Source organism: Streptomyces sp. 549 (genome assembly GCF_030124175.1).
GTDB lineage: Bacteria > Actinomycetota > Actinomycetes > Streptomycetales > Streptomycetaceae > Streptomyces.
In genome coordinates, this window is the sequence record NZ_JASKMT010000004.1 from 170,484 (window position 1) to 357,908 (window position 187,425).

Below are 187,425 nucleotides of genomic sequence, written 5' to 3' on the forward strand. Positions count from 1 at the left end.
TGCGCCTACGACGGACGATGGTTCAGCAAGGAGGTACTCGCGGAGATGTGCAGCGCCCACCCCCGCAGGGTGCTCGCCGGCCTGGGCATCCTCCGCACGGTGTCCTCACCCGGCGCGGTCCGCCTCGCGGGCGAGGCCGACCTCAACACCCGCACGGCGTTCACCGCGGCCCTGCGCGACGGTCTGGCCCAGAGCGCCGGGACCGGCCGCCTGACCGCCGACCTCACGCCGCTGCACTTCCTCAGCATCGGCTGCGCCGCCGACCTGCTGCTGATCGCCTCGACCGCGCCGCACCACCGCATCGAGGTGCGCTGCGCCCCCTTCCAGGCGGCCACCCTGCGCAGACTCGGCGCGGAGACCCTGATGTCACTGAAGCTGGTGGAGGTGGAGGTGGGTTGCGGATGCTAGCCGAACAGAGTTCCCGCCCCAGCAGGCCGGAGCAGCACCTGCTCAAGCGGCGCTTCACCGCCCGCACCCTGCCGCAGCTGCGGTTCGGCGTCGAGGAGTGCGCCGCCTGGTGCGGGCTGGCCGAGCCGCGCCGCGGCGAGTTCGTGCTCGCCGTCGACGAGATCGCCACCAACGCCGTCGAGCACGCCGGTGGTGAGGGGCGGCTGCTGCTGCGGCGCCTCGACGACGAGCTGGAGGCCCGGGTGACCGACGCCGGCCCTGGCTTCTCCGTCGACGTCATCCCCGAACTGCTGCCGGGCCTCGACGGCGGCCCGCGCGGCCGCGGCCTGTGGCTCGCCCGGCTCACCACCGACCGGCTCAGCATCACCGCCGGGCACCCCGGCTCGGTGGTGACCCTGGCCGTGCACCTGGGCTGACGGCCCCGACGGCGTCCACCGTCCGCACCCCCGCTCCCACCCGTGCCTGCTCCCACCCGTGCCTGCTGCCGCGCCCCGGATCACCGCACCCCGGATCACCGTCCACACGAGCCGCTGACCTGGTACGTCCCGTAGGGCCACCCCCTACGGGATGTACCGAACAGGCCACAATGAACCCCCGGATACCCCGTCCACGGCATCCGGCGGTCGCAGAACGCGGTACGTTCGATTACGTGGCTGGATTCAGGATGGGACGCGGCCGGCACCCGCGCAACGCACCGCAACGGCACGGGACGAACCCCCCGCCGGGCGCCGCACCGCAGGCGCCCGGCCCCTACGTGCCGTACGGACAGCAGACGCCGCCCCCGCGGCACACCCCGCACCCGGGCGGACCCGACCCGTGGCAGCAGGGCGGGAACGGCGAGCCGGAGTACTTCGCCGGCCAGCCCGCCCACGACCCGTACGCCAACAACCCGGGTCACACGCAGCAGTTCCGTATCGGCGACGATCACGGCCCGGGGCCCGGCGACGCCCACGGCGGCTACCGCGACGAGTACACCAGCGGCGCCACGTACGCGGCCGGGCACACCACCGCGCCGCCCGCCGGACCCAGGCTGCACTGGAAGCAGCTGCTGAGCGGCATCGTGCTGCGGCCCAACGCGACCTTCTGGCAGATGCGGGACTACGCCGTGTGGGGCCCGGCGATCCTCGTCACCTTCCTGTACGGCCTGCTGGCCGTCTTCGGTCTGGACTCCGCCCGCGAGGACGTGCTCGGCACGACGTTCTCCAACGCCGTGCCGTACGTGCTCATCACGGGCGTGGCGGTCGTGCTGTCCGGGCTGGTGCTGGGCACGGTGACGCACACCCTGGCCCGCCAGTTCGGCGGCGACGGGGCATGGGCGCCGACCGTGGGCCTGTCGATGCTGATCATGTCGATCACCGACGCGCCGCGGCTGCTGTTCGCCCTGTTCCTGGGCGGCACCGCGCCCTTCGTGCAGATCGTCGGATGGATCACCTGGGTGGCGGCGGGCGCGCTGTTCGCGTCGATGGTCAGCCGATCGCACGACCTGCCCTGGCAGAAGGCGCTCGGCGCCGCGTCCATCCAGCTCCTGGCCCTGCTCGTCCTCATCAAGCTCGGCACCCTGTAGAGCCGGGTCCGGTCCGGCGCCTCTCAGCGCCCGGCCCGGCGCTCCCGTACAGCCCTTACGGCCAGCGCGGCCAGCGCGAGCCCGTGCTCCCGGGCGGCGCACGCCGGGGCCCGACCGCCTTCGCGGCCGGGCCCCGACGCCGTCGGGTGCCGCCCGTCAGGCGAACTGCTGCCCCGGCGAGCCGTCGCAGCGCTGCAGGCGCACCGGCTCACGCGCCCCCGCCAGCGTCAGGCACAGGTCCTGCGCCGCCGACGGCTTGATCGCCGAGCCGGACCGGACGAAACGCTGGTTCGCCGTCGCCGAGCAGTTCCACACCACCAGCGCCGCACCGGCCGTGTACCGGCCGCTCGGCACGTCCAGGCAGCGGTCGTGGGTCAACTCGGTGTACAGCTGACTGCTCTGCGCGTCGTGCCACCAGCCCTGGTTGCGGCCACCGTGGCAGTCGTAGCCGCGGACCGCCGTGCCGTTGCGGCTGGTGGCCCGGTCCACGTCCAGGCAGGTGCCCGTGCCGGCGTTGCGCAACGGCGCGAACGCGTCGTCCCACGCGCCCGGGTAGAGCTTCGGCGCGCCGGCGCCCGCCGGATCGGCGCAGGACGCCTCCCTCAGACCCGACGTCTCCAGCTGCGTCAGGCAGGACGCGAACGCCCCGTGCCCGTGGGCGTTGGGGTGGAAGGACTGCCGCAACGAGTTGGAGTCCGGTGGGAACGGATTGCTCAGTTCGATCCACAGGCCGCGCGCCCACGGGGTCTCCATGCACACCTCGTGACCGTGGAACAGCCGCGAGGCGTCCAGGTATACGGCGCCGGTGGCGCGGGCCGCCTGCCGGATGCCCTCCTGGAACATCGGCACCGCCGAGTCGCGGCCCCAGGCCGAGTCGGAGGTGTAGCCGGTGCAGCCGCCGGGGATCTTGCCGGGGAACCGGGGGTTGTCGTTGATGTCCGGGCCGATCGGACCGGGGTAGCTCATCACCACCAGCCGGTAGTCGCCGTCCGCGTACCCCGCGTCGCGCATGACCGTGCGCAGGTCGCCGACGACCGCCGTCACCTTCGGGACGAGCCCGTCGACCCGGCCCTGCCAGCCGGGCCCGTAACCGGGCGCGCACGGCCCCTGCAGCAGGAACCAGCGGGTCACGCAGTCCGTGATCACCGGCCCGAACTGGAGGTCGTCGTTGGCGCCGGCCACGAGCACGATCGTCTTCAGCCGCGTGTTGCGCGCCTTGATGGCCAGACTGTCGCTCTGCACGAGTTCGTCGGCGTACTGCCGCTGCCCGCCGATGCGGATGTTGACCGAGGAAGCCCCCGAACAGGCCACGTTGTAGGTGACGTCGGCGGCGATGCCGGTGCGGTGGATAGCCGCCTCGGGAGAGCGGTGGCACCAGTTCGTCGGACCGTCGGTGCCACGCTCGTAGGTGCCGACGCCTTCACCGCTGATCTCGCTGTCGCCCAGCGAGATCAACGACGTCTTGCGCTGTGCCATCGGACGTTCGGCCGGATCGCCGTAGAGCGCGGTGGCCTCCGCGGCCCGGATGCGTTCCAGTTCCGCCGGCAGCGGCGTGCCGGCGGCGGCCGGAGCGGTCTCCTGGGCCATCGCCGGCGCGCCGACCGCCAGGAGCGCCAGCGCCGTCACCGCGACACCGGCAGCCCTTGTCCACCCGCCGAAACCTGATCGGGTTCTTCCACGTGCCATGGGGATCTCCACTCACGCGAGCAACTTCGGTTACCCACGGTTTTTACTTGCTGGTAACACAACAGGGAAGACCTGTGCACGCTTCAACTGAAGTCCAAAAAAGGTTTGTTGACGCTCAAGGGTTGATATGCCAGGTCCGCGGGCACGCGCTGGACGACGGACGGCTCCCGCAGCCGGCAGCCACGAGTGGCACATTCGCGGCCCGCGGAGGTTTCCCACGCCGAACTCGTGGAATGCCTCCGTCTTACCGGGCCGCCCGGCCCGGCGACCGGCAGCCGCCCGGAGGCCGGGGGGTCCACCGGCGGCCAGCCGCCGCGGACACGCGAGGCAGGCACCGACAGCAGCACGCACCACCGCACAGCCCTCAGGCAGCACCAGGCAGGCAGCGGACGTTTCGGAGCACCGTTCCGGAGCGCCGGCCGCCGGCCCCGTCGGCGGCACCGCCACCGCACCGGCCCCAGGCCCCGCCGGTGCTGCCGCAGTACGCCGCCCGGCGAGCCCGAGCGGTGACCACACGTCAAGAGCGCCCTGGAGAGCACACGATGACCACCAATCAGACGCCGCACCTCGACGGCACCCAACTGGAGAACGCGCTGCGCGACGCGGAGCGGCTCCGCCCGCTCGTGCGGAAGGAGCAGACCAGTTCGGTACTGAGCCGCGCCGCCCAGGCTGCGGCCGTACTGACCGGCGCGGTGGTCTCGCTGCTGCTGCTGACGGCACCGGACCGCCCCTGGACCCACGCCGGCCTGACCTGCCTGGCCGCCGCAACCACCGTCGGCGTCATCCAGATCCTGTGGGCAGTCCCGCTCCAGCGCCGCGCCCGCCACGACGAGGCCCGCATGCTCAACAACCTGGAGACCGTCCGCGAGCAGTACGAGGGCCTGGCCCGGCACGAAGGCTGGGACGACACCCGTCTGGAGGACGTCCGCCGCCGCATCGACGCCTTCCCCGTCGAAGGCCGCCGCTACGGCCGCCCCCACCCCCTCGCCGCCCGCCGGGCGGCGTGAGGGCGGGGCGGGATGCCCGCCGCTCGGATATCGTCAGACATGGCCTACGTGATCACCGCCGCCCACCTGGATGACGCCGCGACGCTGGGGCCCTTGCACCTGCGCAACTGGCTGGAGAACTACCCCAACGCAGACGCGGGGATCGACGAGCTCTGGATCCGTGAGCATCGCGGTTCGTCCGCCGGCACGGAAGGCATCACCCAGTGGCGGGAGTTCATCGAGGTGGCGAGCCAGCACCCCCACCTGCACTTCTGCCGTGTCGTCCGGTCCGAGACGGAGATCGTCGGCTATCTCCGCGGCCACCGGGAGGAGTCGGTCACCCTGGGGCCGATGTACTTGCTGGACCACGCCCAGGGCCACGGACTCGGTGGCCAGCTGATGACCGAGTTCCTCGCCTGGGCAGGACCTGCACACATACGCCTGGGGGTCGCCGACTACAACGCAGGCGCGATCCGGTTCTACCGACGACACGGCTTCGAGATCACGGGCGACCGCTACCTCTGGCGAGGAAGGCTGCCGACCCTGCCCATGACCCGCGAGGCCCCGGCCGGTGCCGACCTGAGCTGAGCCACGCGCCGCGAAGCCGGCATGCCCGGCCCGCCGGAACAAGCGGCAGCTCAGATGGCTTCGTTGTTCTCCCTGGGAGCAGCGCCGGACCTGTGCACCGGAGGCAGGACGCTCCACGGGAAGTTGATCCACTCGTCGGTGCGCTTCCAGACGTACTCGCACTTGACGAGCGACTGCGTCTTCTCGTAGATCACCGCGCTGCGCACGTCGGCGACGTAGCCCTCGCAGAAGTCGTGGATGAGCTTCAACGTCTTCCCGGTGTCCGCCACGTCGTCGGCGATCAGCACCCGCTTGTCGGAGAAGTCGATCGCGTTCGGCACCGGCGCCAGCATCACCGGCATGTCCAGCGTCGTGCCGACGCCGGTGTAGAACTCGACGTTCACCAGGTGCAGGTTCTTGCAGCCCAGCGCGTACGCAAGGCCGCCGGCGACGAACACCCCGCCGCGTGCCACCGACAGGATGATGTCCGGCTCGAAGCCGTCATCGGCGATCGTCTGCGCCAACTCCCGCACGGCACCGCCGAACCGCTCGTACGTCAGCTCCTCGCGCGCCGCGTGCCGCCCGGTGTCCGGTGCTGCGTCCACGGCGTCAGACCTGCGTCCGGTGGAAGCGCAGGAACGAACGCGACTGCGTCGGCCCCCGCTGCCCCTGGTAGCGCGAGCCGTAGCGCTCGGAACCGTACGGGTGCTCGGCGGGTGACGACAGGCGGAACATGCACAGCTGGCCGATCTTCATGCCCGGCCACAGCTTGATGGGAAGCGTCGCCACGTTGCTCAGTTCCAGCGTCACGTGGCCGGAGAAACCCGGGTCGATGAACCCTGCCGTCGAGTGCGTCAGCAGTCCCAGGCGTCCCAGCGAGCTCTTGCCCTCCAGGCGCGACGCCAGGTCGTCCGGCAGCGACACCACCTCGTACGTCGAGGCCAGCACGAACTCGCCCGGGTGCAGGATGAACGGCTCGTCGCCCTCCGGCTCGATGAGCCGCGTCAGGTCGGCCTGCTCCACGGCGGGGTCGATGTGCGGGTAGCGGTGGTTCTCGAAGACCCGGAAGTAGCGGTCCAGACGCACGTCGATACTCGACGGCTGCACCATCGTCGGGTCGTAGGGGTCGATCCTCACCCGGCCGGCGTCGATCTCGGCCCGGATGTCCTTGTCTGAGAGAAGCACGTGCTGAGCGTACGCGCACGGAGCCCGGCCCCTCAGAACCGGGCCCCCTCGCGCGTCCTGCGTCACCCCGCGTCACGCGTCACGGCCTCGAAACGGCCGGCGCCGCGGGTGGTGCGGCCGTCAGCGACGCGCGGCGCTCACCGGCACCGCGTGCCGAAGCCGCGCGCAGCGCGGACACCGCAGCAGCCGTCCCGGCCCGAGCCGGTCGCTGCCGAGCTGCTGCATAGGGAACGTGGCGGTGCTGAAAACATGCCCTTCGGCACAGCGGACGACGGTGGAATCCATCGGTTCCTCTCCCCAGAGTGTGGACGACAAATGCCACGATAGGGGAGGTACCGCACCGAACATCATCCGGCACTCCGAGAGCCCACGGTACGCCTCAACCTCCTCCCCCCGCCGCCCGAACCCACTCCCGTCCAGCCCCGCGTCACGACCCGAACCACGCCCCGGCCGCCACGCCGCACCCCACCTCGCACCGGCTCCGAGCACGCCGAAAGACCCCCGCGCGCTCAGCGGCAGGGGGCCAGGATGGGGTACAGTGAGCCGCGATGAGCAGGCCGCCGGCAGGCCAGGCCGACGCTCGCGCGGGCGTAGTTTAATGGTAGAACATGAGCTTCCCAAGCTCAGAGCGCGGGTTCGATTCCCGTCGCCCGCTCCACCCCGAACCCCCAGGTCAACGGCCTGGGGGTTGTCTGTTGCCCCAGCGGTCACTCTGCCGAACTCATCCCTTGCCGAAGGGCTCTGAGACACCGCGAAGAGCAACTGCTGCATCTCGGGCGGTGGCGGCACCATCGTGGCGAACTGGGCCGTGAACTCGTACATGCCCATGACCTGGGCATCCCTGGCTTCCTGTGCCGCCCGCATGGCAAGATCGCTCCCCTTGGGGAGGTGAGGATGGGGCTCATGGACGCGGACCACACGGGGCTGGTCATCGCGGCGCAGGCCGGTGACGACCGGGCTCGCGAGGAGCTGATCGCCGCGTACCTGCCGTTGGTCTACAACATCGTCGGGCGAGCGCTGAGCGGTCACGCCGACGCCGACGACGTCGTCCAGGAGACCCTGCTGCGCGTGGTGCGCGACCTGCCTGCCCTGCGTGCCCCGGAGAGCTTCCGGTCCTGGCTGGTGTCGATCACGCTGCGCCAGATCAATACCCACTGGCATCGCCAGCGCACCTTCGCCGGCCGGACCACGGTCCTCGACGAGGCACGCCAGATACCGGACATCGGCGCAGAACCCGAAGACGTGACGATCATGCGTCTGCATGCGTCGGACGAGCGCCGTCAGGTTGTCGAAGCCGGCCGGTGGCTCGACCCGGACCATCGGGCGCTGCTGTCACTGTGGTGGCAGGAATGCGCCGGCTCGCTGAGCCGTGCCGACATCGCCGCCGCGACGGGGCTCGGTGTCGCCCACGCCGGAGTACGCCTGCAACGCATGCGCGAGCAGTTGGAACTGAGCCGGACGATTGTCTCTGCGCTGGAGGCCGATCCGCGCTGTCCGCAGCTGAACGAGACCGTCGCCGGCTGGGACGGTCTCCCCGCATCGGTGTGGCGCAAGCGGATAGCGCGGCACACCCGCGGCTGCCCGGTCTGCACGGCGACGACGGCAGAACGGGTTCCGGCGGAACTGCTGTTCCGCAGCCTCGCGACACTGGCCGTCCCAGCCGGCCTCGTCGCCGCGCTGGCCGCCAAGGGCCTGCTGTCGGGTACAGCCGCGAGCGCCGCCGGGCTGGCCACGGCACACGTCGCCGGCACGGCGACGGCGACCGCGGCCGCGACCACGGGAGGCGGTCTCCACAGCGCGCTGATCGGCAAACTCCACGCGGTGACCGCTCACCAGCTGGTGGGCCTCGCCACCGGCGCGGTGCTCATCGCCGGGACCGCCACCTACGTGACTTGGCCCGAACCGGCGCAACGGGAGCCCGGCGTCATCGCCGCGCCCGCGGTCGGCACTCCCACGCCGGTCCCGTCGCGCACCACCACGCCGGCCGAGCCGTCCCCGGTGAGCCCGTCCGCCTCCGCAGGCACCGTTCCGCACGGTGCACAGTCGCTGGAGTCCGTGGACCAGCCCGCCCTGTACCTCACGTATGCCGGCGACTTCGCGACGCTCGGCCGAGTCCCCACGTCCAGCAGCACGCAGACACGACAGCGGGCCACCTTCACAGTCATCGGGGGGCTGGCCGACACACGGTGCGTCACCTTCCGCGCTGCGGACGGCCGGTATCTCCGCCACCATTACCTGCGGCTCCGGCTGAGCAGCAACGACGGCAGCGACCTGTTCCGTGAGGACGCCACTTTCTGCCCGCGCCCCGGAGCGGTCGCCGGGTCGGTGACCCTGCACGCGCACAACTATCCGGGATCGGTCATCCGCCACCGCGACGGTGGCATCTGGCTCGATGGCTCCGACGGCACTCGGGCCTTCGCCGGCCAGGCTTCCTTCATCCTGCGCAGGTCCTGGGCCTGAGAACCGCTCCTTGAGCATGTGATCCAGCTTCGGTCCGTATTCATCGACGGCGGCCGCCATTCCGAAAACCTTCACTGGTGATCGGGGCGGCGCGCCCTTTCCACAGCGACGACCAGACCGCGGGGCTTGGCATAACACTTTCTGCCCGCGAGATGCATCACTGAGCAATCGTCCGGACGGCGCGACTTTTCCGTTACGAGACCGCGAGTGCGGAAGCCTCCCTTGCATGGGGTGCTCTTCCCGCCGCTCACCAAGACGGGCAGGTGTGGCGAGTTCCCCGACATCCCCCCAGGGCAAGTCCCCAACCGCGGGCGGCCCCTACGACCAACTGCCGTACCGGCCGGGTGTCCTCACCCTCCAGCGCTGACCGGCCCGATCCACCGTGAAACACAAGGAGAACGCCTCCCGATGAAGAACCCCACGAACGGCGGGCGCCGCGGGCGTCACCGCCGTCGCTGGAGCGCCACTGCCCTGCTGGCCGCTATCCCCCTGGGCGTCGTGCCGTACGTCCTGTTCACCCAGGAGGACTCGCAGGCCGCGACGGTCGACAGCGACGCCTACTACCGGCTGGTCTCCGTGCGCAGTGGCAAGGTGCTGGACGTCAGCAGCTTCTCCACCGCTGACGGCATACGTATCCAGCAGTACACCGACCAGAACACCGCCAACCAGCAGTGGAAGCTGCGGCCCACGGGGGACGGCTACTACGAGCTGGTGAACCGCAACAGCGGCAAGGTGCTGGGCATCGCGGGTGACTCGACCAAGCAGGCGGCCGCCGCCGAGCAGCAGACCGACAGCTCCTCCACCTCGCAGGAGTGGCGGATCAGCAAGGTGAGCGGTTCCGACGCCGTCACCTTCACCTCCCGCAGGAGCGGCCTGGTCCTGGACGTCCACGGAGCCTCCAAGGCCCAGGGCGCGGCAGTCATCCAGCGCCCCGACCGGGGCACCCCCAACCAGCAGTGGAAGCTGGTGAAGTCGCCCGGGACCCAGTCGCCCGGGACCGGCAACGGCCAGACCAAGCCCGCGGCAGGACCGTATGTGTGGCAGAACGCCCAGGTGGTCGGCGGCGGTTACGTGACCGGCCTGGTGTTCAACCCGAAGGAGAAAGGCCTGCTGTACGCGCGTACCGACATGGGCGGCGCCTACCGCTGGGACACCGGGGCCGAGCAGTGGATCCCGCTGACCGACTGGGTCGGCGAGCAGGACTGGAACCTGCTGGGCATCGACTCGGTGGTGACCGACCCCGTCAACCCCGGCCGGCTCTACCTCTCGACGGGTACCTACACCAACAACTGGGCGGGCAACGGCGCGATCCTGCGCTCCAGCGACCGGGGCCGCACCTTCCAGCGCACCGATCTGCCCTTCAAGGTGGGCGCCAACGAGGACGGCCGCGGGGCGGGTGAACGGCTGGCGATCGACCCCGCGAACCCTGACACCCTCCTGCTGGGCTCCCGCAAGAACGGTCTGTGGCGCAGCACCGACCGTGGTGTGACATGGAGTCAGGTACTCTCGTTCCCCGTCAAGGACGGGGCGAGCAGTGGCGCGGGCATCTCCTTCGTGACGTACGGCCCGGCCGGGAGCAAGACGGTCTACGTCGGAGTCTCCGACAAGTCCACCTCCCTGTACCGCTCCACCGACGGCGGCAGCACCTGGCAGGCCGTCTCCGGGCAACCCACGGGGCAGTTGCCGCAGAACGGTGTGCTCTCCGGTGACGGTTCGCTGTACCTGACGTACACCAACGCCCTCGGCCCCAACGGCGTGACAGCGGGTTCGGTGTGGAAGCACACGCCGGTCGGCGGCGGGTGGAAGGACATCTCCCCGTCCCAGGGCAAATACGGGTTCTCCGGCGTGGCCGTCGACCCGCAGAAGCCGTCCACGGTGATGGTCACCACCCTCGGCCGCTGGTGGCCCGAGGACGAGTTCTACCGGAGCACCGACGGCGGTGCGACCTGGAAGGCACAGGGCGCGAAGTCGAAGCGGGACGCCGCCGCCGCTCCGTACGTCGGTGAGGGCGTCGGGCACTGGATGACCGCCCTGGCCATCGACCCCTTCAACTCCGGGCATGCGATGTACGGCACCGGCAGTGGGATCTGGCGCAGCAAGAACGCCGACGCCGCCGACAGCGGCGGCACCAGCCACTGGCACGTGGGGACCCGAGGGCTGGAGGAGACCGCGCTCCTTGACGCGATCGCCCCGCCCGGCGGCGCCAGTGTCGTCACCGCCATGGGTGACCTGGGCGGCTTCCGCCACGACTCCCTGACCGAGGTGCCCGACGGGCGGCTGAAGAGCCCGATGATGACCAACAGCACCGCCATCGACTTCGCCCAGTCCAAGCCTACGCTGATGGTCCGCGTCGGCCGTGGCGGTGCCCAGGACGGCGCCTTCTCGACCGACGGCGGCAGCAACTGGACCGGCTTCAAGTCAGAGCCGGTGGCCAGCGCCGACAGCGGTCATGTCGCGCTCGCGGCGGACGGCTCCGCGATCGTCTGGACCCAGCGCGGGCAGTCCCCTTACCGCTCGACCGACCGGGGGGCGAGCTGGTCGAAGGTCAGCGGCCTGGGCACCGGCGCCGTGGTCGTCGCCGACCGCTCATCCGCCAGCACCTTCTACTCGCTGAACGGCGGCACGCTGTACGCCAGCACCGACGGCGGCGCGACCTTCACCGCCCGCGCCGCCAACCTGCCCACCGGGCGGCTCACGGCCGTCCCCGGTGTAGCCGGGGACCTGTGGATCTCCGGTGAGGGCAAGGGGCTGCTGCACTCCACCGACGGCGGCCGCACCTTCACCACGCTCACCACGGTGAAGTCCGCCTCCGCCCTCGGCTTCGGCAAGGCAGCGCCGGGCACCTCCTACCAGGCCCTGTACCTGATCGGCACGGTCAAGGACGTCACCGGAGTCTTCCGCTCCACCGACAAGGGCGCGACCTGGCTCCGCATCAACGACGACGCCCACCAGTGGGGCGCCATCGGCAGCCAGGGTGTCATCACCGGCGACCCCGACACCTACGGGCGCGTCTACGTCGGCACCAACGGACGCGGCCTCCAGTACGGCGACCCGTCCTGACCCCGATGCCCGAGCGGGGCCGCAGGCACCACGGCCTGCGGCCCCGCCTGGGCTGAGCTGAGGGAGGGCGCCTGCCCGCCCCTACGGGACGCCGTGCCACAACGTGGCCGGCAGGGGCGGTGAACATCGGTCCGCAAGGGGCCCTGCGAAGCATCCAGGACGAGGTTACCCGCGCACGTTCCCGCAGGTCAGGCGCAATGCACACGAACCCTGGGCGGACTTCGCACACCACCAGGACCGCTGTAGTCGATGCGCTGACCTCCTGTAGTCGATGCGCTGACCTCCGCACATGAACGCGGTGCGCTGGGCGCGGGATACAGTGTCGGCGCTTTCGCGCTCGCTGCGGCCGGCCCGCTCGACGGGCGGCGCGCCACCACCCACTGGCGGTTCACTGGCCTTCTGGCCAACAGCCACCCGGGCATCACCGTCGAACCCGATGCCCTGTACATCGACGAAGGCCGGACCGTCACTGGCGCCGGAGTGGAGGCAACCGCGCAGGAGAGCACACTGCCACGCCCCGTACATGAGCAACCTGGACCGCTTCCCCGTCCTACCGCCCACCCGCCTGACGAGGCCCTCGGATCAGATACGTGCGCGGCGTGCGCCGAACCGGCACCCTGCTGATCCCACCTCCGCCGGGCAACGCCGCCCCCTCCAGGCCGACTTGTCCCGTAACGCCGCTCGGGAGGCCGTGCCACAACGTGCCAGTAGGGGCGGTTCCGCGTGGGGAGTGAAGGTGACGCGGCAGGCACATCATTCCCCCCAGTCCGTTCAGTGGTCGCTGTAGTGGAACCGAGCCTTGATGATCTTCACTGCCTTGTCGTCGAACCGGTAGACGACGCGGTTGGTGTCATCGATCCGCCGGGACCAGTAGCCCGACAGGTTGCCCTTGAGCGGTTCCGGCCTACCGATGCCTTCGGCCGGAGTGCGCTGGATGTCCTCGATGATGCGGACGATCCGGCGCAGAGTCCTGCGGTCCTGGCCCATCCAGTACGTGAGGTCGTCCCAGCCTTCCGGGCCCCAGGTGATGTCCCTCACGCGGTACCCTCGGCCATGTTCCGCAGCTCGTCCATGGCGGTGGTGACCGTGGGCTCCTGGCCCGCCTTGTCGCGGGCTACGGCGGCCAGCAGGCGGGCGGCGTTGGCGGGTGTGGACAGCAGGTACATGGTTTCCTGCCAGGCTTCGTAGTCGTCCTCGGACATGAGCACGGCGTTGCCCTGCTTGGAGCTGATGCGGACGGGGGCGTGGTCCTCGTTGACCTGCTTGATGAGCGGGTAAAGGTTGGCACGCGCTTCGCTGGCGCTGATCGTCATCGGGACCCCTCTATTCTCTCATCCCGACCCTTGCCGGTGCCAAATACAGTACCAGGGTCGTACGAAATAACGTACCGGATGAGTTGAGGATTGACTGTTCCCGCCGTCAGGCCGGGACAACCATCCGGTCGCCTTTCTGACTCCCGCCCCGCCGGGGAGCCACGGTTGGATCGGCCAAACCAGCCCCAGCCTCCGTATGGGCTCTGATGCAGCCGACGGTTCCGAAGACCGGAGCCCGGCCGGCACTCGCCCCAGCCGGTCGTGCCCTTTCCGTGCCCTTCAGAGCGGTCACCACCGGTCACCAGCGACACTCAGAAGTCCTCGGAAGCGGGCCTGATGCAGGCGTCTGCACAGGTCAGGACAGGTCAGGCCGGCTTTCGGCGCAGAAGCGCCGGTGATTCCCAAGCTCAGAGCGCGGGTTCGATTCCCGTCGCCCGCTCCACGACAAACCCCCAGGTCAGCGGCCTGGGGGTTGTTTGTTTTCCAGCATTCCGAGGCACTCCGCACCACCTACGCACCACCTCCCCAACCACTCGGGCACGGAAATCCGGGCTCGTGACGCGTCATGTCGGTCGACCTTCGTTATGGCACGTCAGGTGACAGGAACGCGCACATCGCCTGGCCATCAGCTCGGGCGCCTTCGTCGTGGAGTTGATGCCAGGCAACATGGTGCCGATCGTGCAGGGCTGCAGCCAGGGCCAGCTTCTTGCGGTCGCCCTTGTCGAGTGCGCCATGTCCGTGCCAGTCCGGATCAGGGGTCCCCCGCAGGGAGGCGCACGTCGTCCCTGCCCGATGACCGTGCCGGCAGGCCCGGTCATCACGGCCAAGAACCCGGCGTGCGCGGTAGGGGCGGGGGCTCGACGCGTCGAGCCGGTGGGACATCGAGCAGGACCCTGGTGGCACCGGAAGCACCGGGCTGTCCCAAGGACCCAGGGCCGACCGTGAGTGGTGTCACCGCTCGTGCCAGTCGCGTGCCCGTCGAGCTGGTGAGCGGCGGTCTGCAAGGGGGCTTCGCAGTCGGCAGGCGACAGGGCGGCGAGAGCCGTTTGGCAGGTGGGAGGAGGAGCCAGGGGCTTCGGGTCGGCGAAGGTGGCGGGGTGCTGTTGCCGTCGATGTGAGGTCCTCAGCACCGCGGGGGTCAACGTACCGATTGGTTCACGGCGTTGTCCCTGTCGGGTCCCGGCGTCACCGCGACCGCCCGGCAGCGGCTAACGTTCCCGACCGCGAGGGCCGCGCACCGAAGCGAGAGCGCGGCCCTCTCATCGTGCTGCGTACGCGACTTCACGGGGGACAACATCATGTCGAACAACCAGAGCCCATCGGACGGCAGGCCCAACCGGCGTCGGGTGCTGCGGCTGGCCGGGGGCGGTCTCACGCTGGCGGTGCTGGGGGCCGGAGCCGCTGGCTGCCGTGAGGACGACACGGCCGGCAAGGCGGGCTCCGAGACCTCCGCCGGCCGCACCCCGTCCGAGGGCGCCGCCGCCGAGGACGGACGGGCCCCCAAGCCGCTGTGGACGAAGTCGACCTCGGCGCAGACCTACGGGAACAACGACGAGCTCGTGGCCGCCGCGGGCGTGGTGATCGCGACGGGTGACCCGCTTGCCGCCCTCGAAGCGGCGACCGGCGAGGAGCGGTGGTCGCTGGAGGGCGGCGCGGTGCCCGGTGCGCCGCTCCTGCTCGGCAACAACACCGTGTACCTGGCCAGCGGGAGGTACGACGGCACCGTCGGCGGATATGACCCGGCCTCGGGCAAGGAGACCTGGCGCAGCCGCCTGGGCAAGGAGTACCGGCAACCGAGGCCGATCGCGGTGGACGGGAAGCAGGTGTACGTCATCGCCGAGATACTCGAGGACGACGGCTCGTCCCACACCAACGTGATCGCCGCGCTCAACAGCGTCACGGGCAAGGTGGCGTGGAAGGAGCAGCGGGACCTCGGCACCGAGCAGAACGGCGTCAACGCCGCCGTTCAGGGCCGCTACCTCGTCTACACCGACTTCAAGAAGAACCTCACGGTTCGCGACACCGCCACCGGCAAGCAGGTGTGGACCCGTAGGACGACGAAGACGAACCACGGCTTCTTCGCCATCCACCAGGACCTGGTGATCATCCCGCAGGGACAGAAGCTCCAGGCCTTCAACCTCTCTGACGGCGCCGAGAAGTGGTCCGTGCAGACCGAGAAGTTCGACGCCTTCAGGGAGCCGGCCGTCCTGGACGACGTGCTCTATGTCGCGGACAGCGGTAGAACGCTCTGGGCCATCGAGCCGCAGACCGGCAGGAAGATCTGGCAGTCCAAGGCCCTCGCGGACGCGGCGGCCCAGGTGCCCCGGCAGTTCGTCGAGACGGGCGGCACTCTCTACGCAGCCACCGCCCTCGACAAACAGGGCGGCGTACACGCCTTCGATGCGAAGACCGGTGACCTGCGCTGGACGTTCAACGACGGGTCCGGTGACCATCACGCATGGCTGGTGGCCACCGACGGCAAGCACGTCTTCGCCCTGCACGGCAAGAAGCTGCACGCGCTGCCCGCCTAGCGGTGCCATGACGTGTTGAGTTGACGGGGGTCGCTGACGACGGCAGGCCGTTGAGCGGGACGGCTGCGACGACCGCTCATCGTCCCCCTGTCTGAGGCCCCGGGGCCTCAGACAGGGGGACGTCTCATGGGCCAGTCGGTTTGCCGTGCTCCCCTCCTGCCCTGCCGCAGCCATCCGGCCCGGCCGCCAACGGGCGGCCGGGCCGGATGATCAGAGTGGTGCGGGTCAGGATCAGCGGAAGCTGAACGTGGTGTCGATCGACACGGTGCTCGGGCAGAAGAAGCTGCCCGTGTGCAGCGGCACTTCGGCGGTCGCCGCGTAGTCGCGGGTGTCACCGTCGCGCTCCGCCGCCATGTCCACCGCCTGGTAGCGGCAGGCGATGCCGATCACCGTGACCGAGACGTCCAGCAGATCGACGGTGGCCGTGCCGGCGGCGTCGTCGAACGACACGGTCGGGTCGTTGTTGAGCACTCCGCTGATGCCGGAGCAACTCAGATTGCCGCCAGGGGTGTTGACGGTTGAACGATCCAGCGTGAGGGTGTTGGGCGCGGTGTCGCTGGTGACGCCGTCAGTCCAGCTGCACGTGGAAGTGCCCGTTCCGATGGTGCCGTCGACGCTGCCCTGGGCAGCACTGACCGGGGCGGCGCCGGCCGAGCCGACCGTCAGGGCGGCCACGGTCAGCGCGCTTACCAGCACGGCCGCGGCCTTCGTGGGGGTGGACAGGGAGAAACGAGTGGGACGGGGCATGGGGGAGCCTCCATGGGTCGCCGTTCGCCGCGCCGGTGACTTACCGGCGGTAACCCTTGCGAAGGTAGGCATGAACATGACACGCGTCAAGGTGTCCGGCACTGTCGCAACGAAGTGTGTCCGCTAGCTGACACAACGTCAGGAGATGTCCACACTGCGGCCGAGGCCGGGCCGGGCCGACTACAGCGGGGTGGCTTCCTCCAGGATGAGGAAGAGGCTCACGGCGGCATTGGCGGACGACAGAGCCGAGGCCGTGGTGCCGGCGGCTGCCGCCCATGCGGCCAGGCCCACCGCGGTGAACACCGGTGGCCAGTTCCGCGGTGAGGGCGTCGGGCCCAGGAGCGCGGCCACCCGGCGCGGTACCGGCCCCGGAGCGGCGAACCCCGCCAGGGCGGTTCCCGGTGTGCCGCGGGACACCAGGGCGGCCCTGCCGACCGCCCTCGCCACGAGTCGGCGGTCCCCGATTCGGGCGGCGGCTTCCTCGTCGGCCCACCGCTCGATGGAGTACCCGACGGCGGTGCGCAGCGGACGCAGGAACGGGTTCGCGCGCGCGGCAATCTGCACGGCGAGCACGAAGCGGTGATGACGGCACGCGAGATGGGCGCGCTCGTGGGCGAACAGAGCGCGGCGCTCGGAGCTGGTCAGCTTGTGCAGCATGCCTGTCGTCGCGACGACCCGGTCGGGCTTCCCGGGCAGCGCGTAGGCGTAGGGAACATCGTCCGGAAGGACCGCCACGCGCTTCGGCGACAGGTCCGCGAGGGCCTGCAGCGCCCGGAGCCGTACTCGGCGGTGACGCCAGGCCGTCCAGGCGCAGCAGGCGAGAGCGGCGGCCAGGGCGGGGATGGACGCTTTGCCGGCGACCTCGTCGAAGGGCACCGCCTCACGGACCTCCGCGTGCGACCAGCCGTCCGGCAGGGGATTGCCGGGGAGCTGCGCGGTGCCGACAACCATCACCAGGGCCAGGCACAGGGTGCTGCAGACCGCAAGGACCACGGCGACCACGGTCAGCAGCCAGGTGGCGGCACGGGGGTGCAGGTGCTGCTCGGCCAGCCTGGCTATCGGCCACGCCGACAGCGGCAGGACCAGGGGCAGGAAGACGAAGACGCCCACCTGTCAGCCTTCGGGCTCTTCGGCGTCACGAGCCAGAAGGCCGCGCAGCAGCTGCTCGTCGCCGGGCAGCAGCGCGGTGACGAAGCTGGCGAGGACCGCGTCGCGGTCCGCCTCCGCGTCGAGTAGCCGGCGCATGCGCAGCGCCGCCAGCCCTGCCTCGTCCGCGACCGCCGTCCACTCGAAGGCCCGTCCGGCTCGCCGCCGGGCCACCGCGCCCTTGGCCCACAGCCGGGTCAACGTGGTGATCACCGTCGTGTAGGCGAGACCGCGGCCGAGCCGCGCCTGCACGTATGCGGCGGTGACGGGGCTCTGTGCGTTCCGCAGCGCGGTCAGCACCTCTGTCTCCAGCTCGCCCTGCGCCCGGCGGACGGGCGGACGGCCGGCCCGCCCCTCGTTCCCCTCGGTCATGTTGCCCGCTTCCCGCTCGCAGCTCTCGCAGGTCTGGTGAGGAGAACGATGGTACTGAGTCCGCGCTGCTCAGCTCCCCCGCGCACGGTCCGGCGTCGGCACGCATGCGGTCTCCGGCCCTGTCCTGCGTGCAGGGGTGAACGGTGACGGTGGACGGCGTACGAAGGGCGGAGAACAAGCCCGAACCCGGCCCGTCAACTTCTACGCTGCTGTAGATTCAGCACTTCGGACAACGCCCGGGCCGGTGAGTACGCCCACCCGGCCCGCGTGGATGAGAGGAACTACGCATGGGTGCGACCGGGTCGCCCGAGGCAGCAACGTCTCACTGGGCAAGCAGGCCCCCGGCCCGTCCACCGTCGCCGTCGAGCCCTGCCGGTCAAGACCCGAGCGGGGGGACCGCCGTCAGGGCTCCCTGAGCCGGGGCGAGTTCCGAGGAGATCCGGCGAGTCCCACCGGCACGGCGGTGGGCGAGAGCTCCGCGCGCCCAGCCGGGTCCATGTCGGCGTCCGCATCGCGGCGCCGGGCTGCGCGGCACGCAGGACCCCGCTTTCCACACCCCTTTCACGGCGCCCGGCCCACTCCGGGGACGGGCCGCGTCAATCCGAACAACAGCACAGGGATGAGCATGGACGAGCCCGCACCGCTACGCCCCGAGGACGGGGCCGCGTTCGAGAACGCGCTGCAGAGGGCACTCGACACACCTGACGTCCGGGCAGCGCTCCGCCGCCCCGACGCCCCGTACGCCGTGGACGCACTGCGTGCCCGGGTCCGGACGGCCGCCGACACACTCGCCGCCGAGGCGGCGCCCGAGTACAAGGCGCTGCTGGACGTGCGGTCGAGGACGGCCCGGGCCGCGCCTGCCTCGGGCGAAGGCGAGGGCGTGAAGGCCGTCGTCGCTGCTCTCGCCGTCCTCACGCCGCTCCTGTCCGCCGTGGCGACGGCGATCTTCCTGCTGCTGGGCCACATCCTGCGCGCGATGGGAGTCGCGGCGCAGCTGGCGGAGGCACTCATCGGCGCGGGTTGGACCGCTGCGGCCGTCACCGCCGCCACCGGCTTGGCGGCGGGGGCCGGGCTTGCCCTGACGGTGAAACGCCACCGCGTCGCGGAACGCCACGGCCCTCTTCCGGACGCTGTCGCGCAGGCCCACGCCGCCTGGTTGAACGCCCTCCTGCGGCGTGGCCTGCTTCCGCACCTGCGCCGCGAACTCGGACTCCCCGAGTCCCCGGCTCTCGCCGCGAGCACACCGACGGCACAGCCCGATCGAGCTCCGACGACCCGCGCCCGGCTGGGCTACAGCCGACCGGACTTCGGAAAGCCGGACTACGGGAAGCCGGACTACGCCACCCCCGACTTCGGGAAGCCGGACTTCGCCAGCCCGGACTACGCCAGCCCGGACTTCGGGAAGCCCGTCAGGCCGTTCGAGGAGTGAGGCGGCCGGGACGCCGGCACGGCCCACCGACTGGCACCACCGCAGGCACCAGCACCGTACGCAGGCGCGGGGGCAGACGTGGGCGCAGGGGCAGACGCGGGTGCATCGCCGTGGTACCGCAGGCGCACTCCGCGCTCCGTCCCGCACTCCTGCGCCCCTCGTGCCTCTCCCAGCATCTTCTACAATGTTGTAGATTTTGGCCGCCACCAGCGCCCGCACTTGCCCCGCTTCGTCCCCGTCCTCGTGGTGGCCGGTAGCCGTCATCCGAACCCCGGACCGGCAGGCCACCCGCCGGAGGGCGGGCCACGCCCGCACACAAGGAGCGCAGACAAGAGATGTTCGACAAGCTGAAGGACCTGACGGACCTGCAGAACCTGAAGGAGAAGGTCGAGGACATCGCCGAGAGCCACGGCGACAAGATCACCCAGGGCCTGGAGAAGGCCGGGGAGTTCGTCGACGACAAGACCTCCGGCAAGTACAGCGAGCAGATCGACACCGGCGTCGACAAAGCCCAGGACCTCGTCGAGCGCCTCGGCGAGGGGAAGTCGGCCGGCTGACACGCACACGCAGCGCGCGGGCCCTCCGCCGGCACCTTCCGTGCCGGCGGAGGGCCCGCGCGCTGCCGCGCCTATGCGGCGTGGGTGCCCAGCAGGCGTGCGAGCAGGTCGTCCAGGCTGATCAGGCCGGTGAGGCGACCGTCCGCGTCCCTGATGACGGCGAGGGACGCGCGGTGCCGGCGCAGTTGCTCGACCGCGTGGGAGAGGCTGTCCGTGCCCCTCAGTTCCGGAACCGGCCGGGCCAGCCCGCGAGCAGTGCCGGCCTGCCCTCTGGCCCGTGCCACCAGCGCGTCCCGCGCGTGCACGGAGCCGAGAACGGCCTCGCCGTCCATGACGAGGAGACGCGCGCGGCCGGCGGCGGTGGCGGCCGAGAGGATCGTGTCGAGGTCGGCGCCGGCCGGCACGGTGGCGATCTCACTCGCGGGGACCCCCAGGTCCGCGACGGGCGTCTGCGGTTCAGTGAGAGACCGGGTGATCAGTTCCGATTCGTTCGTGTTGATCAGGCCCAGCCGCTCCGACTCCGTGACCAGGTGGGTGAGCTGCTCCCGGTTGTGCACCGAGGTCAGTTCGTCGCGCGGTTGGACCCGGCACATCCGGACCAGGCCGTTGCTCACGTTGTTGAGGATCCAGATCACCGGCCGCACGGTCTTGACCGTGGCGCGGAAGAGCGGGCTGAGCAGCATCGCGGAACGCTCCGGATGCGCGATCGCCCACGACTTCGGCGCCATCTCGCCGACCACCATGTGCAGGAAGACCACTAGTGCCATGGCGAAGGCGAACGCGATGCCGTAGCTGAGCCCGGCGGGCAGGCCGAGCTTCACCAGCAGCGGATCGACCTGGTGGGAGATGGCGGGTTTGGAGATCGAACCGAGCCCGAGTGTGCAGACGGTGATGCCCAGTTGGGCGCCGGCGAGCATCAGCGACAGCTCGCGCATGCCCGCGAGCGCGGCCTTGGCCCCGCGCTGGCCCTGCTCCGCGGCCTTCTCCATGCGATGGCGCTTGGCCGCGACGAGGGCGAACTCCGCCGCCACGAAGAATCCGCTCCCCGCGAGGAGCAGGACGGTGACGAACAGTGCCATGGGGAAGCTCATGCCTGGGCCTCCTCAGCCACCGAGCGTTCGATGCGGACCCGTTCAGGGACGTGGCGGTCCAGGCTCATCACCTCGATGGTGACGCCCTCCACGGTGAGGCGGTCCCCGATCGCGGGGAACCGCCCGAGCCGGTCGATGACCAGGCCGGCCACGGTGTCGTAGTCCTCGTCGTCGGGGAGCGCGATGGCCGTGGCCTGTTCGACCTCGTCGACGCGGCGTCCGGCGTCCACGACCCAGCCGGCTCCGTCGGCCACGGCGAGCTGGACCACCGTGTCCGTCTCGTCGGCGATGTCACCGACCAGCTCCTCCGCGATGTCCTCGTACGTGACGACGCCGGCGACGCCTCCGTGCTCGTCCAGGACGACGGCGAACTCGTCGTCCCGCTCGCGCATCTGCGCCACCGCGTCCGGCAGCGGAAGCGTGTCGGGCAGCAGCAGCGGGAGCCGGGCGGCGTCGGCGGCGGTCATGCTGTCGAACCGGGACGCCGGCAGCCGCATCAGCTCCCACACCCCGACCACACCCGTGATGTCGTCGGGGTGGTCCCCGAGCACCGGATAGCTGGAGTGGCCGTGCTCGGCGATCAGCGCCGCCGTCTCCGTCAGGGTGGCGTCCTTGTGGACGAAGACGGCGTCGACACGGGGGACCATCACCTCGTCGAGCGTGCGCTCGGAGAACTCCAGCGCGTGGTCGAGCAGCTCGGCGGTGTCCGCGGGCAGCTGGCCGTGCTCGTGGGACTCGCCGATCAGGTGGCTGAGCTCCTCCAGGGTCGCCCCGTGGTGAAGCTCCTCCACCGGTTCGATACCCACCTTGCGGAGAAGCGCGTTGGCGGTGTTGTCGAACACGCGCACGACCGGTCCGACGATCTTCAGGTAGAGCAGCGTGGAGACGGCCAGTGACTTGGCCAGCCGCTCCGGCACGGCGAGCGCCAGGTTCTTCGGGGCCAGCTCGCCGACCACCATCTGGAGGACCGTGGCGAGCGTGAAGGCCACGACGAGGGAGACCGCCGTGGCCGCGCCTCCGGTCAGCCCGATGCCGTCCAGCACGGGCTTCAGCAGTGCCGACACGGACGGTTCGGCGAGGAAGCCGACCACCAGGCCGGTGACCGTGATGCCGAGTTGCGCGCCGGAGAGCATGAACGAGAGCCGTTCCAGCACCTTCAGGGCACGGGCGGCACGCTTGTCACCCGCGGCGGCCTCACGGGCGAGCGCGAGCCGGTCGGCTGCGAGGTACGCGAACTCCTGCGCGACGAAGTATCCGGTACCCACCGTCAGGACGAGGACGGCGATCAGGCCTAGAGCGGCGGTCACCTGACACCGCCCGGCGACGCGTCGCCGTCACGCTCCGCAGCGCCGGGCAATCGAGGACCGGCCCCAGGGGGGTCCGTCGGTCTGGCAGGCAAGATGGCTCCTTCGATCTCTGTCGGGCGGGTGGAGGCGGCGGGCCAGGCTCTGTACGCCGCGCCCTGCGTCTCCAGCCGCACCCGTGTTTCTACACGCATGTAGACCACGGTATGCAGGAAGACGATAAGCCGAACGCCGCACGAAGCGGAGCGGCGGTGCCACGGAACGGGCGGAGCGGTGCCGTTCACGGGAAGCCGACACGGGGGTGCGCGGACGGCCGACGGCGGGCGTGATAGCTTCTCGCTCGAAATTCAGGCTGTAAGCAGGACGGATGCGGAGGGGCGGCCGGGCGTGGCGGAAGCGGGTACGGGGACGCCGCGTCAGCGCTACCGGGCGCAGGTGCGGGCAGAGATCAAGGAGCGGGCCTGGGAGCAGGTCGCCACGGCGGGTGCGTCGGCGCTCTCGCTCAACGCGATCGCCAAGCAGATGGGCATGAGCGGGCCCGCGCTCTACCGGTACTTCGCCAGTCGCGACGAACTGATCACCGAGCTCATCCGGGACGCCTACCGGAGCCTCGCCGACACCTTCCGCGCCGCAGCAGGGCCAGGGACCCCGGACGCGAGCAGGGACGAGGACGCGAGCAGGGGCGGGGACGGTGCCGGGGCGGGAGTCGTCGCACTGGCGCGCGCGATGCGCGGGTGGGCGCTGGACGATCCGCAGCGCTACCTGTTGATCTACGGCACGCCGATTCCCGGCTACCACGCGCCTGACGACGTCACCGAACTGTCCCGGCAGATCATGGCGACGCTGCTCGACGCGTGCGTCGCCCTGCCCCCGGACCACGGTGCCGCGTCACCGTTCGCCGCCCACCTGGAGGACCATCGGCAGTGGGCGGCCCACCACGCCGCCGACCCCGCCGCCCTGCACCGGGCTCTGGCCTTCTGGACGCGGCTGCACGGGGCGCTGTCCCTGGAACTCGCCGGGCACTTCACCGGGATGGGGTTCGACCCCGCGCTGCTGTTCGCCGCCGAGGTGGAGAGCCTGACCGGAGCACTGAGGCCGCCGGGTCGGTGAGTCGGCGCCACCGGCCGACTCACCCCATGACTCCGCCCCCGACCCGTCCCCCGACCCGCCCTCTACCCGTGCCCCCACCCGCCCTCAACCCGGGGCCGGCACAACGGTGTCGCACGGCCCCGGGTCAGGTAGGGCTGGCCTGGCGGTCAGCTGCCGGTGGTCGTCGCTGCGGTGACCCGCGCGTGGCGCGGGGGAAGCGGGCTGGGGCGCGCGGAGCGCGGGAGGGGCGTCCGGGTCCCCGGGTCCGGCGCCGGTTCCGGCGTGTCGCGCAGCAGGTCCGTCAGGGCGGCGCGGGCCCGCGCCACGCGGGAGCGGACCGTGCCTATCGGGCAGCCGAGCGCCGTCGCGGCGTCCGCGTAGGGCAGGCCCAGGAGTTGGGTGAGCACGAACGCCTCGCGCCGGTCGGCCGGGATGGTCGCCAGCAGTTCGGCCAGGGCCACGCCGTCCTCGAAGCCGGGTGTGCGGGGCTGGCGGCGCTCGGCCAGGCTCTGCCAGTCGTCGCGATCGGACAGGCGTGGGCGGGCGGCGGCGTGCCGCAGGCTGTCGACGACGGTGCGCCGGGCGATCGACAGCAGCCACGTCCGTGCGGAGGAGCGCCCTTCGAAGCGGTGCAGGCTTCCCAGCGCGCGGAGGAACGTCTCCTGGGTGAGGTCGTCGGCGGCCTGCGGGTCCGCGCTGAGGTAGGCGACGTAGCGCCAGATGTCGCGCTGCAGCGCACGGACGAAGTCCTCGACGGCGGTCGGGTCGCCGCCGCGGGCGGCCAGCGCGATGCGGGTGACCCTGTCGTCGGGCCGGTCGGCGGACCGGCCGGCGGAGGGACCGGCGGACCGGCCGGCGGAGGGACCGTAGGGCAGGCCGGATGTGGGCCTGGGGGCCTGCGGGCGGTCCTGCGCACGGTGGTTGGCGGGTGTGCGGGCAGGGGTCATCGAGGGTTGTCCTTCGGGGTGGGTTCCGGCACGCGCGGGCGCGGCCGGTGAGCGGTACGGCCCTGCCGGACGGCATGGCCGATGCCCGATGCGCGGCGGTCGGCGGCGCGTCGGGTTGCCGGCTGTCAGATGACAGCGATCCCCGAAGGTGGTCCCCGTGTGTCGCGGGACGCGGCGAGCAGGAGGCGCCGGAGCCGAGCGGCGGTACGCCGGCGGCGGACGCGGCCGGGAGCGGCGGCTGCCGGGGGCGCGAGACGAAGGACGAGGTGGAGGGGCGCGGCCAGCCACCCGGCGATGGCGCGCAGGGCGCGGAAGACGGCACGTTCGCCGTGTGCGAGCCACAGTCCGCACAGCAGGCCGGCGAGCAGGTGGGCGGCGAGCATGCCAGCCGGCGACATGCCGAGCGAGGACATGGCCGTCAGGTCCACCTGTGGCACCGCCGCCGGGTCGAGGCCGCCCGGCACCGCGCCGTGCGGGAGGTGGTCGGCGGCGGTGTGGTGGGCTTGCCCGGTGGCGGCGTGGTGGGCTTGCCCGGTGGCGGACATCGCACCGTCGACGCCGTGGGACGCGGCGCCGGACCCGCCGGGACCGTGCCCGCCGTGCCCTTCCGCGTGGCCCGCGAGGGTGTGCACGGCCGACGCGTGGGAGACGTCTCCGGCGGTGGGCGGTGCGGACGGCGGGCGGCAGAGCAGGTGGTCGGTCCACAGCCGGAGCAGGGAGACGTCCGGGGCCCGGGGCATGGTCACGGCCTGGGTCAACGAGAACGCCGCGTGCAGGCCCGCCTGGACCGCGATCGTCGCCGCCGTCACCGCGCCCAGGGTGCGCTCACGGCCGGTGAGCGACCAGGCGGCGGCACCGGTCACGGCGAACGCGGTGGCGAGGCCCGGCCAGGCGACGGGAGCGCCCGACATGAAGAGGTGGCCGACGGCCGCGAGCAGCACACAGGTGGCCGCGAAGGTCGCGGCCCGCACTGCTCGGCAACTTCGGCCTGACGTCATGGCCGGCTCATCCTTGCACTCCTCGGTCGCGACGGGCACGGGATGGTACGTGAATCCGCCACCGGATACTTCACCCCCGCGAGTGTGGTCCATGCCACAACAGGGCCGGGGAACCAGTGGGTTGGGGCGTACGACTCCTTACCACGGGCCAACGGGCAGGTGCGGGCGGTGAGGAGGCGGGGCGTGGCGGAGCAGACGGCCGGGACGGGCCAGGACGTGCGGGGGCCGGCGCATCCCCCGGGGGGCGGACGGCCCCTGACGGCGCTGCTCACCGCGGCGATGGCGCTGTCCATGCTCCAGTTGTTCCTGCTGGGCGCCTTCGGGCCGCGCCTCACCGTGGAGTTGGGTGTCACCCCGGTGGTGCTGGGGCTGACGACGACGCTCGGCTTCGGTACCGCCGCGGTGCTGTCGCCGCTGAGCGGCCGGCTCGTGGACCGCGTCGGACCGCGCCGGGCGCTGATCGCGTTGGCGCTGGTCACCGCGGTGGCACTGGCCCTGATCGCGTCGGCCCCCGGGGCGGGGCTGCTTCTGGGGGCGGTGGCGCTGGGCGGGCTGCCGCAGGCGCTGGCGAATCCCGCGACGAACAAGGCCGTCATCGCGGCCGTGCCGGCGGCCCGCCGGGGCGCGGTGACGGGCTGGAAGCAGTCGGGGGTGCAGCTGGGCGCGTTCGCGGCCGGTCTGCCGCTGGCCGCGCTGGCGGCTGTGCTGGGCTGGCGGGGCGCGGTGTGGGCGGCCTCGGCGGCGGCCGTCGGTGTCGCGGTGTGGGCGGCGCGGCTGCTGCCCCCTGACGCGGTGCGGCCGTCGGCGGCACGGGTGACGCTGGTCCCGCGCGGGCACGTGGCGTGGCTGGCGGCGTTCTCGGTCTTCCTGGGTGCGGGCATCGCGTCGGTGAACACCTACCTGTCGCTGTTCGGCGACCGGCGGCTGGATCTGGGGCCGACGGCCGCTGCGGCGCTGGTGGCGGTGCTGGGAGCCGCCGGGGTGGCCGGCCGGGTGGGCTGGTCGAAGGCGGCCCGGCCCGGTCGTGCCGAGTGGCTGCCCGCGGTGCTCGCCGCGGGGGCGGTCGGGGCCGCGCTGCTGCTGGTCGCTTCGGGGCGCGTGTCCTGGCTGGTGTGGGTGGCGGCCGTCGCGTTCGGCGTCTTCGCGGTCGCCGCCAACGCGGTGTCGATGGTGCTGGTGGTGCAGCGGGCCGCGCCCGGACGGGCGGGGCGGGCCGGCCAGGATTCAGCACTGGTCGCGGCGGGGTTCTTCGCCGGGTTCGCGGTCGGGCCGCCGCTGTTCGGGCTGCTCGCGCGGTGCGACCGCTACGGGACGGGCTGGCTGCTGGTCGCCGCCGAGTTCGCCGTCGCCGCAGCCGTGGCGAGCGTGTGGGCCGTCCGCGACCGGCGGACCGCGGGGGCGCCGGCGTGAACGCGGCTTCGGCCGCCTGGGCGGACGAGGCGCTGGGCCGGGTGCTGGACCGGGTGGCGGTCACCCGGTCCGAGGTCGGCCCGCGTTTCCCGCTGTACGCAGACCCGGTGACGGGACGGTGGACGTCGACCCGGCGCGGGTCGTGGACCGGCGGCTTCTGGGCGGGGCTGCTGTGTCTGCGGGCCCGCCGCACCGGCCACGCGGACGACCGGGACGCCGCCGCCGCGTGCACCCGCGCCCTGACCGGCTGGGCGGACGCCGACACCGCGACCCGCGGCCTGATCCTCTGGTACGGCACCGCGCTCGCCGGGCGCGGCGACCCGGACGCGGCGGAGTTGCGCGTCCGCGGGGCACGGAGCTGCCTGGCCGCGTTCGACCCGGCGCTGGGGCTGGTCCCGTGGGGCGACGCGTTCGGCGGCGACCGGGCACAGGCCCGCACCGACGGCCTGCCCGGCATGCTGCAACTGCTCTCCGCCGCAGGCGAGAAGGGGCTGACAGCCGCGGCCGCGCACCTGGACCGGCACCTGCGCCTGTGCCTCCCGGCCGACCCGGCCGACCCCGTCCGCCCGGCCTGGCACCAGCACGCCCAGACGCCGGACGCCCACACGTCCACCGCACCGCCCGTGCCCCGGGGCGAAGCCCGGGACGGCGAAGCCCGGGAAGGCGCCGCCCGGGAAGGCGCCGCCCGGGAAGGCGCCGCCGCACGGCATGCCGGGTCGTGGCGGCCGAGCGCGGAACCCGCCCCGGGCTGGAGCCGGGGCGAAGCATGGCTGGTACTCGCCGTCGGCGACGCGCTGACGCATCCCCAGGCCGGGTGCGCGCGAGGGGACGCGGTGGCGCCGGGCGGGCGGTCGCGGCACGAGGAGCTGGCGCGGGCGGCCGGGCGGCTCGCGGACGGGCTGCTCACCGGGCCGCTCGTGCCGCCCGCCCGCGCCGCGCACCCGCCGGGACCGGTGGACACCTCCGCGGCGGCGATCGGCGCCGTCGCCCTGCTGAAGCTGGCCGGGGCGCCCCTGCCGGACGCCGCCCGCTACCGGGAACGGGCCGTCGCCGTCCTGCACCGGCTGACCACCGCGCACCTGACGCCCACCGCCGCTCCCCCGCCACCCGCCGCGTCCCGAGTCCGGCCCGCAGAGCCCGTCGCGGCCGCACAGCCGGTCCCGCCCGTGCCGCCCGCCGGGGGCGGGCGCCCGGCCGGAATGCTGCTGGACGGCTGCTACGACGCGGATCGCGGCCTGGCGACCCGGCACGAGCTGGTCTGGGGCGACTTCTTCCTCGCGCTCGGCCTGGCGGCGCTCACCGGCCTGGTCGACCTGCGGGAGGTCTAGCGGCGGGCCCGTCGGCGCCGGGCCCGTAGCCGCGCAGGACGCGGCGGGCGACGGCGGTGATGTGCAGTTCGTCCGGGCCGTCGAGGATGCGGGCGGCCCGGCCCACCCGGGCCAGCGCGGGCAGCGCGGTGTCCGGGCCGAGCCCAGCGGCCCCGTGCACCTGCACGGCCGCGTCCGTGACCTGCTGGAGTGTGCGTGCGGCGGCGACCTTGGCCAGGCCGACCTCGGTGCGCGCGTCCTGCCCCGCGTCGAGCAGGGCCACCGCCTCGTGCACCAGCGGACGTGTGGTGCGCAGCGCCAGCAGCGCCTCGAAGACGTGCTGCTGGACAAGTTGGTGCGCGGCGAGGCCGCCTCGCGTACCGGTGCGGCCGACGGCCCGCTCGCACAGCAGGTCGAACGCGCGCTGGGCCTGGCCGAGCCACCGCAACGCCCGCAGCGTGCGGCCGAGTTGCAGCCGCTCAGCGGCGACGTCCAGTCCCCGTCCCGGTGTTCCGAGGACGTGCCCGGGCGGGACGGCGACGCCCTCCAGCTCGATCTCGCCCTGCCCGGCCGCGCCCAGCACGGGGATCTCCCGCACGTGGCGGAAGCCCGGCACGGCGGTGGGGACGAGCAGCAGCGTCAGGCCGTCGCGGTCGCCCTCCTCGCCCGCGGTGCGCGCCAGCACGGTGACCAGGTCGGCGTGGGCGGCGCCGGAGACGAACCACTTGCGCCCGGTGACACGCCAGCCGCCGTCCGGTGCCGGCTCGGCGCGGGTGAGGGTGAGCAGCGGTTCGGTGCCGGGCACCTCCGGTTCCGTCATGGCGTAGCTCGCGGACAGGTCGCCTGCGACCAACCGCTTCAGGTAGCGGTCGCGGACGCCGGGGGTCGCGTGTCGGGCCAGCATGCCCGCGTCCAGCAGCGAGGCCGACCCCAGGGCCGCCGGGCCGTGGTCGCTCGCGCCCTCGGCCTCAGCGACGGCCGCGTACTGACGCAGCGTCAGTCCGCCGCCGCCCAGCTCCGCCGGCAGCGGCAGCGCCCACAGGCCCGCGGCCTTCGCCTCGCGGCGCAGCCCGGCCATAGCGCGCCGGGCCTCCGGGCCTCCGGCGTCCAGCACCCGTTCCGCGGGCACCACGCGGGAACGGACGAACTCCCGCACCTGCATGAGTCGTTCGGCCGCCGCTGCCGGCCCGTCACCGTCGTCCGCACGTCCCTCGCCGGTGCCGGGACGGGCGGCTGCCGGATGCGGGCCGGGGGCAGTGCCGCGGGGGTGTGTCATGGCGTCTCTCCGGTCTGCCGGGAACTCCCGGCCACGGCGGTCCGACTGTCTCTTCCGGGAAACGGGTCGGGCGCGGGGCCCGCCCGGTTCCCGCCGTCGACAGGACCGCAGGCGCCGCCACCGCCGCGCCCGGAGAGGAGAGGCATGGCGTCACCAGTCACCACCAGGACGGAACAGCCACTCGCGTCGCTCACCTTCACGCCCTCGGGGCCGCCGCAGATCATGGACGTCGTCACGTCCCAACTGCGGCTCCTCGGGGCGGACATCGCCGACCGGGACGGCCAGGGCGAACAGCCCGCCGCACCCCCGGCGCGGATCGCCGGCGGCGGGTTCGAGCCGGTCGACGTGCGGGCGACGTGGTCCGCGCCGGGCAGCGGCCTCACCGACGAGGCCACCGTGCAGGCGGCGACCGGCGTCATGGCGGTGCACGGCCGCCGCGACGGCACACCGCGCGGCCTCGCCGCCGACTACGCCGCCACGGCCACCGGCCTGCTCACCGTGCAGGGGCTGCTCGCCGCCCTGCTCGGGCAGGCCCGGGGCGGCCCGGGCTGCGCGGTGTCCACCCGGGCCGACCACGCCGGGCTGCTCACCGTCTCCCAGTACCTCGCCGCGGCCGGCGCGGAGGAGGCCGAGGCGAGCGAACCGGCGCCCGGCGGGCCGCCGTTCACCGCGGCCGACGGCACGCTGTTCGAGCTGGAGACGCTGGACCCGGGCGTGTGGGCCCGCTTCTGGCGCGCCCTGGACGCGCCCGCCGAAGCGGTACGGGCCGGGTGGCGGCCGTTCCAGTTCCGCTACGCCACCGCGTGCGCGCCGTTCCCGGACGCCCTGCACGAGACCGCCCGCAGGCATCCGTTCGGCACGGTCGCGCGGGCGGCTTCCGAGGCGGGCGCCGACGTGTGCCGACTGCGCACGTTGCACGAGCGGGCGGCAGAGCACGACGGTGCCGCCCCGCTCTGCCTGTCCCTCCTGCGGCCCGCCGCACCCGCGTCGGGGCTCACGGCACCGGCCACCGGCCCCGGCCGCCCGAGGCGCACGGGGCCGGGCACCGCGCGGCTGCCGCTGGCCGGGCTCACCGTGCTGGAGGCGGGGCGCCGCATCCAGGCACCGCTGGCCGCCCACCTGCTCGGCCTGCTGGGCGCCGACGTGGTGCGTGTCGAGCCGCCGGGCGGCGACCCGCTGCGCGGCATGCCGCCCACCTGCGCCGGCGTCTCCGCGCGCTGGCTCGCACTGAACCGGGGCAAGCAGGCCGTGGAGATCAACATCAAGGACCCCGGGGACCGGGACCGTCTGCGGGAACGGGCCGCCGCGGCGGACGTGTTCCTGCACAACTGGGCGCCGGGCACCGCCGCCCGACTGGGCCTCGACGCGGACGACCTGGCGGCGGTCAACCCGGCGCTCGTCCACGCGTACACCGGCGGCTGGGCCGACCGGATCGGCGACGCCCCGATGGGCACGGACTTCATGGTGCAGGCCCGCTCCGGCGTCGGTGAGGCCGTCCGCCCGGACGGCGAGGTTCCGGCCCCGAGCCTGATGACGCTGCTCGACGTGCTCGGCGGGTTGCTCGGCGCGCAGGCCGTACTCGCCGGACTGCTGCTGCGGCAACGCCGCGGGCACGGCGTGCGTGTGGACTCCTCGCTGCTCGGCGCGGCCGACCTGCTCACCGGCCCGGCCCTGCGCCGCGCGGCGCGGGGCGACAACCCGCGCAGACCCGCGGGGTTCCGCCGCCCGCTGCCCACGGCCGACGGCTGGGTCGCCCCCGCCGACGCCTGCGCCGCCCGCGCCGCGAGCCTCGACCTGGCGTCGCTGCCGACCGGCGACGCGCTGGCGCGGCTGCGCGACCGCGGCCTGGCCGCGACCCCGGTCACCACCGACCTGAACGACCTGCACCACGACCGGCGCTTCCCCGGCTCGATCAGCCGCGACGCGTACGGCGCGCCCGCCGTCCCCGACCCCTGGAGCTTCGCATGACCGTCGCCCTGCACGACCTGCTGCCCGCCGCGCTGCGCCGCTCCTGGGCCGCCGACGGGACCTGCCCCGACCTCGACCTGTACAGCCTCTACCGGGCACGGCGGATCGCCGACCCGCACCGCCCCGCCGTCGTCGACGCCAGGGGCACGCTCTGCTACACCGCGCTGGACCGCAGGGTGCGCGCACTGGCCGCCGGGCTGCGCGACCTCGGCGTCGGGCCGGGCGACGTGGTGGGGGTGCAACTGCCCAACAACCGCCACGCCGTGACGGCCGACCTGGCGCTCGCCGCGCTGGGGGCGATCGCCCTGCCCTTCCCCGTCGGCCGCGGCGTGGCGGAGGCCGAGTGCCTGCTGCGGCGGGCCGAGGCCGTCGCCGTCGTCGCGCCCGTCGAGCACCGCGGCACGCACCCGGCGGCCGGGCTGCGGGCGCTCGCCCCGGCGCTGCCCGCACTGCGCCACGTTGTCGCCGCCGGGCCGGGCGACGCACCAGAGGGAACGATTCCGCTGTCGCGGCTGACCCGTACCGACGCGACCGGTCTCACGCCCGCGCGCCCCGATCCCGACTCCGCGGCCCGCATCCTCGTCTCCTCGGGTTCCGAGGCCGAGCCGAAGATGGTGGCCTACTCGCACAACGCGCTGGCAGGGGGACGCGGCAACTTCCTCGCCTCGCTCATGCCCGACGGCACCCCGCCACGCTGCCTGTTCCTCGTCCCGCTGGCGTCCGCTTTCGGTTCCAACGGCACCGCGGTCACGCTGGCCCGGCACGGCGGCACGCTGGTGCTGCTCGACCACTTCACGCCCGAGGCCGCGCTGGCGGCCGTGCGGGAGCACCAGCCGACCCACGTGCTGGGCGTGCCGACGATGATCCGCATGATGCTGGACCGGCTCGACGACCCGGAGAGCAGCCACGTGGACGGCCGGGGCGAAAGGGCCGGCGGCGGTGAACTCCCCCCGCCCACCGCGCTCGTGCTCGGAGGCGCCCCGCTCGACGAGGCGACCGCGCACGCGGCGGCGAAGGCTTTCGGCTGCCCGGTCGTCAACCTGTACGGGTCCGCCGACGGCGTCAACTGCCACACCGGGCTGGACCACCGCACGCCGCCCACCGACGCGTCCGGTGTCGTCGCCGGGCGTCCCGACCCGCGCGTCGCCGACATCCGCATCACCGACCCCGCGTCGCACGAGCCGCTGCCCGACGGCCGGGTCGGCGAGATCACCGCACGCGGGCCCATGACACCGCTGTGCTACGTCGGCGCACCCGGACTCGACGCCCGCTACCGCACGCCCGACGGCTGGGTCCGCACCGGCGACCTGGGCTACCTCGACGGTGAGCACACCCTGCACGTCGTGGGACGGCTGAAGGACGTCGTGATACGCGGCGGGGCGAACATCAGTCCCGCCGAGGTGGAACGTGAACTGCGTACCCACCCGGACGTGCGGGACGTGGTGTGTGTCGGCGTCCCGGACCGGCTCATGGGCGAACGCCTGGCCGCCTGCGTCGTGGCACGCGGGGCCGGGGCCGGAGCCGGAGCCGGAGCCGGAGCCGGAGGAGCAGCAAGGACCGGGGCCGGGGCCCCGACGCTCGCCTCCCTGAGCACGCACCTGGACGGCCGCGGGCTGGAACGGCACAAGCACCCCGAGCGCCTGCTGATCGTCACCGAACTGCCGCTCACCCCGGCCGGCAAGCCCGACCGCGCCGCGCTGCGCGAACGCCTGGCCCCCGCCACCCCGGGTGACGGCACGACCGGCGGCGACACTCCCGCCGGTGCTCCCCCGCTGGCGCACGCCGGATGACGCAGCCGTGCCGCGCCCCGGCAACTCCGGTACGCGGCACGGCGGTTCCCCGGCCGCCGGGCGGCGACCGACCTGGCCCGCCGCCCGGCGCCCGCCCCTCAGCTCAGGCCGCGTTCATGGCCTTCTTCATCGCCGTCGCTGCGTCGCGGTACACGGACAGCAGGTCGAGGGTGTCGCCCGGGTAGTTGACGATCTGCACCTGCTCGACGCCGGAGTCCGGCAGTACGGCGCCGGTGGACATGTGGGCGTTGTCGAGGACGAATGCGGGCTTCCTCTTCGACAACTCGCCCAGCTGCGCCGGGGTGACGGCCTCCGGCCCGTAGGTGCCGACCGTGGTGGCACCCGCCAGCTCCGCCGCCCAGGTGGTGAAGACCTGGCTGACGATTTTCGGGCTCTTCCCCCCGGGCCAGGCGGACTTGAGGTCCTCACTCAGCGCCGCGTACTCCGTGTCGAACGTGCCGGCCCACTTCTCCGCGCTGTTCCCGGTGCCGAACTTCTCCGCCAGCCGGGCCACTTCGGCCTTGACCTTGTCGGCGTTGTTGTCCAGGCCCACCTCGACCAGCTCGGCGTCCGACCCCGCCGCCTCCTTGATCTTCTCCGCGTACGGCTCGAACGGCGCGTACAGCACGAAGTCCGCCTTGGCGACGGCGGCCAGGTCGGAGGGCTTGGGGTCGTAGTCCGGGGCGTGGTGCACCGACTGCGGGACGATGACGTCGATGTCCTCGGCTCCCGCGGCCTTCGCGAACGCCCCCTCCCAGGTCGTGGTGACCACGACCTTCGGGCCGGCCTCAGCCTTGCCGTCCGCCTTGCCGTCCGACGTGCCGTCCGACGTGCCGCCCTCCTTGCCGTCGGATGTGGTCTCCGGCTGCGCCGCCGGGGACTCGTCGGTGCCGCAGGCGGCTGTGGTCAGGGCGAGTGCGGCGCTCAGTGCGAGGAGGGCAGGGATTCGGACGCGGGTGCGCGCCATGAGCGGATTCTCCGTTCGGGTACGAGGTGGACCGCGAGGACGACGGCCCCCGCGGTCAGGACGAGGACCGGCCCAGGAGGCCAGTCCAACCAGAGCGCGACGAGGAATCCCGTCAGGTTGACGGTGACGCCGATCGTCACCGCCCACACGGTGATCGAGGTGAGCGACGTGCCCAGGCGGCGGGCCGCGAGTGCGGGGAGCAGGGTCAGGGCGTCGACCAGCAGCGCACCGGTCAGCTTGATCGCACCGGCGACGGACACCGCCACCAGGACGAGCAGCACCAGGGTCAGGGCGCGCACCGGCACACCCGAGCACTGGGCCAGTTCCCGGTCGTGGAGCAGCAGCGCCAGGTCGCGTCTGCGCCACAGGAACAGGCCGGGCACGACCACTGCGAGTGCGCCCAGCACCACCAGGTCGGCGGTCCCCACGGACAGGATCGAGCCCCACAGCAGGGCGAACGCGCCCGAGGCGTTGACGCCGGAGACGGCGAGAACGAGCAGCGCCGCCGCGATGGCCAGGCTCATCAGCAGTCCCATCGCGCCGGACAGGCCGCTCGGGGTGCGGGCCAGCGGGGCCACGCCGGCGCCCGCGAGCGCGCACGCCACCAGGGCGCACACCATGGGGTCGAGGCCGGTCAGCAGGCCCACGGCCACCCCGAGCAGCGCGACGTGCATCATCGCGAACCGCACCGGCATGATGTCGAGGCCGACGATCACCACGCCGATGACGGGCAGCCCGACCGCCGCCAGCAGCAGGGCGAGCCCCGCCCGCTGCACGGGGACCAGCTGGAGCAGCGCGCCGACGTCGGCGGTGGCGGTCGTGATCACCGCACCTCCCGCAGCCGTCCGGCGGCCATCTCCAGCACGCGGTCGCAGCGGGCGGCCAGCGCCCGGTCGTGCGTCACCACGACCAGCGTCACCGGCAGCCCGGTCAGCACGTCGGCCGCCTCGTCCTGGCCGTCGAAGTCCAGTGCGGCGGTGGGCTCGTCGGCGAGCAGCACCTGGGCGCCGGCCTCGACGCAGCCGAGTGCGCGGGCCAGGTACATGCGCTGCAACTGGCCGCCGGACAGGGTGTGCAGCGGGCGGTCCAGCATCCCGTCCACGCCCAGCCGGCCGGCCGCCTCGACCGCCCCCGGCAGGGCGCCGCCGCTGGCCAGCAGCTCCCGGCCGAGCAGCGGGAAGCGGCCGGTGGCCGGCTTCTGCGGTATCCACGCGCAGGCCCGCCGCCGCCACGCCCACTCCACGGTGGTCCGGGTGCCGCGCCCGCCGACCAGGACCGTGCCGCTCACCTGCCGGTGCAGCCCGAGCACGGCGCGCAGCAGCGTGGTCTTGCCCGATCCGTTGGTCCCGGTCAGCGCGATCCGCTCGCCCGCGGCGATCTCCAGGTCGACGCCGTCGACCGCCCGCACCCGGCCGTGCCGGCAGGACACGTCCCGCATGCGCACGTCCAGCCCGCCCATCCACGCCCCTCCGTACCGCCCGGCTCCTCCGGACGCCGGAAACCCCGGCCGCCCGCTCACGCGGCAGTAGTCGGCCGAAGGCCGCCGCCGGTTCCCGCGGACCGGCGGTTGTTCGCTCCGGCGCGTCCGCCGCCGGTACGGGTGAGGGGGTTGGGCCGGGCGGCGCCGGGGTGGGCGTGTCCGGCGGGGGCGGGGCGGCGTCGTCGGCACACTGGCGGCCGTGACGTCCCTGAACCGCGCCGCGACCGGCGCCGCCGCCCTGCTGCTCGCGGGCGCCCTGGCGGCGGGCCTCCCCGGCCCGGCCACCGCGGCACCCGCCCACGCCGCCTCCCCGTCCCGCACCGCGCCCCTCGCCGCCACGCCCGCCCGCACCGCCGCGCCCGCCCGCACCGCCGCGGCGCCCGCGGCGGACTGTGCGGAGTCGGTGCCGTTCCGGGCGCGGACCGAGGGCTACCGGGGCTTCCGCATCCCCGCGGTGGTCGAGGCGGACGGTGCTCTGCTGGCGTTCGCGGAGGGACGCAAGGACTCGCTCGCCGACGACGGCGACATCGACGTGGTGGTCCGCCGCTCGGAGGACGGCGGCTGCACCTGGGGGCCGCTGCGGGTGGTGGCGGACGCCGGGCGTGACACCATCGGCAACCCGTCGCCGGTGGTGGACCCGGCCACCGGCCGTGTGGTGCTGCTGACCTGCCGCAACGAGCACGGCGTCATGGCACACCGCCGGGTCTTCGTGCAGCACGGCGACGCCACCGGCACCGGCTTCACGCCGCCCCGGGAGATCACCGCCCAGGTCAAGCCGGACAACTGGAACTGGTACGGCACCGGGCCCGGCCACGCACTGGCACTGCGGCACGGTCCGCACCCGGGCCGGCTGCTCGTGCCCGCCAACCACAGCCACCGGCCGTCACCCGGCGCCGGGTACCGGGCCGGCGCGCACTCGCTGTACAGCGACGACGGCGGACGGACCTGGCAACTCGGCTACGTGGCGCAGCAGTCGGACAGCGGGCTGCGGCTGGACGAGAACACGATGACCGAACTGCCCGACGGCCGCGTATACAGCAACGTACGGCTCCAGAAGGGCGGTTCCCCCGGCACCCGTGCCGACGCCTTCCTGGCGCCGGGAGGCACGCAGCTGCTGGCGCCCTACCGGGCCCGGCCCGAGCTGACCGGCCCGGTGGTGCAGGGCAGCACCCTGTGGGCGGACCCCTACCTGGTGTTCGCGGGCCCGGCCGATCCCGGCGCCCGCGCCGCGCTGACCCTGCGGGTGAGCGACGACCAGGGCCTCGGCTGGCGCGCCGGGCCGCAGTTGACGTCCGGCCCCTCGGCCTACTCCGACCTGGTGCGGGTCGACGCGGACACGTTGGGCGTGCTGTACGAGAAGGGCGCCAGGTCGCCGTACGAGACGCTCACCTTCACCCGGGTCCCGCTGGCGGCGCTCGCCGCCCCCGGGCCCGGCTGAGTCGGGCGTCGAGGAGACGCACCGATGCGGGAATCCCCTACACCCCGCCACGCGAGGTAGACACACCAACGTACGTGCCCACAGGAAACTGCTGGCGACACTCGCCGCCGCGACGGTCGCCGGTGCCGGCTTCACCGCCGTCGGCGTGCAGTCGAACGCGGAAGCAGCGACAGCCGACACCGCCCCGATCACCCTGGAGAACAACTCAGGGACGAACGAGCAGATCTACGTCTGCAACAACCACGAGTCGCTGGTCCACGACGGCGCCCCGGCTCCCCCACCGCGCAGGCCTGGGGGAGCCGGGCCGAGGCGTGCCCGGCCCGTGTCAGGGGCGGCCGGCGGCGGGGATCTGCTCCTCGGGCGGCGGCGGGCCCGGCGGGGTGCCGTCACCGAACGGCCGGCCGCCGAGCTGCTCGCGGTGGTGCGGGGCGAGCCAGCCGGAGAGGTCGGGCCCGGTGGGCACCACCTGGGTGGGGTTGATGCCGGTGTGCACGACGTAGTAGTGCCGCTTGATGTGGTCGAAGTCGACCGTGTCGCCGAAGCCGGGCGTCTGGAAGAGGTCCCGGACGTAGGCCCAGAGCACCGGGTCCTCGGTGAGCTTGTAGCGGTTGCACTTGAAGTGGCCGTGGTAGACGGCGTCGAAGCGGACCAGTGTGGTGAACAGCCGGATGTCGGCCTCGGTGAGGGTGTCCCCCACCAGGTAGCGGCGGTCCGCGAGCCGTTCGGACAGCATGCCCAGGCGGCGGAAGACGTCGGCGTAGGCGCGTTCGTACGCGTCCTGGCCGGTGGCGAAACCGGCCCGGTAGACGCCGTTGTTGACGTCCCGGTAGACACCGTCCATGACGGCGTCCATCTCGTCCCGCAGCGGCTCCGGGTAGAGGTCGGGAGCGCCGGGCCGGTGCAGGGCCGTCCACTCGGTGGCCAGGTCGAGGGTGATCTGCGGGTAGTCGTTGGTGACCAGCAGGCCGGTGGGCACGTCCACGATCGCCGGCACGCTGACACCGCCGGGCGGGTCCGACTCCCGGGCCTCGTACGCCTCACCGAGGTAGCGGATGCCCAGCACCGGGTCCCGGTCGTCCTCGTCGAGGGTGAACCGCCAGCTGCGGTCGTCCTGGACCGGGTCGGCGACGGCCAGGGAGAGCGCGTCCTCCAGGCCCAGCAGCCGCCGGGACACCAGTGCGCGACTGGCCCAGGGGCATGCCCGGCTGGCCACCAGCCGGTAGCGCCCGGCCTCGACCGGCCAGCCGTCCTCGCCCTTGGCGGTGATCCGGTCGGTGAAGTGGCTCCGGGACCGGGAGAAGCTCTTCCTCCCGTACTCGCTGTTGCCGTCGCCCGTCTCGCTCATCCCGCAGTCCTCCCTGCTCGTCCTGTTCGCCTTCCGCGCGGCATGGCCTTCTCCCTCACCAAGGGGGCGGCCGTTCCCCACCGGGGTGCCCGGATCGCCCCGGTTCATGCGTTCCCGGGCCGGAGCCGGCAGGCGTGGGTGCGGTCGCGGGCGGGGTAGGGGAAGGTGGGAGAGCGGGGATCGGACGCACGTCGACACCAGGGGGAACCGCCATGGCACTGTTCGGGAACGCGCACACCGTCGACCCGGTCGCCGCGCAGCAGGACTACGCGCGGCTGCTCGGCCAGGGCGAACGGGTACACGCCGCCTACCTGCTGATACGCGACACCATGCTGTTCACCGACCGTCGGCTGATCATGGTCGACAAGCAGGGCATCACCGGCAAGAAGGTCGAGTACCACTCCGTGCCGTACCGCAGCATCACGCACTTCTCGGTGGAGACCGCGGGCACGTTCGACCTCGACGCGGAGCTGAAGATCTGGCTGTCCGGGTCGGCGACGCCGATCGAGAAGACCTTCACCAAGGGCGTCGACATCTACGAGGTGCAGGCGATCCTGACCCAGTTCGTGTCCGGCTGACCCCCGGGGCCCGAACGTACCGGGCCACGCACGTGCCGGAGCCCGAACGTGCCGCGGCCGGAGCCGCCCTGCCTGCGGCGGAAGGGCGGCTCCTCGGGTGCCCGCAGTCAGGGGCGGACACCCGTGGGGGGGGCGGTCCGGGGGCGGTTGCGGTCAGTTGCCGCTCGCGCTGGAGCGGGCCGGGACGTCGAGCGTGGTGCCGTCGGAGAACGTGACGGTCTGCGGCGCGTCCGTGTGGTTGTGGGCGGCGTAGGTGCGGGTGCCGTCCTTGGCGAACACCGCGGCGGTCGGACTGTCCGCGGTGACGTCGGTGTCGGGGGCGCCGATCTCGGCGAGGGTGTGAATCCAGTGGTAGGTGTGCGCCCTGGACTCGCCCTCCTCGGGGGTGTACGTGCCGCCGTCCGCCTCGTAGGCGGCCTTCGCGGCGGCCGGGTCGGCGAGCGCCTGGAACTCCCACAGCAGGTCGCGCCACTCGACGGGCGGGCCGCCGTTCTGCTGCTCCAGGTAGGCCAGGTTGCGGGTGATGGCGGCCTTGTCACGGGCCAGGTGCAGCGAACCACCCGTCACCGGCAGGACGTTGATGCCGTGGATCTCCTCGGGGTTGGCCGTCCACCAGGTGCTGTACGAGCCGCCGCTGCCCCAGACCATGCCGACCGTCTTGTGGCTGTAGCCCTCGGGGAAGACCTCCTCGTCGGCGTCGAACCAGTACTGCCGGATCGACTCGGACTCGGTGGTCAGCAGGTAGACGCCCAGGTCGCGGAGCGAGGTGTCACCGGTCGCGGAGCCCCACAGGATGAGCCCGGCGCTGAGGTTGACTGACTCCGAGGACGACTCCTGGTTGTTGCCGGCGGCGAATCCCTGGTGGCCGGCGGCCCAGCTGTGGCCCGCGTACACGTCGAAGCCGCGCAGGAAGGGGTACTTGTCGTCGGTGCGGCTGGGGTTGGCGGAGTCGCGGATGAGTTCCTTGACCATGCCGCCCCAGGCGGAGTCCCCGGCCCACTCCGGGTCGTGCTGGGCGACGATCGCGGCGGCCATCACGTAGTAGCCGTAGTGGAAGTGGTGGTCGTTGAGTTCCTTGTCGCTGCCGTAGGACGCGGGGTAGCCGATCAGCGTCCGCCAGTCCTTGTCGTAGGAGAACTCGGCGCCGCCGCCGACGGTGAACCACTGCTCCAGCTTGCCCTTGAGCAGGCCCAGCAGCTTGTCCCGGGCGGCCGTGTCGCCGGCCTGCTCGGCCAGCGGCACCAACTGGGCGATCTTCCCCAGGCCCTTGCCCGTCCAGTAGGTGTCGGAGGCACCGTCGAACGGATCGGCCGCGCCGGACACCTCGGCGATCAGCTCGGCCAACCGGTCCTTGTTGACGGCCGACGTCTCCGGCAGTCCCGGCAGCACCCCGGTGACGGCCTGCGAGGTGGTGAACGACGCGCCCTCGCGGACCTTCATCGTGCCGCGCGGCGACACGTAGGTGTGGGAGGTCAGTTCGTCGGTGGTGTTCAGCCACTGGTGGCGGTACAGCGCCTGGAGCGTGCCCGTCTCGCTGCCCTCGCGGGCCTCGGTCCTCAGCGTGTACGTCGCGTCGACCGCGCCGGCCGCGCTGTCGTACTCCCACTCGACGTCGGAGCCGGTGACGAAGCTGAACGCGTAGGTGCGGTAGTCGGCCAGCGCGTCGGCGTCGGGCAGCACAGCGACGGAGAAGTACTCCTCACCGCCGAGGTCCGCGCTGATGCGCGTGCCGGACACGTCCCAGTCGCTGCCGCTCGGCGCGAACAGGCCGTAGTGGTTGCCGCCGACGGTCACGCCCAGCACGTTGCCGTCGTCGGCGAAGACCTCGGGCGCGGAGGCGGTGGTGACCTGCGCGTCCCCGCCGGTGCCCTCCGCGTACACGAACGGGCTGCCGTGGCCGATGGTGGCGCGCAGCGTGCGGCTGCCGTCCGCCCAGTACGGCGTGACCGTCCAGTCCGACCAGCCGTCGGCCTTGGTGTCGGGGGAGGCGAGGCCGCTGACGCCCAGCGTCAGGTCGGCCCTGTGCGCGTACTCGTACTGGCGGTCGTCGCCGACGATCGTCGGGTTGGTGGGGTAGCCGACCTCCAGGCCGCCGGAGACGGCCTTGTAGGTCAGCGGGTGCCCGTACATCGCCTCCGAGTACGGGTTGCCGGGGTAGCGCTGGAAGACCAGGGACGACCACCAGTCGTTGGTGGGCACGGGTTCGTCCGCGACGGCGTCCGTCACCTTGGGTGTGACGGCGCCGCCCATGTTGTTCTCCGGGCCCGACTCGCCCGCGGGGCGGGTGTCGGAGTAGCTGCCGAGGCCAACCGGCACCTCGGCCGCGGACGCCTGGACGGGGAGCAGTCCGATGCCGGCGACGGCGGTTGCCGCCGCCGTCAGCAGAAGGGGGATGCGCCGATGTGTTCTCACGTGCTGCACCTCGAAACGTGGGGGAGGAAACAGCCTGAGAGCGCTCTCAGATAGGCCCGAATGTAGAGCTGGGTAAATTTTGTGTCAACACTTGTGACAACGCCACCCACCGACCGCCCCCTGTGTTCAGGAGTTGACGGCGGCTGCGGCCAACTCACGTGTCATGAAGGTGAGATGGGCAGGCCGGGGCGGCGACGAGACGGCGGGTGCGGCACCACGACGACCTGGTGGACGTCCGCGTATACGACCCGGCCGGGGTCGCGGGAGAGACGGCGCCGGTGCGGGACGCCGTGCGCGTCGAGCGTGCGCAGGTAGCCGGTCACCCGGGTGATCAGCTCACGCGAGGAGGACCGGAACCAGGCGACCGCGCCCGGGTTCACCGCCGGGTCGTACACACACGGGTCGACGTGGCTGGGATTGGGGTAGGCGGCGTCGTACCAGTCGTTGTTCCGCCGCCGGTGCCGCTCCTGCTCCACGGTGAGCAGCCCCTCCCGCGCCAGGCCGTTGACCAGAACGAAGATGCCCGGCAGCACACCCCTGGCGTTGGGCACCAGCCCCTCGAACCGCACGAAGTGGCCGTCCTCGACCCCGCTGAGCGGTCCGGCCTCCCACTCCGGGTCCCACCCCGGCCCACGTACCGCCGTCCCGGCCACACCGCCTCCCGTCCCGCGACCCGCGTCGTCCGCCGGTCGGACCCCGCCGCACCTCCCGGCACCCTGCCACGGGCAACCGGTACGACCGCCGGGTTTCGGACGCGTCCCGCCCGGTGCCGGTGAGCGGGCCCGCCGGGGGCGTGGGCCGTCCGATCGGCGGGTGGCGACCGGCCGTCCTATGCTGAGAACGACCGCACCTCCCGGATTCCTCCGCATGGAGGCACGATGGACGTTCTGGTGCTCATCGGCCGCATCCTGTTCGTCGGGCTGTTCTTCGGCTCGGCGGTCGGCCACCTCACCCAGACCAAGGCGATGGCCGGGTACGCGGCCTCCAAGGGCGTACCGGCTGCCACCGCCGCGACCTTCGGGAGCGGCGTTCTGCTGCTCGCGGGCGCGTTGAGTGTGCTGCTGGGCGTCTGGGCTGACCTCGGCGCCCTGCTGCTGGCCCTCTTCCTGCTCCCCACCGCGGTGCTGATGCACCCGTTCTGGAAGGAGAGCGATCCGGGCGTCCGGCAGAACGAGATGCTGGCTCTGCAGAAGGACGTGTCCCTGGGCGGTGCCGCGCTGATGCTGTTCGCCTTCTTCGCCCACGTCGGCCACGACCTCGGACTGACGCTCACCGGCCCCCTGTTCCACCTGTCCTGACCCGCCCGGGCCCCGGACGCACCCCGGGCAGGCGGTCAGTCGCCGGTGGGGGCCGACGTGCCGATGGGCGCCCGGCTCTCCGGCTCGGGCTCCTCCGCCGCCTTGCGGCGGGAACGCAGCACCGCGAAGAGCACCGTCAGGGCGGTGCCGACCGCCGCCCAGGCGGCCAGCACCAGCAGCGGACCGGTGACGGCGGCGCCGTCGAAGTAGGCGATCGAGCGGGCCGTCCAGGTTCCGGCACCGGGCGGGAAGGCCGGTCCGATGTCCCGCCAGAACGGGGGCAGCAGCGGACCGGGGTAAGCGCCGCCCGCGCTGGGGTTGCCGAGCACGACGACCAGCAGGATCGCCAGGCCGATGCCCACCACACCCGCCAGCCCCTGCAGGGCGAGCGTGGCCGCGGCGACCGCGAAGACCACCAGCGCGCCCAGCCCCGTCAGGGCGAGCACACTGCCGGGCAGCGCGCCCAGCACCGGGCCGACGATCACCGCCCCGCCCAGCCCGGCCACGACCGAGTACAGGGCCAGCACGCCGAGCCGGATCAGCGCCCGGCTGGTGTTCGCCGGGCGCGCGCCGAAGCTCATGGCGAGGATGGCCGCGCACAGGTAGCCGCCGACGCACCAGCCGACCACCAGGTAGAAGGCCGACAGGCCGCGGCCGTCGCCCGACTCGGCCGGGACGGCGTCGGTGACCTCCAGCTCGCGCTGCTGCTGCTCCTGGACCGAGCGGAAGACCTGCTCCAGCGCCTGGGACAGGGCGGCGCCGCCGCCTCCCGCGACCAGCAGCCGGTCGCTGGTGCCGTCCGGGTCGACGACGAACACGCCGTCGACCGAGCGGTCGCGCAGCCGGCTGACGGCCTGCGACTCGTCCGCCGTCACCGTGTCCACCTTCAGCGGCGTGCCCGGCAGCGTGTCCAGCTGCTCGCGGTAGGTGTCCTGCGCCTGCTCCGGCGCGACCAGCGCGATCGGCACCCGGTCGGGGTCCGGCTGGTGGAACGCGCCGATGTAGGAGGCGATGAAGGCGAGTTGCAGGGCGAGCACGCCGAGCACGAGCAGCGTAGCCCGGCCCGTCACCGCGTCCCGCAGTTCGCGGGCGAATCCGCCGCCGCCCGCGTGCGATCCGCCGGTCCGCCCCTCGGCCCTCGCGGGGCGCGGCGGGCTGCCGTCGGCGCCCGCCCTCGGTCCTCTGTGTCCACCAGCCATGGGCCCAGCGTCGGCGGCCCCGGGCCGGTCCGCATGCGCGGATGCGCCGAACGGCTGACCCGCCTGGGCAGCAGGTCAGCCGTTCGGCATGCACGAGGCGGACGGTACGGACCGGACGGGCGGACAGCCGGTCGGGGCCGGTCCGGCGGGTGCGTCAGCTGCCGATGGCGCGCCCGTCGGCCTTCCAGACGTTGACCACCGACGGCCGGTTGATCTTCCCCGGGCCGTCGGGCCACTGCGAACCAGGACGCTCGGCGGAGGCGCCGTCCACCTCGCCGGGGTGCTGGACGGCGACCAGGACACGCTTCTCCTGGACGATCGGCCCGCACGTCTCGGCGCCGATCGGCACGGTCAGGAACTGCTTCAGCTCGCCCCGGCGCTCACCGGAGGTGGCGACGCCGAAGAGGCCGTCGTTGTTGCCGAGGGCGTTGCCGTCGGTGGAGATCCACAGGTTGCCGTAGGGGTCGAAGGCGACGTTGTCGGGGCAGGAGATCGGGCTGACCTGGTCCTTGGGGAAGCCGCCGAAGTAGGTGTTCGGGTCCTCGGGGTCGCCGCAGACCAGGAAGAGGCGCCAGGCGAACCCGTCGGACGTCGGATCGTCCCAGTTCTCGGCCAGTTCCAGGATCTGCCCGTGCTTGTTGGCGTTGCGCGGGTTGGCCTCGTCGGCGGGCGCGTTGCCCGCGGTGCCGCGGGCGCTGTTGTTGGTCAGCGCCAGGTAGACCCGGCCGGTGCGCGGGCTGGGCTCGATGTCCTCGGGGCGGTCCATCTTCGTCGCACCGACCTTGTCGGCGGCGATCCGGGTGTGGACGTAGACCTCCTCGGCGGTCATCCCGGGCACGAAGGAGGTGCTGCCGGAGGCCAGCCTGATCCACTGGCCGCTGCCGTCGAACTCGCCGTCCGAGGGCAGCTTGCCGGTGCCGTCGATCTCCGACGCCGGGCTGTCGCCGGTGAGCCGGGCTACGTAGAGCGTGCCCTCGTCCAGCAGCGTCAGGTTGTGCTGCCGGGCGGCGCGGCTGCTGCCCTTGTGCATCTTCTTCGCGGAGACGAACTTGTAGAAGTAGTCGAAGCGCTCGTCGTCGCCCATGTAGACCACGGGACGGCCGTCGGCGCTCAGCGTCACCTCGGCGCCCTCGTGCTTGAACCGGCCCAGCGCGGTGCGCTTGCAGGCGGTGGAGTCGGGGTCGAACGGGTCGACCTCGACCACCCAGCCGAAGCGGTTCGGCTCGTTGGGCTCCTTGGTGAGGTCGAAGCGGTCGTCGTACCGCTCCCACTTGCGGGAGGTGGCGCCGCCGGTCATGCCGTAGCGGGCGAGGCGCTGCCTGGTCTCGGCGTCGGTGACGGACGCGGCGTTGGCGAAGTACTGGTTGAAGTTCTCCTCGCCGGACAGCACCGTGCCCCACGGGGTGGTGCCGCCGGCGCAGTTGTTGAGCGTGCCCAGCACCTTCGTGCCGGTCCGGTCGGCCTCGGTGCGCAGCAGCGCGCTGCCCGCGGCGGGGCCGGTGACGCGGAACGGGGTGGCGGTGTGGAAGCGGCGGTTGAGGTGGTGCCGCGGCACCGCGGTCAGCTTGCCGGAGCGGCGGTCCTCCTCGACGACGACCACCGACAGCCCGTGCGCGGCCTGCGAGATGGCGACCTGCTCCCGGGTCGGCGAAGCGCTGTCGTACCCGGCGAACATCAGCTTGTCGTTGGTGTACTCGTGGTTGGCGAAGAGCACGTGCCGGCCGCGCTCGCCGCGCAGCGGCAGCAGGCTGAGGTAGTCGTTGTTGTAGCCGAACTGGCCGGCCTGAGCCTTGGCCGACTGGCGGGCCGGGTCGAAGGCGGGGGCGCCGCGCAGGATCGGGTCGCCCCAGCGGATGACGACGTTCTGGCGGTAGTCGGCGGGCACGGTGACGGCGTCGGCGGTGTTCGGCGGCACCGGGTCGAAGCGCAGCCCCTTGGCCGCCTTCCCCGCCGGTTTACCGGGTTTGTGGGGTTTCGCGGCGGCCCCCGCCGCGTTCTGGGCGACGGCCTCCGTGGCGCCGCCCAGCAGGGCGCCGCCGGCCGCCGCGGCGACCGTGGCGACCGCGCCCGCGCGGAGCATCGAGCGGCGGGAGAGCGCTCCGGCGACGACGTCACCGAAGTAGGCGTTGTCACTGCGGTTGGGTACTTCCTGGAAGCAGGCGTCCCCGCAGCGGTAGTGACACGTCATCGCGGACCGGCCGCCGGGGTGTGAGGCGAGCAGCGGCAGTTGCTTGGGCATGGAGTCCCCTCCGTCGGAGCCGTACGCAGCGTGAAGCTATGGGCCCAGCCCGACTCGGCGGCGACCACTCGGTGAACGCGACGTGAAAGCCACGGTGCGGCCCTCTGGGACTTCCGGGGGTCCGGCCCTCTAGTCTTGCGTCTCCGCCACGCACCACCTCATGAAAGGCCTGTCCCATGGGCATAAAGAGCCTCCTGCGGAACGTGTTCGGACGTCAGCGCGCGGCAGAGCCGGAGACTTCGGCGGAACCGGCGGCCCCCTCGGCCGCCGCGCCGGGAGAGCCGGGAGGCCCGGGGGACAGCACTTCCTCTACTGCCCCTGCCACGCCCGTCGTTCCGGCACCCGCCGCCGAGCCGGCACCCGACACGGTGTCCGTGACGATCCCCGCGCCCGCGTCCGAACCGACCCCCGTCCACTTCGCCGAGCCGGTTCCCTCCGCCCAACTCGCCCCGGAGCCGGCGACCGCACCCGACGCCGAGGCGGCGCCGGAGGCCGTCGTGGTGCCGGAGCGTGCACCCGAACGGACCACCGACCCGGCACCCGAACCCGTGAGCGAGACATCCCCCGGACCGGTGGACGTCACGGAACCGGTGACCGCACCGGCGACCGCACCGGCCGTCGACGCCGAGCCGGAGCCGGTCGCCGACACGGTCACCGAGCCGGCCGTCGCCACCGTGCCGGTGCCGGTGCCCGAGCCCGGACCGGCGCCCGTCCCTGACCCGCAGCCGGTCCCGGTGCCGGAGCCCGAGCCTGCGCCCGTGCCCGTGCCCGTCCCGTCCCCGGTGCCCGACCCCGAGCCGGTCCCGTCCCCGGACCCCGCCCCGGCCCCCGAGCCGGCGCCGGGCCCCGCCTCCAAGGAGGCGTCCGCCGTCGGTGACACCTCGGCGGTGGGCGTCGGGCTGGAGAAGGTGCAGCAGAGCGCACCCGCCCTGGTGAACCTCTACAAGGCCGCTGCCGTGTCGCTGCGCAAGCAGGGGCTCGCCGGGCAGCGGGCGGCCGTCTACCTGGTCCTGGACCGGTCCGGTTCGATGCGCCGCTACTACAAGGACGGCACGGTCCAGCACCTCGCCGACCAGGTGCTCGGCCTGTCCGCGCACCTCGACGACGACGGCACGGTGCCGGTGGTGTTCTTCTCCACCGACGTCGACGGCGTCGCGGAGATCGAGCTGGCCGGGCACGAGGGCCGCATCGCCGCACTGCACGAGGGCCTGGGCCACATGGGCCGGACGAACTACCACAGCGCCGTCCAGGCGGTCATCGAGCACTACGAGGCGTCCGGGTCCACCGACCCGGCGCTGGTGGTCTTCCAGACCGACGGCGCCCCGACCAGCCGGGCCGCCGCCGAGCAGGCGCTGTGCGAGGCGGCGGACAAGCCGCTGTTCTGGCAGTTCGTCGGGTTCGGCGACCCGAAGTCCGCCGGGCTCAACTTCCTGCGCAAGCTGGACGCGGGCCTGCCCGTGCCCGAGCGGCGCAAGGTGGACAACGCCGGCTTCACGCATGCCGGCCTGGAGCCGAAGGAGATCCCCGACGCGGACCTCTACGAGGCGCTCACCGCCGAGTTCCCCCAGTGGCTGGCAGCCGCCCGGGAGGCGGGCGTGCTGAGCTGACCCGGCACTGTGCGAGGTGGCCCGCCCCGCCCGGCGAGCGCGGAAAACGCCGCGCGGGCGGGCCACCCGGCTCGGATACGATATTTGGCGGCTCCGTCATATCTGTCAGAGCACACAGTCACGCACGGTAACAACCTGGGAGCAGCCGCAATGGCTCGACACCTCATCACCAGCGCCCTTCCCTACATCAACGGGATCAAGCACCTGGGCAACATGGTGGGGTCCATGCTCCCGGCCGACGTGCACGCCCGCTACCTGCGGCAGCGCGGCCACGACGTGCTCTACATCTGCGCGACCGACGAGCACGGCACCCCCGCGGAGCTGGCCGCCAAGGAGGCCGGGCTGCCGGTGGCGGACTTCTGCGCCCAGCAGCACGACGCCCAGAAGGCGATCTACGACGGCTTCAGCCTCGCCTTCGACTACTTCGGCCGCAGCTCCTCGCCGCAGAACGTCGAGATCACCCAGCGCATCGCGCGCAGCCTGCACGCCAACGGCTTCATCGAGGAGCGGGCGATCCGCCAGGTGTACTCGCTGGCCGACGAGCGCTTCCTGCCCGACCGCTACATCGTCGGCACCTGCCCGCACTGCGGCTACGACAAGGCCCGCGGCGACCAGTGCGAGAACTGCACCCGGGTGCTCGACCCGACCGACCTGATCGACGCCCGCTCGGCCATCAGCGGCAGCAGCGAGCTGGAGGTCCGCGAGACCAAGCACCTGTTCCTGCTCCAGTCGAAGCTGGCCGGCGAGGTCGAGGCGTGGATCGACGAGGCCGGCCGGGAGTGGCCGACGCTGGCGTCATCCATCGCCCGCAAGTGGCTCACCGAGGGCCTCCAGGACCGCGCCATCACCCGCGACCTGGAGTGGGGCGTGCCCGTCCCTGCCGACACGTGGCCGGAGCTGGCCGCCGACGGCAAGGTCTTCTACGTCTGGTTCGACGCCCCGATCGAGTACATCGGCGCGACGAAGGAGTGGGCGGACCACAACCCGGCCGAGCGGGACTGGCAGTCCTGGTGGTACGGCGCCGACGCCGACGGCGTGCAGTACACGCAGTTCATGGCCAAGGACAACGTCCCGTTCCACACGGTGATGTTCCCCGCCACCCAGCTGGGCACCCGCGAGCCGTGGAAGCGCGTCGACTACGTCAAGGCCTTCAACTGGCTGACGTACTACGGCGGCAAGTTCTCCACCTCGCAGAAGCGCGGCATCTTCACCGACGCCGCCCTGGAGCTGCTGCCCGCCGACTACTGGCGCTACTTCCTCATCGCCAACGCGCCCGAGTCCGACGACACCAGCTTCACCTGGGAGCTGTTCTCCGCGTCGGTCAACAAGGACCTCGCCGACACCCTCGGCAACTTCGTCAACCGCGTGCTGTCCTTCTCCCGCAAGCGGTTCGGCGACGACGTACCGGCCGGTGCCGCCGCGGGTGACGCCGAGCGCAGGCTCGGTGAGGAGGTCGCGGGCCTGCTCGCCGAGTACGAGCAGCAGATGGACGCCCTCCAGTTCCGCAAGGCCGCCCAGGCGCTGCGCGCCCTGTGGAGCGCCGGCAACGTGTACCTGGAGGAGAAGGCCCCCTGGCTGGAGATCAAGACCGACCCGGACGCGGCGGCCCTCACACTGCGCACGGCGATGAACCTGATCCACCTCTACGCGGTGCTCTCCGAGCCGTTCGTCCCCGCCTCGGCGAAGGTGCTGCGTGGCGTCTTCGACCTGCCCGGCGACGACAGGAGCTGGATCACCGCCGAGGAGGCCCGCGCCCTGGACACCGTGCCGGCCGGCACCTCCTTCACCGTGCCGCCGGTGCTCTTCGCGAAGATCACCGAGGAGGACCTGGAGTCCTACCGCGAGCGCTTCGGCGGTTCCGAGGCCTGACCGTCCTGCGGTGCCGTCCCGGCGTTCCGGCCACGGCCGGGCACCCGGTGACGGCGCCAGCCCCCGGGTGCCCGGGAGGCGTGCCGTCCGGCGGTAGGGTCCGTGCCATGATCAGCTCCACCGGCACCACGCCGCCCCAGCCCGGACCCGTCACCGCGGACGACGTCGCGCTGGCGGTGCGGCTCGCGGTGTCGGCGCTGCGCGACGCGCCACCCACGGCCTGGGACAAGCCCGCCGGTTCGCTGGAGTGGACCTGCTGGGAGACCGTCGAGCACCTGGCCGACGACCTGTTCGCCTACGCCGTGCAGCTCGGCCCGGCCGAGCCGCCGCTGGACGGCGAGGTGCCGTTCGTACACGAACGCCGACGGCCCGGCGGCCCCCGCAACACCGTGCACGCGGAGCGCGAGGCGGGCCCGGACGGGCTGCTGTCGGTGCTGGAGGCGTGCGGCGCGCTGCTGGTCGCCATGGTCCGCACCACGGGCCCCGACGTCCGCTCGTACCACTCGCTGGGCGTCTCGGACGCCGAGGGCTTCGCCGCGATGGGCGTCGTGGAGACCGTGGTCCACACCCACGACCTCGCCCGAGGTCTCGGCCTGGACTGGGACCCGCCCGCCGACCTGTGCGCCCGGGTGCTCACCCGCCTGTTCCCGGACGCCCCGCAGCACGCCGCCGACCCCTGGCCGACGCTGCTGTGGGCCACCGGCCGCGCCGCGCTGCCCGGCCGCCCCCGGCAGACCACCTGGCGCTGGGACGGCACCCCGCGCACCTGAGCGCCCGCGCGCCAACAGCAAACGGCCCGCCCTCCCCGTTCGGGGTGAGCGGGCCGTCCGCTGTCGCCTCGGCTGCGGCTACTTCGCCTGCGGCGGCTTGCGCAGCGACAGGTGCAGCTCGCGCAGCCGGGCCTCGTCGACCTCGCTGGGGGCGCCCATCAGCAGGTCCTGGGCGTTGCCGTTCAGCGGGAAGGCGATCGTCTCGCGGATGTTCGGCTCGTCGGCGAGCAGCATGACGATGCGGTCCACACCGGGGGCGATGCCGCCGTGCGGCGGGGCGCCGAAGGTGAACGCGCGCAGCATGCCGCCGAACTCGCGCTCCACGTCCTCCTTGGAGTAGCCGGCGATCTCGAAGGCGCGGAACATGACCTCCGGCTCGTGGTTGCGGATGGCGCCGGAGGACAGCTCGACGCCGTTGCAGACGATGTCGTACTGCCAGGCCAGGACGTCCAGCGGGTCCTGGGTGTCCAGCGCCTCCAGGCCGCCCTGCGGCATGGAGAACGGGTTGTGCGAGAACTCGATCTTCCCGGTGTCCTCGTCCTTCTCGAACATCGGGAAGTCGACGATCCAGCAGAACCGGAAGACGCCCTCCTCGAAGTGCCCGGTGCGCTTGGCGGCCTCGACCCGGACCGCGCCCATGATCTTGGAGACCTCGTCGAACTCGCCGGCGCCGAAGAAGATCGCCGTGCCCGCCTTGGCGTTGAGCGCGCCCAGCAGCTCGGTGACGTTTTCCTCGGTGAGGAACTTGGCGATCGGCCCGGTGAGCTGCGGCTTGCCGCCCTCCTCGCCGACCCGCACCCACGCCAGGCCCTTGGCGCCCTGCTCGACGGCGAACTCGCCCATCTGGTCGAAGAACTTGCGGGACTGGTCGGCGGTGTCCGGTACCGCCAGCGCACGGACGTGCTTGCCGGCGAACGCCTTGAAGTCGGAACCGGCGAACACGCCGGTGACGTCGACCAGCTCCAGGCGGGCCCGCAGGTCGGGCTTGTCCGAGCCGTACCTGAGCATCGACTCGCGGAACGGGATGCGCGGGAACGGCGAGGTGACCTCGCGGCCGTTGCCGAACTCCTGGAAGACCTCGGTCATCACCTTCTCGATGACCTGGAAGACGTCCTCCTGATCGACGAAGCTCATCTCGACGTCGAGCTGGTAGAACTCGCCCGGCGAGCGGTCCGCGCGGGCGTCCTCGTCGCGGAAGCAGGGCGCGATCTGGAAGTAGCGGTCGAAGCCGGCGATCATCAGCAGCTGCTTGAACTGCTGCGGGGCCTGCGGCAGCGCGTAGAAGCGGCCCGCGTGGGTGCGCGAGGGCACCAGGAAGTCGCGGGCGCCCTCGGGCGAGGTGGCCGACAGGATCGGGGTGGCCATCTCGTTGAAGCCCAGCGCGGTCATCTTGTGCCGCAGCGCGGAGATCACCGAGGTGCGCAGCAGGATGTTGCGGTGCATGCGCTCCCGGCGCAGGTCGAGGAAGCGGTACTCCAGGCGCTTCTCCTCGTTGACGCCGTCGTCGGCGTTGATGGTGAACGGGATCTGCTCGGCCGCGCCGAGCACCTCCACCTCCGAGACCTCGATCTCGATCTCACCGGTCGGCAGCTCGGGGTTGACGTTCTCGGCGCCGCGGTTGACGACCCTGCCGTCCACCCGGACGACGGTCTCCTTGGTGAGGTGGCTCAGCGCCTCGTTCGCGGCGGTACCGGGCCGGGCGACGAGCTGGACCAGGCCGTAGTGGTCGCGCAGGTCGATGAAGAGGATGCCGCCCAGGTCACGACGATTGTGCAGCCAGCCGCTCAGCCGGACGTCGCTGTCGACGTCCTGCGATCGGAGCTCGCCGCAGTGGTGGGACCGGTACCGATGCATCATTCATCCAAGTCGTCAGGTCTGGGGGAGGCGCGTTACAGCGTACCGTCCTGGCCTGCCCCTGCCGGGCGCAAGCGGGTTCTTCTCCATAGAGTGGGGCGTATGCCCACCGAGGACGTGCTGGCCGCCACCGGAACCGGGATCTGGTACTGGGACAACGCCTGCGGGGAGTTCAGCCTGGACGCGAGAGCGGCAGCGCTCATCGGGCTGCCCGCCGAGCCGGTACGGGCCACGGAGTCGGTGGTGCGCGCCCGCTTCCACGTCGTCGACTACGTGGAGCTGGGCGGCATCGTCACCCTCGCGGTCGCCGAGGGCCGCATCGCGGAGGCCCGGCTGCGGGTGATCGCCGACGACGGCTCGGTGCTGCGTACCGTGCGGACCCGGCTGCGCGCCTCCGGCGGCGGCGCGTCCAGCCCCGGCACGGCGTTCGTGTTGATGGGCACGCTCAGCGAGGTGCCCGACGCGTCCCCGGTGCAGACCCCGGTGACGGGCGACTGGCGGCGGTCCCGGGAGGCGTTCCTGCTGGACGCCGGGCGGGCGCTGGCCGAGGCGCGCTCCACCGAGGAGGTGCTGCGCGTCGCGGCGAACCTGTCCATGCCGGGCTTCTCACCGGACGGCCTGGCCGTGTTCGGCGTGGACGGCGACCGGCTGTCGGTGATCGGGCACCACGGCCACCAGGGGCGGGACGGCCGGGACGCGCACGACACGGCGCTGGAGGAGCCGTTCCTGGAGATGCCGCTGAACACCTCCTACCCGGCGGCGGACGTGGTCAGGACCGGCCGGGCGGTTTACCTGACCAGCCCGGACGAGTACCGGCGGCGCTTCCCCGCGACCTGGCCGATGGCGGAGCCGTTCGGCCGCCAGTCCTGGGCGTACCTGCCGCTGGTGGTGGCCGGGCGCACCATCGGCGCCTGGATGGCGTCGTTCGCACACCCGGTGTCGTTCACGCCCGACGAGCGGGCGGTGCTGGCGACGGTGGCGCGCATGCTGGCGCAGGCCCTGTCGCGCGCCTACGTGCACGAGTCGGAACGGGAGCTGGCCGACGGCCTCCAGCACACCCTGCGCCCGGCCGGGAAGCCGGACGTCAAGGGCATGGCGGTGGCCGCCCGGTACATCCCCACCGGCGGCGGCCTCCAGGTCGGCGGCGACTGGTACGACGTGATCCCGCTGCCGTCCGGCCGCAGCGCTCTCGTCATCGGCGACGTACAGGGCCACGACGTGCGGGCCGCCGGACTGATGGCGCAGCTGCGCATCGCGCTGCGCGCCTACGCGGCCGAGGGCCACCGGCCGGAGGCGGTGCTGTCGAGGGCGTCGCGCTTCCTGGCGGGCATGGCGGAGTCGTCCCCCGACGACCTGGGCGCCGACCGGCGCGACGACCGGTTCGCCACCTGCCTGTACATCGAGGCCGACCCGGCGCTGGGCACCCTGGACATCGCCCGCGCCGGCCACCCCGACCCGGTGATCCGGCTCGCCGACGGCACGGTCCTGGTCCGGCCCACGGCCGGCGGCCTGCCGCTGGGCATCGAGCCGGACACCGACTACCCGACCACCCGGCTCGTGCTGGAGCCTGGAGAAACGTTGCTGCTGTGCACCGACGGGCTGATCGAGACCGGCGGCCACGACGTGGACACCGGCTGGGCCCGCATCCGCGACGTCTTCGCCGAGAACCCGCAGGCGGACGTCGAGGAACTCGCCGAGGCCCTGGTCCAGGCCGTGCACGGGCTGCCCTCGCACCACACCACCGGCCCCCGCGCCGACCGCCGCGAGGACGACATCGCGCTGCTGCTGATGAGCCGCGAGAACGGCGCGCCGCCGCAGGTGGCGTCCCGCCGCACCATGCTCACCATCGGGCAGGCCGACGCCGAGCGGGTCGGCACCTCCCGACGGCAGCTGCGGGAGCTGCTGTGGGACTGGGGCGTGCCGGACCAGGTGGACGGCGCGGTGCTGATGCTGTCCGAGATGCTCACCAACGTGCTCGTCCACACCGACGGCGACGCCCTGATGGTCGCCGAGGTCACCGGCCGCCGAGGCGCCCGGCGGCTGCGCGTGGAGGTCTCCGACCGCAGCGACGAACTGCCCCACCGCCGCAGCCCCGGCGAGCTGGCCTCCTCCGGCCGCGGCCTGGTCCTGATGGACCTGCTCGCCGACTCCTGGGGCGTCGACCCGCGCGGCGAGGGCAAGGCCATCTGGTTCGAACTCCACGAGGACGCACCCCCACCCGACTGGGGGTGAGGGGCGCGACTCGCGTACGTCCGCTCAGGAGGGTCGGTGCAGCGGCTCCCGCAGCCGTTTCCGGGTTCACCCGTTTCGCAGATCTTCCACAACGCTGACTGGACTGCGTTCAAGGCCTGTTCAGCGCACCCCGCGATTCCAGCCATCGCACCGGCGAATCCTGCCCGCGTGCCTTGGTTCTGATGTAACTTGCCACCGCATCCGCACGTATGCCGACCACATACGCACCGGCGCGGGTGCCGTCATCCAAGGGAACTGACCCGCAACGCCCGCGATGCCGGCCACATCGTCGACTCGGCCACCGCCGTGTGCTCGGCCGACTTCCCGGTTTGCTTCCCCGTGGCCGCCCAGGCCGGTGGAGGGCAAGCGGAACTGCAAGTAGAAGGGAAGCGTCATGGTGTTTGAGGACGCACTGTCCAACGCCGTGTATGCCCTCATCGTCGGGGCCTGGCTGATGTATCTGGGGCCGATGGCATGGCGCCGGTTCGCGTCCGACTCCCACGCGGTCGATCGGGCGGCTCTGCGCCATGCGACCGTGATCGCTGCCGCGCTCGGCGCAGCAGTCGGCGGGATCGTGGCGCTGGCCAGTACGTGGCGCGGTGTCGTGGCGGGCGTCGCGGTGTTCGCCTTCGCGCGGATCGTGATCCCACGCTACGCCCGGTGGCAGCTGGCGGAGCGGAAGGAAGCTCGCCCCTCGTGACGGGTTGAGGGACAAGCAGCTTCCGGCAGCGGCCCATGGGCGCCGAAACAGCACGGCCCCCGGGACGGGTGTGTCTTCCGTCTCGGGGGCTGTCTGCTGCCCCCGAACCGCCCCATGACGCTCCCACAGGGCGGGCGGTTGGTCGCCCTGCGACCAACCGCCCGTCACCGCGGTCCGCAGAGAACCGGATGGTGGGCGTGCCGCCCCTGCGGATACGGGCGTGCGTGCACCCGCAGCAGATCGGACGACGTGCTCGGCCATGTGGCAAGCGCGGGACAGGCTTCTTGCCTGTCCGGCCGGACTCGTCCGCATCGGTGGCTTCAGCGAGCCCCTACGAGCCGCCGCCCTCGGTCATCCCGTGCACGGCCGGGATGCGGCCCAGGCGGCCCTTCTGGAAGTCGTCGAAGGCCTGCTGCAACTCCTCGCGGGTGTTCATCACGAACGGCCCGTAGTGGGCCATCGGCTCGCGGATGGGACGGCCGCCGAGCAGCACGACCTCCAGGGACGGGGTGTGGGCGTCCTGGGTCTCGTCGGCGCGCAGGGTGAGCGAGTCGCCGTCGCCGAACACCGCGGTCTGGCCGAGGTGCAGCGGCCGGCGGTCGGTGCCGACGGTGCCGCGTCCGGCGAGCACGTAGGCCAGCGCGTTCCAGTCGGACCGCCAGGGCAGGCTGATCTCGGCCCCCGGGCTGACCGTCGCGTGGACCATCGTGATCGGGGTGTGGGTGATGCCCGGCCCCTGGTGGCCGTCCAGCTCACCGGCGATGACCCGCAGCAGCGCGCCGCCGTCGGGCGACGTGAGCAGCTTGACCTCACCGCCGTGGATGTCCTGGTAGCGGGGGTTGGTCATCTTCTGCCTGGCGGGCAAATTCACCCAGAGCTGGAGGCCGTGGAAGAGGCCGCCGCTCATCACCATCTCCTCCGGCGGCGCCTCGATGTGCAGCAGCCCGGACCCGGCAGTCATCCACTGCGTGTCACCGCCGTGGATGACACCGCCACCGCCCTCGGAGTCCTGATGCACGAAGGTGCCGTCGATCAGGTACGTGACGGTCTCGAAGCCGCGGTGCGGGTGCCAGGGTGTGCCCTTGGGCTCACCGGCCGCGTACTCCACCTCGCCCATCTGGTCCATCATGATGAACGGGTCGAGGTAGCGGTGGTTGATGCCGGCGAAGGCGCGGCGGACGGGGAAGCCCTCGCCTTCGAAGCCGGTGGGTGCGGTCGCGACGGCCAGTACCGGCCGCGCGGTGCTCGCGTCCGCCGGTGCGGCGACGCGGGGCAGGCTGAGCGGGTTCTCGACGGTGATCGCGGGCATCGGGGCCTCCTTGGCTTCACGCCCAATGTAGTTGAACGCTCAACATTCGCCAAGTGGTGCTTTGTTCCCAAGCCGACTTCCGGCCAGTCGGTCCGGGCCGGTTCGGGCCGACCCGGCCCAGCACTCCCCGCAGCCGTCAGCCGTACATCCGGCGCATCGCGAAGTCGACCATCTCCTCGACCGCCTTCGCGTCGAAGACGATGCGGTGGTCGCCCTCCATGTCCAGCACGAAGCCGTAGCCCGAGGGCAGCAGGTCGAGCACCTCGGCCCCCGTGATCACGAAGTACTTGGACTCCTTGCCCGCGTACGCCCGCAGCTCCTTGAGCGTGCTGAACATCGGGATGACGGGCTGCTGCGTGTTGTGCAGGGCCAGGAAGCCGGGCGTCTCGCCGCGCGGGCAGTAGACCTTGGCGTTGTGGAAGATGCCCTGGAAGTCCTCCGGCGCCATCGAGCCGGTGGTGAAGGCCCGCACCGCCTCGGCCAGCGACGGCGGCGACGGCTCGGGGTAGAGCGGCTGCTGCTGCGGCGGCTGCTGCTGCCCGTACCCGGGCGGGGGCTGCTGCGGGTGCTGCTGGGCGTACTGCCCGTGGCCCTGCTGGTGCCCCGCGGAGGCTGTCTGGTCGTAGCCGTACATGCGCCAAAGGTTACGCCGCCCGGACCCCTGCGCGGCGGCCGTATCCGGCCCCTTCCCCCGCCACGGGCGCGGACCACAAGCGGAAGGCACGCCTCCACCCGCCCCCGACGGTCCCCCGTCCCCGAGCACGACTCCCGGCCGCCACGGAATCCTCACGCCTCGCACCCCGGGACGTGGCCCGCCGGACCGCCAGGTGCGTCACACTCGGACCGGTTGGGGTTGATTCTTATTACCGGCGGGTAGCATGATGGGAGCTACTTACTGGTACGCATCCGGAGGAGTCCACCTCTCGGCCCTCCCCGTCGTTACGGAGCCTGTCGCCATGGGGCACTACAAGTCGAATCTCCGCGACATCGAGTTCAACCTCTTCGAGGTACTCGGTCGCGACGCGGTGTACGGCAAGGGGCCGTTCGCGGAGATGGACGTCGAGACCGCCAAGAGCGTGCTCTCCGAGATCGCCCGCCTCTCCGAGAACGAGCTCGCCGCGTCCTTCGAGGACGCCGACCGCAACCCGCCGGTCTTCGACCCGGAGACCAACACCGCGCCGGTCCCGGCCTCGTTCAAGAAGAGCTACCAGGCCTACATGGACGCCGAGTGGTGGCGGCTGGGCATCCCGGAGGCGCTGGGCGGCACCACCGCGCCCCGCTCGCTGCTGTGGGCCTTCGCCGAGACCATCCTGGGCTCCAACCCGGCCGTGTGGATGTACGCCTCCGGCCCGGCCTTCGCCGGTGTGCTGCACGAGGAGGGCACCGAGGAGCAGCACCGCATCGCGCAGCTCATGGTGGACAAGCAGTGGGGCTCCACCATGGTCCTCACCGAGCCGGACGCCGGCTCGGACGTCGGCGCCGGCCGCACCAAGGCCGTGCAGCAGGACGACGGCACCTGGCACATCGAGGGCGTGAAGCGCTTCATCACCTCCGGTGAGCACGACATGTCCGAGAACATCGTGCACTTCGTGCTGGCCCGCCCCGAGGGCCACGGCCCCGGCACCAAGGGCCTGTCGCTGTTCATCGTGCCGAAGTACGAGTTCGACTGGGAGACCGGCGAGCTGGGCGAGCGCAACGGCGTCTACGCCACCAACGTCGAGCACAAGATGGGCCTCAAGGCCTCCAACACCTGCGAGATGACCTTCGGCGACCGCCACCCCGCCAAGGGCTGGCTGCTCGGCGAGAAGCACGACGGCATCCGCCAGATGTTCAAGATCATCGAGTTCGCCCGCATGATGGTCGGCACGAAGGCCATCGCCACCCTCTCCACCGGCTACCTGAACGCCCTGGAGTACGCCAAGGAGCGGGTGCAGGGCGCGGACCTGGCGCAGTTCACCGACAAGACCGCCCCCCGCGTCACCGTCACGCACCACCCGGATGTGCGCCGCTCGCTGATGACGCAGAAGGCGTACGCCGAGGGCATGCGCGCCCTGGTGCTGTACACCGCCAGCGTCCAGGACGAGATCCTGGTCAAGGAGGCCGCGGGCGAGGACGCCTCCGCCGCGACCCGCCTCAACGACCTGCTGCTGCCCATCGTGAAGGGCTACGGCTCGGAGAACTCCTACCAGCAGCTCGCCGAGTCGCTGCAGACCTTCGGTGGCTCCGGCTACCTGCAGGAGTACCCGATCGAGCAGTACATCCGGGACGCCAAGATCGACACCCTCTACGAGGGCACCACCGCGATCCAGGGCCAGGACTTCTTCTTCCGCAAGGTCGTCCGCGACCAGGGCCAGGCCCTGACCGCGCTGTCCGAGGAGATCAAGAAGTTCCTCGCCGAGGCCGACGGCGGGGAGGAGCTGGCCGCCGCCCGCGAGCAGCTCGCCAAGGCCGCCGTGGACCTGGAGGCGATCGTCGGCGCCATGCTGACCGACCTCGCCGCGACCGAGAAGGACGTCAAGTCCATCTACAAGGTCGGTCTGAACACCACGCGCTTCCTGCTGGCCTCCGGTGACGTCGTCCTCGGCTACCTGCTGCTGCGCGGCGCCGTCGTGGCCGCGGACAAGGTGGCCACGGCCTCCCCCAAGGACACCGCGTTCTACCAGGGCAAGATCGCCGCTGCGAAGTTCTTCGCCGCGACGGTGCTGCCCAACGTCAGCACCGCGCGCCAGCTCGCCGAGACCGTCGACCTGTCCGTGATGGAGCTGGACGAGGCCGCGTTCTGACCTGGCCGCCGTCCGCAGCCGGGTGACCGGCGAACGGGCGGGGCTCCGCTCCCGGTCGGGGGAGGCGGAGCCCCGCCCGTTCGTATATTGGACGGCATGCAGCAACTCCCCGCCGGGTTCGACCGCGGCCACACCGATGACCTGATGGCGTTCCTCGCGGCGTCCCCCACCCCGTACCACGCCGTCGCCAACACCGCGGCACGGCTGGAGAAGGCCGGCTTCCGGCAGGTGTCCGAGACCGACGCCTGGGACGCCGAACCGGGGGGCCGCATCGTCCTCCGCGGCGGCGCGCTCATCGCCTGGCACGTGCCGCGCGGCGCCGGCCCCGCCACGCCCTTCCGCATCGTCGGCGCGCACACCGACTCCCCCAACCTGCGGGTGAAGCCCTCCCCCGACGCGGGCGCGCACGGCTGGCGGCAGGTCGCCGTCGAGGTCTACGGCGGCACCCTGCTCAACACCTGGCTGGACCGCGACCTCGGGCTCGCCGGCCGCCTCACACTGCGGGACGGCTCCACCCGGCTGGTCAACGTCGACCGGCCGCTGCTGCGGGTGCCGCAGCTGGCCGTGCACCTCGACCGGCAGGTCAACGACGGCCTGAAGCTGGACCGGCAGCGCCACATGACACCGATCTGGGGCCTGGGCGACCCGCACGAGGGCGACCTGATCGCCTTCCTCGCCCAGGAGGCCGGCCTCGCGGCGGCGGACGTCGCCGGCTGGGACCTCATGGTGCACAGCGTCGAGCCGCCCGCCTACCTGGGCCGTGACCGCGAACTGGTCGCCGGGCCCCGCATGGACAACCTGCTGTCGGTGCACGCCGGCGCCGTGGCGCTGGCCGCCGCCGCGACCGCCGAGGCCGCCGGTCAGCCGCTGCCGTACATCCCGGTGCTCGCCGCGTTCGACCACGAGGAGAACGGCAGCCAGTCCGACACCGGCGCCGACGGGCCACTGCTGGGCAACGTGCTGGAACGCTCGGTGTTCGTGCGCGGCGGCGACCTCCAGGACCGGGCCCGCGCCTGGGCCGGGACGGTCTGCCTGTCCTCCGACACCGGGCACGCCGTGCATCCCAACTACGCCGAGCGGCACGACCCCACGCACCACCCGATGCCCAACGGCGGCCCGATCCTCAAGGTCAACGTCAACCAGCGCTACGCCACCGACGGCGCCGGACGCGCCCTGTTCACCACCGCCTGCGAGAAGGCGGGGGTGCCCTGGCAGAGCTTCGTCTCCAACAACGGCATGCCCTGCGGGACGACGATCGGCCCCATCACCGCCGCCCGGCACGGCATCACCACGGTCGACATCGGGGTGGCCATCCTCTCCATGCACTCCGCCCGCGAACTGGCCGGCGCCGCCGACCCTGCCATGCTCACCGCCGCCCTCACCGCCTTCCTGGCGGGCTGACCCCCGCCCAGGGCGCGGCGTGGGCATGAGACATCCGGTGCAGCCGGTGCAGCCGGTGCAGCCGGTGCAGCCGGTGCAGCCGGTGCAGCCAGCCGGATGCTGAGGCTCCGGTTCCGTTAGCTGTCTCCAGGCCGGGAAGTGTCCATGACACGACTGTGAAGATCGGCCAGCAGAGTGGAGCGCACGGGGGAAGGGGCGGACCGGAAACGGTTCGCCCCTCTTTCGGTCCGCTGGTCCGCCCAGGCTTCTGGTCCGCTCAAGCTGCCGGTCCGCTCAAGCTGCCGGTCCGCTCAGGCTTCCGGTCCCCCTCAGCCCTCGTCGAGGCCGGCCAGGACCAGTGGCAGCCGGTCGGCGCCGGAGGCCGTCAGCCGGACCGGCACCCCCCAGTCCTGCTGGTGCACATGGCAGGCCGGGTACGGGTTCGCCGGGTCGTCGTCGCAGGAGGCCGCCATCGCCGAGACGTGCAGCACGCCCTCACCGACCGAGGCGTCCAGCTCCAGCTCCCGGCTCAGGTCCGTGCCCTGACCGGAACCGGCGACCAGCAGCTCGGGCGGCGTGGAGCTGACCAGCAGCCGCGTCGACGGCCCGTACCGGGTGTCGAGCTTCTGGCCCGCCGGGGCCTGGAAGACGACGTCCAGCCGCAGCGTGCCGGACGCCACCTCGGTGGCGGACCGCTGCGTGCGGTGGGCGACCGACTCCACCCGGACCGCCTCCTCCGGCAGCCGCAGCCGGGTCAGCCGGTGCCGCGCGGACTCGACGACGACGATGTGGTGCGGGTCCGAGACGTCCAGCACCGCGGCGGACGGCTCCCGCAGGTCGGTTGCGAGCGTGCTCACCTCACCCGTCGCCGGGTCGTAGCGCCGCAGGGCGTGGTTGTAGGTGTCGCAGACGGCGACCGAGCCGTCCGGCAGCGCGGTGACACCCAGCGGGTGCTGGAGCAGTGCCTGCGCGGCGTCGCCGTCCCGGTGCCCGAAGTCGAACAGTCCCGTGCCGACGGCGGTGCGCACGGCACCCTCCCGGTCGATCCAGCGCAACGCGGACGTCTCGGAGTCCGCGATCCACAGCCGCTCCCCGTCCGCCGACACCGCGAGCCCGGACGGCTGCGCGAACCACGCCTCCGCGGCCGGACCGTCGACCAGCCCCTCGTTGGTGGTGCCCGCCGCGACGGCCACCGTCCCGGCGCCGCCGTCACCGTCCGGGGTGTACGTCCACAGCTGGTGCACGCCCGCCATGGCGATCCACAGCCGCCCGTCGAACCAGGCCACGTCCCACGGCGAGGACAGCGCCACGTCGAGGGCCGGCCCGTCGGTGGGCGAGCCCTGCCACCACTGCCGGCCCGTACCGGCCAGTGTCGTCACCTCACCCGTGGCCGGTACGAACCGCCGCAGAGCGTGGTTGACGGTGTCCGCGACGGCGACCGACCCGTCCGGCAGCAGCGCCAGGCCCTGCGGCTCGCTGAACTCGGCGTGCTCGGCCGGCCCGTCCGTCAGGCCCCGCTGCCCGGTACCGACGCGGCGCAGCACCGTCTCCCCGTCGGCGGCCAGCTCCACCAGCGCGTGCCGCGTGGAGTCCGACACCAGCAGGGTGCCGCCGGGCAGCGCCACGGCCTTGCCGGGAAAGCGCAGGTCACCGGCGACCGGCTCCGGCGGCACGTACGGGCCGTCGCCGCGCCGCAGAGTGCCCTTCGCGGCGTGCTCGGCCTCCAGCTCCGCGACGAGGGTGGCGATCGCGTGCGCGTGCCCCTCCCCGGCGTGCTGCGCGACGACGTACCCCTCGGGGTCGATCACCACCAGCGTCGGCCAGGCGCGGACGGCGTACTGCTTCCAGGTGGTCAGCTCCGGGTCGTCCAGCACCGGGTGGTGCACCCCGTACCGCTCGACCGCGTCCACCACGGCCTGGTGCTCGGCCTCGTGCACGAACTTCGGCGAGTGCACGCCGACGATCACCACCGTGTCGCGGTGCTTCTCCTCCAACTCCCGCAGCTCGTCCAGCACGTGCAGGCAGTTCACGCAGCAGAAGGTCCAGAAGTCGGCGATCACGATCTTGCCGCGCAGGTCGGCGAGGGTGAGGTCCTTGCCCCCGGTGTTCAGCCAGCCGCCCTTTCCGACCAGCTCGGGAGCACGGACACGGGCACGGCGGGGGGCGGGCGCGGGGGTGGGCGCCGAGGCGGCATCGTTCATGCGGTCAAGGGTGCCACCTGCCTGCGGCGGGGCGCTCACGCTGGGCGGGCATCCGCCGAGGAGTAGTGAGCGGTACGTTGTCCGGTACCACTTGAGGGGAGGCCTTGGTCATGTTCGTAACCGCGAGCGAAGCCCGCAAGGCTACCGCTACCACTACTGACGGTGGAGGCGCCAACGTTGCGCCCGGCTCCGGGTCGTCCCGTTGAGGGACGCCGTCGCTGCGACCGTTCGGCGTCAGGCCTGCGTCAGGTCCGGGTCCTGCCTGACGGCCGCGCAAGTCCGGCTCTAGGGTCATCGTTTGTGAACGCACCTTCCCCCAACCACCGCGCGACGGCTGCCGCCTACGACGCCATCGCCGTTCGTTATGCCGCACTCGTCCGTGACGAGTGCGACTCCCTTCCGCTGGACCGTGCCATGCTCGCGGCGTTCGCCGAGACCGTGCGGAGCACCGGCCCCGGGCCGGTCGCCGAGCTGGGATGCGGCCCTGGACGTGTCACCGCACACCTGCGGGACCTGGGGCTGGACGTCTTCGGCGTCGACCTGTCGCCGGTGATGGTCGGCCTCGCCCGCGAGGCATACCCGGAGCTGCGGTTCGAGGTCGGGTCCATGGACGCTCTGGACCTGGCCGACGGCCGGTTGCGGGGCGTGGTGAGCTGGTACTCGGTCATTCACGCCCCTCCGCAGGACATGCCCGCGTACTTCGCCGAGTTCCGTCGCGTACTCGCGCCCGGCGGAACCCTCCTGCTCGGTTTCTTCGAGTCGGAGGGTGAGCCGACCACGCCGTTCGACCACAAGGTGACGACCGCCTTCCGATGGCCGATCGACGACCTCGCGGGACTGGCGCGTGAGGCCGGCTTCACCGAGATCGGGCGGATGCTGCGCGAGCCGCGCGAGGGTGAGCGGTTCCGCCGGGGCCATCTGCTGATGCGGGCGGGGAGTGAGCATCCGCGTGGGTGAGACGGCTGGCGGCGGCGCGACGCACCCGGCGGTGGTGATCTGCCGGGAGGCCGCCGCCGCACACGGCGTCAAGTTGGTCGAGTCCCCGCACGAGTGCGTGCTGCACACCGCGGGTGAGGGCGCCACCCTCGTCGTCGTGTACGCGGAGGACACGGCTGTGCTGTGGGTGGACCACCACAAGTGGTCGGAGTACGACTGGACGCCGGAGGACCGCAGCGCACTCGACGACCTCGCCGAGGCCATCGGCGCGGTGCGGCGAGGCGACGCGGAGCTGTACTTCCGCCGGAACGGCCACCTGCTGAGTCACGTCGGCGGGCGCATCGGGAACCAGCGGATCAGGGACGGAAGCTGTCCACGCGATCCGCTGGTGCTCCCCCTCCCCGCCTGGGAGTCGCTGGGGTAGGGGAGGCGCCCCGGACCGGTGCGACCCCGGGCCCACGCGGGGGACGGGTGCCCGCGTGGGCCCGGTCCCTGGACCGGCCGGTCCAGGGACCGGTCTGCGGCAGGACCCGCCGGCGGTCAGCGGTCGCGGTCCTTGGCCCAGGCGTGCAGGGCGTCGCCGCCGTCGGCCTCGTCCAGGTTCATCGCGGCCTCGACCAGCGCCAGGTGGGTGAACGCCTGCGGGAAGTTGCCGAGGAACGTGCCGTCGGCGGTCATCTCCTCCGACAGCAGCCCCAGCCGTCCCGCGCTGGCGCACAGCGCCTGGAAGCGCTCGCTCGCCTCGTCCACCCGACCGGCCAGCACCAGGGCCGACACCAGGTCGAAGGAGCACATCAGGAAGGCGCCCTCCGGGGTGCCCAGTCCGTCGCCGGTGGCCTCGGGGTCGTAGCGGTGGATGAGGAAGTCGCCCTCGCCGAGTTCCTCGATCACCCGGTCGATGGTGGACACCATGCGGGGGTCGTCGCCGGGCAGCAGGCCCGTCATGGGCAGTTGCAGGATCGACGCGTCCACATTGGCGGCCCCGTAGGACTGGACGAAGGTGCCCAGCTCCTCGTCATAGCAGTGCCGCAGCAGGTCCGCGCGGACGGCGTCGCGGTCGCGGCGCCACCGGTCGAGCGGCGCGTCGCGGTCGCCGCACAGCTCGGCGAGCTTGATCCCCCGGTCCAGGCAGACCCAGGACCACAGCTTGGAGTAGGTCCAGTGCCGCGGTTCGTCCCTGACCTCCCAGATGCCGTGGTCCTTCTCCCGCCAGCGCCGGGCGCACACGTCCACCAGCAGGCGCGCCTCGCGGATCTCCGCCGCGGTGAGCCCGCCGGTGACCTGCTGGTACACGTACGCGGCGTCGAGGACGTGCCCGTAGCTGCACAGCTGGTGCTGGTGCTGCCCCTCGTTGCCGGTCCGCACGGGCCTGGAGTTGGCGTAGCCCTGGAGGTGGTCGAGGGTGCGTTCCCCGATGTCGTGGCTGCCGTCGAGGCTGATGACGGGTTCCAGCCGGTCCTCCTCGCCGCGGGCCCGTTCCATCAGGAAGTGCAGGTAGCGGCCTGCCTCCTCCTCGTGTCCGAGCCGCATCAGGACGAGCACGATCAGCGACGCGTCCCGGTGCCAGACGTACCGGTAGTCCCAGTTGCGCTGTCCGCCGATCCACTCCGGGAGCGACGTGGTGGGGGCGGCCAGCAGCCCTCCCGTCTCCTCCGACAGCAGGCCCCGCAGCACCAGCGCGCTGCGCCGTACGTGGTGCGCCGCCGCGCCCTGGTACTCGGCCCGGTCCGCCCAGGCGCGCCACGCGGCCTGCGTCTCCTCCAGCATGCGTTCGGCCGCGCCGCGGTCCACCCGGCGGCCCGGCCCGCCCCGGTAGTCCAGCGCCAGCACGGCGGCGTCCCCGGCGGTCAGTTCGGCCTGCGACACCGCGTCGGCGGACCCGTCCCCGTCGCGGGGGCCGTCAGCGTTCGCCTTGTCGTCGGTGGAGTCGGCGGAGTCGGCGGAGTCTGCGGAGTCGGCGGAGTCGGCGGCGGCCGGGCGGGGTTCGCCGGACAGCCACAGCCCGTCCTGGGCGGGCTGCCCGTCACCGGGCTGCTCCCGACCGGCCCCGTCGCCTGGCAGCACCTCGCCGGAGAGGACCTCGCCGCCACGGCTCCACCGGACCCGCCCGCGGCCGTAGTCGGGGCGGCCCTCGACCCGGAAGCGCACGGTGGCGCGTCCGGCGACGCAGCGGACCAGGCGGACGAGCACGCCGCGGGCCACGATGCCCCGGTCGCCGGCCGCGCCCGGCGGCTGCACGGCCAGGAAGTCGTGCGCGACGACTGTGCCGCGGGCGGTCTCCCAGCGGGTCTCCAGCACGAGGGAGTCGGGCAGGTAGTCGCGGGACGTGGGCGCCACGCCGTCGTCGATCCGCAGCTCCCAGCCGCCGGCCGAGCGGTCCAGCATGCGGCCGAACAGGCTGGGCCCGTCGAAGCGCGGCGTGCACATCCACTCGACGGTCCCGTCCGGGCCCAGCAGGGCGGCGGTGTGGCAGTCGGAGAGGAAGGCGTACTCGCTGATCGGCGGAAACCCGGACCCGGACCCGGTGTCGTCGGCGGAGGAGGAGTGGGGGGCGGTGTTCGCGCTGTTGACGGGGTTCGCGGTGTTTACGGGGTGCACGGTGTTCACAGCATCAGCTCCGGCAGTACGTGCTCGCCGAACGTCTCGACGAAGCCCACCTGGTCCGGGCCGACCTGGTGGATCATGACCCGGTCGAAGCCCGACTCGCCCTGGGCGGACAGCCAGGCGGCGTGCTCCTTCAGGTCCGCGGAGACGTGCACGGAGGGCTCCACGTCGGACGGCGTGAGGAAGCGGGCGGCCTGCTCGAAGTGCTCGGGACGGCTGATCTCCCATCCGACGTCGCTGCCGAGCACCACCTCGCGCCACTGGTCGTGGGCGGCGGCGAGTGCGGCGTCGCGGTCCCGGTCGTAGGACAGGTGCGCCTGGAGCACCGCCGGGCCGCGGCCGCCCGCCTCCCGGTAGGCGCGCAGCGTGTCGCGGTGGGCGTCGTCGGGCTGGTTGACGGTGATCAGGCCGTCGGCCCAGGCGGCGACCTTCGTCGCCGTCCGGGGGGTGACGGCGGCTGCGTAGAGCGGCGGCGGACGGTCGGGCAGCGTCCACAGTTTCGCCTGCTGGACGCGGACCAGGCCGTCGTGGGTGACGGTCTCCCCGGCCAGCAGGGCCCGCATGATCTCGGCGCACTCGGCCAGCCGGCGGGTGCGGACATCCTTGGGCGGCCAGCCGTCGCCGGTGATGTGCTCGTTGAGTGCCTGGCCGCTGCCGAGCGCCACCCACAGGCGGCCCGGGTACATCTGGCTGAGTGTGGCGGCGGACTGGGCGAGCATCGCGGGGTGGTGGCGCTGGCCGGGCGCGGAGACCACGCCCATGGGCAGCGCGGTGGCCTCCAGCGCGGAGCCCAGCCACGACCAGGCGTGACCGGACTGGCCCTGCCGGGAGCTCCAGGGTTCGAAGTGGTCGGAGCACATCCCGCTGCTGAACCCGGCGGCCTCGGCGCCGCGCAGCGCCTCCAGCAGGTCTCGCGGCGTGAACTGCTCGTGGGACGCGTGAAAGCCGTACTCCGTCACCGTCGTCTCCTCCGCTCTCCGTCGGGCTCGTCCGCGTCGGTGCGCGGGCGGGCGGGTCGGTCCCTCTCCGGTGTCCGCAGCGGGCCGACTCAAACGTGGACGAACCGGAGGTAGCCGGTGGTCGGGGGCAGTGGGCGGGTGCGGTGGGCGCCGGTGCGGCGGGCAGGGGCGGGAACGACGGCGGGCCGCCGTTCCCGCAGCGCGGGGACGGCGGCCCGCCGGGCGGAGGCCGGCCGGTCAGCCGACGAGGACTCCGTCCCCGGCCCGGCGCGGGGCGCGGGCCTCGGAGCGGGAGCGCAGGCCTTCCACGGCCCAGCGTCCGGGGCCGAGGGCGGCGATCAGCAGGAACGACCAGCAGAACAGTGCGGCCGGTTCACCACCGTTCTCCATCGGGAACAGCCCGGCGGACTGGTGCTTGACGAAGTAGGCGTAGGCCATCGAGCCGGAGCACACCAGGGCCGCGGCCCTGGTGCCGAGGCCGGCCAGCACCAGCGCGCCGCCGACGAGCTGGATGACCGCGGCCCACCAGCCCGGCCACTGGCCGACGGCGGGCGCCGTGCCGTGCGCGCCGCCGAGCACGCCGAAGAGCGTGGCGGCGCCGTGGCAGGCGAAGAGCAGGCCGATGACGATGCGGTAGACGCCGAGGACGTGGTCACGGGAGGCGTCGAGGAACTTCACGCGGCGGCCCTCCCCTGCACGGGGTGGCGGACGGGTGCGGGGGTGCCTGGGTGCGGATGGATCGTGGATCGCATGGGGGCTCCTGGGAGTGGGGAAGAGCTGTGACTGCATGCGAGGACGAGCGATCGCCCGGGTGGTCTAGACCCATTGAGACGGTAGCGAGCCGCTCGGCCATTCGTCTAGACCAATGACCCGGGCGATGTCGCACCGGGAACGCGTGGCGGAACGTCGGACGACGATCCGGCGCCCGGCCGCGGCACCCGCATGCGGCGCCGGACAGCACGGGGACGGGAGAGCAGGACGGGGCCGGCGGGGAAGACGAAGGCGAAGGGGAAGGGGAAGAGGAACGACCGGGACGGGAACGCACGCATCGTCAGGCGGCAGCCCGGGACAGCCGATGGAGCCCCACTCGACTCCGCCGCCGGTCCGCCGACCGCACCACCCCTCAACCAGACCGCACCGGGCGCGCCCGGTGGATCAGCGCAGGACGCGGTCCTTCAGGACCGGGAACTCCTCGCGCACCCGCGCCAGTTCACCCAGGTCCAGCTCGGCCGTGACGACCTGTTCGGTCGCGTCGGGCGCCTCCGCCAGCGTCTCGCCCCAGGGGGCGATGATCGCGCTGCGGCCGGCCTGCGGCACCCCGGCGTGGCTGCCTGCGGTGCCGCACGCCAGGACGTACGCCTGGTTCTCCACCGCGCGTGCCCGGGCCAGCAGGTTCCAGTGCTCGGCCCGCTTCTCGGGCCAGCCGGCGGCCACCACGAGCAGTTGCGCGCCGCCGTCGGTCAGTGCCCGGAAGAGTTCGGGGAAGCGCAGGTCGTAGCAGGTGGCCAGGCCCAACCGGGCACCTGCGGCGGCCACGGTGACCGGCGCACTCCCGGCCGACATCAAGGTGGCCTCGCCCCGGTCGAAGCCGAAGCGGTGGATCTTGCGGTAGGTGGCGGCGAGCGTGCCGTCGGGCGCGAACACCAGCGCGGTGTTGAACAGTTCGCCTCCGGCCGTGCGCTCCACGACCGACCCCGCGTGCAACCACACGCCCGCGTCGCGCGCCGCCTGAGCCATCGTCACCGCCGTCGGCCCCTCGGCGGCGGACTCGGCCGCCTCCTCGAAGAGGTCGAAGGCGAAGGCCCCGACGGGCCACAGTTCCGGCAGTACCACCAGGTCGGCGGCGGACTGCTCGCGGACCAGCGCGGCGGCGCGTTCCCGGCGCGAGGTGACCGACTCGTCCGGGTCCACACCGATCTGGATCAGGGAAGCGCGCACCGTACCACCGTCCGTGGGTCCGAGGGGGTTAAACACCCCCCGTCAAAGCGTCCTACGATCGTCACTCAAAAGCACTGCCGGGGTGCCTGTCCGCAGACTAACTTGAGAGCACCCACACCCGCGAACGATCGATCCGCACCGCTGCCATGAGGGGTCCTGTGACCGAGCATCCACGCCTTCAGCCCTATGTTGACGCCTGGACTCACTCCATCGAGGCCATATCGGAGCTGGTGAGGCCGCTCGTCGAGGGCGAGTGGAACCGGCCCACCGAGTGCCCGTACTGGTCGGTGCGCGACGTGGTGTCGCACGTCATCGGCATCGAGTGCGAGCTGCTCGGCGACCCGAGGCCCATTCACACGCTGCCCCGCGACCTGTTCCACGTGACGGACGAGACGAGCCGGTACATGGAGGTGCAGGTCGATGTGAGGCGGCATCACACCGGCCCGGAGATGACCAGCGAGCTGGAGTACACGGTGATCCGCCGCTCCCGGCAGCTGCGCAACGAGAAGCGGCAGCCGGACGCGGTGGTGCGATCGGTGCTGCCGGGCCGCGAGGAGATCACCCTCGAACAGCAGTTGCGGATGCGGGCGTTCGACGTGTGGGTGCACGAGCAGGATCTGCGGCGCGCGGTGGGGAAGCCGGGTGGACTGGACGCGCCCGGCGCGCTGATCGCGCGGGACGTGCTGCTTTCCGGGCTGCCGAAGGTCGTCGCCAAGCGCGCGTCGGCTCCGGCGAACTCGGCGGTGGTGTTCGACGTGAGCGGCCCGGTGGAGTTCCTGCGCACGGTCCGCGTGGACCACGACGGGCGCGGCAGCGTGACCGGCAGCCCCTCGCTCGGCCCGCTGGTGACCTTCTCCCTGGACTGGGAGACGTATGTGCGGCTGGCCTGCGGCCGGGTCCGGCCGGGAGCCGTACGGGACCGCGTCAAGATCGAGGGTGACCCCGGCCTCGCCGACGCCATCCTGGACAACTTCGCCGTCACGCCGTAACCCCGTCCGCAGCGCCGCCTCCCGGGCACGGAACGCGGCGCTCGCACCGGCGGCGCACCGGCGTGCGCCCCGGTGTTCACACCGGCACGTGCACCGCCTCGACGCGGCTGGCGACGAGGCGCTCGCGTTCCCGCCGGTCCGCCTGCCGCCGCAGGCGCAGGATCTGGCTGACGCCGAGCGCCTGCAGCAGGAAGACACTGGCGAAGGCGATGCGGAAGTTGTCGCCGGTGAGGTCGAGCAGCACGCCGACGGCGAGCAGCGTGGTCATCGAGGCGGTGAAGCCGCCCATGTTGACGATGCCCGAGGCGGTGCCCTGCCGCTCCGGCGGGTTGGCCGGGCGGGCGAAGTCGAAGCCGACCATGGACGCCGGCCCGCACGCTCCCAGCACCACGCACAGCACGACCAGCGCCCACAGCGGCGCCCGTCCCGGCCAGGCGAGCACCGCGCCCCACACGACGGCGGTGGCGGCGACCGTGCCCAGTGCGATCGGCGCCCTGGCCCGGTGGTGGCGGGCGATGACCTGCCCGTAGACCAGCCCGACGGCCATGTTGGACAGCACGACGACGGTGAGCAGCGCGCCCGCGTCGGCGACCGTCAGGCCCTGCGCGCGGACCAGGAACGGCAGCCCCCACAGCAGCAGGAAGACCATCGCCGGGAACTGGGTGGTGAAGTGCACCCACATGCCCAGGCGGGTGCCGGGCTCCCGCCAGGCGTCCCCGATCTGCCGCCGCACGTAGCCGCCGCCGGTGCGCCGGACGGGAGGCGGGCCGTGGCCCTCGGGGTGGTCCTTGAGGAACGCCAGGACGAGGACGAGGACGAGCAGGCCGCCGGCCGCGCTGCCGGCGAACGTCGGCGTCCAGCCGAAGGTGTTCAGCACCCGGGCCAGCAGCAGGGTGGTGACGAGGTTGCCGGACATGCCGATGAGTCCGGCGACCTGCCCGATGAGCGGCCCGCGCTTGGCGGGGAACCAGCGCGAGCCCAGGCGCAGCACGCTGATGAAGGTCATCGCGTCGCCGCAGCCCAGCAGCGCCCGGCAGGCCAGCGCCACCGGGTAGGACTCGGACAGCGCGAAGCCGAACTGGCCGGCGGTGAACAGCACGATGCCGAGGGTCAGGACCTTGCGCGTCCCCCAGCGGTCGACGAGCAGGCCGACGGGTATCTGCATGCCCGCGTAGACGAGCAGTTGAAGGATGGAGAAGGTCGACAGCGCCGAGGCGTTGATGTCGAACCGCTCGGCGGCGTTGATGCCCGCGACGCCCAGACTCGTCCGGTAGGTGATGGCGACGAAGTAGACCGAGACGCCCAGGCCCCACATGAGCACGGCCCGCCGTCCACCGGGCGGGTCCCCCGGCAGGCGGACCGCGGACGTGGAACTCATCGCACCTCTCCGCGCAGCAGCAGGTGCACCGAGCCGACGTGCCGGTGCACGGCTTCCACGGCGGCGTCGGTGTCGCCGGCGGCGACCGCGGCGAGGATCTCGGCGTGCTCGGCGATGTTCTTGGCGATCCGCTCGGGATGGGCGTGCATCACGGCCACGCCCATGCGCAGCTGGCGGTCCCTCAGCTGGTCGTAGAGGCGGGTGAGGATCTCGTTGCCGCTGCTGCGCACCAGGGTGGCGTGGAAGCAGCGGTCGGTGGCGGCGACCTCGGCCAGGTCCCCGGCTGCGGCCTGCTCGCGCTGCTGGTCGAGCAGTTCCCCGAGCCGTTCGACCAGCCCGGCGGGCACGGGAACGGCCTTGCGCACCGCGTGCTCCTCGACGAGCAGCCGGGTCTCCACGACGTCGCCGATCTCCTGCGCGGACACCGGGAGCACCAGGGCGCCCTTCTTGGGGTAGAGGCGGATCAGCCCCTCCACCTCCAGCCGCAGCAGCGCCTCGCGCACCGGTGTGCGCGACACCCCGACGGCCTCGGCCAGCTCACCCTCGGTGAGCAGCTCGCCGCCCGCGTAGTCGCGTTCCAGCACGGCCTGCTTGACGTGGGCGTAGACCCGCTCGGCGGCGGGCGGCTGCTTGGCCGGCGGCTGCCCGGCGGCCGTGGCAGCCGACGCGGGAGACGCGGGAGACGCGGGAGACGCGGGAGACGCGGGAGACACAGCCGTGGCAGCGGTGGTCGGGGGTTTCCCGGGAGACCCCGCTGAGGGCGCTGAGGGCGCTGAGGGCGCTGAGGGCGCTGAGGACGCTGCGGCACGGGCGGTGGTCGGCGTGGAGGTCCTCATGCGCACACCTTAGATACAACAGGTATGCGTCCGGTACTCGATTCCGGGATGCGGACGGCCGCGGAACGGACGGCGGCCGGGATGCGGCATCAGGGCGCGGACCGGCGTCGTCACGCGGGTGGCACGGCGCAGGCCCGGCACGCGCGTGGCGTGCCGGGCCCGTGGAGGCTGCCGTGGCGGGAGGCTGCGGGTGGGCGTCAGCCCTTGCCGGTGGAGACCGTCAGCTTGACCTGGTCCTTCTTGGGGTCCAGGGCCTCGTAGTTCTTCGGGGACTGCTTCAGCACGGTGTTCTTGCCGTAGATGTTCTCGTCCTCGTAGGAGATGTCCGGGTCGAGCACCCAACCCGCCTCACGGATGCAGTCCTTGACCGAGTCCAGGTGTTTGAAGGTGAGGTCGGGCATCGACTTGCGGGGCTCGTCCTTGTCCCGGTCCTGGAAGTAGTCCCGGGCCTCCGTGCACTCGGCGGCGTTGATCGTCTTGGTCTTGTCCTCGTCCTTGAAGGCGCTCTCGTCGTCGTCATCGTCGTCCGGGTCACTGCCGGTGCCGGCGGCCGGCTCGCCACCCACGTCGGCGGACGGGGACGGGCGTGCCTCGGGCTCCTCGTCGTCACCGACCATGATCCCGATGACGATCAGACCGGCCAGCACCACCAGGGCGGTCACCGCCGCGATCGCGATGAAGGTGACCGTGCGGTTGCCGCCACCGCCGCGCTGCGGCTGCTGCTGGTGCGGCGCCATGGTGTAGGCGGGCGTCGGGTAGCCGTGCTGGTTGTGCTGGTTGTGCTGGCCCATCGGCATCGCGCTGCCGGGCGGCGGCGTGGAGGGGCCGTAACCGGGCTGCATCGGGCCGTACGGCGTCTGGTAGCCGGCCGGCGCCTGCTGGCCCATCGGCATCGTGGTCGGCGGCGGAGGCGTGCCGGTCGCGTTGACCGGCGGGAACACCGACTGGGCGACACCCGCGCCGCTGTTCGCCGGCGGGCCGCCCGCGATGATGATCGGCGAGGAACCGCCGGTGGCGCCTGAACCGCCGATGCGCCTGCACTCCTGGAGCATCGCCTCGGCGCTGGGGAACCGCTCGTTGGGGTTCTTGCGCAGCGCCCGCGCGACCAGCGCGTCGACCGCCGGGGGCACCGCCCGGTTGATGGACGACGGGGTCGGCGGCTCCTCCTGCACGTGCGCGTAGGCGATCGCCAACGGCGAGTCCGCGTCGAACGGGAGCCGTCCGGTGAGCAGTTCGAACAGCATGATGCCGACCGTGTAGAGGTCGGACCGGGCGTCCACGCCGCGACCGAGCGCCTGCTCGGGCGAGAGGTACTGCGGCGTGCCGACGACCATGCCGGTCTGCGTCATGGAGGTCACACCCGACTGCATGGCCCGGGCGATGCCGAAGTCCATGACCTTCACCACACCGCGGCGGGTGATCATGACGTTGCCGGGCTTGATGTCGCGGTGCACGAGGTTCATCTCGTGGCTGGCCTCCAGGGCCGCCAGGACGTCCCCGGTGATCTGCAGCGCCTTCTCGGTGGGCATCGCGCCGTGCTCGGCGACGTCCTCGTCGAGCAGGCCGCGCAGCGGCTTGCCGTCCACGTACTCCATGACGATGTACGGCACCAGCGCGCCGCCCATCGTGTCCTCGCCGGAGTCGAAGACCGAGACGATGTTGGTGTGCGTCAGCTTGGCGACGGCCTGCGCCTCACGGCGGAACCGCTCACGGAAGGCGGCCTCGCGGCCCAGCTCGGAGTGCAGCGTCTTGACGGCGACCTGCCGGTCGAGGACCGAGTCGTAGGCGAGGTGCACGGAGGCCATGCCGCCCGCGCCCAGCAGACTCCGCAGCTGGTAGCGGCCGTTGCCGACCGTCCGGCCCTCGTGCGTCTCGGGACTGCCCGACTCCCCGCCTGCGTCGCTCATCTGACTGCTTCCCCCTAGGCGCCGGAGGCCAGCCACGGACCGGGCTCTGCGCGTGTACGGTTGCTACTGATCGGGATACCTGGGCCAGTGTGCCCCAGGGGTGTGACGAGTCAAGCTGCTTGCCCGTTCCGTGACCCGATGCACGACCATGCTCGGAAATGATACGTGCGGGTGCCTGGGCCGAACTTGCCAGCCCCTGCCGGGAGCGGGTTGGATGACCCCTTCCACCACCCCACACGCTCTCCCGCCCCTGCGGGGTTCCAACCACGGCGAGGACTGATGGCACAGAGGCAGGCCGCCGGAGGCCCTTCGGAGCCCGACGAGACGGGCGGCGGCTTGGGCTCCCCCGACTTGGGCTCCCCCGAGTTGTGGGGGAAGAACGGCGTCGTCGGTGACGGCCGCTACCGCCTCACCGGCAGGCTCGGCCGCGGCGGCATGGCGGAGGTCTTCGCAGCCGAGGACGTGCGGCTGGGCCGGACGGTCGCCGTGAAGCTGCTGCGCACCGACCTCGCCGAGGACCCGGTGTCCAAGGCCCGCTTCACCCGCGAGGCGCAGTCCGTCGCGGGCCTGAACCACCACGCCGTCGTCGCGGTCTACGACTCCGGCGAGGACACCGTGGACGGCAGCGTGGTGCCGTACATCGTCATGGAGCTGGTCGAGGGCCGGACCATCCGCGAGTTGCTGCTGAGCGCGGAGGCGCCGCCGCCGGACCAGGCGCTGATCATCGTCTCAGGGGTGCTGGAGGCGCTGGCGTACAGCCACCAGCACGGCATCGTGCACCGCGACATCAAGCCCGCCAACGTGATCATCACGCACTCCGGCGCGGTCAAGGTGATGGACTTCGGCATCGCCCGCGCGCTGCACGGCGCGTCGCAGACGATGACGCAGACCGGCATGGTCATGGGCACGCCGCAGTACCTCTCGCCCGAGCAGGCGCTCGGCAAGACCGTCGACGCGCGCTCCGACCTCTACGCCACCGGCTGCCTGCTCTACGAACTGCTCTCGCTGCGTCCCCCGTTCACCGGCGAGACGCCGCTGTCCGTGGTCTACCAGCACGTGCAGGACGACCCGGTCCCGCCGTCCGAGGTGTCCGACGACGTGCCTCCGGAGCTGGACGGCCTGGTGATGCGCTCGCTCGCCAAGGACCCGGACGACCGCTTCCAGTCGGCCGAGGAGATGCGCGGCCTCGCCCAGTACGCGCTGCGCCAGCTCCAGGAGCAGGGCGGGCACACCGGCGGGCTGTGGAACACCGGCGCGGTGATGGCGGGCGGCATGTCGCCCCACCACACGGCGGAGACCAGCCGCTACCCGACGCACGGCGACACCTCGCAGCTCGGCCCGCCGATGCTGATGGGCCGTCCGGACCGTGACGACGGCGGCTTCGAGGGCGGCACCCGCGACGGGGGCCGGGGCGGCAGCGGCGTCAAGTACGCGCTGATCGCCTTCTTCGCCGTGCTGGCGATCGCCGGCGGCATCTTCTTCGCCACGCAGGGCGACGACAACAAGGAGAACCGGAACCCCGTCACGGAGACCTCTCCCACTCCGAGTGAGAAGGAGACGGAGAAGGAGTCGCCCAGCCCCTCCCCGTCCCCGACCGAGGAGGAGGACCCCACCACGGGCGGCAACTGGAACGAGACCCCGCAGCAGCCGCCGTTCACTCCGCGCGAACCGGAGCAGCCGCCCCAGACCGACCCCACCGGTGACCCCACCGGCACCGTCTCCGGCGGGACCGACGGCGGTGTCGACGGCGGCACCACCGAAGGCACCCAGGGCACCACCGACGGCGGCACGACCGACGGCGGCACCTCCCAGGGCACGACCGAGGGCGGCGCGGCCCAGGGCGGCCAGCAGGGCGGCGCGGCGCAGGGCGGCACCGACGCCGGCGGCGCGGACGTCGCGGGCGGCGGCGGCGACCCCGAGGGCGCCGGCTGACGCTCGCCCCTCCCCGCGGCCTCTGCGGCCAGCGGTCTCCGCGCATCGCGGCCTCCACGGCCGGCCCGTCTCGTACGGGCCGGCCGTCCGCACGTCCGGGGCGTCTGCGCCCCTCCCCGGCGGCGACGCCATCGCGGTCTTCCGCCCCAGGAGCACCCCGCACCCCCTCTACACCATCCGTCCCTCCCGGCGCAGCACATCACTCAAAGCAGCCGGTTGATTGCTCTTGGTGATCTAGCATTTCGGTTGTGCAAGCACTCGGAGCGCTCCCCTCGCGCACCCTCACCACCCTCATGCGCCGTTTCCACGCCGGGGAGCCGCTCAGCTGTGAGCCGCTCACCCAGGGCTTGCTGAACCGGGGCTACCGCATCTCCACCACCCGCGGCTTGTTCTTCCTCAAACACCACCTGGACGGAGACCCGGAGGCCATCGACCGCCAGCACCGGGCCACCCGCCGGCTGGACGCGCTCGGCGTGCCCGTGGTGCCGCCGGTCCCCACGGGGGACGGCCGCACGGTCGCGGTGGTCGGCGGCGGCTGCTTCGCGCTGCACCCCTGGGTGCAGGGCCGCCACCGGGACGGCGGCGAACTGACCTGCGGCCAGTCGCGCCGCCTGGGCGCCCTGCTCGGCCTGGTGCACGTGCGGCTGGAGCAGGTGATACCGCAGTCGCCGGGGCCCGGCGGCGACCCGCACCCCAGCGCCGACCCGGAGCAGACGCACCGCCTCATCGACGAACTGCTGGCGCGGGTGCGCACCCGCCGCTCCCCCGACCCCTTCGACGCCCTCGCCGAGCACCGGCTGACCGAGCGGCGGCGGCTGCTGCGCGAGCACGGCCACCGACGCCCCGCGGCCGGGACCGAGCCGGTGGCCGGCTGGGTGCACGGCGACTTCCACCCGCTGAACCTGCTCTACCGGGACGAGGCGCCCTACGAGCCGCTGGCCATCGTCGACTGGGACCGGCTCGCGGTGCAGCCGCGCGCCGAGGAGGCGGTACGGGCGGCGGCGATCTTCTTCGTGCGCCCGGACGGCCGGCTGGAGCTGGACAAGGTCCGCCGGTACGCCCGCGCCTACCGCCGCGCGGCGGGCGCGGACGTCGGCGAGCTGGCCGCCGCGGTGCACCGGGTGTGGTGGGAGCGGCTCAACGACTTCTGGATGCTGCGCTGGCGCTACCAGCTCAGGGACCGCCGCGCCGACCCGCAGTTCCCGGCCGCCGCCGCCCTCGTCGTCTGGTGGACCCGCGAGTACGACCAGGTCCTCGCCGCCTTCTGCGACTGACGGTGACGGCTCAGCCACTCAGCCACTCAGCCTCCCGCCCAGGCCGCCCCGGCCGCCCAGGCCACTCAGGCCCGGCGGACCGGGCCCGGCGGCGTCGGGCGTCAGGGCCAGGGGTGGCGGGTCGGCTGGTCGGGGGCGAGGCGGGCCACGTAGGCGGCGGCCTGGGCGCGGCGTTCCATGCCGAGCTTGGCGAGCAGCCCGGAGACGTAGTTCTTGACCGTCTTCTCCGCCAGGTGCAGTCGCTCGCCGATGGCCCGGTTGGTCAGGCCCTCGCCGATCAGGACGAGGATGCGGCGCTCCTGCTCGGTCAGGCGCCCCAGCCGCTCGTCGGGGCGGGGCCGGGCGCCCTGGCGCAGCCTTTCCAGAACGAACTGGGTGGCGGCGGGGTCCAGCAGGGACCGGCCTGCGGCCACCTCCCGCACTGCTGCCCGCAGGGCCTCGCCGGGCGCCGACTTCGGCAGGTGCCCGGACGCGCCAGCGGTGACGGCGTCGAACAGCGCCTCGTCGTCCGGGTGCGGGGTCAGCATGAGGCAGTGGATGTGCGGGTGGCGGAAGCGGATCTCCCGGCAGACGTCGATGCCGCTGCCGTCGGGCAGCCGCACGTCGAGCACGGCGACGTCCGGCTGCGTGCGCGGGATGCGGTCCAGCGCCTCGGCCACGGTTGCCGCCTCACCGGCGACGAGGATGCCGGCGTCACCTGTCCGGGCCTCACTCGTCAGGCCCTCACCCGTCAGGGCCTCGCGCACTGTGCGGCGGACGTCCTCCTGATCATCCAGTAGGAATACCGTGATTTTTCCGTCTTCGCGCACAAAACCAGTCTCACATACTGACCCCCTGCTTGCTCTTCCCGTGGAAGTACCCCCCGGGATAACGTGCGCTTGTCCTTCGGGCTTGCAAGGCTGTGACCAGTGATGTTCCAGGCTTTCGCGATTTACTTGGATTTCCAAGGAAAATTGCAGGTCAGAACGGTTTCCCACCACTGTGGGGTTACTGGGTAACGTGCTCTCCAGCGGGCCGTCGAACGGGACACTGTCACCGCTCGGTCCGTCCGCGCCGCACCCACCCCGTGCGCCGCAGCGGCACCGGGCGAGCCGCACTGGCTCATCCGGAAGACCCCGGGGGCCGGACAGACGGAGGAGCACTCGTGACCGTGGAAAGCACTGCTGCGCGCGACAAGGCGCGCCGCAGCACCACACGCACAACGGCGGAGCCGCCGGCCGAGGCATCGGCTGAGGCACCGGCGAAGGGGCCGACCAAGGCTCCCGCCAGGTCCGCCGCCAGTCGGCCGGCCGCCCGGAAGTCGACCAGGCCCGCGAAGGGCCGGGGCACGACCGCCCCGAAGGCCGACACGGACACCGCCGCGCGGGGCGCCGCCGCGGCGCAGGACGGCGAACCGCAGCTGGTGCAGCTGCTGACCCCCGAGGGCGAGCGGGTCGAGCACCCGGACTACTCGATCGACCTCAGCGCCGACGAGCTGCGCGGCCTGTACCGCGACATGGTGCTGACCCGGCGGTTCGACGCGGAGGCCACCTCGCTGCAGCGGCAGGGCGAGCTGGGCCTGTGGGCGTCGCTGCTCGGCCAGGAGGCCGCCCAGATCGGCTCGGCGCGGGCCCTGCGGGACGACGACTACGTCTTCCCGACCTACCGCGAGCACGGCGTCGCGTGGTGCCGGGGCGTGGACCCGGCGAACCTGCTGGGCATGTTCCGCGGCGTGAACAACGGCGGCTGGGACCCCAACAGCAACAACTTCCACCTCTACACCATCGTCATCGGCTCGCAGACCCTGCACGCCACCGGTTACGCGATGGGTGTCGCCAAGGACGGGGCCGACTCGGCCGTCGTCGCCTACTTCGGTGACGGCGCGTCCAGCCAGGGCGACGTGGCGGAGGCGTTCACCTTCTCGGCCGTGTACAACGCGCCGGTGGTGTTCTTCTGCCAGAACAACCAGTGGGCGATCTCCGAGCCCACCGAGAAGCAGTCCCGGGTGCCGATCTACCAGCGCGCCCGGGGCTACGGCTTCCCCGGTGTGCGGGTCGACGGCAACGACGTGCTCGCGGTGCTGGCCGTGACGCGGGCCGCGCTCCAGCACGCCCGGTCCGGGCAGGGCCCGATGCTGGTCGAGGCGTTCACCTACCGGATGGGCGCCCACACCACCTCCGACGACCCGTCGCGCTACCGCGCCGACGACGAGCGGGTGGCGTGGGAGGCGAAGGACCCGATCCTGCGCCTGCGCGCCTACCTGGAGAAGGAGGGGCTGGCCGACGAGGCGTTCTTCGCCGCCCTGGAGACCGAGAGCGAGGAGCTGGGTCAGCAGGTGCGGGAGAAGATCCGCAACATGCCCGACCCCGACACCATGGCCATCTTCGAGAACGTCTACGCCGACGGCCACGCGCTCGTCGACGAGGAGCGCGCCCAGTTCGCCGAGTACCTGGCGTCCTTCACCGACGAGGAGGGCAACTGACATGGCCGGGAACACCAGCAAGCTGCCCATCGCGAAGGCGATCAACGAGTCGCTGCGCACCGCGTTGGAGAACGACCCCAAGGTCCTGATCATGGGTGAGGACGTCGGCAAGCTCGGCGGCGTCTTCCGGGTCACCGACGGCCTGCAGAAGGACTTCGGCGAGGACCGCGTCATCGACACCCCGCTCGCCGAGTCCGGCATCGTGGGCACCGCGATCGGCCTGGCGCTGCGCGGCTACCGCCCGGTGGTGGAGATCCAGTTCGACGGGTTCGTCTTCCCCGCCTACGACCAGATCGTCACCCAGCTCGCCAAGATGCACGCCCGTGCGCTCGGCAAGGTCCGCATGCCCGTCGTCATCCGCATCCCCTACGCGGGCGGCATCGGCGCGGTCGAGCACCACAGCGAGTCGCCCGAGGCGCTGTTCGCGCACGTCGCGGGCCTGAAGTGCGTCTCGCCCTCGAACTCGGCCGACGCCTACTGGATGATGCAGCAGGCCATCGAGAGCGACGACCCGGTCATCTTCTTCGAGCCGAAGCGCCGCTACTGGGACAAGGGCGAGGTCGACACCTCCGCCATCCCCCACCCGCTGCACAAGGCCCGCGTCGCCCGGACCGGCAGCGACCTCACCCTGGTCGCCTACGGGCCGATGGTGAAGACCTGCCTGGAGGTGGCGGCAGCCGCCGAGGAGGAGGGCAAGTCGCTGGAGGTGGTCGACCTGCGGTCGATCTCCCCGATGGACTTCGACACGATCCAGAGCTCGGTGGAGAAGACCGGCAGACTGGTGGTGGTGCACGAGGCACCGGTGTTCCTGGGCTCCGGCTCGGAGATCGCCGCCCGCATCACCGAGCGGTGCTTCTACCACCTGGAGGCGCCGGTGCTCCGCGTCGGCGGCTACCACGCGCCCTACCCGCCGGCCCGGCTGGAGGACGAGTACCTGCCCGGCCTGGACCGGGTACTCGACGCCGTCGACCGCGCACTGGCGTACTGAGAGGCTGAGGAGTCGTGACGATGACAGCAACTGCGGCTGCGAACGCCCAGCGCGTTCGGGAGTTCAAGATGCCCGACGTGGGCGAGGGACTCACCGAGGCCGAGATCCTCAAGTGGTTCGTGCAGCCAGGTGACTCCGTTACCGACGGCCAGGTGGTCTGCGAGGTGGAGACGGCGAAGGCGGCGGTGGAGCTGCCGATCCCGTTCACCGGCACGGTCAGCGAGCTGCGCTTCGGCGAGGGCACCACCGTCGACGTCGGCACCGCGATCATCACCGTGGACACCGACCCCGGCGCCGGCGGCACACCCGCCCCGAGCGCCCAGGACCCCGCCCAGGTCCCGGTCGAGGCCCCGGCCTCGGCGGAGGCCCCGGCGGCTGCCGACTCCGCGGCGGAGAGCGAGGAGGGGGACGGCAAGCGCCAGCCCGTCCTCGTCGGCTACGGCGTGTCGACGGCGTCCACCAAGCGCCGCCCGCGCAAGCCGCAGCCCGGCCAGCCCGGCCAGGAGGCACCCGGGCAGGCCGAGGCCCGCGCGGCCGTCCAGACCGAGCTGAACGGTTCCGCGCCCCCGGCCGCTCAGGCACCTGCCCCGGGCGCTCAGGCACCGGCCCCGGAGGCCCAGGCTGCACCGGCCCCGGCGCCCGAGGGCCGTCCGCTGGCGAAGCCGCCGGTGCGGAAGCTGGCCAAGGACCTCGGCATCGACCTGGCCGCCGTCACCCCGACCGGGCCCGACGGCGTCATCACCCGCGAGGACGTGCACGCCGCCGCCGCGGCCCCGGCCGGTACCCCGGCGCCCGGCGCCGCACCGGCCGCCTCGCCCGTCGCGGGCCGCGACGCCGGACCGGCCCCGTCGGTGGAGCCGCAGTCGCTGGCCGCGATCCGCGAGCGCCGGGTGCCCGTCAAGGGCGTGCGCAAGGCGACCGCCGCGGCGATGGTCTCCAGCGCGTTCACCGCGCCGCACGTCACCGAGTTCGTGACGGTCGACGTGACGCGGACGATGAAGCTGGTGCAGCAGCTCAAGGAGGACCCGGAGATGGCGGGGCTGCGGGTCAACCCGCTGCTGCTCGTCGCCAAGGCCCTGCTCGTCGCCATCCGCCGCAACCCGGACGTCAACGCCTCCTGGGACGAGCAGAACCAGGAGATCGTCTACAAGGACTACGTCAACCTGGGCATCGCCGCGGCCACCCCGCGCGGACTGATCGTGCCGAACATCAAGGACGCGCAGGCCAGGACGCTGCCGGAGCTGTCCAAGGCGCTCAGCGAGCTGATCGCCACCGCCCGCGAGGGCAAGACGTCACCGGCGGACATGCAGGGCGGCACGGTCACCATCACCAACGTCGGCGTCTTCGGCGTGGACACCGGCACGCCGATCCTCAACCCCGGCGAGTCGGCGATCCTGGCCTTCGGCGCGATCAAGGACCAGCCGTGGGTCCACAAGGGCAAGGTCAAGCCCCGCAAGGTCACCACGCTGGCGCTCTCCTTCGACCACCGCCTGGTCGACGGCGAGCTGGGCTCCAAGGTCCTGGCCGACACCGCGGCCGTGCTGGAGCACCCCAAGCGGCTCATCACCTGGAACTGAGCACGCGCACACCGTGCGCCGGGACCCGTCACCGGGCCGGGCACACGGCCGTGAACGGCCCGGAGCCCCGGTACGCCTCGCCTGAGCGAGCGCACCGGGGCTCCGGCCGTGTGCCCGGTGGTGGCGGCGGGCCCTTAGATCAGAGGTAGGGGCCGGAGCGGGCCGGGCCCTGGTCGCCAGGTCCCTCGTGGCCGTCGGGCATCACCCCGGGCGGCAGCGCGCGCCGCATCTGCTCCAACTGGGCGCGCGCAGCCATCTGCTGGGCGAACAGGGCGGTCTGGATGCCGTGGAACAGGCCCTCCAGCCAGCCCACCAGCTGGGCCTGGGCGATGCGCAGTTCGGCCTCGGTCGGCACCACGTCGTCGGTGAACGGCAGCGAGATCCGCTCAAGCTCCTCGATCAGCTCGGGGGCGAGCCCGTCCTCCAGCTCCTTCACCGAGCTGGAGTGGATCTCCTTCAGCCGCACCCGGCTCGCCTCGTCCAGCGGAGCCGACTTGACCTCCTCCAGCAGCTGCTTGATCATGCTGCCGATACGCATCACCTTGGCGGGCTGCTCGACCATCTCGGTCACCGGGGTCTCGCGCGCCCCCTCCTCGCCGCTGCCCCCGGCCGCGGTGCTGCCGAGCGCCATCCCGTCCGGGCCGACCACCAGGACCTGCTGACTCTCCTGCGAGCGTTCGTTCATCGGCTGTGTCATACCTCCATTCTGCACGGCGCGCCCCAGGCGATCACCGGCGGAGGCGATCACCGGCGGAACCCGCGGCACCGGTCACCGGTGCCGCAGACGAAGGCCGAGGAAGGCCAGTCCGAGGCCGACGCAGGCCAGCCCGGCACCCAGCGGGAGCACCGGCAGCAGCTCACCGCCCTGCGGGAACGCCAGCTGCTCGCCGTAGCGCTCCTCCTCCTCGTCCGCGTACAGGTCCCAGTCGCCCAGCTCCTCCTCGCTGACCTCGCGAGCGGGAATCCAGCGCTGCGGCGCGGGGGGCTGCGGCGGCGGAGCCGTCCGCGGCACGGCCACGTCCACCGGCTGCCGGGACGGCGAGGGCGAGGGCGACGCCGACTCGGGGGACGGCGACGGGGACGGCTCGGCGTCCGGCGACGCACTGCCCGACGGCGACCCGGACGGCGACGGAGAACCGGACGGCCAGTGCGGATGCTCGCCGTGCCCCTGCCCGTGACCGTGGCCGTGGCCCTGCCCGGGCGGCCCGTTCCCCGGCTCGAAGGGCAGCAGCATGCCGCCCTCACCCACCGGGTAACGAGCGGTGGGCGACGGGGACGCGTCAGCCGGGGGAGCCGTCGAGGCCACCGCCACCGAGGCCGGCGGCATCGCGGCCAGGACCACGCCGACGACAAGCCCCCTCACGGACGCCTTCACGAGCTCTGATCCCTCCCGTATCCGGACACCGATTGCAGTGTTACCAGCGTCACATGAACGGCGGAGTCCGGCATCTCGACCCGAGAGGTTGACGGAGCGTGAATCCACCGGCATGGACGACGGTTCAACGGGTCAGCAGGATCTTGCCGACATGGCTGCTGCTCTCCATCGTCCGGTGCGCCTCCGCGGCCTCGGGCAGCGGAAGTTGACGGTCCACCACCGTCCGGATGCGCCCGCTCTCGACCAGCGGCCACACGTGTTCCCGCACGGCCGCCACGATGGCGGCCTTCTCCGCGACGGGCCTGGCCCGCAGCGTGGTGGCGGTGATGGCGCCGCGCTTCGCCAGCAGTGCGCCCAGGTTCAGCTCGCCCTTGCGTCCGCCCATCAGGCCGATCACCGCGAGACGCCCGTTCACGGCGAGCGCGTCGATGTTCCGGGCAAGGTACCTGGCGCCGATGATGTCCAGGATCACGTCCGCGCCGTGGCCGTCGGTGGCCTTGGCCAGCTCCTCCACGAAGTCCTGCTCGCGGTAGTCGATGAGCACGTCAGCGCCCAGCTCCGCGCACCGCCGGAGCTTGTCCTGGCTGCCCGCGGTCACCGCCACCCGCGCGCCGACCGCCTTCGCCAGCTGGATCGCCATCGTCCCGATGCCGCTGCCGCCACCGTGCACGAGCAGCGTCTCCCCCGGCCGCAGGTGGGCGATCATGAAGACGTTCGACCAGACCGTGCAGGCCACCTCGGGCAGCCCCGCGGCCTCCACCAGGTCCGTACCGGCCGGAACCGGCAGCAGCTGCCCGGCCGGCACGGCGACCTTCTCGGCGTAGCCGCCGCCGGTCAGCAGGGCGCAGACCTCGTCGCCGACGTTCCAGCCCGACACGTTCGGCCCGATCGCGGCGATCCGGCCGGAGCACTCCAGACCCGGGTAGGGGGAGGTGCCCGGCGGCGGGTCGTAGAAACCCTGCCGTTGCAGGGTGTCCGCACGGTTGACGGCCGAGGCCACCACGTCGATCAGGACCTCACCCTCCCCGGGCACGGGGTCGGGAACTTCGGCCCACACGAGCGCCTCGGGGCCACCGGGTTCGGAAATGGTGATCGCATGCATACAACTGAAGCTACCCCGGGCCCGCCCGGCCACGCAGACACGTCCCCCGCCCCGCCGCCCCCTGGGTGGCACTCAGCCCCGACGGCGCTGAACGGGTGACAGAGCGCGGTGACGGGAACCGGCGTCGCTCGTTCCGCAGTGGGAACGGGCACAACGTCCCGACGCACACCGGTCAGCCGCCGACGGCCGGGCCCTTGGAGGTTGCTCGCACATGCTCACCACCTCACACCTGCCCACCACCGATGCCACCGCCCACCCCGGCCGTCCGTCCCCGCTGGGTTCCGCCGACGAGAACCGCCTGGCGCTCCAGGCCAAGCTGACCGAGTTCGGCGTCCCGCCCGCCCCCGGTGACCGCACCGCGCTCGCCGAGCTGTCCGCGCTGGACTCGGCCATCGTCTCCACGGTCGTCCAGTGGCTCGCCCACGTGGCGACGGCGACCACCGCCCCGGCCACCACCATCGACACCACCATCGACACCGCCACCGCCATCGACACCGCCACCCGAACGCCTCCCGGCGGCACGCAGGTTGCGCCCCCGCCACCCGCCGACCCGCGCCACGTCGTCTCCGGAGCCCCGCTCCCGCCCCCGCGCAACGCCGTCCGCGTGGACCCCCGTCTGCTCTCCTGGTGACGGCGGGGCAGCCCGCCTGCGTTCCCGTCCCCCGTCCGCGTGCCGCCTGCGCCTGCACTCGCTCGCGTGCGCGAGACCGAGTGCGTGCGCGAGTGCGTGCAGTCGGCAACCCGCATCCCGGTGGACATCCCGGTGCATCACATCCCGGTGGATCGCACGCCGGTTGGGCGGGCTCCGCTACCGCCCCCTCGTCCGGCACAGCGAGCACGGGAAGGGGCACGGCGGCACCGGCGCGCCGACCGTCAGCAGAAACGTGCCGCCCCAAGCGGGACGCGGCGCATGGGGCGCCGAACCCCCATCGGAAGACGGGTGTTCGGAGGGTGGTGCGGCGGACCGGCTGACACCTACGCGCCCGTCAGCCGCCTCTGCGGCCCCACGACCGGGCGGCGTCATGACCCCACGACCGGGCGGCGTCACGGGCCCACCGGGCAGCGTCACGGGCGCCCCCGGGTGCTCCGCCGGTTGACGTCCCGCAGCGCGGCGCTCAGTCCCCGCGGCGTCCGGCCGGTGGGCGATGCCTCACCGGAGGACGGTCCGGGACGGCAGCGGTGGCACGCGCACGGCGGGAACGCCATGCTGCCGGGCGGCAGGTCCGCGCCCTCCGACTGCGGCCCGTCGGCCGGACGGCGTCCGGGCGGGGCGGCGACGGCCCGGCGGTCCGCGCCGCGCCGCACGGCGGCGGCGAGCCGCAGCGCCACCTCCGGTGGCACACTGCCCAACTCCACGAGCCGGACCGGCCCTGCGGACCCGTCCCACACCGACACGTCCACGGCCAGCGCCGGAAGGTGCACGTCCGCCGCCTCCAGCGCGTCCCGCAACGCCCTCGCCGCCAGCTCCGCCTCGGCACGCGCACCGCGCGCGATCACCGCGCGCCCCAGCGCCGCAGACCGGCCAGCACGTCGCGCAGGCAGGCCGTGTCCAGCTCGTCCGCGTCCCGCAGAACGGGCCCGCCGACCACGGAGGGTGGCGCCTCGGCCCACTGCCACCCCGCCGCCCCCAGCACCGGCACCAGCGTCAACCTGACCTGATGCATCACCCGTTCGAGGTCAGAGTCGACAACGGCACTCGTCTTCGTCATAGGCACCTCAGCTCTGTCGCGTAGTACAGAAAGCGCAGAAGTCACTCTCCGTGCCTCCAGCGTCGCCCTTCGGCACATACGCTCACAACAACATCCGTGTGCCTGGAATCGGCTGTCACGAGGGGGAACATGAATCGACGCAGCGCGGCGAACGGTCAGGCCGCCACCACCGCCGCCGTCTTCGGTGAGGTGCTGCGGCATCTCCGCGACAAAGCCGACCTCACCCAGGACGAGTTGGCCGGACGCATCCCCTGCGACCGGTCGCTGATCGCCCGCATCGAATCAGGCACCCGGGTGCCGCAGGCCGCCTTCGCGGACACCTGCGACCGGCTGCTCGCCGCCCAGGGCATGCTCACCCGTCTCTGGCACCGCATCGACTGGTACCCGCAGGTCGAACACCCCGACTGGTTCCGCCGCCGAGCCGAGATGGACGCCGTCGCGGTGGCGCTGCGCGAGTACCAGAACCAGGTCATGCCGGGACTGCTCCAGACCGAGGAGTACGCGCGTGCACTGTTCTCCCGCGTCGCAGGAGTGACTGCCGAGGAATCCGAGGAGCGCGTCCGGGCGCGAATGAGTCGGCAGCAACGCTTCCTACGCCCCGACGGTCCCCTGCTCGTCGTCGTCCTGGACGAGAGTGCGATCCGGAACGCTGTCGGCGGGACCGCAACCATGTGCAACCAGCTCGGTCATCTCCTCGACGTACGTGCGCTGCCGAACATCTGCATCCAGGTGGTTCCCTGCGATAACCCGGCAGCCATCCGACCGAACACTTCCATGTCCCTGATCTCGCTACCCGGCAAGGAGAGTTGGCTCTACTCGGAGTCTCTCGACCGTGGCCACTTCTCGAACGATCCGGCGACCCTCGCGAGACACAGCCGCACCTATGATGTGCTTCGAGGGGAAGCCCTGTCCGCACGCGACTCCGCAGCTTTGATCAGCGACCTGAGGGAAGGCCTTCGTCATGGCGAATCAGCGCCCCCGCACGTACACGTGGATCAAGAGCAGCTACAGCGGCGACAACGGCGGCAACTGCGTCGAGGTGGCCCCCGGTACCCCCGGCTGCGTGCCCGTCCGTGACAGCAAGAACCCCCACGGCCCCGTGCTCACCCCCACCCGCGACGCCTTCGCGCACTTCCTCACCGCCGTGAAGACCGGGCAGCTGTGACCGGGACGCGTCCGTCCTGATCCCTCTGCCTCACTCCATCCCGAGAGGCGATATGCACCTTTCGATGGTATCCATGAAGCGTCGCTGCTCCTACCGGGGTGGCGTGTTTCGGCCGAACGGCTGCCACTGACCCGGCAGCCAGCCGGGAGGAGCTTCATGGACGACTACCCGCTGCTCAACCTCTTCTGGTCGATGCTGCACATCTTCCTGTTCGTCGTCTGGTTCTTCCTGCTCTTCAAGACACTGACAGACGTGTTCCGCAGCAAGGACCTGGGCGGATGGGGCAAGACGGGCTGGACCGTCCTCATCCTCGTCCTTCCCTACCTGGGCGTCCTCATCTACCTCATCGCGCGCGGCGGCTCGATGGCCTCACGGGACCAGGAGCAGGCGCAGGCAGCCGACGCCGCTCTCCGCTCCTACATCAAGAACGCCGCGGGCACCTCAGCCGACGGCGAGGCCTCCGGCCACGTCGCGGAGCTCGCCAAGCTCTCGGAACTCCGCACCAGCGGAGCGCTCTCGGACGACGAGTTCCAGAAGGCGAAGGAAAAACTCCTCGTCTGAGCCCGGACTCGCCCGGCCCTGCAACCGGCCCGGCGCTCCCGTACGGGGGAAGGGCCGGACGCAGGGCCGTCGTTCGTGCCGCCCGCTCGTACGCACCCTCGTGCCCGAAGGGGGCGGCATCGTCGGGCTCGGATCAGAGCGTGTCGCCGCCGTGGGCGACGACTGCGGCCTGCACCCGGTTGGCCACCTCCAACTTGGCGAGTACGCCCGCGACCCGGTCCTTGACCGTGGCGGGCGCGATGCCGAGCCGGTCGGCGATCTGCACGTTGGAGCGACCGACCGCGAGCAGGTCGAGCACCTCCCGCTCACGCGGGGTGAGGCGGGCCAGCCGCGCGTCATCGGGACGCGTACGCAGATAGCCGTCCCGTACGACGTCCGCCACCGCGCGCGAGTAGACGGTACGGCCTGACGCCAGCAGTCTCACCGTGTCGACGAGTTCCTGCGGAGTGGCGTCCTTCAGCAGGTAGCCGGCCGCGCCCGCCCGCAGGGCGGCGGCGATGTCTGCGTCTGCGGCGAAGGTGGTCAGCATGGCGACCTCGGGCAGTTTCGTGCAGCGCCGCAACTCGGCGAGAACGGCGAGCCCGTCCATGCACGGCATCCGCAGATCCAGCAGGACGACGTGCGGGCGATGGCGCAACACCGCGTCCACGGCCCCCGGTCCGTCACAGGTCGCGGCGACCTCCACGTCCGGCGCGGAGTCGAGGATGGTCTGCAGGCTGAGTCGGAAAAGTCGTTCGTCGTCCACGACCACGACCTTGACCACGGCCCTGCCCAACCTGTCGCCTCTCCCCGCCGCCAACCTCCAGATGATCTTACAACCGCGTCGTCATGGTGACTCTGGTCCGGTTCGCGGGGCGGGGCACGCCCCGCGAACCGGACCAGCAGGGCTCAGCCCTCAGGCCTCACCCTCCGCCCACTCCCCGGACTCGATCCGGAACTGCTCCACCAGCTCCTCGTACGTCTCCTCGATCTCCTCGTCCGGACCGTGCAGCGCACTGGACCAGGGGATCTCGCACGGACCGTCGTGCTCCGGCTCGGGGCACAGCAGCCGCTCCGCCCGTTCGAGTAGGTCCTTCGCCTGCCCGTGCGTCGCGTAGACGCCCAAGCGCAGCTCGTAGAGCTGTCGTTCCTGTGACACGACTCGATCTCCTAGATCTCCTTGCAGTGCCTCTTGTAGTAGCCCTTCGGCACCTTGACGTTCTTCTTCGCGTCGTTCACCGCCGCGACCTTCGTCTTGCCCTTGCCCTTGCCCGTCTCCTTGCGCACGGTGTGGCCGCCCTTGTTGGTCACGATGTCGCAGCGGACCGTGGCCCTGTACACCTTGCCCTTCTTCGCCGCCGGGGCGGCAGCCGCCAGCTCGAACGGCGCCGCCTCGCCCGACACGGCCCGGCCGGCCGGGGCCGCACCGGCCGCACCGGCCGCACCGGCGGAGTCCTGGTCGGCGGCGTGCGCCGCCGTCGGGGCCAACGTCAGCAGTGAGGCCGTGATCGCGGCGGACAGGGCGAGGACAGAGGTGCGACGTATCGCGATGGAGTTCATGGCGCCTTCCAAGGAGTCGACGACGGATTCCCGGACCGGTCGATCAGGTCCGGAACCACACCATGCCGATGGAACGGCCCGCGGCGGCACCACCGATCGGTGGTGCCGGACGGCCGGTGAGGGGCACCCGGCAGGACGCTGCAACGCGTACGCCGACGGGCTGACCTTGATCCCTGGCGGTCTCGTTCTGGGGGCTCCCCGGTTCTCATCCCGTGGGCGGAAGAGCCGGCCGACCCCGCCTACCTGAGAGTGACGCGCGGAGGAGGCCGCGCTCCGTATCGTGCTGGAGTCTGTCCGTCGGACCCCGTCGGACCAGGGCGGCCTCAACGCGAGGCGCGTTCTCGCCACTGGCGTACTGGGCAGACCCGGGCCGCCGCCACTTCCGGCGCCGCGTCCCGCATTCGCACCACCGCACCAGGAGCACCCCTGTGTCCACCCCCGCCCGGCACCGCCGTGCCGTCGCCCTGCTCACTCTGACCGCGCTTGTCGGCGGGCCACTCAGCGGTTGCACACCACTCGGCGGACAGCCGAATGCTGACGCGGCCCTCTCCGTACCTGCGGAGCTGCGCCGGTTCTACGAGCAGGAACCGAAGTGGAAGCCGTGCGGCGAGGAGGAGTGCGCGAGCCTGACCGTGCCCATGGACTACGACAAGCCCGATGACGGCAGGACCTTCACACTGCCCCTCATCCGGGCCGCCGCCACGACTCCCGGCAAGCGCCTCGGGTCGCTGGTGTTCAACCCGGGCGGGCCCGGCGAGTCAGGGATCGCACTGCTGGAGGACGGCGGCGCGGAGTCCTTCAGCAAGCGGATACGGGCGCGCTTCGACATCGTGGGATTCGATCCGCGTGGCGTGGCGGGCAGCAAGCCCGCCGTCGACTGCGGGACGGATGAGGATCAGGAGCCCGAGGAAGAGCCGGAGGAAGAGCACGGCCAGGAAGAGGCGCACGGGGAGGAGTTGCTGCCTCTGCACCCCACGACCGATGAGCAGCGCAGAGCCCTGGTCGACCAGGCCGACAGCGCCGCCGCCGCGTGCCGCGAGCACAGCGGCGACATCCTGCCGCACGTCGGCACCACGAATGCCGCCCGTGACATGGACGTGCTGCGCTCGGCGCTCGGCGAGGAGCGGCTGACCTACCTGGGCTGGTCGTACGGCACGTCGCTGGGGACGACGTACGGGGAGCTCTTCCCCCACCGCGTCCGCGCGATGGTCCTGGACGGGGGCATCGATCCGGCACTGGACTGGTCCCAGCGGGCCCTCAGCCAGGCTGCCGGATTCCGCAAGGCCGTACGGGACTTCGCCGAACAGTGCGCCGACGTGGCCGGGGACGCCTGCCCCGGCGACACCCCGCGGGAGATCCGGTCAGTGGTCGACGGCCTGTACGAGGCCGCGGGAAACGGGACGGCGGACTTGGACGTCGGCACTTTGCACACTGCGATCGTGATGTCGATGTACACGCCGGAGGACCAGTGGGAGGAGCTGTCCACGGGCCTCTCCGAGGCGGCGGCCGGTGACGGCGCGCGGCTGGAGGCAATCGCCGCCGGCGAGGAGTACTCCGACGAGGAACAGCCCGAGGAGCACCCCGATGAGGAGGAGTCGGCTGGCGGCGAGGCGGACTCGGGCGATCCCGGGACCGACGAGGGTGAGGAGGACGAGGGCGAGGAGGTGTTCAACTCCGACGACGCTCTGACTGCCGTCAACTGCCTGGACGTTCCGCATCCCAAGGACCCCGAGGCGTACTGGAAGGTCATCGACAAGGCCCACCGCGCCCAGGGAGACTTCGGCTCGGACGCCGTGGTCGCCGGGCTGAGCTGCCGGAACTGGCCGACGCGCGGCCCCGGCCCGCACAGGGTCAGTGCCGACGGCCTGCCGCCGGTGCTGGTGGTCGGCACCACAGGGGACCCCGCGACCCCGTACGAGGAGTCCGTGAGCCTGGCCTCGCAACTCCCCGGCGGCATGCTGCTGACCTACGAGGCCCCCGGCCACCTGGCGTACGGCCGAGGCAGCGCCTGCGTGGACACAGCGGTGGACCGGTACCTGATCGACCTCGCACCGGTGAAGCCCGGGAAGACCTGCTGACCGCCGACGCATGCCAGTCGGGTGAGGACGCCGGGACGGCACGCGGATCAACACCGCGTGAAGCTCGGCCCTAGAATCCCACGTGGTTGCACCAGCAGACGGAACGGGGGAGGAGACGTCTGATGTCCTTCATGGACGAATGGGCCGAGGCCAAAGCCCGGGCCCAGGCCCAAGCCCGGGAGAACGCCACACACACCAACCTCGCCGGACTCGACGGCCCCGGCCCCGGCCCGGCACCCTCGGGCCCCAGCGGGACGCTGGCCATGGACGGCACGGCGCAGTCCAAAGCCGGCGGATACATCACCGACCACCTGTTGGGCGAGACCGAAAAGGCAAGCCGCCACGCGAACCCCTCAAGTGGCGCTGCTCAACGCGCCCTCGACGGCTTCGAGTTGGCAGGTGCGCTGAAGTCCGTCACGGAGCAGTGGAACGGCAAGGCCAGGATGCTGAACACCGCCCTGCTGCGGGACCGCGGCGGACTCCTCGACACCCGGGGTCTCCACATCCGAAACGAGAGCGATACCGAGAAGTCCTTCAAGGGTGTTCCCCACCGGCCCTCACCGCTGCTCCCCAACGCTCCCTACCCGCCCAGGTCGCCGCTCTCGGACCTGGGATAGGAACCCCGATGCCCTCCTACAGCGAGATCATGGACGCCGACCTGTCGAAGCTGGACGACGCGGCCACCAAGTGGGGTGAGATGGCCGGCAAGTTCAAGACGCTGGCGGGCGACTACAAGGACAACGTCGAGGACGTGCCGCGTATGCCCTCGTGGCAGGGTCCGAGCGCGTCGGCCGCTGTCGTCGCCTTCAGCGCCACCGCGCACGAGTACAAGGGCGCCGAGGTGGAGGCCCGCACGGTCGGCAGGGTCCTGAGCAACGCGCACACCGAGCTGGTCCGGCTGGTGAACGAGCTGAAGTCGGTGGTCGCCGACGCCCGCAAGGCGGGCATGCACGTCAGCGGCAACGGCACGGTCAGCGTGGACATGAGCAAGATCGACACCTCCGCGCCGTCCTGGCGCAACGACCCGGACGTTCACACCGGAGCGCTAACCACCAACTGGGACGCCAGGACATCCGCCTGGGCCGGCAAGATATCCGCCGCCGTGCAGGCGGTGACGGACGCCGACTTCAGCGCCCGCGTCACCCTGCTCGAAGTCGTCAAGGACACGGACGGCAAGGGCAACCGCGGAGGGTTCAACTCCGAGGCGGCGAAGAAGTGGACCAGCGCCCAGTCCGACCGGGCAATTGAACTCGCCGAGAAGGCGATCGACGACATCAGCAAGGTCGAACCGCGCGAGCTGAACGAGCTCGAACGCATCGTGAAGACCAACCAGGACGACGTGGTCTTCTCCCGCACGCTGCTGAACCAGCTCGGCCCCGAGGGCCTCATCAAGCTGTCCAACACCATGGCCGGCGCGAGCGACGCGATCCCGTACCGGGGCGCCGACCAGGTACAGCGCGACATGGGCGGCCTGCAGACCGGACTTGCAAACACCCTCGCCACCGCCACGAAGGACCCCAACAGCAAGTTCTACCGCGAGTGGCGCGCCGACATGAAGGCGCTGGGCACCAAGGGCTTCGCCACCAACTTCATCGACCCCGACGCTCCCAACCCCAAGAAGGCCACAGACAAGGCACTCGGCTACCAGAGCCTCGTGACCCTCATGAAGCACGGCAGGGACTACGGCCAGGACTTCCTCCACGACCTCGCCGACGACATGCGGGAGGCGGAGGATCCCAGCAAGGGCGGCGACAGGTGGGTTTGGAGCATGCCCAGCAATGCCACTGATGCTGGAAACCGCGAGTGGTTCGCCAACGACCCCCTGGACGACCTGCTCGGCATCATGAGCAGAGACCCGGAAGCGGCCACCTCCTATCTTGATCCGGGCAAGAAGGGCGACAACGACCGATTGGAGTACTTTCTTCACGAACGCAACTGGAAGAACATCGTCCCCTCGCACGGAAACGACTGGATACCCAACGGCTCCGAGGACCCCAACGCCCGCGTCGGACTCGGTGCCCTCCTCGAAGCCTCCGCGACGGGCAATCGTCCCCTCAACCAGGGCGAGCCCGGAGGCCCGCTTGGCCCTCACTCACCTGAGCAGGCCCGTGTCATGCAGGAGCTCATCGTCCAGCTCGACAAGGACCGCAACGGCGACGAGATCCACGAGAACCTTCAGAAGAACATCGGCCGCGCCCTGGCTTCCTACACAGAGGACAACCACCACATCCTGACGGAGGCAGGTTCGAGGAGCGGCAGCCCCGCCGGCAAGGACCAGATCTGGACCGAAGGCGATGAAGCGGGCCTGACGGTCAGCAAGCAGAGTCTCCTGCGTGTCATGCGAGGGGTGGCCGAGGACGAAGAATCCTTCGAGCTGCTCCGCAGGGCACAGGTTGGACATGCAGCCAACGTCCTGTTGGGCGCTCCCGACGAAAGCGGCGAGGGCCATGCCTACTGGACTCTCCCCGCAAAGGACTTCGGAAAGATCGCTGGCACTTTCGATGCCATCGCCTCAGACGTCATATATGACAAGCGGGACGAACAGAAGCAGTGGATAGAAGACGTTGCAAGGTACGGCTACCACGGCTTTGGCACTGTTATCACAGGGATCCCCTACATCGGCGATTTTGGACAGCGCCTCGTGGACGCGGCGGCCTATGAGTGGTCCGGCAACAAGACTGCAGAGATCGACGAACAGAGCAATAAGGAAGACGCCGAGAAATACTCGAAAGGGATCTTCGCCACCTATAACGCAATCAACACCTGGGCAGAGTCACGCGGGGTCGACACCGACGAGAAGGATTCCATTACCGACGGGCAGCGAGCAGCTTGGCAACTGTCGCGCGACGCAGCCAAGGAAGGCTTCACCACCTCACGCCAAGATGCAGCCGTGTACCTGCACTGGAAATAGCGAATGAATGGCACCTCATGAAGTCACGCCTGATAACTGTCCTCGGAATCACCACCGCGATAGCTCTGGTCGGGGCAGTGCACACCGCCACCAACACGAACATGTTCGGTGACGACAAGTTGTGCGACGGTCTCGTATCGGCCACTCAAGTGCAAGAGGCCTTCGGTGGCTCCGGAAAGTTCACCAGCACAGGGATGACGGCGTACTCCGAGGGAGCTACCCCCCACCGGTGCGACATCTCACGATCCAACTTCTTTCTCGGCAACGACGGAGCCACGATCCGGATCGACATTTACGGCAAGCGCGGCAGCTTCCCGTTTACCCTGGACGACTGGTCGGTCGGCGGAACCGTGCGCCCTTCCGTTGATGGATCAGCGGGAGCGACGTCCTTTGAGAGCTGGGCGATCTTTCCGGCCGAGTGCATCATGGGTGAGGCCCCGGAACCCCTAGGAGAGCGCTGGTCGGTGTCCGCGCTTGCCCTCGGAGGCGGCGGTGATCCCGAAGGTTTGCTCAGGCTCACTTCCCAACTGCGTGACAACCTCGCCAAACAGGCTGACTGCACAGAGCCCACAGGCTCAGCCGACCCAGAAGACGTTCCCGTCGCGAGCGCCGCAGAACCGGACCGGGCCTGCTCACTGAGCGGTCTCCGAATCGCCGCGACCAAGAACCGTGCACCGGCGGAGACCCGCCAGTCGACCAGCGGCACTTATCCTCAAATGTGGTTCTGCGACCTGTTTCTCGAAGAACCGGCAACTCAGACCGACCTACACACCGGCCCCTATGCCCAGTTCGCGGTCGTTCAGGAAAAGGCAATGGTCGCCACAGTACCGCCCTCCAACTACACCGAGCTGAACTGTAGCGGGAAACCTACCTACCTCCTCAGCGACGAAGCTGACTACACATGGACTGACAAGGAACGTGCCCGGCAGGGCATCGCCAGTGCCGAAGCCCTTCACGAACGCTTCGTAGACGCTGTGGCCAAACAGCAGGACTGCAAGCGAAAGCCATGACCGAATACGGCGCTCTCTCTGCAGGTCGTCGTGGCGACGCGAGGTGAGTGCAAGTGAAGATGAATACCTTGAAACGCCGCCTACCCCGTGTCATGGCCATTGCCGCAGCGCTTGTTCTTGTTGTTACGCTCCTCCTCCACACAAGCGCGAAAACCAACGTACTCGGAGACGACTATTTCTGCGACGGGTCACTTTCGGCAGACGACGTGCGTGAGGCGTTCGGTGTGCCCGGCAGGTTCATCGACGAACCGGGCGACCCGTTTGCGTGCACGATCAAAAAATCGAACCTCGGTTTCGGCGATGACGACGCCACGATCTACTTGGAGATCGTTTCAGGTGAGCCGAACTTCCCCCTGTTTATGGGCCAGTGGGAGGTAGGAGCCAACGTACGGATGGCATCCCTTGGGGAGGGCATTGCCGTGAGGGAGGACCGGGGCTGGGCACTCCTGCCCGCGGCCTGCAGGCTGGGGGACGCCTCGAAAGCGAACAGGGGGGAGTTCAGGTTGCTCATAAAGGCTTCGTCCCATGAAGCATCCCCAGACCAACTCGGACTGGCTCGTCTCCTGTCGACACTGCGCACCGGGTGGACGGAACAGTTGCACTGCGCATCCGGCGACACCCGGCCAAGTTCCGAGTTGGCACTGCAACCCTCTTCCACCAAAGAAGACTCAGATCCCGCCCGCTTGTGTTCTCTTCCCGGTTTCTCTATGGGAACTACCGACCGCGATCCGGTGGCCACCCGGCAGCAGACCAGTGGCTCCTTCGCATCGGACTGGTTCTGCGATGTAGCGCTCAAAGAGCCGGATCCACATATCTCAAGAGATGACCTTTACCTACAGTTCGCCGCCGTCCGAAACTCGGATCTGGTGCAGGGGTTCAAGGATAAAGAGCCTGAGGTAAATTGTGACGGAGCGCCTGTCCATTTGCTCATTGATGTCCCTGGTTACCCTTTGGACCGGGCAGGGAGCATCAAACACGGGGTTGTCGAGATATGGACCCTTTACCAACGTTTCGTAGAGGCTGTTGCTGCACGGGAGGGTTGCACTCGTGTCTGACCCCGGAACGGGTGGGCATTGCGAAAGCGGCGCGGCCGGTGAATGTGAAATCTGTCGCAGTCGAAAGAGGCAGCAACGCATACGCGAGCAGAAAGCAGCTCGGAGAACGGCTGCGCCCAAGCGGAAACCCCTAAGTCGCCGCCTGAAATGGTTGATCAGCTGCACTACAGTGATCTCCCTGATGGCAGCCGCTCATGTCGTCACCAACACGAACGTACTCGGCGACGAGGAACTGTGCGACGGTTTGGTCTCGACCGAGCAGGTGAGAAAAGCATTCGGTGGCTCCGGGAGATTCACCAGCACCGGTATGACGGCACGGTTCGAGTTCCTCGAACCCGACAGGTGCGTGGTCACGCGATCGAACTTCGTGCTCGGGGACGACGGCGCCAGGATTCATCTCCACTTGCGCGGAGAGACTCGGAATTTCCCGTTCCGCTACGGTCACTGGGCAACCGGCGGGACGATGCAGCCCTCAATGGACGGCTCCGCAGGAGCCAGGACCCGCAGCAGCTGGGCGCTCTTCCCCACTGGATGTGTCATGGGTAACGCGCCAACGCCCTACGGGGAGCGCTGGTACGTGTCCGCCTTCGGCGGAGGCAGGGAGCCCGACCCCGCCGGCCTGCTGGGGCTTGCCTCGCAGATGCGGGACAACCTCGCCAAGCAGATCAACTGCGTGCAGACCACAAAGCCCACCGACGCCGCACCCGCCTCCGTCACAGGCACCACGGATCCGGGCCGGGCATGCTCGGTGGACGGGTTGCGCGTCGCCGCGAACAAGAACCGCACACCGGTTGCCACCCGCCAGTCGACCAGCGGTGCTTGGCCCCACGTGTGGTTCTGCGACCTGTTCCTCCAAGAGCCGCCCCGAGTCGGCTCCCCCGACTTCGGCCCCTTTGCACAACTCGCCGTCGTCCAGGAGGAGAGCTTGTTCCCCTCCATCACCACCGTCCCCCATACCAAGCTGGACTGCGGCGGCAAGCCCACCTACGTCCTCAGCGACGACGCCACCTACCTCTGGACCGACGAGGAACGCGCCAAACAGGGCATCACCAACGCCGAGACCCTGCACGAACGCTTCGTCAGCGCCGTCGCGAAGCAGGAGGGCTGCACCCGGTAGGCCAGGAGGCCGAGGGGAGTCGGCAACGTCGGCCACGTGGGCGGTCCTCCCTCCGTCGGGGCCCCTCACGTGTGGGCGGTGCTCGCGCTCGGTACTGGTAGGAGGTGAACACGACCCGCCACCCCGTGCCCCGCCGCCTCGACCCCCAGCGCCTCGTACCGCCCGGCCTGGACGATGCCGAGCGTCAGCGTTACGCCGACGACGTGCTCGACCGTCTGACGCCCGTGATGAGTGCCCTGGGCGTGCTGTTCCTGCTGGTGGTACTCGGGGAGCGGCTCGCACAGCCGGGCAGCGTGCTGAGCGCCGTCATGGCCGTGGCCGGGTGGTCGCTGTGGGGCTGCTTCGTCGCGGAGTTCCTGACGCGGCTGCTGATCGCGCCGGACAGGCGCCGGTTCTTCCGCCGCAACTGGTGGCAGTTGGTCTTCCTGCTCATCCCGTTCCTGCGGGTGCTGCGGCTGGTGCGGTCGATCAGGTTGCTGCGCACCGGAAGAGTGCTCTCCTCGGCGGTGCGCTCCTCCCGGTCCGCGTCCCGAGTGCTCAGCAACCGGCTCGGGTGGCTGGGAACCGTGTCGGCCATCGTGATCCTTGCCAGCGCGGAGCTGCTGTACGGCTTCGGTGTGTACGCGTCCTACGCGGAGACGCTGCACGCCGCCGCGCTCGCGGCGATCGTCGGTGAACCGTTCCGCAGCCCCGATCCCTATGCGAAGGCCCTTGAGGTGGCACTCGCGGTGTACTCGGTGGCCGTGTTCGCCACGGTGGCGGCGAGCGTCGGCGCCTACTTCGTCGAGGAACGCGGGCCAGGCACGGCGAAGGCGCTGACGGATGCCGAGCCCGCCGGAGACGAGTAGGCGACGCGGGGGCTACTCATCGCACCCGGCGGCGTCACCCGAAGCGGTGACGCGCACCGGGGGTGTTCACTGGCCGAGTTCGTCGCGGGGGTCGCGCCAGTCGCGCTTGGCGCGCTGCATCTTCGGCGGGGTGCGCAGGCTGCTGGTGTCCTCGTCCTCGGAGCTCTTGCGCAGTTTGGTCGTGGTGCCGAGCCGGCGGCGGATCGCGACGACCCGGTCCGTGGCCTGGAGCACGGCCGCTTCGGGCTCGTCGAAGTTGAGCAGCCGGTGGCCGCGTATGACGGAGACGACCAGGTCGTCGCACTCCCGCGGGGAGCGGCCGACCTCGGCCTTGGTCACGGGGCGCTCGAAGAGGCTGAGACCCTCGCCCTGCTGGATGAGGTCCTCCATCACCTGGCCGGCGCTGGGGCTGATCAGGGACAGGCCGAGCAGGCGGCCGGCCGCCCCGGAGCTGGTGACGACGGCGTCGGCGCCGGACTGCCGCAGCAGCGGGACGTTCTCCTCCTCCCGCACGGCGGCGACGATGTTGAGGCCCTTGTTCATCTGCCGGGCGGTCAGCGTGACGAGCACCGCCGTGTCGTCGCGCTGGGTGGCGATGACGATCTGCCGGGCCCGGTCGGTGCGGGCCCGTTCCAGCACGCTGGAGCGCGTGGCGTCACCGACGACGCCCGCGAAGCCGTCGGCGTTGGCCGCGTCGATCACCTTGGCGCTGGGGTCGACCACCACGATCTGCTCCTTGGTGACCCCGGTCGAGAGCAGCGTCTCGGCGGCGGACCGTCCCTTGGTGCCGAAGCCGACGATGACGGTGTGGTTGCGCACGATGGTCCTCCAGTGGGACAGCCGCCACTGCTCACGGGTGCGTTCGGTGAGCACTTCCAGGGAGGTGCCGACCAGGATGATCAGAAACATGACACGCAGCGGGGTGATGACGAAGGTGGTCAGCAGCCGTGCGGTGTCGGTAGCCGGGTAGATGTCGCCGTATCCGGTGGTGGAGAGGGACACCGTCACGTAGTACACCGTGTCGAGCAGCGTGATGTTGCCGTCGTGGTTGTCGGTGTAGCCCTCGCGGTCGAAATAGACCACGGCGACGGCTGCGAGCAGCACCATGTGAGCCATCAGCAGCCGCTTGGCCACCTGGATCATCGGGCCGGTGATCTGCCGGGGCAGTTGTACCCGAAAGATGTGCTCGTCAGCGTAAGTGATCTTGTTGCGCTTGACGATCGGGTTGCGGAACTTCATTCCCAGGTTCGATTCCACGGCAGGCGGAGCAGGCGGACGACCGAGCCGGAGGCGGCTCCCCCAGGCGGCACGACAGCCATCGCGGCTGCCGAGGCGATCCCCCGGAGCATAGCCGGGCCCTGGTAGCGCAGCGGACTCGCCTTGCCTCCGGTGACCATGGCTACCGGCACCAGCCGGGTGTCGTGCGGGTGTCCCGGCACGGCCTCGGTGAGGCGGGCGGCGGCCTGCTCGGCCTCCGCCGGCCGGTCGGCCAGCGTGCGCAGCAGCGGCTCGGCGAGGGTCAGCAGCCCGGAGACGGCGGCCAGCGGGTTCCCCGGCAGGCCGACGAGGTGACGGGTCCGGCGGCCGGGCTGCGGCGCGGGAAGCTCGGCCAGCAGCATGGGGTGGCCGGGACGGACGGCGACGCCGTCGACGAGCAGCGTCGCGCCGACGCGTTCCAGGGTGCGGTGGACGTGGTCGACGGGTCCGGCAGCCGTGCCGCCGGTGGTGACGAGCACGTCCGCGGTGGACTCGCGCACCGCCCGGTGCAGCGCCTCCGCGTCGTCACCCAGGTGCCGGGTGGCGACGACCTCCGCGCCCAGCGCGGTCAGCCAGGGCGCGAGCAGCGGGCCCAGCGCGTCCCGGACGCGGCCTTCGCCGGGCACCCCTTCGGTCAGCAACTCGTCGCCCAGGACGAGGACTTCGACCCGGGGCAGCGGAGTGACCTCCAGCTCGTCGTAGCCGGCTGCGGCGGCCAGACCCAGGACGGCCGGGGTGACGGGCTCGGACGCGTGCAGCAGCAGGTCACGGGTGCGGCACTCCTGGCCGCGCGCCCTGATGTCGGTGCCGTCGGGCAGTGCGGAGACGGCCGACAGCCGGTTGCCCGCGGCGACGCCGTGCTCCGAGCGCAGCACCGCGGTGGCGCCGGGCGGGATACGGGCGCCGGTGGCGATCGCCACCGCCCGGCCGTCGGGCAGCGGCCCCGGGTCGTCCCCGGCGAGCACGCACGGCTCCTCGCCGAGCCGCCACGGGCCGGGGCCGGAGACGGCCCAGCCGTCCATGGCGGAGGTGTCGAACGCGGGGAGGTCGGTGAGCGCGGTCAGCGGCGCGGACAGGCTGTGGTGCAGTGCCGCCGCCAGCGGCAGCACGACCGGGTCGCCGGGCGTGCCGGTACGTGCGGCGGTGGCGCGCGCCTGCTCCCAGGCGCAGGCCGCGGAACTCGCGGGGTCTGCGGCGCCCGGTTCGGCCCGCCGGGGACGGGTGACGGCGGCGGCGGTGCTGCCGTTGGCCAGCGCCAGCGCGTCGTCGAAGTCGTCGCTCATGGGGTCGGCCCGTCGCTTTCCGACTGCCAGCGGGCGGCCAGTTCGGCGGCCTTCCGAGCGGCCTCGGCGACGTCCCGGGGCGAGCCGCCGGCCTGCGCGGCGGCGTAGCCGACGAGGAACGTCGTCAGCGGCGCGGCGGGCCGGTCGACGCCGTGGGCGGCGTCGCGGGCCAGATCGAGCAGCGCGTGGGTGTCGACGTCGAGTTCGATGCCGAGTTCGGCCTTGACTGTGGTGATCCATTCTTCGAGCACGTGCCCATGCTCCCTGATGCGGGCCCGGGCGGCCGAGATGTCGTCCCAGGTGTCGCAGTCCGCCGCGTCGGGGGCGGCGACCCGGGCGAGCGTGAGGTCGGCGGTGAGCAGGCGCAGCGGCAGGTTGTCGAGGCGTCCGTGCTCGGCGGCGAGCAGCGCCGCCTCCCGGCGCAGCGCCTCCGTGCGGTAGGCGCCGAGCAGCGGCTGGTCGCGGGCGTCGCCGGTGAGCTGCCCCAGCACGCCGTCCAGGCCGGGCGCGCCCGCGGCGGGGGCGGGGGTCCCGGCTGGTGCGGGTGTCCCGGCCGGTGCGGGTGTCCCGGCCGGTGCGGGGGTCCCGGCTGGTGCGGGGGCGGAACCCGCAACGGCCAGGGGGGCGAGCAGGGTGTGGACGGTGGCCGGGCGCAGGAAGGGCAGGTCGGCGGAGAGCAGCAGGACCGTCTCGGCCCGTACCAGGCGCAGCCCGGCGTGCACCGCGGCGAGCGGCCCGCTGCCGGGCCGCTCCTCCCGCGTCCACAGCACCGGGCGGGCGGTGGGCCGCCGCGGGCCGACCACGACGGTGCGGTCCGCGTCACGGCAGGCGTCCAGGGTGCGGTCGAGCAGGGTCCGGCCGCCCACGGTGAGAGCCGGCTTGTCGGCTCCCCCGAGTCTGCGGGCCCGCCCGCCCGCGACGATCACGGCGTCATAGGTCACGTGCCGAGCCTACGTACCGGTCCGCCCGTTGCCGAGCCCACGCGGGGGAACGGCCGGGGAGCAGGGCGGGGGAGCACAGCTGGGGCGGGTGCGCGGCCCGCCCGCCGCGGCCGGTCAGAGGGTGCGCAGCAGTACGGCCGGTTGCTCGACACAGTCGGCGACGTAGCGCAGGAAGCCGCCCGCGGTGCCGCCGTCGCACACCCGGTGGTCGAAGGTGAAGGACAGTTGGACGACGTGGCGGACCGCCAGCTCGCCCTGGTGCACCCACGGCTTCTCGGTGATGCGTCCGACGCCGAGCATCGCCGCCTCGGGGTGGTTGAGGATCGGGGTGGAGCCGTCCACGCCGAACACCCCGTAGTTGTTGAGGGTGAACGTTCCGCCGGTGAGCTGCGCAGGGGCGAGGCGCCCCTGCCGGGCGGCGTCGGTGAGCCGGCTGAACTCGGCGGTGAGGTCCACGGCGCTGCGGGTGTGCGCGTCGGTGACGACGGGGACGACGAGGCCGCGCGGGGTCTGGGCGGCGAAGCCCAGGTGCACGGCGGGCAGGCGGACCAGCTCGCGGGCCTCGGTGTCGACGAACGCGTTCAGCTCGGGGAAGCGGGCCAGCGCGGCGGTGCAGATGCGGGCGAGCAGGGCCAGCAGCGACACCTTCGCGCCGCCGGCCTCGTTCATGGCGCGCCGGGCGGCGAGCAGTTCCGTGGCGTCGGCGTCGACCCAGCAGGTCGCGTCGGGTATCTCGCGGCGGCTGCGCGACAGCTTGTCGGCGACGGCGCCCAGCACGCCCTTCAGCGGCACCCGCTCCCCCTCCGGCACGGCACGCGCGGCGGGGGCGGCCGGGGCGGCGTGGCCGTTGGCCACGGCCTGGCGGCCGGCGTGGGCGGGGACGGCCCGCTCGACGTCGGAACGCAGGATGAGGCCCTGCGGGCCGGAGCCGGTGAGTTCCCGCAGGTCGATGCCGCGTTCCCGGGCGATGCGGCGGACCAGCGGCGAGATCACGGCGGCGGCCGGCGCGGCCTTGCGCTCGGGCGCGGCGGCCTGGACGCGGCGGCGGCGCCGCGGCGGCGCGCTGGTGCCGTAGCCGACCAGGACGTTGCCCGACACCGCACCCCCGGACCCGGCGGAGGCGGCGGCGGAGGACCCGGCGGACGCGGCGGACGGTTGCCGGGTGGGGGTGGGGGTGGGGGCGCCGCCGGGCTCGGCGCCGGACATCCCGCCGCCGGAAGGTCCGGTTTCGGCGGACTCCGCAACCGTGACCAGGGCGGCGCCGACCGGGATCTCGTCGCCGACCTCGCCGAAGCGGCCGGTGACCACCCCGGCGTACGGGCAGGGGACCTCGACCATCGCCTTGGCGGTCTCCACCTCGACCACCGGCTGGTCGACGGCGACGACCTCGCCGACCTCGACCAGCCAGCGGCTGATCTCGGCCTCGGTCAGGCCCTCGCCCAGGTCCGGCAGGGCGAACTCGCGTACCTGCGGCATCAGCGTGCGCTCCCCTCGGTCCATCCGGACTCCCACTGGAGCCGGCCCACCGCGTCCAGGATGCGGTCGACACCCGGCAGATGGTGTCGTTCGAGCATCGGCGCCGGATACGGGATGTCGAAGCCTGTCACCCGCAGCACCGGTGCGTCCAGGTAATGGAAACAGCGTTCACCGATGCGGGCCGCGATCTCGCCGCCGGGGCCGCCGAAGCCGGTGGCCTCGTGGACGACGACGGCCCGCCCGGTGCGGCGCACCGACGCGCAGACCGTCTCGTCGTCGAACGGCACCAGGGAGCGCAGGTCGACGACCTCCAGGTCCCAGCCCTCGGCACGGGCGGCCTCCGCCGCCTCCAGGCAGACCGGCACCGACGGGCCGTACGTCACCAGCGTGGCGGAGGTGCCGGTCCGCCGCACGGCCGCCCGGCCGATGGGCGGCACGGTCTCCGGCGCCTCCGGGTTCCAGTCGTCCTTGGACCAGTACAGCCGTTTGGGTTCCAGCACCACCACCGGGTCGTCGGAGGCGATCGCCGCGCGCAGCAGACCGTAGGCGTCGGGGACCGTGGCCGGGGTGACGACGTGCAGGCCGGGCGTGGCGATGTAGTACGCCTCGGAGGAGTCGCTGTGGTGCTCGACACCGCCGATGCCGCCGCCGTAGGGCACCCGCACGGTGATCGGGAGCGGCATCGCGCCCCGGGTGCGGTTGCGCATCCGCGAGACGTGGCTGATCAGCTGCTCGAACGCCGGATAGGCGAAGGCGTCGAACTGCATCTCCACCACCGGGCGCAGCCCGTACATCGCCATGCCGACCGCGGTACCGAGGATGCCGGCCTCGGCGAGCGGCGTGTCGGTGCAGCGGTCCTCGCCGAACTCCTTCGCCAGACCGTCGGTGATGCGGAAGACCCCGCCGAGCGCGCCGACGTCCTCGCCCAGCAGGTGCACCGCCGGGTCCTCGGCCATCGCGTCGCGCAGCGCCCGGTTGAGGGCCTGCGCCATGGTGGCCGGTTTGCGGGCGGGCGCGGTCGCGGCCTCGGCTGCCACGGCGGTCATCGGGTCTCCTCCTCGGCATCCAACTCGGCCCGCAGCTGCGCGGCCTGCTCGCGCAACTGGCTGGTCTGCTCGCTGTAGACGTGGGTGAACAGCTCCATCGGGTCGAGCTGCGGGTCGCGGTTCATCCGGGCCCGCAGGTCGGCGGCCATCTCCTCGGCGGCCTCCCGGGCGCTGCGCTTCCCGGCGTCGTCGAGCAGCCCGCGGGCGGTCAGCTCCCGCTCCAGCAGCTCCACCGGGTCGTGCTCGCGCCACGCCTGCACCTCGGCGTCACCGCGGTAGCGGGTGGCGTCGTCTGCGTTGGTGTGGGCCTCGATGCGGTAGGTGACGGCTTCGACGAGGGTCGGGCCGCCGCCCTGCCGGGCGTGCGCGACGGCCTCGCTGAGCACCTGGTGCACGGCCACCGCGTCGTTGCCGTCGACGAGGCGGCCGGGCATCCCGTAGCCGACGGCCTTGTGGGCGAGGGAGGGCGCGGCGGTCTGCTTGGCCAGCGGCACCGAGATGGCGAAGCCGTTGTTCTGCACCAGGAAGACGACCGGTGCCCGCCACACGGCGGCGAAGTTCAGCGCCTCGTGGAAGTCGCCCTCGCTGGTGCCGCCGTCACCGACCAGGGCGAGCGCCACCACGTCGTCGCCCTTGAGGCGCGCCGCGTGGGCCAGCCCGACGGCGTGCGGCAGCTGGGTGGCGAGCGGCGTGCACAGCGGGGCGATGCGGTGCTCGGCCGGGTCGTAGCCGGTGTGCCAGTCGCCGCGCAGCAGCGTCAGGGCCCGCACGGGGTCGAGGCCGCGGGCGACGGCGCAGAGCGTGTCGCGGTAGCTGGGGAAGAGCCAGTCTCGGTCCTGCAGGACGAGCGCGGCGGCCACCTCGCACGCCTCCTGGCCGGTGGAGGAGGGGTAGACGGCCAGGCGGCCCTGCTTGGTGAGGGCGGTGGCCTGCTGGTTGTAGCGGCGTCCGCGCACGAGCTGCCGGTACAGCTCGGTGAGCAGCAGCGGATCGAGGTCGTGGATGTCGGCGTCGGTGCCCAGTACCCGGAACGGCTCCTCGTCCGGCAGGAGCGGGGCCGCGTCGGTGCGGGGACGCCAGGCGGGCGGCGGCGCGGGGCGGTAGGCGCCGGGCTGCTCGAGGACCGTCATGTCGGGCACACCTCCAGGTGGGAAGGGTGGCGCGGAACGCCGCCGGCCGGGGGGTGATCGGGCGGCGGTCGGTGGGCACCCAAAGGGAGGGGGCTCAGATGGACTCCCCCTACCGATTGTTCGGTCCGGAGCACATTCTGGCTACAGGTGCGGAGGCCTTGTGGACAAATGGCCTCACGGATAATGAGATGGCAGCAGGTCGTCCAGGGAGGGAAGGCGGTGGAGCATGTCGGATGAACAGATGTCTCCTCGCCCACTGGACTCCGTCGACCGGGCGATCCTGCACATGCTGCAGACGGACGGCCGGGCGTCGATACGGTCGGTCGCCGAGCGGGTGCACATCTCGCGGGCCAACGCCTACGCGCGCATCAACCGGCTGATCGACGACGGGGTGATCCGGGGCTTCAGCGCCCGGCTGAACCACGAACGGGCCGGTCAGGGCGCGTCCGCCTACGTCACGCTGAAGATCGTGCAGAACTCCTGGCGCACGGTCCGCGAGAAGCTCCAGGAGCTTCCCGGGGCCGCGCACATCGCGCTGGTCAGCGGCGACTTCGACGTGCTGCTGCTGGTCCACACGGCGGACAACCGGGCGCTGCGCGAGCTGGTGCTGATGCGCATCCAGGCGATCCCCGAGGTGCTCAGCACCCGCACCCTGCTGGTCTTCGAGGAGACCGACCTCGACCCGGAGCCCTGAAGCCCCGCTCCCGCCCGGGGGACGTCAGGTGCGCAGGCCGGCGAAGGCGATCCGGACGACGGCGTCCGCCACGGCCGCGTCGTCGCGGCTGTCGGAGGCCCGCTCGGGGCGGTACCACTCGGCGATGGAGTTGATCATGCCGAACAGCAGCCGGGTGGCTAGCCGCACGTCCACGTCGGGCCGCAGGTCGCCCTCGGCGGCGGCCCGGGTGAGCAGGTCGGAGACCTGCTGGTCGAACTCGCGCCGCCGGGCCATCGCCCAGCGCTCGGTGTCGGTGTTCCCGTGCACCCGAAGCAGCAGCGTCACGTACGGCAGCTCGGCCATCAGCACCTCGGCGGTGCGCCGCGTGACGTGCTCCAGGCGGACGACGGCCCGGCCCTCCCGGGCGGCGGGCTCGTCGAGAATGCCGAACAGGCCGTCCAGGGCCCGGCTGATCGCCCGGTGCAGCAACTCCTCCTTGCTGCGCACGTGGTGGTAGATCGACGACTTGGAGATGCCCGCCGCCTGCGACAGGTGCTCCATGGAGGTGCCGTCGTAGCCGCGCTCGTTGAACACCCGCACGGCGACCGTCAGCAGGGTGTCGGGGGTGTACGTGTCGCGCTTGGCCATGGTCAAGATTGTGCCCGCTCACCGCGCTGGAGGGCCTGGGAGGGTGCGTAGCGCCCGGTCGGGCAGCTGGCGTGCAGGTTGCGCAGCACCCGGGCCACCCAGCCGGTGCCCAGCCGGGAGCCCCACTCCAGCGGGCCCGCGGGGTAGTTCACGCCCAGCCTCATCGCGGTGTCCACGTCCTCGACGGAGGCGACGCCCCGGGCGGCGGCGTCCGTCGCGAAGTCGACCAGCATGGCGACCGTGCGGGCCACGACCAGGCCCGGCACCGGCTCGACGACGCTGACCTGCTTGCCCAGCGCCTGGAACAGGCCGACCGCGGCGTCCACGTCGGCCTCGGGCACCGTGTCGGACGCGGCGAGCGCCACCCGGGTGGCGGTGCGGTAGTCCAGCGCCAGGTCGAAGTGGATCTCCGGCCCGTGCGGCGCCCGGCCGTCGGTGAGCGCCAGCCGGGTGCCGCCGGGCAGCAGCAGGTGGCCGTGCAGCGGGTCAGGACCGCCCTGCCGGACGTCGACTCCCGCAGCGGCCAGCAGTTCCGGCAGCGCGCCGGCCGGGCCGAGCACGCCGTACACGGTGACGGCCTCCGGCGCGGGCCGGGCGGCCGCCGTGTGCGGGGCGGGCACGGACGCGTCGGGGCCGTGGTCGTACCAGCCGTGCCCGGTCTTGCGGCCCAGCCGCCCGGACTCCACCAGGCGGCGCTGGGCCAGCGACGGCGTGAACTTCGGGTCCTGGCTGAACGCCTCCCACACCGACCGGGTGACGGCCTCGTTGACGTCCTGCCCGATGAGGTCGGTCAGCTCGAACGGGCCCATCCGGAAGCCGCCGCACTCGCGCAGCACCGCGTCGAGCGTGGCCGGGTCGGCGGCCCGCTCCTCGTAGAGGCGGAACGCCTCAGCGTAGAACGGGCGGGCCACCCGGTTGACGACGAAGCCCGGCGCGTCGGCGCAGCGCACCGGCGTCTTGCCCCAGGCGACGGCCAGGTCCGACGCCCGGTCGGCGGTGGCCGGGTCGGTGGCGTGGCCGCTGACGACCTCCACCAGCGGCAGCAGCGGCGCCGGGTTGAAGAAGTGCAGGCCGACGAACCGCCCGGGTCGGCGCAGCGCGGCGGCGACGGCGGTCACCGGCAGCGAGGAGGTGTTGGTGGCCAGCAGGCAGTCAGGGCCGACGACGGCCTCCAGCGCCCCGAACAGCTGCTGCTTGGCGCCCAGGTCCTCCAGCACGGCCTCGACGACGACCTCGGCGCCGGCCAGTTCGGCGAGGTCGGCGGCGGCGTACAGTCGGTCTCCGGCGGCGGCCCGGTCGTCGGCGGTCATGCGGCCCTTGGTGACGAGCCTGTCCAGGCGCGCGCGGATCTGCTCCGCCGCCCGCTCGGCCCGCTCGGGCGCCACGTCGTGCAGCAGCACCCGGTGGCCCGCGGTGAGCGCCACCTGAGCGATGCCCTGCCCCATCGTGCCGGTGCCCACCACGGCCACCGTGCCGGGGGCCGGGGAGGCACCGGGGGCACCGGGGGCGGCGGATGCGACGGGAGCGGTGCCTGAGGTGTCCTGCATGCGGGGTGCCCTCCTGCTGGGGCAGCGGACGGTACGCGCTGCCGACTGCGACTCGACGACGTGCGGGCGGCTCATGGCGGACGCCGGCGGAGTGCCACGGCGACCCGGCGGTCCGGTGACCTGCGGACCGCGGACCGCGGACTGCGGATTTCCGGTGCCGACTGATCGTTCGGCGCACTCTAACCGCCGCACGGCCCGCTGCCGAAGGGCCCGGTCACAGGTCGGCCGGAACAGCCCCCTTGCCCCGACCGATCGTTCGGTTACTCTGACCGTGTCCGCCCGCCGCCGACCCGGCTCGACGAGGAGTTGGTCCCAGATGGCCGCCGCGCCCACCGCACAGCACCTGATCGAGAAGCACCGCCCCACCCTGGACCAGGCGCTGGAGACGATCCACAGCCGCGCCTACTGGTCGCCGTACGCCGAGCACCCCAAGGCATACGGCGAGGACGGCTCACTCAGCGCCGCCGACGGCCAGGCCGCGTTCGACGCCCTGCGCGACCGCCGCTTCGAACTGGACCAGCCCGGCACCGACGACTGGACCGGCGGCGAGGTCTCGCCCTACGGCCCGGCGCTGGGCATCACCTACCCGCACCCGGACGTGGACGTGCTGCTGCCCGCGATGCGGGCCGCGATCCCCGCCTGGCGCGACGCCGGCCCCGAGGCGCGGGCCGCGGTGTGCACGGAGATCCTGGCGCGGATCAACGCCATGACGCACAAGTTCGCCCAGGCCGTCATGCACACCAGCGGTCAGGCGTACATGATGGCGATGCAGGCCGGCGGCCCGCACGCCCAGGACCGCGGGCTGGAGGCCGTGGTGCACGCCTGGGCCGAGCAGACCCGGGTGCCGCGGTCCGCGCACTGGTCGAAACCGCAGGGCAAGCGCGACCCGGTCGACCTGGACAAGCAGTTCACGGCCGTCCCGCGCGGCGTCGCGCTGGTGATCGGCTGCAACACCTTCCCCACCTGGAACGGCTACCCCGGCCTGTTCGCGTCCCTGGCCACCGGCAACCCGGTCGTCGTCAAGCCGCACCCCCGCGCGGTGCTCCCGCTGGCGCTCACCGTGCAGGTCGCCCGCGAGGTGCTGGCCGAGGAGGGCTTCGACCCGAACCTGGTCGCGCTGGCCGCCGAACGCGACGGCGAGGGCCTGGCGAAGACGCTCGCACTGCGGCCCGAGGTCCGCGTCATCGACTACACCGGCTCCACCGAGTTCGGCGACTGGCTGGAGGCCAACGCCCGCCAGGCTCAGGTCTTCACCGAGAAGGCCGGCGTCAACTCGGTGGTCATCGACTCCACCGACGACTACCGCGGCATGCTCGGCAACCTCGCCTTCTCGCTCTCGCTGTACAGCGGCCAGATGTGCACCACCCCGCAGAACCTGCTCGTCCCCCGGGACGGCATCAGCACGGACGCCGGGCCGAAGTCGTACGGGGAGGTGGTGGCCGACCTGGCCGCCGCCGTGGAGAAGCTGCTCGGCGACGACGCCCGCGCCACCGCACTGCTGGGCGCGCTCGTCAACCCCGGGGTGCGCGAACGGCTGGAGGCCGCGCCCTCCCTGGGCGAGGTCGCGCTGGCCTCCCGGACGGTGGCCCACCCCGACTTCCCCGACGCGACCGTGCGCACGCCCGTCATCGTCGCCCTCGACGGCGCCAAGCCGGACGCCGAGGCGGGCTACCTCAGCGAGTGCTTCGGCCCGGTGTCGTTCGTCGTCGCGGTCGACTCCACCGAGGCCGCGGTGGAACTGCTGCGCCGGACGGTCCGGGAGAAGGGCGCCATGACCGTCGGCGCCTACACCACCGACGCGGACACCGAGCGGCTCATCGAGGACGCCTGTCTGGAGGAGTGCGCGCAGCTGTCGCTGAACCTGACCGGCGGTGTCTACGTCAACCAGACCGCCGCCTTCTCCGACCTGCACGGCTCCGGCGGCAACCCGGCGGCCAACGCCGCCCTGAGCGACGCGTCCTTCGTGACCCCGCGGTTCCGCACGGTCGAGGTCCGCCGCCCCGCCTGAGCCGCACCCACCGCCACACCCTCACACGCCCGCCGCGGGGACAGCCGGCACCGGCTCCCCGCGGCGGTGCCCCACCTCAGGCCCCAGGCCTGATGCCTTCAGCCGCAGCCCTTCAGCCCGCAGACCTTCAGCCCTCAGCCCTTCAGCCCTCAGCCGGGCCGCGCGACTCCCGGCCCGCCGCCCAGTGGTAGAGCGTCATGGCCACGCTGGTGGCCAGGTTGTAACTGGAGACCTGCGGGCGCATCGGCAGCGCCAGCAGCGCGTCGGCCCGCTGCCGCAGCCCGTCGGACACACCGTGCCGCTCGGTGCCGAAGGCGAGCACCGCGTCGTCCGGCAGCACGGCCCCGGGCAGCGCCGTGCCCTCCGGGTCCAGCACGTAGAGCGGGCCGGGCGGCAGCGTGTCCGCGGTGACGCGCTCCACGGCCGTCGCCCAGTGCAGTCCGGCGCCGCCGCGCACCACGCCCGGATGCCAGGGATCGGCCGGACCGGTGGTGACCACCCCCGTCACGCCCATGCCGGCCGCCAGCCGTACCACCGCGCCGATGTTGCCCAGGTTGCGCGGCTCCTCCAGCACCACCACCGGTGCGGTCCTGGGCCGCGCGGTGAGGGCCGCCAGGTTGGCCGCCGGGTCGGGCCGCGCGGCGAGCGCCGCCACCCCGGTCGGGTGCAGCCGGGGGACCAGCTCGCGCAGCATCGCCGCGTCCACCTCGACCAGCACGGCGTCCAGCCGCTCACGCAGGTCCGGCGCCAGCTCACCTGCCAGCGCGAGGACCGCGGGCCGGTCACCGGTCAGGACGTGCCGCACGTCGGCGCCGAACCGCAGGGCGTGCTTCACGGCGTGGAAGCCGTCCAGCAGCACGGAGTCCGCGGCGGCTGCCCGCCAGGCGCGCACGACGGGAGGGGTGGGGTGGCTGCTCACGGCCGACAGCCTACGGAAGCCGGCCGGGGGGTGGGCCGGTGCCGCAGGCGGGGAGCTGGTGGGATCATGGCGGGCTGATGGACATCGTGGAGCAGGCCCTCGGTACCGCCCTGTACACCCCGGGTGACACGGCGCTGGACGGCGGCGCCTCGCTGCTGGCCGCCGACCCGGGCCGGTGGCCGGACGTCGGCGCCGAACTACTGCGGCGCGGGGCGCAGTTGCTGCGGCAGGCGTGGGAGCGCGGCTGGCAGCCGGCCGACGTGGTGCGGCTGGTCCGGCGCGACCTCGACGACCGGCACGTGCGGCTGGCCGTGGACCTGGTCGCCGCCGAGGGCCGCCGCTACACCCGGGTCGAACCGCGCTGGCAGTCCCAGCTTGACGCGCTGGGCGCCGCCGGAGCGTGGTGGGGCGCGGACGTCGACTACGCGCCGGCGCTCGCCGCACGGGAGTCCGCCGACCGCTTCACGCTCGCCACCGCCCACCTGGAACTGCTGCGGCTGCTGCTCTCCCTGCCCGCCGTGGAACCGGTCGGCCCGGTGCCCGGCGACCCGGCGCACAGCGCCGCGCCCGCCGCCGGTGAGCCGCGCATGCTGACCCGCATCCGTGCCCTGCTGGCGAAGGCCGAGGCCACCGACTACCCGCAGGAGGCCGAAGCGCTGAGCACCAAGGCGCAGGAGCTGGCCGCCCGGCACAGCATCGACGAGGCGCTGCTCGCCGTCGGCGGCCGGTCCGCCGACTCGCCCGCCGCGTGCCGGATCGGCGTGGACGCGCCGTACGAGACGGCGAAGGCGGTGCTGCTGGACACCCTGGCGTCGGCGAACCGCTGCCAGGCGGTGTGGAGCGGCGAACTGGGCTTCTCGACCGTGGTCGGCTATCCGGCCGACCTGGAGTCGGTGGAGGTGCTGCACGCTTCGCTGCTGGTGCAGGGCACGGCGGCGATGACCAGGGCCGAAGCCGAGCAGCGCGCCGGCGGGCGGAAGCGGACGAAGACGTTCCGGCAGGCGTTCTGGATGGCCTACGCCAGCCGACTCGGCGACCGCCTCACCGAGGCCGCCGAGCACTCCGCCGACGCCCACGCGGAATCGCTCGGCGCGGCGGACGGTACGGAGGGCGGTGCCGGGCGTGCGGACGCATCCGCCGGGTCACTGCTGCCGGTGCTCGCCGCCCGCGACGCCGCCGTCTCCGACCGGACGCAGCAGATGTTCCCCGGCACCACGCGGACCCGGGTGCGCGGGGTCAGCGACGCGGCCGGCTGGGCGCAGGGCACCGCCGCCGCGGACCGGGCCCGCGTCGGCAGCGGCGGACGTCCTCTGCCGCCGAAGGGCTGATCCGCCCGCCGGCCGCCCGGCCAGATCGTTGGGAAGGCGCGCGGCCAGATCGTCGGAAAGGCGCCCGACCGGATCGCCGGGAAGGCACCCGCCGTCCGCGCGCTCCCGGCCGTGGGACGGCCCGGGCCGGGGGGTGAGCCCGGCGGCAGCCCATCGGCAGCAGCTGCAGAGCCTCATCGCCGCCCCCTCAGACCGTGGCGAGGTGCGCGGCGAAGGAGTCGAGCAGCATGCCGCTGCCCTCCTCCGCCTGGGCGCACGCGTCGGCGCTGTGCACCGACTGCCGCACCACCACTCGGGTCCGCGCGCCCAGGTCGGTGAACGCGAACGTCATCAGGCCCGGCTCCTGCATCCCGGCGGCCAGCATCGTCATGACGATCCGCCGGTGCCGCTCGACCTCGGGAAAGGTGCCGCCCATCGGGTAGGCGTTGCCGTCGGGCGCCTGCATGCTCGCCTTCCAGCTGCCGCCGGTCCGCACGTCCATCTCCACGGAGGCGCGGGGCGCGTGGAACCACTGCGCGAAGTGGTCGGGCTCCGTCCAGACCTGCCACACCTTCGCGACGGGGGCGTCGAACTCGCGGGTAAGCGTGTAGGAGTGGGTGCCGGCGGTGCTCGCGTCGGTGGTGCTCTCGGCTGTGGTGCTCGCGTCGGTGCCGGTGGGGTCGGTGCCGGGGTGGTGGGCGCTCATGTCGGACTCCTTCTGCGGGCCGCGCGGCGGGGCTTGCCGCTGCTGTGCCGTCGCAGGTGTTGACGGCGGCCCGGCACGGAACTCATCGCTCCGGCGGCCACGTCTTCAGATCCGGGCGCGGCGGGCTTCCCCTTTGGGCCGTCCTGGTCAGCGGCGGGCCGGGACGGTGCTGTCGGACGCGCCCGCCACGTCCTGCCCGCCGGGCGCCGCCGGGTCCGGGCGGTCGCCGCCGCGCGGCGGCGGCACGCCCTGCCGGGCGCCCGCGGCCGACGGCCCGCCGGGCCGCACCCGGCGTGCCAGCCCGCCGACCCGGGCGCCCAGCCACACCAGGAACACCGTCGGCAGGAACACCGCGTCGGCGGCGATCATGGCGAGGGAGAAGAACGGCAGGCCCAGGATGACCGCGATCGAGGCGTGCTCCAGGATCATCACCGCCAGCAGCACGTTCTTCACCCTGCGGTTGAACAAGGTGAACGGGAACGCGACCTGCACGATGACCGTGCCGTAGGTGAGCAGCAGGATGACCAGTCCACTGCTGCCGAGCACCTGCGACAGGGCGGGCCAGGGCGCGAAGTAGTCCAGGTGCATCGGGTAGTAGACGGCCGTTCCGTCCTGCCAGCGCGAGCCCTGCACCTTGTACCAGCCGGCCGTGGCGTAGATCAGGCAGACCTCGACCATGATCACCAGCAGGGCGCCGTTGTGCAGCAGGTTGACCAACGCGTCGAGCACGCCCCGCGGCTCCCCCGGGCCGTAGCGCTGGACCGTCCACCACAGGGCGTGCGCGAGCAGCAGCAGCCAGAAGCACAGCGCCCAGCCGGTGCTGAGCAGGCCGAGCACGGTGACGCCGAGCAGCGCGGCGGCGGTGAGCCCCCACAGCACCAGGCCGGGCACGTCCGCGTCGTCGGTCCCGGCGCGGCGCCGGGACCGGCGCGCGTCCAGCGACCACACCTGGCCGCAGCGGGTCAGGATCAGGTACATCGCCATCAGGTGGATGACGTTGTCGCCGCCGTCGCCCATGAAGACGCTGCGGTTCTGGAGCGACAGCACGCCGACCATGAAGAACACCGACATCGTGCGGGTGCGCCAGCCCACCAGCAGGCCCAGGCTCGCCAGCACCGCGAAGGCGTAGACGAACTCGAACCACAGCGGGCTGTCGGTCCACATCAGGACGGTGAAGGCCTTGTTGCCGTCGATCAGCCGCTCGGCCAGCGTCCAGCTCCACGGGGAGTCGGGACCGTACAGCTCGTGCCGGTGGGGCAGCTCGCGCAGCAGGAAGAACAACCAGGTGGCGGCGAAGCCGATGCGTATCACCGCGGTCTGGTACGGGCCGAGGGCCCGCCCGGTGACGGTGGCGAAACCGCGGCTGAAAGCCCGGTCCAGGCGGGCGCCGAGCGCACGCCGGGTGGGCGGCACGGCGGGCGGCACGGCGGGCGCGGGGGGCGGGGGCGGCGCCTGCGGGCCGGGCTCGGCGGGAGTCGGGGGCGGAGTGGTCACCGGGCGTCTCCGGGGATGTCGTCGCCGGTCACCGGCCACCAGGGCAGGACGCGGTACTTGGTGCGGGTGTCGACGCTCTCGCCGCTCCACGGCGGCGGGGCGACGGCGCTGGTCGCCGACCGGACCTGGATGCGCGACACCTCGTCGACGTCCACCCGGTCGCCCAGGCGCAGCATCACGATGCGCTTGAGGTAGGCCTCGGACAGCTCGCCGCGGCGGCCGGTGGGCCGGTTGTCGCTGTCGTGGGAGTTGTTGAAGAAGTCCCAGGCCCGCCGCAGCTCGTTCTGCGAGATGTGGCTCGGGAAGGGGTTGCCGCGGATGTGCGCGGCGTCGATCGCGGTGAGGTCGACCCAGGCGGTCGTGCGTGTACCGCCGCCCTCCGCGGCCGGCAACTCGGCACGGGCGTGCACCGCGATGTTCTGCTGGAGCGGATTGGGCGCGAACAGCTTCCAGTTCTGCTCGAACTCCGGGTAGACGTACGCGTCGATGGTGGAGGCGTGCTGCTTGCTCACCGTGTTCGACGGGGCGACGTGCAGGAAGACCATGCCCAGGTGCACCACGACCGCCGCGGCCACCACGGCCGCCGCGACGGCCAGGAACACCCGCGAGGACGGCCGCAGCGCGAGCGCCCCGGGCGGGTCGGAAGGGACGTGCCGGTCCGGCGGCGCTGACTGGGCGCCGTGGGCCCGGAGCGGCTGGGCCTGCACGGGCTGGGCCTGGACGCCGTGGGCGTGGGAGGGCTGGGCCTGGGCGGGCTGGGCCGACGGGCCGGAGAGTGCGGGTGTTCCGGGCGGTGCGGGCACGTCGGCGTGCGGCCCCGGCTCGGGCGGCCGGTCCGCAGCCTCCGGCGGCTGTCCGTGGTGCTGCATGCGCTCCCCGATCCCCTCGTTCGCTCCCCAGAGGTTAGCCACTGTCTTGACACCCCGTGCAGCTCCCACCCACCATTGAACCGAACGATCGGTCGGTAGACGGTCCGGGCAGAGGGGTTCAGCGATGACAACAGTGCTGCCGGAGCAGGGCTCCGGCACGGCTCACCCGGCGGACACCGCCGGCCTCCAGGCGGCGTTCGACGCGGCGGTGGCGGCCGACGAGCGCATCGAGCCGCGGGACTGGATGCCGGACGCCTACCGCGCCACGCTGGTCCGCCAGATCGCCCAGCACGCGCACTCCGAGATCATCGGCATGCAGCCGGAGGCCAACTGGATCACCCGCGCGCCCTCGCTGCGCCGCAAGGCGATCCTGATGGCCAAGGTCCAGGACGAGGCAGGGCACGGCCTGTACCTGTACAGCGCCGCCGAGACGCTGGGAGTCAGCCGCGACGAACTGCTCGACAAGCTGCACAGCGGCCGTCAGAAGTACTCCTCGATCTTCAACTACCCCACGCTGACCTGGGCCGACGTCGGCGCGATCGGCTGGCTGGTGGACGGCGCGGCGATCACCAACCAGGTGCCGCTGTGCCGCTGCTCCTACGGGCCCTACGCCCGCGCGATGGTCCGCGTCTGCAAGGAGGAGTCGTTCCACCAGCGGCAGGGCTACGAGTTGCTGCACGCCCTCAGCCGGGGCACCGAGGCGCAGCACGCCATGGCGCAGGACGCGGTGGACCGCTGGTGGTGGCCGTCGCTGATGATGTTCGGCCCGCCCGACGACGAGTCGGCCCACTCCGCCCAGTCGATGGCGTGGAAGATCAAACGGCACTCCAACGACGAGCTGCGGCAGCGCTTCGTCGACATCTGCGTACCGCAGGCGGAGTCCCTGGGCCTGACGCTGCCCGACCCGCAGCTCGCCTGGAACGAGGAGCGCGGCCACCACGACTTCGGGCCGATCGACTGGGACGAGTTCCACCGCGTGCTGAAGGGCAACGGCCCCTGCAACGAGCAGCGGATCAGCCGGCGCCGCCGGGCCCACGAGGAGGGCGCCTGGGTCCGTGAGGCCGCCGCCGCGCACGCCGCCCGCCACGCACGCCCCGAAGCCGACCGTCCCGAAGCCGACCGCCCCGAAGCCGCCGGCCGTCCCGGAACCGGCGGTTCGGCCGCCCCGACCCGTGAGGACACGAACCGATGAGCTCCAGCAGCCCGAACGACAGCTGGCCGCTGTGGGAGGTCTTCGTCCGCAGCCGGCGCGGCCTGTCCCACACCCACGCCGGCAGCCTGCACGCGCCGGACGCCCAGATGGCGCTTCGCAACGCCCGCGACCTCTACACCCGCCGCAGCGAGGGCGTCTCGCTGTGGGTGGTGCCGTCCGACCGCATCACCGCCTCCTCGCCTGACGAGAAGGACCCGTTCTTCGAACCGTCCGCCGACAAGCCCTACCGGCACCCCACGTTCTACGAGGTCCCCGAGGGGGTGCGGAACCTGTGACCGCCGCCGACCCCGTCACCGACCCCACCGCGTCGGCCGCCGGCACCGCCTCGTCCGGAGTGGACGCCGCCGCGCTCGCGCTGGGCGATGACGCGCTGGTCCTCGCCCAGCGCCTGGGCGAGTGGGCCGGCGACGCCCCAGTCCTGGAGGAGGAGGTCGCGCTCGGCAACATCGCCCTTGACCTGCTGGGGCAGGCCCGCGTCCTGCTGTCCCTGGCCGACCCCGACCGAGACGAGGACGAGCTGGCGTTCCTGCGCGAGGAGCGCGCGTTCCGCAACGTGCAGCTGGTCGAGCAGCCGAACGGCGACTTCGCCGCCACCATCGTGCGGCAACTGCTCTTCTCGGCCTACCAGCACCCGCTGTACGCGCAGCTCGCGGGCACCGGGCACCGCCTCGCCCCGCTGGCCGGCAAAGCCGTGATGGAGACGGCCTACCACCTCGACCACGCCGAGCAGTGGACGCTGCGCCTCGGCGACGGCACCGAGGAGAGCCACCGCCGCACCCAGCGCGCCCTGGACTCCCTCTGGCGGTACACCGGTGAACTGTTCCAGCCCGTGACCGGCCTGGACGTCGACCTGCCGGCGCTGCGTGCGTCCTGGACCGCGCGTGTCACCGACACCGTCACCCGGGCGGGCCTGCGGCTGCCCGAAGGGCCGCAGGAGTCGCCGTGGGCGGCGGGTGGCGGCCGGCAGGGTGTGCACACCGAGCCCATGGGCCGGCTGCTCGCCGAGATGCAGCACCTGCACCGCAGCCACCCCGGGGCGTCCTGGTGACCCCCGCCCCGCGGCCGTCCGCGCCGGTTGAGCCGGTCGCGCTGCCCACCGAGGAGGAACTGCTCGCGCTGGCGGGCGCCGTGCCGGACCCGGAGCTGCCGGTGATCTCCCTCGCCGAACTCGGCGTGCTGCGCGCGGTCCGCCGCACCGGCCCCGACGCCGCCGAGGTCGACCTGACGCCCACCTACACCGGCTGCCCGGCCGTCGAGACCATGGCCGACGACATCCGGCAGGCGCTGCGCACCCGCGGCATGACGGACGTGACCGTGCGGACCGTGCTCGCGCCTGCCTGGACCACTGACAGCATCACCGCCGAGGGCCGCCGCAAACTCGCCGAGCACGGCATCGCGCCACCGCGCCCGACCGGCCCCGCGGGCGGACCCGTCCCGATCGACCTGGCCGTGCGCTGCCCGCAGTGCGGCTCCACCGACACCGTGCTGCTCAGCCGCTTCTCCTCCACGGCCTGCAAGGCGCTGCGCCGCTGCGAGGCGTGCCGCGAGCCGTTCGACCACTTCAAGGAGCTCACGTGATCTTCCATCCGCTCCGGGTGGCCGCCGTCGAGCCGCTGACCGACGACGCGGTCGCCGTCACCTTCGAGGTGCCGTCCGAACTGCGCGAGACGTTCCGGCACATCCCCGGCCAGCACGTCACCCTGCGGCGGCACGGCCGGCAGGGGCGGTCAGATGAGCAGGGACGGTCCGGCGAGCAGGGGCAGCCGGGCGAGCAGGGGCGGCCGGGCGAGCCGGGGCGGCCGGGCGAGCCGGAGGTGCGGCGCACCTACTCGGTGTGCACTCCCGCCACCGAGGTGCCCACGCTGACGGTCGGCATCCGGCAGGTCCAGGACGGCGACTTCTCCACGTACGCGCTCAAGGAACTCGCGGTCGGCGACATCGTGGACGTGCTGCCGCCCTCCGGCCGCTTCGTGCTCGACCCCCGCCCAGGCCGCTACGCGGCCGTGGTCGGCGGCAGCGGCATCACCCCGGTGCTGTCCATCGCCGCGACGCTGCTGGAACGCGAACCGGCCGCCCGCTTCTGCCTCATCCGCAGCGACCGCACGGTGGCCTCCACGATGTTCCTGGAGCAGGCGGCCGACCTGAAGGACCGCTACCCGGACCGCTTCCAGCTCGTCCAGACCCTCTCCCGCGAGGAGCAGCACGCGGGCCTGCCCACCGGCCGCCTGGACCGCGAACGGCTCGGCACTCTGCTGCCGGCCCTGCTACCGGTGGACGCCGTCGACGGCTGGTTCCTGTGCGGCCCCTACGGGCTGGTACAGGCCGCCGAGCAGGCCCTCGACGACCTCCGAGTCCCGGCCGACCGGGTCCACCAGGAGGTCTTCCACGTGGCGGAGTCCGCCGCGTCATCGCTGTCCGGCGTGGGCGCGGGAGCGCCCGGCACGGCGGCGGACGCAGGCGCGGACGTCGCGGCGACCGTGACGGCCACGCTCGACGGACGCGGCGGCAGTTGGACGGCGCTGCCGGGCGAAAGCGTGCTGGAGACGGTGCTGCGGCACCGCGGCGACGCGCCCTACGCCTGCAAGGGCGGCGTGTGCGGCACCTGCCGGGTGCGGCTGCTCGACGGCGAGGTGCGCATGGACCGCAACTTCGCGCTGGAGCGCGAGGAGGTGGACGCCGGCTACGTCCTGGCCTGCCAGTCGCACCCGGCCACACCGGCCGTCACCGTCGACTTCGACGCCTGAGACCGAGCGCCACGCCGCGGGCCCCGGCTCGACCCGCGTCCGGCAGCCCTGCGGGCCGCCGGGGGCGGGTCAGAGGACGAAGGGCTCCTGGCCCTGGTCACCGACCAGGGGCCGCCCGGCCTCGGCCCAGGCGAGCATGCCGCCGTCCACGTTCACCGCGTCGATGCCCTGCGCGGCCAGGTACCGGGTGACCTGCGCGGATCGCCCGCCCACCCGGCACATCACGAACACCCGCCGTTCGGCGGCGAGTTCGGTGATCTCACCGAACCGCTCGACGACCTCGCCCATCGGGATGTGCACCGCTTCGCCGGCCCGCCCGGCGGCCCACTCGTGCGGCTCCCGGACGTCGAGCAGCAGGGCGTCCTGCGGAACGTCGGCGGCGGTGACCGCCGGGACCGATGGGTACGGGGTCACGCGCGCTTCTCCTCAGCTTCGTCCTGCGCCACCGGGCCCGAGCCAGGCAACGTTTCGTTCGACGTCCCGTCCTGCACCGGACCGTCCTCAACCGGACCGTCCGACGCCGGTTCGTCCGACGCCGGGCCATCCACCACCGGGCCGTCCGGCGTGGGCTCGCCCCCAGCGGGCCCGTCCTGCGCGGGCCCGTCCTGCGCGGGCCCGTCCTGCGGCGAGGGGGCGCCGTCCGGTTCGGGGTGCGTCGCTGCGGCGGCCTGCGGCGCCGTCCCCGCGGGCGTGGCCGCCGGGTCGGCGGAACCGGAGACGGGCGAGATGGTGACGGTGGGCGGTTGCGGCCCCCCGTCAGCACCCGGCAGGTCAGCACCCGGCACGTCCGTGCCCGCTCCCGCGCTTCCGCCGGCCGCCTGCGATGCGTCGGCCGTACGGGCGGCCAGCTCGTCCAGACGGGCCTGGCGCTCGGCGACGTCTGCGAGCAGCTTGTCAGCGATGTCGTCGAGCAGTCCGTCCGGGTCGTCGGGCGCCATGCGCAGCATCGCGCCGATGGCGCTCTCCTCCAGCTCCGACGCGACCCCGGCCAGCCACTCCTTGCGTTCCGCGAGCCACTCCAGCCGGGCGTACAGCTCCTCGCTGCGGCTGAGCCGGATCCGCTCCGGCCGGGGACCGGCCGCCCACTCCTCCAGCAGCTCGGCCAGCACCGCCTCGTCACCGTCGGCGTAGGCACGGTTGACGCGGACGATGAAAGCGTCCCGTCGGGCCCGGTCCGCGTCGTCGCCGGCCAGGTCGGGGTGGGCCGCACGCACCAGCTCGCGGTACATGCGACGGGCCTCCTCGCTCGGGCGCACCCGCTGCGGCGGCCGGACGGGCCGGTCCGTCAGCATGGCCTGCGCCTCCGGTGACATGCCCTCGGGCTGGAGCCAGCCGCCGAACAGCTCGTCGACGCCGGGCATCGGCAGCACCATGGCGCGGGCCTCGCGGGCCTTGCGCAGATCCTCGGCGTCGCCGCTGAGCACGGCGACCGCCTCGGCGATCTGCGCGTCCAGCTCGTCCAGCCGCGCGTACATCGGGCCGAGCCGCTGGTGGTGGAGGCGGGAGAAGTTCTCCACCTCCACCCGGAAGGTCTCCACCGCGATCTCGAACTCGATGAGGGCCGTCTCGGCGGCCAGGACGGCCCGCTCCAGCCGGTCCGTGGCCGGCTCGCCGGTCCCTTGTGTCTGCGGGTTCGTCACCCGGCCAGCCTACGCAACGCGCGCGGTGCCCCTCACACTCCGGCCTCGGCCGCGATCCGGCCGCCCCGGATCGCCGCCAGCAGCGCCGAGTGATCGGCCTCGGTGCGGTCGGCGTAGGCGACGGCGAAGTCCGCCACGGCAAGGTCGAGCTGCTCGCTCTTGCCGCAGTAGCCGGCTATCAGCCGAGGGTCGGTGCTGTGCGAGTGGGCGCGGGCCAGCAGGGCGCCCGTCATCCGCGCGTAGTCGTCGATCTGGTCGGCGGCGAGCGCCGACGGGTCGACACTGCCCTTGCGGTTGCGGAACTGGCGCACCTGGAACGGCCTGCCCTGCACTGTCGTCCAGCCCAGCAGTTCGTCGCTGACCACCTGCATGCGCCGCTGGCCGAGCACCACCCGGCGGCCCTCGTGTGTGACCTTCGGCGCGGTGAACCCGGCGGCGGCCAGGTGCTGCCGCAGCACCGACTCCCGGGCCTCCTTCACCTGGAGCACCAGCGGCTCACCGTGGTGGTCCAGCAGCAGCACCACGTAGGAGCGGGTGCCGACGCTGCCCGTGCCCACCACGCGGAACGCGACGTCGTGCACGGCGTAGCGGCTGAGCAGCGGCAGCCGGTCCTCGCCGAGTGTGGTGAGGTACTCGCCGAGCGCCGCGACGACGGCGGCGGCCTCGGCGTCGTCGACCCGGCGCAGCACCGGCGGCGCGTCCTTGAAGCGGCGGCCGTAGGGCTCGTCCTCGGTGTCGTCCTCGGTGGACTTGGCGGCGAAACGGGCGCTGGTGTTGCGCCGGGCCTTCTGCCCGACACGTTCCAGCGTGCCCTCCAGGTCGCCTGCGCCGGCGTGCGAGACCAGTTCCTCGTCTGCGATGGCGTTCCACGCGTCGGCAGCCGGCAGCTTCGCCAGCAGCCGCATCGTGGACCGGTACGCCGCGGCGGTGTCCGCTGCCGCCAGCCGGCAGGTGTCCTCGTCCGCGCCCGCCCCGCGCCCGGCCAGGACGTGCGAGACGGCCAGCCGCTTCAGGTCCCACTCCCAGGGGCCCGGCACGGTCTCGTCGAAGTCGTTGAGATCGATGACCAGCTTGCCGCGGGCATCCCCGTACAGGCCGAAGTTCGCGGCGTGCGCGTCACCGCACAGCTGGGTGGTGATGCCGGTGACGGGTGTGCCGTGGGCCAGGTCGTACGCCATCAGCCCGGCCGAGCCGCGCAGGAACGCGAACGGCGACGCCGCCATCCGGCCCACCCGGATCGGGGTCAGCTCCGCGATCCGGCCCTCGTTGGACTGCTCCACCGCCACCACCGGGTCGGGCCGCAGCTCCGGGACGCGGAACGCGGCGTGGCCCGAGCGCGGCACCGAAGTGCGCAGCTCCTTGCCCTCGTGCTTCGGCGACGTGCCGCGCGCCCGAGTCGCAAAACCCCTGACCTGCGGAATCCGCCCCATGTCTGCCCCCTCGTCCGCTGCCACCCGTGCGGCTCTCCCCGTCACGACGTCTGCTGGTGATCATCGGTTGCCCGGGAAGCGCCGCGCAATGCCTGTGGATAACTCCGGTGCGAGCAGGACCGGCCGGGCCGGGAACCACGGCGGCGGACGGGGAACTGGCCCGGCGACCAGCCGGAACCGGTCCGATGATCGGACGCGGGCAGGCCCAGAGGGGCACCGGCGGCGGTCCGGCGGTCAGTCGCGGAAGGCCTCCGGGCAGGCGGAGCTGCCACCGGGGAGGTGGGCGTCGGCCCAGCGGGTGAGTTCGGTCATCGCCGGGCGCAGTGCGAGACCGGCGTCGGTGAGGCGGTAGCTCACCCTGGTGGGCGGGCCCTCCTGGACCGAGCGCAGCACCAGGCCGAGGGCGGCCAGCTCGGAGAGCCGGTCGGCGAGCATGCGCTCGCTGATGCCGGGCACGGCGCGTCGCAGCTCGGCGAAGTGGCCGGGACCGCTGATGAGGGCGGCGATGACGAGCCCCGTCCAGCGCTTGCCGAGCACCTCGAAGACCCGGGTGAGGCCTCCCTCCGGCGAGGCGCACATCTCGGGCGGGGCGCACGCCTCACCCACACCGTCCCCGTACGCCGCCGTCCCCGCTGCCTCAGCCATGCCTCCACAGTAGTGGACCCGCACAAGGTGCTGCGGAAAAGTAAGTAGCTATGCTATTAGTAGTTTCAGGCAGGAAGTAATGTACTTACCCACCTGGAGACGTCATGGCCACGCTGCTGCACATCGACTCGTCCGTCAACGGCGATCACTCCGCCTCCCGCGCCGTCACCGCGGTGTTCCGCGCCGCGTGGCTGGCCCAGCACCCGGGCGGCCGGGTCGTCGAGCGCGACCTGGCCGCCGACCCGCTGCCGCACCTCGACGCGAGTGCCGCCCAGGCCGGCTACGTCCCGCCCGCCGACCGCACGCCCGAGCAGCAGGCGTCCTTCGCACTGCGCGAGGAGCTGGCCACCGAACTGGAGCAGGCCGACGCGGTGGTGATCGGCGCGCCCATGTACAACTGGTCGATCCCCTCCGGCCTCAAGGCGTGGCTCGACCACGTGATCATCGGAGGCCGCACCGCCATGACGGAGAACCCGAGCGCCGCCGGCACGCCCGTCACGGTGGTCGCCAGCCGCGGCGGCTCCTACGCTCCCGGCACGCCGCAGGAGGGCAACGACTTCGTGCAGGACTACCTGCGCCACGCGCTCGGCACCGGCCTGGGCCTGGACGTCGACTTCATCGTGCCGGAGCTGACCCTGGCCCCCAGCGTGCCCGCCATGAGCGAGCTGATCCCGCTCTTCGAGGCGTCCCGCGCCAAGGCCCACGAGGAGGCCGAGACCAAGGCCAAGGCCCTCGCCTCCCGCCTCGCGGCCTGACACTGCCCGGCAGTCCGATGCCTGCCTCGCGGCCTGACACCCGCCTCACGGCCTGAGGCCGCCCGTGCCCGCGGGGTCCGCGCCGCACCCCTCCCGGACCCGCGGGCACGCGTCCTGACGGGAAGCCGGCGCACGGGACATGTGACGGGACGGTGGGCGCGGCGGGTTCTCATCGGTGTCGGCGGCGACCTGGCGAGGGGATGGCAGGCTCCTCGCCATGTACGGAGATCCGCAGAACAGGTCAACACCGAGGTTGTGGGGGTGGGTCGCGTGCACCTGGGCGGTCGTCTTCGCCGTGCTCCACTTCTACTGGGCTCTGGGCGGCGAGTGGGGTCTGAGTGAATCGGCGGGCCCCCTGGCCGAGGAGCGCCCCGTGTGGTTCGTGGTGGTGGGCCTGTGGGGCGTGGGGACGCTGTGCCTGGCCACCGGGGCGCTGGGATGGCTCCTCACCCGGCCGCGGCCGAGGGGCTGGGCCGGAACGACGGTCAGGCTTCTGGGATGGGGTGCCTGCGCACTGCTGCTGGCGCGCAGCGCCGCCGTCTGGGCGCTGCTGCTGACCGATCCCTCGGGTCAGCGGACAGAGACCAGCCCCGAACAGCGGTCCTGGACGCTCTTGCTGTGGAACCCCTGGTTCCTGGTCGGCGGTCTTGCCTTCGGCCTCGCCGCCCTCTCGTACGGCCGGGTGAAGGGCCGGGTGAAGGGCCGAGCGGCACTTCCCAACGCGAGCTGAGGGCCCCAGCGGAGGCGGCCAGGCCCTTTGCGTGACGAATGACCGTCCGAGGAAGGCCCTGACCGTCCAAGGAAGGTCAGGGCGTCGGCGGGCCCGCCTCCGGGGTCAGCCCCGAGAAGGCGGCGAGCAGGCGTTCGGCGGCCAGCGTCGCGGTGAGCGTGCCGTCCCTGACCTCCTGCTCCAGGCCGGGGGCGAGGCGCCGCACCTCCGGGTGGTCCCGCAGCCGGTCGAGCAGCTGGTCGCGGACCATCGACCACACCCACTCCACCTGCTGGTCGCGCCGCTTGCCCTCCAGCGCGCCGGTGGTGTCGAGGATGCGGCGGTGCTGCTCCAGCCGGTCCCAGACGTCCTCCAGGCCGGTGCCCTCCTGAGCGCTGCACGTGAGCACCGGCGGGTTCCAGGGCGCGTCCGGCGGCTGCAGCAGCCGCAGCGCCCCGGCGAGTTCACGGGCGGCGGAGCGGGCGTCCCGCTCGTGCGGGCCGTCGGCCTTGTTGACGGCGACCACGTCGGCCAGCTCCAGCACGCCCTTCTTGATGCCCTGGAGCTGGTCGCCGGTCCTGGCGAGGGTGAGCAGCAGGAACGAGTCGACCATGCCGGCGACGGTGATCTCCGACTGCCCGACGCCGACCGTCTCCACCAGCACCACGTCGTACCCGGCGGCCTCCATCACCACCATCGTCTCGCGCGTGGCTCGGGCCACGCCGCCCAGCGTGCCTGAGGTCGGTGACGGCCGGACGAACGCCGCCGGGTCCACGGCGAGACGGGCCATCCGGGTCTTGTCGCCCAGGATCGAGCCGCCGCTGCGGCCGGACGACGGGTCGACGGCCAGCACCGCGACCCGGTGCCCCAGCCCGGTCAGCATCGAGCCCAGCGCGTCGATGAACGTCGACTTGCCGACTCCGGGCACCCCGCTGATGCCCACCCGGCGGGCCTTGCCCGCGAACGGCAGCAGCTCCACCAGCAGTTGCTGGGCGAGCTGCCGGTGGTCGGCGCGGGTGGACTCGACCAGGGTGATGGCCCGGGCGATCCGCGCCCGTGACCCCTCCCGCACACCCTGGACGTAGGCGTCGAGGTCGATCTTCGGCGGCATCAGTGCACGTCGCTCACAGCTCGTGGCCGAGGCTCGCCGCCAGCGACCGGACCAGGTCGTGCGCGGCGTCTGGGATCACCGTCCCGGGCGGGAAGACCGCCGCCGCGCCCATCTCCTTCAGCGGCTCCACGTCCTGCGGCGGGATGACCCCGCCGACCACGACCATGATGTCCTCGCGTCCCTGCCCGGCCAGTTCCTCACGCAGCGCCGGCACCAGCGTCATGTGACCGGCCGCCAGCGAGGAGACACCGATGATGTGCACGTCGGCCTCGACGGCCTGGAGCGCCACCTCGCCGGGCGTCTGGAACAGCGGGCCGACGTCGACGTCGAATCCCAGGTCGGCGAAGGCGGTCGCGATGACCTTCTGGCCGCGGTCGTGGCCGTCCTGGCCCATCTTGGCGACCAGGATGCGCGGCCGGCGCCCCTCGGCCTGCTCGAACTCGCCGACCAGGGCGCGGGTGCGCTCCAGCGCGGAGGACGGCCCGGCTTCGTCTCGGTACACACCGGAGATCGTACGGATCTGGCCCGCGTGGCGCCCGTACACCTTCTCCAACGCGTCGGAGATCTCACCCACGGTGGCCATGGCGCGGGCCGCGTTCACCGCCAGGTGCAGCAGGTTGCCCTCCAGGCTGCCACCGTCGCGGTGGCCCTCCTCGGCCGCCGCGGTCAGCGCGCGCAGCGCGTCCTGGCAGGCGTCCTCGTCGCGCTCCTCGCGAAGCCGCCGCAGCTTGGCGATCTGCTGGGCGCGCACCGAGGAGTTGTCGACCTTCAGCACGTCGATCTGCTCGTCGGTCTCCACCCGGTACTTGTTGACGCCGATCACCGGCTGCCGGCCCGAGTCGATGCGGGCCTGGGTGCGGGCGGCGGCCTCCTCCACGCGCAGCTTCGGAATGCCCGCGTCGATGGCCTTCGCCATGCCGCCGGCCTGCTCGACCTCCTGGATGTGCTGCCAGGCGCGCCGCGCGAGGTCGTGCGTGAGCCGCTCCACGTAGGCGCTGCCGCCCCACGGGTCGATGACCCGGCAGGTGCCCGACTCCTGCTGGAGCAGCAACTGCGTGTTGCGGGCGATGCGCGCGGAGAAGTCGGTGGGCAGCGCCAGCGCCTCGTCGAGCGCGTTGGTGTGCAGCGACTGGGTGTGGCCCTGGGTCGCCGCCATCGCCTCCACGCAGGTGCGGGTCACGTTGTTGAAGACGTCCTGGGCGGTCAGCGACCAGCCGGATGTCTGCGAATGGGTGCGCAGCGAGAGCGACTTGGCGTTCTTCGGCTCGAACTCCCGTACCAGCTTGGCCCACAGCAGGCGGGCCGCCCGCAACTTGGCGACCTCCATGAAGAAGTTCATGCCGATCGCCCAGAAGAACGACAGCCGGGGCGCGAACGCGTCCACGTCCAGTCCGGCGCCCATGCCCGCCCGCAGGTACTCGACACCGTCCGCCAGGGTGTACGCCAGCTCCAGGTCGGCCGTCGCCCCGGCCTCCTGGATGTGGTAGCCGGAGATGGAGATCGAGTTGTACCGCGGCATCTTCTGCGAGGTGTACGCGAAGATGTCGGAGATGATCCGCATCGACGGCAGCGGCGGGTAGATGTAGGTGTTGCGGACCATGAACTCCTTGAGGATGTCGTTCTGGATGGTCCCCGCCAGCTTCTCCGGCGGCACACCCTGCTCCTCGGCGGCGACGATGTACAGCGCCAGCACGGGCAGCACCGCGCCGTTCATCGTCATCGACACGCTCATCCGGTCCAGCGGGATGCCGTCGAACAACTGCCGCATGTCGTAGATGGAGTCGATGGCGACGCCCGCCATGCCGACGTCGCCGGTGACGCGCGGGTGGTCGCTGTCGTAGCCGCGGTGCGTGGGCAGGTCGAAGGCGACCGACAGGCCCTTCTGTCCGGCCGCCAGGTTGCGCCGGTAGAAGGCGTTGGACTCCTCGGCGGTGGAGAACCCGGCGTACTGCCGGATCGTCCACGGCTGGTTGACGTACATCGTCGGGTACGGGCCGCGCAGGTAGGGCGCGACGCCCGGGTAGGTGCCCAGGAAGTCGAGACCGGCCAGGTCGTCCGCGGTGTACAGCGGCTTGACGCCGATGCCCTCCGGGGTCTCCCACACCAGGTCCTCGGCGCTCTTGCCCGCGCTCTGCTGCAGGGCCTCCCGCCAGCGGTCCGCGTCCGCCGAAGACGCCGGGCCCGCGGGGTTCTCCGCCGGGTCCAGCCCGACGCCGGTGAAGTCCGGAATGCCGCCGCTCATCACACCACTCCCGCTTCGTTCGGACCCGCGTCGCCGCGCCCTGGCGCACCCGCCGCACCGGCACCGGCGCCGCCTCCGGCATCCGGCCGGTCGGCGCCGACACCGAGCACCTCGTGCAGGTCGCGCAGCAGCGCCACCGCGTCACCGCCGGCCCGCACGAAGGTGTCCACGCCGGCCGCCTCGTACGCCGCCCGCTGCTCGCCCGGCTTCCCGGCGAGCAGCACCCGGCGGGCGCCGGCGGCGCGCAGCGCCTCGGCGACCGGCACGGCCTGCTCGGTGTACAGCGTGTCGGTCGAGCACAGGCAGGCCGCCACCGCGCCGCTGCCGCGCAGGGCCTCGGCCGCGGCAGCCGGGTCGGCGACCTCGACCAGGACGGGTTCGAGGCCGCCCGCCTGGAGCAGGTTGGCGGCGAACCCGGCACGTGCCGTGTAGGCCGCCGCGCCGCCCAGCGCGGCCAGCAGCACTTTCGGCCGCTCGCCGGTCGCGGCGAGGTGCGCGTCCGACCGGGCCCGCAGCTCCTCGTACGCCTCGTCCCTGCGCACCCGCGGCAGCCCCCCGGTGGGGCCCTCGGGGGCCGGGTCCCGGCGCACCGGCTCCTCGGTCAGGTTGGGGAACTCGCTGACGCCGGTGATCGGCTCCCGGCGGTGCGCCAGCCGCTCGCTCCGGCGCTGCCAGGTGGCGTCCAGCCGCCGCCGCACGGTGCCGTCGGCCAGCGCGGCCCGCTGCCCGCCGGCCCGCTCGACCTCCTGGAACCAGTCCCAGGCGGCCCGCGCCAGCTCCTCGGTGAGCTGCTCGACGTACCAGGAGCCGCCCGCCGGGTCGATGACCCGGGCGACGTGCGACTCCTCGACGAGGATGGTGGACGTGTTGCGGGCGATGCGCCGGGCGAACGCGTCCGGCAGCCCCGCCGCGTGGTCGAAGGGCAGAACGGTGACCGCCTCCGCGCCGCCCACTCCGGCGGCGAGCGACGCCACGGTGGTGCGCAGCATGTTCACCCACGGGTCGCGGCGGGACATCATCACCGACGAGGTCACCGCGTGCTGCCGCTGCGCGGCGGCGGGCGAGTCCGCGCCGCTCACCTGCGTGACGCGGGCCCAGAGCCGCCTGGCGGCGCGGAACTTGGCGATGGTGGTGAACTGGTCGGCGGTCGCCGCGTAGCGGAACTCCAGCTGCCGGCAGGCGTCCTCGACGCTCAGTCCGGCCGCGGTGAGGGCACGCAGGTAGGCGACGCCGGTGGCCAGCGAGCAGCCCAGCTCCTCGGCGGGTGAGGCCCCGGCCTCGTGGTAGGGCAGCGCGTCGACGGTCATCACCCGCAGCCCGGGATGGGTGCGGCCGACGGCGCGGGCCCGCGCGGCGGCGGCGTCGAGCAGGCCGTCCGTCGCGGTGTCGTCGCCGGTCCTGGCCAGGAGGCCCAGCGGGTCCGCGCCCAGGTTGCCCGCCACCGCGGAGGGCGGCACGCCGCGGTCGGCCGCCAGGCCGAGCAGCGCGTCGGCGGCGGCCTCGCCGTCGGCGCCCGCGTCCAGCACGACCGGCGCCAGGTCCAGGTAGACGCCCTCCAGCACGGCGGGCAGGTCGGCGACGTCGATGCCGCCGCGGCCCAGCACCAGCCACAGCGCGCCGACGCCGTTCTCCAGGTCGGCGAGCACCGCCTCGTTGGCCTGCCGGGCGTCGGCCCGGCGGTGCTGCTGGCGTACCTGCCAGCCCGCGGGCGTGCTGCCCTGCGGCGAGGCGCCGCGCAGGTAGGGGGCGGAGCCCGGGTAGCCGCCGGGCACGGCGGAGGCCGGGGCGACGTCGTCCGCGGTGTACAGCGGACGCGTGCGCAGCCCGTCCTCGAGCTCGGTGGACAGCGCGTGTTCCGCCGCGTCCCCCTCCAGGCCACTTCTGCCCGCCTTGCGCAGCACACCCTCCACGAGGTGCTGCCACTGGGCACGGGTGGCTTCGGGGAACTCGGCGGCCAGCGAAAGCCCGTCATCAGGCAGGACCGTCATAGACGGCAGGCTAGGGGAGGTGCACCTTCGAGCGCAGCGGCGCACGGATGTGACCTTGGACTCTCACACCGCGTCCCCCGAAGGGCGCACAGCGTTCCCGGAACGGAACCGGTCCGGCCCAGGCCCGGCCCGAGGGCGGTCGATGTCAGGCGGCGGGGGCGATCTCGGCGATCAGGCCCTCGATCCGGGTGCGGATCTCGTCGCGGATGGGCCGGACGGCCTCCACGCCCTGACCGGCCGGGTCGTCCAGCTTCCAGTCCAGGTAGCGCTTGCCGGGGAAGACCGGGCAGGTGTCGCCGCAGCCCATGGTGATGACCACGTCGGACGCCTTGACGGCGTCGGTGGTGAGGACCTTCGGGGTCTCGGCGGCGATGTCGACGCCGACCTCGCGCATGGCCTCCACCGCGGCGGGGTTCACCCGGTCGGCGGGCGCGGAACCGGCCGACCGGACCTCCACCCGGTCGCCGGCCAGGTGGGTCAGCCAGGCGGCGGCCATCTGCGACCGGCCGGCGTTGTGCACGCACACGAACAGCACGGAGGGCTTCTCGGTCATCGCGGTCTCTCTCTGTCTCCGGGAGCAGGACCGTTTCCGGGTGGAGGAAACCGGCTGCCCCCTGCGGGCTCGGGCCGGCTGGCATCAGCGCCGACTGATGTGACAGTATCAGCACATGCTGACGTCAGTAGACGCTGATCTGATCCGGGTACTCGCCGACCCGCTCAGGCTCCGGATCGTCACCCTGCTCGCCGGCGAGACGCTCTGCACCACCCATCTCGTCGAGGAGACGGGCGCACGTCAGACCAACCTGTCCAACCACCTCCGCCTGATGCGCGAGGCCGGGGTCGTCGAGACCGAACCGTGCGGCCGTTACACCTACTACAAGCTCCGCCCGGACGTGCTCGACGCCCTGGCCGGCTCGTTCGCCGAACTGGCCGCCGCAGCCCGCGGAACCGTCGACCAGCAGAAGAAGAGGCCCTGCGCGTGACCCGCACCGACCCAGCGACCACCACCGGATCGACCGATCCGCAGGGCGCGGCGATCGTCGCCCGCCTCTCCACGCTCGACCGCTTCCTCGCGGTGTGGATCCTGCTCGCCATGGGCGTCGGCCTGGGGCTGGGACGCGTCGTGCCCGGCCTGGACGACGCGCTGGCGGCCGTCGAGGTGGGCGGCATCTCGCTGCCCATCGCCATCGGCCTGCTGATCATGATGTACCCGGTGCTGGCCAAGGTCCGCTACGACCGGCTCGACACCGTCACCAGCGACCGCAGGCTGCTGATCTCCTCACTGGTGATCAACTGGGTCGTCGGCCCGGCCGTGATGTTCGCGCTCGCCTGGATCTTCCTGCCCGACCTGCCCGAATACCGCACCGGCCTGATCATCGTCGGCCTGGCGCGCTGCATCGCCATGGTCATCATCTGGAACGACCTGGCCTGCGGCGACCGCGAGGCGGCGGCCGTGCTCGTCGCCCTGAACTCCGTCTTCCAGGTCTTCGCGTTCGGCCTGCTCGGCTGGTTCTACCTCGACCTGCTGCCCGGCTGGCTGGGCCTCGGCGACGGCGAGAGCCTCGACGTGTCGATGCTGTCCATCGCCGTCAACGTGGTGATCTTCCTCGGCGTCCCGCTGCTCGCCGGCTTCCTCACCCGCCGCGTCGGCGAGCAGCGCATGGGCCGGGAGCGCTACGAGAACACGCTGCTGCCGAAGATCGGCCCGTGGGCGCTGTACGGCCTGCTGTTCACGATCGTCATCCTCTTCGCCCTCCAGGGCGGCACCATCACCAGCCGGCCCGGCGACGTGGCGCGCATCGCACTGCCGCTGCTCGTCTACTTCGCCCTGATGTGGTTCGGCACCTTCGCGCTCGGCAAGGCCATCGGCCTGGCCTACGACCGCACCACGACGCTCGCCTTCACCGCGGCCGGCAACAACTTCGAACTCGCCATCGCCGTCGCCATCGGCGCCTTCGGCGTCACCTCCGGCGAGGCGCTGTCCGGCGTCGTCGGCCCGCTCATCGAGGTGCCGGTACTGATCGGCCTGGTGTACGTCTCCCTGGCGTGGCGCCGCAGGTTCGGCGCGAAGCAGCTCACCAGCACCTCCAAGGACGGCTGAGCCGGACGGACTGCGGACGGGCTCCGTCCGGCACCGGCACCAGCAGGGCCGAGGCCGGACGGAGCCCGAGCCCGAGCTCTAGAAGATTAAGATTCAACAACATTCGCCCGAGGCTGCGTCGGCACGCAGACCCCCCGACCAGCGTCACGGTGCCCGCAGCAGCCCCCACGTCTGCAGGACGTAGGGCCGGCCCTTCTCCTCCCCCTCGATCAGCGGCACATCGAGGGGGGCGAATCCCGCCCTGGCGGCCACGGCAGCGCTGGCGGCGTTCGCGGCCTCCAACTCCAGGATCACCTGCTCCACGCCCAGCTGCTCGAAGGCATACGCAGCCATCACCCGAACCGCACGCGCCGCCAGCCCCCGACCGCGGTACGCCGGGCCCACCGCGTAGCCGATCTCCGCGTCCTCGGGCGTGCGCCGCAGCATCACCTCACCGAGCGGCGCGCAACCGTCGACGGTGATGGCGAGCAGGATGGCCGTGCCCTCCGCCCGCAGCCTCCGGCTCCGGTCCAGCCGCAGGCGGGCGGCCGCCTCGTCGAAGGGCGAGACGAGCGGTGTCCAGTACGCGATGTCGGGGTGGTCGAACAGGTCCGGCATCGCGGCCAGGTCTGCTTCCGTCCAGTCGCGCAGGACAAGGCCCTCGCCCGTGAGCTGCATGCGATCGGGAAAGGGCAACATGGTGCTCAAGATCGGACCCCCTGGCCGGAAGAGCTGCTGGGCGCACCCTGCCACGCCCCTCGCACCGGCACACGGAGCACCCGCGTCTTCCGGGAAACGGCCTCCGGGCACAGCAGAACGGTCGGCATCGTGATCACGATGCCGACCGTTCCGTCGATGCTGCCTGGACACGTGACGTGTCCCGCTGTGCGCGAGGGGGGAGTTGAACCCCCACGCCCTTTCGGGCACTGGAACCTGAATCCAGCGCGTCTGCCTATTCCGCCACCCGCGCATGGGTGCTGTCGAAGATTCTCCCACACTCTCGGCACTGTCCTGATCGGGTTCCTGACCGGGTCAGTGCGGGAGGTGCGAGCGCCTGCCGACATCCAGAAGATTAGCATGCCGCAACCGGTGGTCTCACATCCGTTTCCCGCGGCCCCGGGCAGTCGCCCGGCCACCCGCCGGCCGCCGCGGGTGATCTTGGGAGCGTCCCGGAGAGGGCCGCCGCGCCAACCCCCGCACGCCCCTGCCGCCCCCCGCGCCACCTGCGGAAGCGGACGCTTCGGTGTCACCCCTGCAACGGTCCTCCGCTCGTGGGGGACACTGGAGCCGGACCCCCTCTACGATCCGTGTGAGGGGAGACACCCACGCACCGCACCGCGAAGCGGAACCAGCTCTTTACGCCGCGCGTGGATACGATCAGTAAGCAGTATCGGCAGCCGCTGTCCGCATGCGGCGCACTAGAGCACCAGTGAGTGGGGAAGGAGGTGCACCGTGGGAGTTCTGAAGCGTTTTGAGCAGCGTCTCGAGGGTCTCGTGAACGGCACCTTCGCCAAGGTGTTCAAGTCCGAGGTGCAGCCCGTCGAGATCGCGGGAGCCCTCCAGAGGGAGTGCGACAACAACGCCACCATCTGGAACCGCGAGCGGACCGTCGTGCCCAACGACTTCATCGTCGAGCTGAGCACACCCGACTTCGACCGGCTGAGCCCGTACTCCGGCCAACTCGGCGACGAACTCGCCAACATGGTGCGCGAGTACGCCAAGCAGCAGCGGTACACGTTCATGGGCGCGATCAAGGTCCACCTGGAGAAGGCCGACGACCTCGACACCGGCCTGTACCGGGTGCGCAGCCGCACGCTGGCGTCCAGCAGCTCCCAGGCGCAGCCCGGCGGCGGCGCGGGCGCGGCGGCCCCGCAGCGCGCGGCCGGCGGCCCCGCGCTGCCCGCCGCCCCACCGCGCATGCCCGCCGGACCGCCCCCCGGCGTGCCCGGTGGCGGCGTGCCCGCACCGCTGCCGCAGAGCCAGGTCAGGCGCTGGGTCGAGATCAACGGCAACCGCCACCAGATCTCCCGCGCCACCCTCGTCATGGGCCGGTCGACCGAGGCGGACATCCGCATCGACGACCCCGGCGTCTCCCGCAAGCACTGCGAGATCCGTACCGGATCTCCTTCCACAGTCCAGGACTTGGGCTCCACAAACGGCATCGTGGTGGACGGGCAGCGGACCACACACGCTACGCTCCGCGACGGCTCACGCATCGTCGTGGGCAACACCACGATCATTTACCGGCAAGCCGAAGGGTGAAGCGGGGGCAATGTCAGAGCTGACCCTGACGGTCATGCGGTTGGGTTTTCTCGCCGTACTGTGGCTGTTCGTCATCGTGGCCGTGCAGGTCATCCGCAGCGACCTCTTCGGCACGCGGGTGACCCAGCGAACCGGCCGAAGGGGCCCGGACCGACCGGCGCCCCGTCCGCAGCAGGCCGCCGCCCCGGCGCCGTCCGGCGGCCGGGGCAACCGCTCCCGGCGCGGCGCCCCGACCAAGCTCGTCGTGTCGGAGGGCTCGCTCACCGGCACCACCGTCGCCCTCCAGGGCCAGACCATCAGCCTGGGCCGGGCGCACGACTCGACGATCGTGCTGGACGACGACTACGCGTCCAGCCGGCATGCCAGGATCTACCCGGACCGCGACGGCCAGTGGATCGTCGAGGACCTCGGGTCCACCAACGGCACCTATCTGGAACGGACCCGACTCACCACGCCGACGCCGATTCCGCCCGGTGCGCCGATCCGCATCGGCAAAACGGTCATCGAGCTGCGGAAGTAGTACGAACATGACGACCGGAGGGTGGGCACCGTGCGGATGTACCCGGAGCCGACGGGCGAGGTGCGCATGAGTCTGTCACTGCGCTTCGCCGCCGGATCACACGTCGGCATGATCCGCGACCACAACGAGGACTCCGGCTACGCCGGTCCGCGGCTGCTGGCGGTCGCCGACGGCATGGGCGGCCAGGCCGCCGGCGAGGTCGCCAGCTCCGAGGTGATCTCCACCATCGTCGAACTCGACGAGGACATCCCCGGCTCCGACATCCTCACCTCGCTCGGCTCCGCCGTGCAGCGCGCCAACGAGCAGCTGCGCGACATGGTCGAGGAGGACCCGCAGCTGGAGGGCATGGGCACCACGCTCACCGCGCTGCTGTGGACGGGCCAGCGGCTCGGCCTCGTGCACGTCGGCGACTCCCGCGCCTACCTGCTGCGGGACGGCGTGCTCACCCAGATCACGCAGGACCACACCTGGGTGCAGCGGCTCGTCGACGAGGGCCGCATCACCGAGGAGGAGGCCACCACCCACCCGCAGCGCTCCCTGCTGATGCGCGCGCTGGGCAGCAGCGACAACGTCGAGTCCGACCTGTCGATCCGCGAGGTCCGGGTCGGCGACCGCTACCTCCTCTGCTCCGACGGCCTGTCCGGCGTGGTCAGCCACCAGACCATGGAGGAGACCCTCGCCAGCTACCACGGCCCGCGCGAGATCGTCGAGGAACTCATCCAGCTCGCCCTGCGCGGCGGCGGCCCGGACAACATCACGGTGATCATCGCCGACGTGCTCGACGTCGACGACAACGACACCCTCGCCGCCCAGCTCAACGACACCCCCGTCATCGTGGGCGCGGTCGCCGAGAACCAGCACGCCACCAACACCGCCAACGCACCGGGCGGGCCCACCACACCCGCCGCCCGCGCCGCGGAACTCAGCCGGCAGACCGTGCCGCAGCAGGCCGTGCCCGCGCAGGAGGGCTTCGGCCCGCCCGGAAGCGGCTCCGCCGGCTCCCAGGACGGCGGAGGTGCCTACGACGCCCCTCACGCCGACGAGGGCAGCTCCGGCAAGGGCGCGAGATGGTTCAAGCGCATCCTCCTGCTGCTACTCGTCCTCGCCCTGCTGGGCGGCGGCCTGTACGCGGGCTGGCGCTGGACGAAGACCCAGTACTACGTGGGGGTGGAGGGCGACAAGGTCGCGCTGTACCAGGGCATCAGCCAGAAACTGGGCCCGGTCGAGCTGAGCCAGGTGCGCGACAGCACCGACATCGAACTCAAGTACCTCCCGCCCTACCGCCGCAACCAGGTCCGCGACACCATCGCGATGAGCAGCCTGAGCCAGGCCCAGGACCAGATCGGCGAGCTGCGGGAGCAGGCCGAGGTCTGCGAACTCGTCGCCAACCGCAAGCAGTCCGCCGAGGAGGACGCCGACAGCAGCCAGCCCGGCACCGACTCGGGCGGCAGCACCGACGCCTCCGGCAGCACCCAGGACGGCACCTCGCAGAACTCCAGCACACCGAGCCCCGGCCCCGAGCTCAACGAGGAGCAGCAGCGGCTCGCCAAGATGTGCCGAACGCCATGAGGGGCGCATAGCTGATGACCACAGTCAACACCGGCAGTACCAGCACCGTCTCGTCCGGCGGGCTTCCCAGCCGACGCAACACCGAACTGGCGCTGCTGGTCTTCGCCGTGCTGGTCCCCGTCTTCGCCTACGTCAACGTCGGCCTCGCCAAGGACGGCAGCGTCCCGGCCGGCATGATCGGCTACGGCCTGGGCCTCGGCCTGCTCGCGGGCGTCGCCCACCTGGTGGTGCGCAGATTCGCGCCGTACGCCGACCCGTTGATGCTGCCGATCGCCACACTGCTCAACGGCCTGGGCCTGGTGCTCATCTGGCGCCTCGACCAGGAGCCCGGCCTCAAGCCGCAGAACGCCGCGCCGGGGCAGCTGATGTGGTCGGCGCTGGGCGTCGCGCTGTTCCTGGCGGTGCTGGTGTTCCTCAAGGACCACCGCATCCTGCAGCGCTACACCTACATCTCGATGGTGGCCGCGCTGGTGCTGCTGGCCATTCCGATGTTCTTCCCGCCCGTCAACGGCGCCCGCATCTGGATCACCATCCCCGGCGTGGGCTCCCTCCAGCCGGGCGAGTTCGCGAAGATCATCATCACCGTCTTCTTCGCCGGCTACCTGATGGTCAAACGCGACGCCCTGGCCCTTGCCAGCCGCCGCTTCATGGGCGTCTACCTGCCGCGCGGCCGCGACCTCGGCCCGATCCTGGTGATCTGGGCCATCAGCCTGATGATCCTGGTCTTCGAGACCGACCTGGGCACCTCGCTGCTGTTCTTCGGCATGTTCGTGGTGATGCTCTACGTCGCCACCGAACGCACCAGCTGGATCATCTTCGGCCTGCTGCTGTCCACCGCGGGCGCCGTCTTCGTCGCCTCGTTCAACACCCACGTCGGCGACCGCGTCAACAACTGGCTCAATCCTCTGGCGCTCCAGAACGGCGGCGTCACCGAGACGGCCCAGGCCATGTACGCCTTCGGGTCGGGCGGCCTGTTCGGCTCCGGTCTCGGGCAGGGCTACTCGCGCCTCATCGGCGGCATCGCCACCAAGAGCGACTACATCCTGGCCACCGTCGGCGAGGAACTCGGCCTGACCGGCCTGATGGCCATCCTGCTGCTGTACGGCCTGCTCATCGAGCGCGGCATCCGCACCGCCCTGGCCGCCCGCGACCCCTTCGGCAAGCTGCTCGCCGTCGGCCTGTCCGGCGCGTTCGCCATCCAGGTGTTCGTGGTCGCCGGCGGCGTAACCGGCCTCATCCCGCTGACCGGTATGACCATGCCGTTCCTGGCACAGGGCGGTTCCTCGGTCATCGCCAACTGGGCACTGATCGCGATCCTGCTGCGAGTGAGCGACACCGCCCGCAGACCGGCTCCCGCTCCCGCCCCGAACCCCGATGCCGAAATGACTCAGGTGGTCAGGTCATGAACAAGCCCCTCCGCCGGATCGCCATCTTCTGCGGCGTGCTGATCATGGCGCTGCTGGTGCGCGTCAACTGGGTCCAGTTCGTCCAGGCGGACGAGCTGAAGAACGACTCCAAGAACCGGCGCGTCGCCATCGAGCGCTACTCGCACCCCCGCGGCAACATCATCGTCGAGGGCCGTGCCGTCACCGGCTCCACCGAGACCGACGGCAGCGACTTCCAGTTCAAGCGCACCTACAAGGACGGCGAGCTGTGGGCGCCGGTCACCGGCCGCTCCTCGCAGGCGTTCGGCGGCACGCAGCTGGAGGAGATCCACGACGGCATCCTCACCGGCAACGACGACCGGCTGTTCTTCAACCGGACCATCGACATGCTGACGGGCAAGCCCAAGGAGGGCGGCAACGTCGTCACCACCCTGAACGCCAAGGCCCAGGAGGCCGCGTTCAAGGGTCTGGGAGAGAAGAAGGGCGCCGTCGCGGCGATCGACCCGCAGACGGGCGCCGTCCTGGCCCTGGCCAGCACGCCGAGTTTCGACCCGTCGGTCATCGCGGGCAACTCGCAGAAGGACGCGGACAACTGGGTGGCCCTCAACAAGGACGAGGAAACGCCCATGCTGAACCGGGCGCTGCGCCAGACGTACGCGCCAGGCTCCACGTACAAGGTCGTCACCGCCGCCGCGGCGCTGGAGAGCGGCAAGTACGACATGGACCGCAGCACCGGCGTCGAGAGCCCGTTCCGGCTGCCGCAGTCCACCCACGAGCTGGGCAACACCGGGCTGGACTCGCAGTGCGACAAGGCCACGCTGCGCGAGGCGCTGCGGCTGTCGTGCAACGCCACGTTCGCCTCGATCAGCGACGACGTCGGCAACGAGGAAATGATCAAGCAGGCCGAGCGGTTCGGCTTCAACCAGGAGCACTTCGTCCCGGTCCGCACCGCCGAGAGCGTGTACCCGGAGGACAACGCCCCGCAGAACGCGCAGGCCGGCATCGGCCAGGCGTCGAACCGGGCCACGCCGCTGCAGATGGCGATGGTCACGGCGGCGATCGCCAACGACGGCAAGGTCATGAAGCCGTACATGGTGGACCGTCTGGAGGGCCCGCGCAGCGTCGTCGAGCAGACCAAGCCCGAGGAGGTGGGCGAGGCGCTGTCGGCGGAGAACGCGAAGAAGCTCCAGGAGATGATGGAGACCGTCGTCGAGGACGGCACCGGCTCCAACGCGCGCATCCCCGGCGTGACCGTCGGCGGCAAGACCGGCACCGCGCAGCGCGGTGAGGAGAACAGCGCCAACCCCTACGCCTGGTTCATCTCCTACGCCAAGAACGACAGCGGCTCCCCGGTGGCCGTGGCGGTCGTGGTGGAGGACAGCGACGCGGCCCGCGGCGACATCTCCGGTGGCGGCCTCGCCGCGCCCATCGCCAAGGACGTGATGAACGCCATCCTCGACAGCAAGTGATGAGCGTGCGCCACGACTACGGGCAGCAGAGCGCCGAAGACGCCCCGGTGCCCCCTGGTGGTCCGGGTACGGTATGCCGAGCAGCACACCGCCCGGCCCCGCACAGATGCGGCCGGGACGAACGGAGAGGGCTGGAGATATGGACGAGCCGCGTCGCCTAGGCGGCCGGTACGAGCTGGGCCAGGTGCTCGGCCGGGGCGGCATGGCCGAGGTGCACCTCGGCCATGACACGCGCCTGGGCCGCACCGTCGCCGTGAAGACGCTGCGGACGGACCTCGCCCGCGACCCGTCGTTCCAGGCCCGGTTCCGCCGGGAGGCCCAGTCCGCGGCCTCGCTGAACCATCCGGCCATCGTCGCCGTCTACGACACCGGCGAGGACTACGTCGACGGGATCTCCATCCCGTACATCGTGATGGAGTACGTGGACGGCTCCACGCTGCGCGAGCTGCTGCACTCCGGGCGCAAGCTGCTGCCCGAGCGGTCCATGGAGATGTGCATCGGCATCCTCCAAGCCCTGGAGTACAGCCACCGCAACGGCATCGTGCACCGCGACATCAAGCCGGCGAACGTCATGCTGACGCGGACCGGCCAGGTCAAGGTGATGGACTTCGGCATCGCCCGCGCCATGGGCGACTCGGGCATGACCATGACGCAGACGGCCGCGGTCATCGGCACCGCCCAGTACCTCTCGCCCGAGCAGGCCAGGGGCGAGCAGGTCGACGCCCGCAGCGACCTGTACTCCGCGGGCTGCCTGCTGTACGAACTGCTCACCGTGCGGCCCCCGTTCGTCGGCGACTCGCCGGTGGCCGTGGCGTACCAGCACGTCCGGGAGGAGCCGCAGCCGCCGAGCACCTTCGACCCGGAGATCACACCCGAGCAGGACGCCATCGTGCTGAAGGCGCTGGCGAAGGACCGGGACTACCGCTATCAGTCGGCCGACGAGATGCGCGCCGACATCGAGGCCTGCCTCGACGGCCAGCCGGTCGGTGCGACCGCCGCGATGGGCGCCGTCGGCTACGGCGCGTACGGCGGCCAGGACCGGCCCACCCAGGCGCTGCGCACGCAGGACCCGCAGACGTCCATGCTGCCGCCGACGCGCGACGACGACGGTTCGTACGGCTACGACGAGACGCGGGCCGGCCGGGGTCGCGGCCGGCAGCAGAGGAAGAACCACCTCTCCACCATCCTGCTGGTCGCCGCGGCCGTGTTCGTGCTGGTGGGCGCGGTGTTCATCGGCAAGGTGCTGTTCGGCGGCAAGCCGCCGACGGAGATCGAGCTGCCCGACCTGAAGGGGCAGACGCTCAGCGAGGCGCAGGCCAGCGCCGAGAACGGGCGCTTCGAGGTCCGGCAGGGCGGCAGTGAGAACTGCGAGCAGAAGAAGGACACCGTCTGCAAGACCGACCCGGCCGCCGGCACCGAGGTCCAGGAGGGCAGCACGGTCACGCTGATCATGTCCGAGGGCCCGGCGCCGCTGGAGGTGCCCGACGTGACCGGCATGTCCGCCGACGAGGCCGCCTCCGAGCTGGTGGACGCCGGCTTCAAGGTGGGCGAGGAGAAGCCCGTCTCGTCGTCGACGGCCGAGGAGGGCACCGTCACCGAGCAGGACCCGTCGGCCGGCAGCAAGCGGCAGAAGGGCTCCACGGTGACGCTGTCCGTGGTGCGCACGGTCACGGTGACCGTGCCGGACGTCACCGGCCGGGACTTCGACGCGGCCAAGCAGCAGCTGGAGGCCAAGGGCTTCACCGTGGCCCGCACCGACCAGGAGGACGGCGGCCGGCCGGAGAACCAGGTGATCAGCCAGGACCCGGGCGGCAACAGCCAGCAGGCGCAGGGCGCCCGGATCACGCTGACCGTCGCCAAGGCGCCGGAGAAGGAGACCGCGACCGTTCCCGACGTCACCGGCCGCCGGCTCGACCAGGCCCGCAACCAGCTGGAGCGGGCCGGGTTCACGGTCGAGGTGCAGGGTTCGCAGGACGGCCGGGCGCGGGTGCTCGGCACGAACCCGGGCGGCAACAGCGAGGCCGAGAAGGGGTCCACCGTCACCGTCGTCACCCAGCCCGACGGGGGCGACGGCGGGGACAACGGCGGCGGCGACGAGGGTGTCATAGGCGGCTTCTTCCAGGGTCGCGGCAACGGTGGTTTCGGCGACGACTGACCGGCACAGGCGGCTGCCGGACACCGGCGGCTGACCCACACGGACGCTGGTCCGCACGTGAGAAGGGCGGTGGCCCCCCGGTCGGGGGGCCACCGCCCTTCTCACATCGTCTGCGTTGCCGCTGTCCGCGCTTCCTGCGCTGTCCGCGCCGCCGGGTCAGGGGCGCGAGTCGCCGTCACCGGCGTCCGCGTCGGCCTGCTTGGCCTGCACCTCGGGGTCCAGCGGGGATCGGCTGTCGAGGGAGCCGTCCACCGAGCTGAGCGGCGCGCGGTCGTCGACCTCGGTCGGCTCCGGCGGCTCCACCAGCCAGTCCGGGTTGGCCTGCTTGTCCCACCAACGCCAGGCGGCGACCGCGACACCGGCGACCACGCCGATCACCGCGAGCCGCTTGAAGGCGCGGCCGGTACGGGCCCGGCGCACCTTGCGCCGACTCAGCTTGCGCACGTCCTTGGCGGTCACCTCGCCGCGCAGCGCGGCGAGCGCGGCGGCGGAACGGGCCACGGCCTCGTCCCGGGCCGGACCGGCTGCGGCCTTCGCCGCCACCACCTTGGGCGCCGCGAACTCCGCAGCGTGCTGGGCCGCCTTGCGGGACCGCTTGGCGGCGCGGGCGGCAGCCTGGTCGACGACCGGCGGCAGCGTGTCGCGCGCCTGCGCGAGCCGCGGCGCGAGCCGGTTCTCGTACTGCTCCAGTGCCGCGTGCTGGGCCTGCTTCGCTGCCAGGCCCACCTTCGGCGACACCGCGCCGGCGGCGTGCCGCACGTTGTCCTTGGCGGTGCCGGTGGCGGCGCGCAGGCTGTCCTTGCGGGTCACGGGGATCCTCCTCCTCGGTGGCGCGGGTCCGGGGCGTCGCCCGGGAGACACATCACTCGTCAGTAGTCGCCTTTACACACGTTCCAAGATCATGCCTGCCGATCTGCGGCGCGGCACGTGTGGCCGGGCATCCGGGTTCACGCAGTACCCCGCTCGTGGGGCGTGTACCGGACTCTCAGCCGACAATGCCACGATTCGCGCATCCACGCTCCGGTTCGGCCGGGAATCGACGGTTCGTCACCCGTCCATCGGTACGCGGGGAGCATCGTGCACCTGGATGCGGCGTCCATGGGAGGATCGAGCGGAGTACATAGCGGACTATGGAAGGTAGATCGTGGCTGAGCAGCTTTACGCCACCCTTAAGACGAACCACGGCGACATCGAGATCGAGCTCTTCCCGAACCACGCGCCGAAGACCGTCAAGAACTTCGTGGAGCTCGCCGAGGGCTCCCGCGAGTGGACCCACCCGGCCACGGGCAAGAAGTCGACCGACAAGCTGTACGACGGCACGGTCTTCCACCGGGTGATCAGCGGTTTCATGATCCAGGGCGGAGACCCGCTCGGCAACGGCACCGGCGGTCCCGGCTACGAGTTCGGCGACGAGTTCCACCCCGAGCTGTCGTTCAACAAGCCCTACCTGCTGGCCATGGCCAACGCCGGTCCGGGCACGAACGGCTCGCAGTTCTTCGTCACCGTCTCGCCGACCGCCTGGCTGACGGGCAAGCACACCATCTTCGGTGAGGTCACCAGCGAGGCCGGCAAGAAGGTCGTGGACACGATCATCGCCCTCCCGACCAACCCGCGCACCGACCGCCCGGTGCAGGACGTGGTCATCGAGTCGGTCGTCATCGAGCGCCGCTGACCCGCGCCGGGAACCCTCCCGCCCCCTCCGTCCGTAGGAACAGGAGGGGGCGGCGGTTTCGGCCGCCCGTCCCGCCGCCCGGGAGCGGTCGGGCCGGTCGCCGGGCCGCGACAGGGGACGGGTGACCGCGGAAGCACCGCGGATGCACCGCAGAAGACCGCGAAAGCACCGCAGACAGCCGTCCGACCTTCCGGGAAAGAGGAGCCATGGAGCAGCAGCAGGGCGGACCGGGTGCGCAGAGCGCGCTGCCCGGCTGCTACCGCCACCCCGACCGGGAGACGGGCATCAGCTGCACCCGCTGCGACAGGCCGATCTGCCCGGAGTGCATGATCTCGGCGTCCGTCGGATACCAGTGCCCGAACTGCGTGCGCGAGGGCTCGGGCACGGGCCACCCGCCCGGTGCGGACCGGCCGCGCACGGTGGCCGGCGGCCAGCTGGTCGCGGACACCAAGCTGGTCACCAAGGTCCTGCTCGGCATCAACGTCGCCGTGTTCTTCGCGGTGCTGTCGGTCGGCGACCGCCTGGTCACGGACCTCGGCATGATCGGTTACGCGCTCGACTCCCGCGGTTCCTTCGCCTGGCTGGGCGTGGCCGACGGCGAGTGGTACCGGCTGCTGACCTCGGCGTTCCTGCACCAGGAGTTCTGGCACATCGGCTTCAACATGATGGCGCTGTGGTTCCTCGGGCCGCCGCTGGAGGCCGCCCTGGGCCGGGCCCGGTTCCTGACCGTGTACCTGCTGTCGGCGCTCGGCGGCAACGTGCTGACGTACTGGCTGATGGCGCAGAACCAGCTGTCGCTGGGCGCCTCGGGTGCGATCTTCGGCCTGTTCGGGGCGACGGCCGTGCTGATGCGGCGCATGCGCTACGACATGCGGCCCATTCTCATCCTGCTCGGCGTGAACCTCGTCGTCACGTTCCTGCCTGGCCTCAACATCGCCTGGCAGGCGCACCTGGGCGGCCTGGTCACCGGCGCCGTGCTGGCCTACGCGATGGTGCACGCGCCGCGCGAGCGCCGGGCGCTGGTGCAGTGGGGAAGCTGCGTCGCCGTGGGGGCGCTCCTGCTGGCGGCCTGCGCCGCCCGCACCCTCGTACTGCTGTCCTGACGCCGGGCTGGAGGGTCGAACCCCCTGGGTTGCCCACAGCTCTACCCTGAGTTATCCACAGCCTGTAGCGGATCTTGTGTATGACGCCCACTGCTCGCACACCTGACCGGAAAATCGCACAGGGGTACGTTTCCGCATGAAGATCGGGCAGCCGAAAGCCGCCGGCCCGTTCGTCACCGATCGGAACGGCGTCAACACCATGGGAGTTATCCACAGATCTTCAGAACTTTTCCCAGGCCTGTGGACAACCTGTGGAAAACCCTCTGCCCGGTCGGCGGCCCCGTGCGGAACCACTGGACGAACCCCTGGTCGCGACCCTGCGGGGGTGCAACCGGGGCGTTGCCGCGTCCCTACCGGGGCGCTACTTCCACTGCGTGGAGACCACGAACCCCAGCGCGATGAAGCCGAAGCCGACCACGATGTTCCAGTTGCCCAGGGCATCAACCGGCAGCGTGCCCTCGGTCACGTAGAAGACCACGATCCAAGCCAGGCCGATGGCGAACATCGCCAGCATCAACGGGGCGACCCAACTGCGCCCGGTGCTGAGATCGATCTTCGTCCGCTTCGCCTCCGGCGAGGAGGAGTCGTCCTTCTTCTTGCGGATCCGTGACTTCGGCACGAGGGGGCTCTCCTGTCGATGCGCTGTGACCGCGCGGGACTGTTGCTGCTGTGGTCCGTTAGCGTAGTGGTTCCGTGCGGCGGAAGGAGACAAGGGTACGGTGACTGCTTACCGCTTCCGGCCTGCCCGGCTCGCCAGCATCGCTGTCTTCGCCCTGGCCGGCTTGATCTTCTGGATCAGCTTCAACACCGCTCAGGGCACCAACCTCCGCAGCGACGAGTCCATGCTGCGGTTCTCCGACCTCATTCAGGAGCGTAGCCGGGAGAACTCCCGGCTGGAATCCTCCACGGCCAGACTTCGCAACGAGGTCGCCGCGCTCGCCCGCCGCGACAGCGGCAGTTCGAAGGCGGAGCGGCAGCAACTGGACGAGACCGAGGAGAAGGCCGGCGCGCGGAAGCTCACCGGCCGAGCCCTCAGCGTCACCCTCACGGATGCACCGCCGGACGCCACTTCACGGGTCACCTGGGCGCCCGAGCCGCAGCCCGACGACCTCGTCATCCACCAGCAGGACCTCCAGGCGGTCGTCAACGCCCTGTGGCAGGGCGGCGCGGACGGCATCCAGGTCATGGACCAGCGGCTCATCTCCACCAGTGCCGTGCGCTGCGTCGGCAACACCCTGATCCTGCAGGGCCGCCTCTACTCGCCGCCCTACACCGTCACGGCCGTCGGGGACCCCGCGGCGCTGCGCAAGGCCCTGGACGAGGCCCCCACGATCCAGACCTACAAGCGGTACGTGGACGCCTACGGCCTGGGCTGGGACGTACAGCAGGAGGACCGCGCCACACTCCCCGGCTACTCCGGCTCGATCGACCTGCACCACGCCAAGCCCCTGGAGTGACGCGCCGCCCGCCCACCGCCCGCGCACCGGGGCCGCACCGGCACGCACGCCCGGCGGACGGGCCACCCCGGGGGCGCGGCGTGTGCGACGGCACACCCGGTGCCTTGCCCGACCGACCCACGGTTCCGCCTGCCGCCACGTACTCTTGGGCTCGCGGAAGCGCACCGGGCGCACGGCGAAGGGAGGGCACGCAGGCATGTACGGGTGGATCTGGCGGCACCTGCCGGGCAACGTGTTCGTGCGCGGGACGCTGTCCCTGGTCCTGGCGCTGGCGACGGTCTTCCTGCTCTTCCAGTACGTGTTCCCGTGGGCCGAGCCCCTGCTGCCGTTCGGCGACGTGACAGTGGACGAGAACTGACAAGAGCCGACGAGAACCGACGAGAACCGACGAGAACCGACAAGAGCCGGCAAGAGCTGACGAGAACCGACAAGGGCTGACGGGAACCGATGAGCGCGCGCATCCTCGTGGTGGACAACTACGACAGCTTCGTCTTCAACCTCGTGCAGTACCTCTACCAGCTCGGCGCCGAGTGCGAGGTGCTGCGCAACGACGAGGTGCGCACCGAGCACGCCGGCGACGGCTTCGACGGCGTGCTGCTCTCCCCGGGCCCCGGCGCACCCGAGCAGGCCGGGGTCTGCGTCGAGATGGTCCGGCACTGCGCGGACACGGGCGTGCCGGTCTTCGGCGTCTGCCTGGGCATGCAGTCGATGACGGTCGCCTACGGCGGCGTCGTGGACCGGGCGCCGGAACTGCTGCACGGCAAGACCTCACTCGTCACCCACGAGGGCAAGGGCGTCTTCGCCGGCCTGCCCTCGCCGTTCACCGCGACCCGCTACCACTCGCTCGCCGCCGAACCGGACCGAATCCCGGCCGAGCTGGAGGTCACCGCGCAGACGGAGTCCGGTGTCATCATGGGCCTGCGGCACCGCGACGTCCCCGTCGAGGGCGTGCAGTTCCACCCCGAGTCGGTGCTCACCGAGTGGGGCCACCTGATGCTGGCCAACTGGCTGGCCGCCTGCGGTGACGGCGGCGCGGTGGAGCGGTCCCGGGGACTGGCTCCCGTGGTAGGGACGTGACGGCGTCCTACGACCCGTACACCGACCCCGAGGCGTTCGAGGCCGCGGTCGGCCGCCTCGCCGACCCTCTGAACGACCCCCTGCCCCCCGCCGCCGGGGACAGCACCCCCACGCCCGGCTCCGTGCCCCCGCCCGGCACCGTACGCGGCCCTGAGGGCCCCGGCCGGGCGCAGGGCGCTCCCGGTCCGGCGCAGGGCTCGCCCGGGTCGCAGCATCCCCCTCCCGGCCCGGTCGCCCCGGGCCCCCAGGCGGGCCCGCCTCCCGGCCCGGCCCCGCAGCCGGGTGGCAACCCCCAGGGCTCGCCCTGGTTCAGGCCGCACGCCGACCCCACACCGACCGCCGCCCCCACGCCGACCGCCGCCCCCACGCCGACCGCCGCGCCCACGCCGACCGCCGCGCCCACGCCGACCGCCGCGCCCTCGCCGACCGCCGCCGAGGCGCCGACGGCCCCGCACCCCGCCGCCGCGCCCCGCCAGCGCGCGGGCGGCCCCCTGCCGCGCCGTCCGGCGCACCCCGGTCCGGTCCCCGCGCCGGGTCCCGCGCCGCGCGGCCCGGTCCGCCGCGGGCCCGCGCCCGGCGGCCCGGGCCCGCACGCCGCCGGGCCCACCGCGGGCGATCCGCGCGTCCCGTCGGCCGCCACCACCACGTCCCCCGTCGTGCCGCAGACCGGCACACCGCCCCGCGGCCCGCGGCCTGGCGATCCGCAGCCCGTCGACCCGCAGACCCCCGACCCGCAGACCGTCGCGCTGCGGCAGGCCGTCCCCGCGGACGACCGGCCGCGGCCCGGCCGCACGGACGCCGAGCCGCCGTCCGACGGCGGCCGGGCGGCACGCCGCAAGGCCGCCGAGCGCGCGGCCCGGGCCCGCAAGGACCCGCCCGGGGTCATCGTCAGCCGGGTCGTGGGTGAGCTGTTCATCACCACCGGCGTCCTGCTGCTGCTGTTCGTCACCTACCAGCTGTGGTGGACGAACGTGCAGGCCAACATGCAGGCGAACGGCGCGGCCAGCAAGCTGGAGAAGAGCTGGGAGGACGGCGGCGCGGACCGCAGGCCGGACGCGTTCTCGCCCGGCACCGGGTTCGCGCTGATGTACATCCCCAAGCTGGACGTGCGGGTGCCGGTCGCCGAGGGCATCGACAAGGCGAGCGTGCTGGACCGCGGCATGGCCGGGCACTACGACGCCAAGTCCGGCCTGAAGACGGCGATGCCCTGGGACAAGCAGGGCAACTTCGCGGTGGCCGCACACCGCAACACCCACGGTGAGCCGTTCCGGTACGTCAACCGGCTGGAGCCCGGGGACAAGATCGTCGTCGAGACCAAGAGCACCTACTACACCTACGAGATGACCAGCCAGCTGCCGTCCACCTCGCCGTCGAACGTGGACGTGGTGAGCGAGGTCCCGCAGCAGTCCGGTTTCACCAAGCCCGGCCGCTACGTCACGCTCACCACCTGCACCCCGGAGTTCACCTCGAAGTACCGTCTGATCGTCTGGGGCAAAATGGTCGACGAGCGCCCGCGGAGCAAGGGCAAGCCGGACGCTCTCGTCGAGTAGCGTGCGGCCCCTGCGGGCGGCGCGGCACGGCGGGTGGAGAGCGGACGGCGGGAGCGGTGGCAGTGACCGAGCAGGACGAGACGGAGACCGAGGAGCGCGCACCGCGCCCCGGGCCGCCGCGCCGCAGCCGTGGGCGGGTCGCCGCCGCCGTCAGCGCCTTCGGTGAGCTGCTGATCACCGCCGGCGTGGTGCTCGGCCTGTTCGTGGCCTACTCGCTGTGGTGGACCAACGTGATCGCCGACCGGGAGGCCAAACGTGAGGGCGACCGGGTACGCGGCGACTGGGCGGCGGGCCGCGGTGGCGGCAACGCCGGCGAACTGGACACCGAGGACGGCATCGGCTTCCTGCACGTGCCCTCGATGAGCCGCTCGGAGGTGCTGGTGAAGCCCGGCACCGACCCGGACGAGCTGAACCAGGGCATCGCCGGGTACTACGAGAAACCGGTCAAGTCGGCGATGCCGTGGGACGACGAAGGCAACTTCACGCTGGCCGCGCACCGCGACGGCCACGGCGCGAGGTTCCACAACATCCACCGCATCAGCGAGGGCGACCCGGTCGTCTTCGAGACGAAGGACACCTGGTTCGTCTACAAGGTCTACGCGACGCTGCCGCAGACCTCCAAGTACAACGTGGACGTGCTGGCGCCGATCCCGAAGGAGTCGGGGCGCAGCAAGGCCGGTCAGTACATCACCCTGACCACCTGCACGCCGGTCTTCACCTCCAACTACCGCTACATCGTGTGGGGCGAGCTGGAGCGCACCGAGCGCGTCGACGCCGACCGCACCCCGCCGAAGGAACTCACCGCCGGCTGAACCCGGTACCACCGGGCGGGCAGGCGAGGGCCCGGCAGTGGTGCACGCCTTACACGGTCGGCGGCCCTCCGCGCCGCGGAATATGCCACTCCACGCCTATTGAGCGAACTTCCGTTAATCCGGCTGGATTTCGCCCACCCGAGCTGCCTACGTTCCGCGGCGGAGGTGATGCACAGTGCATCAGGAGGACACCGCCGCGCCCGGCGAGTCGGCTGCCCGGCAGGACGCCATCGACATCAACGACTTCGTCCACGCGGCCACCGGCGCCCGGGTCCGCAGACTGACCATGCCGGACGGCAGCTACTGGTTCCCCGCGGCGGACGTCTGCCGCAGCCTCGGCTACGCGCACACCGGTTCCGCGCTGCGCGGCATCGCCGACGACACCAACTGCGACACCCTGGAGAGTGTGCTGCACAAGCACACTCTCGACGTCCCGCCGGGCCGCCAGTGGCGCCGCGACATGAAGGTCGTCAACCTCCAGGGCCTGGTCCGGCTCGCCAACGGATGCACCAAGGCCGAGGCTGAACCGTTCAAGAACTGGGTCACCGAAGTGGTCGTGGCCGTGCAGCGCGACGGCCTCTACGCCCTCGGCCACGCCGAGGTCCAGCCGCCCACCGGCGCGACCGTCGCCTACGCCATGCCGCAGCAGGTGGCCGACGCCATCGTCCGGCTGGAGGAGCGCAACCTCCGCCTGGAGGAGCGCCACCGGCGCCTCGACGAGGAGTACGCCGCCGCCCGCCGCGCCGAACGCGCCCTGTGGGGCGACCTCAGCCGGGCGGTGCACCGCATCGCCGACACCGTCGAGCAGCTCACCGCCCGGCTGCCGCCCACCGGGCAGACCGTCCCCCGGCAGCCGGGCCCACCCCGGCCCGACGCCGGCACCGTGCTCGCCGCCTGGCACAACCGGCTGCCGCTCGTCGGCGACCTCAAGGCCGTCGCCCACTGCCTGGTCCCGGAGATGCTCGCCCACGGCCGCGTCACCCGCGCGGTGCCGCACCTGGCCGCCAGGACGGCGCTCACCGAGCACCGGGTGCACGACTGCCTGCGCCTGCTGCTTCGCCACGGCTGCATCGCCCAGGCCGACACCACGCCCGAAGGCACCCCCGTCTACGTGCTCCGCCACCCCTGACCGTCCCGCACGACGTACTGCGGGACGGTCTCGGGTGCGGGACCGTTGTGTCGGTGCGGGACCGGTGTGTCGGTGCGGAACCGAGGCGGCGTCAGGCTGAGGGCGCCGTCCATGCGGCATGCCACGTCGCCGGTCCCACGACCCCGTCCGGGGTCAGGCCGTGCTGCTGCTGGAAGGCCACGCACGCCTCCCGGGACCGCCGGTCGTAGGTGCCGTCGACCGGTACGCCCCAGTCGCGCTCGCGCATGCGCCGCTGCCAGACGCGCACGCCGGGGTGCACGGTCCTCGGCGGCGCAGTGAACAGGACGCCGGGCCAGTCGGGCGCGGATGCCTCCGGTGCGCTGCGGGCGGAGGCGGCGGCTGCGGTGACCGGCGCCGTCCAGGAGGCGTTCCACGTCTTCTCACCCACGACACCGTCGACGGTGAGGCCCTTCTCCTGCTGGAACGCGAGGCAGACACGCCGGGACTGCTCCCCGTAGGCGCCGTCCACAGTGAGGGTCCAGCCCCGTCTCTTCATCTGCTGCTGCCACGTGCGGGCGCTGGAGTGCACGGTCACCGGCGGGTAGTGCAGCAGGACGCCGGGCCACGGCGGCGCCCCCGACGGCGGCGGGTCGGTGGGTCCGCCGCCGGACGAGCCCGGCTCCATGGCGGCCATGTGCTCGCCCAGCCTGCCCGGGCACTCCGTGGCGAGGAACGCCCGGTGCCCCGTGATGCCGGTCGCCGCACCACCCACACTGCGCAGGCGGGCGATCGAGGTGCGGAAGCCGTCGATGAGGGCGCTGGTGACCGTGTCGTACGAACTGCTGGTTCCGCCGACGAGGCCGCAGACCGCGTAGTAGCGGTGGTTGGAGTCGTTCGTGCCGTTCGCGGCCGTTCTGAGGCCGACACCGCGGCCCTCGTAGATCGAGCCGTGCACGCAGACCAGGTAGGTGTAGGCGACGTCGTCCCAGCCCTTGTCGTCCATGTGGTGTTTCTGGATGCCGCGCACCTGCGCGGCGCAGCTGGAGTGGGCGCCTGCGGCGAATCGGGTGGCACCCGTGTGGTGGACGGCGACTCCGCCCCGTGACGGGTCGATGTCCGTGGAGGTCTTCTTCGGCGCTCGGGCACCCCACTGGGCGCGCGTGACGAAGGTGGCCATCAGCGCCTGCCTCCCGCGGCTGCGGCAACTCCGGGCGGCAGGCCGCACTCCGCGCTCGCGTTCAGCGGTTCCCGGGACACACCGTCCGCGTGGTCGGCTGCGGAGACCCGTGGAATCCGGGCGTCCGGGTGGTCCGGGCTGGTCACCACCGGCAGTTCGGCGGGGCCGGTGGCGCGGGCGGGGCCGGAGCAGAGGACGGGCAGGGCCGCCGCGCCGGCGACGGCGACCGCCGCCCGGCCGGAAAGCCCCAGAAACCCCCGGCGCGTGGTGTGTTCGGTCAAGGTCTCCCCCTGGCATGTCGCCGGTCGACTCATCAGTCGGGCTGCTCGTCGGTCGGTCGACTCATCAGTCGGGCTGCTCGTCGGTCGGGTCGCTTGCATAGCTCAGCCCAGGTCCTGGGGCCGACGATGCCGTCGGGGTCCAACGCGTAGATCCACTGGAAGCGCACGAGGGGCAGCCCAGGTGGAATCAGCGGAGGCGGACTGGGAATGCGCAGAGTCTGCAAGGCGGTGCGTAGGACAACAAGAGGTCCAGGGCGGCCAGGCCGAATCTGGGATGCCTCGGCTTCTGAGCAGCGGAGACAGCGGGCGCTGCGGGACGCCGTGGGACGACTGGGACGCCGCTCGACGCCGGACCGCCCCGCGAATGCGGCCGATTCGCGTCTGCGGCCGGCTCGCGTCTGCGGCCGGCCCGGAGCCCTCAGGCCGGTGCCGCGGTCACCGAGGTGCGGCGAAGCACTGGGCGTCGTCGCGGTCGTCCGCCGCGGCGACCGGCTCCGCGGGAGCGGGAGTCGTGGCGGGCCGCGGGCCCGGGTTCTCGGTGCCCGCCCCCTCCGGAGGCCGGCCGCCCGAGGGGGCGAAGTAACAGGCCTCGGCGTCCTGTTCCGACATGCCGCCGATCATGGGTGTGTACACGTACCCCTGGGCGTCGTAGCGGTCCCTTATCGTCGCCTCCTGCACGTCGCCCTCCGGTGAGACGATCTCGATCCGGGTGCCGACCTCGGCGAGCCAGACCCGGGCCCACGACGCGGCGCACCCCTTGCTGTGGCGGATGTCCATCCGCGCACCGCCGGAGAGCGTGCGTTCGACGACGGTCACCGGCTCGTGTTCGACGTGGGTGCACCCCTGGGACTCGGGGTCCTTGCCCGTGCAGCCCGCGGACCGGCAGCCGGGAGGGGACGCGGCCTGCTGGGCCTTGTCCAGGACCCGCTCGGCGACCGTCACGCCGACCGCGACTGCCGTCCCCAGCAGCACCCCGGCGGCTATGGGCCGCCACCAGCGGCGCAGCGCCGAAAGGCCCCGGAGCGAGCGGCGGGTCGGGGCTGGACCGCTCGCCGCCTCGTGGGGCTCGGGTCGGCCGCCGGCGGCCCCGGACCGTCCGCCGGCCGTCTCAGCCCGTTCGTGCAGGTCCAGGACCGGCTCAGGCGACTCCTGCGCCAGGGCGCACAGCTCGCGCACCAGATCCCGCGGCGGGATCTTGACCCCCCTGAGATAGCGGTGCCAGGACGACCTGCTGGCGCTCGTGCTGTGTGCGAGGGCCGTCAGACTGAGCCCGGAGCGTTGCCGCAGCGCGTCCAGCTCACGGCTCAGGTCGAGGCGTTCCGGCGGCAGTCGGCTGGTCATCGGCGCAGCGCCTTCCAGGTGTGCGGCCCGACGATCCCGTCCACGGCCAGCTGGGGCGACTCCTCCTGGAAGCGCTTCACCGCCCGGGCCGTCTGGGCGTCGTAGGCCCCGTCGATGTCACCTACCGGGTAGCCGTGCTCTGCCAGTAGGCACTGGGCCTCCACCACGTCCCATCCGGTCTTGATCTGGAACAGGACGGCGTCCTCGGTCTGGCTGTGGCCCGCGTAGAGCGCGTCGCCGCGACGGTGGATCGTGCAGCCGTAGTTGCGGCCCGGCTCAAGGACAAAACTGCTCTCGTCCGCCGCGTCGTCCCCGCCCCAGGCGTGGAGAGCCGGAATGAGCCCGGCGGCGGTGAGCACCGCAGTCAGCAGGACGACCATGAGTGCCTGCAGGAACGGGAGGGCGTGTTCGCGCGAGGCGGGCTTCGCTACCCCGCCGTCGCCCTCTCCCGCCCCCGTGGCGCCGTCCGTCCCCCTCGCCTCTTCCGATCCCTTCGCCTCGTCTGTTCCCTCCGTCGCTTCCACCGCTGCGTTCCGCCGCTCACCGGTGCGCGCCGCAGCCGGCCCCGTGGTGGGCCGCGCGCCCTGGGACCAGGTCTCCTCGGCGAGTGAGTGCATGGCGAGCAGGCGATGGACGTCGCCGCCCGCAAGGATCGCCAGTTCCTTCACGGCTCCGGCCGGCGGGAGTTTCTTGCCGTTCAGATAGCGCTCCCACGAGGATCTGCTGTACGTGGTGCGCCGTTCCAGGGCGGCGAGGCTGAGGCGGCTCCGATCCTTCAGCGAACGGAGCTGTACGACCAGTTGCCGTCCTTGGGGGTCGAGCGTGCCGGGTAATGCCTTCCAAGAAGCCATGGCCGAGTCTCGGTTCCCTTCCTCCGGTCTCTCCCGTGTTTGCCACACAGCACGGAGCGCGCGGAAGCCCCCCATGCCCCTCGCCGGACCTGCCCGTGAACAGAACGCGCGACCACCGAGCGGCGTTCCGGGCGGGCCAGCCCCGTCCCATGATCTCCCGACAACTCAGGGAACGGCCATGGTGTGTTGCGTCTCAGCAAGCAGTTGCGTGGGACATCCCTTTGAAGGACCCGGCTCCGCCACCGGACGCGGTGGAGCGACTGCGGCGGCAGCCGCGGCGAACACGGAGGGCTCCCGGTTGCCGACCCGGGCACGGATCGCCTCCGCCGTCCCCTCGGGCAAGGAGAGAGCCACCCGCGTCGTCGGCCCCTCACCGAAGTGACCGCTCCACCCGGACCCCGGAAGGTCCCGGGAAAACCACAGCGGAAGACAGGCTGCCCGCGCGCTGTCGGTTCGGGGCGGTGTACCCGCCGGTGGGCACACCGCCCGCCGCCGGGAACGCGCAATGCCCTCCGAATCCGCGTTTCCGCAGTTCAGAGGGCATTCAACGGGTGGAGCCTAGGGGAGTCGAACCCCTGACATCTGCCATGCAAAGACAGCGCTCTACCAACTGAGCTAAGGCCCCGTCGCCGCCAAGAATACCCGCTCCGCACCCCCGATTCCGACCGGGTATCGCCCAGGACCCCCCTGCTCCGTAGGATGCTCCGCAAGTTCGCTGCCGCGAAGCGAACAGGGGAGATCTGGGGAGACACGATGGATGCAGCACAGCAGGACTCCACGGCGAAGGCCCGGGAGCTGCAGAGTGCCTGGTACGGCGAACCGCTCGGCACCCTGTTCCGTCGGCTGATCGAGGACCTGGGTCTCAACCAGGCGCGTCTGGCGACCGTGTTGGGGCTGTCGGCACCGATGCTGTCGCAGCTGATGAGCGGCCAGCGCGCCAAGATCGGCAACCCGGCCGTGGTGCAGCGGGTCCAGGCCCTGCAGGAGCTCGCGCAGGAGGTCGCCGGAGGCCACGTCAGCGCTGCGGACGCGACGCAGCGCATGGAGGAGATCCGCCGTACCGCCGGTCAGAGCGTGCTGGGGGGCACCGCTCACACCAGCACCTCCGGGCAGCAGACGACGGTCAAGCGCGCGGTGCGGGAGATCCAGTCGCTGCTGCGTGCGATCTCCGACGCGCAGGACATCATCGAGGCCTCGCAGACCCTCGCCGACAGCCACCCGGAACTGGCCGAGTTCCTGCGGGTGTACGGCGCGGGGAAGACCTCGGACGCGGTCAAGCACTACGAAGCCCATCAGGGCTGAGTCGAGGACGTCCATCAGGGCTGAGTCGAGGACGTCCGCCAGGGCTGAGTCGAGGACGCCCACCAGGGCTGAGGCGAGTCGGTCCTGGTGGGCGCGGAAGCGCAGAGCAGAGCGAGAGAACGGGCGCGACAGCATGGGTGAGGTCTTCGCGGGCCGGTACGAACTGGTCGATCCGATCGGGCGCGGCGGGGTGGGGGCGGTCTGGCGTGCCTGGGACCACCGCCGCAGGCGGTACGTCGCGGCGAAGGTGCTGCAGCAGCGCGACGCCCACACCCTGCTGCGCTTCGTGCGCGAGCAGGCGCTGCGCATCGACCACCCCCACGTGCTCGCGCCGACGAGCTGGGCGGCCGACGACGACCAGGTCCTGTTCACCATGGACCTGGTCAGCGGCGGCTCGCTGGCCCACCTCATCGGGGACTACGGCCCGCTGCCGCCTCACTTCGTGTGCACGCTGCTCGACCAACTGCTGTCGGGGCTCACCGCGGTGCACGCCGAGGACGTCGTGCACCGCGACATCAAGCCGGCGAACATCCTGCTGGAGGCCACCGGGACGGGACGGCCGCACCTGCGGCTGTCCGACTTCGGCATCTCCATGCGCAAGGGCGAGCCCCGCCTGACAGAGACCAACTACGTGGTCGGCACGCCGGGCTACTTCGCACCGGAGCAGATGCTGGGCGCGGAGCCGGACTTCACCGCCGACCTGTACGCCGTCGGCCTGGTCGGGCTGTACCTGCTCAACGGCCGCAAGCCCGACGCCCAGACTCTCGTGGAGAGTTACGAGCACGGGGTGCCGCCGGCCCCTGACGGCGTGCCCGGACCGCTGTGGGAGGTGCTGGCGACGCTGCTGCAGCCGGACCCGCACGCCCGGTTCCGGACGGCGACCGGCGTGCGCAAGGCGCTGGCCGGGGCCGTGGAACTGCTCCCCGACGACACCACGGCCAAGCCGGGAGGCCCGGACCCGGTGGAGGTCTTCGACCACATCGGCCCGCTGCCTCCGGGCTACGGCCCGCAGGGGCCGGAAAGCCCCGAAGGCACGACGGGCTCCGCCCCGGCGGTCCCCGGACAGCAGGAGACCGGAACCGGATCGGCCACCGGGACCGGATCGGCCACCGGGGCCGGGACCGGGGCCGGGACCGGGGCCGGGACCGGAGCCGGGACCGGAGCCAGCAAGGGGACCAGCCAGGGGGCCGGCAACGGCGACACCGGCACCGGGTCCGGGGCGGTCCCCGCCGCGCCTCCGCTGGACTCCGCGACGACCGGCAGTTTCCACCTGGCGCCGCCCAGCCCGCAGCCCCCGTCCCCCGAGCACGTCCAGGCGGCCCCGGACGGCCAGGCCGCCCAGCCGTCCCCGTACGGCAACCCGGCGGCGGCCCACGCCGGTACTCCCCCCACCCCCACGCCGCAGACACTGCCCTACACGGGGTACCACCCGGGTCACCCCGTCCCCCAGTCCGACGCCGCCCCGGCGGCGAAGGGCCGGCGGCCCGGACCGCCGCCCGCCGTGGTGGTGGCCGTACTGGTCCTGGCGCTGGTGTGCTTCGCGGTCGGCATCTGGGCCCTCACCCAGACCTGACCCGGCACGTATCCGGGGCGGGCACAAGGTAGAGGGGGAGCGGCTGCTGCCGCTCCCCCTCCGCACGTCATCTCACTGCCGGCCGTCCGGCGCGCTCCCGCCGTGACCGGGTTGCTGCTGGCCGCCGAACCCCGGCGGCCCGGAAGGTCCGGGGTAGCCGTACCCGCCGCCGTACGGGCCGGGCGCGGCGTACCCGCCGGGCACGCCGCCCTGTGGTGTCCCGGTGGAGGCGTGCTGCTGCGCCGCGGCGTCGGACGGGGCACCGCGGCGGCCGTGGCGGAGTCGGGCGAGCAGCATCCACAGGCCGAGGCCGAGCACGAGCACCGTGCCGGCGCCGATGCCGCCCCAGGCCACCAGCCGCCACCCGTCGCTCTGTGTCACGTCGGCCGCGGAGAGGCCCTTCTCCGCCGCTTCCTTGTCCTTGTCGGTGACGCCGAACCCGGCTGCCGCCGCGTCGCCGTCGTAGCCGGGCCCCTCGGCCGCCTCCCCGCTGACCTTGACCCGCAGCGTCACGGTGGCGCCGTCGGGGAAGTGCTCGGCCAGGCCGGGGTGGAGGGTGACGGCGAGGTAGTACCAGCCGGCGGTACTGATGCCGCGGCCGTCGTCGTCGAAGCGGTTGCCGTACTCCACGGGCCGGGTGATCAGGCCCGCCGAGGTCTGCTCACCCCGGTACGACTCGAAGTTGTTGTCGACGACGTCGGCACGGGCCGGGTTGAAGAGGTGGAAGCCGAGCGCCCGGGAGACGAACTCCGGTGACTCGCTCTTCTTCGCCGCGTTGGGCAGTTCGGCGAACGCCGCGAGCTGCTGGCCCCAGTCGAGGGGGACCCGGTAGAAGATGGTCTCCCCGGCGCGGACGGTGTCCTTCCACACGCCGGAACCGACCGCGCCCGCGTCGTTGAACGAGGTGCCGCCCTTGGCACGCTGGGACGTGCCGGTGGGCGGGGTCGGCAGTTCGGTGCTCCAGGTGTCCTTGCCCGGCGGGCCCGGCGCGGTGCCCTCCAGGCCGGGCTCGGCCATGAAGCGGATCTCCAGCGGCCAGTCGCCGGGGTCGGAGGTGCCGGGACCCTCCCGCTTCACGGAGAACAGGTAGGGGCCCGCCTGCTGGCAGCGCTCGATGTCGCCGCCGATGCGCCGGGCCGCGTAGTCGCCGATCGGGTAGGCCTGGTCGTCCCCGGAGAAGGTGGCCCGGCCAGCGGTGTCGCACTGCTCGCCACTGGTCGTGGTCAGCTTCATCTCCAGCCCCTCGCCGAACGAGGCCACCTTCGTGCCCGGTTCGGGGGCGGCGACCGCAGACAGGTACACCGTGGAGACTTCGTCCAACTCGACGCTGTAGAACTTCTCCTCGCCCCGGCCGATGCTGTCGGTGTAGATGCCCGGCTTGAGTTCCGGGCCGTCGGAGCTGCTCGCGGTGCCCTCGACGGGGGTCGCGTCGTCCGCCGTACGGTACGTCGCCGGACCGTCGGCCGACCCGTCCGCCGGAGCGGCGGTCGCGAGGGCCGGTGCGCCCACCGCCGCGCCCAGTACCGTGCCGAGGACGGCAGCGACGGCTGCGAGCCGAGTGCCGGTCCTCCTCGTGCGCCGCTTCACGCTGTGCCGCCCCTCGTCGAGTCCGTCGTGCTGCTGTGGGGTGCCGTCGCCCGCCGGCGGCGGGAGAGCGCGTACGCCGCGCCGAGCCCGGCCAGCAGGAGCACCGCCGCGCCGCCTGCGATCCCGGCGAGCATCGGCGTCGACCATCCTGCACCGTCCGTCCCGGCCGCCTCGCCCTCGCCCCCCGCGTCCTTGCCGGGACCGGCGTCGTCGGCTGTGTCGGCGTCGGCGGGCGGCGCGTCGTGCGCGGGCCCGGCCTTGGCCTCACCGACCACGTCGACGCGCAGCACCAGGCCGATCGCCGGGTTCTCGGCGAGGTCGGCGGCGTCCGGGCCCAGGGACACCGCGAGGTAGTAGTCGCCGTCGGCACGGACCGGGGTGACGGTGTTGCCGGTCTCCCACCGGTTCGTCCAGGACACCGGGACCGTGCCCGAGGAGACCGCGGTCGGCCGCCCCGCGTAGGACCGGTTGTCCTGGAACTCGGTGCCCGAGGGCACCGGACGGCGACCGGGCGTGAACAGGTCGGCGCGGACGAACGACCGGGCGCGGCTGTCCTCCAGCGTCGGCTCGTTGCCGAACTCGGCGTCGAACCGCAGCTGCTGGCCCCAGCCGACGGGCACCTTGTACCAGCGTGTCTGGCCGGGCAGCAGGCGGTCGCGCCAGACGCCGCTGCCGAGCTGCCGGGCGTCGTTGAAGCCGGTACCGCCCTCGACGTCCTTCGGCGTGCCGGTGGGCAGTCGTGCGTCGCGCCCGGCCTGCCCGTAGTCGGTAAGGGAGGCGCCGGGGACCACACCGTCAGGCAGCGGCTCCTCCTCGCCGAGCCGCAACTCCAGCGGCCAGCGCGCCTGGTCGGAGTCCGGCTTCGAGCGGCGCTGCACGGACATCACGTAGCGGCCCGCCGTGTCGCAGCGCGCGGTGCCGCGCTCGGTCGGCACCCGCGACACCGCCCCGGACACCGGGAGCGCGCCCTCACCCTGCCGGAAGTAGGCGTTGCTACTGACGGCGCAACCCCGGGAGTTGTCGTCGCCGCCCTCCAGGCGGACCACGAGGCCGTCCAGCGCGTGCACGGCGGCGCCGGGCTGCGGCACGGCCGTCGCGGCGAAGTCCACCGCCGACCCGGCGTCGAGGTCGGCGGCGTACCAGCGGGTCTCTCCGGCACCGATGGTGTCGAGGTACTGGCCGGCCGTCAGGCCCGCCGCCTTCCCGGCCGACCGGCCGCCGGTGACCCGGTCGCCACTGAGCCGGTAGCCTCCCGCGGACAGTTCCCCCGCGCGCTGCAACTGCCGTGCCAGGGAAGCCGCGTCGGGTGCGTCGTAGTACGAGCCGTGCCCGGCCTCGGCGATGCACTCCAGTTCCTTGCGGGCCTTGCCGCCGACCTGGAAGCCGACCGTGTCGATGCGCAGGTCCACCCCGTCCTCGGTGATCTGCTCGGCCACCTCGCAGGGGTCGATGTCGGCGCAGTTGCTCTCACCGTCGGACACCAGCAGGATCGTGCGGCGGCCCACGCCCTGACCGGACGCCTCGGGCAGGTCCTCGGCGGCCTTCCGCAGCGCCAGACCGGTGGGCGTGTCCCCCTTGGGGCGCACCGCGTGCACCGCGGACTTCAGCGAGTCGCGGTCCAACTTCATCACGGGGCGGGCCAGTCGGGTGTCGGTGCAGCCGCTCTCCTGCTCCGACCCGTACAGCCGCAAGCCGGTGGGATGCCCGTCGGGCAGCGCGTCGACGACGGCTTCGACCGCCTTGCGCGCGGACTCGATGCGGGTGCTGCCGGACCCGTCGTCCTCCGCCATCGAGCCGGAGGAGTCCAGGACCATCAGCAGACCGCCGTTGCCATCGGCAACGGCGGCCGGGGCCACCGGGGCCGCCATGGCGGGCGCCCCGCCCGCCATGGGGACCACCAACGCGGCGGAGAGCAGGAAGACCGCTCCCCGAAGACACCTGCCACTCATCAGAACCCCCGAGAAACGCCGTGGTGCGACCGATCACCGGTAAGCACCGTACGAGTTTGCTGCTGCACACCTCAAGGTCGGGGGCGTCACGGTACTGCAACACGACTGCACAGCGACACGGCCGCCCGGCCGGCTGCCGGAATCCCGGAAACGTGTAAGCCCCGGCCGGAGCCGGGGCTTACACGTCTGCTGCGGGTCTGCGGGCCCTCAGACGCTGGGACCTGCGGGCACGGAGTCGGTCGCCTCCGTCCACAGGTCCTGCTCGGCACGGTCCGCCTGGATCTGGCGGTACACGAGGAGCCCGCCGACGGCGGCCAGCACGACCAGGAGGAGCTTCTTCACGGCGTTACCTCGTCCTTCAACGACGGTGGGACCTTCTGGCGCCCGATGATACCCAACCGAAACACCGCGCACGGAGTCCGGAGTGCCGCGCGCCCCGGCAGCCACACGGAAGGACACGCAGACGGACATGCAGAACGCCCCGGACCTCGATCGGTCCGGGGCGTTCACGGCGGTGGGGCTAACAGGACTTGAACCTGTGGCCTCTTCCTTATCAGGTCGGTCGGATGAGTGCCATCACCCAGACAGCCCTTTTGCCCCTGCGTTCGGCGACCCCGTCTGTGTGCGCATGCATCCATTGCTGTCCGCTGGTGTTGATGTCAACTGGTGATGTCAGGCTCGGCTACGTCCGGCCGTGAGCCTCCTTCTACCAGCTCCCTCGTCCCGGTTCTCACACCTATCGGGCGCACCCGTACGCAAGGATGACCACCAGCACGACCAATCCCAGCCAAGCGGGAAAGCCAGTCTTCGTAAACCGACCCCTGCCGTCCCTCGGTTGTGGCCGTCGACGATTTGCCATATTTCGCCCCTTACAGCCTGTGCTCGACATGGCCATGGTGGGCTTAGACAACTCGCCGCGATAGGGCAGGAATCAGTCATAGGCTTGACTTATGCCCGACTCCAGCGAGCCAGGAGCAGACCCGCTGACGGTGCGCTGCGGGTGGCAGGACTGCCCACCGGGCGGCAGCCTTTCCACTCCGATGCTTTCTCGGTAACCGGCAGGCGTAGTAGCCTGACGCCACCTCAGTACTGCCTCTCTCAGCCCCGATCGCGCAATGTGATCGGAACTCTCCCCCGGGAGAGCTACCAGAAGGAGGTACTGGGTAGATGGCCGACCCGATGGAAGAGGTGCCGCGTCCTCAGCACGACCGGTCTAGCCGGTGGGCGCTGATCATCGCAGCACTTTCGCTAGTCGTGGCGATCATCGCCTGTGTCGATCAGGTGGTTCGCTGATCGCATGGTGTCCCGGCGCGGCCGACGACTCACATCAGTGAGCCCGGCCTCCTCGAAAGCGACCGGGCTCACTTGGCGCAGATGAGGGGTGCGGTCTCGCTTCACCGGGACCGCACCTCGTGCCTGCACCGTTGCCGCCCCGATTGAGGCAGCAACTCGTAGAGGCAAGCATGCATGCTTACTTGCTTGCAAGCAAGCAAGTAAGCGCCAGCTCGCGCACGAGCACGCAACGATGCGCAAGCTGGCAGCTCATCCGGCTGACCCGTCCCGGGCACCTCTATTTCTCGGCCGGCGGGCGCCCCTTCCAGGCGATCACCAAAGTCATGGCGGCGAGAGCCGTGGCCACGGGAGGGGCGTACACCGGCCGGACGTGCACCATCCATGCCAAGCCGCCACCAACCCCGACGAGTACGAGCAGCCAGAGGGCGCGTCGCAGAAGTCGCGCGGCCCGGCCGGGCGAACCGCCAGGGGTTGGCTTCACGGGTGTGCCGGGTACTGTCATAGCTGACCTGCTTTCCAAGAGTGAGGTCAGGGGCGACTCCCGACGCAACCGGGGGTCGCCCTTTTTCGCGACCTACGCCACCCCATAACCAACATCATCACTCCTCTCGCACCAGCGGCAAAGTCGGTTATCCACAGGCTCCTGTGGATCACACACGACCCCCTGTGGGTAAGCCCCAATTTCTTGTGCATAAACATGGGGACAAACACACGCGCCACGATGCACAAGTAACCCACAAGAGCCCCTGACCTGGGAAAACACAAGCCTCGTGACTGTGCATTAGAAAAATATTTGCCGTCACCGGGAGTGAAAGGAATTAGCACGCGCCCCCACTCCTATGTCTCTACGCGTGTAGCATTCCAAGCCAGAAATGGAGCGCGGCATTGTATAGGCAGGGTCCGACAATCCACCCGAGCGCGGCATTAAGCTACTTGCAAGTACTAGGACAAAAAGTGCCGAAAAGAGTCTTTCGCTGAGCGGCGGACTGCTTGGCAGTGAGGAAGGACACGCAATACCTCGTAGTCTCGCCCGCAACACCGACACGGCCCAGCCAGTCGGACTATCGGCTCAACCTAAGAGAGGAGGAATCCGGGCTTCGCCTGCCCTAGGTCTCGGAGTTGGGTCAGATAGTCCTGCGCGGAGGGGTCCGACGCGTACCGGTCCCTGACCACAGCCGCCAACTCCCGGCTCGTCATGATCAGTGAAGGCACGGACTGGCGCTCGCCTTCGAGAGCGCGCCCCCCGTACGTCAGGGCCCCTTCGAGATCCCCTGCGCGAGCAGCGGTGACACCGAGCGTCACCCGCGCTTCGGCGTTCCGCATCGGGGATCGTTCCGTGCCGTCGAAGTCGGTCCCTTCACTGAGAACCTGCTCAGCCAGGTTGCTGGCCAGTTTGTCTTCGCCCACGAGGCGGTAGCAGTCCATGGCGTAGAAGTCGAACTTCGCCGGGTCCACCACGAAGTGATTGTCCAGGTTCTCCGGCTGCGGCATCCCTTCGAGTAGCCGCCGCCCCCGGTCAAGGGCGACTTCGACTTGCCTGCGGTCGCCGATGCGGGCCCATGCCTTCGCTTCCTGACCAGCGAGCTGCACGGCGACGCCGTGGTTCGCGGCGCGTTCGGTCCCGGCCTGGGCGGCTGCGATGACGCCCCGATAGTCGCCAGTCGTCAGGGCGAACCAGGCGCGCATCTCGTGGGCCCACCCGGCGATCTCGCCGTGATCGGTCTCGTTGGCCAGCGAGAGGGCAGCTTGGCGGGTGGACTCCGCGCCGTGTCGGTTGCCCATGTCGTACTCGACGCAGCCGACCAGGAGCGCGAGCCAGCCCGAGAGCGCGAGAACTTCACGGTGCTGGGCAAGGGTGAGGCTCTTGGAGTGGAGATCCACCACGCGCCGGAGCCACTGGCGACCTTCGACGAGGAGCTGTTCGCTCGGCATGAAGGGGTACTCGGACGCCAGGCGGTCGGCAGTGATGCGCAGAGCGTCCAGCGTTGCGGCGTCGACGTCGGAGCGCTTCAGGCGGCTGACGATCTCAAGGGTTTCCATGCCGCTGGCCGCCACGATCTCGGCGTTACCGTCGCGCCGGCCGGGCGCGGGAAACAGGGCGTTGGTGACCGTGCCGAAGGTCGCGGCGATGATCGGGCGGTAGAAGTCGCCCGGCGTCGAACCGGCCTCCCAGCGCTTCCACTGCCGGACCAGTGACTCTTCACCGGGCAACTCTGTCGGAGCGTGGGCCCGTAGGGCTCGTACGGCATCGAGCTGGGACCAGTCCCGTGCCTGGCGCTCAGCCACGAGGCGGCGTGCCCATGTCGGCCTGTCGTCGGTCATGTGCCCTCCCTTGCCTACAGCGAGTCTGGTCCTCCCACAGGGGGGACGCGCAAGAGGACAACGGGGGGACATTCGGGGTGTCCCTGTCCCACCATCACTGACCCCCTTCCTGTCACTTATTGTCAGCGCTTCCCTACTCCACAGTGTTCCCCAGATCACGCACCGTCCGACGTGGCCCGCCCTTCCAGGGCGGCCACGCGCTGTGTCAATGCCTGAATCTGGGAGCGGATTTCCTTGATCTCTTCGGTTGTGTCCTGCTTAGGTCCCGGCGCTGCTGAGGCAGCGGTTACGAAGTACCCGCGGTTGCTCGCAGAGAAGATCAGCCCCTCGTCGACGAGGATGCTCAACCCGTCCCGCACCGTCTGGCCGGCGACGCCGAGCATCCGGGCAAGCTCCCGCGTCGGCGGCAAACGGCCGTCCCGGTACGTCCCCTCGGTGATGTCTCTCCTGAGGACGTCAGCTACCTGCACCGGCTTCGGTCTGGGGTCGTTCGCGGCAAGGCTCATGCCCCGAGCGTATCGACCAGCGCGCCCTTATGCGCCCTGCCGCAAAGGTTGCGAGCTAGTGCGCACTAGTGCAAGCTGATGCACGAGCGGTCGTCTCCCGGCCAAGGAACGCCGGCCGCTTCTCTCTGCCCTGCACGCCTGACAACAGGAGTGGCAATGCGCACCTTCGTAGCTGGTCAAGAGGCTTTGGACGCCTGTGAGTTCGCCGAGCTTGCGCTCGGCATCGACCGTGAACTGTTCCTCGGAGTCCCGGGGGAGACGCGCACCGAGCGCGCCGCTCGACTGGACGTCGCCCGAGACGTACTGGCCGACCTTCGGCACCAGGCGGACGCCGACGAGGTGTCCGGCTGGGACGCGCTCTACGCCGAGGCGCTCGCCCGCACCGTTCCGCTGCTGCGGAGCGCGGCGAAGCGGCGCCCGGCCGGTCGGGGGGTGGCGGCATGAGCGCGCTTCTCTCTGCAGCTGCGGCCGTGGCACCGGTGGCTGCCGGTTGGTCGGTGCACTCGGCCTGTCTGCGCCGTCGGCTTGAGCGTGCCCGACGTGACCCGCTGACCGGTCTGCCGACACGGGCCGAGTTCGAGTGCCGCGCCGCTCGGCTGCTTGAGCAGCGGGCATGTGCGGTGGTCGTCGTCGACCTGGACGGCTTCAAGGCCGTGAACGACACCTTCGGTCATGCCGCCGGGGACGCCGCCCTTCGAGCTGCGGGCGGGCGGCTGGCCATCTGGACCGACAGCCTGCGCGGCTGCGCGGCCCGGTTGGGCGGGGACGAGTTCGCCGCCACCGTGCCCATGCCCGGCCACCTCCCGAACGCGCTGCTCGCGTTGCACCGGTCGCTGTGCGCGCCGGTCACCTTCGAGGGGCGCACGCTGCCGCTGGGTGCGTCGGTGGGCGCGTTGCCGGTGGCTGAGCTGCCGGTGACGGACTTGTCGGCGGCGTTGCGGCGCGCGGATGAGGCCATGTACGCGGCCAAGCAGGGCGGCGGCGGTACCTGGCTGGCGTCGGGAGCGGCGCCGCTCATGCAAACCGTCAACGGTCGCCGCGACGGCCGCAACGGCAGCAGCCCCGCCGGGGGTGAGCGGTCATGACCGTCAACCTCACCAAACCCGCACCCGCCACGGTGGCAACCGATGTGCCGGTGTTGTCCCGGCCGGAACGGGCGCTGCTGGTCGTGGTCGGCATGGCGGCGGTCGGCGTCGGGGCCCTGGGCCTGGCGTCGTCGTTCGACTCGGTGTCCGCCGCAGCCGCCCGGTGGGGCTTCGGCTCCCCGTGGATGCTGCCGGTCGGCATCGACATCGCCATCCCGGTGTTCACCGCTGCCAACCTGCTGCTTATCCGGATGAACATGCCGCTGGGCTGGGTGCGGTTCGTGCCCTGGGCGCTCACAGCAGTCACCTGCTGGCTCAACATCGCCGCCGGTCACTCGCTCTCGGCGAAGGTCGCGCACGCCGCGATGCCACTGCTGTGGGTGGTGCTCTCCGAGATCGCCGCTCACGTCTACGCATCCCGCATCGGCGCCGTGACCGGCCGCCGTATGGAGAAGATCCGCCGCTCTCGCTGGCTGCTGGCTCCCCTGTCGACGTTCGCCCTGTGGCGCCGCATGACGCTGTGGGAGATCACCTCCTATAGCGACGCGCTGGCCCGCGAACGGCAACGCCAGCTCGACCGGGCGGACCTGCGCCAGCAGCACGGCCGTCGCTGGCGCTCCAAGACACCGCACCGCGCACGCGTACTGCTCAAGCTCGGCGAACTCGCGCCCACCAGCGCCCTGCTGGAGGAGCGGGACCCGGAACCGCAGCCCGACACCAAGCCGGAGCCGCGTCCGGTCGCCACGGCCAAGCCCCGGCCGCGACGGTCGACGAAGCCGACGCGCAAGGGGGTGCGCTCGACCGAAGAGCTGCTGCACGAGGCACGCCACGCCACGGCCGAGTGGGCTGACGAGCGGCTGACGGCCGACGCCATCCGTTTGGCGGTCCGCACCTCCCAGAAGAACGCCCGGCTGTTGCGGGACGCGCTTCGCGCCGAGCGCGCCGAGCGGTCCCGGTTCGGCCGGGACGACGCCGGGGCGGTGGCGGCATGAGTGCCGGTGGTCATTTGCGGGTGTTGTCGCTGTTCTCGGGGATCGGCGGGTTGGAACTGGGCCTGGAACGCGCGGGGTTGCGTGTGGTGGGCCAGGTGGAGAGCAACAAGTTCTGCCGGCGCGTGCTGGCACATCACTGGCCGGAGGTAGACCGCCATGACGACGTACGCACCGCCGCCGCCTGGTGGGACTCCCGCCCCCGACCGCTGGTCGACGTCGTCTGCGGTGGCTACCCCTGCCAGCCCTTCAGCCTCGCCGGTCACCAGCTCGGCACCGCCGACGAACGATGGCTGTGGCCGGCGATGGCTGACGTGGTGCGCCACGTTCGACCCCGCTACGTCCTCGTGGAGAACGTCGCAGACCTTGTTCGAGATGCCGACGCCTTCGGCTGGATGCTCGGTGACCTGGCCGCCCTCGGGTTCGATGCGCAATGGGCAGTGCTATCGGCACCCGACTTCGGCGCCCCTCAGGCAGCCCGTGAACGGCTCTACCTCCTGGCCCACCCCCCGAGCCTCCATGGGAGCCCACGGCATCGCATGGGCCAGGGCGCAGAGCGGGAAACACCGCTCACAACTGGAGGACTACCTCGCCCACCTGTGGCTGCGCGACGGCAGACCGCGCACACCTGGCTTGCTGCCGAACCCCACGTGGATCGCCTGGCTCATGGGCTTCCCCACCACGTGGACCAACTTGCCGCCTACGGCAACGCCGTCATCCCCACCGCGGCCGAACACCTCGGCCGCCTGATCACCACAGACCACCACCACCGCACCCAACCCCCCACCTGACCCGCCACACACCGCGGGGCCCGGCCGCCCACCTCTCACAGCGTCGGCCGGGCCCCGCCAACCCCTCCACTGATGGGAAGGAATCTCAGTGAATCACGCAGATGGCAACGACAAGGAACGTGAACTGTTCGCCCGGCTCGAAGCCGACTTGGCGGCCGACTCCGGGGCCGACGTGGTCGACCTCGACAAGGCGCGCGACGCCCGTGCCGAGTCGGGCGACCAGTCGGCCGACTCCGCCCCCGGCTCCGGTGCGTCCGGTCGGGCCGACTCGGCGGCCGGTGGGTCGGCCGACGGGTCGGGGCCGGTGATGGTCGACGGCCCGGCGCCGGTCGGTCCCGGCTTCATGGAGCGGGTGACGGCTGCGAAGCGGCGCCCGGTGGTCCCGGCGTGGCTGCGGTCGCTCGGTGAGCTGAAGACGGCCGCCGGATGGGTGGCCGGTCACTACGGCCACCTGACGGCGTATCACTCGCTGCGGGTGCCGGTGTATGCCGGGCGCCTGGCGGTGCACTCGCCGCGCGGCGCGGCCCGGTTCGTGGGCGGCACGTTGCGGTGGCTGGCCGACCGGGAGGGCGAGCCGGTCCGGCTGGCGGCGGTGCGGCGGGAAGACGCGGTGGAGTACCTGAAGTTGTCGCGGCAGCGGGACGGCCGGGTGCGGCTGCGGACCCTAGCCATGGTGCTGGCTTCGCTGATCGGAGTCGGTGCGAGTCTGGCCCTGTACGTGCTCGCCCCGGGGTGGCTTCAGGCGGTTTCGGTGAGCGCGCTGGTGCTGGCGCTGGGCTTCGCCGGCCGTGAGGCGGACGCCCCGATCGTGACCCGGGCGGTGGAGCTGCCGCAGGTCTCCCGGCTGACGTCGCAGATCGTGGTGCGGGCGTTCGCGGCACTGGGCATCGCCGAGATCAACAAGCAGGCCAGCCGCGGTAAGGACGGGGTGGAGTTCAAGGCCCCGATCCAGCGCGACGGCAAAGGCTGGCGCGCCGACCTCGACCTTCCCTACGGCGTGACGGTCTCCGACGTCCTGGACCGGCGCGAGCGCCTGGCGTCGGGGCTGCGCAAGCCCCTGGGCTGCGTGTGGCCCGAGCCGGTACCCGGCGAGCACACCGGGCGCCTCATGCTGTGGGTGGGGGACCAGGACATGGCCAAGGCACCGCAGCCCGCGTGGCCGCTGCTGAAGTCGGGCACCACGTCACTGTTCAAGGCCGTCCCGTACGGCACCGACCCGCGCGGTAGGGCGGTCGGCTTCGACCTGATGTACGCCAACTTCCTCGTTGGTGCGATGCCGGGGCGGGGCAAGACGTTCGCGCTGCGCATCCTGCTGCTGGCCGCCGCCATGGACCCCACCGCCGAGCTGCACACCTGGGAGTTCAAGGGCACCGGAGACTTCTCCTCCTTCGAGCCGATCTCCCACAGCTACGGGTCCGGGCCCGGCGACGACGCCACCGTCGAAGGGTGCGTGGACGCGCTGGCTTACGTGTACGGGGAGTTGGACCGTCGGGCGCGGGTCATCAACGGGCTGCCCAAGGACATCTGCCCGGAGAACAAGGTCACGCCCGAACTCGCGGCCAAGAAGTCCCTGGGGTTGCACCCGCTGGTGATGACCATCGACGAGTGCCAGGAGGTCTTCACCCACGAACGCCACGGCAAGAAGGCCGCCGAGCTGGCGACGGCCATCATCAAGCGGGGCCGGGCGCTGGGCGTGATTCTGCTGCTGGGCACGCAGCGCCCGGACGCCGACTCCCTGCCCAAGGCGATCTCCGCGAACGTCGGCATCCGGTTCTGTCTCCAGGTGATGGGCCAGCCGGAGAACGACATGGTGCTGGGGACGTCGATGTACAAGAACGGCATCCGCGCCACCTCGTTCACCGCCGATGACCTGGGCATCGGCTACCTGGTGGGCGCCGGTCCCAACGCACAGATCGTGCGGTCGTACTACATCGACAACGCCGCCGCCGCGACGCTGTGCGAGCGTGCCCGCACTGCGCGGGCGGTGGCCGGCACCCTGCCCGACCCGGCCACGGCCAAGACCGCGAAGCCGGTGGACACGCTGTTGACGGACATCCTCGCGGTGATCCCCGCCAGTGAGACGAAGGTCTGGAACGAGACGGTCGTCGACCGGCTTGCCGAGCTGCGGCCGGAGAAGTACGGCGACTGGGCGCGGATGGACGGTGAGGAGAAGACGGCCCACCTCACCGCCGCCCTGAAGCCGTACGGGATCAAGACCGGTCAGGTGGGTCGCCGCGTCAACGGCAAGACCGTCAACCAGCGTGGCGTCACCCGTGCCCACCTCACCGCTGCTGTTGCGGAGCGTGACGAGAAGCGGGACGCGAGCTGACCCGCCGGGGCCGCTAACGCTAGCGCCCACACCTGCTAGCGCTAGCGGCCCCGATAGCGGCCCACACCCCATCTGATCAGGCCGCTATCGGCTAGCGGCCCACCTGCGCAAACCCTCGAAACCGGCCCGTGGAGGCACCCCGTGACCCCCGTGCTCCTTGCTATCGCCTGCCTGACCGCCGTCACCCTCGGTTACGGACTTCTGTGTGCGGTCTCGCCGTTCGGCGACTGCCGCCGCTGCCGGGGCTTCGGCTACCGGCTCACCACCGACCGACGCGGACGCACCCGGCCCGGCCGCCTCTGCCGCCGCTGCCGGGGCGACCGCAAACGCATCCGCTTCGGCCGCCACCTCTACAACATCGCCGCCCGCCTCCACCGCGACGGCACCCGCTGACCCCACGAAAGGACACACCTGCCATGGCCGTGACCATCTCCCTCGCACTCCTCTTCGGAGCACTCCTCGCGATGCTGCTCAAGACCCGCAGCCTCAGCGCCGGATCGGCGTTCGTCGCCGTCGGCTTCGGCTACTTCCTCGCCGCTACCGGCGCCGCTGGGCCCATCAACGACTTCACCGCCGCCGTCATCACCGCCATCCCCGACCTGTGAGGAGCACCCCCGTGCCCGACCACATCACCCTGATGGCCGCCGGAGAACTGCGCGACGCGCTGGCCGCCCTGCGCCACGGCGACAAGGCCGCAGCCGCCCACGCACTCGCCTCCATCGACCCCACCTCATGGGCCGCCATCGAACACCGGATGGCCGCCCTCGGCGGCAACCTCGCAGCCCTGATCAACCACACCGAAGAGAGCTGACATGTTCGAGATCCGCATCATCTGCGACCCCGCCGACGCGGAACGCATCACCACGGCGCTGAGCGGCACCTTCACCACTGGCGCGGTACGGCGCATGCCCTCCCGAAACAGCGAGATGGACCGTCTGTACGTCACCGCTGACCACCGGCCGGACGCCGCCGCACAGTGGCCGGCGCCGGAAGCGGCCTACGCCGCCGCTCCCAGCATCATCCGCGAGATCGGGTGGACCGCCGACGCGGCAGCCCAGCGGCCGTTCGGTACCACGCTCGACCGTGAGTTCTGGCTGCGCAAGGCCGCAGTCCTGGACCGCATTGCCCTCACCGCGGAACGGGACGACACCAGCGGCGACACGGCTGACGTCGCCACGAAAGCGGCCCGGCGACTGATGGAGCTGGACAACGTCGGCAACCTCTGCGACCCGCGCGGCTACGTCCGCCACCAGTACGCCGCCTGGATCGCCAACAACCAGTAGCTATGCCCGGAGCGGCGGTCACCCGGCCAAGGAACGCCCGCCGCTCCGGTCTCCCTGCCCGTTCATCACAGAACAGGAGACCTCCAGGATGACAGCAAACCCCGCAGACCGGCAGGACGGCACGGTGCTGCCGCTGCACGGTCCGGGCGAAGCCAGCCGCAACGCTCCCCCGCAGGACCTGGACGCGGAACAGTCCGTGCTCGGCGCCATGCTGCTGTCCGAGGCAGCCGTCACCGACGTGGCCGCCACCATGGACCCGGCCGACCACTACCGGCCGGCGCACGAGACGATCCACCGGGCGATTCAGCAGCTGCACGACGAGGGTCAGGCCGTCGACCCGATCACCTTGACCCGCCACCTGGAACAGAGCGGCGACCTGAACCGGGTCGGTGGCCCCGGCTACCTGCACTCGCTGGTCAACGCGGTGCCCAGCGCCAGCCACGCCGAGTACTACGCCGAGATCGTCCGGGACAAGGCCGAACGCCGCCGCCTGATCGAGACCGGTAGCCGCATCGTGCAAGCGGCATCCGCACCTGATGCCGACGCCAGCCAGGTGCGCGCCGCGATCCTTGCCGAGGTGGCCACCCTCACGGTCCAGGACCGCGCCAACGGCCCTGAGACCGACGACGCGCCGGACGGCCCGCCCAACCCGCTCTACGACCCGCAGAACGGCATCCGGCGCCCCCACCGGCCCGGACCGACGCCGCACCCGGACGTGTTCTCCGGCTGGGTCGGTGAGACGGTCCGGGAGCTGGACGGCACCACCGAGGCGGACCCCGTGGCGGTGCTGGTGAACCTGCTCTCAGCGGCCGGCGCGGTCATCGGCCGTCGCCCGCACGTCATGGTGGGCAACGACCGGCACCCCTGCCTGATCTGGGCACTGACCATCGGCCCCACCTCGACCGGCCGGAAGGGTTCCGCCACGTCCACCGCACGGCGGGTACTGGCGGAAGCCCTGCCCGCGTTCTTCGGGCCTGAGCACACCCCGCGCGGCCTCAACTCAGGGGAAGGGCTCATCGAGTACGTCAAGGACGACGACAGCGACGACGCCGACCCGGCCAGCGCTGACAAGCGTCTGTGGGTGCTGGAGTCCGAGTACGCCGTCACGATGAGCCGGGGCCGCCGGGAAGGGAGCAGCCTGCCGGGTGTGCTCCGGCAAGCGTGGGACGGGGACTCGCTCGGCTCGATGGTCCGTGACTCGCTCAAGGCCACCGACCCGCACATTGCGATCCTCGGTCACATCACGCCCGAAGAGTTCCGCGCCAAGATGCAGGACTCCGAAATGGCCGGCGGCACCTACAACAGGTTCCTGCCGATCTTCTGCCACCGGAACCTGATCCTGCCGGGTTCGCGCGGCGCCAACCCGGAACTGGTCAGCAATCTCGCAGGGAGCTGGCGCACCGTGCTGGACGACGCCGCCCGGGTCGACACGGTGAAGTTCAGCCCCGACGCCTGGGCCCTCTACTGCGACGTGGTGTATCCCGCCCTCAGCGACGATTCCGCGGGCGGTGTCATCGCCCAGTTCACGGCTCGTGCCGCTCCCTACGTGCAGCGCGTCGCCATGGTCTACGCCCTGTGCGACCACACCGACACCATCACCGAGACCCACATGCGCGCTGCCTGGCACCTGCTCGACTACGCCCGCGCGTCCGCCGTGCACCTGCTCGGTCACGTCACCGGAAACCCGAAGGTGAACAAGCTCTCCGACGCCGTGCGCGCTGCGGGTCCGGACGGACTCAGCGCCGACCAGGTGCGGCGGCTGTTCAAGAACACCACCCGCGCCGAACGCGACCGGCTCACCGCCGAACTGCTCGACCAGCCCGGCTACGTCCGCACTCAGCGCCCCACGCGTGGCCGCCCCACGACCGTCATCCGCTACGCGGGCTGAGGGCGTTAAGGGCGCAAAGGTCGATAAGCCCACTGACCAGCGGAAGCACGGGGGCGGTAAGGGGCGCGGAAAGAGGGGCGGTAAGTGCAGCGCTCCGCCGGCACCGGGACTTACCACCCCCCATACCGCCCTCCTTATCGCACGCGCGAAAGCACAGGTCAGACGGCTTTCCACCCTTACCGCCCTTATCGCTCCGCCTGCGGACACGAACGGAGAGAAACCGTGCGTCTCCCCGCAACCTGCGAGGCAGTCACCGTGCCCGAAGCGATGGCCGCGCTGCGGATCAGCCGGAACAAGATCTACGACCTCATGCGCACCGGACAGTTGCGCAGCTTCACCATCGGCCGGGCCCGGCGCATCCCGGCCGACGAGATCAGCACGTTCATGCGCAAGCGAATGGAGGATGCAGCCTGATGGCCAAGAGGCGCCCGAACGGGGCAGGAACCATCACCCGCCGGAAGGACGGCCGCTACCAGGGCGCCGCCTACGTGACGGACTCGCACGGCTTCCGGGTCCGCAAGTTCGTGTACGGCAAGTCGTACGACGACGTGGCGGAGGAGCTGTCCAAGCTCCAGGAGCAGGAGCGCAAAGGCGTGCCGGTCCCCAACCGTTCCTGGAAGGTCGGCGACTGGCTCAACTACTGGCTCACGCACGTGGTGGAGCCGAACAAGGAGCCCATGACCTACAGCAAGTACGAAACGATGGTCCGGCTGTATCTGGTCCCGCATCTGGGCAGCAAGTCGCTCACCCGGCTGACCCCGACGCACGTCCGGCAGTTCCTCGCGACCCTGCTGCGCAAGGGCGTGCCGGCCGCTACCCGCTTCGAGGCACTGCGCGTGCTGCGGAACGCGCTGAACCGGGCACGCCGGGAAGAGATCCTAGTGCGGAACGTCGCCGAGCTGGTCGACGCCCCGAAGGTCGTCAAGCAGGAGCGGAAGCCCTGGACGGCCAAGGAGGCGATCGAATTCCTTCGCACCGCACGCGCCCACCGGCTGTACGCAGCGTTCGTCCTCATCCTCGTTCTGGGCCTGCGCCGCAGCGAGTTGCTAGGACTGCGCTGGCAAGACGTCGACTTCGAGCACGAGCAGTTCACGCCGACCAAGCAGGTGCAGCGGGTCAAGGGCAAGGACGGCCGTAGTCGGCTTGTGCTCAAGGACCTGAAAACCGACTCGTCGACCGCCGCGCTTCCGCTGCCGAAGTTCTGTGTGGACGCGCTCAGGGAGCGCAGCTACCTGCAAGGGCTGGAGCGCGCGGCGGCCGGCGCGGCCTGGCACCAGGAGCCGGGCGAAGAACTCATCTTCTCCGAGCGGAACGGCGGGCTGATCGAGCCCCGCGGCTTCTCACGGTCCTTCGACGCACTCGTCACCCGGGCCAAGGTCCGCCGCGTCACTCCCCGGCTGGCCCGGCACACCTGCGGGACGCTGCTGGCCTTCCTGAAGGTGCACCCCAAGGTGGCGCAGACCATCCTGCGGCACAGCCAGATCAGCATGACGATGGACATCTACACGCACGTGGTGGACGAGGACCAGCGGACGGCCGCGACCCGGCTGGCCGTGCTGCTGGAGGGTGATCAGCTACTCGGCTGATGTCAGCCCTGGATGTCAAAGACCCCCGGACATGATCGTCCGGGGGTCTTTTGTGCTGGTGGGGCTAACAGGACTTGAACCTGTGGCCTCTTCCTTATCAGGGAAGCGCTCTAACCGTCTGAGCTATAGCCCCGCGCTGCACGGAAAGATTAGCGCACATAGTCCCTGGTCCCAAAATCGGTTCCCGGGTGCCGCGACCGGCCCTTACTCGTCCTCGGCCAGGGTCAGCTCCACCCCGCCGACGAAGCCCGCCGACAGGTTGTAGATGAACGCGCCCAGGGTCGCCAGCGCGGTGGCCAGGACGACGTCGATCAGCGCGATGACGGAGGTGAACAGCAGGACCCGCGGCAGGGACAGGAAGGTCTCCAGCTCGAAGCCGCCGCCCTCCGCCGACTCGGTGGCCTGGCTGATCGTCTGGCCGATGGTCTCGAAGACCCCCATGGCGTCCATGACCATCCACAGCACCGCCACCGCGACGACGGTGCAGATGCCGAGCGCGATGGACAGCAGGAAACTGACCTTCATGACCGACCACGGGTCGGCCTTGGCCACCCGCAGTCGGGCCTTGCGGGTCCGCGGGACCGTGCTGGCCCCGGTGCGGGGCCGGCGGACCGCGCCGCCGTCCGGGCCGGCGGGTGCCGGGCCTGCCGGTGCCGGGTACGCCTGCGGCGGGTGGTGCGGCTGTGCCTGCGGCTGCTGCTGGCCCGCGGGCTGCGCCTGCGTCCGGCCGCCGTCGGCCGTCGGCGTGCCCTGCGGTGGCTGCGGCTTCGTGCTGGGCGGCTTCGTGCCCGGCGGCTTCGTGCTGGGCGGCTGGTTGCCCGGCGGCTGTTTCGCCTGCGGGTTGCCGGCCTGCTGCTGATGGGGTTGAGCACTGGTCATTGTTGTTCCCCTGCGCTGGGAATCGCCCTGGTGGCCCTCGTCGTGGGCGGACGGACCACGGGCGGCGCCCGACTCCTCGTCGCCCGTGGTCCCGCTCACGACCTACTCCTCGTTCTCCGTGTCCGCAGCGGCTGCCGCGTCCCCGTCCGGAGCGTCCACAGGGGACTCCCCGTCTTCGACCGCGTCGACCTCTTCGGCCTCCCGACCGGCCTCGGCGTTGCGCGCGATGCCGACGACGGCGTCCCGCTTGCCCAGGTTGATCAGTTGGACGCCCATGGTGTCACGGCCGGTCTCCCGCACCTCGTTGACCCGCGTACGAATCACGCCGCCGCCGAGGGTGATGGCCAGGATCTCGTCCGTCTCCTCGGTGACCAGCGCGCCGACGAGCGACCCGCGGTCCTCGACGATCCTGGCCGCCTTGATGCCGAGCCCGCCACGGCCCTGCACCCGGTACTCGTCCACGTTCGTGCGCTTCGCGTACCCGCCGTCGGTGGCGGTGAACACGAAGGTACCCGCCCGGACGACGTTCATCGAGAGCAGCTCGTCGCCCTCGCGGAAGCTCATGCCCTTCACGCCGGACGTGGCCCGGCCCATCGGGCGCAGCGCCTCGTCGGTGGCGGTGAAGCGGATCGACTGGGCCTTCTTGCTGATGAGCAGCAGGTCGTCGTCGGAGGAGACCAGCTCGGCGCCGATCAGCTCGTCGTCGCGGCCGTCGTCCATCTGGCGCAGGTTGATGGCGATGACACCGCCGGCCCGCGGGGAGTCGTAGTCCTTCAGCGGGGTCTTCTTCACCAGGCCCGACTTGGTGGCCAGCACCAGGTACGGCATCGCCTCGTAGTCGCGCACGGCGAGGATCTCGGCGATCTGCTCGTCGGGCTGGAACGCCAGCAGGTTGGCCACGTGCTGGCCGCGCGCGTCCCGGCCGGCGTCGGGCAGCTCGTACGCCTTGGCCCGGTACACCCGGCCCTTGTTGGTGAAGAACAGCAGCCAGTGGTGCGTGGTGGAGACGAAGAAGTGGTCGACGATGTCGTCCTCCTTCAGCTTGGTCCCGCGCACCCCCTTGCCGCCGCGCTTCTGCGCCCGGTAGTCGTCGGTCTTCGTGCGCTTCACGTAGCCGCCGCGGCTGATCGTGACGACGATGTCCTCTTCGGCGATCAGGTCCTCGATGGACATGTCACCCTCGAAGGGGATCAGCTTCGACCGCCGGTCGTCGCCGAACTTCTCGACGACCGAGGCGAGTTCCTCGCTGATGATCTCCCGCTGCCGGACCGGGGAGGCCAGGATCGCCTGGTACTCGCGGATCTTCGCCTGCAGCTCGTCGTGCTCGGCGGTGATCTTCTGGTGCTCCAGCGCGGCCAGCCGGCGCAGCTGCATCTCCAGGATGGCGTTGGCCTGGATCTCGTCGATCGCCAGCAGGTCCATCAGGCCGCCGCGGGCCTCCTCGACGGTCTGGCTGCGCCGGATCAGCGCGATGACCTCGTCGATCGCGTCCAGCGCCTTCAGCAGGCCGCGCAGGATGTGCGCACGCTCCTCTGCCTTGCGCAGCCGGAACGTGGTCCGCCGCACGATCACCTCGACCTGGTGCGCCACCCAGTTGCGGATGAACGCGTCCAGCGACAGGGTGCGCGGCACTCCGTCGACCAGGGCGAGCATGTTCGCGCCGAAGTTGGTCTGCAGGTCGGTGTGCTTGTACAGGTTGTTCAGCACGACCTTGGCGACCGCGTCGCGCTTCAGCACCACGACGAGGCGCTGGCCGGTGCGCGAGCTGGTCTCGTCCCGGACGTCGGCGATGCCGCCGACCCGGCCGTCCTTGACCAGGTCCGCGATCTTCAGCGCCAGGTTGTCCGGGTTGACCTGGTAGGGCAGCTCGGTGACGACCAGGCACTGCCGGCCCTGGATCTCCTCGACCTCCACGACCGCCCGCATCGGGATCGCCCCGCGACCGGTGCGGTACGCCTCCTCGATGCCCTTGCGGCCCACCACCAGCGCGCCGGTGGGGAAGTCCGGGCCCTTGATGCGCTCCAGCAGCGCGTCCAGCAGCTCCTCGTTGGACGCCTCCGGGTGCTCCAGGTACCACTGGGCGCCGGCCGCGACCTCCCGCAGGTTGTGCGGCGGGATGTTGGTGGCCATGCCGACCGCGATTCCGGCCGAGCCGTTCACCAGCAGGTTCGGGAAGCGCGCCGGCAGGACCGTCGGCTCCTGGTTGCGGCCGTCGTAGTTGTCCTGGAAGTCGACGGTGTCCTCGTCGATGTCCCGGAGCATCTCCATGGCCAGCTGGGTCATCTTGCACTCGGTGTACCGCATGGCGGCAGCCGGGTCGTTGCCGGGCGAACCGAAGTTGCCGTTGGAGTCCACCAGCGGCATCCGCATCGACCAGTGCTGCGCGAGGCGGACCAGCGCGTCGTAGATCGAGGAGTCGCCGTGCGGGTGGTACGTGCCCATGACGTCACCGACGACGCGGGCGCACTTGTAGAAGCCCTTCTCGGGCCGGTAGCCGCCGTCGTACATGGCGTACAGCACCCGGCGGTGCACCGGCTTGAGGCCGTCGCGCACGTCCGGCAGCGCACGCGAGACGATGACGCTCATCGCGTAGTCGAGGTACGAGCGCTGCATCTCGGTTTCGAGCGTCACCGGCTCGACGCGCATGGCGACGCCTTCCGCCGGCACGAGCGGGGTGATCTCTGGGGGGTTCTCGTCGGCCATTGCTGTTCAAAGTCCCTTTCTGGATGCGGCGGAGGGCCGACTCAGATGTCGAGGAAGCGGACGTCCTTGGCGTTGCGCTGGATGAACGAGCGGCGCGACTCCACGTCCTCGCCCATCAGGATCGAGAACAGGTCGTCGGCGGAGGCGGCGTCGTCGATCGTCACCTGGCGCAGCACCCGCAGCTCGCTGTCCATGGTGGTGGTCCGCAGTTCCTCGGCGTTCATCTCGCCCAGGCCCTTGAAGCGCTGCACCGAGTCGTCCCTGATGCGCTTGCCGTTCTCCCGGCCGAGCCTGATCAGCTGGTCGCGCTCCCGGTCGGAGTAGGCGTACTCGTGGTCGTCCTTGCTCCACTTGATCTTGTACAGCGGCGGCTGCGACAGGAAGACGTGACCGGCCTCGACCAGCGGGCGCATGAAGCGGAACAGCAGCGTCAGCAGCAGGGTGTTGATGTGCTGGCCGTCCACGTCGGCGTCCGCCATCAGGATGATCTTGTGATAGCGGAGCTTCGAGATGTCGAAGTCCTCGTGGATGCCGGTGCCGAAGGCCGAGATCAGCGCCTGCACCTCGGTGTTCTGCAGCACGCGGTCGATGCGCGCCTTCTCCACGTTGAGGATCTTGCCCCGGATCGGCAGGATCGCCTGGAACTGCGGGTCGCGGCCCGACTTGGCGCTGCCGCCCGCGGAGTCGCCCTCCACGATGAAGATCTCGCACCGGCTGGCGTCGTTGGACTGGCAGTCCGACAGCTTGCCCGGCAGCGACGCCGTCTCCAGCAGGCCCTTGCGGCGCGTCAGGTCGCGCGCCTTGCGGGCCGCGACGCGCGCGGTCGCCGCCTGGATGCCCTTGCGGATGATGTCCGCGGCCTCGTTGGGGTTGCGGTCCAGCCAGTCCGTCAGGTGCTCGTGCACGATCTTCTGCACGAAGGTCTTCGCCTCGGTGTTGCCGAGCTTCGTCTTCGTCTGGCCCTCGAACTGCGGCTCGCCCAGCTTCACCGAGATGATCGCGGTGAGCCCCTCGCGGATGTCCTCACCCGTGAGGTTGTCGTCCTTCTCGCGCAGCAGCTTCTTCTCCCGCGCGTAGCGGTTCACCAGGCCCGTCAGCGCCGCCCGGAAACCCTCCTCGTGCGTGCCGCCCTCGTGGGTGTGGATGGTGTTCGCGAAGCTGTAGACACCCTCGGTGTACTGGGTGTTCCACTGCATCGACAGTTCGAGGGAGAGCAGCCGCTCCTTGTCCTCGGCCTGGATCTCGATCACCGTCGGGTGGATCAGCTCGCCCTTGCGGGAGTTGAGGTGCCGGACGAAGTCCGAGATACCGCCCTCGTAGTGGTACGTGACGGTACGCGGCTGGTTCTCGTCGGCGGAGTCCGCGGTGTCGGCGCCCGCGGTCTGCTTCGCCGCCTCCCGCTCGTCCGTCAGCGAGATGGTCAGCCCCCGGTTGAGGAAGGCCATCTCCTGGAAGCGCCGCGACAGCGTCTCGAAGGAGTACTCGGTGGTCTCGAAGATGTCGCCGTCGGCCCAGAAGGTGACCGAGGTGCCGGTCTCCTCGGTGGGCTCGTGCTGCCGCAGCGGCGCCGTCGGGGCACCCCGCTCGTAGCTCTGCGTCCAGCGGTGGCCGTCCGTGCGGATCTCCACGTCGACCGTCTTCGACAGCGCGTTGACCACCGAGACGCCGACACCGTGCAGACCGCCCGACACGGCGTAACCGCCGCCACCGAACTTGCCGCCCGCGTGCAGGACCGTCAGCACGACCTCGACCGCCGGCTTGCCCTCCGAGGGCACGATGCCCACCGGGATGCCGCGCCCGTTGTCCACCACGCGCACCCCGCCGTCGGCGAGCAGCGTCACCTCGATGGAGTCGGCGTGCCCGGCCAGGGCCTCGTCCACGGAGTTGTCGACCACCTCGTACACCAGGTGGTGCAGCCCGCGCTCTCCGGTGGAACCGATGTACATGCCGGGGCGCTTGCGTACCGCGTCCAGCCCCTCCAGGACCGTGATCGCACTGGCGTCGTACGACGGCGAGTCCGCGGGCACGGACTGCCCCTCGGCGTCGGGGGACGGGGGATTCTCGTTGGGGTTGCCGGAATCGGCCACGAAGCGCCCTTTCTGGCACAGCACGAGCCGTCTCCCGGCAGGCGGGAGCGGCTGCGTCGTTCGACTGGGTCCGCCAACGGCGGATGTCGTCCAGTCTACCGGTAGCGCCGACACTCATGGGGGTTTGCCGGTGCCTGAGTACCCATGTGCCGCCCTGAACCCGCGTCCGCCGACTCCCTCTATGCACCCCGGGCCCCCAAGAGGCTCACAGGGGCGCTCAGCGCTTCCGAGTGTCAACCTTCGGTGACCGTGACCGGGATCACTTCACGGTGGCTCAGAACCGCCCCCGCGCCGGGCCGCCGATCAGCCGTAGGTGTCCCCCGGGCCGACACTTCCGGGCGCCCGCAGCGAGCCGTACCGACGCGGCGGACCGCCCGGCGGCAGCACCCTGATCAGGCGCACCGTGCCCTGCCCGAGGTCCTCGTTCAGCCGCCGCACCAGCTGCGGTGCGAGCATGCGCAGCTGCGTCGCCCACGCCGTGGAGTCGCAGCGCACCGACAGCACGCGCTCCTCCTCGTCGTAGGTCTCCGGACGGCAGTGCTCCGCGTTGGTCTCCCCGACGATCTGCGGCCAGCGGCCCATCACCCCGCCGACCGCCATCGGCATCTCCCAGCCGCGCTCGGTCTTCAGCCGGTCGATCGCCGCCCCCAGCGGCAGCGGGTCCCGGCCGTCCCGGCGCGCGCCCGAACGCAGCCCGCCGCCCCGACGCGCCTGCTGGCGCTGGTCCTTGGCCGCGCCGCGCGCCTTGGCCTGCTCGCGGGCCGCGCGCAGCGCCACCCGGGCGAGGTCCACCCCGGTCGGCTCCTCGTCGGCGCCGGCCGGGGCCGGGGCCTCCGGCTGCTGCGGTGCCGGAAGTCGCGGGCCGTCCACAGGCTGTGGGTTGTTGTGCGATCCGCTCATACCCGCGTCACCTCGCCCGCCGCCACCGCGAACCGCGCACCCGCCAGCGCGGCCGGCACGTCCTCCGCGACGGCCGCCGTCACCAGCACCTGCTCGCCCGGCGCGACCAGCTCCGCCAGCCGCTCGCGGCGCCGGCTGTCCAGCTCGGCGAAGACGTCGTCGAGCACCAGCACCGGCTCGTTGCCCTCCGCCCGCAGCAGGTCGTAACTGGCCAGCCGCAGCGCCAGCGCCAGCGACCACGACTCGCCGTGGCTGGCGTAGCCCTTGGCGGGCAGTCCGCCCAGCGTCAGCAGCAGGTCGTCGCGGTGCGGGCCGACCAGGGTGACGCCGCGTTCGATCTCCTGCTTGCGCACCTCGCCCAGTGCGGCGAGCAACTGCCCGAACAGCTCCTCTCGGCTGCCGGCGCCCGCACCGCTGCGGTACTCCAGCACCACCGGGCCGCCGCCCGGCGCCACCTGCTCGTAGGCCTTGTCCACCAGCGGCTCCAGGGCGGCCACCAGGTCCAGCCGCTGCGCGAGCAGTTCGGCGCCCACCGTGGCCAGGTGCTGGTCCCACACGTCGAGGGTGGACATGTCCATCGAGCGGCCCCCGTGGCGGCGGGCCATCGCCGCCGACTTCAGCAGCGTGTTGCGCTGCTTCAGCACCCGGTCGTAGTCCGCGCGCACCCCGGCCATCCGCGGGGTGCGCGCGGTGACCAACTCGTCGAGGAAGCGGCGGCGTTCACCCGGGTCGCCCTTCACCAGGGCGAGGTCCTCCGGTGCGAACAGCACCGTGCGCACGATGCCCAGCACGTCGCGCGGACGCACCTGCGAGGAACGGTTGATCCGCGCGCGGTTGGCCCGCCCCGGGTTCAGCTCCAGCTCGACGAGCTGCTGCCGGTCGCCCTGCCGCACCGCCGCCCGCACCACCGCCCGCTCGGCCCCCATGCGCACCAGCGGGGCGTCGGAGGAGGCCCGGTGGCTGCCCAGCGTGGCGAGGTAGCCGACCGCCTCGACCAGGTTCGTCTTGCCCTGCCCGTTGGGGCCCACGAACGAGGTGACTCCAGGGTCGAGGGCGACCTCGGCCCTGGAGTAGGACCGGAAGTCGGCCAGCGAGAGATGCGTGACGTGCATGGATGACCCGCTGACCTTCCCGGCCTGGAACCGGCCGACGCTCGATTGCTGCCTGTCCGGACGCGGCCTGCTGTGACGCCCGGGTGGGGTGCGGCCGGTTACCCGGCCGGCTTGCTGCTCTGCACCGCGTGGCCGCCGAACTGGTTGCGCAGCGCGGCGATCATCTTCATCTGCGGCGAGTCGTCCTGGCGGGACGCGAAGCGTGCGAAGAGCGACGCGGTGATCGCCGGCAGCGGCACCGCGTTGTCGATCGCGGCCTCCACCGTCCAGCGGCCCTCCCCGGAGTCCTGCGCGTAACCGCGCAGCGAGGCCAGGTGCTCGTCGTCGTCCAGTGCGTTCACTGCCAGGTCCAGCAGCCAGGAGCGGATGACCGTGCCCTCCTGCCAGGAGCGGAAGACCTCCCGGACGTCCGTGACGGAGTCCACGGCCTCCAGCAGCTCCCAGCCCTCGGCGAACGCCTGCATCATCGCGTACTCGATGCCGTTGTGGACCATCTTGGCGAAGTGCCCGGCGCCGACCTTGCCGGCGTGTACGGCACCGAACTCGCCCTCCGGCTTCAGCGCGTCGAACACCGGCTGCACCTTGGCCACATCCCCGGCGTCACCGCCGTACATGAGCGCGTAGCCGTTCTCCAGCCCCCAGACACCGCCGGAGACGCCGCAGTCGACGAAGCCGATGTCCTTGCGGCGCAGCTCGGCGGCGTGCTTCTCGTCGTCCGTCCAGCGGGAGTTGCCGCCGTCGACGACGACGTCGCCGGGGGAGAGCAGCTCGGCCAGTTCGTCGATGGTGGACTGCGTGGCGGCACCGGCCGGCACCATCACCCACACCACCCGAGGTCCCGTGAGACCGTCCACAAGCTCCTTGAGACTGTGGACATCGGTGAGGTCGGGGTTGCGGTCGTATCCGACGACGGTGTGGCCGGCGCGGCGGATGCGCTCACGCATGTTGCCGCCCATCTTGCCGAGACCGATGAGACCGAGCTCCATCAGGATCAGGGGCCTTTCTTCAGGTTCCACGCACGGTTGACTGCGCTTCCGAGCCTACGCCCGGACCTCCGTGCACACCTGTGGGGTCGGCCGCTCAATCGATGCACGAACAAGCAGGTCAGCCGCTCAGCCGCACCGGCATGATCAGGTACTTGTAGGCGTCGTCGGCCTCCGCGTCCACCGCCGGCCGCCCGCTCAGCAGAGCGGGCTTGGTGGACGTGGTGAACGACAACTGGGCGACGGGGGAGTCGATCGCGCTGAGGCCCTCCAGCAGGAAGCCCGGGTTGAAGGCGATCGAGATGTCGTCGCCCTCCAGCTGCGAGTCGACCCGCTCCACAGCCTGTGCGTCGTCGCTGGAACCCGCCTCCAGGATGAGCACGCCCTGCTCGAAGCTCAGGCGCACCGGCGTGTTGCGCTCGGCGACCAGGGCCACGCGCTTGACCGCCTCGACGAACGGGGCCGTCTCGATCACCGCGACCGAGTTGAACTCGGTGGGGAACAGGGTGCGGTACTTGGGCAGGTCGCCCTCCAGCAGCCGCGTCGTGGTGCGGCGGCCGGCGCCCTCGAAGCCGATCAGCCCCTCACCCGAGCCGGAGCCGGACAGGGCCAGCGAGACGTGGTCGCCGCCGCTGAGGGACTTGGCGGTGTCCAGCAGCGTCTTGGCGGGGACCAGGGCCACCGCGGACGCGTCGGGCGTCTCGGGCTTCCACAGGAACTCGCGGACCGCGAAACGGTAGCGGTCGGTGGACGCCAGGGTGACGGTGTCGCCCTCGATCTCGATCCGCACACCGGTCAGCACCGGCAGGGTGTCGTCCCGGCCGGCCGCGATGGCCACCTGGGAGACGGCCGCCGCGAAGACCTCACCGGGGACCGTGCCGGTCGCCGTGGGCATCTGGGGCAGCGACGGGTACTCCTCCACCGGCAGGGTGTGCAGGGTGAAGCGGGAGGAGCCGCAGACCACGCTGACCCGCACGCCGTCGGTGGAGATCTCCACCGGGCGGTTGGGCAGGGCACGGCAGATGTCGGCGAGCAGCTTGCCTGAGACGAGGACCGTGCCGTCCTCCTCGACGTCCGTCTCCACCGAGACCCGGGCGGAGACCTCGTAGTCGAAGCCCGAGAGGCTCAGCTTGCCGTCCTCCGCCTTCAGCAGCAGCCCTGCCAGGACCGGCACCGGGGGACGGGCGGGGAGGCTCTTGGCGGCCCACGCCACCGCCTCCGCCAGTGCATCGCGCTCTACCCGGATCTTCACCTTCAGCCGCCTCCTGCTGTTGCTCGTTGCCGGGGTCCAGTCTGACGCACCGGACTGACAGCTGGTGCTGCTCGGGGTCAAGTCGTTGCCGAAGGGGCAGAGAGCTTTCGGGGCGAGTTGTGCACAGCCCCCACTTCGAAGCGAGATTCCTGGTCTAACTCTGTAGTCGTAGTAGTAGGGGCTGTGGATTCCGTGGATAACCCCGTACGGCCAGGTCAGGACCGGTTTTTTGTCCACCGGGCCTGTGGGCGCAGCGGTGGATGAACAGGGGGTTCCTGTGGACGACAGAAAGTTCTGCACACCCCGTACACAGCCGGGCCCTAGTTCCCCACAGCTGCGTCCCCAGGTTTACCCAGGTTCTCAACAGCCCAACCCGGCACCTTGATGTGACGCCTTTCACTCGACCCGGTGAGAGGGCGCGTCGGGTTGCCGAACAGTGGACAGGGGTGTGGAGAAGCTGTGCACAACCCGCTGTTGCCTGTGGGCGGAGAGTGGACAACTCGGGACGGCTGTTGACGGGTGATTTTTATCCACAGCCTGTGGATGATCTTTGTGCACATTTCCCCAGCCGTGTGACCTCGAACGATCATGCCGCACCGCTTCGGCTTGTGGACGCTTTCTGGACAACGCGGCAGTCCCCAGGGTGTGGACGGGCCGAGTCGGTGATTTCTGTGGACATCCAGGTCCGGGAGGGCCCGTCGGCCGGGGAATCGAACAGGCCGCGGACGACCGGATTGCCGATCTGAGGCCTGCGCAGGGGTGCGGGAGGCCCGCAGGAGGGTGCGCGAGGGCTGCGGGAGTAGGTGGGAGGGCGCCGGCGAGCGCCGCCGCGGGCATCATCCGGGGGCGGTCGGAGGGCACGTCCGGAGAGGTCCCGGAGAGGTGCGTGACGGAGTGCGGGTGCGCGTCGGGGGACGGGCCGAGCGGGGGCGTGGCGGACCGCCGGTACGGGCGCGCGGAAGCGGGCCGTCCCGGCGGGAGGGGGACGGCCCGAGGCGCGGGGTGGAGGGGAGTGGTCGTGCGACCGAGAGGGGCCTAGAGGGGCCTAGAGGTGGCAGAACCTCCGCGCCCGGCTGATGAAAGTGGTGCGGGAGGTGAGGGCCTGAGCCGCTCGCGCGGCGGGTTGACCACCAAGCTGCACTTGAGCGCGGACGGCCTTTGCCGCCCGTTGTCTCTGGTCGTCACACCGGGGCAGCGCGCGGACTGCACGCAGTTCGAGCCCGTGCTGGAGAAGATCCGCGTCCTCAGGCGGGGCCCGGGCCGGCCCCGCAAGAAACCCGACAGCGTCGCGGCGGACAAGGCATACAGCAACGGGCCTTGCCGCGAGTACCTGCGACGACGCGGCATCCGGCACACCATCCCGGAGAAGACCGACAGCCAGGCCGCCCGCCTACGCAAAGGTTCACGCGGCGGACGACCACCCGGCTTCGACGAAGAGCGCTACAAGAAACGCAACACCGTCGAACGAGCGATCAACCGGCTCCAACAACACCGAGCCGTCGCGACCCCAGATACGACAAGCGCGGTTACGTCTTCCTCGGCACCGCAACAGCCGCAGCCCTCACTATCTGGCTCCGAGCATGAGCGACCGGACAAGTCCGTCCGTCGGCCGTCCTGCCCGACTCGTTGTCCCAAAGCGCTTGACCTCAAGTCAAGTTGAGGTTCTACGTTCTTCCCATGACCACTTCGAGCAGCACCTCAGCCCCCTTCGCCCCCTCCCACGACGACGCCGGCCTCATCGCCCAGCCCATCGGATACTGGGCCAACGCGGCCGGCCAGGCCGTCGTCCAGAACATCCGGACCGCGCTCGGCGTCCTCGGCCTGACCCAGCCCGCCTGGTGGGTCCTGCACCACCTCAGCGAGCGCCCGAAGGGCTGGGGCCGCGCGGAACTGACCGAATTCCTCAGCTACTACCCGGGCCCCGACGATGACCTGCCCGGCGACATCGACAGCCTCGTCGCCCGGGGCCTGGTCTTTCAGAACGAGGACGGGCACCTGCTGCGGACCGAGTCGGGCGCGGAGCTGTACTCCCGTGCGGCGGCGCGGCAGTCGGAGCTGCGCCGCCAGGTACACGAGGGCATTCCGGACGAAGAGTACGCCCGCACCCTCAAGGTCCTCCAGCGCATGATCCACAACGTGAAGGGTGACGCGTGGCACCACTGATCCGGGCGGGCGGCTCCGGTTCACCGCTCGCGCCGCCCGGCTCCCCGGACCGGTGCCTGTCCAGCATGATCCGCCGGACAGGTCCTAGTAGTGCTTCGTTACCTTGAGTGATCTTTCCTGGTGTTGGGCATCCTTTGGTGTGTGAAGC

General features: G+C 71.9%; 165 protein-coding genes, 4 tRNA genes and 3 pseudogenes (1 of these 172 cut by a window edge). 89 read left to right on the forward strand and 83 right to left on the reverse strand.

What is annotated here, in order from left to right:
- From QNO07_RS06805 to QNO07_RS06815, 3 genes are all read left to right on the forward strand, one after another.
- A protein-coding gene (locus QNO07_RS06805; protein ID WP_283990703.1) for an MEDS domain-containing protein crosses the window boundary here: on the forward strand, window positions 1-408 show its end. 489 nt of this gene lie to the left of the window's left edge; the window shows 408 of its 897 coding nt (coding positions 490-897); the start codon falls outside the window, past its left edge; the stop codon is at window positions 406-408.
- On the forward strand, window positions 402-824 hold the full coding sequence (locus QNO07_RS06810) for an ATP-binding protein (RefSeq protein ID WP_283990705.1): 423 nt from the start codon (window positions 402-404) through the stop codon (window positions 822-824). Before QNO07_RS06805 ends, QNO07_RS06810 begins: the two co-directional genes overlap by 7 nt.
- Window positions 825-1,057: 233 nt before the next feature.
- A complete protein-coding gene (locus QNO07_RS06815; protein ID WP_283990706.1) occupies window positions 1,058-1,972 on the forward strand; it encodes a Yip1 family protein in 915 nt (304 codons plus the stop codon).
- A gap of 156 nt (window positions 1,973-2,128) precedes the next feature.
- On the opposite strand, the gene QNO07_RS06820 is transcribed toward QNO07_RS06815, so the two are convergent.
- A complete protein-coding gene (locus QNO07_RS06820; protein WP_502961792.1) occupies window positions 2,129-3,658 on the reverse strand; it encodes a ricin-type beta-trefoil lectin domain protein in 1,530 nt (509 codons plus the stop codon).
- 542 nt (window positions 3,659-4,200) lie between these two features.
- On the opposite strand from QNO07_RS06820, the gene QNO07_RS06825 reads away from it, so the two are divergent.
- Entirely contained in the window at window positions 4,201-4,665 is a 465-nt protein-coding gene (locus tag QNO07_RS06825) for a hypothetical protein (RefSeq protein WP_283990707.1), read from the forward strand.
- 39 nt (window positions 4,666-4,704) lie between these two features.
- Window positions 4,705-5,232, forward strand: coding sequence for a GNAT family N-acetyltransferase (locus QNO07_RS06830; protein ID WP_283990708.1), 528 nt, complete (start codon window positions 4,705-4,707; stop codon window positions 5,230-5,232).
- A gap of 50 nt (window positions 5,233-5,282) precedes the next feature.
- Here QNO07_RS06830 and QNO07_RS06835 read toward each other — a convergent pair whose 3' ends face one another.
- Both QNO07_RS06835 and dcd read right to left on the reverse strand, forming a co-directional pair.
- Window positions 5,283-5,816, reverse strand: coding sequence for a phosphoribosyltransferase (locus tag QNO07_RS06835; RefSeq protein ID WP_283990709.1), 534 nt, complete (start codon window positions 5,814-5,816; stop codon window positions 5,283-5,285).
- Between the two features lie 4 nt (window positions 5,817-5,820).
- Window positions 5,821-6,396 carry a dCTP deaminase gene (gene dcd / locus QNO07_RS06840; RefSeq protein ID WP_283990710.1) on the reverse strand — a complete coding sequence of 192 codons (576 nt, stop codon included), beginning with the start codon at window positions 6,394-6,396 and terminating at the stop codon, window positions 5,821-5,823.
- A gap of 584 nt (window positions 6,397-6,980) precedes the next feature.
- On the opposite strand from dcd, the gene QNO07_RS06845 reads away from it, so the two are divergent.
- The 4 genes and pseudogenes from QNO07_RS06845 to QNO07_RS06860 form a co-directional block, all read left to right on the forward strand.
- Window positions 6,981-7,054, forward strand: a tRNA-Gly gene (locus tag QNO07_RS06845).
- A 245-nt stretch (window positions 7,055-7,299) separates the two neighbouring features.
- Window positions 7,300-8,856: a sigma-70 family RNA polymerase sigma factor gene (locus QNO07_RS06850; RefSeq protein WP_283990711.1), complete on the forward strand. Its 1,557-nt coding sequence runs from the start codon at window positions 7,300-7,302 to the stop codon at window positions 8,854-8,856.
- Window positions 8,857-9,264: 408 nt separating this feature from the next.
- The gene (locus QNO07_RS06855; protein ID WP_283990712.1) at window positions 9,265-11,916 is read left to right on the forward strand and encodes an RICIN domain-containing protein; all 2,652 of its coding nucleotides are present in this window, start codon (window positions 9,265-9,267) and stop codon (window positions 11,914-11,916) included.
- Between the two features lie 258 nt (window positions 11,917-12,174).
- Window positions 12,175-12,405: pseudogene (locus tag QNO07_RS06860) on the forward strand (type 1 glutamine amidotransferase family protein); the annotation flags it as partial.
- 282 nt (window positions 12,406-12,687) lie between these two features.
- On the opposite strand, the gene QNO07_RS06865 reads toward QNO07_RS06860, so the two are convergent.
- Together QNO07_RS06865 and QNO07_RS06870 are read right to left on the reverse strand one after the other, a co-directional pair.
- The gene (locus tag QNO07_RS06865) at window positions 12,688-12,954 is read right to left on the reverse strand and encodes a Txe/YoeB family addiction module toxin (RefSeq protein WP_283990714.1); all 267 of its coding nucleotides are present in this window, start codon (window positions 12,952-12,954) and stop codon (window positions 12,688-12,690) included.
- The gene (locus QNO07_RS06870) at window positions 12,951-13,229 is read right to left on the reverse strand and encodes a type II toxin-antitoxin system Phd/YefM family antitoxin (protein WP_283990716.1); all 279 of its coding nucleotides are present in this window, start codon (window positions 13,227-13,229) and stop codon (window positions 12,951-12,953) included. Before QNO07_RS06870 ends, QNO07_RS06865 begins: the two co-directional genes overlap by 4 nt.
- 1,298 nt (window positions 13,230-14,527) lie before the next feature.
- Between QNO07_RS06870 and QNO07_RS06875 the strand changes: the two genes are divergently transcribed.
- Entirely contained in the window at window positions 14,528-15,760 is a 1,233-nt protein-coding gene (locus tag QNO07_RS06875; RefSeq protein WP_283990717.1) for an outer membrane protein assembly factor BamB family protein, read from the forward strand.
- A gap of 231 nt (window positions 15,761-15,991) precedes the next feature.
- On the opposite strand, the gene QNO07_RS06880 is transcribed toward QNO07_RS06875, so the two are convergent.
- From QNO07_RS06880 to QNO07_RS06890, 3 genes are all read right to left on the reverse strand, one after another.
- Window positions 15,992-16,507 (reverse strand): hypothetical protein, encoded by a 516-nt coding sequence (locus QNO07_RS06880; RefSeq protein WP_283990719.1) that lies wholly within the window; start codon window positions 16,505-16,507, stop codon window positions 15,992-15,994.
- Between the two features lie 180 nt (window positions 16,508-16,687).
- On the reverse strand, window positions 16,688-17,617 hold the full coding sequence (locus QNO07_RS06885) for a M56 family metallopeptidase (protein WP_283990720.1): 930 nt from the start codon (window positions 17,615-17,617) through the stop codon (window positions 16,688-16,690).
- Window positions 17,618-17,620: 3 nt separating this feature from the next.
- Window positions 17,621-18,025 carry a BlaI/MecI/CopY family transcriptional regulator gene (locus tag QNO07_RS06890; protein ID WP_283990721.1) on the reverse strand — a complete coding sequence of 135 codons (405 nt, stop codon included), beginning with the start codon at window positions 18,023-18,025 and terminating at the stop codon, window positions 17,621-17,623.
- A 625-nt stretch (window positions 18,026-18,650) separates the two neighbouring features.
- Between QNO07_RS06890 and QNO07_RS06895 the strand changes: the two genes are divergently transcribed.
- Together QNO07_RS06895 and QNO07_RS06900 are read left to right on the forward strand one after the other, a co-directional pair.
- Complete coding sequence (locus tag QNO07_RS06895) at window positions 18,651-19,454, forward strand: hypothetical protein (protein ID WP_283990722.1); 804 nt, start codon at window positions 18,651-18,653, stop codon at window positions 19,452-19,454.
- Between the two features lie 335 nt (window positions 19,455-19,789).
- Window positions 19,790-20,011, forward strand: coding sequence for an antitoxin (locus QNO07_RS06900; protein ID WP_283990723.1), 222 nt, complete (start codon window positions 19,790-19,792; stop codon window positions 20,009-20,011).
- 71 nt (window positions 20,012-20,082) lie between these two features.
- Here the strand turns inward: QNO07_RS06900 and QNO07_RS06905 are convergent, their stop codons facing one another.
- Both QNO07_RS06905 and QNO07_RS06910 read right to left on the reverse strand, forming a co-directional pair.
- On the reverse strand, window positions 20,083-21,102 hold the full coding sequence (locus QNO07_RS06905; RefSeq protein ID WP_283990724.1) for a hemolysin family protein: 1,020 nt from the start codon (window positions 21,100-21,102) through the stop codon (window positions 20,083-20,085).
- Window positions 21,099-22,409 carry a hemolysin family protein gene (locus QNO07_RS06910; RefSeq protein ID WP_283990726.1) on the reverse strand — a complete coding sequence of 437 codons (1,311 nt, stop codon included), beginning with the start codon at window positions 22,407-22,409 and terminating at the stop codon, window positions 21,099-21,101. Before QNO07_RS06910 ends, QNO07_RS06905 begins: the two co-directional genes overlap by 4 nt.
- Window positions 22,410-22,793: 384 nt before the next feature.
- Here QNO07_RS06910 and QNO07_RS06915 point away from each other — a divergent pair, with 384 nt between their 5' ends.
- Complete coding sequence (locus QNO07_RS06915) at window positions 22,794-23,516, forward strand: TetR/AcrR family transcriptional regulator (RefSeq protein WP_283990727.1); 723 nt, start codon at window positions 22,794-22,796, stop codon at window positions 23,514-23,516.
- Window positions 23,517-23,662: 146 nt separating this feature from the next.
- Here the strand turns inward: QNO07_RS06915 and QNO07_RS06920 are convergent, their stop codons facing one another.
- Window positions 23,663-24,442, reverse strand: a complete 780-nt coding sequence (locus QNO07_RS06920) for a sigma-70 family RNA polymerase sigma factor (protein ID WP_349636811.1) — start codon at window positions 24,440-24,442, stop codon at window positions 23,663-23,665.
- 125 nt (window positions 24,443-24,567) lie between these two features.
- Complete coding sequence (locus tag QNO07_RS06925) at window positions 24,568-25,440, reverse strand: hypothetical protein (RefSeq protein WP_283990729.1); 873 nt, start codon at window positions 25,438-25,440, stop codon at window positions 24,568-24,570.
- Between the two features lie 279 nt (window positions 25,441-25,719).
- On the opposite strand from QNO07_RS06925, the gene QNO07_RS06930 reads away from it, so the two are divergent.
- Entirely contained in the window at window positions 25,720-26,850 is a 1,131-nt protein-coding gene (locus QNO07_RS06930) for an MFS transporter (protein ID WP_502961797.1), read from the forward strand.
- Entirely contained in the window at window positions 26,847-28,178 is a 1,332-nt protein-coding gene (locus QNO07_RS06935; RefSeq protein ID WP_283990731.1) for a sugar ABC transporter permease, read from the forward strand. The genes QNO07_RS06930 and QNO07_RS06935 overlap by 4 nt, the downstream gene beginning before the upstream one ends.
- Here the strand turns inward: QNO07_RS06935 and QNO07_RS06940 are convergent.
- Window positions 28,147-29,319, reverse strand: a complete 1,173-nt coding sequence (locus QNO07_RS06940) for an acyl-CoA dehydrogenase family protein (RefSeq protein WP_283990893.1) — start codon at window positions 29,317-29,319, stop codon at window positions 28,147-28,149. The genes QNO07_RS06935 and QNO07_RS06940 overlap by 32 nt on opposite strands.
- Before the next feature lie 258 nt (window positions 29,320-29,577).
- Between QNO07_RS06940 and QNO07_RS06945 the strand changes: the two genes are divergently transcribed.
- Window positions 29,578-31,401: a CoA transferase gene (locus QNO07_RS06945; RefSeq protein WP_283990732.1), complete on the forward strand. Its 1,824-nt coding sequence runs from the start codon at window positions 29,578-29,580 to the stop codon at window positions 31,399-31,401.
- On the forward strand, window positions 31,398-33,191 hold the full coding sequence (locus QNO07_RS06950) for a class I adenylate-forming enzyme family protein (RefSeq protein ID WP_283990733.1): 1,794 nt from the start codon (window positions 31,398-31,400) through the stop codon (window positions 33,189-33,191). The genes QNO07_RS06945 and QNO07_RS06950 overlap by 4 nt, the downstream gene beginning before the upstream one ends.
- A 103-nt stretch (window positions 33,192-33,294) precedes the next feature.
- Here QNO07_RS06950 and QNO07_RS06955 read toward each other — a convergent pair whose 3' ends face one another.
- The 3 genes from QNO07_RS06955 to QNO07_RS06965 are packed head-to-tail and all read right to left on the reverse strand — an operon-like array spanning window position 33,295 to window position 35,617.
- On the reverse strand, window positions 33,295-34,158 hold the full coding sequence (locus QNO07_RS06955) for a metal ABC transporter solute-binding protein, Zn/Mn family (RefSeq protein ID WP_283990735.1): 864 nt from the start codon (window positions 34,156-34,158) through the stop codon (window positions 33,295-33,297).
- Window positions 34,116-34,985: a metal ABC transporter permease gene (locus QNO07_RS06960; RefSeq protein WP_283990736.1), complete on the reverse strand. Its 870-nt coding sequence runs from the start codon at window positions 34,983-34,985 to the stop codon at window positions 34,116-34,118. The genes QNO07_RS06955 and QNO07_RS06960 overlap by 43 nt, the downstream gene beginning before the upstream one ends.
- Entirely contained in the window at window positions 34,982-35,617 is a 636-nt protein-coding gene (locus tag QNO07_RS06965) for a metal ABC transporter ATP-binding protein (RefSeq protein ID WP_283990737.1), read from the reverse strand. The genes QNO07_RS06960 and QNO07_RS06965 overlap by 4 nt, the downstream gene beginning before the upstream one ends.
- Before the next feature lie 220 nt (window positions 35,618-35,837).
- Between QNO07_RS06965 and QNO07_RS06970 the strand changes: the two genes are divergently transcribed.
- On the forward strand, window positions 35,838-37,076 hold the full coding sequence (locus QNO07_RS06970; RefSeq protein ID WP_283990738.1) for a sialidase family protein: 1,239 nt from the start codon (window positions 35,838-35,840) through the stop codon (window positions 37,074-37,076).
- A 325-nt stretch (window positions 37,077-37,401) separates the two neighbouring features.
- On the opposite strand, the gene QNO07_RS06975 is transcribed toward QNO07_RS06970, so the two are convergent.
- Window positions 37,402-38,421, reverse strand: coding sequence for a glutathione S-transferase family protein (locus QNO07_RS06975; protein ID WP_283990739.1), 1,020 nt, complete (start codon window positions 38,419-38,421; stop codon window positions 37,402-37,404).
- A gap of 212 nt (window positions 38,422-38,633) precedes the next feature.
- Here QNO07_RS06975 and QNO07_RS06980 point away from each other — a divergent pair, with 212 nt between their 5' ends.
- On the forward strand, window positions 38,634-38,999 hold the full coding sequence (locus QNO07_RS06980) for a PH domain-containing protein (protein ID WP_283990740.1): 366 nt from the start codon (window positions 38,634-38,636) through the stop codon (window positions 38,997-38,999).
- A gap of 153 nt (window positions 39,000-39,152) precedes the next feature.
- Here the strand turns inward: QNO07_RS06980 and QNO07_RS06985 are convergent, their stop codons facing one another.
- Window positions 39,153-41,411, reverse strand: a complete 2,259-nt coding sequence (locus tag QNO07_RS06985; protein ID WP_502961793.1) for a glycosyl hydrolase — start codon at window positions 41,409-41,411, stop codon at window positions 39,153-39,155.
- 161 nt (window positions 41,412-41,572) lie between these two features.
- A complete protein-coding gene (locus QNO07_RS06990) occupies window positions 41,573-42,064 on the reverse strand; it encodes a hypothetical protein (RefSeq protein ID WP_502961794.1) in 492 nt (163 codons plus the stop codon).
- Window positions 42,065-42,289: 225 nt separating this feature from the next.
- Here QNO07_RS06990 and QNO07_RS06995 point away from each other — a divergent pair, with 225 nt between their 5' ends.
- Window positions 42,290-42,709 carry a DoxX family protein gene (locus QNO07_RS06995; RefSeq protein ID WP_283990742.1) on the forward strand — a complete coding sequence of 140 codons (420 nt, stop codon included), beginning with the start codon at window positions 42,290-42,292 and terminating at the stop codon, window positions 42,707-42,709.
- 35 nt (window positions 42,710-42,744) lie between these two features.
- Here the strand turns inward: QNO07_RS06995 and QNO07_RS07000 are convergent, their stop codons facing one another.
- Together QNO07_RS07000 and QNO07_RS07005 are read right to left on the reverse strand one after the other, a co-directional pair.
- Window positions 42,745-43,908 (reverse strand): YhgE/Pip domain-containing protein, encoded by a 1,164-nt coding sequence (locus QNO07_RS07000; RefSeq protein ID WP_283990743.1) that lies wholly within the window; start codon window positions 43,906-43,908, stop codon window positions 42,745-42,747.
- Between the two features lie 154 nt (window positions 43,909-44,062).
- Window positions 44,063-46,147, reverse strand: coding sequence for a PhoX family protein (locus QNO07_RS07005; protein WP_283990744.1), 2,085 nt, complete (start codon window positions 46,145-46,147; stop codon window positions 44,063-44,065).
- A 374-nt stretch (window positions 46,148-46,521) separates the two neighbouring features.
- On the opposite strand from QNO07_RS07005, the gene QNO07_RS07010 reads away from it, so the two are divergent.
- From QNO07_RS07010 to QNO07_RS07020, 3 genes are all read left to right on the forward strand, one after another.
- The gene (locus QNO07_RS07010) at window positions 46,522-47,754 is read left to right on the forward strand and encodes a VWA domain-containing protein (protein ID WP_349636812.1); all 1,233 of its coding nucleotides are present in this window, start codon (window positions 46,522-46,524) and stop codon (window positions 47,752-47,754) included.
- 150 nt (window positions 47,755-47,904) lie between these two features.
- Window positions 47,905-49,623: a methionine--tRNA ligase gene (metG, locus tag QNO07_RS07015; protein ID WP_283990749.1), complete on the forward strand. Its 1,719-nt coding sequence runs from the start codon at window positions 47,905-47,907 to the stop codon at window positions 49,621-49,623.
- A gap of 107 nt (window positions 49,624-49,730) precedes the next feature.
- Complete coding sequence (locus QNO07_RS07020) at window positions 49,731-50,393, forward strand: maleylpyruvate isomerase N-terminal domain-containing protein (protein WP_283990751.1); 663 nt, start codon at window positions 49,731-49,733, stop codon at window positions 50,391-50,393.
- Between the two features lie 78 nt (window positions 50,394-50,471).
- Here QNO07_RS07020 and aspS read toward each other — a convergent pair whose 3' ends face one another.
- Entirely contained in the window at window positions 50,472-52,247 is a 1,776-nt protein-coding gene (gene aspS / locus QNO07_RS07025; protein ID WP_283990897.1) for an aspartate--tRNA ligase, read from the reverse strand.
- 102 nt (window positions 52,248-52,349) lie between these two features.
- Here aspS and QNO07_RS07030 point away from each other — a divergent pair, with 102 nt between their 5' ends.
- Together QNO07_RS07030 and QNO07_RS07035 are read left to right on the forward strand one after the other, a co-directional pair.
- Window positions 52,350-54,479 (forward strand): ATP-binding SpoIIE family protein phosphatase, encoded by a 2,130-nt coding sequence (locus tag QNO07_RS07030; RefSeq protein ID WP_283990752.1) that lies wholly within the window; start codon window positions 52,350-52,352, stop codon window positions 54,477-54,479.
- Between the two features lie 394 nt (window positions 54,480-54,873).
- The gene (locus tag QNO07_RS07035; protein WP_283990753.1) at window positions 54,874-55,179 is read left to right on the forward strand and encodes a hypothetical protein; all 306 of its coding nucleotides are present in this window, start codon (window positions 54,874-54,876) and stop codon (window positions 55,177-55,179) included.
- 331 nt (window positions 55,180-55,510) lie between these two features.
- On the opposite strand, the gene QNO07_RS07040 is transcribed toward QNO07_RS07035, so the two are convergent.
- Both QNO07_RS07040 and QNO07_RS07045 read right to left on the reverse strand, forming a co-directional pair.
- Window positions 55,511-56,488 carry a pirin family protein gene (locus QNO07_RS07040; RefSeq protein WP_283990754.1) on the reverse strand — a complete coding sequence of 326 codons (978 nt, stop codon included), beginning with the start codon at window positions 56,486-56,488 and terminating at the stop codon, window positions 55,511-55,513.
- A gap of 136 nt (window positions 56,489-56,624) precedes the next feature.
- Window positions 56,625-57,122 (reverse strand): SseB family protein, encoded by a 498-nt coding sequence (locus QNO07_RS07045; RefSeq protein ID WP_283990755.1) that lies wholly within the window; start codon window positions 57,120-57,122, stop codon window positions 56,625-56,627.
- A 322-nt stretch (window positions 57,123-57,444) separates the two neighbouring features.
- On the opposite strand from QNO07_RS07045, the gene QNO07_RS07050 reads away from it, so the two are divergent.
- Both QNO07_RS07050 and QNO07_RS07055 read left to right on the forward strand, forming a co-directional pair.
- Window positions 57,445-59,271, forward strand: coding sequence for an acyl-CoA dehydrogenase (locus QNO07_RS07050; protein WP_283990756.1), 1,827 nt, complete (start codon window positions 57,445-57,447; stop codon window positions 59,269-59,271).
- Window positions 59,272-59,367: 96 nt separating this feature from the next.
- A complete protein-coding gene (locus tag QNO07_RS07055; protein ID WP_283990757.1) occupies window positions 59,368-60,672 on the forward strand; it encodes a M18 family aminopeptidase in 1,305 nt (434 codons plus the stop codon).
- 308 nt (window positions 60,673-60,980) lie between these two features.
- Here QNO07_RS07055 and QNO07_RS07060 read toward each other — a convergent pair whose 3' ends face one another.
- Complete coding sequence (locus tag QNO07_RS07060; protein WP_283990758.1) at window positions 60,981-62,852, reverse strand: NHL domain-containing thioredoxin family protein; 1,872 nt, start codon at window positions 62,850-62,852, stop codon at window positions 60,981-60,983.
- A 300-nt stretch (window positions 62,853-63,152) separates the two neighbouring features.
- Here QNO07_RS07060 and QNO07_RS07065 point away from each other — a divergent pair, with 300 nt between their 5' ends.
- The gene (locus QNO07_RS07065) at window positions 63,153-63,809 is read left to right on the forward strand and encodes a class I SAM-dependent methyltransferase (protein ID WP_283990759.1); all 657 of its coding nucleotides are present in this window, start codon (window positions 63,153-63,155) and stop codon (window positions 63,807-63,809) included.
- Window positions 63,802-64,212 (forward strand): hypothetical protein, encoded by a 411-nt coding sequence (locus QNO07_RS07070; protein ID WP_283990760.1) that lies wholly within the window; start codon window positions 63,802-63,804, stop codon window positions 64,210-64,212. Before QNO07_RS07065 ends, QNO07_RS07070 begins: the two co-directional genes overlap by 8 nt.
- Before the next feature lie 116 nt (window positions 64,213-64,328).
- On the opposite strand, the gene QNO07_RS07075 is transcribed toward QNO07_RS07070, so the two are convergent.
- The 4 genes from QNO07_RS07075 to QNO07_RS07090 form a co-directional block, all read right to left on the reverse strand.
- Entirely contained in the window at window positions 64,329-66,395 is a 2,067-nt protein-coding gene (locus QNO07_RS07075; protein WP_283990761.1) for a glycoside hydrolase family 15 protein, read from the reverse strand.
- Window positions 66,392-67,351 carry a TIGR03885 family FMN-dependent LLM class oxidoreductase gene (locus tag QNO07_RS07080; RefSeq protein ID WP_283990762.1) on the reverse strand — a complete coding sequence of 320 codons (960 nt, stop codon included), beginning with the start codon at window positions 67,349-67,351 and terminating at the stop codon, window positions 66,392-66,394. Before QNO07_RS07080 ends, QNO07_RS07075 begins: the two co-directional genes overlap by 4 nt.
- A 237-nt stretch (window positions 67,352-67,588) precedes the next feature.
- A complete protein-coding gene (locus QNO07_RS07085) occupies window positions 67,589-68,029 on the reverse strand; it encodes a DoxX family protein (protein WP_283990763.1) in 441 nt (146 codons plus the stop codon).
- A gap of 477 nt (window positions 68,030-68,506) precedes the next feature.
- The gene (locus QNO07_RS07090) at window positions 68,507-69,289 is read right to left on the reverse strand and encodes a carbon-nitrogen family hydrolase (RefSeq protein WP_283990764.1); all 783 of its coding nucleotides are present in this window, start codon (window positions 69,287-69,289) and stop codon (window positions 68,507-68,509) included.
- Window positions 69,290-69,447: 158 nt separating this feature from the next.
- Between QNO07_RS07090 and QNO07_RS07095 the strand changes: the two genes are divergently transcribed.
- Complete coding sequence (locus QNO07_RS07095; RefSeq protein WP_283990765.1) at window positions 69,448-70,278, forward strand: maleylpyruvate isomerase family mycothiol-dependent enzyme; 831 nt, start codon at window positions 69,448-69,450, stop codon at window positions 70,276-70,278.
- Window positions 70,279-70,354: 76 nt separating this feature from the next.
- Here the strand turns inward: QNO07_RS07095 and QNO07_RS07100 are convergent, their stop codons facing one another.
- The 3 genes from QNO07_RS07100 to QNO07_RS07110 form a co-directional block, all read right to left on the reverse strand.
- On the reverse strand, window positions 70,355-71,656 hold the full coding sequence (locus QNO07_RS07100) for an MFS transporter (RefSeq protein WP_283990767.1): 1,302 nt from the start codon (window positions 71,654-71,656) through the stop codon (window positions 70,355-70,357).
- On the reverse strand, window positions 71,653-72,369 hold the full coding sequence (locus QNO07_RS07105; RefSeq protein WP_283990769.1) for a GntR family transcriptional regulator: 717 nt from the start codon (window positions 72,367-72,369) through the stop codon (window positions 71,653-71,655). Before QNO07_RS07105 ends, QNO07_RS07100 begins: the two co-directional genes overlap by 4 nt.
- A 320-nt stretch (window positions 72,370-72,689) precedes the next feature.
- Window positions 72,690-74,399, reverse strand: a complete 1,710-nt coding sequence (locus tag QNO07_RS07110; protein WP_283990770.1) for a protein kinase domain-containing protein — start codon at window positions 74,397-74,399, stop codon at window positions 72,690-72,692.
- A gap of 279 nt (window positions 74,400-74,678) precedes the next feature.
- Between QNO07_RS07110 and QNO07_RS07115 the strand changes: the two genes are divergently transcribed.
- Both QNO07_RS07115 and QNO07_RS07120 read left to right on the forward strand, forming a co-directional pair.
- A complete protein-coding gene (locus tag QNO07_RS07115; protein ID WP_283990772.1) occupies window positions 74,679-76,331 on the forward strand; it encodes a protein kinase domain-containing protein in 1,653 nt (550 codons plus the stop codon).
- 293 nt (window positions 76,332-76,624) lie between these two features.
- Complete coding sequence (locus QNO07_RS07120) at window positions 76,625-77,605, forward strand: phosphotransferase enzyme family protein (RefSeq protein WP_283990898.1); 981 nt, start codon at window positions 76,625-76,627, stop codon at window positions 77,603-77,605.
- A gap of 101 nt (window positions 77,606-77,706) precedes the next feature.
- On the opposite strand, the gene QNO07_RS07125 is transcribed toward QNO07_RS07120, so the two are convergent.
- Entirely contained in the window at window positions 77,707-78,414 is a 708-nt protein-coding gene (locus QNO07_RS07125; protein WP_283990773.1) for a response regulator, read from the reverse strand.
- A gap of 335 nt (window positions 78,415-78,749) precedes the next feature.
- Here QNO07_RS07125 and pdhA (QNO07_RS07130) point away from each other — a divergent pair, with 335 nt between their 5' ends.
- Genes pdhA (QNO07_RS07130) through QNO07_RS07140 form a run of 3 tightly spaced genes read left to right on the forward strand, consistent with a single transcriptional unit; the run spans window position 78,750 to window position 82,631 of the window.
- On the forward strand, window positions 78,750-80,066 hold the full coding sequence (gene pdhA / locus QNO07_RS07130; RefSeq protein ID WP_283990774.1) for a pyruvate dehydrogenase (acetyl-transferring) E1 component subunit alpha: 1,317 nt from the start codon (window positions 78,750-78,752) through the stop codon (window positions 80,064-80,066).
- Window position 80,067: 1 nt separating this feature from the next.
- Window positions 80,068-81,054 carry an alpha-ketoacid dehydrogenase subunit beta gene (locus QNO07_RS07135; protein ID WP_283990775.1) on the forward strand — a complete coding sequence of 329 codons (987 nt, stop codon included), beginning with the start codon at window positions 80,068-80,070 and terminating at the stop codon, window positions 81,052-81,054.
- Window positions 81,055-81,074: 20 nt separating this feature from the next.
- Window positions 81,075-82,631 (forward strand): dihydrolipoamide acetyltransferase family protein, encoded by a 1,557-nt coding sequence (locus QNO07_RS07140; protein ID WP_283990777.1) that lies wholly within the window; start codon window positions 81,075-81,077, stop codon window positions 82,629-82,631.
- A gap of 139 nt (window positions 82,632-82,770) precedes the next feature.
- Here QNO07_RS07140 and QNO07_RS07145 read toward each other — a convergent pair whose 3' ends face one another.
- From QNO07_RS07145 to QNO07_RS07155, 3 genes are all read right to left on the reverse strand, one after another.
- Window positions 82,771-83,328 (reverse strand): bacterial proteasome activator family protein, encoded by a 558-nt coding sequence (locus tag QNO07_RS07145; protein WP_283990778.1) that lies wholly within the window; start codon window positions 83,326-83,328, stop codon window positions 82,771-82,773.
- A 72-nt stretch (window positions 83,329-83,400) separates the two neighbouring features.
- Window positions 83,401-84,006 carry a hypothetical protein gene (locus tag QNO07_RS07150; protein WP_283990780.1) on the reverse strand — a complete coding sequence of 202 codons (606 nt, stop codon included), beginning with the start codon at window positions 84,004-84,006 and terminating at the stop codon, window positions 83,401-83,403.
- A 124-nt stretch (window positions 84,007-84,130) separates the two neighbouring features.
- On the reverse strand, window positions 84,131-85,108 hold the full coding sequence (locus QNO07_RS07155) for an NAD(P)H-quinone oxidoreductase (RefSeq protein ID WP_283990782.1): 978 nt from the start codon (window positions 85,106-85,108) through the stop codon (window positions 84,131-84,133).
- Between the two features lie 211 nt (window positions 85,109-85,319).
- On the opposite strand from QNO07_RS07155, the gene QNO07_RS07160 reads away from it, so the two are divergent.
- On the forward strand, window positions 85,320-85,739 hold the full coding sequence (locus tag QNO07_RS07160; RefSeq protein ID WP_283990784.1) for a hypothetical protein: 420 nt from the start codon (window positions 85,320-85,322) through the stop codon (window positions 85,737-85,739).
- Window positions 85,740-86,173: 434 nt separating this feature from the next.
- Here QNO07_RS07160 and QNO07_RS07165 read toward each other — a convergent pair whose 3' ends face one another.
- On the reverse strand, window positions 86,174-86,605 hold the full coding sequence (locus QNO07_RS07165) for a hypothetical protein (protein WP_283990785.1): 432 nt from the start codon (window positions 86,603-86,605) through the stop codon (window positions 86,174-86,176).
- Window positions 86,602-86,817 carry a hypothetical protein gene (locus tag QNO07_RS07170; RefSeq protein WP_283990786.1) on the reverse strand — a complete coding sequence of 72 codons (216 nt, stop codon included), beginning with the start codon at window positions 86,815-86,817 and terminating at the stop codon, window positions 86,602-86,604. Before QNO07_RS07170 ends, QNO07_RS07165 begins: the two co-directional genes overlap by 4 nt.
- A gap of 129 nt (window positions 86,818-86,946) precedes the next feature.
- On the opposite strand from QNO07_RS07170, the gene QNO07_RS07175 reads away from it, so the two are divergent.
- From QNO07_RS07175 to QNO07_RS07185, 3 genes are all read left to right on the forward strand, one after another.
- The gene (locus tag QNO07_RS07175; RefSeq protein ID WP_283990787.1) at window positions 86,947-87,894 is read left to right on the forward strand and encodes a helix-turn-helix domain-containing protein; all 948 of its coding nucleotides are present in this window, start codon (window positions 86,947-86,949) and stop codon (window positions 87,892-87,894) included.
- Window positions 87,857-87,982, forward strand: coding sequence for a DUF397 domain-containing protein (locus tag QNO07_RS07180; protein WP_349636813.1), 126 nt, complete (start codon window positions 87,857-87,859; stop codon window positions 87,980-87,982). Before QNO07_RS07175 ends, QNO07_RS07180 begins: the two co-directional genes overlap by 38 nt.
- A 156-nt stretch (window positions 87,983-88,138) precedes the next feature.
- Window positions 88,139-88,543 carry an SHOCT domain-containing protein gene (locus tag QNO07_RS07185; protein WP_283990788.1) on the forward strand — a complete coding sequence of 135 codons (405 nt, stop codon included), beginning with the start codon at window positions 88,139-88,141 and terminating at the stop codon, window positions 88,541-88,543.
- A gap of 133 nt (window positions 88,544-88,676) precedes the next feature.
- Here the strand turns inward: QNO07_RS07185 and QNO07_RS07190 are convergent, their stop codons facing one another.
- From QNO07_RS07190 to QNO07_RS07200, 3 genes are all read right to left on the reverse strand, one after another.
- The gene (locus QNO07_RS07190) at window positions 88,677-89,288 is read right to left on the reverse strand and encodes a response regulator (RefSeq protein ID WP_283990790.1); all 612 of its coding nucleotides are present in this window, start codon (window positions 89,286-89,288) and stop codon (window positions 88,677-88,679) included.
- Window positions 89,289-89,438: 150 nt separating this feature from the next.
- Window positions 89,439-89,681, reverse strand: coding sequence for a hypothetical protein (locus QNO07_RS07195; protein ID WP_283990791.1), 243 nt, complete (start codon window positions 89,679-89,681; stop codon window positions 89,439-89,441).
- 11 nt (window positions 89,682-89,692) lie between these two features.
- Entirely contained in the window at window positions 89,693-90,082 is a 390-nt protein-coding gene (locus tag QNO07_RS07200; RefSeq protein WP_283990792.1) for a hypothetical protein, read from the reverse strand.
- Between the two features lie 428 nt (window positions 90,083-90,510).
- Here QNO07_RS07200 and QNO07_RS07205 point away from each other — a divergent pair, with 428 nt between their 5' ends.
- From QNO07_RS07205 to QNO07_RS07235, 7 genes are all read left to right on the forward strand, one after another.
- Window positions 90,511-92,160 (forward strand): alpha/beta hydrolase, encoded by a 1,650-nt coding sequence (locus tag QNO07_RS07205; RefSeq protein WP_283990793.1) that lies wholly within the window; start codon window positions 90,511-90,513, stop codon window positions 92,158-92,160.
- A 122-nt stretch (window positions 92,161-92,282) separates the two neighbouring features.
- Window positions 92,283-92,777, forward strand: coding sequence for a hypothetical protein (locus QNO07_RS07210; protein WP_283990794.1), 495 nt, complete (start codon window positions 92,283-92,285; stop codon window positions 92,775-92,777).
- Between the two features lie 8 nt (window positions 92,778-92,785).
- Window positions 92,786-95,071 (forward strand): DUF6571 family protein, encoded by a 2,286-nt coding sequence (locus QNO07_RS07215; protein WP_283990796.1) that lies wholly within the window; start codon window positions 92,786-92,788, stop codon window positions 95,069-95,071.
- 17 nt (window positions 95,072-95,088) lie between these two features.
- On the forward strand, window positions 95,089-96,081 hold the full coding sequence (locus QNO07_RS07220; protein WP_283990797.1) for a hypothetical protein: 993 nt from the start codon (window positions 95,089-95,091) through the stop codon (window positions 96,079-96,081).
- Between the two features lie 53 nt (window positions 96,082-96,134).
- Window positions 96,135-97,136: a hypothetical protein gene (locus QNO07_RS07225; RefSeq protein ID WP_283990798.1), complete on the forward strand. Its 1,002-nt coding sequence runs from the start codon at window positions 96,135-96,137 to the stop codon at window positions 97,134-97,136.
- 538 nt (window positions 97,137-97,674) lie between these two features.
- Window positions 97,675-98,253 (forward strand): hypothetical protein, encoded by a 579-nt coding sequence (locus QNO07_RS07230; RefSeq protein ID WP_283990799.1) that lies wholly within the window; start codon window positions 97,675-97,677, stop codon window positions 98,251-98,253.
- 104 nt (window positions 98,254-98,357) lie between these two features.
- The gene (locus tag QNO07_RS07235) at window positions 98,358-99,101 is read left to right on the forward strand and encodes a hypothetical protein (protein ID WP_283990800.1); all 744 of its coding nucleotides are present in this window, start codon (window positions 98,358-98,360) and stop codon (window positions 99,099-99,101) included.
- 66 nt (window positions 99,102-99,167) lie between these two features.
- On the opposite strand, the gene QNO07_RS07240 is transcribed toward QNO07_RS07235, so the two are convergent.
- The 6 genes from QNO07_RS07240 to pdhA (QNO07_RS07265) all read right to left on the reverse strand — a co-directional run bounded on the left by QNO07_RS07240 (window position 99,168) and on the right by pdhA (QNO07_RS07265) (window position 106,234).
- Window positions 99,168-100,340 carry a potassium channel family protein gene (locus QNO07_RS07240; RefSeq protein WP_283990801.1) on the reverse strand — a complete coding sequence of 391 codons (1,173 nt, stop codon included), beginning with the start codon at window positions 100,338-100,340 and terminating at the stop codon, window positions 99,168-99,170.
- Window positions 100,337-101,641 (reverse strand): molybdopterin molybdotransferase MoeA, encoded by a 1,305-nt coding sequence (locus QNO07_RS07245; RefSeq protein WP_283990802.1) that lies wholly within the window; start codon window positions 101,639-101,641, stop codon window positions 100,337-100,339. The genes QNO07_RS07240 and QNO07_RS07245 overlap by 4 nt, the downstream gene beginning before the upstream one ends.
- Window positions 101,638-102,582 carry a DUF6457 domain-containing protein gene (locus tag QNO07_RS07250; RefSeq protein ID WP_283990803.1) on the reverse strand — a complete coding sequence of 315 codons (945 nt, stop codon included), beginning with the start codon at window positions 102,580-102,582 and terminating at the stop codon, window positions 101,638-101,640. The genes QNO07_RS07245 and QNO07_RS07250 overlap by 4 nt, the downstream gene beginning before the upstream one ends.
- 114 nt (window positions 102,583-102,696) lie before the next feature.
- Entirely contained in the window at window positions 102,697-104,058 is a 1,362-nt protein-coding gene (locus QNO07_RS07255; RefSeq protein WP_283990900.1) for a dihydrolipoamide acetyltransferase family protein, read from the reverse strand.
- Window positions 104,058-105,104 carry an alpha-ketoacid dehydrogenase subunit beta gene (locus QNO07_RS07260; protein WP_283990804.1) on the reverse strand — a complete coding sequence of 349 codons (1,047 nt, stop codon included), beginning with the start codon at window positions 105,102-105,104 and terminating at the stop codon, window positions 104,058-104,060. The genes QNO07_RS07255 and QNO07_RS07260 overlap by 1 nt, the downstream gene beginning before the upstream one ends.
- Complete coding sequence (gene pdhA, locus QNO07_RS07265) at window positions 105,101-106,234, reverse strand: pyruvate dehydrogenase (acetyl-transferring) E1 component subunit alpha (RefSeq protein WP_283990805.1); 1,134 nt, start codon at window positions 106,232-106,234, stop codon at window positions 105,101-105,103. Before pdhA (QNO07_RS07265) ends, QNO07_RS07260 begins: the two co-directional genes overlap by 4 nt.
- Before the next feature lie 226 nt (window positions 106,235-106,460).
- On the opposite strand from pdhA (QNO07_RS07265), the gene QNO07_RS07270 reads away from it, so the two are divergent.
- Window positions 106,461-106,928 (forward strand): Lrp/AsnC family transcriptional regulator, encoded by a 468-nt coding sequence (locus QNO07_RS07270; protein ID WP_283990807.1) that lies wholly within the window; start codon window positions 106,461-106,463, stop codon window positions 106,926-106,928.
- A gap of 24 nt (window positions 106,929-106,952) precedes the next feature.
- On the opposite strand, the gene QNO07_RS07275 is transcribed toward QNO07_RS07270, so the two are convergent.
- Complete coding sequence (locus QNO07_RS07275) at window positions 106,953-107,543, reverse strand: TetR/AcrR family transcriptional regulator (RefSeq protein ID WP_283990808.1); 591 nt, start codon at window positions 107,541-107,543, stop codon at window positions 106,953-106,955.
- A complete protein-coding gene (locus QNO07_RS07280) occupies window positions 107,540-109,084 on the reverse strand; it encodes a 3-hydroxyacyl-CoA dehydrogenase (RefSeq protein ID WP_283990809.1) in 1,545 nt (514 codons plus the stop codon). Before QNO07_RS07280 ends, QNO07_RS07275 begins: the two co-directional genes overlap by 4 nt.
- A gap of 316 nt (window positions 109,085-109,400) precedes the next feature.
- On the opposite strand from QNO07_RS07280, the gene paaN reads away from it, so the two are divergent.
- Window positions 109,401-111,092, forward strand: coding sequence for a phenylacetic acid degradation protein PaaN (gene paaN / locus QNO07_RS07285; protein WP_283990810.1), 1,692 nt, complete (start codon window positions 109,401-109,403; stop codon window positions 111,090-111,092).
- Window positions 111,093-111,234: 142 nt separating this feature from the next.
- Here the strand turns inward: paaN and QNO07_RS07290 are convergent, their stop codons facing one another.
- Window positions 111,235-112,011 carry a TrmH family RNA methyltransferase gene (locus QNO07_RS07290; protein ID WP_283990811.1) on the reverse strand — a complete coding sequence of 259 codons (777 nt, stop codon included), beginning with the start codon at window positions 112,009-112,011 and terminating at the stop codon, window positions 111,235-111,237.
- A gap of 74 nt (window positions 112,012-112,085) precedes the next feature.
- Here QNO07_RS07290 and QNO07_RS07295 point away from each other — a divergent pair, with 74 nt between their 5' ends.
- Window positions 112,086-113,339 carry a DUF2786 domain-containing protein gene (locus tag QNO07_RS07295; protein WP_502961798.1) on the forward strand — a complete coding sequence of 418 codons (1,254 nt, stop codon included), beginning with the start codon at window positions 112,086-112,088 and terminating at the stop codon, window positions 113,337-113,339.
- A 187-nt stretch (window positions 113,340-113,526) separates the two neighbouring features.
- On the opposite strand, the gene QNO07_RS07300 is transcribed toward QNO07_RS07295, so the two are convergent.
- The 3 genes from QNO07_RS07300 to QNO07_RS07310 all read right to left on the reverse strand — a co-directional run bounded on the left by QNO07_RS07300 (window position 113,527) and on the right by QNO07_RS07310 (window position 116,387).
- A complete protein-coding gene (locus tag QNO07_RS07300; protein WP_283990813.1) occupies window positions 113,527-114,024 on the reverse strand; it encodes an SRPBCC family protein in 498 nt (165 codons plus the stop codon).
- Window positions 114,025-114,171: 147 nt separating this feature from the next.
- A complete protein-coding gene (locus tag QNO07_RS07305) occupies window positions 114,172-115,518 on the reverse strand; it encodes an HTTM domain-containing protein (RefSeq protein WP_283990814.1) in 1,347 nt (448 codons plus the stop codon).
- Window positions 115,515-116,387 (reverse strand): DUF5819 family protein, encoded by an 873-nt coding sequence (locus QNO07_RS07310; RefSeq protein ID WP_283990815.1) that lies wholly within the window; start codon window positions 116,385-116,387, stop codon window positions 115,515-115,517. Before QNO07_RS07310 ends, QNO07_RS07305 begins: the two co-directional genes overlap by 4 nt.
- Window positions 116,388-116,511: 124 nt before the next feature.
- Here QNO07_RS07310 and paaA point away from each other — a divergent pair, with 124 nt between their 5' ends.
- From paaA to QNO07_RS07335, 5 genes are read left to right on the forward strand one after another with little or no spacing between them, the layout of a single operon-like run.
- The gene (gene paaA, locus QNO07_RS07315) at window positions 116,512-117,579 is read left to right on the forward strand and encodes a 1,2-phenylacetyl-CoA epoxidase subunit PaaA (protein WP_283990816.1); all 1,068 of its coding nucleotides are present in this window, start codon (window positions 116,512-116,514) and stop codon (window positions 117,577-117,579) included.
- Window positions 117,576-117,875 carry a 1,2-phenylacetyl-CoA epoxidase subunit PaaB gene (gene paaB / locus QNO07_RS07320; protein WP_283990817.1) on the forward strand — a complete coding sequence of 100 codons (300 nt, stop codon included), beginning with the start codon at window positions 117,576-117,578 and terminating at the stop codon, window positions 117,873-117,875. Before paaA ends, paaB begins: the two co-directional genes overlap by 4 nt.
- On the forward strand, window positions 117,872-118,648 hold the full coding sequence (paaC, locus tag QNO07_RS07325; RefSeq protein ID WP_283990818.1) for a 1,2-phenylacetyl-CoA epoxidase subunit PaaC: 777 nt from the start codon (window positions 117,872-117,874) through the stop codon (window positions 118,646-118,648). Before paaB ends, paaC begins: the two co-directional genes overlap by 4 nt.
- Entirely contained in the window at window positions 118,642-119,178 is a 537-nt protein-coding gene (paaD, locus tag QNO07_RS07330) for a 1,2-phenylacetyl-CoA epoxidase subunit PaaD (RefSeq protein ID WP_283990902.1), read from the forward strand. Before paaC ends, paaD begins: the two co-directional genes overlap by 7 nt.
- Complete coding sequence (locus QNO07_RS07335; protein WP_283990903.1) at window positions 119,178-120,344, forward strand: 2Fe-2S iron-sulfur cluster-binding protein; 1,167 nt, start codon at window positions 119,178-119,180, stop codon at window positions 120,342-120,344. Before paaD ends, QNO07_RS07335 begins: the two co-directional genes overlap by 1 nt.
- 69 nt (window positions 120,345-120,413) lie before the next feature.
- On the opposite strand, the gene QNO07_RS07340 is transcribed toward QNO07_RS07335, so the two are convergent.
- From QNO07_RS07340 to QNO07_RS07355, 4 genes and pseudogenes are all read right to left on the reverse strand, one after another.
- Window positions 120,414-120,758: a rhodanese-like domain-containing protein gene (locus tag QNO07_RS07340; RefSeq protein ID WP_283990819.1), complete on the reverse strand. Its 345-nt coding sequence runs from the start codon at window positions 120,756-120,758 to the stop codon at window positions 120,414-120,416.
- 431 nt (window positions 120,759-121,189) lie between these two features.
- Window positions 121,190-121,984 (reverse strand): annotated as a pseudogene (locus QNO07_RS07345) (J domain-containing protein); the annotation flags it as partial.
- Window positions 121,985-122,016: 32 nt separating this feature from the next.
- Window positions 122,017-123,414, reverse strand: a complete 1,398-nt coding sequence (locus QNO07_RS07350) for a DUF2252 domain-containing protein (RefSeq protein ID WP_283990820.1) — start codon at window positions 123,412-123,414, stop codon at window positions 122,017-122,019.
- A gap of 234 nt (window positions 123,415-123,648) precedes the next feature.
- Window positions 123,649-123,993, reverse strand: a complete 345-nt coding sequence (locus tag QNO07_RS07355) for a winged helix-turn-helix transcriptional regulator (protein WP_283990905.1) — start codon at window positions 123,991-123,993, stop codon at window positions 123,649-123,651.
- A gap of 170 nt (window positions 123,994-124,163) precedes the next feature.
- Between QNO07_RS07355 and QNO07_RS07360 the strand changes: the two genes are divergently transcribed.
- Both QNO07_RS07360 and QNO07_RS07365 read left to right on the forward strand, forming a co-directional pair.
- Window positions 124,164-124,814, forward strand: coding sequence for an FMN-dependent NADH-azoreductase (locus QNO07_RS07360; RefSeq protein WP_283990821.1), 651 nt, complete (start codon window positions 124,164-124,166; stop codon window positions 124,812-124,814).
- Between the two features lie 217 nt (window positions 124,815-125,031).
- Window positions 125,032-125,544 carry a DUF3995 domain-containing protein gene (locus QNO07_RS07365; RefSeq protein ID WP_283990822.1) on the forward strand — a complete coding sequence of 171 codons (513 nt, stop codon included), beginning with the start codon at window positions 125,032-125,034 and terminating at the stop codon, window positions 125,542-125,544.
- 76 nt (window positions 125,545-125,620) lie between these two features.
- Here QNO07_RS07365 and meaB read toward each other — a convergent pair whose 3' ends face one another.
- The 4 genes from meaB to QNO07_RS07385 form a co-directional block, all read right to left on the reverse strand.
- Window positions 125,621-126,634 carry a methylmalonyl Co-A mutase-associated GTPase MeaB gene (meaB, locus tag QNO07_RS07370; protein WP_283990824.1) on the reverse strand — a complete coding sequence of 338 codons (1,014 nt, stop codon included), beginning with the start codon at window positions 126,632-126,634 and terminating at the stop codon, window positions 125,621-125,623.
- A gap of 13 nt (window positions 126,635-126,647) precedes the next feature.
- Window positions 126,648-128,876 (reverse strand): methylmalonyl-CoA mutase, encoded by a 2,229-nt coding sequence (gene scpA, locus QNO07_RS07375; protein ID WP_283990825.1) that lies wholly within the window; start codon window positions 128,874-128,876, stop codon window positions 126,648-126,650.
- Window positions 128,876-130,864, reverse strand: a complete 1,989-nt coding sequence (locus tag QNO07_RS07380; protein WP_283990826.1) for a methylmalonyl-CoA mutase family protein — start codon at window positions 130,862-130,864, stop codon at window positions 128,876-128,878. Before QNO07_RS07380 ends, scpA begins: the two co-directional genes overlap by 1 nt.
- Window positions 130,865-131,009: 145 nt before the next feature.
- Entirely contained in the window at window positions 131,010-131,417 is a 408-nt protein-coding gene (locus tag QNO07_RS07385) for an arsenate reductase ArsC (protein WP_283990827.1), read from the reverse strand.
- Between the two features lie 115 nt (window positions 131,418-131,532).
- Here QNO07_RS07385 and QNO07_RS07390 point away from each other — a divergent pair, with 115 nt between their 5' ends.
- Both QNO07_RS07390 and arsB read left to right on the forward strand, forming a co-directional pair.
- On the forward strand, window positions 131,533-131,847 hold the full coding sequence (locus QNO07_RS07390) for an ArsR/SmtB family transcription factor (protein ID WP_283990828.1): 315 nt from the start codon (window positions 131,533-131,535) through the stop codon (window positions 131,845-131,847).
- Complete coding sequence (arsB, locus tag QNO07_RS07395; RefSeq protein WP_283990829.1) at window positions 131,844-132,965, forward strand: ACR3 family arsenite efflux transporter; 1,122 nt, start codon at window positions 131,844-131,846, stop codon at window positions 132,963-132,965. The genes QNO07_RS07390 and arsB overlap by 4 nt, the downstream gene beginning before the upstream one ends.
- A 144-nt stretch (window positions 132,966-133,109) precedes the next feature.
- Here the strand turns inward: arsB and QNO07_RS07400 are convergent, their stop codons facing one another.
- The gene (locus QNO07_RS07400; protein ID WP_283990830.1) at window positions 133,110-133,622 is read right to left on the reverse strand and encodes a GNAT family N-acetyltransferase; all 513 of its coding nucleotides are present in this window, start codon (window positions 133,620-133,622) and stop codon (window positions 133,110-133,112) included.
- 208 nt (window positions 133,623-133,830) lie between these two features.
- A tRNA-Leu gene (locus QNO07_RS07405) sits at window positions 133,831-133,914 on the reverse strand.
- A gap of 482 nt (window positions 133,915-134,396) precedes the next feature.
- Between QNO07_RS07405 and QNO07_RS07410 the strand changes: the two genes are divergently transcribed.
- The 6 genes from QNO07_RS07410 (at window position 134,397) to pknB (ending at window position 142,304) form a co-directional block, all read left to right on the forward strand.
- Entirely contained in the window at window positions 134,397-135,206 is an 810-nt protein-coding gene (locus tag QNO07_RS07410) for an FHA domain-containing protein (protein ID WP_283990831.1), read from the forward strand.
- 10 nt (window positions 135,207-135,216) lie between these two features.
- Complete coding sequence (locus tag QNO07_RS07415; RefSeq protein WP_283990832.1) at window positions 135,217-135,726, forward strand: FHA domain-containing protein FhaB/FipA; 510 nt, start codon at window positions 135,217-135,219, stop codon at window positions 135,724-135,726.
- Between the two features lie 66 nt (window positions 135,727-135,792).
- Entirely contained in the window at window positions 135,793-137,295 is a 1,503-nt protein-coding gene (locus QNO07_RS07420; RefSeq protein ID WP_502961795.1) for a Stp1/IreP family PP2C-type Ser/Thr phosphatase, read from the forward strand.
- A gap of 14 nt (window positions 137,296-137,309) precedes the next feature.
- Window positions 137,310-138,701, forward strand: coding sequence for an FtsW/RodA/SpoVE family cell cycle protein (locus QNO07_RS07425; protein WP_283990834.1), 1,392 nt, complete (start codon window positions 137,310-137,312; stop codon window positions 138,699-138,701).
- The gene (locus tag QNO07_RS07430; RefSeq protein WP_283990835.1) at window positions 138,698-140,149 is read left to right on the forward strand and encodes a peptidoglycan D,D-transpeptidase FtsI family protein; all 1,452 of its coding nucleotides are present in this window, start codon (window positions 138,698-138,700) and stop codon (window positions 140,147-140,149) included. The genes QNO07_RS07425 and QNO07_RS07430 overlap by 4 nt, the downstream gene beginning before the upstream one ends.
- A gap of 139 nt (window positions 140,150-140,288) precedes the next feature.
- Window positions 140,289-142,304, forward strand: coding sequence for a Stk1 family PASTA domain-containing Ser/Thr kinase (gene pknB / locus QNO07_RS07435; RefSeq protein ID WP_283990836.1), 2,016 nt, complete (start codon window positions 140,289-140,291; stop codon window positions 142,302-142,304).
- Window positions 142,305-142,460: 156 nt separating this feature from the next.
- Here pknB and QNO07_RS07440 read toward each other — a convergent pair whose 3' ends face one another.
- Window positions 142,461-143,114, reverse strand: a complete 654-nt coding sequence (locus tag QNO07_RS07440) for a DUF5324 family protein (protein ID WP_283990837.1) — start codon at window positions 143,112-143,114, stop codon at window positions 142,461-142,463.
- Window positions 143,115-143,448: 334 nt separating this feature from the next.
- On the opposite strand from QNO07_RS07440, the gene QNO07_RS07445 reads away from it, so the two are divergent.
- Window positions 143,449-143,976, forward strand: coding sequence for a peptidylprolyl isomerase (locus QNO07_RS07445; RefSeq protein ID WP_283990838.1), 528 nt, complete (start codon window positions 143,449-143,451; stop codon window positions 143,974-143,976).
- A gap of 206 nt (window positions 143,977-144,182) precedes the next feature.
- Window positions 144,183-145,079: a rhomboid family intramembrane serine protease gene (locus QNO07_RS07450; RefSeq protein ID WP_283990839.1), complete on the forward strand. Its 897-nt coding sequence runs from the start codon at window positions 144,183-144,185 to the stop codon at window positions 145,077-145,079.
- A 361-nt stretch (window positions 145,080-145,440) separates the two neighbouring features.
- Here QNO07_RS07450 and crgA read toward each other — a convergent pair whose 3' ends face one another.
- A complete protein-coding gene (gene crgA / locus QNO07_RS07455; protein WP_283990840.1) occupies window positions 145,441-145,698 on the reverse strand; it encodes a cell division protein CrgA in 258 nt (85 codons plus the stop codon).
- A 100-nt stretch (window positions 145,699-145,798) separates the two neighbouring features.
- Between crgA and QNO07_RS07460 the strand changes: the two genes are divergently transcribed.
- The 6 genes from QNO07_RS07460 to QNO07_RS07485 all read left to right on the forward strand — a co-directional run bounded on the left by QNO07_RS07460 (window position 145,799) and on the right by QNO07_RS07485 (window position 151,104).
- Window positions 145,799-146,536: a DUF881 domain-containing protein gene (locus QNO07_RS07460; RefSeq protein WP_283990841.1), complete on the forward strand. Its 738-nt coding sequence runs from the start codon at window positions 145,799-145,801 to the stop codon at window positions 146,534-146,536.
- Window positions 146,537-146,732: 196 nt separating this feature from the next.
- A complete protein-coding gene (locus QNO07_RS07465; protein ID WP_283990842.1) occupies window positions 146,733-146,894 on the forward strand; it encodes a hypothetical protein in 162 nt (53 codons plus the stop codon).
- A gap of 89 nt (window positions 146,895-146,983) precedes the next feature.
- Window positions 146,984-147,613, forward strand: a complete 630-nt coding sequence (locus QNO07_RS07470) for an aminodeoxychorismate/anthranilate synthase component II (protein ID WP_283990843.1) — start codon at window positions 146,984-146,986, stop codon at window positions 147,611-147,613.
- Entirely contained in the window at window positions 147,610-149,163 is a 1,554-nt protein-coding gene (locus tag QNO07_RS07475) for a class E sortase (protein ID WP_283990844.1), read from the forward strand. The genes QNO07_RS07470 and QNO07_RS07475 overlap by 4 nt, the downstream gene beginning before the upstream one ends.
- A 56-nt stretch (window positions 149,164-149,219) precedes the next feature.
- Entirely contained in the window at window positions 149,220-149,975 is a 756-nt protein-coding gene (locus QNO07_RS07480) for a class E sortase (protein WP_502961796.1), read from the forward strand.
- Window positions 149,976-150,150: 175 nt separating this feature from the next.
- Window positions 150,151-151,104 (forward strand): BRO-N domain-containing protein, encoded by a 954-nt coding sequence (locus QNO07_RS07485; RefSeq protein WP_283990847.1) that lies wholly within the window; start codon window positions 150,151-150,153, stop codon window positions 151,102-151,104.
- A 91-nt stretch (window positions 151,105-151,195) separates the two neighbouring features.
- Here QNO07_RS07485 and QNO07_RS07490 read toward each other — a convergent pair whose 3' ends face one another.
- The 5 genes from QNO07_RS07490 to QNO07_RS07510 all read right to left on the reverse strand — a co-directional run bounded on the left by QNO07_RS07490 (window position 151,196) and on the right by QNO07_RS07510 (window position 155,340).
- The gene (locus tag QNO07_RS07490) at window positions 151,196-152,242 is read right to left on the reverse strand and encodes a peptidoglycan recognition protein family protein (RefSeq protein WP_283990848.1); all 1,047 of its coding nucleotides are present in this window, start codon (window positions 152,240-152,242) and stop codon (window positions 151,196-151,198) included.
- A complete protein-coding gene (locus tag QNO07_RS07495) occupies window positions 152,242-152,523 on the reverse strand; it encodes a twin-arginine translocation signal domain-containing protein (RefSeq protein ID WP_283990849.1) in 282 nt (93 codons plus the stop codon). The genes QNO07_RS07490 and QNO07_RS07495 overlap by 1 nt, the downstream gene beginning before the upstream one ends.
- A 435-nt stretch (window positions 152,524-152,958) precedes the next feature.
- Window positions 152,959-153,864, reverse strand: a complete 906-nt coding sequence (locus tag QNO07_RS07500; protein WP_283990850.1) for a helix-turn-helix domain-containing protein — start codon at window positions 153,862-153,864, stop codon at window positions 152,959-152,961.
- Window positions 153,861-154,715, reverse strand: a complete 855-nt coding sequence (locus tag QNO07_RS07505) for a peptidoglycan-binding protein (RefSeq protein ID WP_283990851.1) — start codon at window positions 154,713-154,715, stop codon at window positions 153,861-153,863. Before QNO07_RS07505 ends, QNO07_RS07500 begins: the two co-directional genes overlap by 4 nt.
- Window positions 154,716-155,267: 552 nt before the next feature.
- Window positions 155,268-155,340: transfer RNA gene (locus tag QNO07_RS07510), tRNA-Ala, on the reverse strand.
- 128 nt (window positions 155,341-155,468) lie between these two features.
- Between QNO07_RS07510 and QNO07_RS07515 the strand changes: the two genes are divergently transcribed.
- Both QNO07_RS07515 and QNO07_RS07520 read left to right on the forward strand, forming a co-directional pair.
- Complete coding sequence (locus tag QNO07_RS07515; RefSeq protein WP_283990852.1) at window positions 155,469-156,017, forward strand: helix-turn-helix domain-containing protein; 549 nt, start codon at window positions 155,469-155,471, stop codon at window positions 156,015-156,017.
- A 133-nt stretch (window positions 156,018-156,150) separates the two neighbouring features.
- Entirely contained in the window at window positions 156,151-157,590 is a 1,440-nt protein-coding gene (locus tag QNO07_RS07520) for a serine/threonine-protein kinase (RefSeq protein WP_283990853.1), read from the forward strand.
- A gap of 72 nt (window positions 157,591-157,662) precedes the next feature.
- Here QNO07_RS07520 and QNO07_RS07525 read toward each other — a convergent pair whose 3' ends face one another.
- The 3 genes from QNO07_RS07525 to QNO07_RS07535 all read right to left on the reverse strand — a co-directional run bounded on the left by QNO07_RS07525 (window position 157,663) and on the right by QNO07_RS07535 (window position 161,468).
- Window positions 157,663-159,177: a hypothetical protein gene (locus QNO07_RS07525; protein ID WP_283990854.1), complete on the reverse strand. Its 1,515-nt coding sequence runs from the start codon at window positions 159,175-159,177 to the stop codon at window positions 157,663-157,665.
- Window positions 159,174-161,126 carry a vWA domain-containing protein gene (locus QNO07_RS07530; protein ID WP_283990855.1) on the reverse strand — a complete coding sequence of 651 codons (1,953 nt, stop codon included), beginning with the start codon at window positions 161,124-161,126 and terminating at the stop codon, window positions 159,174-159,176. The genes QNO07_RS07525 and QNO07_RS07530 overlap by 4 nt, the downstream gene beginning before the upstream one ends.
- Window positions 161,127-161,333: 207 nt before the next feature.
- On the reverse strand, window positions 161,334-161,468 hold the full coding sequence (locus QNO07_RS07535) for a DLW-39 family protein (RefSeq protein ID WP_283990856.1): 135 nt from the start codon (window positions 161,466-161,468) through the stop codon (window positions 161,334-161,336).
- Window positions 161,469-162,293: 825 nt separating this feature from the next.
- Here QNO07_RS07535 and QNO07_RS07540 point away from each other — a divergent pair.
- Window positions 162,294-162,419 carry a hypothetical protein gene (locus QNO07_RS07540; RefSeq protein WP_283990857.1) on the forward strand — a complete coding sequence of 42 codons (126 nt, stop codon included), beginning with the start codon at window positions 162,294-162,296 and terminating at the stop codon, window positions 162,417-162,419.
- Between the two features lie 1,074 nt (window positions 162,420-163,493).
- Here the strand turns inward: QNO07_RS07540 and QNO07_RS07545 are convergent.
- Entirely contained in the window at window positions 163,494-164,741 is a 1,248-nt protein-coding gene (locus QNO07_RS07545) for an NsdA family TPR-like regulatory protein (protein ID WP_283990858.1), read from the reverse strand.
- Window positions 164,742-164,896: 155 nt separating this feature from the next.
- Window positions 164,897-165,247: a winged helix-turn-helix domain-containing protein gene (locus QNO07_RS07550; RefSeq protein ID WP_283990859.1), complete on the reverse strand. Its 351-nt coding sequence runs from the start codon at window positions 165,245-165,247 to the stop codon at window positions 164,897-164,899.
- Between the two features lie 156 nt (window positions 165,248-165,403).
- On the opposite strand from QNO07_RS07550, the gene QNO07_RS07555 reads away from it, so the two are divergent.
- The 12 genes from QNO07_RS07555 (at window position 165,404) to QNO07_RS07610 (ending at window position 175,198) form a co-directional block, all read left to right on the forward strand.
- On the forward strand, window positions 165,404-165,691 hold the full coding sequence (locus tag QNO07_RS07555) for a hypothetical protein (RefSeq protein ID WP_283990860.1): 288 nt from the start codon (window positions 165,404-165,406) through the stop codon (window positions 165,689-165,691).
- Window positions 165,688-166,332, forward strand: a complete 645-nt coding sequence (locus QNO07_RS07560; RefSeq protein ID WP_283990861.1) for a GGDEF domain-containing protein — start codon at window positions 165,688-165,690, stop codon at window positions 166,330-166,332. Before QNO07_RS07555 ends, QNO07_RS07560 begins: the two co-directional genes overlap by 4 nt.
- On the forward strand, window positions 166,329-167,324 hold the full coding sequence (locus QNO07_RS07565; protein ID WP_283990862.1) for a DUF2637 domain-containing protein: 996 nt from the start codon (window positions 166,329-166,331) through the stop codon (window positions 167,322-167,324). Before QNO07_RS07560 ends, QNO07_RS07565 begins: the two co-directional genes overlap by 4 nt.
- Entirely contained in the window at window positions 167,321-168,112 is a 792-nt protein-coding gene (locus QNO07_RS07570) for a DNA cytosine methyltransferase (RefSeq protein WP_283990863.1), read from the forward strand. Before QNO07_RS07565 ends, QNO07_RS07570 begins: the two co-directional genes overlap by 4 nt.
- 88 nt (window positions 168,113-168,200) lie before the next feature.
- Window positions 168,201-170,441, forward strand: coding sequence for a cell division protein FtsK (locus tag QNO07_RS07575; protein ID WP_283990864.1), 2,241 nt, complete (start codon window positions 168,201-168,203; stop codon window positions 170,439-170,441).
- 141 nt (window positions 170,442-170,582) lie between these two features.
- Window positions 170,583-170,834: a hypothetical protein gene (locus QNO07_RS07580; RefSeq protein WP_283990865.1), complete on the forward strand. Its 252-nt coding sequence runs from the start codon at window positions 170,583-170,585 to the stop codon at window positions 170,832-170,834.
- Between the two features lie 23 nt (window positions 170,835-170,857).
- Window positions 170,858-171,046, forward strand: a complete 189-nt coding sequence (locus QNO07_RS07585) for a hypothetical protein (RefSeq protein ID WP_283990867.1) — start codon at window positions 170,858-170,860, stop codon at window positions 171,044-171,046.
- Window positions 171,047-171,057: 11 nt separating this feature from the next.
- Complete coding sequence (locus QNO07_RS07590; RefSeq protein ID WP_283990868.1) at window positions 171,058-171,252, forward strand: hypothetical protein; 195 nt, start codon at window positions 171,058-171,060, stop codon at window positions 171,250-171,252.
- 1 nt (window position 171,253) lies between these two features.
- Window positions 171,254-171,724, forward strand: a complete 471-nt coding sequence (locus QNO07_RS07595; protein WP_283990869.1) for a hypothetical protein — start codon at window positions 171,254-171,256, stop codon at window positions 171,722-171,724.
- An 88-nt stretch (window positions 171,725-171,812) separates the two neighbouring features.
- Complete coding sequence (locus QNO07_RS07600) at window positions 171,813-173,612, forward strand: DnaB-like helicase N-terminal domain-containing protein (protein ID WP_283990870.1); 1,800 nt, start codon at window positions 171,813-171,815, stop codon at window positions 173,610-173,612.
- Between the two features lie 222 nt (window positions 173,613-173,834).
- Window positions 173,835-174,026: a helix-turn-helix domain-containing protein gene (locus tag QNO07_RS07605; RefSeq protein ID WP_283990871.1), complete on the forward strand. Its 192-nt coding sequence runs from the start codon at window positions 173,835-173,837 to the stop codon at window positions 174,024-174,026.
- Window positions 174,026-175,198, forward strand: coding sequence for a site-specific integrase (locus tag QNO07_RS07610; RefSeq protein ID WP_283990872.1), 1,173 nt, complete (start codon window positions 174,026-174,028; stop codon window positions 175,196-175,198). Before QNO07_RS07605 ends, QNO07_RS07610 begins: the two co-directional genes overlap by 1 nt.
- Before the next feature lie 56 nt (window positions 175,199-175,254).
- On the opposite strand, the gene QNO07_RS07615 is transcribed toward QNO07_RS07610, so the two are convergent.
- The 8 genes from QNO07_RS07615 to dnaN form a co-directional block, all read right to left on the reverse strand.
- Window positions 175,255-175,331: transfer RNA gene (locus QNO07_RS07615), tRNA-Ile, on the reverse strand.
- A 71-nt stretch (window positions 175,332-175,402) separates the two neighbouring features.
- Entirely contained in the window at window positions 175,403-176,176 is a 774-nt protein-coding gene (locus QNO07_RS07620; RefSeq protein WP_283990873.1) for a DUF3566 domain-containing protein, read from the reverse strand.
- 3 nt (window positions 176,177-176,179) lie between these two features.
- Window positions 176,180-178,780 carry a DNA gyrase subunit A gene (gyrA, locus tag QNO07_RS07625; RefSeq protein WP_283990874.1) on the reverse strand — a complete coding sequence of 867 codons (2,601 nt, stop codon included), beginning with the start codon at window positions 178,778-178,780 and terminating at the stop codon, window positions 176,180-176,182.
- Window positions 178,781-178,821: 41 nt separating this feature from the next.
- On the reverse strand, window positions 178,822-180,891 hold the full coding sequence (gene gyrB, locus QNO07_RS07630; RefSeq protein ID WP_283990875.1) for a DNA topoisomerase (ATP-hydrolyzing) subunit B: 2,070 nt from the start codon (window positions 180,889-180,891) through the stop codon (window positions 178,822-178,824).
- Between the two features lie 279 nt (window positions 180,892-181,170).
- Window positions 181,171-181,767: a DciA family protein gene (locus QNO07_RS07635; RefSeq protein ID WP_283990876.1), complete on the reverse strand. Its 597-nt coding sequence runs from the start codon at window positions 181,765-181,767 to the stop codon at window positions 181,171-181,173.
- Entirely contained in the window at window positions 181,764-182,879 is a 1,116-nt protein-coding gene (recF, locus tag QNO07_RS07640) for a DNA replication/repair protein RecF (protein ID WP_283990877.1), read from the reverse strand. Before recF ends, QNO07_RS07635 begins: the two co-directional genes overlap by 4 nt.
- A 98-nt stretch (window positions 182,880-182,977) precedes the next feature.
- A complete protein-coding gene (gene gnd / locus QNO07_RS07645; RefSeq protein ID WP_283990879.1) occupies window positions 182,978-183,865 on the reverse strand; it encodes a phosphogluconate dehydrogenase (NAD(+)-dependent, decarboxylating) in 888 nt (295 codons plus the stop codon).
- A gap of 118 nt (window positions 183,866-183,983) precedes the next feature.
- Window positions 183,984-185,114 (reverse strand): DNA polymerase III subunit beta, encoded by a 1,131-nt coding sequence (gene dnaN / locus QNO07_RS07650; RefSeq protein WP_283990880.1) that lies wholly within the window; start codon window positions 185,112-185,114, stop codon window positions 183,984-183,986.
- 1,096 nt (window positions 185,115-186,210) lie between these two features.
- On the opposite strand from dnaN, the pseudogene QNO07_RS07655 reads away from it, so the two are divergent.
- Together QNO07_RS07655 and QNO07_RS07660 are read left to right on the forward strand one after the other, a co-directional pair.
- A pseudogene (locus QNO07_RS07655) lies at window positions 186,211-186,698 on the forward strand (IS5 family transposase); the annotation flags it as partial.
- 93 nt (window positions 186,699-186,791) lie between these two features.
- Entirely contained in the window at window positions 186,792-187,277 is a 486-nt protein-coding gene (locus QNO07_RS07660; protein WP_182855793.1) for a MarR family winged helix-turn-helix transcriptional regulator, read from the forward strand.
- The last annotated feature ends 148 nt before the right edge of the window (window positions 187,278-187,425 follow it).

What these genes read in the sequence shown, in the direction of transcription:
- QNO07_RS06940 (WP_283990893.1), bottom strand. Translation starts at nt 29,319, where the DNA reads ATGCAGGTGCGGGAGTTCGTCCGTTCCCGCGTGGTGCCCGCGGAACGG.
- QNO07_RS07500 (WP_283990850.1), bottom strand. Translation starts at nt 153,864, where the DNA reads ATGACCAGCCGACTGCCGCCGGAACGCCTCGACCTGAGCCGTGAGCTG.
- QNO07_RS07450 (WP_283990839.1), top strand. Translation starts at nt 144,183, where the DNA reads ATGGAGCAGCAGCAGGGCGGACCGGGTGCGCAGAGCGCGCTGCCCGGC.
- QNO07_RS06820 (WP_502961792.1), bottom strand. Translation starts at nt 3,658, where the DNA reads ATGGCACGTGGAAGAACCCGATCAGGTTTCGGCGGGTGGACAAGGGCT.
- QNO07_RS07160 (WP_283990784.1), top strand. Translation starts at nt 85,320, where the DNA reads ATGCTCACCACCTCACACCTGCCCACCACCGATGCCACCGCCCACCCC.
- QNO07_RS07515 (WP_283990852.1), top strand. Translation starts at nt 155,469, where the DNA reads ATGGATGCAGCACAGCAGGACTCCACGGCGAAGGCCCGGGAGCTGCAG.
- QNO07_RS07545 (WP_283990858.1), bottom strand. Translation starts at nt 164,741, where the DNA reads ATGACCGACGACAGGCCGACATGGGCACGCCGCCTCGTGGCTGAGCGC.
- QNO07_RS07595 (WP_283990869.1), top strand. Translation starts at nt 171,254, where the DNA reads ATGTTCGAGATCCGCATCATCTGCGACCCCGCCGACGCGGAACGCATC.
- paaA (WP_283990816.1), top strand. Translation starts at nt 116,512, where the DNA reads ATGACAACAGTGCTGCCGGAGCAGGGCTCCGGCACGGCTCACCCGGCG.
- QNO07_RS06830 (WP_283990708.1), top strand. Translation starts at nt 4,705, where the DNA reads ATGGCCTACGTGATCACCGCCGCCCACCTGGATGACGCCGCGACGCTG.
- QNO07_RS06855 (WP_283990712.1), top strand. Translation starts at nt 9,265, where the DNA reads ATGAAGAACCCCACGAACGGCGGGCGCCGCGGGCGTCACCGCCGTCGC.
- QNO07_RS06880 (WP_283990719.1), bottom strand. Translation starts at nt 16,507, where the DNA reads ATGCCCCGTCCCACTCGTTTCTCCCTGTCCACCCCCACGAAGGCCGCG.
- paaB (WP_283990817.1), top strand. Translation starts at nt 117,576, where the DNA reads ATGAGCTCCAGCAGCCCGAACGACAGCTGGCCGCTGTGGGAGGTCTTC.
- QNO07_RS07145 (WP_283990778.1), bottom strand. Translation starts at nt 83,328, where the DNA reads ATGACACAGCCGATGAACGAACGCTCGCAGGAGAGTCAGCAGGTCCTG.
- QNO07_RS06905 (WP_283990724.1), bottom strand. Translation starts at nt 21,102, where the DNA reads ATGAGCTTCCCCATGGCACTGTTCGTCACCGTCCTGCTCCTCGCGGGG.
- QNO07_RS07365 (WP_283990822.1), top strand. Translation starts at nt 125,032, where the DNA reads ATGTACGGAGATCCGCAGAACAGGTCAACACCGAGGTTGTGGGGGTGG.
- QNO07_RS07210 (WP_283990794.1), top strand. Translation starts at nt 92,283, where the DNA reads ATGTCCTTCATGGACGAATGGGCCGAGGCCAAAGCCCGGGCCCAGGCC.
- QNO07_RS06945 (WP_283990732.1), top strand. Translation starts at nt 29,578, where the DNA reads ATGGCGTCACCAGTCACCACCAGGACGGAACAGCCACTCGCGTCGCTC.
- QNO07_RS06930 (WP_502961797.1), top strand. Translation starts at nt 25,720, where the DNA reads ATGGCGCTGTCCATGCTCCAGTTGTTCCTGCTGGGCGCCTTCGGGCCG.
- QNO07_RS07540 (WP_283990857.1), top strand. Translation starts at nt 162,294, where the DNA reads ATGGCCGACCCGATGGAAGAGGTGCCGCGTCCTCAGCACGACCGGTCT.
- QNO07_RS07400 (WP_283990830.1), bottom strand. Translation starts at nt 133,622, where the DNA reads ATGCAGCTCACGGGCGAGGGCCTTGTCCTGCGCGACTGGACGGAAGCA.
- QNO07_RS07220 (WP_283990797.1), top strand. Translation starts at nt 95,089, where the DNA reads ATGAAGTCACGCCTGATAACTGTCCTCGGAATCACCACCGCGATAGCT.
- QNO07_RS06810 (WP_283990705.1), top strand. Translation starts at nt 402, where the DNA reads ATGCTAGCCGAACAGAGTTCCCGCCCCAGCAGGCCGGAGCAGCACCTG.
- QNO07_RS06850 (WP_283990711.1), top strand. Translation starts at nt 7,300, where the DNA reads ATGGACGCGGACCACACGGGGCTGGTCATCGCGGCGCAGGCCGGTGAC.
- QNO07_RS07560 (WP_283990861.1), top strand. Translation starts at nt 165,688, where the DNA reads ATGAGCGCGCTTCTCTCTGCAGCTGCGGCCGTGGCACCGGTGGCTGCC.
- QNO07_RS06975 (WP_283990739.1), bottom strand. Translation starts at nt 38,421, where the DNA reads ATGAGCGAGACGGGCGACGGCAACAGCGAGTACGGGAGGAAGAGCTTC.
- QNO07_RS07390 (WP_283990828.1), top strand. Translation starts at nt 131,533, where the DNA reads ATGCTGACGTCAGTAGACGCTGATCTGATCCGGGTACTCGCCGACCCG.
- paaN (WP_283990810.1), top strand. Translation starts at nt 109,401, where the DNA reads ATGGCCGCCGCGCCCACCGCACAGCACCTGATCGAGAAGCACCGCCCC.
- meaB (WP_283990824.1), bottom strand. Translation starts at nt 126,634, where the DNA reads ATGCCGCCGAAGATCGACCTCGACGCCTACGTCCAGGGTGTGCGGGAG.
- QNO07_RS07610 (WP_283990872.1), top strand. Translation starts at nt 174,026, where the DNA reads ATGGCCAAGAGGCGCCCGAACGGGGCAGGAACCATCACCCGCCGGAAG.
- QNO07_RS07255 (WP_283990900.1), bottom strand. Translation starts at nt 104,058, where the DNA reads ATGCCGCAGGTACGCGAGTTCGCCCTGCCGGACCTGGGCGAGGGCCTG.
- QNO07_RS06995 (WP_283990742.1), top strand. Translation starts at nt 42,290, where the DNA reads ATGGACGTTCTGGTGCTCATCGGCCGCATCCTGTTCGTCGGGCTGTTC.
- QNO07_RS07260 (WP_283990804.1), bottom strand. Translation starts at nt 105,104, where the DNA reads ATGACCGCCGTGGCAGCCGAGGCCGCGACCGCGCCCGCCCGCAAACCG.
- QNO07_RS07420 (WP_502961795.1), top strand. Translation starts at nt 135,793, where the DNA reads ATGAGTCTGTCACTGCGCTTCGCCGCCGGATCACACGTCGGCATGATC.
- QNO07_RS07600 (WP_283990870.1), top strand. Translation starts at nt 171,813, where the DNA reads ATGACAGCAAACCCCGCAGACCGGCAGGACGGCACGGTGCTGCCGCTG.
- QNO07_RS07030 (WP_283990752.1), top strand. Translation starts at nt 52,350, where the DNA reads ATGCCCACCGAGGACGTGCTGGCCGCCACCGGAACCGGGATCTGGTAC.
- QNO07_RS07585 (WP_283990867.1), top strand. Translation starts at nt 170,858, where the DNA reads ATGGCCGTGACCATCTCCCTCGCACTCCTCTTCGGAGCACTCCTCGCG.
- QNO07_RS07430 (WP_283990835.1), top strand. Translation starts at nt 138,698, where the DNA reads ATGAACAAGCCCCTCCGCCGGATCGCCATCTTCTGCGGCGTGCTGATC.
- QNO07_RS07155 (WP_283990782.1), bottom strand. Translation starts at nt 85,108, where the DNA reads ATGCATGCGATCACCATTTCCGAACCCGGTGGCCCCGAGGCGCTCGTG.
- metG (WP_283990749.1), top strand. Translation starts at nt 47,905, where the DNA reads ATGGCTCGACACCTCATCACCAGCGCCCTTCCCTACATCAACGGGATC.
- QNO07_RS07060 (WP_283990758.1), bottom strand. Translation starts at nt 62,852, where the DNA reads ATGAACGATGCCGCCTCGGCGCCCACCCCCGCGCCCGCCCCCCGCCGT.
- QNO07_RS07140 (WP_283990777.1), top strand. Translation starts at nt 81,075, where the DNA reads ATGACAGCAACTGCGGCTGCGAACGCCCAGCGCGTTCGGGAGTTCAAG.
- QNO07_RS07280 (WP_283990809.1), bottom strand. Translation starts at nt 109,084, where the DNA reads ATGCAGGACACCTCAGGCACCGCTCCCGTCGCATCCGCCGCCCCCGGT.
- QNO07_RS07170 (WP_283990786.1), bottom strand. Translation starts at nt 86,817, where the DNA reads ATGACGAAGACGAGTGCCGTTGTCGACTCTGACCTCGAACGGGTGATG.
- QNO07_RS07520 (WP_283990853.1), top strand. Translation starts at nt 156,151, where the DNA reads ATGGGTGAGGTCTTCGCGGGCCGGTACGAACTGGTCGATCCGATCGGG.
- QNO07_RS07350 (WP_283990820.1), bottom strand. Translation starts at nt 123,414, where the DNA reads ATGGGGCGGATTCCGCAGGTCAGGGGTTTTGCGACTCGGGCGCGCGGC.
- scpA (WP_283990825.1), bottom strand. Translation starts at nt 128,876, where the DNA reads ATGAGCGGCGGCATTCCGGACTTCACCGGCGTCGGGCTGGACCCGGCG.
- QNO07_RS07660 (WP_182855793.1), top strand. Translation starts at nt 186,792, where the DNA reads ATGACCACTTCGAGCAGCACCTCAGCCCCCTTCGCCCCCTCCCACGAC.
- QNO07_RS07530 (WP_283990855.1), bottom strand. Translation starts at nt 161,126, where the DNA reads ATGAGTGGCAGGTGTCTTCGGGGAGCGGTCTTCCTGCTCTCCGCCGCG.
- QNO07_RS07055 (WP_283990757.1), top strand. Translation starts at nt 59,368, where the DNA reads ATGCAGCAACTCCCCGCCGGGTTCGACCGCGGCCACACCGATGACCTG.
- QNO07_RS07635 (WP_283990876.1), bottom strand. Translation starts at nt 181,767, where the DNA reads ATGAGCGGATCGCACAACAACCCACAGCCTGTGGACGGCCCGCGACTT.
- QNO07_RS06895 (WP_283990722.1), top strand. Translation starts at nt 18,651, where the DNA reads ATGGACGAGCCCGCACCGCTACGCCCCGAGGACGGGGCCGCGTTCGAG.
- QNO07_RS07185 (WP_283990788.1), top strand. Translation starts at nt 88,139, where the DNA reads ATGGACGACTACCCGCTGCTCAACCTCTTCTGGTCGATGCTGCACATC.
- recF (WP_283990877.1), bottom strand. Translation starts at nt 182,879, where the DNA reads ATGCACGTCACGCATCTCTCGCTGGCCGACTTCCGGTCCTACTCCAGG.
- QNO07_RS07020 (WP_283990751.1), top strand. Translation starts at nt 49,731, where the DNA reads ATGATCAGCTCCACCGGCACCACGCCGCCCCAGCCCGGACCCGTCACC.
- gnd (WP_283990879.1), bottom strand. Translation starts at nt 183,865, where the DNA reads ATGGAGCTCGGTCTCATCGGTCTCGGCAAGATGGGCGGCAACATGCGT.
- QNO07_RS07310 (WP_283990815.1), bottom strand. Translation starts at nt 116,387, where the DNA reads ATGCAGCACCACGGACAGCCGCCGGAGGCTGCGGACCGGCCGCCCGAG.
- QNO07_RS06870 (WP_283990716.1), bottom strand. Translation starts at nt 13,229, where the DNA reads ATGACGATCAGCGCCAGCGAAGCGCGTGCCAACCTTTACCCGCTCATC.
- QNO07_RS07000 (WP_283990743.1), bottom strand. Translation starts at nt 43,908, where the DNA reads ATGGCTGGTGGACACAGAGGACCGAGGGCGGGCGCCGACGGCAGCCCG.
- QNO07_RS07100 (WP_283990767.1), bottom strand. Translation starts at nt 71,656, where the DNA reads ATGAGTTCCACGTCCGCGGTCCGCCTGCCGGGGGACCCGCCCGGTGGA.
- QNO07_RS06980 (WP_283990740.1), top strand. Translation starts at nt 38,634, where the DNA reads ATGGCACTGTTCGGGAACGCGCACACCGTCGACCCGGTCGCCGCGCAG.
- QNO07_RS07415 (WP_283990832.1), top strand. Translation starts at nt 135,217, where the DNA reads ATGTCAGAGCTGACCCTGACGGTCATGCGGTTGGGTTTTCTCGCCGTA.
- QNO07_RS06875 (WP_283990717.1), top strand. Translation starts at nt 14,528, where the DNA reads ATGTCGAACAACCAGAGCCCATCGGACGGCAGGCCCAACCGGCGTCGG.
- QNO07_RS07245 (WP_283990802.1), bottom strand. Translation starts at nt 101,641, where the DNA reads ATGAGCGACGACTTCGACGACGCGCTGGCGCTGGCCAACGGCAGCACC.
- QNO07_RS07555 (WP_283990860.1), top strand. Translation starts at nt 165,404, where the DNA reads ATGCGCACCTTCGTAGCTGGTCAAGAGGCTTTGGACGCCTGTGAGTTC.
- QNO07_RS06825 (WP_283990707.1), top strand. Translation starts at nt 4,201, where the DNA reads ATGACCACCAATCAGACGCCGCACCTCGACGGCACCCAACTGGAGAAC.
- QNO07_RS07120 (WP_283990898.1), top strand. Translation starts at nt 76,625, where the DNA reads ATGCGCCGTTTCCACGCCGGGGAGCCGCTCAGCTGTGAGCCGCTCACC.
- aspS (WP_283990897.1), bottom strand. Translation starts at nt 52,247, where the DNA reads ATGCATCGGTACCGGTCCCACCACTGCGGCGAGCTCCGATCGCAGGAC.
- QNO07_RS07045 (WP_283990755.1), bottom strand. Translation starts at nt 57,122, where the DNA reads ATGTACGGCTACGACCAGACAGCCTCCGCGGGGCACCAGCAGGGCCAC.
- QNO07_RS07465 (WP_283990842.1), top strand. Translation starts at nt 146,733, where the DNA reads ATGTACGGGTGGATCTGGCGGCACCTGCCGGGCAACGTGTTCGTGCGC.
- QNO07_RS07360 (WP_283990821.1), top strand. Translation starts at nt 124,164, where the DNA reads ATGGCCACGCTGCTGCACATCGACTCGTCCGTCAACGGCGATCACTCC.
- QNO07_RS07240 (WP_283990801.1), bottom strand. Translation starts at nt 100,340, where the DNA reads ATGAAGTTCCGCAACCCGATCGTCAAGCGCAACAAGATCACTTACGCT.
- QNO07_RS07505 (WP_283990851.1), bottom strand. Translation starts at nt 154,715, where the DNA reads ATGGCTTCTTGGAAGGCATTACCCGGCACGCTCGACCCCCAAGGACGG.
- QNO07_RS07135 (WP_283990775.1), top strand. Translation starts at nt 80,068, where the DNA reads ATGGCCGGGAACACCAGCAAGCTGCCCATCGCGAAGGCGATCAACGAG.
- QNO07_RS07550 (WP_283990859.1), bottom strand. Translation starts at nt 165,247, where the DNA reads ATGAGCCTTGCCGCGAACGACCCCAGACCGAAGCCGGTGCAGGTAGCT.
- QNO07_RS07570 (WP_283990863.1), top strand. Translation starts at nt 167,321, where the DNA reads ATGAGTGCCGGTGGTCATTTGCGGGTGTTGTCGCTGTTCTCGGGGATC.
- QNO07_RS07115 (WP_283990772.1), top strand. Translation starts at nt 74,679, where the DNA reads ATGGCACAGAGGCAGGCCGCCGGAGGCCCTTCGGAGCCCGACGAGACG.
- QNO07_RS07175 (WP_283990787.1), top strand. Translation starts at nt 86,947, where the DNA reads ATGAATCGACGCAGCGCGGCGAACGGTCAGGCCGCCACCACCGCCGCC.
- QNO07_RS07040 (WP_283990754.1), bottom strand. Translation starts at nt 56,488, where the DNA reads ATGCCCGCGATCACCGTCGAGAACCCGCTCAGCCTGCCCCGCGTCGCC.
- QNO07_RS07385 (WP_283990827.1), bottom strand. Translation starts at nt 131,417, where the DNA reads ATGACCGAGAAGCCCTCCGTGCTGTTCGTGTGCGTGCACAACGCCGGC.
- QNO07_RS07470 (WP_283990843.1), top strand. Translation starts at nt 146,984, where the DNA reads ATGAGCGCGCGCATCCTCGTGGTGGACAACTACGACAGCTTCGTCTTC.
- QNO07_RS06965 (WP_283990737.1), bottom strand. Translation starts at nt 35,617, where the DNA reads ATGGGCGGGCTGGACGTGCGCATGCGGGACGTGTCCTGCCGGCACGGC.
- QNO07_RS07110 (WP_283990770.1), bottom strand. Translation starts at nt 74,399, where the DNA reads ATGAGCGACGCAGGCGGGGAGTCGGGCAGTCCCGAGACGCACGAGGGC.
- QNO07_RS06900 (WP_283990723.1), top strand. Translation starts at nt 19,790, where the DNA reads ATGTTCGACAAGCTGAAGGACCTGACGGACCTGCAGAACCTGAAGGAG.
- QNO07_RS06925 (WP_283990729.1), bottom strand. Translation starts at nt 25,440, where the DNA reads ATGACGTCAGGCCGAAGTTGCCGAGCAGTGCGGGCCGCGACCTTCGCG.
- QNO07_RS06955 (WP_283990735.1), bottom strand. Translation starts at nt 34,158, where the DNA reads ATGGCGCGCACCCGCGTCCGAATCCCTGCCCTCCTCGCACTGAGCGCC.
- QNO07_RS07490 (WP_283990848.1), bottom strand. Translation starts at nt 152,242, where the DNA reads ATGGCCACCTTCGTCACGCGCGCCCAGTGGGGTGCCCGAGCGCCGAAG.
- QNO07_RS07300 (WP_283990813.1), bottom strand. Translation starts at nt 114,024, where the DNA reads ATGAGCGCCCACCACCCCGGCACCGACCCCACCGGCACCGACGCGAGC.
- pknB (WP_283990836.1), top strand. Translation starts at nt 140,289, where the DNA reads ATGGACGAGCCGCGTCGCCTAGGCGGCCGGTACGAGCTGGGCCAGGTG.
- QNO07_RS06890 (WP_283990721.1), bottom strand. Translation starts at nt 18,025, where the DNA reads ATGACCGAGGGGAACGAGGGGCGGGCCGGCCGTCCGCCCGTCCGCCGG.
- QNO07_RS07355 (WP_283990905.1), bottom strand. Translation starts at nt 123,993, where the DNA reads ATGTGCGCCTCGCCGGAGGGAGGCCTCACCCGGGTCTTCGAGGTGCTC.
- QNO07_RS07005 (WP_283990744.1), bottom strand. Translation starts at nt 46,147, where the DNA reads ATGCCCAAGCAACTGCCGCTGCTCGCCTCACACCCCGGCGGCCGGTCC.
- QNO07_RS06920 (WP_349636811.1), bottom strand. Translation starts at nt 24,442, where the DNA reads ATGACCCCTGCCCGCACACCCGCCAACCACCGTGCGCAGGACCGCCCG.
- QNO07_RS07230 (WP_283990799.1), top strand. Translation starts at nt 97,675, where the DNA reads ATGGGTAACGCGCCAACGCCCTACGGGGAGCGCTGGTACGTGTCCGCC.
- QNO07_RS07035 (WP_283990753.1), top strand. Translation starts at nt 54,874, where the DNA reads ATGGTGTTTGAGGACGCACTGTCCAACGCCGTGTATGCCCTCATCGTC.
- QNO07_RS07215 (WP_283990796.1), top strand. Translation starts at nt 92,786, where the DNA reads ATGCCCTCCTACAGCGAGATCATGGACGCCGACCTGTCGAAGCTGGAC.
- QNO07_RS07050 (WP_283990756.1), top strand. Translation starts at nt 57,445, where the DNA reads ATGGGGCACTACAAGTCGAATCTCCGCGACATCGAGTTCAACCTCTTC.
- QNO07_RS07380 (WP_283990826.1), bottom strand. Translation starts at nt 130,864, where the DNA reads ATGACGGTCCTGCCTGATGACGGGCTTTCGCTGGCCGCCGAGTTCCCC.
- QNO07_RS07200 (WP_283990792.1), bottom strand. Translation starts at nt 90,082, where the DNA reads ATGAACTCCATCGCGATACGTCGCACCTCTGTCCTCGCCCTGTCCGCC.
- gyrA (WP_283990874.1), bottom strand. Translation starts at nt 178,780, where the DNA reads ATGGCCGACGAGAACCCCCCAGAGATCACCCCGCTCGTGCCGGCGGAA.
- QNO07_RS06950 (WP_283990733.1), top strand. Translation starts at nt 31,398, where the DNA reads ATGACCGTCGCCCTGCACGACCTGCTGCCCGCCGCGCTGCGCCGCTCC.
- QNO07_RS07270 (WP_283990807.1), top strand. Translation starts at nt 106,461, where the DNA reads ATGTCGGATGAACAGATGTCTCCTCGCCCACTGGACTCCGTCGACCGG.
- QNO07_RS07565 (WP_283990862.1), top strand. Translation starts at nt 166,329, where the DNA reads ATGACCGTCAACCTCACCAAACCCGCACCCGCCACGGTGGCAACCGAT.
- pdhA (WP_283990805.1), bottom strand. Translation starts at nt 106,234, where the DNA reads ATGACGGTCCTCGAGCAGCCCGGCGCCTACCGCCCCGCGCCGCCGCCC.
- QNO07_RS07425 (WP_283990834.1), top strand. Translation starts at nt 137,310, where the DNA reads ATGACCACAGTCAACACCGGCAGTACCAGCACCGTCTCGTCCGGCGGG.